Origin of the sequence: Afifella aestuarii (assembly GCF_004023665.1) — a bacterium.
Taxonomy (GTDB): Bacteria; Pseudomonadota; Alphaproteobacteria; order Rhizobiales; family Afifellaceae; genus Afifella; species Afifella aestuarii.
In genome coordinates this window covers 567,105-795,426 of sequence record NZ_SAUF01000002.1, presented here as the reverse complement: position 1 = coordinate 795,426, position 228,322 = coordinate 567,105, and the positions used below count along the sequence as shown (strand labels likewise).

Sequence of the window (228,322 nt, the reverse complement as noted above, 5' to 3'; positions counted from 1 at the left end):
CTCGGATGGGGCATCGTCGCCCCGGCCTTATGGTCGCCAAGCGTCCGCTGCAGCGATCTTGGCGCCTTGTTCGATGGGTCCTGCGGCTTCGCCGACATGGCAAACGAGATCCTTGCGACACTCGCGACGATGGTGCTCCTGACGGCCGTCTGCGGCTTCGCCCTGCGCACCGCGATCAAGGGCACACACCGAGAATTCATCCGCCGGTTCCGCGAGCCCGGCGGCCCGATGCGCGTCGTCCTGGTTTTCGCATTGCTCGGCCCGCCGATCGCCGCCATGCTTTTTGTCGCGCTGATGCTTCCCCTGCCGAATTCGGCGTTCGACATCACCGCGACGATCGCGATCGCCATCGCCCTGGCCTATCGCTTCGCCTTCATATCGATGCTGTGCAGCGGCGCTGTGGTCGCCGTCGTGGCCGGCAGGACCGGAAGCGTCTGGCTGCGTGCCATGGCGGCAATCGGGCCGGCGATGCTCATCACCTTCCTTGACGCAACCTATGTCGGCTCGCCCCAAAGCGGCGAGCATTCCTTCGTTCCATTCCTTTATGCAGGCTTCGCGGCGGCATCGGCCCTGCTGTGCCTCGCCCTTGCCCGGCCGGCCCTATCTCTCGGCGGAACGGCGACGTGGGATGAAAGCCGTCATTCGTAAGAACGTCGATTAACGGCAGTTATTCGGTAGGGCCGTCATTCGGTGAGGCGGTCATCCGCCGCGCCTTTTCTGAACACCGCAGCGAACACTGTCAAAAATGCGCCCTCCCGGTCCCGTCGCACTGGCGTCTACGATGCAGGATTGGCAGGGTTAAGACTGCCGTGACCGCACCGATTGCCATAAACGCGAAGGTCGGAGATTGCATCGGCGGAGGGTTGTTCCACGTCAACCCGACCGGGATGGGCGTTATAGCCCCGATCAGAAGCGCGAAGGCAACACGGTGCCACAGGCCAACGATCCGTGGCAGAAAACGTCCCAATATCGCCCCGGTCAACATCGCTGGCAGCAGTCCAATGAGATAGGAACCACCCGGCACCACAAGGAGCCACATCAACACGGACCTCGGCTCCACAGAGGATGCGGCGCCTGAAAAGCCGTGCCTCAGGATGGCGACGAGGGCGGTATAGAGCGAGAAGACAATCGGCACCATGGGCGGTCCGATGAGCCCCGTCCAAAGCGCTTTTTCGAGGACTGTTTTCCACGAAGGGACACAGCGCTTATCGGAATCTTGGCTGGTCATCGCATCGTTTATATCCGGCGCAGGGGCCGATTGAAATTCACCCAGGCAGATATCGGCGGAAGCGCAGATGTCGAAAAACTCGACGTATGTCGCACTGCTTTTGCTGAGTGTGGTGGCTGGCCGTCGAGACGTCTTCCAGCAAGCGGGTAACGCCATGCGCACGGCGAAGCAAAGCTTCCAGATAGTCAAAGGGTGACGGCTGAGAGCCTTCAAACCCACCCTCGGAAAGCCTCGCGCAGAGGCCCTGCCACCGGCGGCCGAGACAGCCCGGCTGGCTTCGTCAGACATCGCCGGCGCCACCGCCTATGGCTTCCGCACCGTGTGGATCAACCGCTCCGGCCAGGCCGACGAAGACCACGACCTCCCCGCCGCCGCCGTCCTGCCGGATTTGAAGGCGCAGTCTCCTTTCGGCCCATTGCGGCAGTCTATTCGAATAGCAACAGAAAGCCGCCACGGCATCCACCGCACTCTACGCCCTCTCACCCGACGGCCCTCAAACCACACCCTCGGCAAGCCTTATACAGAGGCCATGGCACTGGCAGCCGACACAGGCCCGGCAAACACCCACCCGAGCGCAACACACAAAATCATGAGCGCGAGAGTCTTGTTTTCTCCAATATGTCCGAATAGGCAGGCGCCACGTTCCCCGGTGCACAATGGACCCGAACATGCCGAACAGGATTCTGCTCTCGCTCGCCGTTCTCATGGCCGCCTTCAGCACATCGGTTCGCGCCGAGCCGACGAGCTATCCCCTCACGATCGAAAATTGCGGCCGGGAAATCACCTTCGACAAGGCGCCGGAGCGCGCCGTCGCGCTCGGGCAGAACACCGCCGAAATCATGCTCCTCCTCGGGCTGAAGGACCGCATGGCCGCCACCGCCTTCTGGCCGAACGAGGTGCTGCCGGAGCTGCGGGCCGCGAAGGACGAGGTCGATGTCCTGACCGTCGAATTTCCGACGCTTGAATCGGTCCTGTCGAAGCAGCCGGATTTCGTCGCCGCGATGCTGACGACGCTGATGGGGCCGGACAGCAAGGTCGCCAGGCGCGACGATTTCGAACGCCTCGGCATCCCGACCTATCTTGCGCCCAGCGCCTGTTCGACGACGCTTGACGCCAACGACGCCTATGGCAGCCGCGACGCGCTGTGGACCATGGATCTCCTCTATCAGGAGATCGACGATCTGGCGCGGATCTTCGACGTCGCCGATCGCGGCGAGGCCCTCATCGCCGATCTGAAGGCGCGCGAGGCGGCGTTGCGTGCCGAATTCTCCGGTCCCGCAAACCCGACCTTCGTCTTCTGGTTCTCCAGCCCCTCGCCCGCGGACGATGCCTATCTCGGCGGCGGCAACGGCCCCTCGGGTTATATCGCCGATCTCCTCGGCGGCTCGAATGCGATCGAGACGGAAGCCGACTGGCCGACGCTTGGATGGGAAGGCATCATGGCCGCCGATCCGACCGTCATCGTGGCCTCGCAGGTGGACCGCAAGCGCTGGGCGCTCGACGCGGCCGACGCGAAGATCGCCTATCTGACCTCCGATCCGACCGTCAGCCAGATGGAGGCGGTCAAAAAAGGCCGGATCGTCGTCATGAGGGGCGCGGCCATGAATCCGAGCATCCAGACCCTCTACGGCGCCGAAGAGGTCGCCAAGCAATTGCGGACGCTCGACCTCAAGTGATGACGTCAGCGACATTGCAAGAGACATCGCCACGAGCAGCGCCAGAGACTGAGGAAGAGGCTCCGGCAGAGATCGCGGAAGACGGGGCGGGCTGGCTCCCCCTCTTCCTCGCGGCCATGCTCGTGGCGCTCGCCTTCGTCGTCGCCCTGGCGACGACGATCGGCGACTTCAGGATCGGGCTCGGGACGGTGGTTCTGGCGATCACCAATGGTCTCGGGCTCACCGGCGCAGACATTCCGCCCATTCAGGAATCCGTCGTCTGGGATCTGCGGCTCAGCCGCGCGCTGGTGGCGGCCTTCTCCGGGGCAGGTCTCGCGCTCTGCGGCGCCATCCTGCAAGCGCTCCTGCGCAACCCGCTTGCCGAACCTTTCGTGCTCGGCGTCTCCGCGGGCGCCTCGACCGGCGCCGTCTGCGTCATCGTTCTCGGTATCGGGGCCGGCAGCCTCTCCCTGTCGATGGGCGCTTTTGCCGGCGCCTTTGCGGCCTTCGCCCTCGTCGCGCTTCTCTCCAACGGCGCCACCAGCGGCCCGAACCATACGATCCTCGCCGGCGTCGCGGCGGCGCAGCTCTTCAACGCCCTCACCTCCTACATCGTGACGACATCGGGCAACGCCCAGCAGGCGCGCGACGTGATGTTCTGGCTTCTCGGCAGTTTCGGCGGCGTGCGCTGGCCGGATTTTCAGCTTCTCACCCTCGTCATCGCGCTCGGCCTCGCCGTCTGCCTTTGGATGGCCCGCTCGCTCGATGCCTTCACCTTCGGCGACGAGGATGCGGCGGCGCTCGGCGTGCCCGTGGCGCGCATCCGTCTCGTCCTCTTCGCGGTAACGGCGCTGATCACGGCGACGATCGTCAGCATGGTCGGCGCGATCGGCTTCGTCGGCCTCGTCGTTCCCCATGCGGCGCGCTACATCGTCGGCCCGCTGCATCTGCGCCTTCTGCCGGCCTCGGCCGCGCTCGGCGCCGTCTTCATGGTGCTCGCCGATATCGCCTCGCGCGTCGTCGCCACACAGCAGACGGTGCCGATCGGCGTCGTGACGGCGCTCGTCGGCGTGCCGTTCTTCGCCATCATCCTCTATCGCGCGCGGCCCGCTACATGACGTGCATGACGATCCGCGCCGACAATCTGACCTGGGGCGTCGGACGAAAAACCATCGTGCGCGATGTCTCCCTGCACGTCGAAAAGAACGAGACGCTCGGGCTCATCGGTCCGAACGGCTCGGGCAAATCCTCGCTCCTGCGGCTTCTCGCCGGGCTGAAGCGGCCGCGCTCGGGACAAGTCGAAATCGAGGGGCGCGAGATCGGAAACCTGTCGCGCCGCGCTCTCGCGCGCCAGCTCGCCTTCGTTCAGCAGAGCGCCGCATCGGACACCAATCTCAGCGTGCGCGACGTGGTGAAGCTCGGGCGCACGCCGCATCGCTCGGCCCTTTCCGGCTGGTCGCCCGCCGACGAGGCCGCCGTCGCCGCCGCCATCGCGCGCGTCGACATGGTCGAGCGTCGCGCCCAGCCCTGGCAGACGCTGTCGGGCGGCGAGCGCCAGCGCGTCCACATCGCCCGCGCGCTGGCGCAATCGCCGACGATCATGTTCCTCGACGAGCCGACCAACCATCTCGACATCCACCACCAGATCGAGATCCTGCGCATGGTGCGCGATCTCGACCTCACCAGCGTCGTGGCGCTGCACGATCTCAATCTCGCGTCCATGTTCTGCGACCGCATCGCCGTCATTGCGGGCGGCGCGCTCGTCGCCTGCGACCTGCCGTCGAACGTCCTGACCGAACCCCTGTTGCGCGACGTCTTCCGCATCAAGGCGGAGGTGAGCCCCGCCGACGACACCGGTCGCCCCCATATCCGCTTTCGCAGCGAATGAGCGGTTTGGCAGGCTCGCACGATATTCTAACGCCTCCCACGCGAGCACCGGCCACTCATCGGACAAAGAGTGCTATTTAATATCCACTCCCGATGCCTGAAATCTTTCGAGAGGGCCTGAAATCTTTCGAGAGGGATTGCCAGTTTCTGACCCGCCTCGCGCGCCGATAGCAGCTTGTACGGCTCCGGGCACGTGCCGGGCCCTGCGGCCCGGGCCGAGCTTTCAGGCGCGGAATTGGGATAGCGTTTCCATAAGCACCGTCTGCCGGCGAACGTGGCGGTCGAGAAAGTCGCTGAAGCTCGGGAATGTCTGATACACGACCCCGTTCTCGATCATCGCGTCCCACCAATCGTCACTGGAGACACCATCAAGGCTCTGGAACGGCAGTTCCTCCCGCATCCCCTCCTCGAGATCTTCCTCGAAAAGGCCCGTCATGAGCCCGGACACGTCGTGGTCGATCTTCATCACCGTGCCGGCGTGCTTGCCGCTCGGCACCTGGACGGCTGGATTGCCGCCCCCATCGTCGCCCAGGAGATAGCCGTAAGGGTAGAGCCTCAGATCGTAGAACTGAAGCCGAGGGTCGGCCCGCACGGGCTCTGGCTGATTGAGGCGCGGATCGGGCGTACCGATGCCTAAGATGTCGGTGAGGTCCTCGAATTGAAGCTCGTCCGGCAGGCTTTCTTCCGCCTTGTTCAGCGCCTCGACCCACTCTTCGATCGGTTGCCAGTCCGCCCCGCGGAAGAAGACCAGCCGAAGCGCGTTGCGGGTCGAAAGGAACTCCCGGTAGTCGTCGCAAAAGCGCATCCTTGCCGCCTCCTCGAATGCGCTGATTTCAGCTTCGCTCGCGCCGGGGAACGTACGCTCAGAGCCGACCCGGGCGCGGTCGTGGGCGTAGACGGTGGTGGTTGCCGTCAGCCTCTCGCTCGGGTTTTGGGCCTCAACGGTGAGGGTGATACGGTCGCCTTCGGCGAGCTCGGGCTGATGGCCCCAAAAATACGCGCTTCCGCGCGGCGGAAGCGATACATTGCTTCTGGCGATCTCGCCGAAGCGCGCTGAAACAAGAGAGAGCGCAAGTTCGCGTGTCGTTTCGCCACGATTGTGGATTCTCGCGCAGACTGGCTGGCCGCTCATCAGGTAGCACACGGATTGCGGCTCATAAATCAGGACCGTCATCTCCCCGTGGCGCATCACGCCTTCGGCGAACTGGGCAATCGTCAGCATCGGTCTGGCCTCATCTCATTGAACTCCCGTCGCGGTTCGTGATCTATCAACGTAGGGTCCGTCCGGAAGGTCCGCCAAGGGCTCGATGCAGCTATTCGCTGCGATCTCGGGAGAGGGTCGCAAGGGCCCGGCAGACGACATCGGCAAAGGACGGTGAGCCGGCTGCGATCCCGTGCATCCGCGCCGCGCCGGGCCATGCCAGCCCGCTTCCGGCCCAATCGCGACAAACTCCCCGATCGCGCGGACAGGTTGTCAGCGGTCCTACGGATCACGGTCGCCGGACGGCAGGATCGCGTCCATTTTCGTCGGCTGCAGCGACATGTCATGTTTTCTTGAAACCGCCAGACTCCGCACTCTGGCGTGACGTGTCGATCGCCCCGCGCGTTGATCAGGCTCAGCACCTCGATCCGGCCGCCGCCTGTCCGCTCAAACAGGACGGGCTCCAGCGGATGGTGACACAGGGCCAAAACGCGTGGGTCACGCCGGGAGTATGGTCTGCGTCAACCGGGAGGTAGAGAGTGCTGTTACGCAAGATTTTCATAGCCGCCGCCGTTTTCGCAGTGGTCGCGGTGATCGGGATCCTGGGCATCTACCGGTCCGTCGATTCCATGCCGATCGGCACGGGCGAAATGCGGAGCTCGCCGGACGGACGTTTCCAGGCATCCGTCATGAGCTTCTCCGAAAAGAGCTTTTTCACCGGCGCATCCAGGCATTGGTTCGAGATCGGGGTGAGCGGGCCCGATGTGCTCTACGAGTTCACGAGCCTGCCCCTGCCGGGACCGCCCTTCGGATCGCGCGAGCACCATTCCGTCATATTCTGGAAATCGGACTCGTCCTCCGTCCGTTTCGACTTTCCGACGGTGAAACTTGAAATCAGCACACAAAGCTAGGACGCCGACGTCTCGCACATCGCTCCAGATCGGGAATGCTGCGCGCCTGGTCGCGGCCATGACGCCGTCGGCTCGACTCCAAACCCTCTTTCACCGCCCCGCAAACGCTGCCGCCGCGTACCCCCCGCAAGGCCGTGCCGCACGCACCCACCTCCCCCTTGTGGGGAGGTCGACGCGCCATCCGGCGCGTCGGGTGGGGGTCGCCGGATTCGTTCCAACCACCCAGCGCCGGTTTCCTAAGCGGACCCCCACCCCTAACCCCTCCCCACAAGGGGGAGGGGAACGTCCGTGCCCCCTCTCAAACCCATGCCCACTTTGAAATCTGCGGCCCCCGCAACGCCCCCTTCGACGCCCGCTTCTTCAGCAAGGCCGCACCGCTCACGCCCGCCCCCTCAGCCGGTCGAGATGCTGCCGGAGTACAGCCGCAAAGGCCGCGACCTTATCGGAGCGGAAGGCGCTCGGTGCGGTCAGGAGATGGATCGCGCGCTCGCCCGCCCTGTCGCGCGCCCTGTCGCGCACCGTGAAATCGTCGAGCACGGTGACGAGATCGCCGCGGGCGAGATGCGGTTTTAGAAAGATATCGGGCGCACGGATCAGCCCGTGCCCGGCGATCGCCTGGCGGATCGTCGCCGAGGCGCTGTTGACGGCAAGCCGCCCCGCCACCTCCACCACCTTCTCTTTCTTGCCGTCGCAAAAACGCCAGCGCCGCGGCGGATCGTCGTTCAGATCGAAGATCGCCTGGTGATCGGCGAGATCCTCGGGACGGCGCGGCGTGCCATGCGCTTTAAGATAAGCGGGGCTTGCCGCAATCTGCGACGTGATCGTCCCGATGCGCGCCATCCTGTAGCTTGAATCCCGCGGCACGCTGATGCGCACCGCAAGGTCGAACCCGCCCGCTACGAGATCCGTCATCTCGTCCGACAAAACGAGGTCGACGCGCATGCCGGGATAGGTCTCGATGAACGTCTGGGCGGCGTCCGCCAGGCACAATTCACCGAAGGTCGTGCCGGAGGTGATGCGCAGCCGCCCGGCAAGCTCGGTGTCGCTGTCGATCAGCGCCGCATCCGCCGCCTCCAGCGAATCCAGAACGTTTCGCGCATAGGGCAGCCAGCGCTCGCCATCCTCCGTCAGCGAGACGGAGCGGGTCGTGCGGTAGAGAAGCGCGCGCCCGAGCCTTTCTTCGAGCGCGGCGACATATTTGCTGACAAGCTTGTTGGAGATGCCGAGCCGCTCTCCGGCCGTCGTGAAGGAGCCCGTCTCGACCACGGCGACAAAGCTTCGGATCCCGTCCGCATAATCCATATTGTCTACGATACGGCGACAGTCATTCGCCCATCAAGCCCGTTATCGCGACAGACCGCCCGCCCTAAATTCCGTCCATGAACGCGCACCGAGCACGCGCCCCCAGCCTCCACCCTTTCCCGGCGCGCCCTTCCCCGGCGCGCCCCAAGGAGATGTTTCATGGCGACCAGCAACGCCCCGCTTTCGATCGACCATATCGCCCTCACCGTCCGCGATCTCGACACGGTCGGCGATTTCTATGAGCGCGTCATAGGGCTTGAAAAAATCGCCGGCGACGGCGAAAGCCGCCTCCTCGGCGCGGGCGACCGGCCGCTGATCGAGCTCCGCCGCGACGCGAAGGCGCGGTCCCTCCCCTTCGAGGCCGGCCTCTTCCACACGGCCTTCCTCGTCCCCCATCGCGACGATCTCGGCCGCTGGCTGCGGCATTTCGCAGAGGCCGGCGGACGGCTCGACGGCGCCTCCGACCATCTCGTCTCCGAGGCCGTCTATCTCCGGGACCCCGAAGGCAACGGCATCGAGATCTACGCCGACCGGCCCCGCACCGACTGGAGGTGGAACGGCCAGATGGTGGCGATGGACACGCGGCCGCTCGACATCCAAAGCCTCCTCCAGGCGCCCGGCCGCTGGTCCGGCGCGCCCGACAGCACCGTCATCGGCCATGTGCATCTGCAGGTCGGCGATGTCGGCGACGCGGAAGCCTTTTATCGCGGCGCGCTCGGCTTCGATCTCTCCGCGACGCTTCCCGCCGCGCGCTTCTTTGCAACCGGCGGCTACCACCATCACATCGGCACCAATGTCTGGAACAGCCGCGGCGCCGGCCCGCGCAGCCCGGATGCGGCCGGCCTCAGCGAACTCGTCCTCGCCGCCACCCCGGAGGCAGCCGCCCGCCTCGGCGCCAAAAGCTTCCCCGACCGCTCTTTCACCGACCGCTCTTTCACCGACCCCTGGGGCAACCGCATCGCCATCCACCCCCGCCCCGCAAACGCCGCCGCCGCATAACCCCGCCAGGCCGCGCCGCGCGCTCCCACCTCCCCCTTGTGGGGAGGTCGGCGCGCCGTCCGGCGCGTCGGGTGGGGGTCGCCGAGGCCCCGTCAGATCTCAGACGTTGTTTCTTCCAGCGGACCCCCACCCCTAACCCCTCCCCACAAGGGGGAGGGGGACGGCCGTGCCCCCTCTAAAATCTGGGCCCGCTCTCAAATCCAGGCACGCAGATCCATTCCCGCCGTCCTCGCGCCCCAACGCCGCTCCACCCTCCTCGCCGCCCATTTCTCCAGCAAGGCCACGCCGCACGCTCCCACCTCCCCCTTGTGGGGAGGTCGACGCGCCGTCCGGCGCGGCGGGTGGGGGTCGCCGCGGCCCCGTCAGGCCGCAGCGTCCGTTCTCATCTCACCCGCCGCCCGTTCACGACGTCGCGTCGTCATCCGCGGGAATGAAGCGCAAAACGCCGGCGAGGCGCGACGGCCGACCGGTGTCGGAGGGATGCTCGACGCCGTCCGTGACCGGCACCTCGGCGAAATCGAACGGGCTCAGCCCCTGAAGACACGCGACGTTGACGCCGTACTGAAGCGGGTCGGAGCGCCGCTGATGGTGCGTGTAGATCCCGCAGCGCGAACAGAAAAAATGCTCCGCCGTGCCGGTATTGAACCGGTAGCGCGTCAAAAACGCCTCGCCCTCGACGATCCTGACGCCGCCCGTCACCGCCGAGACGGCGACCGCACCGCGCATCCGGCAAAAAGAGCAGGTGCACCGCCGCGCCGTCGCAAGATCATCGACAAGCTCCGCCTCAAAACGCACCGCCCCACAATGACACTGCCCGCTCCGTATCACCCGCTCCGACGCCATGATCTGATCTCCAAAAGTTGTGTTTCGGCGCGAGGTTTGAGGCTGAAAGCGGCCACAGCGCGGCGAGGTCCTTGCGAAGCGGGTGAGCCAGAAACGTAGCCCATGCTCTCCCTCACCATTGTGGGGGAGGCCGACGCTCGGCCGGGAGCGGCGGATGGGGTGAGCGAGGTCTGCAAGCATTGCGCGCTATGCTAACTGACCGCTCGCCGTGGGCGTGTCAGCCGGCCGCTGTGGACGAGGTATCAGTCATATATAACACCTTCCGTCAAAACGAAGAGCCCTCCCACAGCGCTGGCCTCCTAAACGGAATGGCAGCTTAGCGCCAATTCCGCTCGTTCCAATCGGCCTTTCTTTTTGCTGAAAGTGGTCGTTCATCTAGAATTAGCACACAGATCTCGCGAACTGCACAAGGGCCACTATGCAATGCCAAGCGTGGGTCACGACTCGCAAAGCCTGACAATCATCGATAGGCGCATTTTTATCCGGAAAAGTCGCACCAGACATAAGTGCTTCTAGGATCACGGAATGAACCGATTGGCATGGTCGGGACAGGTGCACCGTGACATCGTACTCTCTCTACGCTCTTTTCCGCGCGAAATTTATCATTAAAATCAATGACAAAGGCGGATGCGAAAAAAACAGAGGCGGCCCATCATGTACTCATGATATTAAAAGCGCTGTGTGACATTCGTAAATGACCATGAGCGACTTCATTGAAAAATTCTTGGAAACCCGCGGCCCCTGCCTTTCGAGCGAAGTCGCTGGGTATCTAGTAGAAAGCCTCAATATTTCGCCGGTTGCGGCACGCAAACGCGTCTCTCGACTCTCGGGAAATATTCGCCGCCTCGGCTATGTTACGTTTCCGCGCAAAGCCCGGTTCCTTTACCTTGAGCGGCAGTTCGGCTCACCCCGCTACTGGGAGAATCTGGTCGAAGCCTTGATGCAAACCAACTCGGCATACGGACACGCGATCGCTGCTCTTCGGCAGCGAGGTGGAGCCGTTCCAGACAAGCTCTTCCCGATCGTATGCGGGGCACCTGTAGCTCAGAAAAAGCACCTTTCACCGGAGAGTATCTTCTCTCGACTCAGCGAGGCTGGGCTTTTACAGCGCGTAGCTCTTCCGGGGCTTGGCGATTGTATCTCAATCGTGCAAACCGATGAGCATTACGATTTTCTCGCGCTCACGGCGCGAACGCAGCTCATTACTGAGAGCTTCCTTCTCACGGCGGTGAGCGACTGGCTCAAGAAGCTTGGCATCGTGAGCTATGGCCAGGTTGCGACGCGCGAGGCAGAGACCTTGCCGCGTGTAGGAACATTCGCTTGGGACCTGAGCGCCCCGTCCTATCTGGGGCCGATGGTGCGGGTGGGTAAAAACGGTAAGAGCAGGCCTGGCTTTGTAGTATGCGATGTCCATCTGGGCGATCTGATCACTGCCGATGGGGTTCGGCCTTTCATCAATAAGTGCCGGACCCTTCGAAGCCTGCGCAATATCGGACCTTGCCTTCAGATTTTCGTCGGCGCCCGGTTTCAGGGCGAGGCCTTCCAGCTCTTGAAGGCAAATGGCATTGTCCCAGCGACACCGGCGAACCTCTTCGGCGAGGAAGTGGCTGAAGGTCTTCTTGAGCTATCCAAGGTGCTGCACAATGCCGCCCACACCTCAACGATCGACCCTGCAGAGTTCGATGCACTCTTCAAGAAGTTTGGCAAAATTGAAGGAGCCGCCGCGCAGCTGCGAGGGACGCTCTTCGAGTACCTAGCAGCCGACGTTCTTAGGAAGAATGGTACTCATGTGATGACAAACCGGATATACAAAGCAGAAGAGAAAAAAGCTGAGGCTGATATCGTCGCAGTGCGCGAGAATATCTCTGTCACCTTCATCGAGTGCAAAGGTCATTCTCCTTACGGAGAGACACCAGACAAGGAGGTGAAAAGATGGCTACAACATAACGTACCGACCTTCTTTAAGGCCATCAAGGCACATCCTGATTGGCAAAATCTCCAGGTGAACTTTGAGTTCTGGACCACCGCGCCGCTTACTTCAGCCAGCCTCGCGATGCTCGAAAAGGCGAAGAGCGAGATTAATCCTGCTCGCTACTCCATTAAATGGCGCCTTGGGTCCAATATTTACGACCTTTGCAAGACAACAAAGGACAGTGGATTGACCGCAGCTTTCCGCAAGCACTTCATGAATTCCACCGCAAGATCCGCCGCTCTTGCGGGTGAGAGCCACTCGGCTGTATCGAAATTTCATTAGGAGAGGTCCGTGAGAGACTACGATGTTGCCGTCTCTTTCGCGGGAGAGGACCGTCCGACCGTAAGTGAGTTCGCCACTGCGCTCGACCAAAAAGGTGTCCGCGTCTTTTACGACAATTTCGAGCAGGCCAACCTGTGGGGGAAAGACCTCTATCAGCATCTTCATCATATATATAAAGATAAAGCGCGCTACTGCATAATTTTTATCTCTAAGGCCTATGCGCGCAAGAATTGGACACGGCACGAACTAAAGAACGCTCAAGCTAGATCTCTATCTGAGAAATATGAGTACATTCTCCCAGTTCGACTTGATGATGCAGACATTCCAGGCCTCAACCCAACAATTGGCTATATTGATCTACGTCATGTAAGTTTTGACGAACTCGTTCGGCTGACGCTTGAGAAAATTGGGCGCAGAGCTTCTCCTATTGCGAGACGGATTGCTCCTAATAGTAAGGAGGTCGAGCTTGTCGAGTACAATGGCATATTGGTTAGACAAGGCTGGCCAAAGAGGATCGAGGCGGCTCAGCATCAACCCATGGCATTGGTCGTCAGACCTTTCGAGCGTGTCCGCTATGGCGACGAGGGCCGTTTCACTGACGCAGAAGCTACAAGACAAGAACTTCCTGCCATCTGTCATGACTGCGGCGTTCTGCATGGCCAGCTACATGTTCCCGGGTGCGACATGGAAGAGTGCGCAATGTGCGGAGGACAGGCAATAGGCTGCGGTTGCAGCTACACCGCCGTTACTCGCGACGAGGTGGAGCGCTGGGAGGAACACGCCCCACCCTTTGACAAGACTCCCTACGAGAAATAGTTCGGCATAAAAGATTTTTTTCTTACGGCTTTCATTTCAGCAATCAAAAAACAACTGAGCATTCTCTATGCGGCATCTCGGGCAAAGCGTGGTCCTCTGAAAGTCGGCGGCCTTGGCTTACTGTCTCACTTGATGGTTCATCCGAACTCCCTCTCAGCAACTCGCCCTTGCCCTACCCCCGCGTCAGCCCGTCCAAAAACAGATCCGCGAGCCGGATCACATCATCTTCAAACCCCGACCCGGTGCGCACCAGGCACATGCCGATGAGGGTCAGAAGCAGATCCTCGGGCGTCACGTCTTCGCGCATGCGCCCGGCCTCTTTGGCGCGCTCCAGCAGGCGCGCGATCGCGCCGGTGAGGCTCGTGTAGGAATAGGTGTAGATTTCCGAGGATTTGTCGACGGCGAGCGCCAGCGCCGTCAGCATGCCCTGCTTCGTCGCGATCAGCCGGATATTGGCGTGCACCCATTGGCGCAGCGCGGCGACCGGGTCCGCCTCGCCTTCGAGCCGTTCGGCGAGCGCCACCATCTCGTTGATCTCGCGGCGATAGACGGCCTCAAACAGCGCCTCGCGCGTCGGAAAATGCCGGTAGAGCGTGCCGATGCCCACCCCCGCCGCCTTCGCCACGCCTTCCAAAGTCGCCTGCCCGCCATGGGTGCGAAACACCTCGGCCGCGGCGGTGAGAAGCCGCTCGCGGTTGCGCAGATAATCGGCGCGCGGCCTGCGCCTTGGCTGTTCGGTTTTCCGTTCCATCTAATCTTTTACGCCAATCTTTTGACGGCACCTCCCTTGAAAGCGGAGGCACCCTCCATATAACTCATGCGAGCCAGGCCCGGCAGTGCGCAGTGCGCCTTCCGGCCTGCGCGACGGAAAACCGCCGAATGCGTCATCGCCACGGCGGCGTTTCCGGCCCGACCTCTTGTCCAAAGGTGGCCGCATGACCCTCTCTATCAGCCTCACCATCAATGGCGAGCCACGATCCGTCGCAATCGACGATCCGCGCGTCACGCTCCTCGATCTTCTGCGCGAGCGCCTGCACCTCACCGGCACCAAGAAGGGCTGCGACCGCGGCCAGTGCGGCGCCTGCACCATTCTCGTCGATGGCGCGCGGGTGAATTCGTGCCTCGCGCTCGCCATCAGCCATGACGGTGCCGACATCACCACCATCGAAGGCCTCGCCGAAGGGGACCGCCTGCATCCCGTGCAGGAAGCCTTCATCGCCCATGACGGCTTTCAATGCGGCTATTGCACCCCCGGCCAGATCATGAGCGCCGTCGGCCTCATCGCCGAAGGCCATGCGAACGGCGATGCGGAACGCGTGCGCGAATTGATGAGCGGCAATCTCTGCCGCTGCGGCGCCTATCGCGGCATCACCGAGGCCGTGCTCGAGGCCGAAGCGAAGCTCGCAAGCCGCGAAAGGGACGCCGCATGAACCGCTTCGATTATATTCGTCCCGCCTCCATCGCCGAGGCCGTCGCCGCCGCGTCCGAACCGGGTTCGGCCTATCTCGCTGCCGGCACCAATCTTCTCGACCTGATGAAGGGCGGCGTCGCGCGCCCCGACCGCCTCGTCGACGTCACGCATCTGCCGGGTCTCGGCGCCATCGAAACGCTCTCCGACGGCGCCATGCGCATCGGCGCGCTCGTCAAGAATTCCACACTCGCCTATGACGCGGCGTTTTCCGCGCGCTTTCCGGCCGTCGCCGAAGCGCTTCTCTCCGGGGCCTCGGCGCAGCTCCGAAACGCCGCGACCGTCGGCGGCAATCTCCTGCAGCGCACCCGCTGCCCCTACTTTTATGACACCGCCAGCGCCTGCAACAAACGCGCGCCGGGCTCCGGCTGCGACGCCCTCGGCGGCGCCAATGAGGGCCACGCGGTTCTGGGCTTCAGCGAGCATTGCATCGCCACCCATCCCTCCGATTTCTGCGTCGCACTGACGGCGCTCGGCGCCATCGTCGAGATCGAGGGACAGGGTGGCCGCCGCGAGGTGCCGATCACGGACTTTTATCGCCTACCCGGCGACACGCCCGAGCGGGAAAACCTGCTCTCCCCGGGCGAGATGGTCGTCGCCCTGCGCCTTCCGGCCGAAGCCGCCGCCTTCGCCGCCAACCAGCGCTATCTGAAAGTCCGCGAGCGCACGTCCTATGCGTTCGCCGTCGTCTCCGCCGCGGCCGCGCTCACACTCGCGGATGGCACGATCACCGAGGCCCGCCTTGCGCTGGGCGGTGTCGCGGCCAAACCCTGGCGCGCGGAAGAGGCCGAAGCGCGCCTTGCCGGCCGCCCCGCCAATCGCGCCGCCTTCGAAGAGGCCGCCGACCTCGCCTTCGCGGCCGCAAAACCCTCCGGCGACAATTCCTACAAGATCGCGCTCGGCCGCCGCCTCGTCGTGCGGGCGCTGGCGATGGCCGCCGCCGGCACGCCGGAGGTGATGCCGGCGCTCCCCGCCTCGCCCTTCGCCGCCCTCCCCGACGGCGTCATCCCGCAAGATGCCCAGCCAGAAGGTGCCCCCCATGTCTGAGATCGCACAGCTCACGCCCGGCCCGCGCCAGCGCCACGGCTCCAATATCGGCCAGCCGCTCACCCGCGCCGATGGCCGCCTCAAAGTCACCGGCGCCGCCATCTATGCCGCCGACAACCATCCGGACGGCCTCCTCCACGCCGTCATCGTGCCGGCGAAAATCGCCCGCGGCCGCGTCACCTCCCTCGATGTCGCCGCCGCCAGGGCGCATCAGGGCGTCGTCGAGGTGATGACGCCGGAGAACCGCCCGCCGCTTGCGATGGACCCGTACGAAAAGTCCAACCCGCTCATGTTCCGCATGCATCTCCTGTCGGATGCGACGGTGCGCTATGCGGGCGAGCCGATCGCCGTCATCATCGCCGAGACGCTGGAAGCGGCGAAAGAAGGTGCGGCCCTCCTCGCCCCGCGCTACGAGGCGGACACCCCGGAAGTCACCCTCGATGCCGAGCCTTACACGCCCGAGGCCGTCGGTCCGGGCCAGCCGGCGGAGGCCACGAAGGGCGATGTCGATGCGGGTTTTGCCGCGGCCGCGCAAGTGATCGAGGCGGTCTACGAGACGCCGCCGCAATACCACAACGCCATGGAGCCGCATGCGGTCGTCGCCCGCTTCGACGGCGACAGCCTCTTCCTCGACATGCCCACCCAGGGCCTTGCCATGTCGCGGATGCGCATCGCCGGCCTTTTTGGCCTGAACCCTGAGAACATCCATATCCGCAGCCCGTTCTTGGGCGGCGGCTTCGGCTCGAAAGGCTCCGTCTCGAGCCCGGAAGCGCTCGGCATTCTCGCGGCCCAACTCACCGGGCGCCCGGTGAAGCTCGTCCTCGCCCGCGAAGAGATGTTCGGCCCCGTCGGCCATCGCGGCCAGACGCGCCAGACGGTCCGTCTCGGCATCGATGCAGAGGGCGCCCTCACCGCGCTCGATCACCTCACCCGCGCCGCCACCAGCCGCTTCGACGAGTTTCTGGAGCCCTCCTCCGGCGTCGGCCAGTCGCTCTACAACGTGCCGGCGCTCCACACCGCGCATGAAGGCGTGCGCATCGATATCGGCACGCCCTCCTTCATGCGCGCGCCGGGCGAGGCCTCGGGCTCGATCGCCCTTGAAAGCGCCATCGACGAGGCGGCCTTCGCGGCCGGCATGGACCCGCTCGCCTTCCGCCTCAAAAACTATGCCGAGGTCGAGCCGATCTCCGGAAAACCCTTCTCCTCCAAGGCGCTCAAGGAATGCTACCGCGAAGGGGCCGAGCGCTTCGGCTGGGCGGGCCGCCCGCTCCAGCCGCGCCAGATGCGCGATCCTGCGGGCCGCCTTCTCGGCTGGGGCATGGCGACGGCGATTTTTCCCGCCCTCATGTTTCAGGGCAATGCCCGCGCCGTTCTCCGCCGCGACGGCACCGGCGTGATGGAGGCGGGCGCCCACGATATGGGCCAGGGCGCCTGGACGGCCTTTGCCCAGATCGCCGCCGATTCTCTCGGCCTGCCGGTCGAGGCGGTCGATTTCCGCTCCGGCACGTCGGACCTCCCCGATGCCGGCCTCGCCGGCGGCTCGAGCCACACGGCCACCGCCGGCAACGCCATCCACCGCGCCGGTGCGGCCGTCATCGACAAGCTCGCCTCCCTCGCGGTTGCCGACGAGCGCTCGCCCCTCTTCGGCGCCGGAAATGTCGGGGTCGTCGCGCAGGGCGGCCGCCTCACCCGCCGCGACGACGAGACGGCGACCGAGAGCTTTGCCGACATTTTAACGCGCGCAGGCCTCGACGAGATCGCGGCCGAAGGCCAGGCGGCAAGCGATGCGGCCGCCCAGGAGGCCTATGCCATGCACGCCCATGGCGCCGTCTTCGCCGAAGTCGCCGTCGATCCGGAGCTCGGCCAGATCCGCGTCAACCGCCTCGTCGGCGCCTTCGCCGCCGGGCGCGTCATCAATCCGCGCATGGTGGAAAGCCAGTATCTGGGCGGCATGATCTGGGGCCTCTCCTTCGCGCTCCACGAAAAAGCCGTCCACGACCGCCGCAGCGGCCGCATCGTCAACGCCAATTTCGCCGAATACCGCGTGCCCGTGAATGCCGACATTCAGGGGCTCGAAGCGATCCTGGTGCCGGAAGAAGACCCACATGTGAACCCGCTCGGCATCAAAGGCGTCGGCGAAATCGGCATCACCGGCACCGGCGCCGCCCTCGCCAACGCCATCTTCCACGCCACGGGAAAACGTGTGCGGAGTTTTCCGATTGGATTGGCGGAGGTGGTGTAGGGGCATGGGGGGTGGGAGACCCGCGGGAGATGGACTGACCGCTCACTCCCCTTGCTTTCAAGGCATTGGGCGGAAAGGTCGCCATGAACCGCCTGTTGTGTGCCCATGGCGGTTGCAAATCTGGTGATTGATCCCGGAGCCTGAAGCGCTTACGCGTCGGGAGCAACGATATCAGCCCCGTGGATCTGCTCCACGCCTGCTGGCAGCAGAAGCTGCTCCAGCCAGTCTATGGCATTGCCCCGTTCGGAGCAGTAAGCGAAAAACGCCCGCTGCACCGCTCGGGTAAAGGCAACAAAAAATGAATTAAGCTCTTCGCCGCGATTTGGCGACAGGCTCCACCATGTATGGGCATCGAGGCCAAAAAAGATCATAGTGTGAAATTCGAGGCCCTTGCTCTTGTGGATTGTCATGAGCGGGACCTGACCCTTGCCTTCGAAGCGATCAAAGACGCCGCTCCAGTCCGCAGCATTCTCGACGCATTCCCGCAAGAGAACCTGAAAGCCGTTGCGCACGCGCTGAAAATCAGCGTCGCGGCGATATTCGGGGTAGGCCCGACGCAGACGCTCTACCCTGGCGAAGTCGATAACTTGGGCGAACAGCTGGTCTGCCACTGCTGGATCAGGCGGCTTGTCACACATCGTCTGTCGAAGGTTCCTGGAGAACTCTCCGATCTCGCGCTGCAAGCGCTCCTGCCCGGCCTCATCTTCGGGACTGGTACCCGCCAACGTCTGCAGGCGTTCCTGCGTCGCGTTCCAGGCATCGGGGTCGCGCCCACGTGCCCCCAGCCGAAAGAGCGGAAGGAGAACTTCGGACAGAGGCTCGGCTAACAAATCCTGGATGGCTATTTCGCCCACGTTTCTGGCAAGATTTCGCAGCGTCAGGCCGTGGGCGCGGAGAACAGGCGCAAGCTCGTCCTCAACGTCGTTTGCCCGCATGCGCACGAGGATCGCAACATCGTGTGGGGCGATGCGGCCATGATCGACTTCGCTCCTGATCCATCGCGCTATCTGTTTGGCTTCCTGTTTGCGGCTGTCGAACCGCCAAATGGCCGCTGTATCCCCCTCAACCGCCAGCTCGCCGCGCGCCTCAACCTCCTCGACCTCGGGATCGATCCGCTGTGCGATGACATGCTGGACGGCAACAAGCGCCTTGTGTGATCTCCAGTTCCTGAGCAGCGCATGGCGAACGGCATTGAAGTCGACAGTGAATTCGTCGAACGCGTTATCCATTGCGCCCGCCCAACCCATAATCTTCTGCTTGTCGTCGCCGACTGCGGTAAACACAGACTCGCTGCCTGTAAAAACAGCATTGACGAGATTATATTGCGCATAGGTCGTATCCTGGAACTCGTCCAGAAAAACAAAAGGGTAGGTCAGACGCAAAGCGCGCTTGATCCTCGGATTCGTGTGAACCATGTACTCAACTAAGCGGTTGATCATCGCAAAAGAAACCAGTGCCCCGCCCGGCATGGCGTACTGGTCATCCCAGTATGTCCGAAGCAGATCGCGCACGCGTGGATTTTCGACGGTTTCTTCAATCGGCAGCGGCGTGCGGGCGACCGCTCGCTCAAACCGGTCCGCACTGACATCCGGGCGGCCGTGTCTTCGCAGGAAGAGCTCTATGTCCTGCCTTGAGGGAGAAGCGATGCTGTAGTCGGCAGGCGGTCGGTAGGAATCAGGGATCGCACGGCGGAAATGATCCAGCATTCGCTTCGTGAATGCATCGAACGTCATCGAGTGAAATCTGCGGGCCTGGTCCGCAGGGCAGCGCTGGCGAACCCGCGCGGCAAGGTTTTGAGCTGCATCGCGCTTGAAACTGATCGCCAGGATGCGCTTTGGTTCGGGACAAATACCCGTCTGCAGCAGATAGGCGGCCTTCTGCGCAAGAAATTCCGTCTTGCCCGCGCCAGCGCCAGCAGTCACGCATACGCTCTGTGCGGTCTCTCGCAGAGCGTCCCAGGCTCGCGGTTCAAGGTCATCGACGCCTTGCGGTCGCCAATCTTGCGGCGCGACTAGCACCAGTCTTCATCCGGGTCGGGAAACAGAACGTCTCTCACATGATCGATTAGGGCGCGCAGTTCCGGGGGGGCTCTGCGGGCGAGGTTTCGACGTGTGATCCTGCTCAGCGCGGCGAGATGAGTCTCCGGTTTGCTGCGGCTGAGAAAAAGATATGGATACCAGGCGAAGCTATTGTTCCAGCAGGCGTCTTCGTAGATGCTGTTATCCCCATTTTTCTTGAGGACAACAGTCTTTTTCTCCGCTATCGCCGCCGCCGTCGTCCTAGGACCTCGCCCTCCTGGATTTGGATGCTGATACGCCTCTGGAAACGCCTCCAACATCGCGAAATCCAAATCGATGGGGTCGGAGAAGAAGACAGCTTCATGCTTGAGCGCCTGAAGCCAGTCATTATCTTTCCAGTCGGCCAGAACATCTTTATGGGCTAGATCTTCTAGATCGTCGAGATTGATCGTGCCGTCAACGACGAGGGGATTTTCGGTCAAGTCGCAGCCTACGTCGTTCAGTGCCGCGATCGCCGTTCGGATCATGTTGGCTCCGCCATGGGTACGGCCAAGATCAAAATCCAGCAGCGTGGCATAGGGTATACCGAGATCGGTAAGCAGCCTCCAGAAGTGTGAGACATATCGTCCGCCCAATGGGACGACTGGTACAAATGACGGGTCAAGGAGCACGCCTCTTGCTTCGGCAATCCGCGGCAAAACGATCCGCTCCGAGTCGCCCTCCGCCAAGATCACGAACCGCGCAAAATATAGTTCGGGGTAAGAGCGGACTGCGAGGCGCACGTAGGTGCTGGCTTCGGCATCGTCTTCAGGCAAAGTCAGCAGTTTAACGCAGGCGCGGCGCATCTGCCGATCGAGCCGGAAATAGCGAACTTCGTCCGCCTCGATGCGGGAGAGGATGCTCGCGCTATGGCTTGAAATGAGCGCCTGCGCGGTGCTCATTTCGCCTATCTCCCGCGCCTGCGTCACGATCCGAGACAGGAAGAACGGGGAAAGGCTGTTCTCAGGCTCCTCAATCGCGAGAATGGTCAGATGCGTGCGCCGGAGCTTTTCCTGATCGAACGGGCTTTCTTCCGCAGCGAGCGCAAGAGCCGCCTGTTCGGTTTCGAGCGTCGCAGCCGTCAGAGCGATATGGAAAAGTGAGCGCTGGCCATCGCTGAGATCGGCAAGGACTCGATTTCGGCCGGCCTCGTCAGGATGGAAAACGAACTCCGCGCGCCGCACAAGCTCTTCGATCCTGCTCTCGATCAGCCGAAGACTGGGGGTCGTGTCTGTGTCACCTTCATAGACCTGCTGCCATCTGTGCGTCAGACGCTCAATGATGAAGTTGGACGGGGCTTCCTGATCGAATTGGTTCTGGATAAGGTCGGCCCCCTCCGTAGCACGAGCGCCAAGATCAGCAGACCATAGCGCCGCTCGCCACAGACGTCCTTTCAGAAGCTCGGTGACACGGTCGGCGGCGTTGCGAAGGGCGGGAACGTAAACGACCTGAATACTCGCGCGATCCACAGCGGAGACTTTCGGAAGGGTCTCCCAGTCGAATTCGTCTCCAAGCGTCGTGATCCATCTGATGTCTTCTTCGACGGTACCGTCCGGCGTGCCGTCTTCGATCCATCTGGCGACAAGCCGGATCCGCGTCTTTAGCGGTTCATCGGGAGCCGAGGCAGCCATGTGATTAAAAAAGTCGGGGACGGCCGGGGCATCTTCGTCCTCTTCTTCGTCCAGCTCCGGGAAGCCGAGCAGACACTCAATCTCCAGAGTCCGCCCGTCTGGCAGCTCCTCTTCGTCATGGGCGATATGAAAGTCTTTCTTGGTAACAGTCCTGTCCGTCCTCGTCACGCCAAATAGACGAGAGAGCGCCAGGAAAAGAGCCGTTTTGCCTGAACCGTTCCCCCCAACGAACGCTGTTACCTGACCTTGCAGATTCACTTCCGTCCAATCGGGACCAAAGCAACGAAAATTTCGTACCGAGATAGTCTCTATCTTCATGAAATTGCCCCTCTACAGACGACCTTTCCACACTTCTCTAAGAATCCTAGAAGGACAAATATAGAGTTCTATCCTGGAGCCCTGCGCGGGTCAGCGCGACATTCTGCGCGTCACCGTCTCTTTGCAGTATACGATCGCCCAAAGGAGGCTTGAGCGTATAGGCGCCGTCCACGAACGGTTAATAGCATTTCCGACAAGTCGTGTGCCCGGGCAGGTGATCCCTCCCTTGAGCAAATTGCACCTATTCCCGGCGCAGGTTCGTTAGCTGCCTGCCCCTTCCGGCCGCCCGTCGACAAGTAAAAGCAAGACCCCTACACACCCCTCACCAGGCACCCCTCAAATCCCCCATCCGCCAGCCGCGTGCAGAGCGTGTCCCATTCGCAGCCCGTGCAGGCGGGGCGGGTGGTGCCTTGGTGGAACCAGGTGCGCATCTCGTCGACCCGCGTGCGGGAGAGCGGGATCACCGTGCCCACTTCAATCGTGAGCCCGAGTTTCTCGCCGACATCGCGGGCGGCCTTGCGGTCGCGCTCGGTGACGGACGCCTTGAAGCAATGCGGCTCTTTTTCCGCCGCGATCACGCAGGCGCAGAGCGGGTCGGGGCCGTCGACGATCTTGACGGCAGCCCCCGCATTGATCGCCGCCGCCACCTCCTCGAAGCGGGCGACGAAGCCCGGCGAATAGCCTTTGCCCGCAAAGGTCAGCATGCACAGGAGATGGTGGGCGCGCAGCTCCACCACCCCCGCATCGCCGGCGCCCGCATCGCCGGCGCCCGCATCGCCGCCCCCCGCGCGGGCGCCCGCACCCTCCCTCTCCGGGCCTTCGCCCTCAGCGGTCTCTTTGGCGCGGTTTTCCCTGCCCACGGGCGGGGTCATCGCCCGGTCCAGCGATAGACCCGGCCGCCGTCCTTCTTGCGGCCCGTATCTTCGACGCCCGGAAAGTCGCCGGCGCGCACGGCGTTCAAGAACGTGCGGCCGAGCTTCACCCGGTCGCCGATATAAAGCCCGTCCCAGGCGTCCCCATAGATCTCGGGGAAGTGAAATGCGCCGGGCGCGCGGGCGTTGAGCGTCCGTTCAAGGCGTGCGCGTTCCTCGTCGTCGAAGCGCATCTCCCTCATGCCACGCTCACCTCTCGCGGCCGGCGATCCATTTCTCCACCTGCGGCGGCTCATAGGTCTTGAAGCGGTGGAGAAGCGTGCCGGGGTCCGCCTCCACCATCAGCATCGCCCGGTGTTCGGGGCGCATGAAATGCTCCGCCGCCTGGTGGTCGAGGAAGGCGGCGAGCCCGTCGTAAAACCCCGCCACGTTCAACAGCCCGACCGGCTTTTTATGATAGCCGAGCTGGCCCCAGGTCCACACTTCGAAGAGCTCTTCGAGCGTGCCCGCCCCGCCCGGCAGCGCCACGAAGCCGTCGGAGAGGTCGCCCATCAGCGCTTTGCGCTCATGCATGGAGCCGACTTCGTGGAGTTTTGTGAGCCCCTTATGCGCCACCTCCTTTTGCACGAGCGCATGCGGGATGACGCCGATCACCTCGCCGCCCGCCGTCAGCGCGGCGTTGGCGACGGCCCCCATCAGCCCGACGCGCGCGCCGCCATAGACGAGGCGCAGCCCCGCCTCGGCAATCGCCGCACCGAGACCGCAGGCCACGCGCGCATAATCGGCGCGCGCTCCGGCATTGGAGCCGCAGAAGACGCAGATCGCCTGCATAATATGCCCCGCTTACGCCCCGAGCGCGGAAAGAATCCGCGCCCAGGAGCGGATGCCGTGGCGAAAACTCTTCAGATTGTATTTCTCGTTCGGCGAGTGGATGCGGTCGTCGTCGAGCGCGAAGCCGACGAGCACCGTGTCCATGCCGAGCACGCGCTTGAACTGCGCCACGATCGGGATCGAGCCGCCCATGCCGATGAGCTTCGCCTCCGTGCCCCATTCCTCGGTGAGCGCCGTCAGCGACCGCGACACCCATTCGCTGTCGGATGGCTGGGTGATCGCGCCCTCGCCGCCATGGCTCTTGAACGTCACCTTGCAATCGCCCGGCACGCGCGCCGCCACGAAGGCGCGGAACGCCTCGCGGATCTTGTCCGGCTCCTGCTCGCCGACGAGCCGGAAGGAGACTTTCGCCGAGGCTTTCGCCGGGATCACCGTCTTGCTGCCGTCGCCGGTATAGCCGCCGATGATGCCGTTCACCTCCGCCGTCGGCCGCGCCCAGATCTGTTCCAGAACCGAATAGGCCTTCTCGCCCCCCGGCTCTTTGAGCCCGATCTCGGCGAGAAACGCCTGCGGGTCGAAGCCGAGGCTCTCCCATTGGGCCTTTTCCTCCGCCGTCAGCTCGGCGACGCCATCGTAAAAGCCCGGGATCTGGATGCGCCCCTCGTCGTCGCGGAGATCCGCGAGCACCTTCGTCAGGACATGGATCGGGTTCCTGGCCGCCGAGCCGTAATGCCCGGAATGGAGGTCATAGGACGGCCCCTCGATGAACACCTCCTCATAGAGAAGCCCGCGCAGGCGCGTCGCGATCGCCGGCGTATCGGCGTCCCATTGCGAGGTGTCGCAGACGAAGGCGACGTCGGCTTTGAGCTCCTCGACATTCTCTTTGAGGAACGGCAGCAGCGACGGGCTCGCCGATTCCTCCTCGCCCTCCAGAAGCACCGTCACATTGACCGGCAGCCGGCCCTCTTCCGCCATCAAGGCCCGCGCCGCCTCGATGAAGGTCATGAACTGGCCCTTGTCGTCGGAGGAGCCGCGGCCGAGAATTTTCGCCTCATCGCCCTCGCCCGCCACCTGCGGCTCGAACGGCGGCGTCTCCCACAATTCCAGCGGGTCCGCCGGCTGCACGTCGTAATGGCCGTAGAAGAGGATATGCGGCTTGTCCGCGCCCGCGCCCTTGTAATGGCCGACCACCATCGGATGGCCGATCGTGTCGCGTACCGACGCCTCAAAGCCGATCTCGTTCAGCTGCGTCGCGCACCAGGAAGCGGCGTTGCGGCAGGCGGCGGCATAGGCCGGATCGGCGGAAATCGACGGGATGCGGATCAGTTGAAAGAGCCGCTCAAGCGCCTCGCCGGAAACGGCGGAATCGATGCGGGCAAGGGTGTTTTGAAGCATGTGAGCCTTCATGTTTTCGCGCCGGCCGGGCGGGCGTTGCGATCGCGGCATCGCACGAACGATGCCTCTCCCGCCCGGGCGCGCCAGGGTTCCCCCGTCCCTAGCCGATCGCGCCCCCGCTCGGCAAATCACAGCCGCATGGCGGACCCGCAGAAAAGCCGTGCGCCGATCACCAGCCCAGAACCAGCATCCGGTAGGGCATCCAGATCCCCATCGCGATCATCATCAGGTTTTCGGTCAACGACACGAAGCCGAGCGGCACATTGCTGCCGCCGCCCACGCAGGCGCATTTCAATTCCCGCTTGTCGATATAGACGGCCTTGAAGACGGAGGCCGCCCCCACCCCGCCGATGAAGAGCGCGATCGGCGCGGAAATGAAGGTGAGCGCCCCGGCGACCATCAAGATCCCGGCCGCCGCCTCGCCGAAGGGGTAAAAGTAGGCGTAGCGCACATATTTCGGCGCGAGCAGGTCGTAGTTCAGGAACATGGTGGAAAAACTCTCTACGTCCTGCAGCTTCTGCACCGCCAACAGGCACATCGAAATGGCGATGAACCATTCGAGCGCGCGCACCGTGAAAATCGTGCCGAAGGCGGCAAAGCTGACGGCGAGCGCCATCAAAAAGGCGACGGAAAAGATGGCGATCACCGGGCGGTAGCTCGTCTCGCCTTCCTTCGTCACATGCTGGCCGAAATGCTCGCGCAATTCGTCATAGCCGCCGATGCGGCGGCCCGCGATGAAGACCTGCGGCGTCGTCTCAACATCATGCTCGCGCTGAAAGGCGTCGGTCTCCGCGCGGGTTGTCAGCCAGTGATCCTCGACCTCAAACCCCTCGCGCTCCAAAAGAGCCTTCGCCTTGATGCCATAGGGGCAGACATGCTCCTCCATCACCATACGATAGACGGCAGCCTCCTTCGCCCCGCTCGCACTCGCCTGCCCGGATGGGTTCGCCGGCCCGTTCGCGCGCCCCGTCGCGTCTCCATTCCCGGCGGAGCCCTCCGGCACCCCGCTCTCAGGCGCCCGGCCCTGCGCCCCTCTCTCCGGGGCCACTCTTTCCGCTGTCTCCGACATGCCGTTTCCCACGTTTTTGGTCCACTCGTGAGAGGCCAACGCCCTGAGCGCATTGAGGTTCACGCGCGGGGGGAGAAAGAGGGGATAAGGCGGGACGGCCTAAGCCGACACGCAAGGAGAAGCGCAAAAGAGAAAGCGCGTCGCTCCACGGCGCCGCACTCACGGCACGGCCCATCCCGCGGCACGGCCTGTTCCTCTCCCCCGTGGGGAGAGGTCGTCGCGAAGCGGCGGGTGAGGGGTGGCGCCGAGTGTCGAGCACGCCGTCAGCCAACTGCACGGCCTACCCTCGCCCCGAGAACTATGGGCGGGAGAGGAGACGCTGCAGCTTCGCCCTTGGCGAGCGGTTAGCCGCCCCTCCATCAACATCCACGCATCTGTTGATGCGTACCGGAGTCGCAGCCAGACACGACTTCTATTACTTGGTGTCCTGCTCTTGACGGTAATAAAGCATATAGGATCGCCGGAGAGTGGAGGAGAAAGGATGAGTACAACTTATCACATGGTGCATTACCGTCGTTTCGATTTTGACGAGACGGTGCTTAAAGGGAAGACGCTTGAGGCCCTATGCCGTGACGCACTGAACACCGAGAACGGCACCTCAAAACTGTGGGCTCGCCCCGAAGATCGTGTATTCGATGTGAAAGATGGCGATGGTCGGCGGATATTTTTGAACAAGGTCGCGGATCTGTCTGAAGCTGTGTTTGGAGAACTCTGCCTAGCTCAGGCAAAAGATTTGCAGGCTCTCCTGAAAATGGAGCCCACGGAAGTAGAACTGTCCAACCTGACCACAGCTACCGTCTACGACCTTGAAGAGAGTGAGGCGCCGAGAGGTTCGGAGTTTATTCGCGGCTTGGCCTACTGGCTTGCGATCGGCAATCATGTCTTGTTCGTGAAGACACATTCCATGACGCCCGAGCTGCTCCGCCGCTACCTCGACTGGCTGTTGAAAAGCCGAGGCGCAGTCATAGACCCGTCCCTGGTCTTTGAGCTGAATGCCGAGTTCGACAAGACCGCAACGGCAGGCGATATCGGCGAGATACGAAACCTGCGAGTCTCGGGCAAGTCGGCCCCGCAAGCCATTTCAATTCCCGAGGAGGCAGAAACGAAGGAGGTCAAGACCTCCCGCCGAATCGCAGACAAGTTCGCTCAGATGCAGCAGGCGGTTCCCCTCGTGGAAGCCATCTTCGGGAAGAAACGGGCCAACTCGCTCGTTGAAAGTCTCGGCCCCGAGGAGTATCTAGCGGTCGAGGCGTCAGTGAAGGTCCGGGGACGTCGGACTGAAGAATCACGCAAAAAATTCCAAGCCATCGCGAACGACCTTGCAGACGAGTCGGACGCCAAGGTCCAAATTGAGGGCAAGGACGGTCGGATCGTAGATGGTGACGCCATCCTGCGAACCCGAATGCCGTTCCATCTACCTTTTGATGGGAGCAATCTGTTGGAGTTCGACAACGTCGCAGATCAGCTCCAAGAAGTATATGCTCGCTTCGTGAAGGACGGGAAAATTAAGGCCTGATGGTCCGGGTGCTGACCATTGCTGTTACCCTCCTAGCCGCCGCGATGTTCGCTTGGGCGGTCCCGCTTGCGCGCCTCTTCGACGCCTTCCAGCCACTCATTGTCGCGCTGTCCATAATGATCGCAGCCGTGTTCGTCAGGCTCAATCGCGGAATGCCGACGCTAGAGTGGAAGAGCCTCAACCCGGACAGGCGGAAGGACCTCACTGCCGCCATCGTCAGCGTGACGACCGAGTACGGTTGGATCATTGGGATTAACGCAGTTGCGTTGGCGGGGCTGGTCTCGCTTTCGGTGATCGGCACGAGTGATGCAGCTACTTGGCCTGAGGGGATCCGCCGCGGAGTCGCCGGCGCGGCGGGCGGACTCGTCGCCCTTTCCGCCGCACGCATGGCATACGTCGTGTGGCGAGATATAGACATTGTCCGATTGCAGAAGCGGCTTGTCGACGAAGCTGCCTCTCATGAATCAGAAGAGCGAGAGCGTACCCTCGCTGCAGAGAGATTAGCCAACATTCGCTCCTCAAACATCCGACCCGTGGAAATTAAGCCGCCAAAAGCCTGGGGTTAGTGTTCTGCACCTAGTACAATTGAACTCCATCGACCACCCGAGAGCGAAGCGCATCGATCGTAGTTCGTGATTAATGCTATGCTCGACTAGGGAAATTCGCCTCCCCCTTGCCTCCCCTCCTCCCCGCGGCCATAACCCCTCGCCGAAACGTCCCGGGAAAACCCTCATGGAAGAGCTCGTTCAGCGCGTCAGGCGCGCCCTTGGTGTCGACGCGGAGACGGCGCAATCTGCCATCCGCGCCGTGTTCTCCTTCCTCAACCGGGAGGGCCCCGAGGCGGAGATGGCGAAACTCGTCGCGGCGATCGACGGGGCGGAAGACTATGTCGGGCCGACGCCCGATCAGGATGCGGTGACGCTCGGCGGTCTCGGCGGGCTGATGGGCGGCGGCATCATGGAAATTCTGGGCGCCCTGCAGGGGCTCGGCCTCGACATCGGCCAGATCCAGACGCTCGGCGAGGAAATCTTCGGCTTTGCCCGCGAAAAGGTCGGCACGGAAACGACCGACAAACTGGTGCGCGGCACGCCGGGGCTTTCGCAGTTTCTCTAAAACCGATCCGCAAAAGCCCGCATCGTAGCCGTCTGGCCCGCGTCATCCGGGGCGCGACCGGTCGCCACTCACACCCACGTGATCTCGGCGCTGGCGTTGCGGGTGAAGATGCGGCTAAATGATGGCGGAGGGGGGCTGCTGGAGGACAAGCGTGCCGTCCTATTCCATCTCGGCCATGGAATGCCTGTCGCCTGAGGAATGCGCCGCGTTGAAGCGCGCGCGCGTTCGCACGACCGCAAAACTCCTGGAGCGCGCGTCGACGCCGAAGGGGCGGCGGATGCTCGCCCAGGAAACCGGTATCTCGGAAAAATTCATCCTGCGCCTCGCCAATATGGCCGATCTCATGCGCATTCGCGGCGTGGCGGAGGAATATTCGGAGCTTCTCGAAGCCGCGGGCGTCGACACCGTCAAAGAATTGAAGCGGCGCAACGTCGCCAATCTCGTCAGGCGCATGCAGGAGGCGAACGCGGCGCGGCCGATGGTGCAGCTTCTGCCGAGCGAAAAGCGCGTCGCCGGCTGGGTCGAGGAAGCCAAAAGCCTTCCCGTGATGATGACCTATTGAGGGTTTACCGGGCTCTCGCGCCCGGCACGCACACACTCCGGCACATCTCCGCGCCATCTGCGCCCTTCCCTCACCCCTCACCGCCGAGGCGCTTGAGCGGCAACGACTATTGGCGAATGGGCGCCAGGCCTTCGAGCCGGTAAGACGCCAGCCAAAAGCGGTGTGGCGAAAGCGGCGTCGATGTGCGGGCGAAATCCCCGCCTGTCTTGCCCCCTCGCTTCGCCCAAGAGTAAAACGGCCGAACCAAAAAGGCCGGGAGGATTTGTCATGTCATCGAGCCAATCATCTGAGGCCTCTTCGCCCGGTCCTTCTTCGCTAGGAACCGGGGCATCAGGAACCGGGCAGCAGCGCCCGCCGCTCAACATCTTTCCGCAGCCCGCCGCCGAAGACTGGCGCACACTCGCCGAGAAGGCGCTGAAGGGCGCGGAGTTTGCCTCGCTGCGCTCAGAGACGCGCGACGGCATCGCGATCGAGCCGCTTTATCCCCGCGCCGCCGATGCCGCGCCGATCGCCGCACGCAGCGGCCCGTGGCGGATCGTGCAGCGCATCGACCATCCCGAACCGGCCGCCGCCTCGCGCCAGGCGCTTGCCGATCTGTCGGGCGGCGCCGATGGGCTCGCACTCATCTTCACGGGTGCGCCGTCCGCCGCCGGCTTCGGTCTGCCGGAGAGCGAGGAGGCGATCGCCACCGCGCTCGAGGGCGTCGAGCTCCCGGCCATTCATCTTCGTCTCGAGCCGGGGGCGGACGCGGTTCAAACCGCGCGCCGCGTCGCCGCGCTCGTGGCCAAGAAAAATCTCTCCCCGGCCGATTGCTCCATCGCCTTCGGCATCGATCCGATCGGCCGCATCGCCCGTTTCGGCGGGGATATCTCGTCGGTCGATTTTTCCGCTCTCGCTGTTCTTTTGAGAGAACTCGAGACAGCCGGCTTTGCCGGTCCGGTCTTTGAGGCCGACGGACGCATCTATCATTCCGCCGGCGCGAGCGAGGCGCAGGAGCTTGCCGCCGTCGTGGCGACGATCGCGGGCCTTGTTCGCGGTCTTGCGGCCGAAGGGCTTTCGCCCGGCGAAGTCCTGCCGAAAATCGGCGTCACGCTCGCGGCCGGGCACGACCAGTTCGCCACCATCGGCAAATTCCGCGCTGTGTCGCTTCTCACCCGCCGGCTCGGCGAAGTCTGCGGTGTGTCGGACTTTTCCCCGCGCCTTCACGGCGAGACGGCGGCCCGCATGATGATGGCGGCGGACGCCCACAACAACCTCATCCGCACCACGATCGCGGCCTTTTCGGCGGCCGCCGGCGGGGCGCAAACCCTTGGCGTGCTTGGGTTTTCTTCCGCCCACGGGCTGCCCGACCGCGCCGCGCGCCGTTATGCCCGCAACATCCAGCATTTGTTGATGGCGGAATCCGGCATACATCATCTTGATGATCCCGCCGCCGGCTCCGGCGCCGTCGAAGCCCTCACGGACGCCCTTTGTGAGAAAAGCTGGCCAGAATTTCAGGCGATCGAAGCCGAGGGCGGAATTCTGAAAAGCCTTATCGATCAGGCTTTTACCGGGCGCATCGCGGAGGCGCGCAAGGCGCTGCTTGAAAAGATCGCGGACGGCGCCTCGCCCTTTGTCGGGGCGACGCTCTACCCCAATCCGAAGGAGCCGGAGATTGCCGTGGAAGCCTCTCAAATTCCACAACAATCCGGTCTTCTCACGCCGCTTTCGGCGGCCGAAATCACGGCCCTGACGGCCAACGAAAAGGTGTCGGCATGAGCCCGCTTCCCGATTTTCGCCAGATCGCCTGGCAAAAGCCCGAAACCGCGCCGAAAACTCACGAACAGGGCTCCTGGACCGCGCCGGAAGAGATCACGCTTTTCTCGCGGCCCGGCGCGAGTGACGTCGAAAATGTCGATTTTCTAGAGACTTATCCGGGTATCGCGCCCTATCTCCGCGGCCCCTACCCCACCATGTACGTGCAGAAACCGTGGACCATCCGTCAATATGCCGGCTTCTCCACGGCGAAGGAATCGAACGCCTTCTACCGCCGCAATCTCGCCGCCGGTCAGAAGGGCCTTTCGGTCGCCTTCGACCTCGCCACCCATCGCGGCTATGACTCTGATCATCCACGCGTTTCCGGCGATGTCGGCATGGCGGGCGTGGCCATCGATTCCATTCTCGACATGCAGGAACTCTTCGACGGCATCCCGCTCGACAAGATGAGCGTGTCGATGACGATGAACGGCGCTGTCCTGCCGGTGATGGCATTATACATCGTTGCGGCAGAAGAACAGGGCGTTGCGCAGAAGGATCTTTCAGGAACCATCCAGAATGACATTCTGAAAGAGTTCATGGTCCGCAACACCTATATTTATCCGCCGACCCCGTCTCTGCGCATTATTTCTGATATATTCTCCTATACTGCGGAGAATATGCCGCGATTCAACTCCATTTCGATTTCCGGATACCATATCCAGGAAGCCGGGGCGACGGCGGATCTTGAGCTCGCCTACACGCTCGCCGATGGCATCGAGTATGTGCGCGCCGGCGTCAAAGCCGGGCTCGACGTCGACAAATTCGCACCGCGGCTCTCCTTCTTCTTCGGCATCGGGATGAATTTTTACATGGAGGTGGCGAAGCTTAGGGCCGCCCGCCTCCTCTGGGCAAAGCTGATCAAGGAGAATTTTTCTCCCTCCGATGCGCGCTCGCTGTCGCTGCGCACCCACTGCCAGACCTCCGGCTGGTCGCTGACCGCGCAGGACGTCTTCAACAATGTCGCGCGCACGGCGATCGAGGCAATGGCGGCAACGCAAGGCGGCACGCAAAGTCTTCATACGAATTCACTCGACGAAGCCCTTGCGCTGCCAACGGATTTCTCCGCACGCATCGCCCGCAACACGCAGCTCATCCTGGCGCTTGAATCCGGCACCACCGATACGATCGACCCGTGGGGCGGCTCGTTCGCGATCGAGAAACTGACCGACGATCTCGCACGGCGCGCCCTTTCCCATATCGAAGAGGTCGAAGCCCGCGGCGGCATGACCAAGGCCATTGAGGCTGGCCTGCCGAAGCTCCGCATCGAAGAAGCGGCTGCGAAAACGCAGGCGCGCATCGATTCCGGCAAGCAGGCCGTCATCGGCGTCAATCTCTACCCAAGCGACGAAGAACCGGAGATCGACGTCCTCAAGGTCGACATCGAGGCAGTGCGGCGCGAGCAGATCGACAAACTCACCCGCCTCAAGGCGGAGCGCGATCCGGCGAAACTGCAGAAAACCCTCGCCAATTTGACGAAAGCGGCCGAAAGCGGCGAAGGCAATCTCCTCGCCCTTAGCATCGAGGCCGCGAGGGCACGCGCCACGGTCGGCGAAATCTCCGACGCCATGGAGAAGGTCTTCGGCCGCCACATGGCCGAGGTAAAGACCTTGTCGGGCGTCTACAAACGCGAGGTCGGCTCAATGAATCAAGCGGTCGAAAAAGTCTTAAAAATGACGGCCGAGTTCGAGCGCGCCGACGGGAGGCGGCCGCGTGTCCTCGTCGCCAAGATGGGTCAGGACGGGCATGACCGGGGCCAGAAGGTGATCGCGTCGGCCTTCGCGGATCTCGGCTTCGATGTCGATGTCGGGCCCCTCTTCTCCACGCCGGACGAAGTGGCGCGCCAGGCGGTCGAAAACGATGTGCATGTTGTCGGCGTCTCGTCTCTCGCTGCGGGCCATCTCTCGCTCGTACCGGCGCTGCGGCAGGCGCTTGATCGCGAGGGGGCCGAAGACATTATGATCGTCGTCGGAGGCGTGATCCCTCCGCAGGATTTCGAGGCGCTGAAGAAGGCCGGAGCTTCGGCGATTTTCCCTCCCGGAACCGTGATTGCGGAATCGGCGGCGAAGCTTTTGGACGAGCTCAATCATCGGCGTGGCTATCACAGTCAGGAAGCGGCCGAGTAAGATCTCGGATCTGAAGAGGTACTGCGGGCGGCTTCCCGCCGCCCCGCAAGCCTCTTGAAAACCAAGTCGGGCGCCCACGCGCGCCGACCCAGCAGATATCGCCCAGCATGACAGCGATCATGCAACGGGCTCGGCATTTCTCCGTTGCGTTATTGATCCCATAAACAACGGAGGGCGATCCCTTGACCGAGATCCCACCGCAAAGCCAAGACCGCATGCCGGGCCGCGAGAGCGAACTCACGCCGCCGGCCGAACATATCCGAGACAGCTACAAAGGAGCCGGGCGCCTTGCCGGGAAGCGCGCGCTCATTACCGGCGGCGACAGCGGTATCGGCCGTGCCGTGGCACTGCATTTTGCTCGCGAAGGAGCGGATGTCGCCATCGTCTACCTGCCGGAAGAAGCCGATGACGGGCGAGAGGCGATCCGCCGGATCGAGACAGAGGGGACGCGCGCCATAGGTATCGAAGGCGATCTGCGGGATCCGGGTTTCTGTCAGGAGGCGGTCGAAAAGACTGTTGCCGCCTTCGGTGGCCTCGACATTCTGGTACCGAACGCCGGCATTCAGAAAGTGGCCAAGGATGTGTCCGAGATCTCCGATGCCGACTGGAACTGGCATTTCGACGTCAACATTCATTCGATCTTTTATCTGAGCCGGGCCGCAATGCCGCACCTCGCCAAGGGCAGCTCGATCATTAGCTGCGCCTCCGTCAATGGCTTTCTAGGAGACCAAGATCTCCTCGCCTATTCGAGCACCAAGGGGGCCATATCCGGTTTTACCCGAGCTCTGGCCAAGCAAGTCGCCAAACAAGGCGTGCGGGTCAACCAGGTTGCGCCAGGCCCAATCTGGACTCCCATTCAGCCCGCCAGCTGGGGTCGCGTGGATCCGCAGAGCATGCCCGAGATGGGTAAGGATACGCCGATGGGTCGGATCGGCCAGCCTTCTGAAGTCGGCCCCGCCTTCGTTTATCTGGCAAGTGAAGACGGCTCCTACATTACCGGTCAGACGATCCACGTGAACGGCGGCATGATCGTCAATGCTTGATCCTCTTGCACTTTTCGGACCGGAGCCGGGCAGCTGGCTCGTCCAACGCCAGCACCAGGCTTGGCTCGGAACGCAAGGGCTCCGGCTTCTCGACTTTTCCAAGCCGTCGCTTGTCGCCCACGGCTTTGCTGCGCTCGATCTCGATGGACGCCTTCCGGATAAGCCGGTCGCCGAAACCATCGTGACCGCGCGCATGGTGCATTCTTATGGGCTCGGCATGTTGCAAGGCCTTCCCGGATGCATTCCGCTCGTCGATCACGGCCTGGCCTCGCTCGCATCGGGGCCGTTACGTGACGGCGAAAACGGCGGCTGGTGGCTGCGGGACCCGGATGCTGGCGCCCCAAGACGCAAGCAGGCCTACGCGCATGCCTTTGTGGCGCTCGCAGCCTCAACAGCGCTCGTCGCAAAGCGACCGGCTGCAAAGCAGCTGCTCGAAGAGGCGATCGACGTGATCGAGGCGCATTTCTGGGATGACGCGGAAGGCGCGATGCGAGAGAGCTTCGCCTCAGACTGGGGCAACGAAGAGGACTATCGCGGCGCCAACAGCAACATGCACTCCCTGGAAATGTGCCTCGCGCTTGCGGACGCCCTCGATGCACCGAAATGGCGCGAGCGCGGGCTTCGCATCGCCGAACGCCTGATCCACGACCATGCACGCGCCAATGATTACTGCATTCCGGAGCATTTCGACCTAAACTGGCAGATCTTGCGCGATTACAATCGCGACAAACCGGAGGACGATCTCCGCCCCTATGGCACGACGCCGGGACATTCTCTGGAATGGTCGCATCTGCTTCTCAAGCTGGAAGCAGCACTTCTAGCCCATGGAGAGACACCGCCCAGCTGGCTCCTGGAGGATGCCATTGCTCTGTTTGAGGCCGCGATGCATCTCGGATGGGCGGCCGATGAACGGCCAGGCCTCGTCTACACGCTCGATTGGAACGGCAGGCCCAGCGTCCCCGAACGCGCTCATTGGGTGCACGCGGAAGCGATCACTGCAGCGGCCACGCTTTTCAAGCGAACAGGCCGGAAAATTTACAGCGAGTGGTACCGACGTCTTTGGGATTATATCGATCTTGCCATGATTGACCGCGAACGCGGCGGATGGCTCAACGAAGTCGATGCCGAAGGGCGCGATAGCGAGCGCATCTACGAAGGTAAGCCGGATCTCTATCACGCGTATCAGGCGACGCTGACCCCACTCCTGCCGGCAACGCCGAGCATCGCTGTCGCGCTCGCGCAGCAAGGGGCCAGATTTGAGCGAGAGTAGAAGCGGCAACGCAGGTGCCGCCGCCTCCGTTTTTCAAGCAGCGAAGCAGCGTGCTCAGCCGCCTATCTCATTGGCAGGCCACGTTGTGGTTGGCAGAGATCCACGTCAGCGCATTGCGGTGCGCACAACAGGCCGGGCAATTGAGGTTGTTGAGGACCTCCGGCGGATTGTCGAGCGTGCACCGGCCGAGTTCGCTCGTCGGGATGTTGGCGCAGGCACTCGCATCGTCGGCCTGGGCAAGCTTCTTCAACGCGTCCGTCACCACCTGTGTCGAACCGTTGGTTTGAGTCTCGCTGGAAACCGCTGGCGCAGCCATCGCGGCCAACATCGCGAGAGCGGCAAAGCCGGAAACAACATATTTTTTCATCTCCGCATCTCCTTCATCCTGCAAGTTAACTTGCAACATTCATTATATTCTATTTCTCCTAGGTGACAATAATTTTTTCATCTATACTTTAATTCTGTATCTAACTGGCAAATATCATTTGACTTGGAATGATTAACTTTTCTTGCAATTTTTCTCCGGCAGCGACCAAATCGAAGTTTGTAGACGCATCCACACTCCACCCTGAATTAATATTGAAAATCAAATTTGTATTCCCAGGAGGTACATCGACAATGATTCCTGCACCAAACGATTGCAAGATGATCGTCCCAACATCGAACTTCTGAGACGCAAACATGAAGAACGCTTTGTCGGTCGGCGTGATGACAACGAGGCCACCGACCGTGACGTGAAAGGCGCAATAATTGCCACCGACAGCGGAATCCCCGATGATGCCGCAAGTGTAGGCCGTGTTGCTCGAATTCTCGATCTGGAACCGCCCCTCAAGATCGCCGGTTTGGGTGGTGAGCGTGCCCGGCTCCGAGATGACCGCCACCTGCGAGGGCGCGATCTTGGTTTTCGATTGGGGACGAACCACCTCGTAGGCGGTCAGCGGATCGGTCGAGATATAGGCTTCATAGGTCGCGTCCCAGCTGACGTAGTTGGACCCGAGGAGCGCCGAATTCGTGTACCAGACCGTGGGTTGGCCGGTTCTATCGGCTGAGGTCACTGCACGGAGCACGTAAAGCCGGGCACCCTGCTTGCTTAGCTGGGAGAGCGTCGCGTTATCAAGTTCGATGGTGACGTTACGCGAGGCCATGCCATTATCCGCTTAGAAAGCCCGGCGCCTGACAACCAGGCGAGAATCTCAGCTTCGCAGGAGAAAAAGGAAGGGGCGCAATCGCCCCCTCCCGATCGCAGTCCGCCAAGCTGTCGCGAAATGCCACAAAAGCTCAAGCGGCAGCTGCAGCCAGCCGTCTGGCGGCCTTGCTCTCGCTGACCTGGGGGAGGATCAGGAGAGGCTGCAAGGGGCTGTTGGCTGCGATCTTCTTCATCCACGTCGCGCTCGACGCATCCCAGCCCTTGTTGATGTCGAAGGTCAGCGAGCGCGAGCTCACACCGGTCAGGTCGATCAGGGCGCCCTGTGCGAAGGCCTGGGCAATCACCGTGGCGGTCTTGACCGGCTTGGTGGCGAACATGAGCAGCACCGTCTCAATGGGTACGATCAGATCGAGGCCATTGCCATAGAGCGGGAAGGCGCACAGGGTCGTATAGTCGCCACTCGGGTTCTGCTGAGACATGCCGCAGGTGTACTGCGTCGTCGAATTGTTCATGATCGAGATCGCGCCGGCAGTCCCCTCGCCGGTCACGCTGACATTGCCGACATTGTCGACATTCATCGTCTGGCCGAGATCGATGTCGGCTTTAGCCGAGGCGTGGATCACGACGTTCGATTCGATTTGATCGTTCGAGATATAGGCCTGGTAGTTCTCCTCCCAGGTCAGCGTTGTGTCGGTGAGGAAGTTCTGACTCGAGAACCAGACCGTCGGCATACCTGAGGATTGCCCGCGCACAGCTTTGAATCCATACATATAGTACCCGGAATCCTTAAGGGCCTTGACGGTATTCTGGTCCATTTCAACAGTGATTGAATATTCAGCCATTTTATCCTCCGTTTTACAGGTCCGAACCTGTGGTCGCCGCATCTCCCAGGCGACGGTTTTAGGCTACTATTGCAATTTATGATTGCATAGACACAGGCTTTGCAAGCGTGAACGTTGTCTTTCGACGACACTCTGAATTGGAACGAATCCCGGTCGCCTGCTCAAACCAGGGAAACACGGGCTTCTCAGCTGGCAGCGCTTACGGCAGATTGCGGTCGTCGCTTGAAGGAGCCCGATATGCTCGTCACCACCACGCCTACAATCGAGGGCCGTCGCATCCGCGAATATTTCGGAGTCGTTACCGGCGAAGCCATCCTTGGAACAAACGTCTTTCGTGACTTCTTTGCCGGCATCCGCGACATTGTCGGCGGACGTGCCGGAGCATACGAGAACGCTCTGCGCGAAGCGCGCGAAACAGCGCTTGCCGAAATGCAGGCGGAAGCCCGGACACTCGGCAGCAATGCGATCATCGGCGTCGACATCGACTATGAAACAATTTCAATCGGCGATCGCGGCGGCATGATGATGGTCTCGGCCTCCGGCACCGCGGTTTTGGTGGAGTAACGGGTAAGACATCCGCGAGGGCATGGACCCATGTCTGCCCGGCAGCTACCACAGCACCATGGGGCACAAGAACCAGACCGAGGCGATCAAAACTCTTGCACAGGCCGTCGTTGCGGGCGAACGGCGGGCACTCGGGCGCGCCATCACGCTTGTCGAATCCCGGCGTGAGGACCATCGTCGCGAGGCAGCGCTGCTCATCGAAGAACTCCGGCCAAAAACCGGGCGCAGTATCCGCATCGGCATGACGGGCTCACCGGGCGCCGGAAAGTCTACCCTCATCGACACTTTCGGCAGCAATCTGACCGCAGCGGGCCACAAGGTCGCCGTCCTTGCCGTCGATCCGACCTCGACGCGCACCGGTGGCTCGATTCTCGGCGACAAGACCCGCATGGGCCGGCTGGCGCAGGACACGAACGCTTTCATCCGTCCCTCGCCGACCGGCGGCACACTCGGCGGCGTTGCGGCCCGCACGCGCGAAGCCATGCTCGTCTGCGAGGCAGCTGGATTTGACGTCATCATTGTGGAGACAGTGGGCGTCGGCCAGTCAGAAACGACCGTGGCCGACATGGTCGATGTCTTCGTGGCTCTCGCACTCCCCGGCTCGGGTGACGAATTGCAAGGGCTGAAGAAGGGCGTCGTAGAGATTGCCGACATCCTTGCCGTCAACAAGGCGGAGGGAACAAATGCCGCGCGCGCCCGCGAGGCGGCCGGCGATCTGCAGTCGGCTTTGCGCATTCTCGGGGCAAGGCCGGATGGCTGGGTTGTTCCGGTACTGGCAATTTCGGGGCTTGCCAATGAAGGGCTCGACGAACTCTGGCAGACGATCAACAGCTTCTGCAAACAAGGTGAGACAACCGGCAGCCTCGCCGCGCGGCGCAGGCGGCAGGCCGTGATCTGGTTTCACGCCATTCTCGACGAGCGCATCCGCGAACGTGTCCTGGCGGGCTTCGAAGACGAGATCACAAGACTAGAAGATACGGTCAGAGGCGGCGGACAGAGCGCGGCCGCCGCGGCCGAAGAGGCGATGGCGCTGCTGCTGCGATGAGATTCTCCTCAAGCTCCGAGCACACGGGCAACGTCGCGAACTTGCGGCTTTGCATTAACTTTATCTTAACCAAAAGTGACTGGCGCGGGACATCTTGGGTCATAATCGCGCAGATGAAAAAGCTGTCTTTCTCTCACCGGCTGCTCCTCACAGCCCTCGCCGTCCTTCCCGCGACTCTCTGGCCCGGACCGCACGGTGAGGCGCCGGCGGAATTGCGTGGTCCGATCGCCCCAGCGCAAGAGGGTGTGCAGTCACCGAAGAACTGGCAGACGCCGACGATCTTCCGCAACGCCCGGCACTTTGAGATATCCCGCGGCGCGGAAAAGCGGCTCAGCTGAGACCGACGAAAGCTTCTTCGATCACGCCCACATGGCCCGTCGGAATCAAGCGGCGATTGACGAGCTCTCGAGGACGCCAAGGCTTGAATGAGGCCGCACATTCCGGCACGAGGTGGGCCAGAATCTCCGCCATCACGGCTTCTGAGGCGCGTGTCGCACCGTCATCGACCTTGAGCGCAATACCGAGGCCGACTTCAGGCAAAGCCGCGCAAAAGACGCCTTCGGCGCCTGTCTTGACGAGCGCGCGCCCGCCGAGCGCCTGCATGGAAAGAGTACAGAAACGGCCGGTCCCGGCGACGTACCAGGGATGCTCGGTAGCGGCGGCAAAGAGCGCCTGGGCCGCGGCGGCGCGCTCGGGCGACAGACCTGCACCGGTGCCGAAACGGGCAAAGCCATGCGCGAGGGCGCGTAAAGGCACGGCATAGGTCGGCAATGAACAGCCATCGATGCCCGACCGCTCTACGGGATGGGCGACGCCCGTCACGCCTTCCAAGGCTTCGCGGACAAGATGCTGGACGGGATGATCAGGCTCCACGTATCCGGCGGGGTCAAAGCCACAACCGACAGCGACTGCGAGCATGCCGGCATGTTTGCCAGAGCAATTGTTGTGAAGGGGGCTCGGCATACCGCCGCTCGCGGCGAGATGCAGCATCGATTCCTCGTGGCTCGGCCATTGCGGACCGCACAAAAGCGCCGCCTCCGTCAGGCCGCAGCGATCCAGCATGGCGCGGGCGAGCGCCACATGGGCGGGCTCTCCACCATGTGAGGCCTGAGCAAGCGCCAACTCGGCTGGCCCGAAGCCATAGGCATCTGCCGCCCCCGTCTCCACCAACGGTAAGGCTTGCAGCGCCTTCACCGCCGAGCGCGGAAACACAGCCTGCTCGACATCACCAGCGCAGGCGCGCATGCTTCCCTGCGCATCACACACTACGAATGCACCACGGTGACGGCTTTCGACGCGCCCGCCGCGCGTCACTTCAACGAGAATGGGATCTTCCATAGCTCAGCTCACCGCCTAATCGGGACGCAGAATACCAGCAGCCAGAAAGCCGCCGTCGACACAAAGGACATGGCCGTTGATGTAGCCGCCCGCCTCCGACAACAGAAAGTGGACGGCGGCCGCGACCTCTGCAGGCTCCCCGTAGCGGCGCTGAGGAATGTGGTCGCGCCACAATCTGCGCATCTCTGCATCGTGCAAATGATGGACATGAGGCGTATCGATGGCACCGGCAGCAACGGCGTTGACGCGAATACCTTTGGGGCCAAGTTCTGCCGCCATCGCCTGCGTCATCGCAATAAGGCCGCCCTTGGCTGCGGCGTCGGCGATGCGCCCCGGGAAGCCCCGCAGTCCAGACACCGAGGAGACATTGACGACCGCTCCTCCATCGACCATGCGCAACACGACGGCCTTGGCGGTTATGAAAGACCCTGTGAGATTGATTTCGAGCGCCTCGCGAAAACCTTCCGCATCAGTCGCTTCAAAGGAAAGGTCGCGGGCAAATCCGGCCGAGTTAACAAGCCCCACCGGTGGGCCAAAAGTCTCCTCCGCCTCGTCTAACGCCTCCTCGACAGCGTCTTCGTCGGTGATATCGGCTTCCAGAAGAAGGGCATCTCCGCCCCGGAGTTCGGCATCGGCCCCGGCAAGGGAATCGCGGCTGGCATCAAGCACGCTGACTTGGAAGCCGCTGTGAGCGAGAAGCCGGGCGGTGGCGAGCCCAATGCCTGAGGCACCTCCAGCCAAAACGACATGGCCACTCACAGCCTGTCTCCAGGCGGCAGCACCTCTCGTCCGCTCGATTTGAACCATTCTCTCATTAGTGCTGCCGACCACCAGCTCATGCATCGGAGGTTAAAGCGCCGCTATTCGGCAGACAAGTGAGGTTCCCAGCGAAGTTGCGGCATGCGAGAGGCCATTCCCCTTTACGACAAAGCCGTGGTCGGGACCGTCTCTGTGCTCGCCGGCGCGCTTTTCAGAACGATTAGGTCGACGCGCCCCGATAGGCCGGCAACTTGCCGCTTTCTGCGGAGTTCAAGGCGTTGCGGCGTCACGAAGCCCTGGCGCTTGGCGAGTTTGAGCGTCGATCTTGTGGTAAGGCCGGCAGTGCCCTCGACGCGATTGGCATCTTCCAGTTTGGCCGCCAGATTGACCGGCACGCCGATGACGGTGTGTTCAAGCCGTTCTGCACCGCCAACAACGCCGACAAGAGCGGATCCGGCGGCAACTGCACAGCCGACCCGCAGGCGAACAGCACGCCCCTCCCTTGCCATCTCTTCATTCAAGGCATCGACCGCGGCATAGACGCCAAATGCAGCGTGAAGCGCATCGGCTGCGTAACATGGAGAAACATCCACCGCACCGAATGTCGCCAGAATGCCGTCGCCCAGATATTTGTCGATATGGCCGTTAAAGCGACCAATAACGGTCGCCATCGCACTCTGGTAGCCGGTCAGAAGCGCCATCACGTCTGAGGGCCGCATTGCCTCCGCCAGGGCGGTGAAGCCACGAATATCGATAAAGAGTGCAGCGATATCGCGCGTCGTCGCTACGCCCGACACGAGTTCCGTCGGCTCCTGTTCACCAACATTGCGGGCAATCTCCGGAGCGAAGAAACGAGAAAGATTGCCGGCAATCACGTGGTCGCGAACCGCCGAAACGAGAAGTGCACGGGAACGCATCAAGACGTAGGCGAGCAGGAAGGTGGTGGCGGAGATGACGATGATTTTGTCGAGCTCGGCCCCCACGAGAACTTTCGAGCCGTTGGTGTATTCCACGTAATTGCGGGTGATCCCCGCGAAATCCGGGTCAAAATAGATCGCATAGATGACGAGAGACACCCAGCTTGCGACCGCAAGTGCCCCCGTCAAGATAAGAAAGGTCGGATCAAAGCGCAGCGCTCGCAGTGCGATAAAAAGGAAGAAATAGAGAACTGTCGGCGACTTGAGCACGAAGGCCGCGGGTTCGTCATATTGAACATGATACGAGAAGATGATTGCCGTTAGGAGCGCCACATCAAAGATGATCGAGGCGACGATCAGCCAAGTTCCAAGCCGGCGCCGGTAAGCCAAACCAAGCCGGAGGACAGTGAACACGGCGTAGGCAGCAAGGGCGTATGGCACGAAGTTGAAGCCTGCCGAGCCTTCCGCACGGGGCAGAAATGCGTAAGCCGAACCGAAAAAGACGATGAGAGCCAGCTGCGCCCAGCCAATGCGGATCTCGGCTCGTTCATCGAGTTCGTCGATCCGCCGTTTGAGGCCAGGCGGGAGTGCCTTCATTGTTCGGCTCATGCAACCGGCGCCGTCACCTCCCCAGCATGGAGCACCATGCCTTCGCAGGCGATTTCTGCAGCCGGACAAACCTTCCGCATCTGCGCACGCAGAAGGTCAAGGGCGTCATCCGAGCGCTCTGGATGGTGATGGAACATCACGGGCCGGGAGACTCCGGCTCGGCGCGCAAGCGCCACCCCCTCCTGCCAGGTGGAATGCCCCCAACCAACGTGGTCTCGGTACTCCGCGGCCGTGTATGTGGCATCGTAGACCATGATATCGCAGCCGCGGACGAAACGCTCCACGGCCTCGTCCTTGCCTTGGTGGCCGTGTTCATGATCGGTGATGATGGCGATGGAAGAGCCGCGATAGTCGAAGCGGTAACCCAACGCCCCCCCCGGGTGATTGAGACACTCACTGGTCACACGCAGGCCGTCCGCGAAAACCAATTCCTCTCCAACACTCAGATCGTGAAACGCGCAATCTTTGAACACGACCGGCTGAACCGGGAAGAGAACGGGATCCATCAAGCGTTCAAAGATGTCACGAAGCTTGATATCCGCGAGAAGATGCCCCGCGACGAAACGGACCTCGAAATCCCTGCAGTATGCCGGTCTGAAGAAAGGCAGACCGCAAATGTGATCGAGGTGGGTATGGGTAAAAAGCACGGTCGTTCGACGTTTTCCCGCCCTCAGGAAAGCTTCGCCGAGGTCGTGCACACCGCTCCCACAATCGACAACGAGGCTTTGCCCGCCTGCCTTGATTTCCATGCATGACGTATTGCCGCCATAGCGCACGGTCTTGGCGCCCGGCACCACGTAAGAGCCCCGCACGCCCCAGAAACGGATCGAAAGCCCCGTATGGTTTTCCATTTTTACACCGCTTCGCCTGCCAGCCGCCCCCTCAGTTCTGCGAGATCCTGCGTCGTGCGCTCCAGGCGATGGGCGAGCACACGCATGATGTCGAAGGCCACATCCGGAAATTCCCGAAGCAGCGAGAACATCTGATCGCGCGACAAAGCCAGGGCCTCGGTCGTGTGCGTCGCGACAACCGTCGCCGTGCGCGGCACCTCAAACAAGACGGCAATCTCGCCGACAATGTCCGTGCTGCCGAGCTCGGCAATTTTCTTCCGCCCCTGACCGGTATCGACGAGCACATCACAATCCCCGGACAGAATGATGAACGCCGTGTCGCCTTCCTCGCCCTGCCGGCACAAGACCTCTCCGGGGTGGAAGACCACGCGCTCGCTGATAAAAGCGAGAAGCTTCAATTTCGCGACATCGACGTTAGCGAAAATCGGCACCCGCGAAAGGGCCCTGACTTCCTCGTCCATGCTCATGACCGCGCGTTCCTCATCATTCGGCGGCGACCGCATCTGGGTCGTCTTCGCTCTGGCTGCGGGCTCCGGGCCGAGAGCGTGACGGAGGCCGCTCGTCCGCAAGAATTGCGCCACCACGCAAGCTAAGGCAATGATCGAATTGGTCTAAGAGGGACATTCCCGTCATTCCGACGATCACCGTGCGGCCTTCTATCATCTGCAAGAGCTTGCCCAGACGCGCATCTTCGCCCTCCTCGCCATTGCCTTTGAAAAGATCGTCCACAACGAGGATCTCCGGACGACGCATGAGCCCGCGAAGCAATCCGATCTTGACCCGCTGCAGGGAGGACAGACGCGATCCGCCGATACCGACGCGGAAATCAAGCCCAGCCCGCAGAATAAGTGGACGGAGCTCGAAGCGCTCGACGGCATCGGCAATGACAGCTTCCGCCTGCTCGCGACTTTTCCTGCGATCGGCGCGCAAGTGCCCGAAGAGGAGGTTCTGTTCCACCGTCAGAGCCTCGTTGAAGGATTCTCGCGAGAAGAAATGGAAGGCACCCGGCGCTTTGCGCCGCAGTGCTCTCACGAGGTCAGGGCGGGCGGAGACAACGCGAGCCTCAAGTTCAGGAGTGACGATACCTAGCCGATGCTTCGCCGGGACAAGTTGCAGCGCGTAACCCAACAGTCGGGCGCGGTCGCGCGGCTTTAAACGGCCGATCCCATCTTTAGCCCGTCGCAGAACCGGCGCGACTTCCGGTAACTCGTCCATCGGAATGAAGGAGTAATTCGCCAGAGCATCGCTCTGTCCGCTGACATTCGAAAAGAGCTCGACCATGGCGGCCGCAAGATCACGGCCCGCGGCCACCAAAACATCCTCGAGCCCTGCCTCTCTTACAGCCTCGCGAAAGGCCGGAACGTCAGCCAACTCGCGGGTTGTCACGCCAGGGTCGCGCGGCACCCCAAAGAGCAGATTCTCCGCCAGTGTGGCGCTGCGATTGAAGCTGTCTTCGCGCCAAAACTCGACGAAATCCGCTTTGGCACCACCAGCCGTCACTTTCTCCGCGATCATATTGCGAGCCGAAAGAATACGCTCGCGGGCCTCCTCGCCGAGAGCCTCCGGCAAACGTGCCTGGAGGCCGAGGCGATAAACCTCGTCACTCATGCCGAAGGCTTCGATGTTCTCAATGATGCGGTGGTCGAGTTCTTCCACCGAACCGACCCCTGCTTCGGCCAGATCTTCCCATGAGCTCAGATACTCGTAGGACGCATTACCTGTCAGTTTGGCTTCGGCGAGACGGGTTCTCAGAAGGGCCTCGTCAACGCCGTCGGAGGGCGCAATCGGGCGATGCAGCAGCCCATAAACCAGATTGAAGCGAATCGTATCGTTGAGAATGTAAGGGTGCGCCGAGGCGTAGGCGACACGCCGGCCGAGCACAGACTGAGGCAGCGTCTCAAGGTTATATCCACCAATCTCGATGCGCCCTGCGGTGGGCGACAGAAGGCCCGCCATCATCATCAGAAGCTGTGTGCGTCCGCTCGCTTCAGAACCGAGCACCGCGAGCTTTTCACCGAGCGGAATTTCCGCCGAAACGTCGTTCACTTCCTGCCCGGCTCCCTCACCCGAATAGGAGACATGGGTGAGAACGAGGCTTTGCGCAGCTGAAAAATCGAGTTCCGGGTCGGCGTGCAGGCGCTCCACCGGATAAAGGTCGGGCGGATCAAACTGCTCGACGACGGCGACATACTTCACCTGGGTGTCGGCAAAACTCTGATAATAATCGAGAAGCTCTTTCCAGGGCGAAGCCAGGTCCTTGTAGGCAGCAAGGACTGCGACCAGCGCACCGAAGGAAATCTCGCCCTTGATCACCAGATAGCCGCCAACGGAATAGAAGAAAAACGGGGTGATCTGGTTCATCAGATTGTTGATGAACTTGATCATAAATTTCCGCTTGAATATTTCGTAGCGGATGTCGAAATTTCTCTGCAGCCGATTGGTGAATTCGGCAAGATGATAAGCGGCTGTGTTGTTGGCGTGGATATCGCGAATGCCGGCGATAGAGGCGCCGACATCCTCCGACAATTCACGCAGATTGCGCACACGCTCGCGCGCCAGCATGTTCACACGCTTCTGCAGGCGCGGAATGAGCCATCCCTGAAAGGGGTAGAGCGAGACGGCAGCCGCGCCGAGGAGCGGATCCTGCATGAAGATGAAGGAGAGATAGACGAGGAGCGTACCGCCCTGGAAGATCGGCACGGCGATGGCATCTGCAATGAAGCCGCCGAGCGGCTGCACCTCAGAAGCGATCATGGCAATGATCTCGCCCGACGAAGCGCGCGAAAAATGCGGCAGGCGAAAGCGCAGAACGCGCTCGAAAAGCTGGTAGCGCAGGCGTCTCAAGGTGCGCTCGCCAGCAAGCCCCTTATAGACGTTCATCACGTATTTGACGACGCCGTTGAGCCCTACAGCCAAGAGAAAGCCCAAGGAGAGAAGGATCAGATATTCGATCTGATCAAACTCTCTCCCCAATACGATTTTGGGGAAGTTCTTGCCGCCGATCGCCTGATTGACGATCGTTTTGGGAAGCTCCAGCGTGACATAGAGGATCGGGAAGGAAACCAGCGTGATCGCCAGAATGACGAGCTGCTGGCGCCTGGAATAGCGCCAGATATAACGGAAAAAATTGCGGTCGAGACTACCGTCCCGCGCCCTTCTCTCCGTGTTTGCCGCGTCCGGCCCAGGACTATTTGTATGGGTCCGCCGCATCCCGCAAACCGTCTCCAAAGAAAGAGAATGCTAGCACGACGATGATGACCGGCACCACTGGCGCGACGAGCCATGGATAAACGGTGATGATCGTCACCGACTGCGCCTCATTGAGCATCACCCCCCAGGAGATGATCGGGCGTCTCAGCCCGAGATTGAGAAAGGATAGCGCCGTCTCGCCCAAGATCATCGAAGGGATCGACAAAGTGGCGCTGGCGATCAAATGGCTCATGAAGCCCGGCACGAGATGGCGGCCGATGACGCGCGTGGGCGAAGCGCCCATAAGAACCGCCGCCTTGGCATATTCCTCCTCGCGCAGTGCCAGAAGCTTGGAGCGCACGGCACGCGCCAGGCCCGGCCAGTCGAGAAGCCCCAGAATGATGGTAATGCCGAAATAAATGAAGATCGGGCTCCAGGTAACGGGGAGCGCCGCGGACAGGGCCATCCACAGAGGGAGTTCGGGCAGCGACCGAAGAATTTCGATCACACGCTGGGATGCGGCATCGACCCAGCCGCCGAAATAACCAGCCGCTCCGCCGATGACGACGCCGAGCAGCATAGAGATTGCAACGCCCACGAGCCCAACCGTCAGGGAAATGCGGGCGCCATAGACGAGCCCCGAGAAGACATCGCGACCGAGGCGGTCAGTGCCTGCAAGGAAGAGCGTTCCGCCCACCGGCGGACAGACGAGATGAAAGCGGGCCTGAAACAAACCCCAGAACCGATAAGGCTCGCCCTGGCAGAAGAAGCGCAGCTTCTGCACCTCCTCAGGAGCGCGTGTATATTCCCAACGGAGGAGATCGAGATCGACCTTGGCAACGTATGGATGAACATAGGGCCCGATGAGCCTTCCGTCGTGAAAGAGATGCGCCCCTTGGGGTGGCGCGTAGAGGTAATCTATATGCCGCGCATTGGGCGCATAGGGCGCGATCACCTCCGCGAACGGCACCGTCAGATAGAAGATCACGAGAACAAAGCTCGCGAGGACTGCGAGACGGTGCCGGCGAAACTTCCACCACATGATGCGGGCGGCGGAGGCGGCATAAAACCGCTCCTGTTCGGGCGTCAGAACTTCCGCCACAGACGGATCAAAGGGTGCCTGATCGACGTAGCGCGGAAAAACTTCGCCCTCGGGGGATGACGGCTCCCTCATTTGCGGGCGGCCCCACCGAGGCGAATCCGTGGATCGAGCACGGCGAGCAGGAGGTCAGAAACAAGCATGCCGATCAAGGTGAGGATGGCGACGAATAGGAGGATAAAGCCTGCCAGGAACTGGTCCTGCGACTGCAGCGCATCAAGGAGGATCGGCCCGACGGTCGGCAGATTGAGCACCACGGAGACGATCACCGAGCCGGAGACGAGTGAAGGAATGAGATTGCCGATATCGGCAACAAAGGGATTAAGCGCCATCCTGAGCGGATATTTCGCGACGAGGCGTTCCTCCGAAAGCCCTTTGGCGCGAGCAGTCTGCACATATTGCTTGTCGAGCTCGTCGAGGAGGTTCGCTCGCAGCCGTCGGATCATCCCCGCGGTTCCGGCTGTGCCGATGACGATCGTCGGCACGATCAGATGCGACAGCAGAGAGCCGACCTTGGCGAGCGACCAAGGCGCGTCGACATAGACGGGATCCATGAGACCGCCGATCGACATGCCGAACCAGACATTGGAATAGTAGAGAAGAGCAAGCCCCAAGAGAAAATTGGGCGTTGCGAGGCCAATATAACCAAGAAACGTGAAAAAGTAATCTCCAAATGAATATTGTTTCATAGCCGAATAAACGCCAATCGGCAAAGAAACCGCATAGACGAAAATTATCGTCGCGAAATTCAAGACAATGGTGAGAGGCAGAGCCGGGCCGATAACGGTCTCGACCGGAGCGTTATATTCAAACGACCAACCCCAATCACCTTGCAGAAGGCCGGACAATCCCGAAGGGCCCGGCCAGAGGCCGATCCAGATGAAATAGCGCTCAAGAAACGGACGATCGAGTGCAAATTCGCTCCGAAGGAAGGCAATCTTGTCAGCACTCGCCCCCTCGCCGGCAGCGCGCAAGGCGGCGATCTGATTGGTGAGGTAATCGCCCGGCGGCAGCTCGATGATCAAGAAGATCAGAAACGAAATGACGAAGAGCGTCGGGATCATACCGACGAGGCGACGGAGCATATAGCGCAGCATCAGCCCCTCCTCTCGCAGACGATCCGGTTAGCTTCAGTCGCCTGACGCAAGGCTTTTCGTCCTGCCAAAGATGTGTGCATCCACCAGCCTCGGCTTGTCGTCAAACCAAAACGCATCCAAGCGGTGAAGACCGAACTGAGCGCCGGGATCCCACCCATAGATACCAGCGGCAGGGACATTCCGCAGATAGTTGGAGCGCACCACAGGCTGAAAAACATCGGCGACAATGCCGATGGAGAACGTCTCCGCGGCGTTAATCTCCAAAATCTGCCTCCAGATCATCTGACGCTCCTGCAGCGTCTCCGTGTGCTGCCAGGCCTCGTAGAGCTTGAGGAGGTCGTTCGCCGGCTTATAATCCACTGGCTCTCCCTTGGCGCCGCGATGCGCATAATACTCGCCCCAGGCAGGCCAGATGAAGCTTTCAAAAGAGACCGGCGCAAAATCGTCAGGAGGCATGTCTGCCGTCGGGATGCCGTTGTCGAAGCCTGCATCGGCGACCATCTGCACGAGCCCAGCATTGGCCCGGCGGCGGATGTTGTCACGCTCAGACGGCTTGATGACGAGATCGACGCCGATTTCACGCCATGTCTCGCGGATGAGCTCCAGGGCGTCGACGATCTCCGGGTTCTCTCCCGCCGTTTCCACGATGATCTGAAGGGGCCGTCCGTCTGGCATAATACGTATGCCATCGCCGCGGCGTTCCACGAGCCCGATATCCTCGAGAAGGGCTTCCGCACTCTTGGGCTCATACTGGGTCCAGGCACTGCGGTAGGGCGGACGAAAGAGCGGGCTAAGCGGTGTGACGGAATTGTTGGAAGGCTCGGCGAGGCCGAAGAAAAGAACACGATTGATGAGCTCACGGTCGATTCCGAGTGAAAGCGCATGGCGGAAGCGCACATCACGAAAGAGTTTTCGCCAAGCTTCGTCTTCGACATTGAGATTTGGATAGAGCGCAATCCGCGCGGCTCGGGCATCGGGCCAAAACAGCGTTTGATAACGACGCTCCTGCTCTCCGGCCTTCAGCACGGTAATGTCTGAAAAACTCAGGCCCCGAGCCTGCAAATCCGCTTCGCCCGCATGCACCTTCGCAGCAACGAGGCGAGCATCGGCGACATCCATCACGATGCGGTCGATATAGGGAAGCTGGCGTCCGTTGCGATCAATGCGGTGATAGTAGGGATTGCGGGTGAGGATGAAGCGGCGGCCGGAGCTGGGCTGGATGACCCAGGGCTGCAAGGTCGGCATCCCAGCATGCTCGTTGGCGTACATGTCGTCCATCAGATTGTGTTCGGCCGCCCAGCTCCTTTTGCGGTCGCGTGCCATCTCGCTCTCGATGAATGCCTTATTCCCATAGCGCTCATGCCATTTCTTCAGGAAATGCGCCGGACGATAAATGAAGGGCGGCCGCGCCTTGGCGAGGTTCTGCAGAAAGCCGGGATTGGGGCCATCCCAGGAATAGCGCACGGTCAGCGGATCCAGCACCTCAAAGCGCGGCCCCTTGCCGTCGACCAGGAGAAAGCTCGGAAGTCCCGTCGGCATCAGCTCCGGATTGGATGCGATATCCTCGAAATAATAGCGGAAGTCCTCGGCCGTGAACGGATGCCCGTCAGACCATTTGTGACCCTTCCTGAGATGGAAGGTGAAGATGCGATCACCTTCGATATCCACGGATTTCAGGATGTCCGGTACGAGGTTTAGGTTTCGATCGAAGATGACGAGGCGGGCATAGCCCCAGACATTGGCCAGCCGCACATCCTTGGACCGCGTGATGATCGTTCTGAGATCTCCGCCATGGCGGCCAGGTCCGCCGCCTTCCGGGAAATCGTCGTAGATGAGCGGCTCGTCGGGCACGCGATCTTCGATCGGCGGCAGCGTCGCCGGGTCATGTGTGTTGCTCAAAGTCTCCGTCTCGATCAACGGCGGCTGCGCATGAGCCGGAGCGACAAAAGCCGCAGCAAAGACAAAGACCAAAAGAAAACTAAGGACGCGCATCAGGCGGCCTTATCGTGCGATTCAGGAAGGCAGACGAGATGGCCCGGCGCGACCTCGCGCAGGCGCGGTTCCATGCCAGGGAGAAGCCTGTAGGGCTCTGGCCAGCAGGACGGCTCGCTCGCGCCGTTTTCCACCAGAGCAGAGAAATCGAGCTTGTGGTCCAAGCTCGGCGTCGGGATCGCGGTCAACAACGCCTGCGTATAGGGGTGACGCGCATCCTCGACGATCGCCTTCTTGTCGGCGACCTCAACGACGCGACCGGCGCACATGACCGCGACCCGATCGGCGATGTAATCGACGACCGCGAGATTGTGACTGACAAACAGAAACGTGAGGCCGAGCTCGGACTTCAGATCCTTCAGGAGATTGAGGATCTGCGCCTGCACCGAGACATCCAGCGCCGAGACCGGCTCGTCGCAAAGCAGAAGTTCCGGAGAGAGCGCCAGCGCCCGAGCGATACCGATCCGCTGGCGCTGCCCGCCCGAAAAAGAATGCGGATAGCGCCGGAGGTGGCTGAGGCTCAACCCCACCATGCGCACAAGCTCCTTCACCCGCTCGTATCGCTCAGCCGCCGTGCCGATGCCATGGATGGCGAGCGGCTCCGTCAGGATCTCGCGCACCGTCATGCGCGGGCTGAGCGAGGAAAAGGGATCCTGGAAGATGATCTGTACCTTGCGACGAAAGGCGAAGCGTTCCGCTTTAGAAAGATGCGCCAGATCGCGCATCTCACCGCCGAGGCGGTAAAGCACGTGCCCTTCGTCGGGTGTTTCTGCCCCCAGGACGAGCTTCGCCGTGGTCGTTTTGCCCGAGCCGGACTGCCCGACGAGACCGAGACATTCGCCGCATTTCACGGTCAGGTCGAGCCGATCGACCGCTCGCACCGTTCGGGTCAGCGCGTCTCCCATCTTGCGCAGCCGGTAGACTTTGCTGAGCTTGCGCAATTCGAGCAACGGCTCGTTGCCACGCGCCCGCTGGTCCTGTGCGGGGCGGTGCAGAAACGTGGCCGGCTGGGCCTCAATCGGGCGGATGGGCTGAAGGCGCTCCTCCGGCCCCATATCGAAGCGGGGAACAGCGCGCAGGAGTGAACGCAGATAGGGATGCTCTGGCGCACGGAAGACGGTCTCGCTCGCCCCCGTCTCCATGATGCGGCCGCGATAGATGACCGCCACATAGTCGGCGATATTGGCGACGACGCCGAAATCATGCGTGATCAGAAGCACCGCCATGTCGAGTTCGGCCTGCACCGTGCAAATGAGGTTCAAAACCTCGGCCTGGATGGTGACGTCGAGCGCGGTCGTGGGTTCGTCGGCGATCAAGAGCGCCGGCCGGCACATCAGAGCCATGGCAATGACCGCGCGTTGGCGGAGGCCTCCGGAGAGCTCGAAAGGATACGCAGACAATGCCCGCTTGGGATCCGGAAAGCGAACGAGCCTCAGCATTTCGGCCGACAGCGCCCGCGCTTCCGCCCGGCTGGCGCCACGATGCACACGCACCACTTCACCCAGCTGGTCACCGATCGTGTGAAGCGGCGACAGCGCCGTCATAGGCTCCTGAAAAATGATGGAGATACGATCGCCGCGGATCGCTCGCATCTTTGGGCTGCGCGGGTCCTTGGCCGCAAGATCCACGCTGATGCCATCGCGGGGGTCAGTGAAGACGATCCGCCCGCCTGCGATACGGCCCTTTTGCGGCAGTATTCCCAGAATCGCCTGCGAAATCACGGTTTTTCCGGAACCGGATTCCCCGACGAGAGCAACCGTGGAGCCACCGGGCACTTTCAAAGAGACGCCATCGACAGCGCGTGTGCGACCTTCATCTCCGGCGAATTCCACCACGAGATCGGTGATCTCGAGCACCGGGCGGGGAGCCGCATCGAGACGCAACGACGGAGAGTGAGAAGCCTTTACATCGTCCACGGTTCATAGCTTGGCGGAGCCCTCAATGGCAGGCAAGCGCTTTTGCTGCGCTTCAAGACGGCTGCGAAAGAGCATCTGGAAAGTGATGCCAGGACGGCGGAGGCCGACCGTGGCCAACTGCCCGAAATCAGCTCCACCAAACACGGCGTTCGCTGCAAGGTCAGCCGGTTGTGCGCTCAAAGATCGTCACGGAAAGCCGCTCGGCTACGGGCCCTCACCTCGCTTTGCAGGCGAACTTCATGAAACAATCGCTGCTTTTCGCTTGCCATGGGCGGTCAATGAAGGCTTCAAAGCGCCGGGGCAATCGGCCCTTCCTCCCCTCTCTTGTTGGACAAGAACGGGCGCGATACCTTCCTCCGGGGCAAGTTGGTACTTGGGGAATGGTCATGCCCTTTCGTGTACGGCGGGCTCAGCAGTGGCATGACACAGAAATCACGCGTCCTTATCTATAGCCACGATACGTTCGGGCTGGGTCACCTCAGGCGATGCCAGGGGCTCGCCGAAGCGATCGTTGAGAATTTCGAACACGCATCGGTGATGATCCTGTCCGGATCGCCGATCATCGGCAGCTTCGAGTACCGCTCGCGCGTCGATTTCGTTCGGGTTCCTGGTGTCATCAAACTCAGGAACGGCGAATACACCTCCCTCAATCCAAAGATCGACATCGACGAGACATTGTCGCTGCGCTCTTCGATCATCGAGCATACGGCCTCGATCTATCGGCCGGACATCTTCATCGTCGACAAGGAACCCTATGGGCTGAGAGGCGAAGTGCGACCCACGCTGTCTCTTCTGAAAAAGCAGGGCACTCGCCTTGTTCTGGGGCTCCGTGACGTGCTCGACGATCAGGAGATCCTGGCGCAGGAATGGGCGCGCAAGGATTCCTACCGTGCGCTCAACGACCTCTACGACGATATCTGGGTCTATGGCCTGCCTTCCATCTATGACCCACTGGCCGGACTGCCCATTAGTGACGCTGTCCGCGACAAGATAATTTTCACGGGCTATCTGCGGCGCCAGCTGCCGAGATTCGATCCGAACCATCCGCAGCCTTTCGACGGCGATCCCTTCATCCTCGTCACACCGGGCGGCGGAGCGGACGGCATTGAGCTCGTCGATTGGGTGCTGCGCGCCTATGAGGCGCAGGAGCGGCCGCTCTTTCCCGCATTGATCGTGCTTGGACCTTTCATGGCGCATAACGATCAGCAGGGTTTTTTCGAGCGGGCACAATCGCTGCGCAACGTCAAGACGATGCGCTTTACCCCGCAACTCGAACCGCTCATCAATGATGCCGTCGCCCTGGTCGGCATGGGCGGCTACAACACGTTTTGCGAGGCTCTTTCCTTCGACAAGCCGACGCTCCTCATCCCACGCGTCGTTCCGAGGCGCGAGCAGGCGATCCGGGCCGAACAGGCGGAGAAGCTCGGCCTGTGCACGCATCTACCGATCGACGACTACCCGGATGTGAGCGCCATCACCGAAGCGCTTGCGGATTTGCCAGATCGACCTTTGCCATCGCAGCATTTTGTTCCGGGCCTTCTCGATGGGTGGGACACGATCCGCGAATTGCTCACGCCTTTTCTGGAAACCCCGGCACTCAAGCGCAGCTTGCCGTGAGCAAGGCTTCTCGCGGGTTCAAAATGCGCGTCGCGACAATCCTCAAAGGCTATCCACGCCTGTCGGAGACGTTTATCGCCCAGGAGATCCGAGGCCTGGAGCGGCGCGGCATCGCGCAACGCATCGTCTCGCTGCGCCATCCCACAGATCCTTATGAACACGACATCCACCGCGAAATCGAAGCCGAGCGCTATTATCTTCCGGAATATCTCAAAGACGATCCGAAGCGGGTGTCACAGGCGCGGCGGAAGGTGGAGAAGCTTTCAGGCTTCGAGGCGGCGAAAGCGGCGTTTGAGCAGGACTTCGCCCGCGATCCGACAGCCAACCGTCGGCGCCGCTTCGGACAGGCGGCGGTGCTTGCTGCGGAAATGCCAGAAGATATCGGGTGGATGCACTGCCACTTCCTGCACACCCCGGCTTCGGTCGTGCGCTATGCAAGCCTGATGACGGGCATCGGCTGGTCGTTTTCGGCCCACGCCAAGGATATCTGGACAACACCACCGGAGGAGCTCGCAGACAAACTCGCGAGCGCCGCCTGGGGCGTCACCTGCACCGAGGCGAATCTTCAGTATCTTCGAAGCCTGACGGACGATCCCGAGAAGATCGAACTCGTCTATCACGGTCTCGACTTTTCCCGCTTTCCCAAAGAGCCACGCCGTGAGCCTTCGGACGCCAGCTGCTTCACGCTCATCACCGTAGGTAGAGCCGTCGAGAAGAAAGGCTTTGACGATCTTCTCACTGCGCTTTCACGTCTGCCTGTGGAGCCACGGTGGCGGCTCGTCCATATCGGCGGCGGCGCACTGATCGCACCTCTCAAGGCACAAGCCGAACGGCTTGGGCTTTCAGGACGTATCGAGTTTCGCGGACCGCAGCCGCGAGCCGCCGTTCTCGCAGCCTTGGATCAGGCCGATCTGTTCGTTCTGCCGTCACGCGTGACCGCGGATGGCGATCGCGACGGCCTGCCGAATGTGATTCTGGAGGCGGCCGCCTTCGCCTTGCCGATCATCGCAACCCGCGTCTCGGCGATCCCGGAATTCATCGAAGATGGCGTCACCGGCCGGCTCGTGGCGCAACGCGACACGGAGGGACTTGCGACTGCGATCGCAGCTTTGATGCGCGACGGAGACTTCCGACGCCATCTCGGTCTTGCGGCTTTCCGCCGAGCACATTCCGATTTTGCCGCAACGCCAGGGATCGACAAGGTGGCAGCGATGCTGCGGTCTTCTTTGATTGGCGATCAGGAGGATCAAGAAGCATCTGCCGCGAGCGCCAGATGAAGATTGCTTTCTACGCGCCGATGAAACCTCCGGACCATCCTGTTGCGTCCGGCGACAGGACCTTTGCCCGCGCCATTCTTGCCGCTCTCAGGGCTCTTGGGCACGAGGTCGAGGTGGTTTCTCGCTTCCGCAGCTGGTGCCGCAATCCTGGAGAACAGACCGCGCTCGCGCATGCCGCAGAGGCGGAACGGGCGGCGGTGCGTCACCGGCTCGAAACCGCACCTCCGGATCTTTGGCTTACCTATCACCTTTATCACAAGGCGCCGGATTGGCTCGGACCCGAGATCAGCGCAGGACTCAGAATCCCCTATATCGTGATCGAGGCAAGCTTCGCGGAAAAGCAGCGTTCTGGCCCCTGGTGCGAGGGGGCCGCGGCTGCGGAGGCGGCGCTTGCGAGAGCCGACATGGTCGCGGCGATCCAGTCTGAAGATCTTGCAGGACTTCGCAAAATCGTGCCGCAGGCGCGGCTTACCCATCTCGCACCCTTCATGGAGCTTAGTCCGTTTCTGCGCGTCGAAAGCAAGCCGCATTCTGGATCCCTCCGGCTCCTTGCTGTCGGCATGATGCGGGAAGGCAGCAAGACCTCCACATACCAGGCCCTCGCCAAAGCACTGGCGGCACGGGAGGAGGCAGAGTGGACGTTGACCGCCGTGGGCGACGGCCCAGAACGGTCCACGCTCGAACCGCTCTTCCCCAAAGCCAAAACACGCTTCATCGGCGCGGTCGCGCCGGACGCGATGCCGGCTCTTTATGCGACAGCCGATCTTTTCGTGTGGCCCGCACAAAAAGAGCCACTCGGCTTCGTGTTCCTGGAAGCGATGGCAAGCGGCCTTCCAATCATTGGAGGCCGTGGCGGCGGCGTGCCGGATCTGGTGCAGGACGGCGTGAACGGTTTTCTCGTCGAGCCGCAAGAGCCGCAGAATGTGGTGGCGGCGCTTTCCCAGCTCGCTGATCCTGGGCTGCGGGCGCGGATGGGCGCCGCAGGGCGGCAGATCGCTGCCGAAAAGCACAGCCTCGAGGCGGGCATGGCAGGATTGTCCTCCCTCATCGCGCGAGCGGGTGTCACCGGCCGCGAGACCGCCTGATGCGGGCGCTAATCTGGGTTCAGCATCTTCTGGGCGTCGGGCATGCGGTCCGCGCCGGCGCGATCGCGCGTGCGCTTCGTGAAGAAGGCGTCGCCGTCACGCTCGTAACCGGAGCGTCTTTGCCGGGCTCCGTCGATACACAGGGCGTCGAGGTCACGACGTTACCGGCGGCGCGAGCATCTGATCCGGCCTTCAGCGCCATCATCGATGACAACGGCCGCAGGGTGGATGATGCCTTCTGGCAAAGGCGACGCGACATCCTTCTCGCGCTCGCCGATCGGATCGATCCCGACATCGTGGTGACGGAGGCATTCCCGCTCGCAAGGCGCGCCTTTCGGACAGAGCTCGTCCCATTTCTTCAGAAGTTACGGGCAAAGCCCCGGCGACCGATCATCGCCGCTTCGGTTCGCGACATCCTGGTGCGCAAGCCGCCCGACAAAGAAAGGGCGATGGCCGATCTTGCCCTCGCCTATTATGACAAGCTCCTGATCCATTCAGATCCGCAGCTCGTGCGGCTGGAACATAGTTTCGGGGAAGCGGAAAGGCTCGCGCCGCTCGTCACCTACACGGGCTATGTCAATTCCAGTTCCTCCGTGCCCGCACCGGATGGCGATGGCGAAGGCGAGGTGATCGTCTCTTGCGGAGGTGGAGCGGTGGGACAAGCCATCCTGCGGGCTGCGCTTTCAGCGCGCCTGCATAGCTCCAATGCAGCCACATGCCTTTGGCGAGTGCTCGCTGGTCCCCATCTAAGCCCCGGTGATTTTGCCGCTCTTGCGAAGGCTGCCCCGCCGGGCATCGTTGTGGAGCGAGCAAGGCGTGACTTTCCAGATCTCCTGAAACGTGCGCGGCTGTCGGTGAGTCAGGCTGGCTACAACACCGCTGTCGACATCTTGCAGGCCAAGGTGCCCGCGCTCTTCGTTCCATTCGCGGCAGGATCTGAAACCGAGCAAACGCAGCGTGCAGACCTATTTGCCATCCATGGGCTTGCCGTCGTCGTGCCAGAAGAAGCTCTTTCTGCGGAGAACCTCGCCCGGGCAGTGGACCAGGCGATGCAGCTTAGACCGATGGCTGTGCCGTTTTCGCTGGATGGCGCCCAAAAAACCGCCAAGCTTTTGATCGCGGCGGCGAAAAGAGGATCGTGATGGAAGAAGCGGAGCGGTTTTGCGCGCGATTGGACGCGGCGGCGGAGACCGGAAGGGCGCTTTCCTTCTGGTGGCGCGACGACGACGCCACCGAGCCGACGCCCGAGCTCGACAGACTGGCGGGGCTTTTCGGCGAGATCGACGAGGCCAGGCGTCCACCGCTCGGCCTCGCGGTGATCCCGGACGGCGCCCGCCCGGCGCTCGTCGACCGGCTCGCACGCGAGCCCTATATCGCCATCCTGCAACACGGCCTGGCGCACAGAAATCATGCGCAGGAAGGCGAAAAGAAGTCGGAATTTCCGCTCTCGCGCCCGCTGACGAATTGTCTCGCCGATGTCAAAACCGGTCGCACGCGGTTGCTGCAGCTTTTCGACGGCAGGCTCCTCCCCGTCTTTGTGCCACCATGGAACAACGTCTCGCATCCCGTTTTGGAGGGGCTGACTGCGCTCGGGATCCAGGGTCTGTCGCGATTTGGTGCGACGAAGGGCGCGTGCGGGGAATGCAACACCCATCTCGACATCATCGAATGGCGGCACACGCGCGGTTTCATCGGCCGCGAGGCGGCCTTCCGTCTTCTCACCGAGGAGGCGGAGCGACGGCTCGCGGGCGCCAGCGAACCGATCGGCATCCTCACCCACCATCTCGCCCATGACCAAGCCTGCTGGGACTTCTCCCGCGAATTGCTGACGCTCCTCGCAAATCATCCTGGCGCGGCCTTTCCGCCTCTCCAGGAGCTTTTCGCGCTACGCGAGCCGGGATACCCAACGACCCATGGGTGAACCGCCAAGCCCGCGGGAGTTGTTTCGCACCGTCAAGAAGCTCGACCTCTTGCAGCGTTTTCAGGATGCCGGAGATGTTCGCATCGCGGCAGATCCCACATGTGCCGAATTCCTCAAACGCTACCGCAACGGCGCCTATGCCGCCCTCCTTCTCGAGGAAGGATCATCGGCATCCGCTTGCCATCCCGACCAGATCATCGCTGTCTCGTGCGATGATGAAGCAGGTCTGAAACATCGCCTGGCAGTTCGGTTTCCGGATACGATCGTCGCCGGCTTCATCGGCGATGCGGCTCTCAGAGCAGCGGCACATGCCGATCCCCTTGCCGACGAAACCGGCATCCTCAGTGAGCCGGAGCCCAGCCGGCTCTATGCCGTTATCTGCGGGCCCCGCACTGGCTCCACCTGGTTCGTCAATCTCCTGCGCGAAACGGGACGGCTCGGTCGGCCCACCGAGCATCTGCGCCCGCTGATCGTTTTTATGGCACGTCACCGAAGCCGCTTTGGAGTGGATCTCGGCCGCTGGCTCGCCCTTCTTGTGCGGCAGGAGCAGAAAAACGGGGTCTTCGGGACAAAGGTCATCGACGATTTCGCCATTTCGCTTGCTCCGCTTCTCGATGCCAGCGAACGGGCCGTGGTTCAGCGCCTTGCCGCAAAGACGTGCTTCATCCGCTTTCGTCGGCGTGATCGTGTGGCCCAGGCGGTGTCGGAATATATCGCGGAAGCGACAAAGGTCTGGCATGTGCGCAACAGCGAAGCGATGGCCGCCTACAGCGAGGCGAAAGAGGCCGTCACCTACGACTATCAGCGCATCCTCGCCTCCTATCGCCGGCACAGCGCCGCAGAAGCCACCATCGACGGCTGGCTTTTCAGGACAGGAAGGCCAGCACTCAATGTCGTCTACGAAGACGTTCTCGCAGCACCGGAAGAGCGCATTGCCGAGATCTTCAGCTTTCTTGGGGGGGCGACGGCACCCACCTTGCGGATTTCACCAACACGCTACCAGCGGCTCGGCGACGAAGTGAACGACGATATGGCACGCCGCTTTCGTGCAGAGTTCGGTCTTGAGACGCCCTCCTCGTAGACCCGCCACCTGTGCGTTCTCACAAGCCGAGCTCGCGGCAAATCTTCTCCGCCAGCATATCGGTGCATTTCTCGCTGCGCGCGAAATCATCGAATAAGAGCGACCACGTGCCGTCGCCGGCATCGCGGTAGGGGCCAAATTTGAAATACTGATTCGGACCGAGATGGCGATGGCCGATGCGGCCGGTCACCTGCGCCACCCGCTCGCCGTTGACGAAGAGTTCGATGCGGCCGTCACCGTCGGGCCCGGCGCGTGTGAAAGCAATGATATTGAACCAGCCATCCTCCGCTTCGGGCAAGGCCGGCACAAAACGGGTCACATGGATCTCGTCCGTGCAGGCATCATACTTTTCGTGGCGGGCAGGTCGATCGCCACCCTCCGCAATCACCCAGCCACGGCTTTGATCATCATAGGGTCGGTTCCAGACCTCCATTTCGCCCGGCTGACACGGGGAGATCTTGGTCCCGTCAACGGAAAGCAGCGGCTTCAGCAATTCGGTCTCGACGGTGAAGAAGAGCTTCCCGTCGCGCAGTCTAAGAGCCAGGAAGGGGCTCGAATTGCCGGGGACGCCCTTCGGGATCGTACGCTTCCATTGCGCCAGGACGTGCCGGTGATCACCGTCCGGGCGGGGACCGACGAAACGCACCGAAAAGCGGTACCAGACGGGCGTTCCGTAAGGCAGATGGGCACTCTTCGATTCCCACAATTCGGCCCGCTCGCTGCAATCTTCCGCCTGTGGCGGACAATGCTCTTCAAGCGTGAGCTCGATCGCGGTCGAGCCGTCCCGCCCCTCCCCTGGCACGAAGCGGTAGCTGCCGGCCCGCTGCTCGAAATTGTCTTTGTAATAGAGAACGGCGGGATCAAGTTCGCCGCTTTCGAAGTCCTCTCGCAGCATTTTCGCCTGTCCGGCGGATGCAAAGAGAGAGAACCAAAGGCCGGCAAAAAGGAGCGGCAGGAAAAAGCGCATCGGTCTCATCACCAGAGGCAGGGATCCCCCACAAGGCCTTACCGGTCAAGGTTTGCGCACGCAATCCACGCTCTGCGGGCGGTCGCCACCCACAGCCGGGCGCGACCGATCCGGGGAAAGCGACCAGCAGGACTACGAAACATGAGGGAATTGGCTGGGGCGGCAGGATTCGAACCTGCGAATGGCGGCACCAAAAGCCGCTGCCTTACCGCTTGGCTACGCCCCAATGCACGCTCGCGAGAGCAGTGCATGCGCCTATAAGGGCTTTGACGAAGTTGGGCAACATGTCGAACCGATCATAAGCCTATGAAGGAGGCTGCGACATAGGTGCAGGCCTTTTATGCCAAATCCGTCGCATCACATTGAGAAGATGGCTTGAAGCCGAAGCGGTGCAAGGCTATAAGCCACCCCGCTTCGGCGGAGTGTAGCGCAGCCTGGTAGCGCACCTCGTTCGGGACGAGGGGGTCGCAGGTTCGAATCCTGCCACTCCGACCATTTTATCCCGAGGCTTTGGGGCGGGATCGCGGCTCCTTAGCTTTTGCCGGCCTACGCTGCCGGCCCAGTCTGGGCCAAAGATCCAGACCGCGACGTCTCTTCTCCCAAGCCCTGCCAGAACAGTCGCTCAAGGTGCGAATCGCAGTTTTGATTCGCCTATCGGCCGGCCGGGCGGGCGATCCAACGATCGCGACATCGAGACGATCGAGCATCAGGCGTGACGCAGCTGACGACGTCGGATCGTTCAGGCGCTTCTTTCAAATCCGGAGCCCAGAGGCGCAGATCTTCAAGCGCATCAAGTCGCGCGGTTGCGGTGACACACGTCGCTTAAAGCAGAAGAGAGTGTCGAGGCCACCGACGCTTCGGGAAAACAGGCAGCGGCGGGGAAACCGCCGCTACCCGAAAAGCTGATCAATCGATATCGAATGAGACGCCCTGAGCGAGCGGCAAGGCGTTGGAATAATTGATCGTATTGGTGGCGCGCCGCATGTAGCCCTTCCAGGCATCGGAACCCGATTCGCGGCCGCCGCCGGTGTCCTTTTCACCGCCGAAGGCCCCACCGATCTCTGCACCCGAGGGGCCGATATTGACATTGGCGATGCCGCAATCGGAGCCCGCGGTGCTGAGAAAGCGCTCGGCTTCCTGCAGATCTCGCGTAAAGATCGATGAGGAGAGACCTGCCGCCACCGCGTTGTGAGCGGCCAGCGCTTCGTCGAAGGCACGATACTTCATCACATAAAGGATCGGCGCGAAGGTCTCTTCGAGAACCGGCCCGGTCTGTTCGGGCATCTCCACTAGTGCCGGCCGAACATAGTAAGCGTCGGCATCGCCCGTCTCGACGCGCGCACCACCCGTCACAGTGCCCCCGGCCGCCTTCGCAGCATCGAGCGCACGAATCATGCCTTCAAAGGCAGGCTTGTCGATCAAGGGGCCGACAAGCGCGTCGCCGGCCAGCGGGTTTCCAACCTTCACACCTTCATAGGCCCTCTTCAGACGCGGTACGAGTTCGTCATAGACGCTCTCATGAACGAAGAGACGCCGCAGCGTCGTGCAGCGCTGTCCAGCCGTGCCGATTGCACTAAAGGCGACGGCGCGCACTGCCATTTCGAGATCGACGGATGGACAGACGATCGCACCGTTGTTGCCGCCGAGTTCCAGAATGGCACGGGCGAAACGCTGCGCCAGACGTGGCCCGACCTGGCGACCCATTGCCGTCGAACCGGTCGCGGAAACGAGCGGTACTTTCGGATTGTCAACGAGTGCCTCACCGACGGCACGATCGCCGATGACGACGCGGACCAGCCCATCCGGGACGTCGCCAAAACGTTCCGCTGCCCTCTTGAAGATCGCCTCACAGGCGAGCGCCGTCAAAGGTGTCTTCTCCGAAGGCTTCCACACCACCGCATCGCCGCAAACGAGAGCGAGGGCCGTATTCCACGACCACACCGCCACGGGAAAATTGAAGGCGGAGATGACGCCGACAACACCGAGAGGATGCCAGGTTTCCATCATGCGGTGGCCAGGACGCTCTGTGGCTATGGAGAGACCATAAAGCTGCCGCGAGAGACCGACAGCGAAATCGCAAATGTCGATCATTTCCTGCACTTCGCCCGCTCCCTCTGACGGGATCTTGCCGGCCTCGATGGAGACCAGACGACCGAGATCGTCCTTTGCGGCCCTCAATTCTTCGCCGAAGAGGCGGACGAGCTCACCACGGCGCGGCGCAGGTACCATACGCCATTCGAGGAAGGCCGAATGGGCGGCATCGACCGCGCTGTCGGTGGCGGCCGCATCAGCTGCGGGCACACGGCCGATCTCGGCACCGGTGAGTGGTGTGCGCGCAACGATGTCGCCGCCCGACAAGGCAGCTTCGGCCACGCCGAGGCGGTTGAGGATAGCAAGCGCGTCTTGAGCAATATCGAGGGTCATGGGCACTCCTGCGGAAAATTCTCGGCGGCATGGCTACGCTAGAATGACTTCATAAGAAAGCCACCGACCTGATACGCGGCGGCCGCAAGCAAAGCCCACATTTAGGATCGACTACCTTCGCTCGGCTGTCACACAGCGAAGCTAGGAACGCGACCGTAGGAATTCCGTATGGAGAAGGTCGTGCTTCGAAACATCCTTTTGACTTCCGCGGCGCTCGCGCTCGGATCCACCGCCGCCTTTGCCCAGGACATCGTCCAGAGCAACAGCAGCTGGTACACCGATGCGGAGGCCGCTCTCAATCAGCGGCTCGAGCATCAGCCGAACACCAATCGCGCCAAGAACGTCATCCTGTTCATTGCTGATGGCATGGGCGTCGGCACCAATTATGCCATTCGGCTTTATGCCGGCCAGCAGAACGGCGAATACGGCTCCGAGCACGTGCTGCCCTACGAGGCCTATCAGGACTTTCCGAACGTGGCGCTCGTGAAGACCTACAACATCAACGCCCAGACGCCCGATTCCGCACCGACGGCGGGCTCGATGAACACCGGCGTGAAACAAGTCTTCAACACCATCAATCTGAGCGAAAACGCCGTTCATGACGAATGCGCCTCGGAAGAAGGCAACAAGCTCACACTCTTCTCCGAACTGATGAGCGAGATGGGCAAGTCGGTCGGCGTCGTCACGACAGCGCGCATCACCCATGCGACGCCCGCGGCGGCCTATGCGAAGACGGCGAACCGCAACTGGGAAGGCGAAGCGCCCGAGGGCTGCACCGACATCGCCACGCAGCTTCTCGACCAGATGAAGGCGGGCGTCGTCGACCTCGCCATGGGCGGAGGCCGTCGCTATTTCCTGCCTGAGACCGTGACCGACGAAGAAGGCAAGAAGGGCAAACGCAAGGACGGCCACAATCTCGTCGATGAAGCCAAGGAAGCGGGCGTCCAGTACGCCTGGAATACGGAGACCGCGAAGGCGCTCAATCTCGACGGCGAAACGCCTGTGCTCGCTCTCTTCGAAGACAGCCACATGAAGTACGAGCACGATCGCACCGAAGCCGACGAACCGTCTCTGACCGAGATGACCAAGACGGCCATCGATTATCTCTCCAAGAACGACGAGGGCTATTATCTGGAAATCGAGTCCGGTCGCGTCGATCACGCCAATCACGACGGCAACGCCTTCCGCACCGTGACGGACGGTGTGGAGTTCGCCAATGCGGTCGCCGCCGCGGCCGAGATGACCAATCCGGAAGACACGCTCATCATCGTCACGGCCGACCATGAGCATTCGATTGCGCTCAACGGCTATTGCGGCCGCGGCTCGCCGATCCTCGGACTCTGCTACGACATCGGCAAGGGCCAGGTGAAACATGCCGATGAGCCGGTTCTCGCCGACGACGGCAAACCCTTCACCGTCATCGGCTACCTGAACGGCCCGGGCGCCGTCCTGAAAGAGCAGGAAGACAAGAGCTATTCTGGTTCGCGCCCCGACCTCACCGAGGAAGAGGCGGAAGATTCCGAATATGTGCAGCAGGCCCTGATCCCGATGTCGTCGGAAAGCCATTCCGGCGAGGACGTGGCGGTGTGGGCGCGCGGCCCCTTTGCGCATCTCTTCGATGGCGTCATCGAGCAGAACTACATCTTCCACGTGATGAACCACGCGGCGAACGCCGAATAGGCGCCGTCACGGATGCCGCGCGACGGCATCTCGCTTTCTGGGAGGCTCCGGCAAGTGCCGGAGCCTCTTGCGTCAAAGGCGGCAGAAAAAGTGCGTCCCGCGAAAAACGATGTCGCAGGCGCTCCAGGTTTTCTCAGCTGTCACAAAGCCCGGCTAGGGTGCCGTCATGCCAGACGAGACCCTCATCGACCGCCGAACTCTGCTTGCCACTCTGGCAGCAGCGCTTGCCATCGGTCCCTCCCACGCCCGCGCAGAGACGTTGCGCATGCGCGACCTCTACAACAAGGACCTCTCCTTCTCCGATCTCGCGCAGAAGATGGAGAACGAGCGCATCGAAGTGCGGGGCTATATGGCGCCGCCGCTCAAGGCGGAATCGCGCTTTTTCGTGCTCACCAAGCGGCCGATGGCCGTCTGTCCGTTCTGCGAAACGGAAGCCGAATGGCCGGACGATATCCTCGCCGTCTATACCAAACGCATCATCGACGTGGTGCCCTACAACGTTCCGATCACCGTGGCAGGCAGGCTCCAGCTCGGCACCTATGAGGACCCCGAGACGGGCTTCGTCAGCCGCGTGCGCACGGTCGAATCGCACTACGCCCGCGATTGACGACGATGACACTTCCCCTCTCCGTTTCCGGCCTCAGGGTCGAAGGTGATGCCGGTCGAGCAATTCTCGAGGCAGATGCCTTCGAGGTTGCAGCAGGTACGGCGATCGCCATCCGCGGCCCGTCCGGGGCGGGCAAGTCTACGCTTCTCTTCGCGCTCGCCGGATTGGTGCCGATCGCGCAAGGCTCCGTGCGCTGGGGCGAGACGGAGATCTCGTCCATGAAGGAGGACGGACGCGCCGCCTTCCGCCGTGCCCATATCGGCATGATTTTTCAGGATTTCCTTCTCTTCGAGGAGTTGAGCGCGGAGGCGAATGCGAGCCTTGCGGGCGCCTACGTCCGCAAGCGGCGCCATAAGATCGGTGAAGGCGCGCGGAGAGCGCTCGAAAGGCTCGGCCTCAAGGGAGACGATGCGCGCACGGTTGCGACCTTCTCCGGCGGCGAACGTCAGCGTGTCGCCGTGGCACGTGCGCTCGCCACCGAACCTTCCATCATCCTCGCCGACGAACCGACAGCGAGCCTCGATCGGGCAGCGGCCGACGCGCTCGTCGACGACCTCATTCAACTGACGCGAGAGAGCGGACGCACCCTCATCGTCGCAAGCCATGATCTCAAAGTGCACGAGGCCGTCGACCGCGTGATCGACGTTGCCGACGGGCGCCTCATCGGCGAGGTCCGGCGCGATGCTTGAGACCGCGAGCGATTGGTGGAACGGGCTCGCGCCCGGCATCCAGGACGGGCTGCTCTTCCTCCTCTTGCTGTCGCCCGCGATCCTCACGGGGTTTCTCGTCGTCACGGGCTACCGACCATTCGCTTTGGTGCGCGCAATGCTCTGGCGCTTTCGATGGACGAGCCTTCTCTTCGTCGTTCTGATCGGGGTTTCGGTGGGGATCGGCGTCGGCCTCATCGCCCAGGAACGCGGCCTGCGGCAGGGAACGGCACGCGCGGCCGACAAATTCGACCTCGTCGTCACGGCCCCCGGCAGCGAAGTGACGATGATGCTTGCCGCCGTCTATCTCCAGCCCTCCGACGTGCCGCTTCTTTCAGGCGAGGTCTACAATCGCATCGCAGAGCACGAGAATGTCAGCCTCGCCGCGCCGATCGCCTTCGGCGACAGTTTTGAGGGTGCGCCGGTCGTCGGGACGACGCCGGATTTCATATCGCATCTTTCCTCCGGCGCGCTCGCCGAAGGCAGGCTCTTTGCGGCCCACGAGGAGGCGGTCGTCGGCGCACGGGTCGCGCTTCGCCTCGGTGATCATTTCACGCCTGCACATGGCGTCGGCCCGTCGGCCGAAGAGCATGCGCATGAGGGCCATTCCTATACCGTCGTCGGGCGGATGCCCCCATCCGGGAGCCCATGGGACAAAGCCATTCTGGTCCCGGTAGAAGCGGTCTGGGAGGTCCACAATCTCCCCGTCGGACATCGCCCGTCACGCGCCGAACAGATCGGGCCGCCTTTCGATGCGGATTATTTTCCGGGCACGCCTGCCATTCTGGTGCGCGCCGATCAGCTCTGGGCGAATTATGCGCTGCGCTCCGAATTCACGACGGCGGAGACGATGGCATTCTTTCCGGGCGCGGTCCTCGCCAGCCTGCATGCGCTCTTGGGCGATGTCCGGCAGATCCTGTCGGTGATGGCGATCGTGACGCAGGTCCTCGTCACGGCCGGCGTTCTCTCCGGTCTCATCATCTTGATGCGGCTGTTCGCGCGCCGTCTCGCCTTGTTGCGGGCCCTTGGCGCGCCGCGGCGCTTCGTCTTCGCCGTGGTTTGGTCCTATGCGGCATTCCTGATCGGCGCTGGCGCCGTCCTCGGCGTCGCCATCGGCATCGCTGCCACCGCCATCATCTCGCGAATCCTGACCGCCCAAACCGATATCCTGATCCGCGCCAGCCTCGGCTGGCCGGAATTCCATCTCGTCGCCGGTTTCGTCAGCCTGACGGTTCTGCTCGCTCTCCTCCCGGCCTTCATCACCCTCGCACGGCCGGTGGTGCGCGACCTACGAGGGTGAAGACATCTCATGAGGGAGTGCGGAAAATGCACAAGTTAAGTCTCGTGTCCCTTGCGGCAGCCTTTGCAGCCATCGGCCTCGCAGCTTCCGCGACCACCGCACAAGAGAAGCACGGGCATGCGGAGGAAAGCGGGCACACAGAAAGCCATGACGACCACAGCCACCATGAGGCCGAGCTCCATGGCGTGCGTCTCCTCCATGCCTGGACGCGTGCGACGGATGCCAAGACGGCGCTCGTCTTCGTCGACATCCAGAACAAATCCGAGAAGAACGTCGTTCTCGAGGGCGGAGAGGCCGATATCGCCAAAACGGTCGAGCTGGTCGGCTTCCAGCTCAAAGACGGCGAGCCGGACTATGTCGCGCTTCCCAAGATGCCCGTGACGGCGGGCGGCGAGGTCAAACTTTCACCCAACGGTCTGGCGCTTCGTCTCGACGGCCTCACGCGACAACTGCACCAGGGCGACGAATTTCAGATGGAATTTCGTTTCGACACTGGCCATGTCGACATGTTCGTGCAGGTCGAGGCGGAAGACGCCATGCACCACAGCCATGTCGGGCATACGCACTGAGCGCAGCAACAGCGCATCGCGGATTACCGAGCCGCAGCCAGATCGCGCAGGAGCTCTTCGCGAAATGCCGGATCGTCCCAGTCGGCAGGACCGCGGAGCGTCCGCTTGAGCGAGCGATCATCGCCGAGAACGACCGTCGCCGGATAGCCTCGCAGACGAAAGGCCATGCCTGCATTGCCGCGAACGAGCTGCCAGCTCTGAAGACTCGGAAGACCGAGTTCATCGACATAGAAATCTCGGACCCGCTCGAAGGGAAGATCATCGACGGAGACGACGAAGAACCGGTCTCTCCGGTTCCGCTCGGCCAGGAAGGCCGCAAATCGCGCGACTTCCGGCAGTTCATCGCGACAGGGACCACACCAGGTCGCCCAGAAATGTACGACCGCCGGCCCCTTCCCCAACATATCCCCGAACGAGAGGACGTTCCCATCGCCGTCCGTGACGGCAAGGCCCGTGAGGTCGGGACCTCCTTCGGCCGCACGGATCGGACCGGCCAGAAGCGCGGCACTCAAGGCCAGAAACGTCCGCCGAGAGCACGCCGGCACGTTCACTCCTTGGCGGCCGGCGCGACGGCCTCCTCGCTCTGGACGCCGCTCGGCTCGATGCGGCCCCGCCGCTGCAGCCAAAGCGCCACCACCCAAACAAAGGTCGCCCACGCTGCCCCGATCGCCCAGCCGGCGAGGACATCCGTCGGCCAGTGCACGCCGAGATAAACACGAGACAGGCCCACGAGGATCGTCAGGAGAACGGCGACGAAAAGCGCGTAGAGCTTGAGAGCCCTGCCCTTGCTGAACCGCATGACGAGCGCACCGAGTGTCAAATAGACCGTCGCCGACATGGCGGCATGAGCGCTCGGAAAACTCGTCGTGAAAACCTCGGCCGAATGGGCGACCAGATCGGGGCGCGGTCGGGAAAAGCCGTATTTCAGCGCGTTGACGACGATCGCACCGCCGGCAAGCGAGGCGAAAACGAGAAGGCCGGCATGCGGGCGCTTCGTCAGAACGAGCCAGAAGATCACCGTCAACGAGACGAAGACGAGACCGAACGTCGAGCCGAAGCTCGTGACGTCGCGCATCGTCTCCTCGAACCATAACGGCCCCAGAGGGTCGGCGTGGTCGGCGGGATTGCGCATCGCCAGCATGATGAACATGTCGAAGGCGTGGGTCTCGCCTTCCACCACTTCATCGGCGAGTGCGATGAAGCCCCAGACCGAACCGGCCCCGAGACCGATCAGGAGGAGAAGCAGAAATTCCTGCCGGGCCCAGTGATGGCGCACATGGTGAATGGTGCGCCGGGTCATGCTTAACAGCTGTTCGGGAAATGCCATGGGTCTTTCATAAGGGCCAAAAGATCGCGGGTCAGCGGCTGGATACGCGGCCTTTCAACGTCCAACCCCGCGTGAGGTTGCTGTTGATTTCCGCTTAGATTCCGTCGTTACCTGTCGCAAGCAGGCGAGGGCGTGGGGCCCGCGCTGCTCAAGTTCCCTCGTAAGGAGCGTATATGATCCTCAAAACCACCATCCGGGCGCTCGCATTGGGCGTCAGCATGGCCGCCATGGTAGCTGGCGCGGCTTCGGCCAAGACGCTTGTCTACTGCTCTGAAGGCTCGCCCGCCGGATTCGATCCAGGCCTCTACACCGCAGGCACCGATTTCGACGCCTCCTCCAAGACGGTCTACAACCGCCTGGTCGAGTTCAAGAGCGGCACGACGGAAGTCGTCCCGGCTCTCGCCGAAAGCTGGGACGTGTCCGACGACGGCATGGAATACACCTTCCATCTGCGCGAAGGCGTCAAGTTCCAGACCACGGACTTCTTTACGCCGACGCGCGAATTCAATGCCGACGACGTGGTGTTCAGCTTCACCCGCATGCTCGACAAGGAAAGCCCGTGGTACAATTACGCGGGCGGCCAGTGGCAGTATTTCGACGCCATGTCGATGCCGGACCTCCTGAAGAGCATCGAAAAGGTCGACGACCACACGGTCAAGTTCGTGCTCACTCGGCCGGAGGCGCCCTTCATCGCCAATATGGCGATGGATTTCGCTTCGATCATGTCGAAGGAATACGCCGACCAGCTGCAGGCTGACGACAACATGCCGATGCTCAACCAGCAGCCGCTGGGCACCGGGCCGTTCCAGTTCGTCGCCTATCAGAAGGACGCGGTGATCCGCTACAAGGCCAATCCCGATTACTGGGGCGGGAAAGAAGCGATCGACGACCTCGTCTTCGCCATCACCCCGGACGCAGCGGTTCGCTACCAGAAGCTTCTCGCCAACGAGTGCCAGATCATGCCGTATCCGGCACCGGCCGACATCGAGGCGATGAAGTCGAACGACGACATCAACGTCATGGAGCAGAACGGCCTCAACGTCGCCTATCTCGCGTACAACACGCTGCAGGAGCCGTTCGACAAGCCGGAAGTGCGCAAAGCGCTCAATATGGCGATCAACAAAAAGGCGATCATCGACGCCGTCTTCCAGGGCTCCGGCTCGGTGGCCAAGAACCCGATCCCGCCGACGATGTGGGGCTACAACGACGCCATCGAGGACGACCCGTACGATCCCGAAGCCGCCAAGAAGATGCTCGAAGACGCCGGCGTGACCGACCTCAAGATGAAGATCTGGGCGATGCCTGTGCAGCGGCCTTATATGCCGAATGCCCGTCGTGCCGCGGAGCTCATCCAGTCGGACTATGCCGAAGTCGGCGTCGATGCAGAGATCGTCTCCTTTGAATGGGGCGAGTATCTGAAGCGCGCCGCGGAGAAGGACCACGAAGGTGCCATCATCCTCGGCTGGACCGGCGACAATGGTGACCCCGACAACTTCCTCGCGGTGCTTCTCGGCTGCGACGGCGTCGGCACCTCGAACAACGTCGCGGAATATTGCGACGACGATTTCGAGAGCCTGATCCAGAAGGCGAAGACGCTTTCAAGCCAGGAGGAACGCGCCGAGCTCTACAAAAAGGCGCAGGAAGTCTTCAAGGAAGACGCGCCCTGGGCGACGCTCGCGCATTCGGTCGTTTACATGCCGATGCGCAACTCCGTTCAGAACTACAAGATGGACCCGCTCGGCTCGCATCGCTTTGACGGCGTTGACATCGCGGAGTAATCAGTCCAACCGCTTTATCAAGGAGCCCCGCCGTCTATCGGCGGGGCTTCAAATCATCGAGCCAACTCTCTGAGATATGCTGCGCTTCCTCTTCGTGCGCATCGGCCTGCTGGTGCCGACTTTCATCGGCATCACGATTGCCGCTTTCGGTTTTGTCCGCCTTTTGCCCGGCGATCCGGTCCTGCTTTTGGCCGGCGAGCATGGCGTCAGCCCCGAACGGCATGCAGAGCTCATGCATCAACTTGGCTTCGACCGGCCGATCTGGGTGCAGTATTTCGACTTTCTATGGTCGGTGCTGCAAGGCGATCTCGGCCGATCGCTTGTCACTCATCGGCCTGTCCTGGCTGAATTTTCCACACTTTTTCCGGCCACTCTGGAACTCTCCGTCTGCGCCATCATCATCGCCACCGTCGTCGGCATTCCGATCGGCGTGATCGCTGCGATGAAGCGCGGCACATGGGTCGATCAGTCGGTGATGGGTGCCGCCCTCGTCGGCTATTCCATGCCGATCTTCTGGTGGGGCCTCCTGCTCATCATCTTCTTCTCCGGCGTGCTGCATTGGACCCCGGTCTCCGGGCGCATCTCGCTGCTCTACTATTTTCCCGCCCATACCGGCTTCATGCTGATCGACAGCCTGCTCTCGGGGCAGAAGGGCGCCTTCGTTTCGGCCGTCTCGCATCTCATCCTGCCGGCGGTCGTGCTTGCCACGATCCCGCTAGCGGTGATTGCGCGCCAGACGCGTTCGGCGATGCTCGAAGTGCTCGGCGAGGATTATGTGCGCACCGCGCGCGCCAAAGGCCTGTCGCAGGCCCGGGTCGTGGGCCTGCATGCGCTGCGCAATGCCTTGATCCCGGTGGTGACGACGATCGGCCTGCAGGTCGGCGTGATGATGGCGGGCGCCATTTTGACCGAAACCATCTTCTCATGGCCGGGCGTCGGCAAGTGGATGGTCGATTCCATTTTCAGGCGCGACTATCCGGCCGTGCAGGGCGGTCTTTTGATGATCGCAGTGATCATCATGTTCGTGAATCTGATCGTGGACCTGCTCTACGGGCTCATCAATCCCCGCATCCGGCACACGAGGTGACGCTATGAGCCGTATGGAAGCCGAAGCTGAGGAGATCGCAGCGGAATCGCCTCGTATGGCGATGCTGCGAGAGTTCTGGGCTTATTTCAGCGAGAACCGCGGCGCCGTCATCGGCCTCGTCGTCTTCGTCGTGATCTGCCTCGTCGCGATTTTCGCCGACGTGATCGCCCCCCATTCGGCGAGCGCGCAGTTTCGCGATTCGCTCCTCGTCCCGCCCGCCTGGCAGGAGGGCGGCTCGTGGGACTTCATCCTCGGGACCGACCCCGTCGGGCGCGACATTCTTTCGCGTCTTATCTATGGCAGCCGCTTTTCCTTGTTCGTCGGCTGCGTCGTGGTCGCTGGAGCGCTTGCGGTCGGCATCGTCGTCGGCCTCCTCGCCGGCTATTTCGGTGGCTGGTTCGATACCCTCGTCATGCGGGTGATGGACATCATCCTCGCTTTTCCGAGCCTGCTTCTCGCCCTGGCGCTGGTGGCGATCCTCGGTCCCAGCCTGACGAATGCGATGATCGCCATCGCGATCGTGCAGCAGCCGCATTACGTCCGCCTTACCCGTGCGGCGGTGATGGCGGAAAAGCAGCGCGATTACGTCACGGCTGCGCGTGTCGTGGGCGCAAGCCCGCTCCGGCTGATGGTCGTGACCATCCTGCCCAATTCGCTGTCTCCCCTCATCGTGCAGGCGGCCCTGTCTTTCTCCAATGCCATTCTCGATGCTGCAGCACTCGGCTTCCTCGGCATGGGCGCGCAGCCGCCGACGCCGGAATGGGGTACCATGCTCGCCGAAGCACGCGAGTTCATCCTGCGCGCCTGGTGGGTGGTGACCTTCCCGGGCCTTGCGATCCTCGTGACGGTGCTTGCGATCAACCTCGTCGGCGACGGGCTGCGCGACGCGCTCGACCCGAAGCTGAAGCGGAGCTGATGAAGCGCCGTGAGAGATTGCGCCACTGACAAAACCGGGCGGTCCACGTCCCAACGCCAAGCTTGAACCGCGATGCCCCTTCTTCACATCGAAAACCTCTCCGTCACGTTCCAGACCGCCTCCGGTCCGTTCCTTGCCGTCGACAGCGTCGATTTCAGCGTGGATGCGGGCGAACGTCTCGCGATCGTCGGGGAATCGGGCTCGGGCAAATCCGTCGCCATGCTCGCCGTCATGGGCCTTCTGCCGCCGACGGCGACCGTCACCGCGGATCGTATGGCCTTCGACGGGCAGGATCTGCGGCACCTGTCGCGGCGCGCCCGGCGTCGGGTGGTCGGCGGCGATATCGCCATGATCTTCCAGGAACCGATGTCGAGCCTCAATCCGTGCTTCACGGTCGGCTTTCAGATCAACGAAGCGCTTTCGGCTCACACCGACCTCACCCGTTCCCAAAGGCGTGAACGATCGGTGGAACTCCTGCGCTCCGTCGGCATCCCGGAGCCGGAGCGGCGCCTCTCGGCCTTCCCGCACCAGCTGTCCGGCGGCATGAGCCAGCGCGTGATGATCGCCATGGCGACCGCCTGCCAGCCGCGGCTTCTCATCGCCGACGAACCGACAACGGCTCTCGACGTGACCATCCAGGCGCAGATCCTCGACCTCCTCGTCGATCTGCAAAAAGAGCACGGCATGGCGCTCATCCTCATCACGCACGATATGGGCGTGGTGGCGGAGACGGCTCAGCGTGTCGTCGTGCAATATGCCGGCCAGCAAGTGGAGCGCCAGGACGTCATCGGCCTCTTCGACGCGCCGCATCATCCCTATACCTCAGCGCTCCTCGACGCGCTTCCCGACCGGGCGACGGGCGACCGGTTGCCGGCGATCCGCGGGGTCGTGCCGGGCCAGGGCGACCGGCCGAACGGCTGCCTCTTCAATCCCCGCTGCCCCTATGCCGACGACACCTGCCGCACCGTCGTGCCGCCGCGGCAGCCGCCGGCCCTCGGCGAGGCCTTGTGCCACTATCCTCTCAACCGTGCGGAGCAGGCGGCATGACGACGATCATCGAAGCGGCAAACCTGTCGCGCGTCTACGAAGTTCGGCGCGGTCTGTTTGCGGAGCCCGGCAAGGTGCGGGCGTTGACGGAGGCGAGTTTCTCGGTCACGGCCGGCACGACGCTCGCCGTGGTCGGCGAATCCGGCTGCGGGAAGTCGACGCTCGCACGGCTTCTCACCATGATCGAGCCGCCGTCGGATGGCGAACTCGTCATTGACGGGCATGATGTCGGCAAGTCCGGCCACAGCGATCTCGCCGCCCTGCGCAAGACGGTGCAGATCGTCTTCCAGAACCCCTACGGCTCTCTCAATCCGCGGCAGAAGATCGGCTCCATTCTGGAAGAGCCGCTTCTCATCAACACCGACATGCCCGGCAAGGCGCGCCGCGAAAAGGCGCTCGATATGCTGGAACGCGTCGGTCTGCGGCCGGAGCATTATAGCCGATATCCGCACATGTTCTCCGGCGGGCAGCGCCAGCGGATCGCGATTGCGCGCGCCCTCATGCTCGACCCGAAGATCCTCGTCCTCGACGAGCCGGTCTCGGCGCTCGATGTCTCCATCCAGGCGCAGGTTCTCAACATCCTCGCGGATCTGCAGGAAGAGCTCGGCCTCACCTACATCTTCATCAGCCACGACCTCTCCGTCGTGCGTTTCGTCGCCGACGAGGTGATGGTAATGTATCTCGGCCGGCCGGTAGAGATTGCGCCCGTGGAAACGGTGTTCGAGCAACCGCTGCACCCTTACACGGTGGCGCTTCTGTCGGCGACGCCTGTCGCCGATCCGCGACGCCCGCGCCAGAACATCAAGCTCGAAGGCGAACTCCCCTCTCCGTTCAATCCGCCTTCCGGTTGCCCCTTCCATCCGCGTTGCCGCTACGCGCGTGAGAAATGCGTTGAGGTCAGGCCGGAATTGACGCTGCACGGGCCGACGAAGGTCGCCTGCCACGGCATCGACGACGGCTGGATCGACTACACCGCCGTCCCGCCGGGAGGCGGCAAAGCTCCGATGCCGGACCACGCCGGAACCGAGCCTGCGGAACGGGAGGAAAGCGCGGTCAAATCTCCAGAGACGGGCGGCCCGCTCTAAGTCACGAGGATATTGGCCGCAGCGATCACAGAATATTCTGCGGGCCTGCAAGACAGCACGTCGACAACGGCTGCACGTCGAGGCGAACCTTTTCCATATCTCGTCGTTCGCCTCGGCATGACGCCGTTTTGGAAGTTGTCCGCCGCCGGTTTCGCAGCAACGGCCATCGCCTATGGGCCGGCCCGCATGGGGTTTGGCCTGTTCCTGCCGGAGTTCAGGTCGGCGTTCGGGATCTCAACCCAGACGGCGGGTCTCATATCGAGCCTGGGCTTCTTCGGCTTCTTCGCGGGACTTTTGATCTCGCAAGCGATGACGACCCGCAAAGGCCCGCGACTGCCCGTGATTTCCGGTCTGCTCGCAGCGACCATCGGCACCGGGATCGTCGCGGCGGCTTCGAACTTCACCGTGCTGTCATTCGGTGTTCTTCTCGCCATGTCGAGCGCCGGCTTCGCGTGGACGCCGTTCAACAACGCAGTCCATCGAACGGTGGACGATTGGTCTCGGCCGACTGCGCTTTCCTCCGTCAGCACAGGCACCAGCCTCGGCGTCGCCGCCGCGGGAACCGCCGCACTGATCATCAGCATCAGCGGCATTTCGTGGCGCTTGTGCTGGGCGATGTTCGCCATCGCCAGTGCGCTTGCGCTTGCCGGCAATTGGGCGGCGTTGCGGGAGGTCGCCGGAACGCCGGGCCCAGGGGTCGCGGAACAATGGCGCGTGCTGTTTCGCCGCTCGGCGATGCCGCTTTTCGGCATCGGCCTGTGCTACGGGATCACCTCGGCCATCTATATCTCGTTTGCGGCAGATCGGATCGCACAGGCCGGCGGGGTGGCGGGTCTTCCGAGAAACACCTCGGGCGGCCTCGTTTTCGTCTGCTACGGCATCGCCGGCCTGCTCGGCCTCTGCACGGCGAATGCCAAGGCGATGCTGGGCCTGGCGTGGCTGCTCCGCCTCCTTATGCTGGCCTGCGCCCTGTCTTTCGCCCTCATCGCCTTATGGCCAACGACCTCCGCCGGCATCATCCTCTCGGCCGCGCTTCAAGGCCTCTACGTCATGATGATGAGTGCGGCGTTGTCCTTCTGGTCGGACCGGCTCTTCCCGTCCCTGCCCTCGAAGAGCTTCACCGCCGTGCTGCTTGCCGTGGCTACGGGCAGTATCGTCGGGCCGGCGATCGCCGGCATCGCCTCTGACGCCTACGGTCCGATGTCAATGTTTTTGGGAAGCGCGGCCCTTGCAGCCGCCACCGCGGCGAGCTTTCGATCCAGACACATCTGGGAACGTCCCCCGGTGCATTCATCCGAAAACCTGTAAGGCGACGTTCAGTTCTCTCACGAACTCGGCGGCTCCGGCCTCGGAAGCGGGCCGAAGCGCTCCTCTTCCTCGTCTTCGGGAGCCGGTTCGACCTCGATCGTCCCCTGCAACACGCCGTCGAGATCACGCAGGAAATCCTTGATGCGGCGCGCGTTCTTGCCGAGATCGTGGCGTCCGAAGCGTGAGGCCGACCGCATATCGACAATTGCGCCATCAATGTCGCCATCGGTCGTGGGCGCGATACGGATCACCACATCATCGGGAAAGGCAAAGAGGATCGTGCGGGCGACCGCCTCGATCGTCGCGATACCTTCGCCCTCGACCGGATCCAGGCTTTCTTCGACTTTCCAGCCCCGATCTTTCACGACGGCCTGCGCGGCGGCAAACACGCGCTCGACCGTTAGCGGATAAAAGCGCGCTGTGAGCCGCGGATAGGCTGAGGCCTGGCTCTTCGCATCGGCGAGCGAGATCGCCTCATGGGGATGCGTCCAGAAGCGGGGCGGATCGTCCACATCCGTCGTGATGTCGTTGAGCGGCGGGTAAATGACCAGCGCCCCCATGGCGAGGCCGAAAAGGACGAGGGCGGGGGCGGCGAAGAAGAGTGCCGAAAAGGCCTGCCCGGCACCTTCGTCGCTGGCATTCCAGATGCGCACCAGTGCAAACACCGCCAGCGCGAAGGCGACGAGTGCCAGGCCATAGCCGAGCGCAACGGTCGGCGCGACGGCTTCCGTCGGCATCAAGCCGAAGCGGTTGCCAAGCCCCGTCAGGACGAGGACCGGCAACGACAGGACAGCGAGCCTGCGCGCCCACCTTGCGGATCGGGAATGTCGGATCGGCGGACGCGCAGCCACTTATCGTCTTTTCCTAGGCTTCGACGGCCGGGCGGTAATCGCGGAACTGGTCGCGCAGCGCCATCTTCTGGATCTTGCCGGTCGCCGTGTGTGGAATTTCCTCAACGAAGGCAACATCGTCGGGAGCGGCCCACTTGGCCACTCTCTGACGAACGAAGTCAAGAATGTCTTCCCTCTCGGGCCGCACATCCTTCTTCGGCACGATGATGAGGAGCGGGCGCTCGCCCCATTTCTCGTTGGCCACGCCAATTACCGCGGCTTCGGCGACATCGGGGTGAGCGACCGCCGCATTTTCGAGTTCGATCGACGAGATCCATTCGCCACCCGATTTGATCACGTCTTTGGAGCGGTCGGTGATCTGCATATAGCCGTAAGGATCGATATGGGCGACGTCGCCCGTGTCGAAGAAACCTTGCTCGTCGAGAAGCGGACCGCCCTCGCCTTTGAAATAGGCTTTCGCGACGGCCGGTCCGCGGACCTTCAGACGCCCGAAAGTCTTGCCGTCCCAGGGCAGCGGCTCACCGGCATCGTCGGTGACCTTCATCTCGACCGTGAAGGGCGGATGCCCCTGTTTCTGCAGCACGTCGAGACGCGCTTCGCCCTTGAGACCCTGATATTCTGGCGTCAGCGTGCACACCGTTCCGAGAGGGCTCGTCTCCGTCATGCCCCAGGCGTGGATGACCTCCACATCGTAATTGTTCTGGAACTTCTCGATGACCGCACGCGGACAGGCCGAGCCGCCGATGACCACCCGCTCGAGATGCGGAAGCTTGCTGCCCGTTTCTTCCAGATATGACAGAAGCATCAGCCATACCGTCGGCACGGCGGCGGTCACCGTCACCTTCTCCTCGTCGAGAAGCTGGTAGATGGATGCGCCATCCATTTTCGGCCCGGGCATCACCATTCCGGCGCCGACCATGGGAGCGGCAAAACAGATCGCCCAGCAATTGGCGTGAAACATCGGCACGACCGGCATGATCCGGTCACTGCTCGACAAATCGATCATGTCGGGAAGGCTCGCGACCATCGCATGCAGGACGTTGGAGCGATGCGAATAGATGACGCCCTTCGGAACGCCCGTCGTGCCGGAAGTGTAGCACATGCCGGCAGCGGTGTTTTCGTCGAAGCTCTCCCAGGCAAAATCCCCGTCCGCTTCGTCGAGCCATTCGTCATACGGGACGAGATCGAGCGAGGAAGACGGCAGATGCGCCCGATCGCTCATCACGATCACCTTCTCCAGGGTGGGCAGAGCATCCTTCAGCTTCTCAACGAGCGGCACGAAAGTGAGATCCGTGAAGAGAAGCCGGTCTTCCGCGTGGTTGATGATGTAGGTGATCTGCTCGGCAAAGAGGCGCGGATTGACCGTGTGGCAGATCGCGCCGATGCCCATAACGCCGTACCAGACTTCCAGATGGCGCATCGTGTTCCAGCCGAGCGTCGCCACCCGGTCGCCGAGCCGGATCCCATGCGCCGTCAGCTGCTGCGACAGCTTCAGGGCCCGTCGCCTGATCTCACGGTAAGTTGTGCGATGAATCTCCCCTTCCACGAGCCGCGACACCACCTCGCGGTCGCCATGATAGGTCGCGGCATGATCGAGGATGCGATGGCAGTTCAAGGGCCAGTCTTGCATGAGACCGTGCATGTTGTTCCTCCCTCTCGCCTTTCGGCGTTATGTCATCGCCCAGCACAATTGAGCGCTGCAGCGTGAGCGCATTGTCTCTCGGCTCGCAAAAAGCCGCAATCGCGTCGAACTCTTTCCCAAGACAGGCGTTAGGCGCTTCGTATGGCTCAAGAAAATCTCGCCGGCATCGAAGCCGGCAACGGCAAAGACAAACGCGAAGACAGTTTCTCTCTGCCGCAGTTGGATTTCGAGATGGCTCTCGACATGGCCGACGGCGACAGCGCCTCCTGGATCGACCTGGTGCGCCACGCGGCCGAGACGTCAGGCGGAGACCTGCTTTTCGTCCTGCCGAGCTTTTCCGGCGACGGGGAGGCCACGGAGAAGGCGATGGTGCGTCTGCCCGATGGGGAGGAGGATGTTCTCATCGCCGTCAGCCACGATGATGACGGCTTCCATTATGAGGCCGAGGCGGCGATCGACGAGGAATTGAAGGATTTCGCGCACGCCTCGATTGACGTTTTGCGGCGTATGCAATCCGACGCTCAGATCGTGACGCCCCTCGCCGAAACCGAGAACTAAAACAAAGTGTTGCGCGAAGCGCCGCAGGTGTCGATTTCGGATTGCCGTTAAGAGCGCTTTAAGTCTACGAGGCCCACAATTTCAACACCGCAACTGCGGAATGGACCTTCAAGATGCACGACCGAAAAGAGACGGCTTTCCAGTCGCAACATCACGATCAACAAGTCGCTGAGCGGCTGCGCCAGCGCTATCAGCAGATCGGCATTCCGGCCGTCCGGGCCGCCGCCACGATGAAAAGCGCTCAGGCCAAGGCCGCGCAGAAGGGCTGATCAGGCCAGCCACCGCTCCAAGCGGCTCAGCCCTTCCTGCATCGCCTCCTCCGCGCCTGCGAAGGAGAAGCGCATGGTCAGGTGGCCGCGCGCCGGATCGAAATCGGCGCCGGGCGTGGCAGCGACGCCTGCCTCCTCCAGCATGCGACGGGCAAAGCTCGTCGAATCGTTGGTGAAGCGGGCGACAGACGCGTAGACGTAGAAGGCACCGTCGGCCGGCGGTATCGCCTGGAAGCCGAGTTTCGGCATCCGCTCCAGAAGAAGCGTGCGATTGCGCGCGTAACCGGCCTTGATCGCTTCCAGCTCCTGCGTGCAGTCGAAGGCGGCGATCGCCGCGCGCTGCGACAGATCCGGCACGGAAATGTAGAGCGACTGCGCCAGACACTCCATGGGCCGCACGAGATATTCGGGCAGCACCATCCAGCCGATGCGCCAGCCGGTCATGCAATAATATTTCGAGAACGAATTGATCACGATCGCTTCGTCGGAAAACCTCAGCGCCGTTTCCGCGCGGCCGGCAAAATCGAGACCGTGATAGATCTCGTCCGAGATGAATCGGATACCGAGCTCGTTGCAGGTGGCGATCAGCGCCTCGAGTTCCTCAGGCGGGGTCATCGTGCCGGTCGGGTTGGCCGGACTTGCGATCAAAAGACCTGACAGCGGCGTTTCACGATGCGCGCGCCGCAAATGGTCGGGCGTCAGGATCCAGTGCGTATCGGGACCGACCGGGATTTCGACAGCCTCGAGCCCGAGCACGGAGAGGATGTTGCGGTAGGCTGGATAGCCGGGCGCCGCCATGGCGATGCGCGCGCCGGCATCGAAAGCCCCCAGGAAGGCGAGCATGAAGCCGGCCGATGAGCCTGTCGTCACCGCCACCCGTTCCGGATCGAGGTCGATGCCGTAGGTTTCGCCGTAGTGGCGGGCGATCCTTTGCCGCAGCGTGCGAATACCGAGCGCTTCCGTGTAGCCGAGACGTCCGTCCTTGAGCGCCAGGCGGGCAGCCTCCAGCACAGCCGCGGGCGCCGGCGCGCCGGGCTGGCCGACTTCCATGTGAACGATGTCGCGGCCTTCGCTCTCAAGTTTCGCGGCGGCGGAGAGCACATCCATTGCGATGAACGGTTCCACCGCGCTGCGCATGGACGGCTTACGTGGGAACACGCGTCCTCCTGCGTCATCTGCACGCCACATTGTTTGCCCTTTGTCGATGCTAATCTTGGACCCAGCCTGAGAACGATTGACCGGCCGTTCCGCAATTCCTAGCGTGAAGTTGCATCCGTGAACAGCATCACCGGCCATCTGCGTCCCCTTTCCGCGCCATGACCTCGATCCTCCTGCGCCGCTTCCGCCACACTGCAAAGGCCGTCTTCAGTCTCGGCCTCGCCGCGAGCCTCGCCTTCGCCGCACAGCCCGAGACAGCTTCGGCGCAGCAGCGGCAGATGAAGATCATCCGTGACGCGGAGATCGAGGCACTCTTGATGGACTATGCTCGACCGATCTTTCGGGCGGCCGGCATCGGTTCTTCGGGAGCGCAGATCGTCATCATCGACGACCGCGATTTCAACGCCTTCGTGGCGAGCGGGCGGCGCATGTACATCAATTCGGGGGCGCTCTTGGAGGCGGAGACGCCCAACGAGATCATCGGCGTCATTGCCCACGAGACGGGACATCTCGCGGGCGGACACCTTCAGAACCTCCGCAACGAAATGGCCCGCGCCCAGGCGATCGGCGCCATCGCCTCGATCCTGAGCGCCGGTGCGATGGTGGCCGGAGCAGCCGCCGGCTCCAGCGCCGTCGGGCGCGGGGGCGCGGCGGCCATGACGGCCGGACCGGGCATGGCCATGCGATCCGTCCTCAGCTATCGGCGAGCTCAGGAAATCTCGGCCGACCGTGCGGCGCTCACCTATCTCAATGCCACCCATCAATCGGCAAAGGGCATGATCAAGACCTTCCGCCGATTCGCCGACCAGTCGCTGTTTTCGGCGCAATATGTCGATCCCTACGTGCAATCGCACCCGATGCCGGCCGAGCGCATCGCGCAGCTGGAGACGATTGCAGCCAAGAGCCAGTATTGGGATGCCAAGGATCCCCCTTCGCTGCAGCTTCGTCACGATATGATGCGGGCAAAACTCTCCGGCTACACGGAATCGCCTGCGCGGGTGGAGCAGCGCTTTCCGCGCTCACAGAAGACACTGCCGTCCGCCTATGCCCATGCGATCCTCGCCTACCGCACGGGAGGCGTGCGCAATGCGCTCGGCCAGATCGACGCCCTCATCAGGAGCGATCCGAACAATCCCTATTTCTACGAATTGAAGGGGCAGGCGCTCCTGGAATCCGGCAAGGCCGATGCCGCCGTCGCGCCGTTGCGGCAAGCTTATTCGCTGGCGCCGGATGCCGGCCTCATCCGCATCCTGCTCGGTCACGCGATCCTGGAGACGGGCCGTGACAATCTTCTTGGCGAGGCGATCGGTCATTTGCGGGCGGGCGTCACCAGCGAGCCGCTTTCCTCGCTCGGTTATCGCTATCTCGCCATGGCCTATGCCCGTCAGGGCCATATCCCGCAGGCTGAACTTGCCACGGCCAACGGCCTTCTCATTGACGGCGACGTCAGGACAGCGCAGAGCTACGCCAAACGGGTTCAAGCGAAGGTGAAGCGCGGCTCGCCGGAATGGCTGCAGGCCGATGACATTCTCACCTATAAGCCGCCTGACACCCAACGCTAAGTCCTGATGGAACAGAACACAGCCAGGTATTCCGTATGAACGCGCTTCGTATCTTCTACGCCTCGATCGTCGCTGCAGCTTTGATCCTTGCCGTTTCGGTCGGTTATGTGATCAGCCAGACGAGCGGATCTGAGACATCGCCCGCAGCGACCGAGCAAGGTGCCGTCTCCGATGACAGCACCGGCGCGACACAACAACTGGTGCGCGATTATCTGGTCTCCAATCCGGAGGTCATCGAAGAGGCGCTCATGGCGCTGCAGAACAAGCGCGTCGAAGAAGCCCGGAGCCAGCAGAGCGAGACGATCACGCGCATGCAGGACCAGCTGTTCAATTCCAAGAACCAGGTCGTGCTCGGCAATCCGGACGGTGCGGTCACGCTCGTGGAGTTCTTCGATTACAATTGCGGTTATTGCCGCCGCGCCTATCCCGACATGATGGCGCTCATCGACAACAATCCCGACCTCAAGATGGTGTTGAAGGAGTTCCCGATCCTTTCCGAAGGCTCGGTGCAGGCAGCCAGGATCGCCGTTGCCGTCGACGTCGTCGCTCCGGACCGCTATAGCGATTTTCACCGGGAAATGATGACGCGCGGCGGCCAGGCCGACCGTGCCAAGGCGCTCGATGTGGTGCGCGATCTCAATCTCGATGTCGCAGCGATTGAGGCCAAGGCCGGCGAGAGCTCCGTCGACGAAAACCTGGCCGAGGTGCAGTCTCTGGCGCGCGCTCTCGATATTTCGGGCACGCCGTCCTACATCATCGCCGACGAGGCCGTTCCGGGCGCGGTCGGCTTCGACCAATTGCAGCAGAAGGTTTCCGCTGCGCGCAAATGCGGTGGCAACACGCTCAGTTGCTGAGAGAGTTGCTGGGCAAGAGGCACAGACGGGAACGAGGCGTTGATGTCAGAGCGCGAGTTTGAACAAAGGGTAGCGGCCGTATGAAGAAGTTTTTCCTGCATCTTTTCACCTGGTGGCACGACGCGACCCTCAACACGCGCTTCTTCACTTGGCGAAAAGGCATCTTCGTCGGCGAGGACGATGCCGGGAACCGCTATTACCGGCACAGGAAGACCAATTCTCGCTGGGTGCTTTACAACGGCGATCCGGAAGCATCACGCGTGCCGCCGGGATGGTACGGCTGGCTGCATTATCGCACGGACATCCCGCCGACGGACGAGAGCTACACTGCGCCAGCCTGGGAGAAACCGCATCGGCCGAACATGACCGGCACCGCCGGCGCCTATCATCCGCCGGGCTCCCTCACGACGCCGGAAACGCGCCCCAACGTCACCGGCGATTACGAGCCGTGGACGCCCTGATCCTGCCTCACAAAGGGTGTCTTTGCACAGCGCCCTAGGCGCCAAGCGGAACTCTTCGGATCGCGTTCCCTTTGAACGGATATCTTTTATGACGCGGATTTTTCTCGCCGCTCTTGCGATCGCCATGTCGATCCAGGCTGCAGCGGCAGAGCCCATCAAGAATCCCGTGGCCGTGTTTCGCGGCCTCGACAAGATCACCGGCCGGATCATCACCTTCGATGTGCGGATCGACGAAACGGTGCAATTCGGTGCGCTGCAGGTGACGCCGCGGGTGTGCAATACGCGCCCGCCGACGGAGCCGGAGCAGACGACGGCGTTCGTCGAGATCGACGAGATCACGCTGTCCAACGAAGTGCAGCGCATCTTCACCGGCTGGATGTTCGCCTCGAGCCCCGGTCTGCACGCCGTCGAGCATCCGGTCTACGACGTGTGGCTCGTCAATTGTAAGGCCAGCGTCGACGAAATGAGCGAAGAGCCGCGCGGGCCCGATGCTCTGCCTGAGCTTGCGCCGGACAGCAGTCAGGGGACCGAGGAAGAAGCCCCGCCGGAAGACTAAGCGCGGCCCCCAGGGTCGCCCCCACCTTCCGTCTCTTCGGCCGAACTCTGATCCATCTTGTCGAGACGGAAGAAGTCGGCCTCCACCTGAAGCGCCTCTTCCAGCATCTCCTGATAGCGCGCACGCGACACGGACACGGCGCCGAAGGTTTCGAGATGCGAGGTCGTGAATTGCGTGTCGAGGAGCGCGTAGCCGCCCACGCGCAAACGTTCGACGAGGGCGACGAGCGCCACCTTCGAGGCATCGCGGGCATCAGAGAACATGCTCTCGCCGAAGAAGGCGCCGCCCAGCGACAGGCCATAAAGGCCACCGACGAGCCTTCCCTCCTGCCACGCCTCGACCGTATGCACATAGCCGCGCCGGAAGAGCGCGCCGAAGAGACGGCGGATCTCGCCGTTGATCCATGTCGAGCGGCGCCCCGGACGCCGCCTGGCGCATCCGCCGATCACCGCGTCGAAATCGGTGTCGACGCGGATCTCGAAAAGCCCTGAGCGCATGGTCCGCCTGAGCCTGCGCGGCACATGGAAGGTCTCGAGCGGGATGATGCCCCGCTCGTGCGGCTCGACCCAGAACAGGTTCGGATCGTCGGCCGAATCGGCCATCGGAAAGATGCCGCAGGCATAGGCCTTGAGCAGAATATCGGGCGTAATGGCGAATGCGTCTTCGCCGCGCATCGGCTCAGGCGATCAGCTTGTCGCGCGAGCTCGTTTCCGCCAGAAACTTCTCGAGCCAGCGGATATCATACGCGCCATTGGCGATATCGGCATTCGCCACAAGATCACGGAAGAGCGGCAGCGTCGTCTCGATGCCATCGACAACGAACTCGTCGAGGGCGCGGCGCAGGCGCATCATGCATTCCACTCGCGTGCGCCCATAGACGATCAGCTTGCCGATCAAGCTGTCGTAATGCGGCGGCACCCGATAGCCCTGATAGACGGCCGAATCGACGCGCACGCCGAGGCCGCCCGGCGGGTGATAATAGCTGATGCGGCCCGGAGAAGGCGAAAACGTCTCCGGGTTCTCCGCGTTGATGCGGCATTCGATGGCGTGGCCCCTTATGACCACGTCTTCCTGACGAACGGAGAGAGGCGAACCGGCGGCGACCCGAAGCTGTTCGACGACGAGATCGATGCCCGTCACCGCTTCCGTCACCGGATGCTCCACCTGCAGACGGGTGTTCATTTCGATGAAATAGAACTCGCCGTTCTCGTAGAGGAATTCGACGGTGCCGGCGCCGCGGTAGCCGAGATTGGCCATGGCATTGGCGACGGTCTCGCCGATGCGGCTGCGCTCTTCCTCGTTGAGGGCGGGAGACGGCGCCTCTTCCCAGACCTTCTGGTGGCGACGCTGCAGCGAACAATCGCGCTCGCCGAGATGGATCGCTGTCCCCTCGCCGTCGCCCATGACCTGAACTTCGATGTGGCGCGGATTGGCGAGGTATTTTTCCACATACATGGAATCGTCACCGAAGGCCGCCATCGCTTCGGCTTTGGCGGTTGCGAGCGCCGACGCCACTTCATCGGGCCCGTTGGCCACCTTCATGCCGCGGCCACCGCCGCCGGCTGCGGCCTTCAAGAGGACGGGGTAGCCGACTTCGGCGGCGATCCGCGAGGCTTCGGCGGCATCGGTGATCGCGCCCTTGGAGCCCGGGACGACGGGGATGCCGAGCGCCATCGCCGTTTCCTTGGCCTGCACCTTGTCGCCCATCAGGCGGATATGCTCGGCCGTCGGGCCGATGAAGGTGATGCCGTGGGCGGCGAGAATATCGGCAAAGCGCGCGTTTTCCGACAGAAAGCCGTAGCCTGGATGCACGGCGTCTGCGCCCGTGATCTCGCAGGCGGAGACGATCGTCGGAATGTTGAGATAACTCTGGGAAGCCGAAGGCGGACCGATACACACGCTCTCGTCGGCGAGACGCACATGCATGGCGTCCGCATCGGCGGTCGAGTGCACAGCCACGGTCTGCACGCCCAGCTCCTTGCAGGCACGCAGGATCCTGAGTGCGATTTCCCCGCGATTGGCGATTAGAACCTTGGAAAACATCGGCCCGCCTGTTCGTCTCATTCGATGATCAACAGGGGCTCGCCGTATTCCACCGGCTGGCCATCCTCGACGAGGACGGCGCTGACGCGTCCGGAATGCGGAGCCGCGACTTCGTTCATGTGCTTCATCGCTTCCACGATGAGGACCGTCTGGCCTTCGCGCACCGTATCGCCGATTTCGACGAAAGGCCGCGCGCCTGGCGCGGGCGCACGGTAGACCGTGCCCACCATGGGCGAAGGAACACAGCCCGGATGCCGGCTCGGATCGTCCATCGCTTCCGGTGCATCCGCCGCGTCGCGTGCGGAGGGTGCAGCTTCCGCCGGCACGGAGACGGCATAATTCGCCGCCGGCGCCGGCCCCAGATTGCGCGCCACGCGGATGCGCAAATCTTCGTTTTCGATTTCGATCTCGGAAAGCTCGGTTTCCTTCAGGAGCTCGGCCAGCTCACGCACCAGCTCCTTGTCGATCGCACGCTTCTTTTCAGCCATGCCTAAGTCTCAAGCCTCCCGGCCTCGTTCATCTCGATCAGCGCCTCGGCTGCCAGCCAGTAGGACTGCGCGCCGAAGCCACAGACCACACCCTGCGCCACCGGCGCGATATAAGAATGGTGTCTGAACGCTTCGCGAGCGAAGACGTTCGACAAATGCACTTCAATGACGGGCGCAGCGATGGAACGAACCGCATCGGCGAGCGCCACAGAAGTGTGGGTGTAGGCGCCCGCATTGAGCACCACACCCTTCGCGCCATCCGCCGCATGGACGAACTCGACGAGTTCGCCTTCATGGTTGGTCTGACGAAAAATCAAATCGTACCCCCGCTCCTGAAGGCGGTCACGCAACATCGCTTCGATATCGGCAAGCGTAGCCATCCCATAGATCGACGGTTCCCGGACACCGAGACGGTTGAGATTTGGACCGTTGAGGATATGGAGGACGGGCGCCATGCAGCCATTAAGGAGGTGGGCAATTGGGCGTGTTTTAGACGTTTTGACGAGCGGGTCAAACGAACGCGGCGGGTTTCCCGCAACCATTTCGCCGCGGCAGCCATAATAGAGGCCAGGTTCGCACCAACTTCTTCACCATGTTGTCACTTTCCTATCTCTGGCAGGACGCCGCCTTGCGGTTTGCCGACCTCACCTCCCCGAAGCGGGGCTATCAGCGGATATCCGACATCGCGTACGGCGTGGGACCGCGCCACAAGCTCGATCTCTACAAGAGCGAATCACCACGTGAGAACACACCGCTGGTGGTGTTTTTCTATGGCGGCGGATGGGACAGCGGCAGGAAGGCGGATTACCGATTCATCGCCCAGGCGTTCACCACGCTCGGCTGCGACGTCGCAATCCCCGATTACCGCCTCTATCCGGACGTGCACTTTCCGCAGTTCGTCGAAGACGGGGCGAAGGCCGTCGCCTTCCTCGCCTCAGGCAAGGCTGACGGGCTTCGCCGTCCCGTCTTTCTCGCCGGACATTCGGCCGGAGCCCAGATCGCTTTCCTTCTGACGCTCGACGGCCGCTATCTCGCAAAAGCCGGCAGCGCGGTGGAGACCGCTGTGCAAGGCGCGATCGGTCTCGCCGGTCCTTACGACTTCCTGCCGCTCGAAGAGGAACGCTACAAGCGCGTCTTTCCCTTGGAGACGCGCGCGGCAAGCCAACCGATCGCCTTCGTGGAGGGCCCGACGCCGCCGGTCTTTCTCGCCACCGGGACCGCGGACCGGACCGTCGATCCGGCCAATTCGGAACGCCTCGCCAGAAAGCTACGCAGCTTCGGCAACGAACATGTCACACACGTCATCTATCCGAAAATCGGCCATGCGGAGCTGATCGGGACTTTGCTGCCATTGCTGCAGCGCAGAGCGCCTCTCCTCGCCGATCTGGGCGACTTCATCGAGGCGTATTCGCAACCGCCAACGCCCTCGCCGGAGCCTGTTCGAGAAGCCGTTCCGACGATGTGAAGGCTTCACACAAAGTGCGAAAAAGACATAGGTTTTCGACAGTTTGTACGTTTCGTCTCATTCCAGACACTGCATAAAAAAGCGATAATCCCAGGGTAAGTGATTCGTCCAGGCGAACGGCCCGACCGATTTCTACCCCACGGCGAATAAGGGCCGTATGGGTGCATCGCAGCAAAGGCATTCGCCGGTCCATCTCCTCGTCAATCTTGCCAAAAACAAGCTGAACAAAGCACGGGAAAGGCAGGCAGGCACGGTGTCCGCAACGAGAAGCGAGATGCAGCGCTATTCGCTGGAAGAGAGCGCTCGCGCCATCGCCGAGACCGGCGCGCTTTTGATCTGGCGCGCAGCGCCGGACGGAACGCCTTTGGCAGCACTCGCGGATACGCGCCAGATTGAGGTTCCGGCGGGTTTGCCGTTCGCCTGCATCGCTCTGGTCCATCCAGAAGACCAGGAGCCGATGCGCGCAAAGTGGCATCGCTGCCTTGCCGAGGTGTCGCCATTCGACATGCGTTATCGCCTCCGTCAGTCAGACGGCTCGTATCGCTGGACACGCGGGCGCGGCATCCCGCTGATGACGGACGAGGGAGGTGTACAGGAATGGGTCGGCACGGTCGGCGACATCCATGACCACGTCACGATGGAAGCCGCTCTCAGTCTGAGCGAGGAACGCTTGCGGCTCGCCCTGGAGAGCACCGGCCTCGGCATCTGGGAATATGACGTTGCGACAGGCGTCACCTGGCTGTCGGAAACCGCAGCTCAACTCCTGCAGCGTCCGGGCCTTCGCCTCACTCCAAGGGAACGCCATGCCGTTCTCCATCCCGATGACCGCCCAGCGTTGATGGCTCTTTTCCGTAATGCGGTCGCACGGCGCAGCGAAGAGCGCTTCGAGGCTGAGTTCCGCATCCGCCGCGGGGATCCCGCCGAAACGATCTGGGCCGCATGTTCCGCGCGCCTCGTCTTTCGTGCGAACGGCGCACTCTCGCGCATCATCGGCACGCTTGGCGACATCACGGAGCGGCGCTGGCAGCAGGAGACGCTCTTCCGACTGGCGCATTACGACCACCTCACGGGTCTTCCGAACAGGCGGCGGCTCGCTCAGCTCTTCGCAGAGCATGGGGCGCATGCGACGCGCATGGGCTTTCTGATCGTCGACATCGACAATTTCAAAGATACCAACGACCGATTCGGCCATGCGATCGGCGACGAGGTTCTGCGCGCCGTGGCACGGCGGCTGCGGGATGTAATCCCGGACGAGGCGCCCATCGCCCGCCTCGGCAGCGATGAATTCGGCGTGCTCCTCCCCGGATTGGATCACAACGGCCAGGCACTCGCCATGGCGCAACAGATCCACGAGGCATTCGCCTTCCCCTTCCCGGCCCCCGAACGCAGCGTGCATCTTTCCGCCGGCATCGGCATCGCTTTTGCCAAAGAGCGCAGCGAAGGCATGGGCACGCTTCTCGTCGAAGCCGATCTTGCCGTCACAGAGGCAAAACGGGCTGGCCATAGTGAAACGGCATTCTTCGCACCTGCGCTGCGTGAGCGCCTGCACCGACGGCAGCAGCTTTGCGATGAGTTCGAGCGCGCGCTCAAAGAGGACGAGTTCGATCTCTTCTATCAGCCGCAGGTCGCGCTGCAGGATGGAAACATCATCGGCGCCGAGGCGCTCTTGCGCTGGCGTCATCCGGAGCGAGGCCTTCTCGAACCGAAGGACTTTCTGCCGATTCTCGCCCAAAGTCGCTGGGCGCGACCGACGGGAGACTGGGTGCTGCGACGGGCCTGTCTCGACGCGGCAAAACTGGCGGCCCAGGGCGAGCCTTTGCGCGTCGCCGTTAATTTGTTTTCAGCCCAGCTGCAGAGCGGCGCGCTTGACCGCACGATCGAGCGCTGTCTCGCGGAAAGCAGTCTGCCGGCGCATCTCCTCGAGATCGAGATCACCGAGCACGTGATTTTGTCCAACGATGAGGCGACCCTCGCCAGGCTCGACCGAATCACCGATCTCGGCTGCTCCCTCGCCTTCGATGATTACGGCACCGGCTATGCCTCCCTCTCCATGCTGACCCGCTATCCGGTGACGCGTCTCAAGATCGAGCAGAGCTTCATCACCTCGGTCTGCATTGATGATACCCATGCGACGATCGCCGAGGCGATCTTGTCGCTCGCCAAGAGCCTCGGCCTCGGGGTAACGGCTGAAGGCGTAGAAACCTCAGAACAGGCGCAATGGCTCAAAACGCATGGCTGTCCTGAAGGCCAGGGACGCCTCTTCGGCATGGCAATGCCGCTTCTCGAACTGCACGGCCGTGTGCTTGGCTGGCCGGCTCGGCGGCACCCCTAGAAAGCCTTAGAAACTGCCCGCAAAGCCTTTGGTGTCTTGAGCGAATCGCCTTTCTGCGCTCCGTCGGCCACGGAGGCTGCGTGCACTCTTTTCCCCATATATCTGCGCTTCCTCCACAACATCTCGATTCATCGCTTGTGATGCCCACAAGGGATTGACGAAGCGGCGCCGAAGCACATAGCTTCCGGACAATGACAGGCGCCCACGGCGTCGCCGTCATAAGTCAGCGTAAAATCACAGTTTTCGAGTGAGAGTCCGGGCCCTGCGCCCGGCCCTTAGCTGTGCCCTGAGCAAACGAGCCCCTCCGTCACAAAACCGCAATATGTGGTGGATTTAGGGGTTTGTTTACACTATATATGGAGGATCGGTTTGCGACCCCGCCAACATCGGGGCGAGCCATTCTCTGGGACAAATGCGGCAGTCCTTTCAAACGGACTCCAGGCAAAGGGCGGTCAGCATGGCCGGCCCTTGGGATGAGGAGAGATTATGCGGATTTCGCGCCATTACACGCAGGCGGGGCAGTCGCCCTACGCGTCCATCGAATTTCGCACAGCCACCAGCGAGATCCGCAATCCGGACGGGTCCGTCGTCTTCCGGCTGGAGAATTTCGAGGTGCCGGCGCAGTTCAGCCAGGTGGCGGCCGATATCCTGGCGCAGAAATATTTCCGCAAAGCGGGCGTGCCGGCGCGCCTGACCCGCGTCGAAGAGAATTCTGTCCCCTCCTTCCTGTGGCGCTCGGTCGCCGATTCGGAAGCGCTTGCGGACCTGCCCGAGGAAGAGCGAATCGGTTCTGAGAGCGACGCACGCCAGGTCTTCGACCGGCTCGCCGGCGCCTGGGCCTATTGGGGCTGGAAGGGCGGCTATTTCGATGGCGAAGAGGACGCGGAAGCCTTCTTCGACGAGATGCGCTACATGCTCGCCACTCAGAAGGCGGCGCCGAATTCTCCGCAATGGTTCAATACGGGCCTCTTTTGGGCCTATGGCATCGATGGACCGAGCCAGGGCCATTATTACGTCGATTTCCAGACCGGAAAACTCGTCAAGTCGAAGAGCTCCTACGAGCATCCGCAGCCGCATGCCTGCTTCATCCAGTCGGTCGCCGACGACCTCGTCAACGAGGGCGGCATCATGGATCTGTGGGTGCGCGAGGCGCGGCTGTTCAAATACGGCTCGGGCACCGGTTCGAACTTTTCGAACTTGCGCGGCGAAGGCGAAAAGCTGTCGGGCGGCGGCAAGTCGTCGGGCCTGATGAGTTTCCTCAAGATCGGCGACCGTGCCGCGGGCGCCATCAAGTCGGGCGGCACGACGCGGCGCGCGGCAAAGATGGTGATCGTCGACATCGATCATCCCGACATCGAGCAGTACATCGACTGGAAGGTGCGCGAAGAGCAGAAGGTGGCCGCCCTCGTCACCGGCTCGAAAATCGTCTCGCAGCATCTCAAAGCCGTGATGCGCGCCTGCGTGAATTGCGAAGGCCCGGGCGGCGATTGCTTCGAGCCCGCCAAGAACCCGGCCCTGAAGCGCGAAGTGCGCGCCGCCAAGAAGGCGCAGGTGCCGGAGGCCTATATCCGCCGCGTCATCCAGTTCGCGCGCCAGGGCTACACCGACATCGAATTCCCGACCTACAACACCGATTGGGATTCGGAGGCCTACCTCACCGTTTCGGGGCAGAACTCCAACAATTCCGTCTCGATCCGCGACGACTTCCTGCGCGCCGTAGAATCCGACGGCACCTGGGACCTCATCAACCGCATCGACGGCAAGGTCGCCAAGCGTGTGCGGGCCCGCGAATTGTGGGACCAGATCGGCTTTGCCGCCTGGGCCTCTGCGGATCCCGGCCTCCACTTCAACTCGACGATGAACGACTGGCACACCTGCCCGGCCTCGGGGCGCATCAACGCCTCCAATCCGTGCTCGGAGTACATGTTCCTCGACGACACGGCCTGCAATCTCGCCTCGCTCAACCTTCTGCAGTTCCTGAAGGAGGCCGACGAGAGCGGCCACCGCGCCTTCGACGTGGAAGCCTTCGAGCATGCCGTCCGCCTGTGGACGATCGTGCTTGAGGTCTCCGTCCTGATGGCGCAGTTCCCGTCGAAAGAGATCGCGCAGCTTTCCTACAAGTTCCGCACGCTCGGCCTCGGCTTCGCCAATATCGGCGGGCTCCTGATGAGTTCGGGCATCCCCTATAACAGCGAGGAAGGCCGCGCCATCTGCGGGGCGATCAGCGCCATCATGACGGGCACCGCCTATGCCACCTCGGCGGAAATGGCGGCCGAACTCGGCGCCTTCCAGGGCTTTCCGCCGAACCGGGCGCATATGCTGCGCGTCATCCGCAACCACCGGCAGGCCGCGCATGGCGAGGCCGCGGGTTATGACGGGCTCAACACCAATCCGGTGCCGCTCGATCACGACGTCTGCGTTCGCCTCGGCGACGACGGCAAGGCCTTGTCGGAGCACGCCAAGGCGGCCTGGGACCGGGCGCTCGATCTCGGCGAGAAGCACGGCTATCGCAACGCCCAGGCGACGGTGCTCGCCCCGACCGGCACGATCGGCCTCGTCATGGATTGCGACACGACCGGCATCGAGCCCGATTTCGCCCTGGTGAAATTCAAGAAGCTCGCCGGCGGCGGCTATTTCAAGATCATCAACCGGGCGGTGCCGGAAGCCTTGAAGCGGCTCGGCTATACGGCCGAACAGATGTCCGACATCGCCGATTATGCCGTCGGTCACGGCTCGCTCGACGATGCCCCGGGCGTGAATATTGCGGCCCTTCAGGAGAAGGGCATGTCGGAGGCGGCGATTGCCAAGGTGAAGGCAGCTCTTGCCTCCGCCTTCGACATCAAATTCGTCTTCAACCGCTGGACGCTCGGCGACGAAGAGATGGCGTCTCTCGGCGTCTCCGCCGAAGCGATGGCCGATCCCGCTTTCGACGTTCTCGCCCATCTCGGCTTTTCCAAGAGCGAGATCGAGGCCGCCAACACTTTCTGCTGCGGGGCGATGACGCTTGAAGGCGCGCCGCATTTGAAGGACGAGCACCTGCCGGTCTTCGACTGCGCCAATGCCTGCGGACGGCTCGGCAAGCGCTATCTGTCGGTGGAAAGCCATATCCGCATGATGGCGGCGGCCCAGCCCTTCATCTCCGGCGCCATCTCCAAGACGATCAACATGCCGAACGATGCGGCCGTCGAGGATTGCAAGAACGCCTATATGCTGTCGTGGAAGCTCGGCCTCAAAGCCAATGCGCTCTACCGCGACGGCTCAAAGCTCTCGCAGCCTCTCAACTCCCAGCTTCTCTCCGAGGACGAGGAGGAGGCGGAGGATCTCGTGGAAGAGATCGCCGCAGCGAACACGCCGCAGAAGGCGGCGATCGCGGCGGAGAAGATCGTGGAGCGGATCGTGGAGCGCGAAGTGCATGTGCGCGAGCGCGAAAAACTGCCGAACCGCCGCAAGGGCTATACCCAGAAGGCGATCATCGGCGGCCACAAGGTCTATCTCAGGACCGGCGAGTTCGACGACGGGCGCATCGGCGAAATCTTCATCGACATGCACAAGGAAGGCGCCGCCTTCCGCGCCATGATGAACAATTTCGCCATCGCCATTTCGCTCGGCCTGCAATACGGCGTGCCGCTTGAGGAATATGTCGACGCCTTCACCTTCACCCGCTTCGAACCCGCGGGCATGGTGACCGGCAACGAGGCGATCAAGAACGCCACCTCGATCCTCGATTACGTCTTCCGCGAGCTCGCCATCTCCTATCTCGGCCGCCACGATCTCGCACATGTCGCGCCCGAAGATATCCGCTCCACCTCCATCGGACGTGGCGTGGAAGGTGATCGGCCGGCGCCTGCCCCCGTCTCGCACGGGCTGGTGCGCGGCCAGACGAGCCGGTTCCGGGTGTTCGCCGGCAACGAGCCGAAAGGCTCCGCCGACACGGCTCCGGCAAAGCCCGCAAGCTCCAACGTGACGGCGATCTCCTCCGGCCAGCCGATGGCCAAGGGCAACCTCGCCTTCAAGCGCGATCTCGCCCCGGAGGCGGAACAGCACGCCCATGTGGCGCCGCTCGACCTCGAAGAGCCGCAGGCGGAAACGGCCGCAAGCCCGGACAAAGCGACACAAGTCGCGATGGCCCGCATGAAGGGCTACGAGGGCGAAGCCTGCACCGAATGCGGCAACTTCACCATGGTCCGCAACGGCACCTGCCTGAAGTGCGACACGTGCGGGTCGACGAGCGGGTGCAGTTGAGGAGTACGTAGATGGAATGGACCTGTCCGTACTGCGGGCATCTGCAGACTGTCACCAAACCGCGACTGTGCGTTCAGGAAAGTATTATAGATGTTGGCACAAATAGGTACGGATCCACAGCATTCAGGGTTACTTCTATCGGCTGCTCGAATCCAAAATGCGGAGAAATACAGATAACCTTTGAGTTTGGAACGGCTCAACATATACTTTGTATCGATCAAGTATATAAATGTTATACCTCTAGAACACTCATACGGCCAGAGAGCTCAGCAAAACCACAGCCAGAATATATCCCTGAAGCAATACGCCAAGATTACATTGAGGCGTGTCGGATTTGCGAACTCAGCCCTAAAGCTGCAGCAACATTATCGAGAAGATGTATTCAAGGGATTATTCGAGATTTCACCGGCATCTCGAAAGGACGCCTGATCGACGAAATCAGAACGCTACGCTCGGATATAGAGACAGGAACTGCGCCTTCAGGCGTGACCACAGAGAGCGTTGACGCGATTGATCATGTACGAAGTATCGGCAATATTGGCGCACACATGGAAAAAGATATCAATACAATTATTGATGTCGAACCTCTTGAGGCGCGAGCACTAATAGAGCTTATTGAGCTGCTTTTTGAAGAATGGTATGTGGCGCGCAAGACGCGGAAAGACCGTCTTGCTCAAGTTCAAAAGATTGCCGAAAATAAGGCAAGCCTGAAGAACCCGCCTCAGAAAAAGAAAATTGAAGAAACGAGTTAGGAACCAGACAATATCGCTTCGATCGCTCTCGCCGGCGAGGAAGGCACCCGGTGACCATTTCAGCAACTGACGTCCGGTTCGACGACGCGCAAATGTGGGTGGCCCTTTCCGATGGTCGCACGATCGGCGTGCCGCTTGCCTGGTTCCCGCGGCTTCTGAATCCTCTGCCGAAGAGCGGCAGGAGGTCGAGATCTCACCCTTCGGTCTCCACTGGGAGGCACTCGACGAAGACATTTCCCTCGAAGGGCTTCTCGCCGGGCGCAGCGACCAGACGCATCCACGCGGCAAGGCCGCCTGAGCGGTCGCTTCGGTTCACGCCCTTTCAGGCTATCTTCCGACATGACGCGACATCCCGTGCATGCGGGCAAGCCGACCACCAACGGTCCCGCTCCCTCAAAAAAGTTGCGGCGCAGGCGGGCGGGAGCGGGCACGCCTGCGCCTGTCTCACGGCCGTCTACGCGGCGTTTCTGAGGTTCATGAGGTCGACGGCATGGCGCGCGATCATGAACTCCTCGTTCGTCGGGATGATGTAGACCGGCAGTGAGCCGTCCGCGGCAATGGCCGTGTCGCCGCGTTCGTTCGCCTCCTCGTCGAGGGTGATGCCGAGAAAGCGGAGATAGGCGCAGACGCGGCTGCGCACCGGCGCGGAATGCTCGCCGATGCCGGCGGTGAAGACGAGCGCGTCGAGCCCGCCCAGCGCGCAACTCAAGCCACCGATCTCCTTGGCGACATGATAGCAGAAGAGATCGACCGCCTCCTTTGCCTCCGGCCGGTCACTCTCCAGAAGCACCCGCATGTCGTTGGAAATGCCGGAGACGCCGAGAAGCCCCGATTCCTGATAGAGGAGATGTTCGAGCGCATCGGCATCCATGCCCATCTCGCGCATCAGATAGATCAGAATGCCGGGATCGAGGTTGCCCGAACGCGTCCCCATCGGCACGCCTTCCAAAGCCGAAAAGCCCATGGTCGTGTCGATGCTGCGCCCGTCTTTGAGGCCGCAGAGGCTCGAACCATTGCCGAGATGGGCAACCACCACCCGGCCCTCAGCCACCTCAGGCACGGTTTCGCGCAGTCTTTGCGCGATGAACTCATAGGAAAGGCCGTGGAAGCCGTAGCGCTGCACGCCCTTCTCGCTCAATTGACGCGGCAGCCCATAGGTCTTGGCCACAAACGGCTGCGAATGGTGAAACGCCGTGTCGAAACAGGCGATCTGCGGCAGACCGTCGAAACTCTCGGCCAGCACCCGGATCGCCGAAACGTTCTGCGGCTGATGCAAGGGGGCGAGCGGGATGAGGGATTCCAACTCATCGAGCACGCGGTTGGTCACGCGGACCGGATGATGGAAACCGGCACCGCCATGCACCACGCGATGCCCGGCGGCGAGAAGCGGCAGATCCGGCAGGCGGGCACGGATCCAGGCGATGAGATCGCGCAACAGAGGCGCGACGCCGCCCGTATCACGGGCCGCCCAGGATTCGCGGGCGAGAGAGGTTCCCGACACGTCTTTGACGGAGAACTCTGCCGCCGTGCCGATGCCGGTCACCTGGCCGGAGAAAAGGGGGGAAATGTCTTTCCCGGCGTCTGCGACCTGAAAGACGGTGAACTTGATGCTGGAGGAGCCGCTGTTGAGAACCAGCAGCGCTCCATCGTGCGACAAGCGTGGGTCCATGTGGAAGATCCTTGTCGATTATGAGGGGGCGAGAGCGTGCGCGCCGATCGCGTGGAAGGGCACGCGCGAGAGGTCAGCGGCGAAAATCAGGCGCGGGCCGCCGTCTGGTTGGCAAGGAGGGCCGCCAGGGCGCAGGAGGAGATGCGCGAGTCCAGGCTGTCGGCGCGGCTCGTCAAAATGACCGGGACCGAGGTGCCGAGAACGATACCCGCAACCTCCGCCCGGCCGAGGAAGGTCAGTTCCTTGACCAGCATGTTGCCGGCCGCGAGATCCGGGACGAGGAGGATGTCAGGGCGTCCGGCGACTTCCGAGACGATGCCCTTGGTGCGCGCCGCCTCGGCCGAGATCGCATTGTCGAAGGCGAGCGGCCCGTCGATGATGCCGCCGCGGATCTGCCCGCGATCGGCCATCTTGCACAAAGCCGCCGCATCGACGGTGGAGGGAATCTTGGGGTTCACCGTCTCCACGGCGGAGAGCACGGCAAGGCGCGGGATCTCGATGCCGAGCGCACGGGCGAGATCGATGGCGTTTTGCGCAATGTGCAGCTTGTCTTCGAGCGCCGGTGCGATGTTGACCACGGCATCCGTGATCATCAGCGATTTCGGATAGGTCGGGGCGCGCATCATGAAGACGTGGCTGATGCGCTTCGACGTGCGCAGACCGACATCGCGTTTGACGACGGCGCCCATCAGCTCATCGGAATGGAGCGCACCTTTCATCACGGCGCCAACCTCGCCCAGATGGGCAAGCTCGATACCTTTGGCGGCGGCGGCCTTGGCATCGGCCGCATCGACGATGCGCAGGCCGGCGATATCGATCTCATGGGTGTGCGCGAGCTTTTGGATCATCTCGCTCGGGCCGACCAGCACGGGGTCGATCAGACCTTCGCGGGCGCCGTCGGTGGCGCTGCGCAACGAGGTCTCGTCGCACGGATAGATGACGGAGGTCGGCAGCGGCGGCAGATGCGCGCACAGCTCTTTCAGATGGGCAAGCTGCGAGCCCGCTTCGGAAATCTGCGAAAACACGGTCATTGGGGGATGATCCTGCGTCTAAAATGAAAAGAAGATCCCCGCGCGCCCCCCGCCCGGAAGTGTGGACGGGCGGGAGGCGTGGCTCCGACCTGATCGTGATTGGGAGTGAGCGGTCAGGCTGGAGAGGGGGAGCGAGAGCTCAGACTGAAAGGTCAGTCGCGGGCGACGCAGAGCGCCATGCCCATGCCGCCACCGATGCACAAAGTGGCGAGGCCTTTCTTGGCGTCGCGGCGCTGCATCTCATAGAGAAGCGTCACCAGGATGCGCGCGCCGGAGGCGCCGATCGGATGGCCGAGCGCAATCGCGCCGCCATTGACATTGACCTTGTCCGTATCGAAGCCGAGCTCTTTGTTGACGGCGATCGCCTGCGCGGCAAAGGCCTCGTTGGCTTCGATCAGATCGAGATCGGCGACCGACCAGCCGGCGCGTTCCAGCGCCTTCTGAGAGGCTGCGATCGGGCCCGTGCCCATCACCGCCGGATCGACGCCGGCGGTCGCCCAGGAGACGATGCGCGCCAGCGGGGTGATGCCGCGCTTTTTGGCTTCCGCGCCGCTCATCAACACCACGGCGGCCGCGCCGTCATTGATGCCTGATGCATTGCCGGCCGTGACCGTGCCGCCGTCGCGCTTGAAGGCCGGACGCAGCTTGGCGAGAGCTTCAGCCGTCGTCGAAGGTTTCGGATGCTCGTCGGTGTCGACGACGACCTCACCCTTGCGGTCCTTGACCGTCACAGGAACGATCTCGTCGGCGAAACGGCCAGCCTCCTGGGCGGCACCCGCCTTCTTCTGCGAAGCGAGAGCAAAAGCGTCCTGCTCTTCGCGGGAGATCCCGTACTTTTCGGCGACGTTTTCTGCCGTGACGCCCATGTGATAATCGTTGAAGGCATCCCACAAGCCGTCCTTGATCATGGTGTCGACCATTTCGGCCGAGCCCATTTTGACGCCGGTGCGAAGCCGCGCTGCATGCGGAGCCTGGCTCATGCTCTCCTGGCCGCCCGCAACGATGATCTTCGCATCTTCGTTCTGCAGGGCCCGGTAGCCCATGGCGACGGCGCGCAGCCCGGAACCGCAAAGCTGGTTGATGCCATAGGCGGTGGATTCGACACGCAGACCGGCGGCAAGAGCGGCCTGTCGGGCGGGGTTCTGGCCGCCGGCAGCGGTCAGGATCTGGCCGAGAATGACTTCATCGACTTCTTCCGGCTTCACCTTGGCGCGTGCGAGGCTTTCGGTGATGGCGGCGGCGCCGAGCTCGTGGGCGGGAAGCTTCGACAGGGAGCCGTTGAAGGTGCCGACCGGGGTGCGTGCTGCGCCTGCGATGACGATCTCGTCGATCATTTTAATCTCCTAATTGAACTTGAGCGTTGCGCGAATTCGGGAGGGAGCGCCGTTGAGGCATTCAGACGATCGCCGTCTTCGCGAGGGATCTGGGGGCCGGCCGTACCGGGATGGGCACGGCCGGCAGGCTGGGATCACGGATTGGCCGCAGGAGCCAGGACCCACAGGAGGAACATCACGAGCGGGAAGGCGAAGATCAGCTGGGTGAAGCAGAAGCCGACCAGATCCTTGGCGCGCAGCCCGAGGACGCCCAGAAGAGGCAGCATCCAGAAGGGGTTGATGAGGTTCGGCAGAGCTTCGGCCGCGTTATAGACCTCGATCGCCCAGCCCATATGGGCGTTCAGATCGGCCGCCGTCTGCAACACATAAGGCGCTTCGATGATCCACTTGCCGCCGCCCGAGGGGACGAGGAAGCCGAGGATCGAGGAATAGACGCCGATCACCACCGGGAAGATGCTGGTGTTGGCGATCGAGACGAAGAGATGCGAGATGTGGTGCGAGATGGTGACGCCGTCGGAGCCCGGAACCTGGGTGAGCAGGGCGGCGATCGCCGCATAGAACGGGAACTGGATGATGACGCCGGCCGTCGTCGGCACGGCCTTCGTGACGGCGGTCAGGAAGCTGCGAATGTTGCCATGCAGCAAAAGGCCGATCATCAGGAAGAAGAAGTTGTAGTTGTTGAGGTTGGAGATCGTCGCCAGCACGCCGTTGGTGCTGAACTCGACATAGGCGTAGCCAGCTGCGAGGAGCACGACGAGCGCCGGCAGGATGAAGTTGAACTCCAGCCACTCACCCGGGCGCGTCTGCTTCTGCTCCTTGGTGTTGGCTTCCGTGACGTCGCAACCCATGTCCTCCGCCGTCTTGATCTGCGCGCCCTGGGGAGCGGAGAAATAGGCGATGGTGATGGCCATGGCGGCGATGATCAGAAGCATGACGATCGACTGCCAGAGAAAGATCGTCTGGCTGAGCGGGATGACGCCACTAATGTCGGAGATCGACTTCGGCAGCGAGGCCGGGTTCGCCTGCAGCATGGCCGCCGACGACGACAAACCGAGTGCCCAGGTGGCCCCAAGGCCGAGATAGGCGGCAGCGCCGGCTGCGCGATAATCCACTTTGATGTCGGTGCGGCGCGCGATCGCCCGAACCAGGAGGCCGCCCAGAACCAGGCTCAGCGCCCAGTTGAGATAGGATGCCGACATGGTGATGAAGGCGACCCAGGCGACCGCTCCGCGGCTTGAAGTCGGCACCGAAGCAAGGCGCGCGATGAGACGCGTGCACGGGCCGGAGGTCGCAACCACGTAACCGGTGATGGCGACAAGGGCCATCTGCATGGTGAAGGGGATGAGCGTCCAGAAGCCCTTACCGAAAGCGTCGGCGATCTCGAGCGGCTGTGCGCCCGTGGCGAGATTGGCGACGACGACGACGACAAGAGCCAGCGCCACGAAGACGAAGGCGTCCGGGAACCACTTCTCCGAAATGGCGGTGAAGCGGTAGGCGAGACGAGCAAGGCCACGGCCGCCGGGCGCGTCGCCTTCTACGGGCGCCGGAGCGCTGGCGTAGGTGCTTGACATGAACTTTCCTCTCTGAGGATTGGAGGCCCTGCCCGTCCCCGCGCGCGGCCGCTCTCAGCCGCTCCAGAGGAGCGGTTGCAAAGGGGTTGGACGCGAGGAAGGGAGGCCGGTCGAGGGTAAGGGCGTGAGGCGGCCGTCAGGCCGCGAGCGCCATCTCTTTGAGATCGTCAGGCACGAGCAGCTCGGCCTCGGTTGCCGCCTTGACCTCGTCAAGGGAGACACCAGGGGCGAGTTCCTTGAGCACCAGACCGGCATCGCTCGGCTCGATGACCGCCATTTCCGTGACGATGAGATCGACCCGACGCACCGAGGTCAGCGGCAGATTGCACTTCTTGATGATCTTCGGCGAACCTTTGGCGGTATGGGTCATGGCCACGATCACCTTCTTGGCGCCGGTCACGAGATCCATCGCACCGCCCATTCCGGGAACCATCTTGCCGGGCACCATCCAGTTGGCGAGCTGACCACCTTCGTCGACCTGAAGGCCGCCGAGCACCGTGACGTCGAGATGTCCGCCGCGGATGAAGCCAAAAGAGGCGACGCTGTCGAAGGCCGCAGCACCCGGGATGAAGCTCGCCGGGGTGCCACCGGCATCGGTCAGATCCTCAAAGGCAGCCGCCTTCTCCGGCAGGGCCTGCATGCCGATCAGACCATTCTCGGACTGGAAGAAGACGCGCACGCCCTCCGGCAGATAATTCGTGACCAAGGTCGGCAGGCCGATGCCGAGATTGACGAGATCGCCGTCGACCATTTCCTGAGCGACACGTTTGGCGATGAGCGTTTTGGCTTCCATTTATGCCTCCCAGGAAACGAGGTGATCGACGAGGACGCCGACGGTTTCGACGTGGTCTGGAGGGATCATGCCGACCGGCACGACCTCACTCGCCTCGGCAATGACCGTCTCGCCCGCGAGCGCCATGGCCGGATTGAAGTTCCGCGAGGTCAGAAGGTACTGAAGGTTGCCGAACATGTCGGAGCGCAGAGCGTGGATGAGGGCGAAATCCGCCTTCAGAGGCGTTTCGACCAGATAATCCTCGCCTTCGATCTCGACCGTCTGCTTGCCCTCTGCGACGACCGTGCCCACACCCGTCGCCGTCAAGACGCCGCCGAGACCCGTGCCGCCAGCGCGGATACGCTCCGCGAGCGTGCCCTGCGGGACCAATTCAACTTCTATTTCGTTGGCGATCATCCGCTTTTGCGTTTCGGGGTTGAGCCCGATGTGCGAGGCGACCAAACGTTTCACCGCGCCGGCATCGATCAATTTGCCGATCCCGATCCCCGGGCGTGCCGTGTCGTTGGCGATGATTGTGAGATCCTTCTTGCCCTGACGGACCAGTTCATCGATCAGTCGATGTGGAGACCCGCCACCCATGAAACCGCCGATCATCACCGACGACCCGTCAGCGATACTTTCGACAGCACATGAACAACTGCATAGCTTTGACATTTATTCTCCCTCATCTACGTCGTTTCCCATCGACGCGATGGCTTGCGGGAGATGTAATGCACAGACCGTGCCAGTTTTCATGATCCCTTATTTCTTGCGGGCTTAGATGTAGTTCTGCGACAAAATAGCACCCTCAATTTTGTGCAGGTATTTGCGCAATGCGCAAAATTTTTCACATAGACTTTACTTCCATCTGCGCAGATAAAGCCAGCGTCGCAGGAGCTTTCCAGCAGACAGCGCGGAGAGCTTTCGCCTCCCCCGACGGCCGAAGGCGCCAATCATGTTCGAGTCCGGGCTTCACAGCAGACGACCGCCTGATGCGGGCAGATCCGCTCGCCAGCACGATCTCACGGAGCGTCCGATGGGGCTGAGGTGGCTGAGCCGGCGGGTCCTGCCGGAAAAGATGCGTCAGCGGCTGATGCTGACATCCTTCGTCATGGTCGTGCTGCCGATCGTCATCCTCGGCGTCATCCTGCAATATGAAGGCCGTGAGGCGCTCCTGCAGGAAAAGCAGGACAAGCTGTTCTCATTGGCGCGCATCCTCGATGCGGAACTCGGGACGGGCTTCGATGCCCTTCTCGCCGATCTGCCGTCCGGCTGGCAGGACCGCCAGGCCGCTATCCAGCATCTCAATGCCAGGCTCGCCCCCATCACGGACAAGATCGCTGCGTCAGACCCCGGCGTCGGCGTCGGCTATTACTCGCGCCGGCTCGACGCCATCATCACGTACGGGCCGAGCGCCAGCTATGGGCACACGGTCGGCAAGGCGATCGCCCCCGACCATCCCGGCCGCGCGGTGATGCGCGCGGGCCAGCCCGATGTGGAGTTCGGCTCGCTCGTGCGCGGCTCGGTGATGAATGCGATGTGGCCGATCCGCCGCAACGGGAACGTCATCGGCTATATCTGGGCCAACGAATTTACTGACGCGATCGAGCGCCAGGAACAGACGGTGGACCGCACCGTTCTCGCCATCACACTCGGCGGTATCCTGATCGCCGGCATCGTCATTCATTTGATGTCGAAGCGGCTGTCGCACGAAGTCGACATGATCGTCGGCGGGCTCGCACGCCTCAAGGATGATCTCAGACAGCCGATCGCGCCCTTGCGCGGCGAGCTCGGCGAAATCGTCGATGCCGTCAACAACATGGCGATGGCACTTCTCGATGCGCGCACGCTCACGGAAAACATCCTCACCAGCATCGCCGACGGGGTCGTGGCGGTCGACGTCGACGGCCGGATCACCGCGTTCAACCCCGCTGCGGAACAGATGTACGACGTGCCGGCGACGGAGGTCATCGGCCAGTCCTACCGGTCGCTCTTTGCCGATCACATGCATGTGGCGAGCGCCCTTCTCGACACGCTCGACACCGGTCGCCCGCATATCGGGGTGACGCTCGAGATCCCGCGCAAGGAGTCCGTCTGGCGCCTGACGGCCACGTCGAGCGTCCTGCACGATGCGGAGAACCGACGCATCGGGGCCGTCGTCGTGCTCAAGGACGTCAGCGAACGCGACCGGCTCATGGTGCAGGTGATGCGCGCCGACCGTCTGGCCGCGCTCGGCGAGCTGACAGCCAGCATCGCGCACGAGATCCGCAACCCCCTCACCTCGATCCGCGGCTTCGTGCAATATCTCGCCGATTGCGACGATCCGGAGGAATGGCGGCGCTATTCGGCGATCATCATCCATGAGGTCGACGTCCTCAACGACACCATCGGCAAGCTTCTCGCCTTCGGCCGGCTCAGGCCGCCGAAGATCAGCAGGATCGACGTCGCCCATCTCATCGAAGACGTGAGCTTCCTCGCCAAGGGCCAGGGGAACGTGCAGATCGACCTCCAGTTCGAGAAGGATCTGCCGGACATCGACGCCGATGCCGAAGCGCTGAAACAGGCGCTCCTCAATCTCCTCATCAACGCGCTGCAGGCGATCACCAACGACGGCAGCGTCATCGTCACGGCGGCCAGGGAAGGACCGGACGACATTGCCATCGAAGTGCGCGACGACGGCGTCGGCGTGGAGCCGCATCACGTCGGCAAAGTCTTCGATCCCTTCTTCTCCACCAAACCCACCGGCACGGGGCTCGGACTCGCCATGGTCCACCGCATCATCGATGCGCATCACGGCGTCATCAGTTTCGACAGCCGGCCCGGCCACGGAACCGTTGTTCGGATTCGCATTCCGATTGTCGCTCCGGTATCAGAAAAAACAGAATGACCAATTCCACACCCGTCGCTCTCGTCGTCGATGACGACCAGGCCATCTGCCACATGCTCAAGGCGGTCCTCCAGAAGGAAGGCCTTGAGGTCGTCGTGGCCAAAGACGGGCTGGAGGGGGTGGAGACCTTCCGGCGCCAGCATGCGGATGTGGTGCTGCTCGACATCCGCATGCCGCGCATGAACGGGCTCGATGCGCTGAAAGCCATCGTGGAGATCGACCGCACCGCGCAGATCGTGCTGATGACGGCCTTCGCCGAGGTCGGCACCGCCGTGCAGGCGATGAAGGACGGCGCCTTCGATTACGTCCTGAAACCCTTCGATCTCGACGAGATCCGCATGCTGGTGCGCCGGATCCTGGAGATCCGGGCGATGCGCCACGACATCGCCTCACTGCGGCGCGAATTGTCCGAGCGCTACGGCGCGGAAGGCATTTTGACCAACAATCCGCGCATGATCGAGCAGCGGCAGACGATCGCCAAGGTCGCACGCAGCAATGCGACCGTGCTCATCCAGGGCGAGAGCGGCACCGGCAAGGAGCTCGTCGCCGCCGCCATCCATTACGGCAGCGCCCGCGCGGCACATCCCTTCGTCAAGGTGAATTGCGCCGCGATCCCGGAAGGGCTGCACGAAAGCGAGTTCTTCGGCCACGAAAAGGGCTCCTTTACCGGCGCCGCAAGCCGGCATCGCGGCCGCTTCGAGCAGGCCGAACACGGCACCCTCTTCCTCGATGAGATCGGCGAGATTTCTCCGGGCCTGCAGGCGAAGCTGTTGCGGGTTCTGCAGGAGCACGAATTCGAGCGCGTCGGCGGTGGCACGCCGATCAAGGCCGATGTGCGCATCGTGGCGGCGACCAACCGCAATCTTCAGGAGATGGTGCGGGAGGGGACGTTCCGGCAGGATCTCTATTTCCGCCTCAACGTCGTCACGCTCGAGACCATTCCGCTGCGCGACCGGCCGGAGGATGTGCGGCTGCTCTCGGAGCATTTTCTGGAGCGCTTCTGCGCGGAAAACAATTTTGTCATCCGCGGATTCGACACCTCGGCGATGGACTGCCTGCTCGCCTGGCCGTGGCCCGGCAATGTGCGCGAGCTCGCCAATGCCATCGAACATGCCGTCGTCATGTGCACGACCAATGTCATCACGGTCGAGGACCTTCCCGCCTCCATCACCGGGGCGAGCGAGGGACTTGCCGACACCGGCAACCTCGATGCGACGATGCGCAAAGGCTCCTTGCGCGAGCTCGTCAACGAGTTCGAAAGCCAGGTGATCCGCAACGCGCTGACGCGCAACTCGGGCAATCGCAGCCATACCGCCGTCGAGCTCGGCATCAGCCGGCGCACGCTTCTCTACAAGCTGCAGGAATACGGCCTCGCCTCGGCCTCGGGAGAGGCGGAAAGCTGAGCCGCACCCGGCCGGCATCTGCCGCGCCGCCGGGCGTCTTCTTGAGCGCAATCCGTGCAATCTTGTCGCCGTCCCTCCCCGCTCATTCGCGGGCTGGGAAGGCGTTCTGAGGTCGTGCGCCGCCGCCCCGCAACAGGAGAACGAGGGCGAGGCAGCAGAGGACGGCCGCGATCGCGGAGAATGCGAGGCTTGCCGTCTTGAGGCCGAGCGAGGCCCCGGCGAGCCCGATGCCGATGACGGGAAACGAGATCGCCACATAGGCGACGATGAAGAAGGTCGACACGACGCTCGCCCGCTCGTCGGGTGGGCTCGCATCCGCCACGGCGCCGAGCCCCGCCCGAAACGCGACGCCGTGACCGAAGCCGGCGATCAAAACGCCCGCAATGATGGCCGACAGCATCTCGCTGCCGAGGCCCACCGCGATAACGACGACGCCCGTCAGGAGAATGGCGCAACCGATCGGCAGCCGCCTTCCGCTCGGAAAATTGCTTTGCAGAAGCTGGCCGACGGTCGAGGCGATGAACAAGATGCCCGAAACGAAGCCGATGACGAGATGGTTGTCGTAGCCGAGCTCTTCCCCCAGAAAAGCCGGCGCCACGGCGGTAAAGAAGCCGCAAACCATGAAGCCCGCAAAGGCGGCGATGCCGGCCGGCACAAAGGCGGCCCGCACCTCGCGCGGGACGGCAAGGCGCTGAAGCTTCAGCCGCACCTTGTCCGGCCGCGTCACGGTTTCGGGCGCACGCCAGACGCAGAGGCATGCCAGAAGCGCCAGCAGGAAATGCAGCGCATAGGGCAAAACGAGGGGCGCCGGCAGATACTCCGCCAGGCCGCCGGCAAACATCGGCCCGAGCCCGAGACCGCCCATATTGGCGGAGGTCGCAAAAAACGTGCCCCAGCGCTTGATACGCTCCGGCGCGAGTTCGATGAGCGCCACGGTCGCGGTGCCGGTGAAGATGCCGGCCGAAATCCCTGAGAGAACGCGCCCGAAAAGGATCATGCCGAGCCCGCCGGCATTCCAGAAGACGAGATCGCTCAGCGCCGAGGCAGCGAGGCCCGCAAACAGCAGCGGCCGGCGGCCGAACTGGTCGGACCAGCGCCCGGTGATGATGAGCGCCGCCATGACGCCGAGCGCATAGACGGCAAAGATCACCGTGATCGTCAGCTCGGAAAATCCGAAAAGACCGCGATAGAGAGGATAAAGCGGCGTCGGCATGGTGGTGCCCACCATGGTGACGGCAAAGGCGAAGACGGCGCCGAAATAAACCGCCAGGCTGCCATGGCCTCGTTGTGTCACTCACTGTCCTTTCGGTGGGTCGGAGGACGATCCGCAATGCGCATCGTCGCAACGCAACATATCGCGCCCCCGCGCCGCTTCGAGCCCCTTTCGCCTTCTTTGCGGCCCCGCACCCCTGGCGTTCGCTCTGGACTATGGCGTCGACGAAAAGCCGCTCGGGACCACATCATCGCCATTCTTCTCGGAGCGATTGCTGCACGCTCCGTTCCTCTCCCCTTCTGGGGAGAGGTGCCCGCGAAGCGGGCGGTGAGGGGTGGAGGACAAACGAGCATCAGCGTGGGATGTGAAGCCACCCCTCATCCGGCGGGCTTCGCCCGCCACCTTCTCCCCAGAGGGGAGAAGAAAGGGCTGTGCCGCGTATTGGTATCTGCACCTCCGTCCCTGCAGTTACCCAGCATCCAGAAGAGATGCGCTCCCTCGCCCCTTCGCGCGACGCGGAGAGAACAGGCGATGCTAACCCCTATCCCGCGGCCATGATCTTCTTAGCCGCCGCGGCGAGGAAACCGGAGCGCGTGAAACCGTGGGACGCGGCGAAGGCATCGATCTCAGCCAGGACATCCTCTGGCAGCGTGACGTTGACGCGCACCGCCTTCTTCGGTTCAGCCTTCAGCGCGACGAGAATGGCCACGCCATCACGATGCTCAGGAGCAGCCATCACCTCCTCAAGGCTCGAAGGCAGCGGGATCGGCTCGCCGTCTTCGAGAAGCCCGTCGACATGCAACGCCAGCGCTTCCTCGGCCATGGCACGTGCGTCATCAAGGGAGGTGCCAGCCGTCGCCACGCCCGGGAAATCCGGGAAGGAGACGCCGTAATCGCTCCCCTCTTCCTTGTGGATCAGGCCGATATATTGATGCATGGTCATTTCAGCTTCAGCCACGACTGTTTTTCGATGCTTTTTAGCGTTCCGAGCGGGATGTCGCGCTTCGGATGCGGGAGTGTCACCCGGCCAGCCTTCTCAGAATGTTTCATCTGAAGATGGCTTCCACGGCGGGTAACTTCGTACCAGCCGTCCAGCTTCAGAAGTTTGAGGACAGTCCCGCTATCCATGGTGTGTATTTATACATCTAATTGATAGTTGTCGAGTTCTGACTCACTCACCCGCCCTTTTGCATCAGCACGACGTCTTTTTCGACGATCTCGCAGGTGAGGCCGCGGCGGGCGGCGATCAGGCGGAAGGTGTCGGCACGGTAGAAGACGACATGGGTCGGGTCGCGGCGATAGCGCCAGTTCGCAAAGCGGGCATCGTCGGTTTGGAAGATGGTCATCACGCCGAGAAGACCGCCGGGCTTCAGGAGGCTCGCGAGACGGTCGAATTCCGCGGCCGGATCGTGAAAATGTTCGGCCGTCTCCGTGCAGGTGACGACATCGTAGCGGTCATCAAGCGGGGCAGGATCGGGCGCGAAGATCGGGTCATAGACCGCCATATGATGCCCGGCCTCGCCGAACATCTTCGCCAGCGCAGGCCCGGGACCGCAGCCGTAATCGAGGCCGTTCGCGCCGGGGGAAAGGCGTTCCAGGAGCGGGCGCGTCAGCCGCGACAGCCAGCGGCGGTAGCCCGGATCGTCCGGGTCGTTCTCATGCGTCAGATAATGCGCGCGCTCTTCGGCCGGGGACGGGCGCTGGGCAGGATCGAGATAGCGGGCGGCGCAGGTCGTACACCGCCAATAGTCTTTGCCCTCGACGGTGAGAAAAAGCTCGACATCCTCTCCCCGACAAACCGGACAGAGTTGACCGCTCCTACCCGCCATCGCCGTCCTCACGCGCCGGCCGAAGAGCCGACTGCTTTGCGCGCCAGATAGACGCTCTGCGTGAAAGGGCGATCCTGAAGGGGATTGTGAAACGTGACCGGTTCCACCCAGGCCTCGTCGAAGACGGCTCTGAGGCGCTCGGTGAACGTGTCATCCGGCAAGGCGTCGGACCAGAGCGCGAAAATGCCGCCGGGCTTCACATGGGCCGCGAGCGCGGCAAGACCTTCCTGACGGTAAAAGCTCGTGCTGCGCGCATCGAGCAGCGCTTCCGGCGAATGGTCGATATCGAGGAGGATGGCATCGAAGCGGCGGGCCTCCGTCTCAGGGTCGAACCCCGCCGCGCTGGCAGCGCCGGCGAAGAAATCGCCGTTGACGATCCGACAGCGCGGATCCGCTTCCATCATCGCTCCGTTCGGCAGGAGCCCCGTGCGATGCCATTCGATGACGGGATCCAGGAATTCGACGACGAGGAGCGAGCCGACAGCATCGTGGCGCAGCACTTCGCAGGCGGTGTAGCCAAGGCCGAGCCCGCCCACGAGGATGTCGTGGTCATTGCCGGCAAGCGCCGCAATGCCGAGACGCGCAAGCGCAATCTCGGAAGCTGTGAAAAGGCTCGACATGAGGAATTCCTCGCCGAGCTTGATTTCGAAGATGTCGACGCCCAGCCGCAACTCGCGCCGCCGGCGCAGGCTGACGGGGCCGATCGGTGTCGGGCGGTAGTCGAGTTCGGCAAAAAGAGCACTCATTGCTCCATCGACCACAAACCGGCCACCGAGGGAAGGCGTGGCGGCGCAACGGAGTGAAGTGACGGCGCCATGAAAGGGCAACCAGCGGTGCGAGGAGGGCGATGGCGCCCCCCTCGCTGATTACATGACGAGACCCTTCGTCAGCTCCAGCGCCTGACGCTCGAAGAGGCGGCGATAGATGCCGCCCTCGCGGCCGATGAGGGCGGCATGGTCGCCCTCCTCCACGATCTGCCCGCGGTCGAAGACGAGGATGCGATCGAGCGCACGCACCGTCGACAAACGATGGGCGATGACGAGCGTCGTGCGCCCGACCATCAGATGCTCCATCGCATCCTGGATCAGCACCTCGCTCTCGGAATCGAGCGCCGAGGTCGCCTCGTCCAGGATCAGGATCGGCGCGTCGACCAGGAAGGCGCGTGCCAGCGCCACCCTCTGGCGTTCGCCGCCCGACAGCTTGATGCCGCGCTCGCCCACCATGGTGCGGTAGCCCTCCGGCAGCCGTGAGATGAACTCGTCGGCATGGGCGAGCCGCGCCGCCTGCTCGATCTCCGCCTGCGACGCGCCGGGGCGCCCATAGGCGATGTTGTCGGCGAGCGAGCGGTGAAAGAGCACCGGCTCCTGCTGCACGATGGCGATCTTCCGGCGCAGCGAGGCCTGCCTCACGGCGGCAATGTCCTCGCCGTCGATCAGGATCTGGCCGCCGGTCACGTCGTAGAGCCGCTGGATCAGCTTGACGAAGGTCGTCTTGCCTGAACCGGAATGGCCGACGAGACCGACCCGCTCGCCCGCAGCAATCTTCACCGAGAAATCCCGGTAAAGCGGCGTCGTATGATTGCCGTAGTGGAAATCGACATGGTCGAAGACGATTTGGCCCGCGGCGATCTTCGCCTCCCCCGCGCCCGGCCGGTCCGCAATCGCGATCGGCACGCGGTTCAGCGCGACGAGCTCTTCGAGATCGTTGACGGACCGCTGCAGGTTGCGGATGTGCATGCCGATATCGCGCAGATGCCCCTGCACCACGAAGAACATGGTGAGGACGAAGGCGACATCGCCGGCGCTTGCCGCGCCCCGCTGCCACAGAACGAGTGCGACACCGAGAATGCCCGCCTGGATGACGACCATCATCAGCCCCTGCGCGCCCGCGCCGACCGTGCCACGCCGCCAGGTGCGCCGCGTGCGGTGCTGCCATTTCGCCAGGATGCGCGTGAGACCCGCCTCCTCGCGATCCTCGGCCCCGAACGCCTTGACGACGGCATTGCAGCTCACCGCATCGGCGAGCGCGCCGCCGAGCCGCGTGTCCCAGGCATTGGCGAGCGTCGCCGCGGGTGCGACCCAGCCCACCGACAGGGTGACGGTGACGGCGATATAGGCGAGCGCGCCCAGCCCGATGACGAGCCCCATCACCGGCCAGAAGGCGCCGAGAAGCGCGGTTGCGCCGACAAGCACCACGAAGGACGGCAGAAGCGCGATCAGGAGCGTATCGTTCAACAGATCGAGCGCCCACATGCCGCGCGTGATCTTGCGCACGGTCGAACCGGCGAAGGCATTGGCATGCCAGTCGGTCGAAAAGCGCTGGATGCGATGGAACGCGTCCTCGGCCACCTCTCGGATCATCTTCAAGGTCAGAGTGATGATCTGGAAGAAGACGAGCTGGCGGAGCCCGACCGCGGCAAGGCCGAGGCTGGTCACCGCGAGAAACGCCACGATCGCCGAATGCCTGGCGTCCGGATCGGCCGCGCCTGCGGCGATCGCATCAACGATGCGGCCGGCGAAAAGCGGCGTGAAGACTTCCGCCAAGGTGGCGAGGATCACCATACCGGCAATCAGCGCGACACGCCCCGGCTGCTCGCGCCAGCGCGCGAAGGCAAAGCCCAGAACCGCGGAGAACACATCGCCGCGAAGATTGAACTTCACCCGCCCGATGCCGGCCAACCCCACCCGCCCGTTGGCTGCGCGCCACACGGGCCGCGTGCGGCCGGCATGCCGAAGCGGAACGAAATTGCGGAAATGAAGGGCACGAAGCCCGCGCCTCAAAGCGCCTGCGGTGGACATGGAAAGCTCTCAAGAAAATCGGTGAACCGATCGTCCCGCTGCGGCGGGACCGGCATTAACCCCGGGGCTATCAGCCCCTTCAGGCGTCCGTCTGACGGACGCGATCCGTTACGAACGGACCGGGATCATGCTGAGATAGAGAGCGAATCTGGTCATAACGGCGCGGCTTATGCTCCTCTTCTGCCACTTTGACAAGCCGTCGACGGTGTTTCGGACAATTGCGGGCGAGCCGTGTGGCGCTGCGGCCACGCACGACGTCCGAAACCCTTGTTTGACGAGCTCTTGTGTTGCGGCTGCCGGCTGACGCAGTGTCTGCGCAGAGTGCACCCCGTTTCCACCCGCCGTCTCGTCACGCCGACCCTTGAGGAATTGCCCGCATGAGCCGACCCAACATCCTGATCTTCATGGTCGACCAGCTCAACGGGACGCTGTTTCCGGACGGGCCGACTGGCTTCCTGAAGACGCCGGCATTGAGCAAGCTCGCCGAGCGATCGCTGCGTTTTCAGAACTGCTATACGGCGAGCCCGCTGTGCGCGCCGGCGCGCGCCTCCTTCATGAGCGGGCAATTGCCGCGGCGCACCGGCGTCTACGACAACGCAGCCGAATTCGTCTCCTCGATCCCGACCTACGCCCATCATCTGCGCCGGTCCGGCTACCAGACGGCCCTCTCGGGAAAAATGCATTTCGTCGGACCAGACCAGCTGCACGGCTTCGAAGAGCGGCTGACGACCGACGTCTATCCGGCGGATTTCGGCTGGACACCGGATTATCGCAAACCCGGCGAGCGCATCGATTGGTGGTACCACAATCTCGGCTCCGTCACCGGCGCGGGCGTAGCAGAGATCACCAACCAGCTCGAATATGACGACGAGGTCGCCTACCACGCCAACCGCAAGCTCTACGATCTGGCGCGGGGGCATGTCTCAAAGCCCTGGTGCCTCACCGTTTCCTTCACCCATCCGCACGACCCCTATGTGGCGCGGCGGAAATACTGGGATCGCTATGCGGATTGCGAAGAGCTTTCGCCAAGAATCGGAGAGATCCCCTTCGGCGCGCAGGATGCGCATTCCAAACGCCTCCTGGAAGCCTGCGACTATCTCAACTTCGACATCAGCCACGAGGACATCCGCCGCTCGAGGCGCGCCTATTTCGCCAACATCTCCTATCTCGACGACAAGGTCGGCGAGATCCTCGACACGCTCGAGCGCTGTCGCATGGCGGAAAACACCATCATCCTCTTCCTCTCCGACCATGGCGACATGCTGGGCGAGCGCGGCCTGTGGTTCAAAATGAGCTTCTTCGAAGGCTCGGCCCGGGTCCCCTTGATGGTCGCGGCGCCCGGCCTCGCACCGGGCCTCATCGAGACGCCCGTCTCCACCCTCGATGTCGTGCCGACGCTCGCCGATCTTGCCGGCATCGATCTGTCGGAAATCATGCCCTGGACGGACGGGCGCAGCTTGTTGCCACTCGCATCGAGCGGAGCCCAGCATGGTCCGATCCTCATGGAATATGCAGCCGAGGGGTCGATCGCCCCGCTCGTCGCCATCCGCGAGGGCAAATGGAAGTTCGTCTTTTGCGAGGTCGACCCGCCGCTTCTCTTCAATCTTGAGAGCGACCCGGACGAGATGACGAACCTCGCGGACGATCCGGCCTGCCAGGACGAGATCGACCGCTTCATGGCGCTTGTGCGCGAGAAGTGGAACCTCAAGGCCTTTGACGCAGAGGTGCGCGAGAGCCAGGCGCGGCGCTGGGTGGTCTACGAGGCGCTCCGGAACGGCGCCTATTTCCCGTGGGATTATCAGCCGCTGCAGCGGGCCTCGGAGCGCTATATGCGCAACCATATGGATTTGAACATTCTGGAAGACGCGCAGCGCTTTCCGCGCGGCGAGTGAGCTGTTCCTCCCCATGCCATCGCGGATTCTCGTCAGTGCCTGTCTTCTGGGCGAAACCGTTCGTTATGACGGCGATACGCGCCCGCTTCACCATCCGGCGCTTGCCAGGTGGCGAGCCGAAGGCCGTGTCGTCGGCATCTGCCCCGAACTCATCGGCGGTTTTTCCGTACCGAGAAGGCCGGCCGAGATCGCAGACGGGCGGAGTGGCGACGACGTTCTTGCCGGATGCGGCCGGGTCGTCGACACTTCCGGAGCCGACGTGACGGACGGATTTCTCGCCGGCGCAAGGGCTGCGCTTCAGATCGCGCGCGCGCAAAACTGCTCCTTCGCGCTCCTCATCGACGGCAGCCCCTCCTGCGGCAGCCACCTCATCTACGACGGCAGCTTCGGCGGCCGAAAACACGCCGCCATGGGCGTGACGAGCGCATTGTTGCGGGCAAACGGTATCGAGGTCTTTGCCGATCACGAGATCGACGCACTCGCGGAGCGTCTCGGCTCGTCGTAGGCCCTCGGGACGGCGGCGCGTCTTGCAGCGATGCGTCCATCCGCATCAAGACGCGCCCTCCCTTCAGCAAACATCAAACGCCCAAGTGGACGGCCGCTGCCGGCGACGTGCCTGCAGATGTTCGACCGCTTCCGTCGTCTCCACGATACGCGCGCAGGTCTGCGCCGCCTTCTTGAGGCCGGCCTCGTGTTCGGATTTGGAGAAGTCGGCGAGCGCATCGGCCACCATGAACGGGCGGATATCGCGCATGAAGGCGTCCATCGCCGTCGAAAGACAGCCGATCGACGTATAGAGGCCGGTGATGATCACGTTGTCGCGGCCGAGCCGGCGAAGCATGACCTCGAAATCGTTGCCGTAGAAGGCCGAATAGCTGCGCTTCGTCACAGGGATCAGCGACAGGCCATCAAGATCGAGCGCGGGGTCGAGGGCGGGTGCATTCGTCATCCGCCCCGCGTTCTCGGCAGAGACGCCGTCAGCCGGTCCCCTTCCCCACATGTCGCGCATCAGGCCGCGCTCGCAATCAAGCCGGGCCGGCGGCACCTGCGAGACGAAGATCGGCATCGCACGCGCCGCACAGAGCCTGGCAAGCCGCGAGATCTGATCGGCGAGGTCGGTGCGTACCGTCTCGTCGAGAGCCTCGCAGTAATGCGGCTGCATGTCGTGGATTAGAAGCGCCGATCGCTCGGCACGGATCGTCCAATCGACCTTGTTGATCACATTCACGGGCCTTCCCCTTCGAAGGGCCGCCGTGACAGGGATTGGTGTCGCTTGAAATGACCTTTCCGCCCAGACACGGCGGCATGGTCACACAATGATTGCGCCCTGCCGCTTCCTAACGGAAGCGCCAGTAACCAAAAGTCTGTGGTCGGGCAGAGCAGATCATGACATGGCCTCTGCCATAAGCTCCGCGAAAGTGCAATGCGGCCGATCGCACTTGCTGCACCGAGAGGCAAATCGGACACAGCGCCTCCCGTGGCGTATGAGACAAGCCATCTGGACCTGTTCGCCTCTCACGGTATGCGCAGCCGCCCGAAGACGGCGCGCGCTGTTATCAGGCGTTTAGTTTTACCAATTGCAGTTCGAGCTGTAGGCGGCGTCCTGCGTGTAAGTCGTGTTGGGATCGGCACCCGGTCCCCAATCCACCGAAATATCGAAACTGCAAGCGCAGCTCGGCTGACCGCTACTCCCCTTCACCCAAGAAACGAATTTGTAGCGCCAGGAGGCGTCTTCGGATTTCTTGGCTTTGCCCTGATCGGTATTGTCCCACCAGCGGAAGAGACCATCCTCACGCTCGATCAGAACCTTCGCGTTGTCGGCCCAACGGTAATTGTCACCGCCAAACTTTGGATTCGTCGCCGTGCCGCCGCCGATCGGATAAGCGGGAAAGGCGTGCGTCGGGTCGTTATCGACATCGAAGGTCACGCCCGCGACGAGCGCGCCCGTCCCGCCGGTCGAGTTCGTCGGATTGATATGTGGATTCTGCTCGGTCTTCCCATCACCCGTGATCGTCAGCGCCAAGAGCTGCCCGGACGTGCATTGCGAGGAGGTGCCCGTCAGCGTCGCCGTAACGCCGAAACCGGTTTTCTGCTCGGGCTTGCTTGCGCCCCATTTCTTACTGTTGACCCCGACCGGGCATGCATATTCGTAAGTGCTCGTGCAAACGGTGCGCGTTCCGCCGGACCGTTTGGTGCATTCTTTAAAGTCACCGAAGTCGCGCGAACTGCAGATGATCTGCGTGCTGCCGGTTGCGCGGGCGACACTCATGCCGGTGCAGCCGCAGGCACCCCAGGCTTCGCTTGCGGCGAAAACCAGGCCGCATGCAAACAATGCTATCGATGCTGTGCGCATAATGGCCTCCCCAATTGTGCACGGGGAAAGCTTACGCTAACGGCATGCGAAGCACTACTAAAAGTTGTACGACCCTCGGCAACATCCGAGGCGATTGTCTCTGAAATGCGAGGTGAATCCCGAACGGACGAGATGCTCGTGGCTCGGGAAGCCTGGGCAAGACGGCCTGCCCGTCCGCGCGGACGAAGAGGGGCGAAAGGCGTGGGCGCGGCGAAGATGGCGCTCGGAGGCTGCGCCGGAGAGAGATAAAGTCCGGCAGGTCATGCGGCCCGCACCGTGCTGAGGAAGCGATCCATGACCGCCTTCAGCGTCTCCGATTGCTGTCCGAGCGTCGTTGCAGCACCTTCCACCTGACCAGCGACTGCCGTCGTGTCGGCGGCCGCCTCGTTGATGCCCTCGATGTTGTCGGCGACCGTCTTCGCGCCCATGGACGCCTGAGAGACGCTGCCGGCGATCTCGCGGGTCGCTTCCCCCTGCTCGTCGACCGACGTGGCGATGGCCGTCGCGATCTGGTTGATCTGCTCGATGACCTCGGTGATGCCGACGATCGCCGTGGCCGAGTCGGAGGTGGAATTCTGAATCTCCGAGATCTGAGCCGCGATCTCCGAAGTGGCCCGAGATGTCTGATCGGCGAGTTGCTTGACCTCCGCCGCCACGACGGCGAAGCCTTTGCCCGCCTCGCCCGCACGCGCCGCTTCGATGGTGGCGTTGAGGGCGAGAAGGTTGGTCTGCTCGGCGATGTCCTTGATGAGGTCGACCACCTGTCCGATGCGGCTTGCGGAAGCTGAAAGCTCGCGCACCTTGCCGGCCGTGCCATTCGCATCACCGACGGCCGCGTCTGCGATCCGGGCCGATTCGTCGACCTGGCGCTTGATCTCGGCAATCGAGGAGGCAAGCTCTTCGGCGGCGGAGGCCACCGTCTGGACATTGGAGGACGCATCGGCCGACGCGCCGGCCGCCGTCTGCGACTGCCGCGCGACCTTTTCGGTCGCCGAACTCATCGTCGCCGACGCGTCCTGCAACTGCCCGGTTGCCGCGACGACGCCGCGAACGACACCGCCCATCGCCTCTTCGAACTCGTCGGCCAGTGCGTGCATGGTGCGGCGACGTTCTTCTTCCTGCTTGATGCGGTTCTGTTCGTCTTCGGCCGCCTTCTGGCGCGCCTCTTCTTCAATACGCACGCGGATCTGATCGACGGCACGGGAGATGTCGCCGATCTCGTCGCGACGCTCAGCGCCCGCGATTTCATCCACTGCCTCGCCAGAGGCCAGGCGGCGAAGAGCACCCGTGAGCTGCGTGATCGGGCGGGATATGCCGGATGCGACGACGGCCATGGCAACGAGCGCAGCAAAAACCACGGCAAGGCCGACGAGCACCTGTGACATGAGATCGTCACGACCCCGTTCTGCGAGCGAATCGGCGAGTTTGTCGGCCTCGGCGAGAACGACCTGGCGCGGCACTGTGATCACGACGGACCAGACCTGGTCCGTACGACCAAGCTCCACAGGCGCGAAGACCTTGAGGGTGTCGCTCGCCTCGTCGGTCTTCACCGCCGCGCGCCCCTCTTTCAGGGTCTCCAAATCATCGGAAGCATTGGCAGCAATCGCCTCGTACGAGCCGCCGATCGCCTGAGGATCGTCACTCGCCGCAACGACGAGGCCGGCGCCAGAGACGATCGTGACAGCACCCTTCCCCTCGTACGTGTCGGCATTCACCTGCTCCGCCAATTCCTGGAGGAAGGCGAGATCGAAATCGGCACCGGCCACACCCGCAAATTTGCCGTCGACCATGATCGGAACCGACATGGTGGCGAGATAAACCGACTTGCCCTGAACGATGTAGGGAAGCGGGGCGAGAATGCTCTCCTTGCCCGTCTTCTGGGGGCCAAGGAACCAGCCGCCCTTCATGACGCCGTTCGGGTGCAGGGCCTCGCTGTCGTATTCGACCAGCGGCTGAAGCGCGATATTTCCGTCCGCATCGCGCGTCCAGTATGGCAGGACGCGTCCGGTGGCATCCGATCCCATGTCCTTGCGATCGCCGTACATCTCATCCCGGCCATCGAGTGCATTCGGCAACCAGGCGCTGTACGTGCCGTTGAAGCGAGGATTGTCCTTCAACACGCTCAGAAGAACCGCATTCACCTGATCGCGACGCTGATAGATCGGGGTTGCGGTCCCGCCACTGCTCGCCATCACCTCGAAGGTACGAGCCATGTTACGGGCGGCATCGAAGGCCGTTTCGACTTCCGCGCGGATCGTTCCGGCCTGAGCATTCGCCAGCCGCTGCAGCGACTGCTTGCTTGTCCGATCCAGGAGTTCATCCACGTTTTCATTGACGTAGCGCGACGTGTCGCGCGCGGCGTAAATCCCGAAGCCCAGAAGCACGGCCGTCAAAACGATGACGCATGCAGCGGATAACGCGGTGATTCTGAACTTGACGGAGTGGACGTTCACGAAAGGCTCCTGCCTGAGGTCTGGGCCATCGGCTAGGAAAAGAGGCTCGCGTGAAGCTTGCATCCGTTCTAATCGACAACCTTCGACGAAGGCCGGGCAGACAATCAGAGCTGACCTCTGGGGCGTTTCCGGCCTTTCAGACAGAGTGTCGCGGAGGAAAAGCACAGCCAGGTGCTCCGGCGAACCGGAAACCGGCTTCACAGGTGCAAGCTTCGATCGGCTCGGGAACACCGCCACGCGGAAGGCGGCACGACCCGTGTTCGTCGACGGCCGTCAGTTGAAGGCGATCAGCTCTTCGATCGACGCCGGTGCGCGCGGTGCTGGGGCACCGGGCGCCATCGTCGGGCCACCAGCAGGTGCAAACAGCGTCGACTGGCTCGGCACCGGCATACGCGGCGCCACGACAGGCCGCGCCGAGGCGACCATGATCGGACGATCGGGCCGCACCTCCGGAAGCGTCGGGGATTCTTCGCGCACGGGGCGAACAGGCTTGTTGAACTTTGCTGCCAGAATCACTTCCGACTGCGGACGGTTCGGGCGCCCCGGCAAAGCCTTGCGCTTCTCGTAGAAAGAATTGCCCCCCGCCAACACGACATAGTTCATGTTGGTGTAGGGAAAATTGTAGCCCGCGGTATGGAAAAAGCGCGCCTTGCCGACGCCGGAATGACGCGCGCCGCGCAGGACCTTCTTCGCCATCTTGGCAGCGAGCGGCTTTCCGCTGTCGGTCATGGGCTTCGACAGAACGCCCGGCGCGAACTGCTTCTTCTGACCGACGACGGCACAGACCGAATTCGGAAAATCCTTCGATTTCACCCGGTTCATCACGACGGTACCGACGGCCAGCATGCCGTCAGGGCTGGAGCGGTTGGATTCGAAATACATGACGCGCTGCATGCATTCGAAATCGCTCATGCGTTGCGGCGAGTGACCGCAGCCGGCCAGGGCCAGCACGGCGCCGAGGGACAGAAACGAGGAAATCAGGCGAAGACGACGAGATACAAACATTCGCGACCCGGTGGGCGGCGACGAGCCGCCTCAAGGGTCGCATTGTCCAGAAAGCGGTAAACAAAGCCTTAGGATCTCGATTTTTGCCCGGAAATTCGCAGCGTAAAAACGATAATGCCGCGGGCTCTCCCGCGGCATGGTCTCAGTCCAACACTCGCCACAAGGCCTCACTGCAACGAGGTAGCGAGATGTACATCGCTCGGATGCGTGAGAGGAACCGTCCGATCGGCCTTGATGCGCGTCGTGCCAGCTTCGCAGCCAGGCGTGATGTTGGGCCAGGTATCGTGGGCGCAGGCCGTGTCCAGAGCGCGAGCGACGCGCGTCTTCGGCGACAATTCGGCGACGGATGCCGCCGACGTCCGGTCAACGGCTGCCTCGCCCATGGTCGCCTCACCCATCGTAGAATAAGCGATCGTCATGAAAGCGGCGAGCCCAATGCAGGCTGCCGAAACAAACGCTTTCGAAACGAGCCTATCCTGCGACATGTACCTCTCTCCTCAGATGAATTTGGACCTCGGGGGGCGGCGATCTGCCCGATCGACAGGCGCAGCGCCGCATTCCTCAGCACAAGTCCGGAAAGAGGCAATTGGTTCCTTTTTGTGTTCGCTTTCGGGCCTTTAATCAGGCGATGGAACGCCGACGCCCGGCTTTCTGGGCGTCGGCCGGCCAGATGCGCTGGGTCGAGATTTCTTCATAGAGACCCTCCACATCCTCCGGGTAGCAGAGTGCCGTGCCTGGCGTCAGAGCGGTCGCCGCACCGGATGCGGTTGCCAGACGCAAGGCGTCATCCGGCGTTCTGCCCTGGGAAATGGCAAGCACCATCGCGGCCAGGAAGCTGTCCCCGGCGCCGGATGCGGAGCGCGTCTTCACCTCCGGAGGCCGACAGAAATGCGTCTCTTCGGGTGTCACGAGAAGAGCACCATGGCGCCCGAGCGTGACGGCGAGCATGCCGACCCCGTCGTGCTGAACATAATCGCGGGCGGCAACGGCCGCCGCCTTCGGTCCATGCAGATCCTGGCCGACGATGCTGCCGAGCTCCCCGATGCTTGGCTTGGCGAGAAGCACGTTGTTGCCGGCGAGCGTGCGACTGAGATGCAGGCCGGACGTGTCGAGCACGAATTTCGCGCCCTTCTTCGTCACCATCTCGGCGATGCGCGGGTAGAAATCCTCAGAGACGCCGGGCGCCAGGCTCCCGCTTGCAACGAAATAGTCGCATTCGGTCTCTTCGACCCGCTTGAAGCAGGCGTTCTGCTCCTCTTCCGACAGGGTCGGGCCCTCGGGCACGAAGCGATATTCCTGTCCGGTCGCGGTCTCGAAAACCACATGGGCCATGCGCGTCGCCCCGGCGATGGAGACCACGGACCGCTTGACGCCTTCGCGCTCCAAAAGCTCATCGAGAAGAGCACCCGTCGCGCCGCCGAGACAGACGATCGCTTCGACATCGCCGCCCAGGCGATGGACGACACGCGCCACATTGACACCGCCACCGCCCGGATCGATCCGTCCGCGGTGCGTGCGGATTTTGTGCACCGGGCGAACCAGCTCGGCTTCGCTCGTGTCATCGATGGTCGGGTTGACGGTTAGCGTAACGATTGAAGGCATGAATTCCCCAACATGAGAGCGCGCGATTCGGCGAGCCGCCTTATCACGCAACCTTGAAGCAGCTGTGTCGCCGCCATGCAAATTCGGCGCCAAGGAGGAGGCGGCGGAACCGGGAGTCCGAAAGAGGATGGCATCCGGCTCGCCTCGCTTTGCGCCGGACGATGCCGCATATTTGCCCACCGGCTCGTCTTGCCATCATCGGCCATCCAGATGAGAGCAGGCTGACAGGATATCGATCACCCGCCGAATGCAAACCTTTCTCTCCGTCCTTCTTCCTGACAGCCTCGGCATTCTTGCCGCTCTCCTGCTCATCGCAGCGAGCGTCGTCACCTCGGCTTTGACAGCAGCCCTCGGGCTCGGCGGCGGCATAGCCATGCTTGCTGCCCTCGGGCTTGCTCTGCCGGTGCCTGCACTTATCCCTGTTCACGGCGTTGTCCAGCTCGGCTCCAATGCCGGGCGGGCGTTGTTGCAAAGGCGGCACGCCGAATGGCGCCTGATCTGGCCGTTCCTGGTGGGCAGCGTCATCGGCGCGACTCTCGGCGCGCGTTTCGTCGTCGCCCTGCCGGAAGCCCTTTTGAAGACGGGGCTTGGGCTTTTCATCCTGGTGATGATCTGGACGAAGCTGCCGGCGATGAAGCTCGGGGCGCAGCGGCTGCTGTTCGGCTTCGTCGGGCTCTTCTCGACGTTCCTCACCATGTTCTTCGGCGCGACGGGCCCCTTCGTCGCCGCCTTCGTCGGTCCGGCTCTTTCAAACCGCATGCAGGTGATCGGCACGCATGCCGTGATGATGACCGCCCAGCACCTCTTCAAGGTGGTGGCGTTCGTCGCCGTCGGCTTCGCCTTTGCCGAATGGCTGCCGTTCCTCGTCGCCATGGTGGTCGCGGGCTTCATCGGCACGGCGCTCGGCACGCGCATCCTCAAGGGGCTCAAGGAGGAGAACTTCCGCCTGGGCTTTCGCCTGGTCGTTTCGCTTCTGGCGCTCGATCTTCTGCGCCGCGGCGTCGTGCTCCTCCTCGCCTGAAGGCGGCCTTATTCGGCCGCCTCGGCCTCTGCCTCGCTCGCAGGCGGCGTCCAGCGCAGCACTGGCTTGCGGGCCGCACCGGTCTCGTCGAGCCGGCGGCGCGGTGCGAAGCGCGGCGCGTCGACGAAGCGGGCCGTATCCCCCGCCTTCGCGGACATCACGAGATCGCGCAAAGTCGCCGTGAAGACATCGAGCGACGCGCGGCTTTCCGATTCCGTCGGCTCGATCAGCATCGCGCCTTTGACGACCAGCGGGAAATACATGGTCATAGGATGGAAGCCCTCGTCGATCATCGCCTTGGCGAAATCGAGCGTCGTGACCTCCGTCTCCTCCAGGAAGCTCTCATCAAAGAGAACTTCGTGCATGGAGGGATGATCCGGGAAAGGCAGCGACATCAGATCCTGCAGGCGGGCACGCACGTAATTGGCGTTCAGCACCGCGTCCTCGGCCACCTGCCGCATGCCGTCGGCGCCGTGCGACAGCATCCAGGCGAACGCTCGCACGAACATACCCATCTGGCCGTGGAAGGCGGTCATGCGCCCGAACGGCTTCTCTTCGCAGTCTTCCGCCGTCTCGATGAGACGATAGCCTTCCTCGGTCTTCGCAATCAGCGGCAGCGGCGCGAAGGGCGCAAGCGCCTCCGACAAAACCGTGGGGCCGGCGCCGGGGCCACCACCGCCATGCGGGGTGGAGAAGGTCTTGTGGAGATTGATATGCATGGCGTCGACGCCGAGATCGCCCGGCCGCACCTTGCCCAAAATCGCATTCAGATTGGCGCCGTCGCAGTAGAAATAGCCCCCCGCCTCGTGGATCGCTTCGGCGATCGCCACGATCTGCGGCTCGAACAGCCCGCAGGTGTTGGGGTTGGTCAGCATCAAGGCAGCGACATCGCCTTCATGCTTGGCGCAGATCTCGCGCACCATCTCGGCAGCCACGGTGCCGTCCTCGCCGGCCGGCACGGTGACGACCTTGAAGCCGAGGAGCGCGGCCGTCGCCGGATTGGTACCGTGCGCGGAGGCCGGCACCAGGACCGTGCGACGATCCTCGCCGCGGGCGGCAAGCGCTGCCTTCACCGACATCATGCCGCAAAGCTCGCCATGGGCGCCCGCTTTCGGGCTCATGGCGACGGAGGCCATTCCGGTCAATGTGCAGAGATAGCGGCCGCATTCGTGGATGAGTTCGAGCGCTCCCTGCACGGTGTCGACGGGCTGCAGCGGATGAAGGTCGGCAAAGCCCGGCAGCCGCGCCATCTGCTCGTTGAGGCGCGGATTGTGCTTCATCGTGCACGAGCCGAGGGGGTAGATCCCCATGTCGATGGCGTAATTCTTCTGCGACAGGCGCACGTAATGGCGCATCGCTTCCGGCTCCGAGAGGGCCGGCAGATCGAGCGCCGCCTGCCGCTCCTGGCCACCGAGACGCGGCGTAAAGGCCGCGGGCTCTTCGATATCGACGCCTGAGACGCCGTCGCGGCCGAGCTCGAACAAGAGCGGCTCGGAAATATCGAGCGCCTTGTTGCCGGAAAAGGTCGGCCGCTTCGGCTTCAGAGTGGCGAGGCTCGGGGCAAGATGTTCGTCATTCACCATGAAGGTGTCTCCAAAATCGCGCGCGGCGATGAAAAACAACGGCTGAGCGGGCAGCGCATGGGGTTCAAAGCGCCGCCTCGATGGCCGAGGCGTAGGCGGCGATATCGTCGTCCGTGGCTGTCTCGGTCGCGGCGACGACGATGAGATCGTCGAGACCGCAATCGGGTTCCAGCCGCGACACGGGCAGGCCCGCGACGATGCCGGCATCGGCGAGCTTTTCCACGAGAGCGGCCGCATCGCCCGGCACGCGGATGGTAAACTCGTTGAAGAAGCTGTCGTTGACGACCTCGACGCCCGAAATCGCGCCGAGCGCATCGGCGAGACGGCAGGCGCGCTCATGGTTGCGAAGAGCGAGCTTCTTCAAGCCATCGCCGCCGAGCAGCGTCATATGCGCCGTGAAGGCGAGCGCACAGAGGCCGGAATTGGTGCAGATGTTGGAGGTCGCCTTGTCGCGGCGGATATGCTGCTCACGGGTGTTGAGCGTCAGAACATAACCGCGCTTGCCTTCCCGGTCGCGGGTCTCGCCGCAAAGTCGGCCCGGCATCTGGCGGATGTATTTCTGCTTCGTCGCGAAGAGACCGACATAAGGCCCTCCGAAGGAGAGCGCATTGCCGATCGACTGGCCCTCTCCGACGACGATATCGGCGCCCTGCGCGCCCGGCGGCTCGATCAGACCGAGAGACACGACCTCGGTAAAGACGGCGACGAGAAGCACGCCCTTTTCCCGGCAGCGCGCAGCAAGCGGCTTCAGGTCGATGAGCTGACCGTAGAAAGACGGCGACTGGACGACGACGCAGGCAACGTCTTCGCTGATCTCGGCAAGGAGATCCTCTCCACCCTTCGGGTCAGGCGGCAGCGAGATGCATTCGTCGTCTTCCATATTGGCGAGCGTCTCGACGACCTCGCGATATTGCGGATGCAAACCGCCGGAAAGAACCGCCTTGGAGCGCTTCGTCACGCGGCAGGCCATCAGCACGGCCTCGGCCGTCGCCGTGGAGCCGTCATACATGGAGGCGTTGGCGACCTCGGTGCCGGTCAATTCGGCAACCTGGGTCTGGAATTCGAACAGGGTCTGCAGCGTGCCCTGGCTGATCTCCGGCTGATAGGGCGTGTAGGAGGTCAGATATTCCGAGCGCTGGATGATGTGATCGACGCTCGCCGGCACGTGATGATGGTAGGCGCCTGCGCCCAGGAAAAACGGTCCGTCGCCGGCCGCACGATTTTTGGCGGCGAGCCGGCGCATCAGCCGGGCGACTTCCATCTCGCTCTTGTGTCGCGGCAGATCGACCGCCTCTTTCAGAAGCTTGTCGGCCGGAACGTCGCGAAACAATTCGTCGATGGTTTCGACGCCGATCACGCGCAGCATATCGGCGCGGTCCTGATCGGTATGGGGGAGATAGCGCATATGGAACCCGAAACTTAGTGGCGGGGAGAGCCAGAGAGCCCGCCCCTAAGGGGGCGGGGCGAGGCGTGAAAGCGCGGCGTCAAGGACGCATCACTCGCGGAAATCGACAACGATTTCCGACTTCAGAGAATTGCCGATGAAGCAGAGCTCGTGTGCCTGCTCGTGCACTTTTTCGAGCATTGCGTGATCCGGCTGATCGCCATCGAAGGTCACCTTCGGACGCAGGATGATCTTCGTCAGCCCCTTCTTGCGCGGCTCGAAAACGCCGAGGATGCCTTCGGCCTTGTCCTCGTAGGCGACAGGCGTGAAGCCGTGCTTGCGGATCAAGTCGATGAAGAAGAGCATGTGGCAGCTCGACAGAGAGGCGACGAGCCCCTCTTCTGGATCCACGGCATCTTCCTTGATCACGGCCGCCGGCAACACGGCAGGTCCCGGCGAGGCCGGAACGACGAGGCCCGCATCGAGATGCCATTCATGAACGCGGCTATGCTTGTTGGCGCGCACCGCTTCGGCGTCGCCCTTCCATTCGATCGTTGCGTAGTAGCTGCTCATAATTCCTCGCAGAAAGCCTTGTAGGCGGCCTCGTCCATGAGACCGTCGAGTTCGCTTTTGTCGGAGAGCTTGACGCGGAAGAACCAGCCATCACCCTCCGGCGCCTCATTGACCGTCTGCGGCGCGTCCTCCAATGCGGCATTGGAGTCCGTCACCTCGCCGGAAACCGGCGCATAGACCTCGCTCGCGGCCTTCACCGATTCCACGACCGCCACCTCGTCACCCTTGGCGATCGCCTTGCCCTTCTCAGGAAGCTCCACGAAAACGACGTCTCCCAATTGCTCGGCGGCAAAGGGAGTGATGCCGATTGTGGCCGTGTCGCCATCCAGGCGCACCCATTCGTGCTCCTTGCTGTAACGGGTCGTCATTGTTTGGCTCCTGATTTCGGGCGGTGGTAGCAGTGCGGGACAAAGGGAAGAGGCGCGACCTCGGCGGGCTCCGCGCCACGCCGGCCGGCGAGATGCAATTCGGTGCCGGGATCGGCATAGGCGCGGTCGACATAACCCATCGCGACAGGGCCCCCGACGGTCGGACCGAAGCCTCCCGAGGTCACTTCGCCGATGACGGAATCGCTTGCACCCAGGATCTGAGCGCCTTCGCGCACCGGGGCGCGACCGGAAGGCTTCAGGCCCACGAGACGGCGCGAGGGACCATCGGAAAGTTCGGCCAGGATGCGGCCGGCACCCGGAAAGTCGCCACGCTCGCGGCGCGCCTTGGCGATGGCAAAGCGCAGCCCCGCCTCGACCGGAGACGTGGTTTCGTCGATATCATGACCGTAGAGCGGCAGCCCGGCCTCGAGCCGGAGCGAATCGCGCGCGCCAAGACCAATGGGCTTCACTTCTTCATGCGCGAGAAGCACTCTCGCTAAAGCCTCGGCTTCATCCGCGGAGACAGAAATCTCAAACCCGTCCTCGCCGGTATAACCGGAGCGCGAGAGATGCACTTTTGCGGAATGGCCATCACCGAGCCGGATTTCGGCACGCGCGGCCTGCATGAAGGTGAGATCCGCCACCTCGGGACAGAGGCCACTCAGGACCTCTGCGGCGGCAGGCCCCTGAAGGGCCAGAAGCGCGCGATCTTCGACCGCCTCGAGCGTGACCCCGTCCGGCAGACGCTCGCGCACATAATCGTCGTCGATCTCCTTGCGCGCGGCATTGAAGACCATGAAGAGACGGCCCTCGTCCTCCTCGCCGGCAAGGCGCGCGACCATGAAATCGTCGACGATGCCGCCGTTGTCGAGAAGAAGAAACGTGTAGCGCTGCCGGCCGGGTTTCAGCCCCTGGAAGTCGCCGGGCGCCAGACGCTCCAGCGCTTTGGCGACCGTCTCGTGATCCGGAGCCGAGAGAATTCGCTGGCCCATATGGGAGACATCGAAGAGCCCCGCACGGTCGCGCGTCCAATGGTGCTCGCCGATGATGCCATCATACTGAACCGGCATGGCATAGCCGGCGAAAGGCACCATACGCCCGCCCAGCTCCTGATGGAGCTCGAACAAAGGGGTGCGCTTCAAATCACTGATATCAGTCGCCACACGACCTCCCGCAACAGATTTCGAACGCAGTCGGACCTTCGACCCTTCCACGCCCCCTCTGTCGCAGGACCTGAGAGATTCCCGGCCTGAGGCCATACGCCTCCGCCGGTTACTCCGTCGGTGAGCCGCCGACTCTCGCTACAAATAGAGAGCCGGTGCTGCTTTCCAGAGTGTCGCTCGCCGTCACGGTCCCGTGGCCTGAGAGTTTCCGGGGCGGTTGCTCCTTCGGCGTTTCAAAACAGGCTTCAAACCTGCAATGAAACTCTCCCGAGCGGCGTATCGTCAGGGCAGGCCGCGACTGGACCTGCCCCGCTTATCATCGGCATCGCTGCGACGGAGTCAACGCACAACGCGCGTCGAACCCGTTTGTCAGCACCCTTTTGCCGCCACACGCAACAAAATGCGCTTGGCTCAGCGCTTGGAGTCCTCGTCGAAGCCGACATAGATGATGTAATCGCGGTCGTTGCCGGGCGACGGCACGGTCACCTCGTAAACCTGTGAAAACACGCTCGAAAGCTCCGGTCCAATGGTGACGGAGACCTTCTTCAGCTCGGAGGTGAGCACCGCCTCGTCGTGTTTCACGACCACGATGCGAATCGGCAGATCGACCGTCGCCTGCCCACCCTGCGGGCCCGCGAGAACCCGCCCGGACACACCGATCCTGAGGGTCAGATTGCCGGACGCATCGTAAAGGCATTCGCGCGCGGTCTCTCCGAGACTGCCCTGCCAGACGAGGTTTTCGTCGCTTTCTTCGGCACCCCGCTTGTAGCGCCGCAGGGTCTGCGTATCGGCCTTAATGCGCAGATCCGGACAATAGCTCGGCCCGAGATAGCGGCGGATGTCGATCTCGTTGGAGCCTTTCTGGGCGGTACCGGGCTCGACAGGCACGGTTTCCTCGGCTCCGCCACCGAAGCCCAGCCCGCCGAGACAGCCGGCAAGCAGGAACGACAGGGAGAGTGCGGCAAGGAGCGAGACGGCAGGGATCGGAAAGGAGGGACGCACGGCAAACCTATGAATTGGCTCAAGAGCGGCCGGCTCTATAGCAGTCCCCGCGTCAGAAATTAAGGCTTCAGGAAACGTTAACCCTGTTTGTCAACCCGACATTCACCCTGTTCTGCGAGCGTAGTTAACGACCGGAAGGGGAGAGTTTTGTCGATGCGTACTGCTTCCAAGCGGCCAGGTGCCGGCTTCGCAAGCGTTCTGCCGAGCCTGCCGCAGGACGTGATTTTGAAGGGCGATTGCATCCCGATGATGGAAAAATTGCCGGCCAAAAGCGTCGATCTCATCTTCGCCGATCCGCCTTACAACCTGCAGCTCCAGGGCGACCTGCATCGCCCGGACCAATCGCGGGTCGATGCGGTCGACGATGCCTGGGACCAGTTTTCCGATTTCGCCGCCTATGATGCGTTCACGCGTGCCTGGCTTTTGTCGGCGCGCCGCGTTCTGAAACCCGATGGCGGGCTGTGGGTGATCGGCTCCTATCACAATATCTTCCGCCTCGGCACGATCCTGCAGGATCTGGGCTTCTGGATCCTGAACGACATCGTCTGGCGCAAGACCAACCCGATGCCGAATTTCCGCGGCCGGCGTTTCGCCAATGCGCATGAGACGCTGATCTGGGCGGCGCCCTCGCCGAAGGCCAAGCGCTACACCTTCAATTACGACGCGCTCAAAGCCTTCAACGACGACCTGCAGATGCGGTCCGACTGGACCTTGCCGATCTGCACCGGCGAGGAGCGGCTCAAGGACGAGACCGGGCGCAAGGTGCACCCGACACAGAAGCCGGAATCGCTTCTCTACCGCGTTCTCCTGTCCACGACGAAGCCGGGCGAGACGGTTCTCGATCCCTTCTTTGGAACGGGGACGACGGGTGCGGTCGCCAAAAAGCTCGGCCGCCATTTCATCGGCATTGAGCGCGAACAATCCTATATCGATGCTGCGGAAGCTCGCATCGAGGCGGTGCGTCCCTCAGATGCTCCGGCGCTCAGCGTCGTCCAGGGCAAACGCGCCCAGCCGCGCATTCCCTTCGGCACGCTGCTTGAAGCCGGTCTCGTGAAGCCGGGCGAGCGCCTTTACGATCCGAAGGGCCGCTTGAGCGCGCTCGTGCGGGCCGACGCGTCGCTCATCTACGAAAAAGACGGCCGGCGCCACGAAGGCTCGATCCACCGCGTCGGCGCCGCGGTTCAGGGCCTCGAAGCCTGCAATGGCTGGGTCTTCTGGCACATGCGCACCAAAGAGGGGCTGAAGCCCATCGATTGCCTGCGCGATACGGTTCGCGGCGCTCTGGCTGCCTGAGCGATCTCAGGCCCTTGCAAGCCGCTGCTTCGCGCGATCGAGCTTCACGCCCTCTGAAGTGAGATCGGCGCGAAGCTTATCCGCGCCGGTGAAATGCAGCGCTCGCCAGCCGGCCTGGCGTGCGCCTTCGACGTTCGGCTCGCTGTCGTCGATGAAGAGGGTCGCGGCCGGATCGAGATCGAAAGCCGCCGCGTGGTGGCGATAGATCGCCAGGTCCGGCTTCACCAGGCCGAGCTCGCCCGACACCGTCACGCCGCGGGTTGCGTTCAGAAACGGAAAACGGCTTCGGGCCTCCACGAACGTGTCCGGGGCGAAATTCGTCAAGAGCGTGACGTCGTAGCCGGCCGCCAGAGTATCCTGAAGCACGGCGACGCTGTCCTCATAAGCGTAAGGCACCATCATCGACCAGCGCTGGCGAAACGCTCGGATCAGCTCCGCCTTGTCAGGATGGCGGGCGATCGCTTCCGCCTCCGCGTCGGCCCAGGACCGGCCGCGATCCTGTTCCAGGTTCCAGGCATTGGAGCACACCTCCTCCAGGAAGGCGCGGCGCTCGGCCTCGGCGGGAATGAGCTCTTGATAGGCAAGGTGCGGATCGTAATGCAGAAGCACCTTACCGATGTCGAAGACGATGTGACGGATCGGTTGCATGGCTTCCCCCATAGCCGGCGCATGATCGCAAATCCATGACGCGGAGTTCGATGCGGCGAATACGCGAGACGCGGCCGGCAGGTGCGCCGGCACGATCGCACGCCCTCACCTTGTCGCCCGCGCCTTCGTTGCCCCCGGGATCGCCGCCTCGACGATTTTCGCCATGACGGTCGGCAGGCCGGCTTCCTTCAGGTTTTCAAGGCCGTGCCACCAGAAGCCTTCGGGCGCCGGCGTGTCCGACGGCAAAGCGGCCTGCCAGATCGTCACCTTCAAATCGATATGGGTGAAGATATGGGAGACCTGCGGCGCGATCTTGCGCCAGGGTCCGGCAAGCGGCGGGGTCGGCATCCGCATGACGGGCGTTTCCTGCCACGGCCCCGTCGGCACTTCGCTCATCCCCCCGAGGAGCCCCTTCGGAGGGCGCCGCGACAACAGGATCTTGCCGTCATCGCGCAAAGCCACGAAGGCACCGGCGAACTTCTTTGCCTTCGCCCGCTTCGGCGCCTTGACGGGATAGGCCTCCTCGCGCTGCTCGCCATGCGCACGGCACATCATATTGAGCGGGCAGAGTGCGCAGGCGGGACGTTTCGGCGAGCAGATCGTGGCGCCGAGATCCATCATGGCTTCGGCGAACTCGCCCGGACGGTCCTGCGGCACGAGCGGGCGCAGCGTCTCTCGGATCTCCGACTTTGCCTGCGGCAGCGGCCGGTCGATGGCGAAAAGCCGGGACACGACACGCTCGACATTTCCGTCGACGACCGGCACCGGCTCGTCGAAGGCGATCGCGGCGATAGAGGCGGAGGTATAGGGGCCGATGCCCGGCAATTTGGCGAGTTCCTCCGCCTTGCGCGGCATCATGCCTCCGTAATCCTCGGCGACGCGGCGGGCGCAGGCGACGAGATTGCGAGCCCGCGAATAATAGCCGAGCCCCGCCCAGGCGGCCATCACCTCCTCTTCCGGGGCGGCGGCGAACGCCATCATGTCCGGCCAGCGGGCCGTGAAAGCGGCAAAGTACTCGCCGACGGCCTTCACGGTGGTTTGCTGCAGCATGACTTCGGAGAGCCAGACGCGATAAGGGTCGGGTCTGACGCCGGCGCGTCGCCATTTCGGCCCGATGCGCCAGGGCAAGGTGCGCGCATGGCGCTCGTACCAGGCCAGCAAAGGCTGGGCGAGCACGTCCTTCATGGACGCGTCTTCCCCATTTTCCAAGGAAAGCCCCTCTTCCGAGGGGAAGCCGACGGGTCTAGACTGAGTCATTCCGGCCATGGAGCTTGAGAAAATGGCTATTGCAAGTGGGCCGGTGAGATTTTCTGTCGCGACAGGTCGTAGTCGAGGAGGCAAAAGTTGGCGGGACCCGTTCCGACGAAAGCAAAACCGATCGCCGAACTCATTGGCGGCACGCTCGACCCGTTGATGCGCAAGCGCGGTCTCGCCAAGGCAGATATTCTGCGCTGGTGGCCCGAGATCGTCGGCAGCCGCTATGCGGGGCTGACGGCGCCTGAACGGATCCGCTGGCCGCGCAATGACGGCGAACGGGCCGCGACCTTGATCGTCCATGCCGATCCGAGCGTGGCGCTGCCGCTCTCTTATGACCTTGAAGGCGTGCGCGACCGGCTCAACACCTTTCTCGGCTTTCGCGCCGTCGGCCTCGTCAAACTGGTGCAACGCCCTTTTGCGAGCGAACCCAAGGCCGTACCGCGGCCCGTGAGGCCGCAGACCAACGAACGTCTTGAGACGAAGCTCGCGACCGTCGACGGACCACTTCGCGATTCTCTGCGGGCGCTCGGACGTGCCATCCTGGCACGCTCATGACCCTCATTCTCGCGGTCTCGTGACCCCGTGAGACAGACGCGGCTCTTTGCGGCCACATTCATCCGCCCTAAACACGCGCCTGAGCGCTGTTAAATTGTTCATGCCGCCTTCATGCCCTTCCGGGAGAATGGCGGCTCCCTCAGGAGGTTTCCCTTTGCCGTTGTTCACCCGCCGACAATTCGCCGCCACCGCCCTCATTGCCGGGCTTTTCGCCGCAGCCCCGGCCTTTGCGCAGGACGAAGGCCCGTCAGAAGTGCCGATGGACCAGTTGATGGCATCGGGACCGATCCCCGACCGCGCTCTCGGCTCAGAGGACGCACCCGTCACGATCGTCGAATACGCGTCCATGTCCTGTTCGCATTGCGCGGACTTCCACAACGAGACCTATCCGAAGCTGAAAGAGCAGTATATCGACACCGGAAAGGTTCGCTTCGTCTTCCGCGAATTCCCGATCGATGCCGCGGCCTTCGCCATCGCCATGACGGCGCGCTGCGCACCGGAAGATCGCTATTTCGATATCATCGACCTGTTCTTCGAGCATCAGCTCGACTGGATCCGCGCCGAGGATCATTACGGAGCCATTCTCGATCTCGCCAAGCAGGCCGGCTTTTCTGAGGAAAGCTTCGAGGCATGCTTGCAAAAACAGGAATTGTTCGATGGACTAAGCGCCAGACGAGACAAGGCTTCGAAGGAATTCGGCGTTCACGGTACCCCGACTTTCTTCATCAACGGCGAGAAGCTGGTCGGAGCGCGATCATTTGATGAGATCAAGGCCAAGATCGAGGCGGCGCTTTAAGCCCTCCTGCGAGAGGGCTGCGTCCGATTCCGGCCTCACCAGGTCTTGTGACATTAACGGCGGCCGCGGATGAAAATCACGCGGCTGCGGATCGCCGGCTTCAAATCATTCGTCGACACCACGGATGTGGCCATCGAGCCCGGGCTTTCCGGCGTCGTCGGCCCAAACGGTTGCGGCAAGTCGAACCTCGTGGAAGCCCTGCGCTTCGTCATGGGCGAGAGCTCGTTCAAGGCCATGCGCGGCTCGGGCATGGACGATGTGATCTTTGCCGGTTCAACCAACCGGCCGGCGCGCAACGCCGCCGAAGTAAGCCTGCAGGCGATCGTCGACGGTGCGGCGGCGGCTCACGTCATGAAGCCCGGCCAGACACCGGCGACCAGCGCCGAACTTGAGATCAGCCGCAGGATCGAGCGGGAGGCGGGCTCCACCTACCGCGTCAACGGTCGCGAGGTGCGCGCCCGCGACGTGAATATCCTGTTTGCCGATGCGGCGACCGGCGCGCGCTCTTCGGCTCTCGTGCGCCAGGGCCAGATCGGCGAGCTGATTGCCGCCAAACCCAAAGACCGGCGCTCGATCCTGGAAGATGCCGCCGGCATTTCGGGGCTGCATTCGCGCCGCCACGAGGCGGAGCTGAAGCTCAAGGGCGCGGAGCAAAACCTCGAGCGCCTGGAAGACGTCCTCGGCGAGATCACGGGCCAGCTCGAAACATTGAAGCGGCAGGCGCGGCAGGCCGCCCGCTACCGCAACCTCTCCTTCGACATCCGCAAGATGGAGGCGCAGCAGGCGCTGATCCGGCTGAGCGAAACCGATGAACGCCTCGCCAAGGCGGAAGCGGCCCTCAACCAGGCCGGACTTGCCCTCGCCAAAGCTGCGGAAGAGCAGTCGAAGGCCGCCAGAGAAGAAGCGGTATCAAGCTCATCCTTGCCGAAGCTGCGTGAGAAGGCTGCCGCAGCGGCGGCAGCCGTGCAGCATTTGCGGCTCAAATCCGAAGAGCTGAAACGCGAAGCGGCGCGACGGGAAACCCGGCAGCGCGAGCTTGAGAGCCGGCGCAAGGAAACGGCCGAGGACGTCGCCCGCGAGGAGGAGCACGGGCGCGAAGCGCGCTCCGCGCTCGCCACGTTCTCCGCCGAGGCGAAGACGCTCACCCGGGACAAGGAGGGCGCGGTCAAGCGGCTCGCCGAAGCGACGGCGACAGCGAAGGATCGGGCCGAGGCGCTTGCCAAGGCCGAGGCGGAACTATCAGAAGCCCGGGCCGAGCTTGCGGCGCAAGCCGCCGAACGCCGCCAGCAGGAGATGCGGGTGCGCGAAGCGGAGGCAGCGCGCGAACGCCTTCTCGGCGAGGCCCGGAAGTTGAAGGCGGAACAGGCCGAGCTTGCCCAGAAAGCCGGGTCCGAAGGCACCGTCGAGGCCGCCAGATCCGCGCTCGAAGCTGCGGAAAAGGCGCTGAAAACGGCCGAAGAGACCGCCCAGAAGAAAGAGCAGGAGATCCAGCGCGCCCGTGAGGGCGAGGCGAAAGCCCGCGAAAAGAGAGCGGAAGGATTGCGCGCCCTCACCGCTCTGCAGGCCGAAGAAAAGACGCTCGCCCAGCTCCTTCGGCCCGCAACCGACAGCCATTTCGTCCCGGTCGTCGAGGGGCTGAAGGTCGATCCCGGCTACGAAGCGGCACTTGCAGCAGCGCTCGGCGAAGATCTCGACGCATCGGCCGATCCGCAAGCGCCGTTCTCCTGGCAGGAGCGGGGGGAGATCGAGCGGGCACCAGAACTTCCTTCAAAGGTCCCTCCCCTGGCGCAATTCGTCTCCGGAGAGCCGCGTCTCGTGCCGCGGCTATCGCAGATCGGTGTCGTTGAGGAAGAGGATGGCCACGCACTCTTTCAAAAACTCGCCGTCGGACAGCGCCTCGTCAGCCGCAACGGCGCTCTCTGGCGATGGGACGGACTGACGATCAAGGGCGGCGCCAAGACGGCGGCGGCCGTTCGCCTGGAACAGAAGAACCGGCTGGAAGCCCTTTCGGGTGAGGTCGCGAAGGCGGAAAAAGACGCCGAGAAGGCGACGACGGCGCTCGAGAAGGCAACCGAAAAGCGTCGGCAAGGCGAAGATGCCGAACGGCAGGCGCGCCAGGCGCTCAAGGAGGCGCGCAGTCAGCGCGACCGTCAGGCGTCCGCTCTGTCCGAGGCAGAGCGGGTTCTTGCACGCCAGTCGGAGCGCCTCGCTTCGATCGCAACGAACCTCGCCCGCGTGGAAAGCGATGCCGAGGCGCAGGCGACACGGCTTGAAGAAGCACGCGCCGCGCTTGGCCAGACAAAGGCGAACGAAGAGGCCGAAGCGAAGGCACAACAACTTGCCAAGCACGTGGAGGCCGCTCGCCGCGAAGCCTCCGATGCGCGAGCGGCCGCGGATTCCTTGCGCCATGCAAGCGCGGCGCGCGACGAGCGTCTTTCGGCGCTTGGCCGGGAGATCACTGCCTGGCAGGGCCGGATCGAACGTGCGGCGCGGCGCATCGAAGAATTGCAGGCCCGACAGGCCGAGCTCGACGCAGAAATCGAAAAGCTTGCCGAAGAGCCGGAAACCTATGCCGTGCGCCAGCGCGAATTCGCCTTCGAGATCGACAAGGCGGACACCCATTCGAAGGCAGAAGCCGACCGCCTGGCCGAAGCGGAAACGGCGCATCGCAGCTTCGCCGATGCCGCGAGGCGCGCTCTCGATGGGCTATCCAAGGCCCGCGAGGCAAAAGCGCGAGAGGACGAGCGCGCCTCCGCCATCCGCCAGAAACGGGAAGATCTCGTTGCTGAAATCACCGCGCATTTCCGCACCCGTCCCGAGGGGCTGCGGGAAACCGCCGAACTGAAGCCGGGCGCCCCGCTGCCGGAGCTCGCCGCCGTCGACCAGAGGCTGGAGCGGCTGTTGCGCGAGCGCGAGCGCCTCGGTGGCGTCAATCTCCGGGCGGAGGAAGAAGCCAAGGAGGTCGAAGAGCGTCTTACCACGCTGACGGCTGAGCGCGACGATCTCACGGCCGCTATCAAGCGCCTGCGTCAGGCCGTGCATTCCCTCAACCGGGAAGGCCGCGAACGGCTGCTCGGCGCCTTCGACACCGTCAACCGGCATTTTCAGGAGCTTTTCCACACCCTTTTCGGCGGAGGATCGGCGGAGCTCATGCTGACCGAATCCGACGATCCCCTCGATGCCGGGCTAGAGATCATGGCACGGCCTCCCGGCAAGAAGCCGCAGATCATGACGCTCCTCTCGGGCGGCGAACAGGCACTCACGACGATGGCCCTGATCTTCGCCGTCTTTCTCACCAATCCCTCGCCGATTTGCGTTCTCGACGAGGTCGATGCGCCGCTCGACGACGCCAATACGGAGCGTTTCTGCGATCTTCTCGGCGATATGCGTCAAAAGACGGAAACCCGCTTTCTCGTCGTCACCCACAATCCGCTCACCATGGCCCGAATGGACCGGCTCTTCGGCATCACCATGGCCGAACGCGGCGTGTCACAACTCGTCTCTGTAGACCTCGAAACGGCTGAACGTTTTCGCGAAGCCGGTTAAAGGGCGAGCAAGGACGGGCCAAGAAAACCTGCCGCGATCTATTTCTCTTTTCTTTTCAACGGCATATCCCTAATTTTGATGTTCTTGACTTGGCCTGACGGCAAAATTATGGTGCGCCCGGTTTCGCAGGGGCCCGGACCCGCCCCGTCTTCACGATGGCGCCGCATCAAGGCTTCCAGGAAGGAGCCGGTGAATGGCTGACAAACGCTCCGGCGAGGAGCGCCGGGAGAAGGCGGACGGCGGACAGGGTCCTATGGCCGATACCGACCTGGAACGTCGCTTTGCCGACCTTTCGCGCACCCTGGACAAGGGGAGACGGGTCAGGCAGGCCGCAGAAGCGCCCGAGCGCACCGATTCGTCGGGATATGCGCTTGCGTTACGCATCGCCAGCGAGTTTATCGCAGGTGTTCTGGTCGGAGCGGCCCTGGGATGGGGATTGGACGAGGTCGCAGGGACCTCCCCATGGGGGCTTATCGGCTTTCTGATGCTGGGATTTGCCGCCGGCGTGCTCAATGTGATGCGCGCCGCGGGTAAAATAGCCGGGCCTTACGACAGGCTCGACAAGGACAAGGACGGCGGGCCTGCCCGTCACGATTGAGGCGAGGCCGATTAAGGCCCGGGGAAGCAAGGGGTAGGCTGTGGCGAGCGAAGCGGCGACGCATTCCGACACCGTGGATCCGATCCACCAGTTTCACATCAACAATCTGGTCGATTTCGGCCAGATCGGCCACAGCACGTTCGCTTTCACCAATTCGGCGCTGTTCATGGCCATTACGGTGATCCTGATCGTCGGCTTTATGATGCTGTCGACGCGCGGCCGTGGCCTCGTGCCGGGCCGCATGCAGAACGTCACTGAGATGTTCTACGAGTTCACGGCCAACATGCTGCGCGAAGCCGCCGGATCGGAAGGCATGCGCTTCTTCCCGTTCGTCTTCACGCTGTTCTCGTTCATCCTGGTGGCGAACCTGATCGGCATGGTGCCGTATTTCTTCACCGTGACGGCGCATATCGTGATCACGGGGGCGCTTGCCCTTCTCGTCATGGCGATCGTGATCGGCTACGGCTTTTCCAAGCACGGCTTCGGCTTTCTGAAGCTCTTTGTGCCCGACGAGGTGCCTGGCGTCATCCTGCCGATGATCGTGGCGATCGAGATCCTCTCGTTCATCTCGCGCCCCGTCAGCCTCTCCATTCGTCTTTTCGCCAACATGCTGGCCGGTCACATCACCCTCAAGGTGTTTGCCGGCTTCATCATCTCGCTGTCGACGTTCGGCGTGATCGGCTGGGCCGGTGCGGTCCTGCCTTTCCTGATGGTGGTGGCGCTCACGGCCCTTGAAATTCTTGTGGCTGTCCTGCAGGCCTATGTCTTCGCAATTCTGACCTGCATGTACCTCAACGACGCGCTGCATCCTTCGCACTGACGGCGCGGTTTTTTCTCCATCCTCTTCCAACACGCAAGGAGCATGAACATGGAAGCAGATGCTGCAAAGCTGATTGGCGCGGGCATCGCCTGCATCGGCATGGGCGGGGCCGGCGTTGGCCTGGGTTCGCTCTTCGGCCACTTCCTCGAAGGCGCATTGCGCAATCCCGCGGCTGCGGACGGCCAGTTCGGCCGCCTCATCTTCGGCTTCGCGGTCACGGAAGCGCTGGGCATCTTTTCGCTCCTGATCGCCCTTCTCCTCATCTTCGCCGTCTAAGCCAGACAGCGAAGACGGCGCGCCGGAGGCACACGCCACCGGCGGCCGAACGGCTTGAGGAGAAGAGCACGTGGTAACAACGGCACTCGCTCAGACGGCCGCGGAAACGGCGGCGGAACATACCGAAATCGCGGATTCGGCCCATGGCGCGTTTCCGCCTTTCGATCCGTCGACGTATCTCTCGCAGCTCATCTGGCTCGCGGTCTTCTTTGGCCTGCTCTATTACCTGCTCAGCAAGATGGTGCTGCCACGCATTGCCACCATCCTTGAGGAGCGGCACGACCGCATCGCCGACGATCTCGCAGAGGCCGAAAAGCTGAAGCGGGAGAGCGACGAGGCGATCGCGGCCTACGAGCAGGCGCTCGCCGAAGCCCGGCAGCGCGCTCACGGCATTGCCCAGGACGCCCGAGACAAGGCGAAAGCCGAGGTCGAGGACGAACGGGCCAAGGCCGAGGCGGAGCTCGAAGAGAAGCTGCAGGCCGCCGAAGCACGTATCGGCGAGGTGCGCGACAAGGCTCTCGCCGAAGTCGACGCGATCGCCAAGGAGACGACCGAGGCGCTCGTTGAGACCCTGTCCGGTGAAGCTCCGGCAGATGCGGATGTCGGGTCAGCCGTCTCCGCAGCCATGAACGAGCGGAGATAACGATGGACGCAACCAGCCTAGCTTCGCTGTGGGTCTTCATCGGCCTTCTCACCTTCCTCGGCATCATGATCTATCTCGGCGTGCCGAAGATGATGACGGCCGCGCTCGACAAGCGCTCGGAGAAGATCCAGCACGAGCTCGACGAGGCTCGGCGCCTGCGGGAAGAGGCGCAGGCGCTTCTGGCCGAATATCAGCGCCGCCGCCAGGAGGCCGAGGAAGAGGCGGCCGGGATCGTGGCGCTCGCCGAAAACGAAGCGGCAGCCCACGCCGCCGAAGCCAAACAGCGGCTCGAGGAATATATCGAGCGGCGCACGCGCGGTGTGGAACAGCGCATCGCTCAGGCCGAGGCCCAGGCAGTCAGCGACGTGAAGGCACGGGCGGTCGATGTGGCCGTCGCAGCCTCCGCAAAGATCCTCGCTGAACAGAACGAGGGCGCGGTCGGTCAGCGGTTGATCAACAGCTCCATCGAGGGCTTGAAGCGGCACTGAGCAGCTTCGACAAAGAGACGACAAAAGGCGGGCCTCGGCCCGCCTTTTTCTTTTTCGGCCGACAGTTTATCCGACAGACAGGCGGGACCTCGCCGGGCAGCGCGTGGTTGAGCGCGGTGGCCCGCCCTCTTCGCGGCTCTGCTCTCTACAATATTGCCGGGCCTATTTGCCGGCGAGGAGCGCCGCGATGGGCGCAAAGCTCGCCCGGTGGAGTCGGCACGGCCCGAGCCGCGTCAGGGCGGCTCTGTGGGCCGGCGTCGCGTACCCCTTATGGGAGCCGAGCTCGTAGCCTGCAAACACCCCGTCGCAATGCGCCATCATCCGATCGCGTGACACCTTGGCCACGATCGAGGCTGCAGCAATCGACAGCGAGGAGGCGTCTCCACCGATCAGCGCCTCGCACGGCAGATCGATGTTCGGCACCTTGTCGCGGCCGTCGACGAGAACCGCGTCGGCGGGTTGCGGCAGACTTCTGAGGGCACGCGCCATCGCAAGAAGCGCCGCATTGCGGATGTTGATGCGGTCGACGGTGGCCGTCGAGCAATAGGCGACGGCGACATCGGCACAGCCGAGGATCTCTTCGTAGAGTTCCTGGCGGCGCAATGCGGTGAGCGCTTTGGAATCGTCGATGCCGACCGGGATGTTTTCCTGATCGAGAATCACGGCGGCAGCCACGACCGGGCCGGCGAGCGGGCCCCGGCCGACCTCATCGACGCCCGCGATGCGACGGTAGCCAGCAAGCAGCAGCCGCGTCTCGGCCTGGAGATGCGGGCCGGCAGCCCCGGAGGCCTTGGCTGATTTTGCAGCGCCCTGCTTCGGAGCTTTCGGTTTACGAATCGTCTTTGTCGCCGACATGGACCGCCGATAGGCCGCGGCTACTCCCGATGCAAGCCGGGCGCTTGCCCACGACGCCGCGCTTTCCACCTTCGGACACAGGCTTCTTTGAGCCCTCGGCAGCGGTGACGCCTAGAAGAGCTTCAACTGACCGCCGACCGGCACCGGCGGAGAGAACAGATCCGTGCGCATATCGTAGCGCCGCTCGTTCAACCGCAGGCGCTTCGCCGCCAGTTCGAAGCGGCGACCGATCTGCCAGGCGTAAGGCCCCCTACCCCGCTGGCGCTCATGCCAGGCCGAATCATAATCCTTGCCGCCCCGCATGGAGCGCATCAGCGACAGAACATGTTCGGCTCGGTCCGGGAAATTCTCTTTGAGCCATTCCTTGAAGATCGGCGCCACTTCGAGCGGCAGCCGCAACAACACATATCCGGCTGAGGTGGCGCCTGCCGCCGCGCCCGCTTCGAGAAGGCGCTCGATCTCATTGTCGTTGATGGCAGGCACGATCGGCGCCGTCATGATCGAGACAGGAATGCCGGCTTCGCTCAGGCCTGAAATCGCTTCAAGCCGTTTCGCCGGCGTCGAAGCCCGGGGCTCCATCAGGCGCGACAGCTTATGGTCAAGGCTCGTCACGGAGAGGCCCACTTTGACGAGCCCCTTCTCCGCCATCGGCGCGAGGATATCGAGATCGCGCAGGACGAGCGCCGATTTGGTGACGATGCCGACCGGATGATTGGCGGCAGAAAGGACCTCCAGCACATCGCGCATGATCCGATACTGGCGCTCGACCGGCTGGTAAGGGTCGGTGTTGGTGCCGATCGCGATCGGACGCACCTCGTAGCCCGGCGCGGCGAGCTCTTTCTCCAGAAGCTTCGCCGCATCCGGTTTGGCGAAGAGCCGCGTCTCGAAGTCGAGCCCCGGCGACAGGCCCATATACGCGTGCGTTGGCCGGGCGAAACAATAGGCGCAGCCGTGCTCGCAGCCGCGATAGGGATTGATGGACCGGTCGAAGGAAATGTCGGGCGAGGCATTGCGCGTGATGATCTTGCGCGGCCGCTCGATCGTCACCTCTGTGCGCAGACGGGGCAGCTCGTCGAGGCTGTCCCAGCCATCGTCGACGATCTGCCGCGTCTGTTTCTCGTAACGGCCCGTCTCGTTGGAGACGGCCCCGCGGCCGCGCCGCACAAGCGGCCGCAGCGCGGTGGAGATCTGTTCGGTCCCCCCGACTTCCCACCCATCTTCGGAGGCCGAGTTTGCCTGGCCGAGCGCCACCCAGGCCGCATCGCGTTCTGCGCGAAACCGTGACGACGCAGAGGACGCGGCGTTCCGCTTTGCGGCTGCTGCGGAACCGCCCCTTGGGGTGTGGGGTGTGGGCGGGGTGAAGGTGGGGCTCGGCTCAGGCATGGTGAGAATATAGCGCGAACATAGGAACATTACAAGAACAAAGGTGACTTTATTCCTAGGCGAAACGAGGAAGCCGGGGATTGGACGATCCGCCTTAACGAAACAGTTACCTTTCTGTTGGGTTAAGAGCCGGATTTCGCTAGCAAACCAGCATGATCACCGTGCTTCTTTCCGCGCCCAACGATGCGCAGCATCTGGCGCGCAGCCTCACCGCCCTCGTCCCGGCGGCGGTCGAGGGTCTGGTGCGCGACGCCTACGTCGTCGGCGCGCCCAACGATGAAGAGATCGAAGCGGTGGCGGATGCTGCCGGCGCGGAACTCATAGGTCGCGAAGCTCTCACAGAGGCGATCACCGCGTCGCGCGGCGAGTGGCTTCTCCTGATGGAAGGGGGCGCCCGCCCGCTCGACGGCTGGATGACGGCGGTTCGCGAGTGGATGGAAGAGCCAGGCCGCGGGGCCGCAAGCTTCACCCTCGCCGGTAAGCGCAAGACGCTCTTCGGTTTTCTGGAGCGGGAGGAACCGCTTCGCCGCGGCGTGCTCATGCGCAAGGCCGATATGGCGGCGGCCGGCGCGGACGACCTCAAAGCTCTTGCCCGCGGCCAGTCCACCAAACGCCTTTCCGCGCGGATGGCGCCGCCGGCCTGAGAGGCCTCAGCCGCGTTTCAGATGCTCGTCGAGCCGCGGCATGATCTCGACGAAATTGCACGGCCTGTGACGGTAATCGAACTGGCTCTTCAAGATGCCATCCCAGGCATCGCGGCACGCCCCGGGCGAGCCCGGAAGAACGAAGATGTAGGTCGCATTCGCCACGCCTGCGGTGGCGCGAGATTGAATCGTTGAGACGCCGATCTTGTCATAGGAAATGCGGTGGAAGACCGCTGAAAAGCCGTCCATGCGCTTTTCAAACAGGGGCTCGAGCGCCTCCGGCGTGACGTCGCGGCCCGTAAAGCCGGTGCCGCCCGTGGTGATGATCACATCGATCGCATCATCGGCGATCCAGCCCTGAACACGCTTGCGGATGTCCTCAATATCGTCGCGAACGATGTCGCGCCCGGCGAGAACGTGGCCGGCGTCGCAAATACGCTCTTCGAGCGTGTCACCGGAACGATCATCGGCAAGCGCGCGGGTATCCGACACCGTCAGCACCGCGATCTTGACGGGAATGAAGGCCCGCTCGTCACCGCTTTGCGTCATTCCATCTCCCGCGCTCGAAACACAGAGTGAGTCCAGAGAAGGCGCAACGCCTCCCCGTCAAGAGGGGGCGGCGCTTTGAGATCCTGCGGGCACGCCTCACGCCCCGAGCGCGAGGCGCGGCCTCGTCAGGAGGTCGCGTCCGTCTCTTTCGTCTTTTCCCCGCTCGCCTCGCTCGTCGTCTCCCCGGGCGCGTCGTCGGAGCCACCTTCCTGTGCCACGTCCGCTTCAGACGCCTCCTCGGGTTCGGGCGCCGGCGGCAGCTCTTCTGGATCGGGCTGCAGGACGGCCGTCTGCGGCGTCAGCATGCGCGGGCTCGGCACGGCGGAGAAGGTCTCGCGCTCATGTTGCGGCGGCGGGGCGCGGCGGGTCGTGCGGTAGACCGAGAAGACCGCCATGGCGAAATGAGCGACGGCCGTGGTGACGAAGAGCCCTTCCGGCCCGAAGGTTTCCATCGTGCCGGAGGCGACGAGCGGGCCGGCCATCGTGCCGATGCCGTAAAGAAGCAGGAGGCCCGAGGACACCTGCACGAAGGACAGGTCGCTTGCAAAATCGTTCGCGTGGGCGACGGCGAGAGAATAGAGCGCATAGGAGGTGCCGCCATAAAGCGCGAAAGCGAGGCTGAGCACGATCGGATTGTGTGGCGCGAAGACGGCTATCCCCATGCCGATGATCGAGGCAAGAAGTGCGGCCCCGCCGATCATGAAACGTCTGTCGATGCGGTCGGAGAGCCTGCCTGCCGGCATCTGGATGAGCGCGCCGGCAATGATGGCGATGCTCATCAAGGTGGCGATGTGCGCCGTACCAAGGCCGATCTGAAAACCGAACAAAGGCCCAAGCGTGCCGAAAGCACCGTTCGCCACGCCGACGAGAAGCGTCGCCACGAAGCCGACCGGCGAATTCTGGAAAAGCCGCTTCAAATCGAGCGTGACGCCGGCCAGCGGTTGGGGAACGGCCGCGCGCGACAGCGACAAAGGCAAAAGCGCCAGGCAGAAGAAAATCGCCCCGACCATGAAGGACGTGTCGCGGGCGGGATCACCGATCGCCACCAGCATCTGCCCGACGACGATCGCCACATAGGTGATCGTCATGTAGATGCCGAAAATCATACCGCGATTTTCGTTGGTCGCCCGTTCGTTCAGCCAGCTTTCGATGATCATGAAGCAGGCCGCGAGCACGAAGCCGGAGAAGATGCGCAGAAGGATCCACGACAGCGGCGTCACGATCATCGCATTCAAGAGAACGATGACCGCCGCGGCCGCTGCGGAGGCGGCAAATGCGCGGATATGGCCAACCTGGTGGACGATGCGCGGCGCCATGAAACAGCTGGCGACGAAGCCGACTGCCCAGCCCGTCCCGACGAGGCCCAGCGAGAATGTCGAAAAATGCTCCAAGCCGCCGCGGATCGGCAGCAGGATGGAGTGCAAACCGTTCGCAGTGAGCAAGAAGGCCACGCTCAATAAGAGCGCAGCGATAGGAAGAAGTTGCCTGGCCATGATGGACGCCGAATTGCCGCGAGCCGCCGGTAACCCTGTGCGTCGCCAACGGTCAAGCCCTCCCGTGTTCACGCTTTGCGACAGCTTGTCAGCTGATCAGTTTTGAGACTCTTCGAGGGCGGCTTTCAAAGTCAACAAATCGCGCCAGACGAGCTTTTTCTGCAGCGGATTGCGCAAGAGATAGGCCGGGTGAAACGTCGCCATGGCACGGACTTGGCGGGCCCCTGTGTCGAAATCGATCCAACGACCGCGCAGCCGCGTGATGCCCATCGTGGTGTCGAGCATTTCCTTGGCGGCGGCATTGCCGAGAAGGATCAAGAAATCGGGATCGGCGAGACGGATCTGCTGCTGAATGAAGGGCCGGCAGATCGCCCTCTCCATCGGCGAGGGATCGCGGTTGCCGGGCGGCCGCCACGGAATTGTGTTGGCGATATAGACGCCGCTGCGATCGAGCCCGATTGCCGCCAGCATTCGGTCGAGGAGGCGTCCTGAACGCCCGACGAAGGGCAGGCCCTGCAGATCCTCGTCGCGGCCAGGCGCTTCGCCGACCAGCATCACCCGACCTTCGGGGTTGCCATCGGCGAATACGAGCTGCGTTGCCGTCCGCTTCAGATTGCACCCATCGAAGCCCGCCAGAATTTCGCGCAGTTCCTCGAGTGATGCCGCACTGCGGGCGGCTTCACGGGCGGCCATCACCGCCTCTTCCGAAGGAAGGGCCGCTGGGGCGACGGGCGGCGGCGCTGCCGGCGGCTGCGAGCGCGCTTCGCTCCGGCGCGGCCTCTCGGCAGGGGCCCGCGCCCCGTCATCACGGTGTTGCGCCCCGGCGGGTCTGCCCTGTTGCTGCGCGGGCGCCTGGCGGGCCGCCATCTCGCGGGCAGCCATCCTCTCGCGGGTTTCTTCGAAACGGTCGACGCCCGCCTCTTCCACGGCACAATCGACGCCGTTCTCAAGATAGAAGCGCAAAAGCTCCTTGAGGGGGGCGAGAGGGATATCTGGCGAAAGCGGGCTCACCAGACCTTTCTGCCATCATGCGCGCCGGGGCGGAAGAGGAGGCTTGCCCGCAACGCGTCAACCCGCCACGCTCAAAGCTCGCAGAAGTGCCGCTTGCGCCATGGACAGACGAGACGAAGCGGGTTTGCATTGAATTTGAGCGGGACGACGTTTTATCCCTTGGGCCCCCACTCTCATCTGGAGAAAAGAATGGAAGCCGCCGAGACGCCCGAACGTGAGAGCATGAAATACGACGTTGTCATCGTCGGAGCTGGACCGGCAGGACTTGCAGCGGCCATCCGCCTGAAGGAACTCGACGAGAAAATCTCCGTCGTGGTCTTGGAAAAGGGCTCCGAGGTGGGCGCCCATATTCTTTCCGGCGCGGTCATCGACCCGATCGGCCTCGACAAACTCATCCCCGACTGGCGCGACGATCCGGACCGCCCGCTGACGACGCATGTCACCGAGGACCGCTTTCTCTATCTGACTGAGAAAGGCGCCACGAAGCTGCCGAACATTTTGATGCCGAAGCTCATGAACAACCATGGCAGCTACATCGGCTCACTCGGACGGCTGACCCAATGGCTCGCGGCGCGCGCCGAAGGGCTCGGTGTGGAGATTTATCCTGGATTTGCCGCCGCCGAAATTCTGACCGACGACAAGGGCGCCGTCATTGGCGTCGCGACCGGCGACATGGGCATCGGGCGCGACGGTAAGCCGGGCCCCGCCTATCAGCCTGGCATGGCGCTTCTCGGCCGCTACACGCTGATCGGCGAAGGCGCCCGCGGCTCCCTTGCCAAGGAGCTCATTGCCCGCTTCGCGCTCGACGAGGGTCGCCAGCCGGCGAAATTCGGCATCGGACTCAAGGAGCTCTGGGAAGTCGAACCGGACAAGCACAAGCCGGGCCTCATCCAGCATTCCTTCGGCTGGCCGCTCGACAACAAAACGGGCGGCGGCTCTTTCCTGTACCATTTCGGGGAAAACCAGGTGGCGATCGGCTTCGTCGTGCATCTGAACTACGAGAACCCGCATCTGGAGCCGTTTCAGGAGTTCCAGCGCTTCAAGACGCATCCGGCGATCAAGAGCCTCCTGGAGGGCGGTCAGCGTATCAGCTACGGCGCACGCGCGATCACCGAGGGCGGCATCCAATCCGTGCCGAAGCTCGTCTTCCCCGGCGGCGCACTGATCGGATGCTCGGCGGGCTTCGTCAACGTTCCGCGCATCAAGGGCACGCACAACGCCATGCTGTCGGGCATGCTGGCGGCGGAACATGTGGCCGGCGCTCTGGGTGAAGGGCGCAGTCACGACACGGTGGAGAGCTTCGAGGCGAGCTGGCGCGAATCTGAAATCGGTCACGACCTCAAAAAGGTGCGCAATGTGAAGCCGCTCTGGTCACGGTTCGGCACGCGCCTTGGCGTGATGCTCGGCGGCCTCGATATGTGGACCAACTCGCTCTTCGGCTTCTCTTTCTTCGGCACGATGGGCCACGAGAAGCCCGATTATGCCTGCCTGAAGCCTGCCTCCGAATGCCCAAAGATCGACTATCCGAAACCCGACGGCGTCATCACCTTCGACAAGCCCTCGTCGGTGTTTTTGTCGAACACCAACCATGAAGAGGACCAGCCGGTGCACCTGCGGCTCACCGATCCGATGATGCAGAAGGAGAGCGAATGGGCAGTCTTCGCCGGCCCTTCGGCCCGCTACTGCCCGGCCGGGGTCTACGAATGGGTGCAGGAAGACGGGGCTGAACCGCGCTTCGTCATCAACGCGCAGAACTGCGTCCACTGCAAAACCTGCGACATCAAAGATCCGAACCGCAACATCACCTGGGTTCCGCCGCAGGGGGGCGAGGGTCCGATCTATGTCGGAATGTAAGCGCGCCTTTTGAGCCGAAGCCTAAGCATGGCCTGGCGCATGGAATAATCACGGATGCGCCGGTCGGCGGGGCGTCACGCTTTGGCAGCAAAGGGTGCAATGCGAATGAAGCCAGCTCAAAAAACATCTCCGATCAGAGCGGCGACCAAGGACGATGCCACGGCAATGGCCGAACTCGTCAACATGGCCGGAGAGGGACTGCCCGTCTATCTCTGGCGCCGCATGGCAAAGGCGGGCGAGGATGTCTGGGAGATCGGGCGCCAGCGCGCGCAGCGTGAGGAAGGCAGCTTTTCCTATCGCAATACGATCGTGCGCGAGACCGACGAGAAAGTGGCGGCTGCGCTCATCGGCTATCCTCTCCCCGAGACACCGGAAGCATTCGATCCCGCCGATATGCCAGCGATGTTCGTGCCTCTGCAAGAACTCGAAAACCTCGCTCCGGGAACCTGGTACGTGAACGTGCTTGCGACCTATCCAGAGCATCGCGGCAAAGGTTTCGCCCGCGAACTTCTCCAGGTCGCAGATCGTCTTGCCGCCGAAGCCAGGACAAGTGGCCTCTCCATTATCGTCTCAGATGCCAACGTCCGCGCACGCAAACTCTATGAAAGCTGCCGCTATCTCGAAACGGCATCCCGGCAGATGGTGAAGGAGGACTGGGAGAACGCAGGTACGAATTGGGTCCTCCTCGTGAAACGCCTTTGAGCCTCAGCCGACCAGCTTCGTACCACGGTAGATCTCGGCGAGTGTCGCATCGAAGCCGAAAGCCGGCAGACAGAGCCTGTCGTCCAGGGAGGTGAACTCCGTCATCTCCCATTCCGTTTCGCGTGACCACAGCCGCACCCTCACCTCGTCCTGCGCGACGGTGAGGCAATAGAGATTGTCGCGATGGCGCTGATAGAGCTCGATCTTGCGGGCGATCATCTCTGCAGTGTTGGACGGGGAAATCACTTCCGCGGCCAGGAAGAAGATTGTCGCATAATTCCCCGAAATTTCGGCTGTGGGCACGACCACGACATCGGGCTCAGGATTGAAATCGGCAACGCCGGCAATCCGCACTCCCATTTCCTCGAAGGCTTCCCACTCGGGATGGCTCATGGCCAGGGCATCATCCAGAAGTCGCGTCAGGCGTTTGCCGATCTTATGATGCTCGACATCAGGGGGAACCATCATCATGGCGAGGCCATCCACGAGCTGCCAGCGCTCTTCGTCCGGCCGCGTCATGTAGAATTCCAGAAACTGATCGGCCGTCCAGAGGCCCGAGCCGACCGGTTTTGCCGCCTTTGCCGGCGCGTTCATGACGCCCTCACCGTTCCTCGCGCGGACGATAATGGCCGGTTTCCGGATCCCGCACGAGAAGCTCGCCACGGTCGTCGGCCCGCACCTTCTCGGCGGCGCGCACCTCACGATCGACGCGCGCCATCTCCCGCTTCAGAACCTTGAACGCGTAATAGCCGCCGGCGGCGATCAATCCGAGAGCGATGAACTGGGGCATCGTTCTAACCTCCGAAACGCTGCCTGAGACTACGCTCTTCGAGCGTATCGAGGAAGCCCTCGCCCGCCGCAGCGGCCAGACCTGCACCGACGCGGCCGGGGCGCATGCCGAAGAAACTCTTCTCCGCGCCGATGAGTTTCAGGCGCACCTTGTCTCCGTACTTCTCGCGCAGCACGTGACGCATATCACCGAGACGATCCGCAAGCCCCAGCGAGACGGCCGTCTTGCCGGACCAGAAAAGCCCCGAAAAGATCTCGGGATCGTCGGCGAGCACGCTGCCGCGACGCTTCTTGACGAGATCGATGAAGAGCTCGTGCACCTCTTCCTGAATGACTTTGAGGCGGCGCACGTCTTCCGGCTTTTCCGGCTGGAACGGATCGAGGATCACCTTCGATTCCCCCGACGTATAAACGCGGCGCTCGACGCCGAGCTTGTGGATCGCATCGACGAAGCCGAACCCGGCCGAGACCACGCCGATCGAGCCGACGATCGAGGCCGGGTCGACGATGATCTCGTCGCCGGCACAGGCGATCATATAGCCGCCGGAGGCGCACACATCCTCCACGAAGATGAACACCCGCTTCTGCTTTTCCTCGGCGAGGGCGCGGATGCGCTTGTAGATCATGTGCGACTGAACCGGCGAGCCGCCTGGCGAATCGATGATGATCGCCACGGCCTCGGCCTTCTTGTTGTCGAAGGCCTTTTTCAACGGTCCCGCCACAGAGGCGAGCGTGAGACCCGGCCGGAAGCGGCTGCCCCGGCCGATCGTGCCCGACATTCTGATGACCGGAACCACGGGCTCAGCCTTGAATACGCCCGGCAGGAGACTGTGCAACCAATTCGCCATCTGTCTTCCAAACTCTCAAATTCATCAAAGATCGTCTCGGCAAGATGGTCATGCCGCGAGAATTTGCCAGATGCCGTGACGCTTCGGCGCTTTAAAGAAGACCGAAATCCGCCTCCCCGCGCAGGATCGCACCGGCCGCCTGCGTCCATGCCCCATCGGCTTCATGGAGGACGATGCCGGCGCCGAGCACCAGCGGTGCCTTCCCCTCAAGACGGGCCGAAACCAACACACGTCCCGCCGCCTCGCCTGCATGGGCATGAAACGGCAGGATTTTCATGCTGCCGAAGCGATGAGCCGCGAGTGCCTTCAAGATGGCGGCGAGCCGGTCGGCCCGATGGACGATGGCGATATCGCCCTTCCGAACGAGCAGAGACGAAGCCGCGGCAATCCAGCGCGGCAGAGGATCCACCTCGGCCTGATGCGCCACCCGGCGGCGCTGGTCGGGCGAGGCGCTCACTTCACAAGCAGCATAAAACGGCGGGTTCATGAGGACGAGATCGACGCGAGCTGAAAGAAGTCGCTCACCCAGTTGCGGCTCCGTCACATCGGCCGCCACAAACCTCACGCGCTCGGCGAAGGCCCGATTTGGCGGAAGCCGACGCGCCTCCTCGGCCTGGTGGGCCGCGACCTCGTCGATATCGACGCCGACGACCTCAAGCTCCGCAGCGCGAGCTGCAACCGAGAGCGCCACGGCGCCGGTGCCACAGCCGAACTCGACGCAGACACCTTTTCGCTGCGGCGAAACCGCCGCCTGCAACAAGGCTGCGTCCAATCCCGGCCGGTGGCCGCTCGCCGGTTTGACGAGCGCGATCCGCGCCCCCAGAAAGCCGTGCGTCTCGACCGTCCTCTCGTCTGCGCTCATCGCTCAATCGCTGCCGAGGCCCAGGGAAAACTCCTTGTCGAGCCCGGCATCGCGCAGGATCGCCTTCGCTTCGTCGCGGCGCGAGGCATCGACCAGAACGCGTCGCGGCAATATGCCGAGCGAGCCTTCCATGATGCTCATATTGGCGTCGACGACGGAGTAACGTATGTCGGCATCACGCAAAAGCGCCTCCACAAAAGAGATCAGCGCGAGGTCGTTGGTGCGGATAAGCTCTTCCATCCAGTCACGCTCCGGTCATATAGGGGCGGGTCATAAGGGGGCATGTGTAAAAGGGGGCAGTTGCCTGGATTCCGTCAGCCTTGTAGGGCGCGTGCAATCTGTCCCTTTGCGCGGCGGCTTATCCGTTCTACCCTTTGAAACAGCAAGGAGTTGTCAATTGGGCGTTATCCTCTCGCTCGGAGAGCGGAAAGCAGGCACGGCTTCGCTTGAACCGCTTGTGGAATGCACGCAAGACGGCATGGATGCGGTCAATCGCCTGATCCTAGAGCGGACCGGATCGCAAGTCACGCTGATACCGGAGGTGGCGCGCTATCTGGTCGATTCGGGCGGCAAGCGCATGCGGCCGATGCTGACCGTCGCCTGCGCGCGGGCGCTCGGCTATGAGGGCGAGGGCCATGTCCGCCTCGCCGCCGCCGTCGAATTCATGCACACGGCGACGCTTTTCCACGACGACGTCGTCGACGAAAGCAACACCCGCCGCGGCAAGCGCACGGCGCGTCTTCTGTGGGGCAACAAGGAAACCGTTCTCGTCGGCGATTTCTTGCTCGGCCAGGCCTTCAAGATGATGGTCGACGTCGGCTCGCTCGACGCGTTGCGCGTCCTCTCGGAGGCTTCCGCCACGATCGCCGAAGGCGAAGTGATGCAGCTCGGCACGGCCAAGAACACGGAAACGACGGAAGACGAGTATCTTGAGGTGATCCGCGGCAAGACGGCGGCCCTCTTCCAGGCTGCGGCCGAAGTCGGCCCGATCGTCGCCGGCGCCGACCGCGCCACCCGCGCTGCCTTCCGTTCGTTCGGCGCCAATCTCGGCATCGCCTTCCAGCTCATCGACGACGCGCTCGATTACGGCGGCGCCACACCGGCGCTCGGCAAAAATGTCGGCGACGATTTCCGTGAGGGTAAGCTCACTCTCCCGGTCGTGCTCGCCTATCGCCGTGGCTCGCCGGAGGATCGCGAATTCTGGCGCCGCACCCTCGTGGAAGGCCAGACCGACGACGAAGCTTTGGCAGGCGCCATGTCGCGTCTCGCCGAGACCTCGGCGCTCGCCGACACGGTCGATCGCGCCAAACATTACGGCGCCATGGCCCGCGACGCTCTCGCCCCGGCCCCGGAGAGCCCGGAAAAGGCGGCTCTCCTGGAAGCAGTTGAATTTTGCGTGGCGCGCGTTCATTGAGTCCTGGACTGGGAATTCTGCGAGTGCGGGGGCAAGGCAGGGTACCGGCAAGCCTGCCGGTGCCTATTTAATGGGGCCGGCGATAGCCAATTGTTTGACCGTGGACCCCAACTGGAGATCCCGCATGACATCTTTCCGGACCGTGCCAGCTTTGCGGCCTTTCGTTGCGGCCTGTCTGCTGGCCGCGGCCTTCGCGACCCCCGCCATGGCAGCGGCCAAGAGCGACGACGATCCGGTCGAGCTCACGAGCCTTGCCGGGATATTTCTCGCCGCGCGGGTGGCTGACGAAACCAAGGACGTCACGCATGGCGCGGAGTTCTACCAGCAGGCCTATGAAGCGGATCCGAACAACGCGGCCTGGCTGGAGCGCGCCGTCGTCCTGACCACCGCGGGGGGCGATCTGAAGACGGCACTGCCTATGGCGAAAATCCTCGTCAAGAAAGCGCCCGACAGTCAGATCGCGAGCTTCATCGTCACCGCGGATCTTCTCAAGCAGAAAAAGTTCGCAGCCTCGATCAAGACGCTTCAGGGCAACGATCAGGGCGCGCTCGCTGCATTGACGGCGACGCTCCTGAAAGCCTGGGCATTGACGGGCCAAGGCAAAACGGATGAGGCGATCGCCCTCGTCGACAGTCTGGAAGGCGAAAGCTGGTACGAGCCGTTCAAGCTCATCCATGCCGGCCTGATGGCCGACGTCGCCGGCAACACCGAAGATGCCCTTGCCCGTTTTGCGAAGGCCTACGAGCAGGACGGCAATTCCGTTCGCGTCGTGGAAGCCTATGCACGCGAACTGGCGCGCGCCGGCGATAAGGACAAAGCCAAAGAGATCCTGCAAGAGTATCTCGACCGCGCCCCGCGCAACCCGCTCGCCATCGACACGATGGCCGACATCGAATCCGGCAAGCCCGTCACGCAGGCGGTGAACACGCCCGTCGAGGGTGCGGCTGAAGCTTTCTCCGGCCTTGGGACCGCTCTCGGCCAGGAGGGCGGCTTCGAACTTTCAGCCGTCTATCTGCGTCTCGCCCTCTACATCGATCCCGACAGCGGCGGCGGTCTCGCAGCCCTGTCTCTCGGCGATATCCTGGATAGCAATGGTCTCGGCGATCAGGCAATCCAAGTGCTGGAGCAGATCCCGGCGCAATCGCCTTTCCGCCCGGTCGGCATTCTGCGAGCCGCAGTCGTTCTCGCGCAGCAGGATCGGATCGACGAAGCGAAGAAGGCGTTTGAGGAAGCGATCCGGAAAAATCCGGACGATCTCGCCGCCTACATCGCCTACGGCAACATGCAGCGCGCGAAAGAAAAGTACGAAGAAGCCGCCGACATCTACAGCCGCGCGATCGAGCATCTGGACGAGCCGGCTCGGGGCAACTGGACCCTGTTTTATTTCCGGGGCGTCGCCTATGAGCGGGCGAAGCAATGGGCGAAGGCGGAAGCGGACTTCAAGGAAGCCCTCGAACTGTTTCCGGACCAGCCGCTTGTTCTCAATTACCTCGGCTATTCCTGGGTCGATCAGGGCGTGCATCTCGACGAAGCCCTCGGCATGATCCAGAAAGCCGTCGATCTCCGGCCCAATGACGGTTTCATCGTCGATAGTCTCGGCTGGGCCTATTACAGGCTCGGGCGCTACGAAGACGCCGTCGAAGAATTGGAACGCGCCGTTTCCCTGGAGACCGCGGATCCCGTGATCAACGACCATCTGGGCGACGCCTACTGGAAGGTCGGTCGCAAGCTCGAAGCGCAGTTTCAGTGGCGCCATGCGCGCGACCTTGGCGCCAAACTCCCCGAGCTTGAGGTGATCAACCGCAAGATCGCTGCCGAGCGCCTGGTGGAAAGCGCCCCGCGCATCACGCCGACACCCGAGGCTGAACAGGATTCGAGCCGGACAAAAGCAGCGAAGCCTATCTCCTTCAGCGGTCCTGCCGATCAGGCGTCGGGAGCGCGCTGAGAGTTTCGTCTGGACCGGAGGGTTCTCTCTTGCCGACGTTTTGCCGTAAGGCGAGAGCCCTGCCTCTTTCATCGGTTCGGACGGTGAAGGGTCGCGCTCTTCTGCCTCACGAGCGGTGCTGGAGCAGTCCCCAACCGGCTGCTACATCTGAGAAGCTTTGAACGAAAACCTCCCTCCCGCCCTCGTGCGCACGGCACCTGCCAAGATCAATCTTGCTCTCCATGTGACCGGAAAGCGGGACGACGGCTATCATCTCCTCGATACGCTCGCCGTCTTTGCCGATCTTGGCGACGCGTTGAGCTTCGCCCCGGCCGAAGACTTCACGCTCAAGGTGAGCGGCAGGTTTGCGGAGATCGTCCCTGATGGAGCGGACAATCTCATCTTGCGCGCCGCCGAAGCGCTGAGGCAGGCCTCAGGCGCCAGGGCGGGCGCGCAGATTGCCATCACCAAAGAGATCCCCGCGGGCGCCGGGCTCGGAGGCGGCTCCTCCGATGCCTCGACCACGCTTCTGGCTCTCGCGGAGCTTTGGGGTGTCGGGATGTCGATGGACGAACTCGTGGCGCTCGGGGCGACGCTTGGTGCCGATGTCCCGATGGGGCTTTTCGGCAGAGCTCTGCGGGCGCGCGGAATCGGCGAAGAAATTACGCTTCTGCCTTCCCTGCCCGCTCTGCCGCTCGTGCTCGTCTGGCCGGCGCGGGTGGTTTCGACCGGCAAGGTGTTTCAGACGCTCGGTCAGCCGCCCGGACGCACTCTCCCAGAAGTGCCGGCCAACCTGGGCGATGCGCGCGCGGTCGCAGATTTCCTGAAGACCACGACAAACGACCTCGAAGCCCCGGCGATTGCGCTCGAGCCGGCGATCGGAGAGGTCCTAGAGACCCTGTCGAAAACGCATTGCCACCTTGCCCGCATGTCGGGCTCCGGTTCGGCCTGCTTTGCGATTTACGAGACGCTCGATGCGGCCGGCACCGCGGCCGAGACACTTGCCCGCGCGCATCCGCAATGGTGGGTCCGCGCAACCCTCGCTCGCTGAGAGCAGCACCAACACCCTCCCTCGCCGAAAGGATGCGCTCGAGTGCACCCGGGCGTTTGGTTAGCTTGACCCCTCGCCCTCCGCGTGGCAGGCAACGGCCACTATTTCCAAGAGCTACCGGTGATGAACGAAGCGGTTCCCGCGCATATGAGCCCGACGCGCTCCTTTCAGGGCTTGATCCTGACCTTGCAGCGTTACTGGGCCGACAAAGGCTGTGTCATTCTGCAGCCATACGACATGGAGGTGGGGGCAGGCACCTTCCACCCGGCCACGACCCTGCGATCGCTCGGTCCGCGGCCGTGGAAGGCTGCCTATGTGCAGCCCTCGCGTCGCCCGACTGACGGACGCTACGGCAAAAACCCGAACCGGCTGCAGCATTATTACCAGTACCAGGTGATCCTGAAGCCGTCGCCGCCCGATCTGCAGGCGCTTTACCTCGGCTCACTCGAGGCGATCGGCATCGACGCCTCCGTGCACGACATCCGTTTTGTGGAAGACGATTGGGAAAGCCCGACGCTCGGCGCCTGGGGGCTCGGCTGGGAATGCTGGTGCGACGGCATGGAAGTCTCGCAGTTCACCTATTTTCAGCAGGTCTGCGGCGTCGATTGCGCCCCCGTCTCCGGTGAGCTCACCTACGGGCTTGAGCGTCTCGCCATGTATGTGCAGGGCGTCGACAACGTCTACGACCTCAACTTCAACGGCCGCGAAGGCGCGGAGCGGGTCTCCTATGGCGACGTCTTTCTGCAGGCGGAGCAGGAATATTCGCGGCACAATTTCGAGCATGCCGACACCGGCAAGCTTCTGCGCCATTTCCAGGACGCCGAGGGCGAATGCGAAGCGCTGCTCGCGGCCGGGCGGGACGAGGCGGCGCGCAACGGCGGTCCGCACCGGATGGTGCTTCCCGCCTATGACCAGTGCATCAAGGCGAGCCACGTCTTCAATCTTCTCGATGCCCGCGGCGTGATCTCGCCCACGGAGCGGCAGAACTACATCCTGAGGGTCCGCTCCCTCGCCATCGCCTGCGGCGAGGCCTGGCTGATGACCGAGGCCGGAGGCGCCTGAGATGGCTGACACCGAGACCGAGCCGCAAGAGGCGGGAGTGACCTCGCCGACGCGCGTGCCGATGATCTTCTCCTGCGACAGCTGGACGGCGACCTTTCGATTCAACCGCTCCGGTCGCATGGAGAGCGAGGCGGCTTACGCGCTGGGCGAGATCGCCTACCGCATCGGCGACGAACCGCTCGTCAAGCGATCGGCGCGTCTCGCCATCGTCAAGCGCGACGCGAACCAGCGTCTGGAGCTGCGGCTGCGCGACAAGATGAGCCGTCTCGTCGTGCCGCTCGACGATTTCGCCATGCAGCGCATGCTGGAGCGGATGAAGGAATACGTCAGCGGCTACAACATGATCATGCGTGTCGTCTTCCAGGCGACCGACACGGATCTGCCGCAATATCTCGAAGCCGTCGACTTCAGTTTCTCCTCGCGGCCGCACGACGCCGCTGAGCCCGCCCCGGCGACCCCGGCGGCGGGCGATGACCATTGATCCGATCCCATGCCCGACCTTCTCATCGAACTCTTTTCTGAAGAAATTCCCGCGCGCATGCAGGCGCGTGCCGCCGAGGATCTGAAACGCCTCGTGACCGACGGTCTCGTCGAGGCCGGCCTCACCTATGAGGGCGCCAAGGGTTTCGCCACGCCGCGCCGTCTGGCGCTCACCGTTCACGGTGTGACGGCGCGTTCCGCCGACGTGAAGGAAGAGCGCAAAGGTCCGCGCGTGGGCGCACCGGAAAAGGCGCTCGAAGGCTTCCTGCGCTCTGCCGGCCTCGCCTCGATCGACGACGCGAAGATCGAAAGCGATCCCAAGAAAGGCGATTTCTATGTCGCCGTCATCGAAAAGCCCGGCCGGGCCGCCGAAGAGATCGTGGCGGAGCTCCTGCCGCAGGTGATCCGCAACTTCCCCTGGCCGAAGTCGATGCGCTGGGGAGCGGCTTCCGCCCCGAAAGATTCCCGCTTTGCGGACGCCGACGCGCTCGGCACCGGCTCGCTGCGCTGGGTGAGGCCCTTGCGCTCGATCCTGTGCATGTTCGGCCCGGAGACGGAAGACCCCGAAATCGTCTCCTTCAAGGTCGGCGATATCGAAGCCGGCAACGTCACCTATGGCCACCGCTTCATGGCGCCGGATGCAATCCGCGTACGTCGCTTCGACGATTACGTGCCGAAGCTTGAGGCCGCCAAAGTCGTCCTCGACCCGGAACGGCGCCGCAACATCATCGCCACGGAAGCCAAGAACCTCGCCTTCGCGCAGGGCTTCGAGGTGGTGGAAGATGCCGGGCTCATCGACGAGACGGCGGGGCTTGTCGAATGGCCCGTCGTTTTGATGGGTCGCTTCGACGAGGCCTTTCTGGAGATCCCCGAAGAGGTCATCCGCCTTACCATCCGCCAGAACCAGAAGTGTTTCGTGCTGCGCGGAGCGGACGGCGCGCTCACCAACCGCTTCCTCCTCGTCTCCAACATCGAGGCGCGCGACGGCGGCAAGGAGATTATCGCCGGCAACGAGCGCGTCATCGCGGCCCGCCTGTCCGACGCCCGCTTCTTCTACGAGCAGGATCTCGCCACGCCGCTCGGCGAATGGGGGGCGAAACTCGAGGCCGTCACCTTCCACGACAAGCTCGGCACTCAGGCGGAGCGCGTCGCCCGGATCGCGACGCTCGCCGGCGCGCTCGCCCCGGTGGTCGACGCCAAGGCCGAGGAAGCCGAACGCGCTGCAAAGCTTGCCAAAGCGGATCTGCCGACCGGCATGGTCGGCGAATTCCCGGAGCTTCAAGGCGTCATGGGCCGCTATTACGCCAAGGCGCAGGGCGAGGCTGCCAATGTCGCCGATGCGATCCGCGACCATTACAAGCCGCAGGGCCCAGGCGACGCCGTTCCCACAGAACCTGTCGCCATGGCGGTGGCGCTCGCCGACAAGCTCGACACGCTGACCGGCTTCTGGGCGATCGACGAAAAGCCGACCGGCTCGAAAGATCCGTTCGCGCTCCGTCGTGCCGCCCTCGGCGTCATCCGCATCGTGCTTGAAAACGGGCTCAGGCTGCCGCTTCTGCCGCTCTTCTCCAAGCGCCTGGACGAGACGACATCTGCCGATCTCCTCGCCTTCTTCGCGGACCGCCTCAAAGTGCATCTGCGCGATCAGGGCGCCCGCCACGATCTGATCGATGCCGTCTTCGCGCTGCCCGGGCAGGACGATCTCCTCATGGTCGTGCGCCGCGTGGAGGCGCTTGCCGGGCTTCTCGCCTCCGACGACGGCCAGAACCTCCTCACCTCCTATCGCCGCGCCGCCAACATTCTGCGCGCGGAGGAGAAGAAGGACGGCAAGAGCTACACGGGCGAGCCCGACCACGCCCTCATTCACGAGAAGGGCGAAGCGGCCGAGCGCGAGCTTCTCGCCGTCATCGAGAGCGTCGAGGTGCATGTCGAAAAGCATCTGAAGCTTGAGGATTTTTCAGGCGCGATGGGTTCGCTCGCCGAGCTCCGCCCGGCCGTCGACGCCTTCTTCGACCATGTGACGGTCAATGCGGATGATGCGCAGCTGCGCGAAAACCGGCTGAAGCTCCTCAACCGCATCCGCGAGGCGATGCACGGCGTCGCCGATTTTTCCAAGATCGGCGGCTGAGGGCACCAGGCAGAACGAAAGACATGGCGGCGGCCGCAGCGCCGCCGCGAACCGCTCGGTACATCACCAGAAGCGCCCTCGCCCGCCGCAGGAAAGCTTCAACACCACTGCGAGCGGCCGCTCAGGCCGCCCCCCGGCCCCCTCACGCATTGCGGCTCACCTCCAGCGCCGCGTTGATTGCCGCGCCGAGGTCCTCGTCGGAGACACTTTCGGGGAGGATGGTCGGCTTGATCCCGGGGACGGGTTCCCAAGTGCCACGGCCCGCATAGCGCCACGGATCGACGGATATCCGGCCGTCCTGCAACGTCAGACTGACCGAGCCTGAGCCTTCAAAAAGCGCCTTTTGCGTCCTGACGCGCGCATGAGCCATCTCCCGTGCAACATCTGCTCGAGTCTCTTCATCCGAGCCAAATCGAATGAGCCGCTCCCATTCCGGGTGGTCCGGCGTAATGAACCGGCTCGCTTGAAGCGCCTCCCGCGCTTCTCGTCCGATCTCAGCTGCGGGCATTTCGGGCGGGAATCGCTTGTCATATCCGTCCGGGTCCGCGTGGACTGAGCTGTAGACGGCCTGGGAGAAAATCAGAGTATGAGTCAGGAATGCGTGGATTTTCGCCCTCTTCCGCTCTTTCGGAGGGGATGGCTTAGGTTCGAACCGTCGTTCTCGGAGAATCCTGGCTCTGAGCTGCTCGATAGCGCGTTCACGGTTCATTTTATGAAAGTCACCTTGAGTTCAGCCCCCTGACCCTCAGCATACCTCACGGCACGTCGAAGCTGAACGATCTGCTCTCTGGACGTGCCTTCGGGAACTGCGAGCTCGATTTTCTTCTTCTGGATCTCCGTAACCTCGAAGCCTCGTCGTAAATCCTCCTTTCCATCGAAAGACTGCATTTTATCGACATATCTCTTGATGGCGGTGAAAATTTTACTTGGATTCTGCGAATATCCCGCTGCCCTTGTGTCAAGGGTTTTCGCGCTCGTAGCTGTCTTAGTGACGGGGTCGTAAAAATCGATCGTCTTGAAGTTTTGCGGCAAACGCTGGCCGAACTGGCCGGTCGCTTCCAGCGCGTCCTCCCAGGGAATTCCCTGCCCCTTGATGCCGCGTCCCCAGACGATGCCCGGATTGTCGATGACGTTGTGACCGACATGGCCAAGGCGGCGGCGAAGGCGAGCGGCTTCCCGCGTGATCGCCTCAGCCAGCGCCGTCGCATCGCCAGCCAGATTGGGCAGGCCCAGGAGCTTGCCGGCACGCAGCGCGAGGAACGGCGGCGGCACGTTGAGAAGGACGAGCGTGTCGACATAGGCGCGCTCGCGATAGGCCGCCTCGACCTCCTCGCGGGTGGCAAGCCCCTGGCGGTAGGCGTCTTCGAGAAGCCCCGGGCGTTTCTGCAGAGCAATCAGATAGGCGCCGAGCGCCTTTGCGAGCTCCAGAGCGTCACGAAAGAAGGTCTCTGCCCTGGCACGGGCGGCGTCGCGCACGCCTTCGAGCTCGGCACGCTCAGCATCGGAAAGCTCGCCCCGTGCCTCACGGCGTAGCAGAAAGACCAGCCGGCGCGCCGCCGGCACCTCTTCGACGGCTTCGCCGACCGAGCGAACGCTGTCGAGGACGGCTTCGACGACGCCGGCGACCGCAGCGGCGGCAAGGCTGAGGCGGTAGCGCAGGCCGGTGTCGGGCGGCGCGGCTTCTGCGGCAATCGGCTCGATGACCGGTTCGGCCCAGCAGCGGCAATTGTAGGCCTCGCCCGGAGGCCCCTCCTCCGGCGGCCCATTTCAGAAGACGGTTTGGCCAGAAGAAGACCTTGTCGTCGTTCTCGGCATGTGCGGGCCGGACGCGGGCATCGTCGCGCGAGCGCCAGACATAGCGATCGATGCCCAGGCCATGCTGCTGCACCTCGTTGAGGCGGCCGGCAAAGCGGCGAAACAACGTGTCTTCGACGCGCGCAAGAACGGCCTGACGCCGCGCTGGCGCGCCGCCCAGCCGGCGCTCGGCGGCCTTCTGACGGCGATCCCATTCGGCGAGCGTCTCGTCCTTGAGCCAGCTGACATCCGGCAGGTCGATGCGGCCTGGCGTGCGACGGGCGCCGGGCCGCATCTCGGCGTAGGCACGCGCGAAGGCGGCCCGCAGCATGGCGGCGTTGCGGTGAATCTCGGCATTGAGGCGCGCCGCAAAGCGCTGCCGTGCGGCAGCCGGTTCGGCAAAGCTCTTGGTGAGATACTCCCGACGGACGGAGTGCGCAGTCTTGAGCGCCTGGAGCTGCAGCCGGGCTGCGTAGTGGTTCGCCTTGAATCAGGCAGCGCTCGCTCAACCTGAAGCATAATCCCTCACCGCACTTCATCGACGGCGCGAAGTGTGAGGGAGGTTTGAGAGGCGGGGATAAGAATGGCGGCCTTGGAAATGGCCGCGTCTCAATGGGCAGGAAACGGCGGTTTCTCGCGCCTTTCGAGGGATCGCGGCCGCCGAGCCGCGCACTTTGTGCATGACGACGTTGCGTCAACCGTCTTGCACGGCGTTGATTTCGCCCCTATCTGAGTCGCATCCGGCACTGCCGGTTTTTGTTTGGCCCATCTTATGCTCAAACTGAGCATAAACATATAAACGGGAGGGGCGAGTATGGTTCAGGGTTCCAGCGCAGCGACCGCAATCGGCACGGGCGGGAATGTTTCGGCCGACACGGCGGCCGATCGTTACGGCGTGAAGCCTTACCCGGATCTCGCCTACACGCCGGAGATCGCCGAAGCGACGGCGCCGATTTACGAGAAGGTGCGCCATGTCATCCCGGCGATCGAATGGCCGGTGCACGCGCCTTACGTCTACCACATCAACCGCCTGAAGGCGGAGCGCGGGGCCATCATCCTCGCCCACAATTACCAGACGCCAGAGATCTATCACGGCGTTGCGGATATCGTCGGCGATTCCCTGCAGCTCGCGCAGGAAGCGGCGAAATCCCAGGCGGAGATCATCGTCCAGTGCGGCGTGCATTTCATGGCGGAAACCTCGAAGATCCTCTGCCCGGAAAAGACGGTGCTCATTCCCGACAGCCACGCCGGCTGCTCGCTCGCCGCCTCCATCACCGGCGAAGATGTGCGGCTTCTGCGCGAGGCGCATCCGGGCGTGCCGGTCGTCGCCTACGTCAACACGACCGCCGACGTGAAGGCGGAGGTCGACATCTGCTGCACCTCCTCCAACGCGCTCGAAGTGGTGGAAAGCCTCGGCGCCAAAGAGGTGATCATGCTGCCCGACCAGTATCTCGCCGCTTGGGTCGCCTCACAGACGGATGTGAAGATCATCACCTGGAACGGGGCCTGCGAGGTGCATGAGCGCTTCACCGGCGACGAGCTGCGCGCCTACCGCGAGGCCGATCCGTCGATCCGCATCATCGCGCATCCGGAATGTCCGCCCGACGTTCTCGCCGAAGCCGATTTCACCGGCTCGACGGCCAAGATGATAGGCTGGGTGCAGAAGGAAAACCCCGGCAAGGTGCTGATGGTGACCGAATGCTCCATGGCCGACAATGTCGCGAGCGAGGCGCCAGGGGTGGAATTCGTGCGCCCGTGCAATCTCTGCCCGCATATGAAGCGCATCCAGCTGCCGAAGATCCTCGATACCCTCGTCTATATGAGCGAGGAGGTCGTTCTCGACCCGATGATGGCGGCAAAGGCGCGCCGCTCGGTGGAGCGCATGGTCAATCTGAAGAGCTGAGTTCTGCCGTGGGGGCTTCGGCATGCGCATCAGAAGGGCAAAGCCCGGCGATGCAGAGGCAGTGAGCGACGTCTTGATCGCATCCATCACCGGCCTCTGCGAAGCCGATCACGGCGGCAACCCTGCCAATATCAAACGATGGACGGCCAACAAGGCGCCCGGCATCGTGGCGGGATGGATCAAAGATCCCGCATCGACCTTCCTCGTGGCCGAGGAGGATGGCGAGATCGTCTGCGTCGGCGCCTTCAGAGGTGCCGAGATCCTTCTCAACTATGTGAGACCCGCGGCACGCTTTTCCGGCGCGAGCAAAGCCATGCTTGCCCATATGGAGGGGGAAATGCGCAAACAAGGTATCGTTGAGGCGCGGCTGACGAGTACGGCGACGGCGCACCGTTTCTATCGCTCGGCCGGCTGGACGGATGAGGGCGAACAAGGAAAGGCGATCGACTTCGCCAAGGCGCAGCCGATGTCGAAGCGGCTTTCCTGAGGTGAGCCTTTCCCCGCACCCCTTCCCGCCGCAATCCTGGGCCGGCATCGACGACGTCGTCATCGTCGGCGGCGGCCTCGCCGGTCTTTTCTGCGCCCTGAAACTCGCGCCGCGGCCCGTCACCATCATCACGGCCGCCCCGATCGGTGAAGGCTCGTCCTCCGGCTGGGCGCAGGGCGGCATCGCAGCCGCCATGGACCCGGGCGACACGGTCGAAAACCACGTGGCGGACACGATCGCGGCCGGTGCCGGCCTCGTCGAGGGCGCCATCGCCCGCGGCATGGCGGAAGAGGCGGCCGCCCGCATCCACGACCTTCTGTCTTATGGTGTGCCCTTCGACCGCGACCTCGAGGGCAAACTCACGCTCTCCCGCGAGGCCGCGCATTCGCATCGCCGGGTGGTCAGGGTCGGCGGCGACAGCGCCGGCGCCGCCATCATGCAGGCGCTCATCAGAGCGGTGCGCGAGACCTCCTCGATCCGCGTCCTGGAAGGTTTCGTCGCCGAAAGCCTGAAGGCGGAAGGCTCCTACGTCACCGGGCTCATTGCCCGCGACCGGCGCGGAGGGCTTTCGGCGCGCATGCTGTTGCCGACGCGTGCCATCGTGCTCGCCTCCGGCGGCATCGGCCATCTCTACTCCGTCACCACCAACCCCCAGGAGGCGCGCGGCGAAGGCCTCGGCATGGCCGCGCGCGCAGGCGCGCTCGTGGCGGATGCGGAATTCGTGCAGTTCCACCCGACCGCCGTCGATGTCGGTCGCGATCCGGCCCCGCTCGCCACGGAAGCGCTTCGCGGCGAAGGTGCGGCCATCGTCGACCGCAACGGTCATCGCTTCATGTTCGATATCCACGAGGCGGGCGAGCTTGCGCCGCGCGATATCGTGGCCCGTGGTGTGCATCAGGCGCGCCATTCCGGCCGGGGCGCCTTCCTCGATTGCCGCGAGGCCGTGGGAGCGGAATTTCCCGAACGCTTCCCGACCGTCTTTGCCGCCTGCATGGAGGCGGGGATCGATCCACGCGTGACGCCGATCCCGATCGCGCCGGCCGCCCACTACCATATGGGCGGCATCCATGTGGACGGGCTCGGCCGCAGCTCCCTTGATGGTTTGTGGGCCTGTGGCGAGGTCTCCTCAACCGGCGCGCACGGCGCCAACCGGCTCGCCTCCAACTCGCTTTTGGAAGCCGTCGTCTTTGCCGCCCGCATCGCCGAAGACGTGCAGGGGCTTTTGCCCAATCACCGTATGGTGCGCTGGTCGGATGAATCGACGGCCGATACGGCCGCCGGGCTTCCGAACGAAGACGCGCTGCTTGAACGGTTGCGCCGGCTCATGGATGCCGCGGTCGGCGTGGTGCGCAGCCGCCAGGGACTTGAAGCCGCACTCGCCGAAATGGACGCGATCCGGGCGACCGCCCGGCAGCCGAGTCTCCTCAACTCATTGACCGCCGCCAAACTCATCGCCGTGGCCGCCCTTCGCCGCGAGGAGAGCCGCGGCGCGCATTTCCGCTCCGACTTTCCGCATCCGCAACCCGAAGAGGCGCATCGGCGCTTTCTCACGCTCGCCAAGGCCGATGCGATCGCCAAGGGCGCCATCGCCGCTTTCCAGGAGACATCCCGTCATGCCAACCTCGCCTGAGCTGCCGGACCTGATCGTCGAGAAAGCCGTGCGTGCGGCGCTTGAAGAAGATCTCGGGCGCGCGGGTGACATTACGTCGCAGGCAACGATTCCCACCGGCCGCCGGGCGACGGCCACCATCGGGGCGCGGGCCGCCGGCACGCTCGCCGGCCTCGCGCTTGCCCGCAAGGCCGTCCTTTTGATGGACCCGGATGCAGAGTTTCGGCCGCGTGCGGCCGACGGCGACAGGCTTGAAGCCGGTGCCGTCATCGCAGAGATCTCGGCGGATGCCCGCGCGCTCCTCTCTTCCGAGCGCACGGCGCTCAATTTCCTCTGCCACCTCTCTGGCGTTGCGACCGCGACCGCCGAATTTGCAGCCGCCATCGCCCACACCAAGGCACGGATCACCTGCACCCGCAAAACCCATCCGGGCCTGCGGTCTTTCCAGAAATACGCGGTTCGCTGCGGCGGCGGCTCAAACCACCGCTACGGTCTCGACGACGCAATCCTCATCAAGGACAACCACATCGCAGTTGCTGGAGGGGTCAGAGAAGCCATTCGCAGCGCTCAGGAATTCGCCGGACATCTGGTCCGGATCGAGGTCGAGGTCGACACGCTCGAACAGCTTGAAGAGGCCCTGGAAGAAGGGCCCGACGTCATCCTCCTCGACAATATGGGTCCGCCGACACTTCGCGAAGCAGTGGCGATAACGCGCGGTCGCGCCACCTTGGAAGCCTCCGGCGGCATCACGCTCGCCACGGTTGGGGCGATCGCGGAAACCGGCGTCGACTATATCTCCACCGGTTTTATAACGCATTCGGCTCCGATACTGGATCTTGGCCTCGATATTGCGCTCTAAAGCACTTGTTGGCCTGAAGAAATCGTCGTTTGGCGGGGCTACTTCCCTAAGGGAATGAAGCGTTCTTTGCGCAACAGATGCCCTGAAGCCTGCGTTGTGCGGACCGGCTGAACGTTTTACAGCCGGTGTGGGACAACGTGTAAATCGACCAGGTTTCCGGAGGCACGATGACGAAGTGGGTATATTCCTTCGGCGGCGGAAGCGCCGAGGGCTCGCGCGACATGCGCAATCTTCTCGGTGGCAAAGGCGCCAATCTTGCAGAGATGGCCAATCTCGGCCTGCCGGTGCCGCCGGGCTTCACCATCTCCACCGAAGCCTGCAACTGGTTCTACGCCAATGGCCGGCAGATGCCGGAAGGCCTGCACGAACAGGTCGCCGAAGCGCTGGCGAAGCTTGAGAAGCTGCAGGGCAAGACCCTCGGCGGCGCACCGATGCCACTGCTTCTGTCGGTGCGCTCGGGGGCGCGCAGCTCCATGCCGGGCATGATGGACACGGTCCTCAATCTCGGCCTCAACGACGAGAGCGTCCAGGCGCTCGCCGAAAGTGCCGATCCGCGTTTCGCCTACGATTCCTATCGCCGCTTCATTCAGATGTACTCGGACGTCGTCCTCGGCGTCGAACATCACGATTTCGAAGCGATCCTCGAGCAGGAGCGCGAGGCACGCGGCTTCGAAACCGACACGCAGCTTTCCGCGGAAGACTGGCAGGTGGTGATCGAGCGCTTCAAGGCGCTCGTCATCGAGGTCAACGAAGGCCCGTTTCCGCAGGATCCGCAGGACCAGCTTTGGGGCGCGATCAGCGCCGTTTTCTCCTCCTGGATGAATAACCGCGCCATCACCTACCGCAAACTGCACGATATTCCGGAGAGCTGGGGCACCGCCGTCAACGTGCAGGCCATGGTGTTCGGCAATATGGGCGACACCTCGGCGACGGGCGTGGCGTTCACGCGCGATCCGTCCACGGGTGAGAAAGCGCTCTATGGCGAGTTCCTCGTCAATGCGCAGGGCGAAGATGTCGTCGCCGGCATCCGCACTCCCCAATATCTGACGGAGAAGGCCCGTGTTCAGGCCGGCAGCGATGCCCCGTCGCTCGAAACGCTGATGCCGGAATCCTTCAAGGAATTCTGTGCGCACGCGGACCGCTTGGAACGCCATTACCGCGATATGCAGGACATGGAGTTCACGATCGAACGCGGGACGTTGTGGATGCTGCAGACCCGCAACGGCAAGCGCACCACCCATGCCGCCCTCAAGATCGCCACTGGCATGGCCGAGGAAGGCCTGATCACGCAGGAAGAGGCGGTGATGCGCATCGAGCCGACGTCGCTCGACCAGCTCTTGCATCCCACGCTCGACCCCAAGGCGGAACGCAACGTCATCGCGCGCGGCCTGCCCGCCTCGCCGGGGGCTGCCAGCGGCGAGATCGTGTTCACGCCGGACAAGGCCGACCTTCTCACCAAGGAAGGCCATCAGGTCATCCTGGTGCGCATGGAAACGAGCCCGGAAGACATTCAGGGCATGGTGTCCTCGCGCGGCATCCTGACCTCGCGCGGCGGCATGACGAGCCATGCGGCCGTCGTCGCCCGCGGCATGGGCAAACCCTGCGTCTGCGGCGCCGGCTCGCTCAAGATCGACCACAAGGCCGGCACCATGATGGTGCTCGGCAAGGTCTATAAGGAAGGCGACGTCATCACCATCGACGGTTCCACCGGCGAGGTGATGGAGGGTGCCGTCGCGATGCTGCAGCCGGAAGTCTCCGGTGACTTCGCCACCTTGATGAAATGGGCCGATCAGGCCCGCCGCCTCGGCGTGCGGGCGAATGCCGAAACACCGGAAGATGCACGCGCAGCGCGCGATTTCGGGGCCGAGGGCATCGGCCTGTGCCGCACCGAGCATACCTTCTTCCAGGACGACCGCATCGTCGCCATGCGCGAGATGATCGTCGCGGAAGACAGGGAGGCGCGGCGGGCCGCGCTCGCCAAGCTTCTGCCGCTACAGCGCCACGATTTCTTCGAGCTCTTCAAGACGATGCGCGGCCTGCCGGTGACCATCCGGCTCCTCGATCCGCCCCTGCATGAATTCCTGCCGAAGGGCGAAAAGGAGATCGAAGAAGTTGCAGCGGCGATCGGCACGGAACCGTCTCGCCTGCGCGAGCGCATCATCGAATTGACGGAAGCCAATCCGATGCTCGGCAGCCGCGGTTGCCGGCTCCTGCTCCTGCATCCGGAGATCACGGAAATGCAGACCCGCGCCATTCTGGAGGCGGCGCGTGATGCCGCCCATCAGACCGGCGAACCTGTGATCCCGGAGATCATGGTGCCGCTCGTCGGCATGCTGCCGGAACTCGACAAGGTGAAAGAGGTCATCGACCGCACAGCCGAAGAGGTGAACGCCTCAAGCGAGATCAAGATCACCTATACGGTGGGCACTATGATCGAGCTGCCGCGCGCCGCTCTTCGAGCGCGGGAGATCGCCCAAAGCGCTCAGTTCTTCTCCTTCGGCACCAACGATCTGACGCAGACGACCTACGGCATTTCGCGTGACGATGCGGCCTCCTTCCTCGGCCATTATCAGGAGATCGGACTGATCGAGAAGGATCCGTTCATCACTCTCGACACCGAGGGCGTGGGGGCGCTGATTGCGCTCGCCGTCAAGGAAGGGCGCGTGACGAAGCCGGATCTCAAACTCGGCATTTGTGGCGAGCATGGCGGCGATCCCGCCTCGATCCGCTTCTGCGAAGAAGCCGGTCTCGACTACGTCTCATGCTCTCCGTATCGCGTCCCGGTTGCACGGCTCGCCGCCGCCCAGGCGGCCCTTGGCAAAAAAGCAACAAGCTGAATCTTCTTTCCGCATGCAAGGCTGGGGCAAGGAATTGTCAACTTCTTGCCCCATTCCGCCGCGATACGGCAGCCCTGGTCGGATGGACCTCTGGGCAAAGGGGGGATCGTCGGGCAGACGGGTCGGACGCCAAGTGGAGCGACCCGATTAACCGGTTGTAAACCGCGATTTGTTTTTCTCGTTCGTGAGGGCGAGAGCGGAACGCGAGCGATTCGCGCGGCGAAAACGCTTGTGCCCGACAAAGAGGTTTCTTCATGGCAGTATGGCGCGGCGTACGAAGGACTTGGCGTTCCGCATCGACAGCGGGACTGCTCGGTCTGGGCGCCCTGGTCGCCGCGACGTCGCCAATCGCCTATCAGGATGCTGCGGCCATGATTTCGGGCGATCTGCCCGACCAGCGCTGGCAGACCCGTCTTGAGGCGATGTCCGTCGGCAATATCCAGAACGCATCCCTCACTCCGGGATCAGGCATGGGCGACGCCCGCACCATCCCCGTGCCGGCGCTCGGAAAGGGTGCGGAAGTCGCCGTTCCGAGCCCGGAAGGGCCGCTCACCACCGAAACCGTCAATCGCGACCGCAAGGGCGATCTCTTGATGACGCGCTCGCCGGTTGCGCGCAAATCCGACAAGCTGCCGGCCGCCGGCCAGCTTTGGAACATGGACGACATCTTCTCTTCGCGCGACGGCCAGGATCTGCCGAAGGTCGCGTTCGCCAATGCGTCCGATCAGGATATGGCGGGACTGATGGTCGCCTACTCCCATTTCATGCAGAAGCACGAGACGACCACGCAGGACAACGGCATCATGCTCGCGCGCAGGGACAGCATCCCCGCTGACGCAGCGCTCGTGGCTTATGCTCCCACCGGCGACGGTCTCGATGCACCGTTCGACGCCGTCATCGGCTCGGCCCCTGCGACGGGCCAGCTTGGCGATCTCGGCACGCCACGCGTGAAACCGGAGGAGACGCCCTCTCTTTGGGATTGGATGCGCGGTCGCCATCGCACCAAGCCTGAGCATGCGTGGATGCTCAACACGCTACCTGAGAGCGTCAAAAGCGAAAAAGAACAGGCCTGCCTGTCGCGCGGCGTCTATTTCGAGGCCCGCGGTGAGAGCAAGCTCGGCCAGATCGCCGTCGCTCAGGTGATTCTCAATCGGGTGAAGAACCCCGCCTATCCGAACACGATCTGTGGCGTCGTCTATCAGAACAAGAACTGGCGCAATCGCTGCCAATTCTCATTTGCCTGCGACGGGATTCGCGACCGAATCCGATCGCCCTCGGCCTATGAGCGCGCCAAACAGGTCGCGCTCGACGTGACCGAGGGAAAAGCCTGGCTTGAGGAAGTGGGCGATTCCACCCACTACCATGCCACCTATGTCCGGCCCCGGTGGGCGAGCAGCATGAAGCGCACCGACCGCATCGGCCGCCACATCTTCTATCGAACCTATGGCGGCGGCTGGAGCTGATCCAACCTATCAACGTCGTGCCGCCGGCTTCGTTCCGGCCCCACCGATTTTTTTAAGAGCCCGATTTCTGGGAGCCGTTTGGGCAGCTCTGCCGACAGACGACAGAGCCAGCCCCGATTCTAAAAGGCTCTTTGCGTGCGCGTTCTTCCGCTCAGCTCTCGCGGGCGAAATTGACGCTCACTTTGCCGAGTTCACCGAAATCGCCGGTCACCGTGGAGCCGGGTTCCGGCACCACGATGCCCATGGTCGTTCCGGTCAGCACCCAATCCCCTTCCTGAAGCTGCAGACCCCGCTCAGCGAGCCTTTCGGTCAGCCAGAGAAGCGAATTGAGCGGCCCACCCATGACGGCCGCTCCCGAGCCTTTGTTCGTGACGACGCCGTCGCGAAGCCCCGAGACGGCCACCTCGGCGAGATCGTGGTTTTCCCAGTCCTTGACCTGCGGACCCAACACGAAGGCACAATGGGCGCCGAAATCGGCAAGAACCGCCGGATAGCGCGTCAGGCCTTCGCCTTCGGTGCGGCGGCCCGCAACTTCCAGAGCGAGATGACAGGCCGCAACCGCCTGACGCAGGCTCGCCGGATTGGGCTTGGTATCAAACACCGGATAGGTCTCGCCGATGCGGAAGGCGAATTCGCATTCGACGCCGCGGTAGTGCTTCTTCCAAACGAGCGTGGTGCCGTCGCGGCTGAGATCGCTCTCGACCATGGGCGCAAACCACGGGCCTGGCGCACCGGTCGCCTTCTGCGCCGCCTCGCTCGTCGACCCGACCTTGTAGCCGATCCGGCGCCCGCCATAGAACACACCGGCGGCAGCCAGGATATCTTCCGCAGCCTCGGCCTGATCGATGGCCGTAATATCAACGGCTGCATATTCTCCCGACACCCGCGCCGCAGCCAGCGACTTGGCGATATCCTCTTTGTTCATCCCAGCTCCAATTCAGAATCTCTCAAAAGCAAGATAAGGTCTTTTCGTTTTCCGCCTCGGAAAGTCTCAGGTTATCCTCGCTTTCTTTGCGGGATAGGCCTCATGACGATGCGCGGTCAATCTGCCGGCTCAGGCAATCTGGTGTCCGGCACCGGACATGCCGCCCTGCCATGGGCGATCATCGTAGGCGGTTGCGCGGTGGCGCTTCTCACCTTCGGGCCGCGATCCCCCTGCGCGGCCAGCCGCGCCATCAGCTCAAGCCGGGAGAGACCGAGCAGAGCGTCGCCGAAGCCCTCACCCAGGCGCTCCGCCACCGCAGCTTCGTGCTTCTGTTCTGTGGCTTCTTCGTCTGCGGCTTCCAGGTCGCCTTCATCACCGCGCATTTTCCGGCCTATATCGCCGATCTCGGCCTGTCGCCGCGCTGGGCGGTGATCGCGATCAGCCTGATCGGCTTCTTCAACATCATCGGCTCGATCGCCTCGGGCGCCATCGGCGAGCGGCACTCGAAACCGATCTTCCTCGCGCTGATCTATCTCGCGCGCTCACTCGCCATAACGATCTTCCTCTTGGCGCCGCCCAGCCCCGCTTCGGTGGTGATCTTCTCCGTGGTGATCGGACTCTTGTGGCTGTCGACGGTGCCGCCCACCAATGCGCTCGTCGCCATCATGTTCGGCACGCGCCATCTCGGCCTGTTGGGCGGGATCGTCTTCCTCTCCCACCAGATCGGCTCCTTCCTCGGCGTCTGGCTCGGAGGCTATCTCTATGACAAGACCGGCTCCTACGACGAAGTCTGGTGGCTCGGCGTGGCGCTCGGCCTGTTTGCGGCCGTCGTGCACTGGCCGATCCGCGAGCAGGCGGCCGAGCCGCGTTTTGCCTCGTGACGGCAAGCTGATCGGACAGCGAAAACCTGCCTCCCTCTTGTCCCCTTGCGCGGCGGCCTCATCTGCGCAACGTGACCGCGACAACAGGGAGATCCCCCAATGGCCGAAACCTTCAAAGCCATCCTGATCGATCGGGACGAAGACAAGAAGCAGTCTCTATCGCATGTCGATCTGACGACCGACGACCTCATGGAAGGCGACACGCTCGTCCGCGTCACGCATTCGACTGTGAACTACAAGGATGCGCTCGCCGTCACCGGCAAGGGTCCGGTCATCCGGCGCTGGCCGATGATCCCGGGCATCGATCTGGCAGGCGAGGTCGTCTCCTGCGATACCGGCGCCTTCAAGCCCGGCGAGCGTGTGATCCTGAACGGTTTCGGCCTCGGCGAAACGCATTACGGTGCCTATGCCGGCATGGCCCGGGTGAAGGCCGACTGGCTCGTCCGCCAGCCCGAGACGCTCTCGGCAGCAGAGGCGATGTCGGTCGGCACGGCCGGCTATACGGCGATGCTGTGCGTCATTGCCCTTGAACGCCATCAGATCACGCCGGATCGCGGTCCGGTGGTCGTCACCGGTGCCACCGGCGGGGTCGGCTCCGTTGCGACAGCCCTTCTCGGCAAGCTCGGCTATCACGTGATCGCCTCGACCGGACGCAGCGAAGAAGCCGATTACCTCAAGAGCCTCGGCGCCTCCGAGATCATCGACCGCAAGGAACTCTCTGAACCCGGAAAACCCCTCGGCAAGGAGCGCTGGGTCGGCGGCGTCGATGCTGTCGGCTCCGTGACGCTCGCCAATGTGCTCGCCCAGACAAAGTACGGCGGGGCCGTCGCCTGCTGCGGCCTTGCCGGTGGCATGGATCTCCCAGCCTCCGTCGCACCGTTCATCCTGCGCGGCGTCTCGCTTCTCGGCATCGATTCGGTGATGGCTCCGAAAGCGATCCGCGAACTCGCCTGGCAGCGGATTGCGAGCGATCTCGACCGCGAGAAGCTCACCTCGATCACACGCGAAATCGCATTTTCCGACATCGAGCAGGCAACGTCCGATCTCCTTGCCGGCAAGGTGCGCGGCCGGCTTGTGATCAATATCGCCGCCTAGCCAGCTAACGAGCGGTAACCAAATTGGGCCTCATGTGTTGTGGGAGGCGTCGTGTCTTCCGTGAGGCCCAAAATTGCCCTCGTTCCACCCGGTTGTGGCGGTTCCCGCCCGCAATGAAGAAGAACGCCTGCCACAGCTGATCGGGGCTCTCGCCCGGCAGACCTGGCTTGCCGGCGGGCACCGTCTGCCCGTCGTCATCGTCTGCAACAATTGTACAGACGCCTCTACCGCCGTCGCACGCGCGGCCGCGGTGAGCGCCCCGCACATCGCGCTCAAGCTCATCGAAGTGACGCTCACGGGCAGCGACAACCATGTCGGCGTTGCCCGCCGCATGGCGATGGAAGAGGCCGCAGCCAGCGGTGCCACCGTCATCCTGACGACCGATGCCGACGCGAGGCCGGCCCCCGATTGGGTGCTCGCCAATCTGATCGCCCTGCGCAAGGGTGCCGATATCGTCGCCGGCCACCTCGTCGGCGACGAGGAGGAAGAACGAAGGCTCGGCCCCGGCTTCATGCGGCGCGCCCGGCTCGTCGCCCGTTACCAGGAGCTTCTCGACCGTCTCGCAGCCCTGATCGATCCCCTGCCCTACGACCCCTGGCCACGCCACTCGGACCATACGGGCGCCAGTCTCGCACTGCGGACGGAGCTCTATCGCGCGCTCGGAGGTCTTCCAGCAGTGCCCCACCGCGAAGACCTCGCGCTCGTCAGCCGCGCCCGAGCGCAGGGCGCCCGGCTCAGGCATGCGCCGGACGTGGAAGTCATCGTCTCGGCGCGTCTTGAAGGCCGCGCGAAGGGAGGCATGGCCGATTGCATTGCCGCCTGGCTTGAGGAGGAAGAAGCCCACCGGCCTCTGCTTGTGGAAGCGCCGGAACGTGCCGAGGCGCGCTTCCGGCTTCGTCGCCGCCTGCGGGATCTCGCAGCTGCCGACGGCACCTGGCGGAACGCTTTGACGGAGCAGACGCTTTCCAACCTGCCGGTTTCGGCGGCCGAACCACCTCTTGCGCTGATTGAAAGGCTGGCCGGCGACGAGCCGGACGCGCCGCGCACCATGCCGGTCGAAGAGGCGCTGTCTTACCTTGAGGAGCGACTGAACCATGCTGCAAACAGCTTCGCGGCCTGAACGCGCGCCCGATCAGTCTGAACCGCTCGATCTTGGCATACTCGCAACCAAAATCGGCGCCGAAGCGGCCCGCCACGACGCGGCAGGCTCGTTTCCGGCGGAGGGTTTCGCCATCCTCGCCGAGGCGGGTCTCCTCTCCGGGCCGCTTCTGTCGGCGGAGCGAATGGAGGATCTCCTCTACCTGCTTGCCGCCGTCGGGCGCGGCGATCTCAATGTCGGGCGCATCTTCGAAGGCCATGTGAACGCCCTGCAGCTCATCGCGCTGTTCGGCTCGAAGGCGCAAGAAAGCCATTATCAGGCAGAGGCGAGGCTCGGTCGCATCTACGGCGTCTGGAACACGGACGCGCCGGGCAAGCCGCTCATGCTCGAAGACGGTGCGTTGGTCGGCGCCAAGAACTTCGCCTCGGGCGTCGATGGTCTCTCGCACGCCATCGTCACGGTGGAAGAACCGGAAGGCCGGCAAATGCTGATCGTGCCGGTCGATGAGAGGCCTGTCGATCGCAGCTGGTGGCGGCCGCTCGGCATGAAGGCTTCCGGCAGCCATGTCGTCGATTTCTCGGGTGTCGAGGTCGCGCCGGAATGGTTTCTCGGCCGGCCAGGCGATTATGTGCGCCAGCCCTGGTTTTCCGCCGGCGCCATCCGCTTTGCTGCCGTTCAGCTCGGCGGAGCGCATGCCGTTCTCGATGCCGCCCGCGCGCACCTGATACGGACGGGACGCGCGGATAACCCTCATCAGGCGCACCGGCTCGGCGAGATGGCGCTTGCGATCGAGGGCGGCTACGGCTGGTTCGCCCGCGCGGCGGCGGCCTGGTGCCGTGGTTGCCTCGGGACGCCCGCGGAAGCCGAACAGGAGCAGGCGATCGCCACCGCCAATGCCATGCGCCTTGCCATCGAGAAGCTCGCCATGGACGTTCTCTCAACGGCAGAACGGGCGGTGGGCGCGGCGGGGCTGATGCAGCCGCATCCACTGGAGCGGCTCGACCGCGACCTCAGAACCTATCTCCGCCAGCCCAATCCCGATGGCGCGCTCACGGCCGTGGGCGAGGCGCTTGCCGAAGAACGCTTCGTCCTGGGGAGACCTCCCCACGACATCCGGTGCGACTGAGGTCCCGATGACGCCGCGCGCCGCAATCGATCCGGACGGGTTTGAAGCGAAATTTCGCCACGACATCGACCCCTGGCGCTATCGAAGCTCCTCCTTTGAAGAAATGAAGCGCCGCGATCTCGTCGCTGCGGCCGGCAGCGGGCCTTATGCGCGCGGGCTGGAGCTCGGCTGCGCCATCGGTGTGACGAGCCGGGCGCTCGCCCCTCTCACGCTCCGACTTCTCGCGCTCGATGCCTCGCCAACGGCGCTTGCCGAAGCGAGACGGGAATGTGCTGACCTCGCCTCCGTCCGCTTCCGCGAGGCGGTTTTGCCGCGCGATCTGCCGAGGGGCGAATTCGACCTCATCGTCGCCTCGGAGGTCGCCTATTATCTCAGTGACGCCGCGCTTCGCCGGCTGGCCGCGGAGCTTCCGACCCGCCTTGCACGCGGCGGGCGCATCGTCCTCGTGCACCATGTGCGACCTTTTTCGGACGCGGCGGTACATCCGGCTCTCGCGCACGGATTCTTGCGGAAAAATCTCGAGCGGCAGCTTGTGCCTGTCTGGCACAAAGCCCGGGCGCATTACCGGGTGGATGCGCTCATCCGCCCGTGACGCCTGCCGCGATTGCGATTTCGGCTATTCCTTCAGGACCGTCGTGATGTCCGGCGCGTCGACCGCTTTCATGCCGACGACGTGATAGCCGGCGTCGACATGATGCACTTCGCCGGTGACCGCACGTCCCATATCGGAGAGGAGATAAAGCGCCGACTGGCCGACATCGTCCGGTGTGACGGTGCGGCGGAGCGGGGCGTTGTACTCGTTCCACTTCAAGATGTAGCGGAAATCGCCGATGGCGGAGGCAGCCAGCGTCTTGATCGGGCCGGCGGAGATCGCGTTGACGCGGATGCCGGACGGGCCGAGATCGACGGCCAGATAGCGCACGCTCGCCTCGAGCGCCGCCTTGGCCACGCCCATGACGTTGTAGTGCGGCATCACCTTTTCGGCGCCGTAATAGGTGAGCGTCAGGATCGAGCCGCCATTCGGCATCAGCTTTTCGGCGCGCTGTGCGAGCGCCGTCAGCGAATAGCATGAGACGTAGAGCGACTTGTTGAAGTTCGCCTCGGTCGTGTCGATGTAGCGCCCGTCGAGTTCATCCTTGTCGGAATAGGCAACCGCATGGACGAGAAAATCGAGGCCGCCCCATTCTTCGCGGATCGTCTCGAAAACGGCGTCCATCGTCGCGCCGTCCGTCACGTCGCAATGGCCGACCACCAGCGCGTCGAGCTCTTTGGCAAGCGGTTCCACACGCTTCTTCAGAGCGTCGCCCTGATAGGTGAGCGCAAGCTGCGCCCCGGCGTCGCGCGCTGCCTTGGCGATGCCCCATGCAATGGATCGATTGTTGGCGATTCCGAGGATCAGTCCGCGTTTACCCGCCATGATGCCGTTTGCTGCGGTCATATTTCTTCCGTTTGCTTTGCCCTTCGCGACGCCCGGCGTCCCATGAAGGGTGCCGTAATGGCACGGGATTCTGAGTGCCGCAAGCAGGGCTTCACCTCCTGACGCCAGCTGCTAATGTCGCTGCGATGAACGACACCCCGACCCAACAGGCCGTCGTCTCGGCCCTATCTGCCATCGTCGGCGAGACGCATGTCCTCACCAGGCCTGAGGAAACACGGCCTTATTGTGTGGAATGGCGCGATCTCTATTTCGGCGTGCCGGCGGCTGTCGTCCGGCCGGCGTCGCCCGATGAAGTCGCAGGCATCCTGCGCTTTGCCAACGAGACCGGCGTGCCGATCGTGCCGCAAGGCGGCAATACCGGGCTCGTAGGGGCTCAGGTTCCGGACGAAAGCGGTCGCGAAGTCGTTCTGACGCTGGAAAGACTGAAAGCGATTCGCGACGTCGACCGGGACGGAGCAACCCTCGTCGCCGAGGCGGGTGTCGTCTTGGAAGAGATCCAGAAGGCCGCGAGCGAAGCGGGTCTGTTCTTTCCTCTGTCGCTCGGCGCACAGGGCTCCTGTCGCATCGGCGGCAACATCGCCACCAATGCCGGCGGCACGGGCGTACTCGCCTACGGCAACACCCGCGATCTCGTTCTCGGCCTTGAGGTGGTCATGGCCGACGGCACCATCTGGAACGGCCTGCGCCGCCTCAGGAAAGACAATACCGGCTACGATCTGAAACAGCTTTTCATCGGATCGGAAGGCACGCTCGGCGTCATCACGGCGGCGTCCCTCAGGCTCTTTCCGGCCCCCAAAGGCCGCGCCGTCGCCTTTCTCGCGGTCGAAGATCCTGAGACCGCCCTCACACTGTTTCGCCGGTTTTCGCAGACAGCTGGCTCGGCTCTGACCGGCTTTGAGCTGATGCCGCGCCTCGGGATCGACTTCGTGCTCCGGCACCAGGAAGGCACGCGCGATCCGCTTCAGGCCCCCTATCCATGGTACTGCCTCGTCGAGATTTCCTCCGGTCGCAGCGAGGCGGAGGCGAGCGAGCTGATGGAGACGACGCTCGAAGCCGCGTTCGAGGCGGAGGAAGTGCTCGATGGCGCCCCGGCAGCCTCCCTCGCGCAGGCGGCCGAATTCTGGCACATCCGCCACACGATGAGCGAAGTGCAGAAGAAGGAAGGCGGCTCCATCAAGCACGACGTCTCCGTGCCGGTCGCCAAGATCCCCGAATTCTTGAAGCGCGCATCGGCGGCCGTCATAGAGGCCGTGCCCGGCGCGCGCCCCCTGCCCTTCGGCCATCTCGGCGACGGCAACATCCATTACAATGTGAGCCAGCCCGTCGGCGCCGACCGTGAAGAATTCCTCGCCCGCTGGGACGAGGTGAATACGATCGTCCACGGCATCGTCGGAGAGCTGTCCGGCTCAATCTCCGCCGAGCACGGTATCGGACGGCTGAAACGCAAACTCCTCGCGGAGGTCAAAAGCGGGATCGAGCTCGACCTCATGCGCCGGATCAAGACGGCCTTCGATCCAAACGGCATCCTGAACCCGGGACGCATGCTGTGACGTCGCTTTCGATCGCTGAGTTCGACAGCGGCGATATTGGGGGCAAAGACGAAGACGCGCTTGTCGCCCTTTTCGAGCGCGCCGGCCTGACCCGCCCCTGGAACGACCCGCGCCAGGATATCCGCTTCGCCCTTGCCGCACCGGCGAGCACGATCCTCGTCGGACGCCGGCCTGAGGACGAGCACCTCGTCGCCTCAGTGATGGTCGGCCATGACGGGCATCGTGGCGCCGTCTATTACGTCGCGACCGACCCCGATTGGCGTGGCCAGGGTTTCGGCCGGGAGATGATGGCGGCGGCCGAGGCATGGCTTGCGGCAAAAGGCATCTGGAAGCTCAACCTGCTCATCCGCGGCGATAACGAAGTCGCCAAAGGCTTTTACGAAGCGCTCGGCTTCCACGCCCAGGACCGCATCTGCATGCAGAAAGAAATCCCATCGGCGGAAAAGCCACAAGCCGATTAAAGCAACCGCTGCTGCACCGGCTTGGCCGGTGGCGCCTCCTCTTCCTCCGAAACAGGCTCGATCAGGCCCGCATCGTCGTCAGCGACACGGTTGACGCGCCGTGACACAGGCGTCGCGTGCAATGCCTCCGCCCCGAGATCGGTGAGGATCGACAAAGCCGCATCGGTCGTCTCCTCGCCCGAAAGCCAAAGCGCAAAATTCTCCGGCGCGATCATCGCCGGGCGCCGATGATGCACCTCGTCGAGCGGCGCTTCGGCCGCGACCGTGATGATGGCGGCGGTGTCGATCTCGCTTCCGTCCGTGCCGATCCAGGTTTCCCAGATCCCGGCGAAGGCGACCGGCCCGGCCGCCTTGGGCGCGATCCAATAGGGTTGCTTCGGGCCTTTGCCGCGCGCCTGCCATTCGTAGAACCCAGAGGCCGGGACGAGGCAGCGGCGCCTGCGAATGGCGTTGCGAAATGCCGGCTTTTCGCGGATATCCTCCGCCCGCGCATTGATGAGGAGCGGAAAGCGCGTCGTGTCCTTGACCCAGGACGGCAGGAAACCCCAGCGCATCGGGACGCCTTCGACGCCGTCGAAGCCCTGGCGGATGACGACGATCGGCTGCGTCGGGGCGATGTTGTAGCGGGGCGGCAGGAGACGCTCGTCGAAGACGGCGAGGTTGAAAAGCTCCTTGATGACGTCGGCCGGCATGGCCAGAACGAAGCGTCCGCACATAGGCTCTGTGTATCAGCGCCATGCGGCAAAAGGGAGAGCGGATGACAAAGCCGGGCACGAGTTCAGAACGACCGGCCACCGATCCTGTCGATGGCGCGAGCATCGTGCTTCTCAAGCGCACGGCCGTCCTCCTGGTCCGCCGCAGCAAACCGCCCTTCAGCGCCATCTGGAGCTTCCCCGGCGGCCATGTGGAGCCCGGCGAAACAGCAGAAGCAGCGGCACGCCGCGAGCTGATGGAGGAGACGGGACTTCCGGCCGGCCCCCTCGTCTCGCTCGGACGCCATGAGACGGGCGGCACCCCATCGAAACGCCTCGAAGTCTTCACCGGCCATCATTGCGGCGGCGAACCCGCGGCTGGTGACGACGTCGACCGCGCGCTCTTCGTGCCCTTCGAGGAGGTCGGAGGGCTGCCTCTCACGCCCGGCGCGATCGCATTCATCGCACACGCCATCGCCGCAGGCGCCGCACATAAGGAGGACGGGGCATGTGCCCTGGCATCGTCTTGAAGCGAGAAAGACCCCGGCGCATGATCTCAAGGATGCGGCGTCTTTCTTTTCTTCTGATCCTCGTGATTTTGACCTCTCTCGGGGTCGGCCAGCCTTGCATCGGCTTCGTCGGGGAAGCCGTTGCGCAGGAAGGTGGCGACGCCGCGGTTTCGCAGCAATCCTCCGAACCGCCGCCTCCGATCTACGAACCGAAGCTTCTGCGCCTGTCGGAGCTTCTGGGCGCCCTCTATTTCCTGCGCAATCTCTGCGGGGCGGAAGACGGGCCCGCCTGGAAGGCCGATATGGAGGCGATGCTCGCCGCCGAGGCGCCGGGCCCGGAGCGCAAGGCGCGCCTCGTCGGACGCTTCAACCACGGCTTTGAAACCTACAACGCCGTCTATGAGACCTGCACGCCGGCGGCCGAGGCGAGCATCGCCCGCTATCTGAAGGAAAGCGCGGAGATCGCCTCCGATATCCGCACCCGCTACGGGCAGTAAAGGCCGCAGCCGGGAGACGGAAACCAGCGGGGCGTCCTGCCGGAATTTGCGAGCTGCCTCGCTCTCGCCATCGAATCCGGCAGATATTCACGATGGGCAAAAAGGGGGATTGGTCGAGATGACCGACACAGCCGCAGCGGGCGCCGTCAGGGCCTTGGCCGCATCGACACAGAGAAACCATCGATCGGAGCGATCCGTGGCCCGGAAAGCTCGGCGGTTCGGCGGCGTTGCCGCGATCGCGACGGCATTCTGCCTTGGGCTCGGCGCAGCCGCCTTTGCGCAGGACGGCGCCGCCCCGGAGAACGCTCCGCCCCCAGCCTCTGACGATCAGGCGACACCGGCACCCGCCACACCGGCCGAGGGCCAATCGGAAGAGGAAGGCGAGCCGGATCCGGAAAACGGTCAGACGAGCCAAGCGCCGAGAGAGGTCGCGCCTCGAGATCCGCAGGCGGCGGCCGAGCCCGGCAAGGCCGTGCCGGAATATCTCGATGTCCTGAAGGGCGAGCAGGCGATGCCGGAGCCCGTGCGCAAGACCTGGGAAGCGCTGCACGAGGCGGCGCTCTCCGGCGATATCGAACGGCTCAGGCCCCTGATCGAGGCGCAGGATCCGGCGCCGGCCTTCGGCTTCGACAATGTCGGCGACCCGATCGAATATCTGAAATCTCTGTCCGGCGATCCGGAAGGCCGGGAAATGCTCGCCATCATGCTGGAAATCCTGGAGAGCGATTTCCTCTATGTCGATCGCGACAGCCCAAATGCGATGTATCTCTGGCCGTATTTCGCGCGCTACCCGCTCGACCGGCTCTCGCCGCAGCAGATGGTGCAGCTCTTCACGCTGATCACGGCCGGCGACTGGCAGGATATCCAGTCCTACGGCGCCTACATCTTCTTCCGTCTCGGCATCAGCCCGGACGGGCGCTGGCATTTCTTCCTGGCGGGCGACTGAGCGGGCTCACCGGGCCTCACCGGCCCTATTGCGCGGGCGTCGCCGCTTTGCCTTTGCGCCAACGCCCGACCGTCTCGGCAAGGAGCGCCCAGGCGCCGACGATGCTGGTATCGAGGCCGAGCCGCTGGCGCACGGCCCATGCGAGCCAGATGGAGCGGATGGTGAGCGCAAGCGTCGTCGCGATCGCGGCGCCGGTGATCCCGAAAGGAATGATCAGGGCGACGTTGAGCACGCCGTTGATCACCACCATCACCACATAGGTCGTTGCCGAGAGGTGGCTGAAGCCAGTCATGTTGAGGATATCTTCGGCCGGCCCGAAGATCGCCCGCGCCACCATGCCAACCGCGAGGATGAGGAGGACGTCGTAACCCGCCTGGAACCCCTCACCGAATAATTGAAGAAGCCAAACGCCTGTGGTGACAACCAGGATCGTGACACCCGCCGAGGCCACGAAGCTCACGAGACTCACTTCGCGCGTCAGTGTCGTCAGCCGCGCCTGATCACCGGCCGCATGGCTCGCAGAGAAAAGATGTGCAGACCCGACCGAGGCCGCATAGGGGATGAATGCCACCACCTGCACGATGCGCGTCGCCGCGAAATAGATGCCGATCTGTGCCGGACTCACGAAGAAGGAAAGCACGAGCACCGCCATATAGGCGAAGAGATGGAACATGCCTTCCAGGACGGCAAAAGGTGCGGAGCCGACCAACCATTCTTTCAGGCGATAGACGCGCGGTCCGGGCGGCACGGTTTTTCTGAGACGGCCGAAGATCTGGTAGGTCTGCCAGATGGTCGCCGTGACCATCGCGAGAATGGTGCAGCCGAAGGCCGTGACGGCTGTGGCCTCAAACCCGAGCGCCACGGCTGCGACCATGTAAACAAGAATGAGCGAATGGCGCAGGATGTAGACCGGAAACAAGGCCGGCATCGTCCAGAAATAGGCGCGGCCAACATTTTCCATATAGGCCTGAAAGCAGCCGAAGGGCATCGCCACCGCCATCAATAAAAGCGGATAAACGTAGGCGCTTTCGATCCACGGCCCGGCAAAAGAGATCCCGAGCAGGAAGATCGTAGCCAAGACTACCGGAGTGACGATCGAGGTGATGGCGGCAAAACGCAGAAAACCGCGAAGTTCATCGTGCCTGCCCGTCTCGCGCAGCGCCGGGACAAAGCGCACCGGCGAATCGCCAAGGCCGAGCGTGCTGATGGATCCGAAGACGAGAAGCCAGACCCAGGTGAACGCGAAAATACCGTATTCGAACTGCCCCATCAGGCGCGCCAGAACGACCTGAGTTCCATAAGCGAGAACTGCATTCCCAACGCGCAGGGCAAGGGCGATCAGAGAGGCGCGGCGCGCGCGGGCGCGCTCGTCGCTGTCGGCAAGGGCATTGCGGGCAAGCGCCAGGAAGCCGCGCACACGGCCTGCCGGCATCTCCTGATCAGGAATCAATGCGAGAGCTCCCGCTGGTGGTTATCCACTCCTTAGCAGATCCGTTGCATTTGCAGAGAAACCTCCCGAAACGCCGTTAAGAACGCCTTGAAACAATCCCGCTTCGTCTGACGCCTCAGGCCGAAGCCCAGAACCGCACCGGCTCGCCGATCGAGGCCGTGGTGATCTCGCCCTCCCACATCACCCGTCGGCCTCGAATGATCGTGCCGACCGGAGCACCCGTGATCGGCTTGCCGTCATAGGGCGTCCAGTTGGACCGCGAGCCCATCGACGCGTTGGTGATCGTCGTCTCCCGCTTCAGATCGACAAGGGTCAAATCGGCGTCGTAGCCCACGGCGACGCGGCCCTTGCCACGAATGCCGAAAAGCCGCGCCGGACCGGCACTCGTCATGTCCATCAGGCGCAGAAGCGAAAGCCGCCCCTTCGCCGCATGGTCGAGCATAACCGGCAGAAGTGTCTGCACGCCCGGCATGCCCGAGGGTGAGGCCGGATAGACGGCGGCCTTTTCCTCCAAAGTGTGCGGGGCATGGTCGGAGCCCAGAATATCGGCGGTGCCGTTTTCCACACCGGTCCACAGCGCCGCGCGATGTTCCGCCCCGCGCACCGGCGGGTTCATCTGCAAAAGCGTGCCGAGACGGCCATATTCCTCCGCCGAAAGCGTCAGATGGTGCGGCGTCACCTCGATCGAGGCGACATCCTTATGCGCGGCGAGGAAGGCCATCTCCTCGGCCGTGGAGACATGCAGGATATGGATCGCCGCGCCGGTGCGCCGGGCGATCGCAACGAGCCTGCGGGTGGAGGAAAGCGCCGCCTCGACATCACGCCAGACGGGATGGCTCGACGGGTCGTTCTCGCGCCGCTCGTCGAGCCGCGCCTTCAGCCGCATCTCGTCTTCGCTGTGGAAGGCGGCACGGCGGCGGGTGTTCCTCAAGATCGCTTCGACGCCCTCGTCGTCGGCCACGAGGAGATCGCCGGTCGAGGAGCCCATGAAGACCTTGATGCCGGCAGTGCCCGGCAGACGCTCCAACTCGGCCACATCCTTCGCATTGGCATGGGTGCCGCCGACCCAGAAGGCGTGGTCGCAATGCATGCGCCCGTGCGCCCGGGCAAGCTTGTCGGCCAGCATTTCCGCAGAGGTCGTCAAAGGCTTGGTGTTGGGCATTTCGAAGACGGCGGTGACACCGCCGAGCACAGCCGCGCGAGAACCTGTTTCCAGATCCTCCTTGTGTTCGGCGCCCGGTTCGCGGAAATGCACCTGCGTGTCGATGACGCCCGGCAGAATGTGCAGACCGGTTGCGTCGATGACTTCGCCGGCGTCGGCGCCGGAAAGGTCGCCGAGAGCGGCGATGCGACCGCCCTTCACGCCGATGTCGCGCGGGCCAATGCCGTCGTGGTTGATGAGGATCGCGCCACGGACGAGAAGATCGAAGTTCTGAGCCATGCTCGCTGCTTGCCAATTGCCGGCTTTGAACGCAAGCAGGATTGCCCCCGCACCGCATACGCCTTAGCTGAGTGTCGAGGATTTGATCATGCCGCTTGCACGTTTGACCGACAGAGCCGTGGTCCTGGTGAAAGGGCCGGACGCGCACAACCTCCTGCACAATCTCGTCACCTCTTCGATGGACGAGGTGGAGAGCGCGGGCATCGCCTATGGCGCGCTCCTGTCACCGCAGGGCAAAATTCTCTTCGACTTTCTCATCCATCGCCGGGACGAGGGTTTCGCGATCGATCTCCGGTCCGAGGAGGCGGAAAATTTCGTCAAGCGGATGACGCTTTACCGTCTGCGCGCCAAGGTCGAGTTGTCTCGCGCAGACGACCTCGCCGTCTTTGCCGCGTGGGATGACGGCGATGCAGCATCCGAGGCGCCGGCGGATCCAAGGCTGGCCGCGCTTGGACGCCGCTTCGTCGCCGCACCAGACAGCGTCTCTGTCGATGCCGATCTTGCCGCCTATCATGCCCACCGCATCGCCTGCGGCATTCCCGAAGGCGGCATCGATTTCTTCTTCGGCGATACCTTTCCCCACGATGCGGCGATGGACAGTCTTCACGGCGTCTCCTTCCAGAAGGGCTGCTATGTCGGGCAGGAGGTCGTCTCGCGCATGCAGCATCGCGGCACGGCCCGGCGGCGCATCATTTCGATCGAGGCGGTCGAAGGCGATAGTCCCCTGCCGGAAACCGGCGCTGAGATCATGGCCGGCGAACGGGCGATCGGTCGCTTCGGCTCGTCTGCCAATGGCAAAGGCATCGGCCTTGTCCGCCTCGACAGGCTCGCCGAGGCTCTAGAGCAGGATCTGCCCGTCTCGGCCGGCCGCATCACCGTGACGGCAAAACTGCCCGGATGGGCGACCTATTCCTGGCCTGCGACGGGGACAGAAACCGGCGGGACTTCGAACAATGGCTGACCGGGCAAACGCCCCTGCGCGCGCCTGGCAGCGGATGCTGTCGGGCCGCCGGCTGGATCTTCTCGATCCCTCGCCGCTCGATGTCGAACTCGGCGACATCGCGCATGGGCTTGCGCGCGTCGCGCGCTGGAACGGCCAGACGCGGGGCGACCATGCCTATTCGGTGGCGCAGCATTCGCTTCTGGTGGAGGCTCTGCTGGCCGAGTTGAAAGCGGACATCACCGCGGAGGAGCGTCTTTTCGCTCTCCTCCACGACGCGCCGGAATATGTCATCGGCGACATGATCTCGCCCTTCAAGGCGGTGCTGGGCGAAGACTACAAGGGCGTGGAGCGGCGTCTGCAGCATGCCATCCATCTGCGCTTCGCCCTTGCCGCCGATGTCGAGCCGAAGCTTCACCGCATGATCAAGAAGGCCGATCAAACGGCTGCCTATTGGGAGGCGACGCGCCTTGCTGGGTTCCAGGAGAAAGAGGCGCGGCGCTTTTTTGGCGATCCGTCTCTCAATCCAGACGAGAACCTCCTCGATCCCTGGCCCGCCACCGAAGCAGAGCGCCGCTTCCTGGCCCGTTTTGCCGAGATCGAGGCCCTGACCGAGACCCTGCCGCGCGCAAGGACCGCCTGAGAAAATGCCGGAAATCTACGTCTGCCCGCTGTCGAAGCTTGCGGCGACCGTCAAACAAAGTGGCGCCCGCCACATCGCCACCTTGATCAATGCCGGTACCGAGGTGCCGCGCCCGGAAAGCGTGCCGCAGGACAACCACCTCTTTCTCGGCTTCAACGACATTTCCGAAGCCATGCAGGGCATGACCCTGCCGGCCCAGGAACATATCCGGCGCTTTCTCGATTTTGTGGAAGCCTGGGATCGGACGACGCCGCTCGTCGTGCATTGCTGGGCGGGTATCAGCCGCTCCACCGCCGGCGCCTTCATTGCCTTTTGCGCGCTACGTCCGGATGTGAGCGAAGATCTCGTCGCGAGACGCCTGCGCCAGCGTTCGCCGCAGGCGACCCCCAACCGCCGTCTCGTCGCCCTCGCCGACGCCTATCTGAAGCGGGACGGACGCATGATTGCGGCGATCGAAGCGATCGGCCGCGGCGCCAACGCGTTTGAAGGCAATGTCTTCTCCCTTGCCATCGACGAATGAGCATTCGCTCGCTCCCGCCTCCGAAGTGGGGGCCGAGGGCGGCGCGCGCATCGAAGTCGGCCTCAACGCCGCCATCGTGGCGGTCGACCGGCTGACGCCGCTCATCCTCGTCGTACGGCCGGGGGAAGCGGAGGGCGAGGACGGACTTCCCTTCGGCCCTTTCGACCCGGTCGAGCATCGCACCATGGAGATCGGGCTCCGCGCCTGGGTGGAGGAGCAGACGCGCCTCAAGCTCGGCTATGTGGAGCAGCTCTACACGTTCGGCGATCGCGGGCGCCATGCAAGGCGCGGCGATATCGGCCCGCATGTGATGACCATCGGCTATCTGGCGCTCACCCGCCGCCTGGAAGACGATGAAACGGCGTTGCGCGAATCCGGAGCCCAGTGGCGCCCCTGGTACGCCTATTTTCCCTGGGAGGATTGGCGTCAGGGTCGGCCCGCGATCCTCGACACGGCGATCGAGCCTCTGCTGAAGCGGTGGTGCGCGATGGCGCCCGCGGCGGAACGGCCGGATCGGCCGCTTGCACGCCAGGAGCGGGTGAAAATCGCTTTCGGCTGGGATGGCCTCCCCTGGGACGAGGAGCGTGTGTTGGAGCGCTACGAACTGCTCTATGAGGCTGGGCTGGTGCCGGAGGCGGGACGCGACGGGCGCCAGAGCGCCGCCTTATGGGAAGATCTGCCGCGTCTCGGGCGACCCATGCGCTTCGACCACCGTCGCATCCTCGCCACGGCCATCGGGCGCCTGCGCGGCAAGCTGAAATACCGGCCGCTCATTTTCGAGCTCATTGCCGATTCCTTCACTCTCACCGAATTGCAGAAGGTTGTGGAAGCGATTTCCGGGCGACATCTGCACAAACAGAACTTTAGGCGGCTTGTGGAACAGACACGAGTCGTGGAACAAACCGGCGAAACCAGCATCTCAACGGGGGGCCGACCGGCCGCCCTTTTCCGGTTCAGGCGAGATATCATGAAAGAGGGTGCCATGGGCGGATTGCGACTGCGAGCTCGGCTATGAGAGATGTCCTTCTGCTCATTCGCCACGGCCAGACCGACTGGAACCTGGAAGGCCGCTTTCAGGGCGCGCGGGAAGTTCCGATCAATGCCGTCGGCCGCGAACAGGCGCGGCGCAACGGCCGGGTGCTGCCCTCGCTTCTCGGCGAGCATGACTGGCAGTTCGTCGCCTCACCGCTCGGACGCGCGCAGGAAACGATGCGCATCATTCTGGAAAACGCCGGCAGGCCCGACCAGCCCTTCGTCACGCACGATCCTCTCAAGGAAGTCTGCTTCGGGGCATGGGAGGCGCGCACGCTCAAAGAGCTTCGCGAGGCGGATCCAGAAGCCGTCGCGACCCGCAAGCGCGACAAATGGAATTACGTGCCTCCGGAGGGCGAGAGCTACGCCATGCTCGCCGAGCGGTTCGGCGAATGGTTCAAGACGCGCCAGGGTCGCCACGTGATCGTGGCGCATGGCGGCATCACGCGGGTGGCGCTCCATCTCCTTTCGGGCATGCCGTCTTCATCCGTGCCGCAATTCTTCATTCCGCACGACCGGATCATCGCCATCTTCGACGGCAAAGCGCTTGTAATCTGAGGTCGCAGACCCTTCTATCGGCCGCCAAAACCTTCTAGAAACGGCCCTGTCCAGCCGGGGCGCCAAGAAGCGCAGATGTCTCACAATTCCTTCGGTCAGCTTTTCCGCATCACCACCTGGGGCGAAAGCCACGGCAAAGCGATCGGCTGCGTCGTCGATGGCTGCCCGCCGGGAATTCCGATCACGGAAGCGGAAATCCAGGCCGAGCTCGACCGCCGGCGGCCGGGACAATCGCGTTTCACGACGCAACGCCAGGAACCGGATCAGGTCAAGATCCTCTCCGGCGTCTTCGAGGACGATCGCACCGGTGGGCCCGTCACCACCGGCACGCCGATTTCGCTTCTCATCGAAAACGTCGATCAGCGCTCACGCGATTATTCCGAAATCCGCGACCGCTACCGGCCGGGCCACGCCGATTACACCTACGACGTCAAATACGGTGTGCGCGATTATCGCGGCGGGGGCCGGTCCTCGGCCCGCGAAACGGCGATGCGGGTCGCAGCCGGAGCGATCGCCCGAAAAATCCTGCCGAACGTGTCGATCCGCGGCGCGCTCGTCGAGCTCGGCGGCATCGCGATCGACCGCGACCGCTTCGACTGGGCGGAGACCGCCAACAATCCCTTCTTCTCGCCCGATGCGGAAGCGGCCGAAAAATGGGCCGCCCATCTCGACGAGATCCGCAAGTCCGGCTCCTCGGTCGGGGCGATCGTGGAGGTCGTGGCTGAAGGCGTGCCGGCGGGCATCGGCGCCCCGATCTACGGCAAGCTCGACCAGGATCTCGCTTCGGCCATGATGTCGATCAACGCAGTGAAGGGCGTCGAAATCGGCAACGGTTTCGAAGCGGCGCGCATTCGCGGCGAGGAAAACGCCGATCCGATGCGCGCCGGCAATGACGGGCGGCCGCGTTTTCTGTCCAACAATGCCGGCGGCGTTCTGGGCGGCATTTCCACCGGACAGCCGGTGGTCGTGCGCTTCGCCGTCAAACCCACCTCTTCCATCCTGACGCCGGTACCGAGCGTAACGGCGACGGGCGAAGAGGTCGACGTCTTCACCAAAGGCCGGCACGATCCCTGTGTCGGCATCCGTGCTGTGCCGGTGGGCGAGGCCATGATGGCGCTCGTCCTTGCCGACCATTATCTCAGGCAAAGAGCCCAAAGCGGCAGTCAGATATAGATATGAGCGAACAGGTTGGAAAAGTCGCGGAGGCGATACGCGCCTTCGAACGCGGCGAAATCGTCGTCGTCACCGATGACGACGACCGCGAGAACGAAGGCGATCTCTTCGTCGCCGCGGTCCATTGCACGGCGGAGAAGATGGCTTTCATCATCCGCCATACGAGCGGCATCGTCTGTGCGCCGCTGCCGCGCGACATGGCGGAACGGCTGCGCCTCGATCCGATGGTGAGCGCCAACGACGCGCCGCTCAACACCGCCTTCACCGTTTCCGTCGATTTCCGTCACGGCCTCACCACCGGCATCTCGGCGGAAGAGCGCACGGCGACCGTGCGGGCCCTCGCCAACGCCAATACCGGTGCCGCCGATTTCGTCCGTCCGGGCCATGTGTTCCCGCTTCTTGCACGCGACGGCGGCGTTCTCGTCCGCTCCGGCCACACGGAAGCCTGTGTCGATCTCTGCAAGCTCGCAGGCCTGCCGCCCGTCGGCGTCCTCTCCGAGCTCGTCAATGACGATGGCACCGTGGCGCGTGGCGAAGAGGTGCGGGCTTTCGCCGAAAAGCACAATCTCGTGCGCGTCTCCGTTGCCGACCTCATCGCCTGGCGGCAGCGCAACGAGAAGCTCATCGAGCGCGTCACCGAACAAAAGATCTCCACGCCTGCCGGACCTGCCACGGCCTACAGCTTCGTCACACCGCTCGATCCCATGGATCATCTCGCGATCGTCTTCGGCGATATCCGCGACGGGAAGGAAATTCCGGTGCGCCTGCATCTGGAATCCGTCCTCGACGACGTCTTCGGCACCAAAAAGATGCTCGACGACGTGATGCAGGATTTCGCCAGGCGCGGCCGCGGCGTCATCGTCTATCTGCGCGACGGTTCCGTCGGCGTCGCACGGCAGTCACGGCGCATGCGCGACATCGAGGGCGGCGAGGCCCACGCTTCGGCGGAGGGCCGCAAGGAAGCCTGGCGGGAAGTCGGCCTCGGCGCACAGATCCTGCGCGATCTCGGCGTGCACTCGATCCGGCTGCTTGCCACGCGCGAGCGCCATTATGTCGGCCTCAAAGGCTTCGGCATCGAGATCGAAGATACGGAAATTCTCGACGGCTGAGGTGTCGGCCGGCGTTTTGAGCCTTAGACGACGGGCCTGCGGGGATAGCGCCGCGGGCTCGTTTTCCTGAGGGTGCGCCCCAGCCGTCCTGCCCGCCGTTCCAGAAAACCGACGCAGCGATCGAAAAGCGGCGCACGGATGCGCACACCCGTGACGAGGCGGGTGGCCGAGCGGCTCGAGGCCACGATCAAAACGAGCGACAGCGCAAAAAGCGGCGCACCGAGGGGGATCGGTGTCGCGATGAAGGCGACGCCGACGATGAAACAGAGAAACGCCAGGAACAGGATCGAAACACGCCGCATCAGCTGGGCCGTTCCTTACGAAACTCCATGACCTTGGAGAAGAAGGCGTTGCGGCTTTCCTTGAGGACGAGCCCGTGCGGCGCGAAAATGCGCGCCAGATCTTCCTTGAGATAGCCCTGGTAATAGGGCTCGTGGAAGAGCTGCGGGAAGACTTCCAGAATCCCGTCATAATCCGGCGCGTCGCCCGTCTGCAGCGAATCGACCAGAACGAAGGTGCCGCCCGGCTTCATCACGCGGGCAATCTCTTCCGCCACCTGGCGGCGCACCTTCGGCGGCAGTTCGTGGAAGAGATAGATGGCCGTCGCGACGTCGAGGCTCGCATCGGCGAGCGGCAGCGCTTCGGCCTTCGCGACGGACGGCCTCAGTGTCGCCACGCGGCCGATATGGCGGCGCGTCTCGTTCAGGTAGGATTCCGACAGATCGGTCGCAAAAAGCGGCAGCCGCGGATAGGCCCCACGCAATTCCGCCGTGAACCGGCCGGTGCCGCAGGCGATGTCGGCGGCAAGACAGGCGCGCTGATCGCGGCCCTTCAGAGCGTTGGCGACCGGCACGAGCGCCTGACGGCGCATCGCACCGGCGGCGCCCGAGAAGAGAACTTCCACCTGCATATCGTAGAGACGGGCGGATTCCTCGGTCATCCAGCCGCCGCTCTGGAAGTGGAAGTTCTGCATATAATAGCGCGGCCGGCGACCTTCGAAGGTGGCGCCAATCTCCTGGTGAGCGCCCTCGCGGCGGCGGCGCGCGACCTCCGGCACATCGGCGAAAAACGCGCGCGAGGTCGCGACGAGCTGGCGGAAATCCGCCTCTTCGCCGTCCGGCAGAGGGTAGAGGCCGGCCCGCGCATTGGCATAATCGCGCGCCAGAAGGCCCGCCACGTCCCGCAACAGCTTTCCCATCGAAGGAACGGGCGTGGAAGGAGGCTCGACACGCGGCGTCGCCTCGGGATGGCGCGCTGCGATCCGGCGCACCATGCGGCGCATCACGAGGCCATGGCCGGTGTACCAGGCGACGCGCGCACCCTGCGTCGCCGCATAGCGCATTCCGCTTGTCCAATCCTCTATCGACACAGACGCCATGAACCTCTCCTGAAACAGAAATGGGGTGCGCGAGCGCGGAAGTCGAGCGCTATTCGCGTTCCAGGAGAGCGACTGCTTCCGTCTCCGCTGAATAGACGAATTGGTCGATCGGAGTCACTGATTTTAATCGATAACCGCCATCCACCAGAATGCGCAGATCGCGCGCGAGGCTGGCCGGATTGCAGGACACGAAGGCAATGCGTGCGACCTTCGAAGCGGCAAGGCTTTCCGCCTGCGCCCGAGCCCCATCCCAGGGCGGATCGAGAATGACGGCGTCGAAGCGGGACAGCTCGTTGGGCGCCAAGGGAAAGCGCAAGAGATCGCGGGCGAGCGTCTCCACCGGCTTCAGCCCCTCGGCGCCGCGCACGGCATTGGCGAGTGCGGCAAGTGCCGCTCCTTCGGCCTCGACGGCCGTCACCCGCGCCGTGCGGCCGGCGATAAAGGAAAACGTCCCGAGGCCGGAGAAAAGATCGGCGACACGCTTTTCGCCCGCGCAATGTTCCGCAACGAGCCTCCCCATCGCCGTTTCGCTCTCCCGGCAGGCCTGAACGAAGGCACCGGGTGGAGGTGAAACGTTGACGCCCCCGACCTCGAGCTGCGGCTCTTCGAGCTGGAACAAAATATCGCCGTCGACGACGAGGCGGGCGACGCCCTGTCCCGCCAGAAGCTCGGCGATGCGCGCCGCCGAGGCGGCAGGCACGGCGCCGGCCCCCTCGCCTGCGATATCGAGCCCGGACCGCGTCTCCAGAACGGTGAGACGAAGCTCGCGTTTGGGGCGGGCGAGGATCTGCGCCAGGCGACGCAGAAGCGGCAAGGCGGAGACGATCGTCGGACGGACGACGAGGCATGTCGTCAGATCGACGATGCGCCGCGAGCCGCGTTCATGAAAGCCGAAGAGGATTTTCCGCCCTGCGAGCGTCGCCGAGAAGACGGCACGACGCCTGGCGCCAAACGGCGCGCCGAAGGTCGGGCGGATTTCCGTCTCAAGGCCGCTCTTGGCGAGCGCGTCGACGACGAAGCGACGCTTCAGGAGGCGCGTCTCCTCGATCGGCAGCATCTGCAGCGCACAGCCGCCGCATCCTCCCTGGTGCGCGCCGAGACGCGGGCCGAAATGCGGACAGGGCGCCGTGACCCGGCCCGGCGCGGCTTCCACAATCTCGACGGCTTCGGCCCGCCGGCCGCGGCGCTCGACGCGCACGCGCTCGCCCGCGAGCGTGTAGGGGACAAAAAGCGGTCCTTCCGGCGTCTCCGCGACGCCATCTCCGCGATGGCCGATGCGGTCGATGTCGACGATGTCACTCACGCCAGGCCCCAAGGCAGAATTCCTGGTTGCCGTCGCCTCCGGTGAAGGGCGCCGGACAAAGCCCCACCGCGCGCCAGCCGAGCCGTCCCTCGAGCCAGTCTTTCAGCGCCTCGGCGGCGCCTTCTGCGGCCTTTCGGTCGCGGACGATGCCCCCGCGCCCGAGTGCCTCGCGGCCAAGCTCGAATTGCGGCTTGACCAGAAAGACGCCCCAGCTCCCGGGCGCGGCGAGTTCCAACGCCGGCGGCAGAGCGAGCCGGAGCGAGATGAAAGAGAGATCGGCGGTTATCGCCTGCACGGAATGTCCATCGAGATGCGCCTCTGAGAGATTGCGGGCGTTGACCCCTTCGACGAGCTGCACGCGCGGGTCGCCCGCAAGGCTTTCATGCATCTGGCCATGGCCGACATCGATGGCGACGACATGCTTTGCGCCTCTTTCCAGAAGAACCTGCGTGAAGCCGCCGGTCGACGCGCCAAGATCGAGGACCGTCAGGCCTTCGGGCTCGAAGACGAAAGCATCGAGCCCGGCCTTCAGCTTCATGGCCGCTCGCGACACATAGGCGGCAGCGGGATCGCCGATCGCCAGGGCCGCATCGGCCGTCACCGGAGTTGCGGGCTTCAGCGCCGTCTCGCCGTTCACGGTCACCGTCCCCCGGCGGATCGCGTCGCGGGCACGGGCGCGGCTCGGCAAAAGTCCGGCCGCGACGACCGCTTCATCCAGGCGAAGACGCGCGCTCATCCGGCCGCCCTCATGACGGCTGGCCAGCTGGCGCCTGCTTTGGCGAAGCCCAGCGTGGCGACAAACGAGAGGAGTTCAATGCAAAACGATATCAGCGAGCACAAGCTCATGAGCGAGCAGCGTATAGGGTTCGTCGGGATGGCCGCCGAATATCATGAAAAGCGCTGCAAGCGCAGTCAGAATGCACGCAATCAGCAGTGAAACCCAGAGCCGCATCCGAAACCTCGCCCATTACGGGAATCTTCTCAAATTCCGAAGCGGCTGCCTATCGGACACAAAGCCGCCGTCTGGAGCGAGATCGGGCTCTTGCACCCTCATTTCTGGCTGTAGGGAAGCAAACTAAAATGCAACCCATAAATGTATATTCAAATCACAATATGAGATCGCATCGCCCCTTTGGTTCGACTGCACGCCGGCCGAAACACTGTTCGACCTGCCGGTGAACGGCAAGCGCGTGCAGTTCAGCGAGAATGTCTTCTACGAGGTCGAGAATGGACGGATCCGGAACGTCTGGTCCGTCATCGACAAGGCGGCCGTCGCCGCACAAGTCTCCGGCGCGGAGTTCAGCCTGGGTGAGGGCGCGTAGAGGCCGGCACATCGGCGAGGAGCTTCGATCTTTTCCGCACGCACAGACGCCTTACGGAACTTCATGTCGAAGCTCGTGTTGGAGAGGCAAGCAGCAACTCAAGGGAGACCCGATATGCGACTTCTCGCCATCGCCGCCTGCGCACTCATGGCAAGCCCCGCCCTGGCACAGGATGTCTCAAAAGACAGCGCCTTCTCCGGACCGATTACCGGCAAGGACGGGACGATCGGCGAGGCGCATCTGACGGATACGCCCAACGGTGTGCTCGTGCAGGTCGTCATCAACGAGGGTGCACTTAAGCCCGGCGTGCATGCCCTGCATTTTCACGAAACCGGCGATTGTTCGGATGCGCCCGACTTCAAGAAGTCCGGCGGCCATTACAATCCGACCGACGCCAAGCACGGCATCATGACCGAAGGCGGCATGCATGCCGGCGATATGCCGAACTTCGAGGTCGTCGACGGACAGGCGACCAATATCGACGTCTTCAACACCCGCGTGCGCTTCAACGAAGGTGACGCGCCGCTGATGGACGACGACGGCTCAGCGCTGATGATCCATGCCGGCGCCGACGATTACACCAGCCAGCCATCCGGCGATGCCGGCAGCCGCGTCGGCTGCATGGTGATCGACGACGAGCAGGCCCAGCAGTAAGGCGCACGAAAAAAGGCGCGGCGATATCTCTGCCGCGCCTGTTTCGCCTATGGATAAATCGCGGCCCGGCCATTGCGCCGGGCCTTTTTCGTCAGGCGCGGGCGGCCTCCGGCACGTCGCGGCCAAGCGCGTGGAAAACACGCGCCACGATCGCCTTCGCGTCGAGCTCGCAGGCCGCGTACATCACTTCGGGCTTGTCGTGGTCGATGAAGCGGTCGGGGAGCGTCATGGTGCGGATCCGCGCGCCCTCCTCCAGCTTGCCGGCATTGGCGAGGAAGGAGAGCACACGGCTGCCGAAGCCGCCATCCGATCCCTCTTCGATCGTCACCACGACCTCATGCTCGCGGTGCAGCCGCAGCACGAGATCGGTGTCGAGTGGCTTGACGAAGCGGGCATCGGCCACCGTCGTCGAAAGACCGCTGCGCTCCAGCGTTTCGGCCGCCGAGAGAGCCTCCACCAGCCGTCCGCCGAGTGACAGGATTGCAACCTTGGTGCCTTCCTTGAGGATACGGCCGCGACCGATCTCGAGGATCTCGCCGCGCTCTGGCATTTCCACGCCACGTCCCTCGCCGCGCGGATAACGGAAGGCCATTGGGCCTTCGTCATAGGCGACGGCGGTGCGAACCATGTTGCGGAGCTCGGCCTCATCGCCGGCGGCCATCACCACCATATTCGGAAGACAGGACATATAGGCGACGTCATAAGCACCGGCATGTGTCGGCCCGTCTGCGCCGACGAGGCCGGCGCGGTCCATGGCGAGACGCACGGGCAGGTTCTGGATCGCCACGTCGTGGACGACCTGGTCGTAGGCGCGCTGCATGAAGGTCGAATAGATCGCCGCAAACGGCTTCATACCGTCGGCGGCGAGCCCGGCCGCGAACGTCACGGCATGCTGCTCGGCGATGCCGACATCGAAGGTGCGCTCGGGGAACTCCGACTGGAAGATATCAAGACCCGTGCCGGCCGGCATCGCCGCCGTCACCGCCACGACCTTGTCGTCTTCCTTCGCCTCCTGCACGAGGCTCGTCGCGAAAACCTTCGTATAGGACGGGGCGTTGGAGAGCCCCTTGGCCTGTTCGCCGGTGATGACGTTGAAGCGCGAGACGCCGTGATATTTGTCGGCGGATGCTTCCGCCGGCCCGTATCCCTTGCCCTTGCGGGTCACGACATGGACCAGCACCGGCCCCTTGTGCCCGTCGCGCACGTTGCGCAGGACCGGCAGGAGATGGTTCAGATTGTGACCGTCGATCGGGCCGACATAATAGAAGCCGAGCTCTTCGAAGAGCGTGCCGCCCGTCCAGAAACCACGGGCATACTCTTCCGCGCGCCGGCCTTTTTCGTGCAGGAGATCGGCAAGCGGAAGCCGCTTCGCGAGCTGCTTGGCGGCGTCGCGCAGAGACAGATAGGCCTGACCGGAGACGAGACGCGCAAGATAAGCGCTCATCGCACCGCTCGGCGGAGCGATCGACATGTCGTTGTCGTTGAGGATGACGATGAGCCGGGAGCCGAGATGCCCCGCCTGGTTCATCGCCTCGTAGGCCATGCCTGCCGACATCGCGCCGTCACCGATGACGCAGATGACGTTGAAATCCTCGTCCTGCAGATCGCGTGCCACGGCCATGCCGAGGCCGGCGGAGATCGAGGTCGAGGAATGCCCGGCGCCGAACGGATCGTAGGCGGATTCCGCCCGCTTGGTGAAACCGGAGAGACCGCCGCCCTGGCGAAGAGTGCGGATACGGTCGCGCCGTCCCGTCAGGATCTTATGCGGGTAGCATTGATGCCCCACGTCCCAGATCAGCTTGTCGCTCGGCGTGTTGAAGACGCGGTGGATGGCCACGGTGAGCTCTACGACGCCGAGGCCCGCCCCGAGATGGCCGCCGGTCACAGAGACGGCGTCGATCATTTCAAGGCGCAATTCATCAGCGAGCTGCCGCAGATCGCGATCGCTCAGGCGGCGAAGATCTTCCGGAGATTTGACCTGGTCCAGAAGCGGCGTGTGAGGAGTAGTGTCAGACATGACATCCTACGAATGCAGGAAAAACGAGTTCAGACCTTAGCCATTCGGGCTGTTTGGCGCAAACCGGAAGACGCCGCAAGCGACGCCTGGACGCGGCAAAAAGCCATGGCGGCGTCAGCAATTACTCGGCATCGAGGGGAACGGCGCCAGCTGCATTGCCGTCGCTGCCGGCCCGGATCTTCTCCACCCGCTCTTCCGCCTGCGACAACAACGTCTCGCACCGTTTCTTCAGCTTCTCGCCGCGCTCATAAAGCGCCACCGAGCGCTCCAGCGGCACCTCGCCGCGCTCCAGGTCCGTCACGATCTTCTCAAGTTCGGCAAGCGCGGTCTCGAAAGACATCGTTTCGATCGCGTCGCTCTTGTCGTCATTCATCAAGCTGCCTCATGCGCTCATCAACATGCGGATATGGGCGGCGGCGGAGACCGCCAGACCGCGCAGATCGTATCCGCCCTCCAGCACCGAGACGAGCCGGCCGCCGGCATGGTCATCGGCCAGATCCATCAGCTTGCCGGTCGCCCAGGCGAAATCCTCGTGCTCGAGATTGAGCTCAGCCAGAGGATCGCGGTGATGGGCGTCGAAACCGGCCGAGATGATGATCAGGTCCGGGGCGAAATTCTTCACCGAAGGCAGGATGCGTTCGTTGAAGGCCTCGCGAAAATGGTCGCTGCCGTCTCCCGCGGCAAGGGGGGCGTTGACGATATTGCCGACGCCGGTTTCAGAGCGCGCGCCCGTGCCGGGATAAAGCGGCATCTGGTGCGTGGAGGCATAAAGCACGCTGGCGTCGGACCAGAAAATGTCCTGCGTGCCGTTGCCGTGGTGGACGTCCCAATCGACGATGGCCACGCGCTCCAGCCCATGCTGTTTCTGCGCGTAGCGCGCTATCACAGCGGCGTTGTTGAAGACGCAAAAGCCCATGGCAGTGTCGTTTTCCGCATGGTGCCCGGGCGGACGGATCGCGGCGAAGGCATTGTTCACCTCGCGCGACACCACCGCATCGACGGCGCGGCAGATGGCGCCGATGCCCCGCAGACAGGCATTCCACGAGCCGGGCGACACGACGGTGTCGGCATCGATGCTGGCAAGCCCCACCTCGGGAATGGCGCGGTGCACGCGGTCGACATATTCCTGCGGATGCGCAAGAGCGGCGACATCCTTGTCCCCGAGCGGAGCCTCTTCGCGCAGGAGAGAGGAAAACGCCTCGTGATCGAGCGCCGCATGCAGCGCTTTGAGGCGATCCGGCCGCTCCGGATGTCCCGGCGCGGTCAGATGGTCGAGGAAGTCGGCGTGATGAAGGAGAAGTGTCGTCACCAGCAAGCTCTAGCAGGGCCGTGCGGCCAAGTCATGGGGGCGTAACATTTCCGCCAAGGTTGCATCGGACGCAACGAGCATTTTGGATGACGCCCGCTCAACCGGAAGAGGCGGGGCCAGGTCGCGGCGCCGCCGCGCGGCGCAGACGGTCGGCGATCGCCTCGCCGAGACCGTGCGAGGGGATCGGCGCGACAGCGATCACGGCGGCCCCGCTTTCATCGAGCGCGTGAAGATCAGAGAAAAGCCGTGAAGCCGCTTCGACGAGGTCGCTGGTGACGCTCAAATTCCGGCTCGCGACCGCTGCCGCCGCGTTTTCCGGGGGCTTTTCCCCGAAAGCGAGAAGCGCCTCGCCGGCTTCGACGCGCGTCGCATTCAACCGCAGAGCGGCCCGCGGGGCGTAATGGCTCGCCAGCATTCCAGGCGCTTCCACATGCGCGCCGGGTGCGAGACGCCGCAATCTGCGGTCGAGAAGCTCTTCGATCGCCTCCGCCGCCAACCCCCCGGGACGCAGAAGCCGCGGCCCTTCGTCGCTGATTGCAACGATGGTCGATTCCAACCCTACCGTGCACGGTCCGGCATCAATGACGGCATCGATTCGATCGCCAAGCTGTTCCAGAACATGGTCGGCACTCGTCGGGCTCAATTGCCCCGAGCGATTGGCGCTCGGCGCGGCGAGCGGCCGCCCGAAGCGGGCAATGAGTTCGGCCGTCGGCCCTATCGGGCGCCGCAAAGCAATATTCTTCTGTCCCGCCGTCACCAGCGGATGCACGACGGGCTGACCCGCAACCGGCGCGACCAGCGGCACAACCAGCGTCAGCGGCCCCGGCCAGAAATGCGCCGCCAGACGCAGCGCATCGCCCTTCAGTTCGCCGCAGCGCCCCGCCATCGCGGTATCGGCCACATGCGCGATCAACGGGTTGAAGCGCGGCCTGCCCTTGGCCTCGAAGATCCGCGCCACCGCCTCACCGTTGGTGGCGTCCGCCGCCAGGCCGTAGACGGTTTCCGTCGGAATCGCGACGAGACCGCCAGCCCGCAGAATGTCCGCTGCCTCGGCAAGAAGCTCCTCGTTGCCGGTTTCCTGCCAGAGCAGTCTTTTGGCGTACATTCCACTCCATCGCTTGATTGCAGCTTACGTCAACGGCACATAAGGCGGTGCTGCCGATTTGGATCGCGCGCGCTGCCTGCTGCGTCAAGTCAGCGCCGTGTCGAAGCTTTAAAATTGGTCGAGCCAAACGAGACGAGTTCAGGGGGAAACCGACAAATGCCCCAGGGAGGAGCCTGATGTATCGCGCACCCGTTGCCGAGATCGCCTTTACGCTCAAGCATGTCATCGGCCTGTCGCCGGCCATTACGGCTGGCCATCTTGGCGAGCTGAGCGCCGACCTTCTGGATGCCATTCTGGAGGAGGCGGGCCGTTTCGCTTCCGACGAGATCGCTCCCCTCAATAAGATCGGCGATCGGCGTGCGTCGACCTACGACGACGGCGACGTGACATTGCCGGAAGGCTGGGCGAAGACCTATTCCGCGTGGTGCGAGGCCGGCTGGAACGCACTGTCGGGACCGGAGGAATTCGGCGGGCAGGATCTGCCCGTGTCGCTCGCGGTCGCCGCCTTCGACATCTGGAATTCCGCCTGCGCAGCCTTCGCGCTCGGCCCGACCTTGACGGTCGGCGCGGTCGAAGCCCTCAAGCTGCACGCCACCGAAGAGATCAAAAAGCGTTATCTTGCGAGGCTCGTCTCCGGCGAGTGGACCGGCACGATGAACCTGACCGAGCCGCAGGCCGGTTCCGATCTCGGAGCGCTCCGCTGCCGCGCGGAACGGCGCGACGACGGCACCTACCGCCTCTTCGGGCAGAAGATCTACATCACCTACGGCGAGCACGACATGGCCGGCAATATCGTCCACACCGTGCTGGCCCGCCTTCCGGACGCGCCCGCGGGCACCAAGGGCATCTCGCTCTTCCTGGTACCGAAATATCTCGTCAACGAGGACGGCTCGCTCGGCGCGCGCAACGATGTCTTCTGTGCCGGGATCGAGCACAAGCTCGGCATCAACGCCTCTCCGACCTGCACGATGCTCTACGGCGACGGCCATTACGGCGACGAGCCGGGAGCCGTCGGCTATCTCATCGGCGAGGAAAACCGCGGCCTCGCCTGCATGTTCACGATGATGAACAACGCCCGTCTCATGGTCGGCATCCAGGGCGTGGGCGTCGCTGAACGCGCGCTTCAGGAGGCGACCGCCTATGCGTTGGAGCGCCGTCAGGGGCGCGCCCCCCATGCGCCGAAAGACGGCGAGATGAGCCCCATCGTGGAGCACCCGGACATCCGCCGCACGCTCCTCGCCATGCGCGGACTGACCCAGGCGAGCCGCGCGATCTGCTATGCCTGTGCGCATGCGATCGATCTGGCGGAGGCAGGTGCACCCGGGCCGGAGACGAACGGCGACGGCAGGCGCTTCTGGAACGAGCGCGCGTCTCTCCTGACGCCAATTGCAAAGGCGTTTTCCACCGATTGCGGCGTCGATGTCGCCTCCATGGGCATCCAGGTCTATGGCGGCATGGGCTATATCGAAGAGACGGGAGCGGCCCAGCATCTGCGCGATGCTCGCATCTTTCCGATCTATGAGGGAACCAACGGCATCCAGGCGATCGATCTCCTCACGCGCAAGCTGCCGCAATCGGACGGGGCCTGCGTGCGGGCCTATCTTGAGGAACTCTCCGCGATCGCCGAGGCCGCGCGTGCGTCCAACCGCGACGAGATGGGAAAGATCGGCGAGCGGGTCGCCGCCTCGATCGCGCATTGCCGCGAGGCGAGCGAATATCTCCTCCAGGAGATGGCAGAAGGCCGGATGGAAGGCGCCTTGTGCGGTGCCACTCCCTATCTCAGGCTCTTCGGCCTGACGGCCGGCGGCGCCTATCTCGCGCAGGGTGCGATCTCCTCCGATCCGACCGAAAGCGAGGCGGACCGGCTCAGGATCGCCACGGCGCGCAGCTTCTGCGAACGGCTCTGTCCGCAGACCGAGGCGCTGCTGGCGGAGATCAAGGAAGGCGGCCAGTCGGTTCTCCAGGTGCCGGCGGAAACGCTTGCGAGCTTCCAGTGAAACGAGCCCCCTCAATGACATCCGGCCCGGCAGGGCGAAGCAGGAAGGATTTATGAGCGACATCGTCATCGAAGACCGCCCGACGGAGGGCAACGGTCTCATCCGCATCATTCGGCTCAACCGGCCGCAGAAGAAGAACGCGCTGACGACCGCCATGTACCACGAGATGGTAAAGGCGCTGCGCGGGGCTGCCGAAAACGAGGAGATCGCGGCCTGCGTGTTTCTCGGCCAGCCGGGCACGTTCTGCGCCGGCAACGACATCGCCGATCTCGTGCGCGTGTCGGGCGGTCAGGGGATCGCGGAAGACATCCTCAATTTTCTGAAAGAGCTTGCCGTCAGCGACCGGCCGCTGATTGCCGGCGTCGACGGCCTCGCCGTCGGCATCGGCACGACGCTCCTCATGCATTGCGACTACGTCGTCGCGTCGGAGCCGAGCACGTTTCGCACGCCCTTCGTCGATCTCGCTTTGGTGCCGGAGGCGGCGTCGAGCCTGCTTGCGCCGCGCGTCATGGGTCATCAGAAGGCTTTCGAGCTTCTGGTCATGGGGGCGTCCTTCAGCGCCGAGGACGCGGCGATCGCCGGTCTCGTCAACCGCACGGTGCCGGACGGTGCCGCCGAAGAGGCGGCTCTTGCGGCTGCAGCCCGTCTCGCCGCCAAGCCTCGGCAGGCCATGCTCGCCTCAAGGCGGCTTCTGCGCGGCAATGGCGAAGACGTCATGGCGCGCATCGACAAGGAGGCTGCTCTCTTTTCGGAGCGGCTGCAAAGCGCGGAGGCGCAGGCCGCCTTCGCCGCTTTTCTCAATTCATAAGAGCTTCAGGGAGAGACAAATGCCCAGGATTTTTCCGACCGAAGGCGGCTGCTCATGAGCCTTTCCGGCAAGACGCTGTTCATCACCGGGGCCTCGCGCGGCATCGGCCTCGCCATCGCCCTCAAGGCCGCGGCCGATGGTGCCAATGTGGCCGTCGCCGCCAAAACGGCACGCCCGCATCCGAAACTCGAAGGCACGATCTTCACGGCCGCCGAAGCCATCGAAAAGGCCGGCGGCAAGGCGCTGCCGCTCGAAGTCGACATTCGCGAGGAGGCGGCCGTCAAGGAGGCGGTGGCGAAGACGGCAGAGACCTTCGGCGGCATCGACATCGTCGTCAACAACGCCTCCGCCATCCAGCTGACGAAGACGCCCGACACCGAGATGCGCCGCTTCGACCTGATGCATCAGGTCAATACGCGCGGCAGCTTCCTCGTCACCAAGACGGCGCTGCCCTACCTTGAAAAGTCGGAGAACCCGCACGTTCTCATGCTGTCGCCGCCGCTCGACATCACCGAGAAATGGTTCGCACCGCATGTCGCCTATTCGCTGGCGAAATACGGCATGAGCCTTTGCGTTCTGGGCTTTGCCGGCGAATTCCGTCCGAAGGGGATCGCGGTCAACGCGCTGTGGCCGCGCACCACCATCGCTACGGCGGCCATCAAGAACGTCGTCGGAGGAGACGCGATGATGCGCGCCTCCCGCAAGCCGGACATCCTGGCGGACGCGGCCTGGCGCATCTTCCAGAAGCCGTCACGTGACTTCACCGGGAATTTCCTGATCGACGACACGTTTCTGGCCGGCGAAGGCGTCAGCGACTTCGATCAATACCGGGTCGATCCAACGGTCGCTCTGCAGCCGGATTTCTTCCTGCCGGCGGACAGCCAGCCGCCGGCCTCTCTGAAGCCGGTCGGCTGAGTCTCTCAGATGATCCCGTGAAGAGGACTCAGGCGGAGGCTTTGCGCTCCGCCTTGGTCGCGCGCCACTTCTTCATCAACGCTTCCAACTCCGCATCATGCGTCTCCGGCAGTGTGATGCGGAGGGAGACGAGAAGATCGCCACGGCCGCCCGTTGACGTCGGAAGGCCTTTGCCTTTGAGCCGCATCACCCGCCCGCCGCTGGTGTGCGGCGGCACAGTCAGGCTCACATTGCCTTCGATAGTCGGAACCGTCGCCTTGCCGCCGAGGACGGCATCCTCCAGCGAAACGGCGACGTCCGTCCTGAGATCTGAGCCGTCCACCTTGAAGCGCGGATGCGGCACGAAACGCACGGTGATCCGCGCATCGCCCGTAGGCCCGCCCTGCGGAGAGGCATAGCCCTGGCCGCGGAGGCGGATCACCTGACCGTCCTTCACGCCTTTCGGCAAGGTCAGCGCCACGTCGCGCCCGTCGGGCAGCGTCACGGTGGGCTTCTTCCCGGCCACAAGGTCTTCCAGCGTCACAGCGACTTCAGCCTTCAGGTCGGTGCCTTTCGGCGGCTGCGCCGAAGCGCCTGCCCGCCGTCCCGCGCCAGCCTGGGGGCCGGCCCCCTGCGCACCACCGAAGGCGCCGAAGATGGAATTCAGCACGTCTTCCTCATCCATCCCGCCCGTATGCGTGGCGCGAGGCCCGCGGCCTCCGCTGGAAAACCGGAAGCTGCGCGCACGTCCGCCGCCGCCGCCCCGGCCGAAGCTTGAAAAGATATCGGAAAAACTGCGTGGGTCGAAGTCAGCATTTTGCGCACCACCGCCGGCAAAACCCTCGAAGCCGGCAAAGCGAGGCTTGCCCTCGGCATCGATCTCGCCGCGGTCGAACTTCTCACGCTTGTCCTTGTCCCCTAGGATCTCGTAAGCGGCATTGACCTCGGCGAACCTCTCGGCCGACGTCGGATCGCCAGCGTTGTGGTCCGGATGGTTGGCCTTGGCCAGCTTGCGGTAGGCGCGCTTGATCTCGGCGGCGCTCGCCGTGCGTGACAGACCCAAGACATCATAGGGGTCGCGCATGGATCTCCTTTCCCGATTTGGCATAACGTACGGCCAAAATATGGGAACGGCACGTTGAAAATGCCACTGTCGCCCGCACGCCTAACTCGGCTCGGTCGCGAGAGCCTCCATTTGCACGACGCCGCTTGTCTGGTCCTTGCACAATGTGCCGCCGAATCGGTGGACCCCGCCGACGCTCGTCACCGTGGCTTCGATGTCGCGACAGGTGCGGGTGGCGTTTTGCTGGATATGCGACAGCGGCCGCACCTTGCCGGCCGAACCGGTGACCTCGTTGATCCAGTCGATGCCGTCCTTCGGCAGGGTGTCGATGCCGGCGATCCCGGCCGTCTGGCCAATTCGTGCAGCATCGGAATAAGACAACGCCTCCGGCAGCGGCTCCTGCACGACGACGGCAGGTCCGATCGAACCGGTGGTGATCGCTGGGCTTTCATCGGCGCGACCGCCGAAGGGTATCGTAATGGAGCCGCATCCTGCGAGACTGACCGAAAGCAAGGCAGCCAGCACCGTTTGCTTCTGGAGGAGCGGGCCTTCACCGTGGTAGGGGCTGATACGCGACACTGATTAACCGACACCAAAATGACTCTTCCGCGAAAAGATGCCCCCTCAGAGTTAACAAGCGGTGACTTTACCGCCTACGGCGATCCCTTTTCCCTCTTCGGAGATTGGATGCGCGAGGCGACCGCTTCGGAGCCGAGCGATCCCAATGCCGTCGCCGTGGCAACCGCCGACGAGACGGGGCTGCCGGATGTGCGAATGGTGCTTCTGAAGAGCTGGGACGAGCGCGGTTTCGTGTTCTACACCAACCTTGAAAGCCGCAAGGGCGAACAGCTCGCGGCCAATCCCAAGGCGGCGATGTGTTTCCACTGGAAGTCGCTCGCCCGTCAAATCCGCATCCGCGGCAATGTCGAGGCCGTGTCCGACGAAGAGGCCGACGCCTATTATGACAGCCGGCCCCGCATGAGCCGGATCGGTGCCTGGGCAAGCCGCCAGTCGCGCCCGCTCGAAAGCCGCTTTGCGCTGGAAAAGGCCGTGGCGACCGAGACCGCCCGCTTCGGCACCGGCAAGGTGCCGCGGCCCCCCTTCTGGAGCGGCTTTCGGCTGGTGCCCGTCCAGATCGAGTTCTGGAATAATGGCGCTTTCCGTCTGCACGACCGGATTCGGTTCACCCCGCACGAGAACGGCTGGCAGAAGCAACGGCTCTACCCCTGATCGCGCCTCAGGCCCGCGCCTCCAGATAGAACAGATGCGTGCCGATCTGGCCGGTCTGCTTCAGCCGGTTCGCCCAGCCGGGTGCCACGTAATCTGCGTGATAGTGCGTGGACTGCCAGAGAGGCCCTTTCCAGAGGCCCTTGGAGCCGCAGCCCTTCCTGCACGCCAACAACCATTTGGCGCGACGCCGGACCTCGCGCCAGCTCTCCTTGTCGGCGACAAGATCGGGCTTGCCGTCACAGGCGAAAGAGAATTGGCAGCGATTGCGCTTCTCGGCGTTCTGAAAGACCACGCCACAGATCGTGTCGGGATAATGCTTGTCCTTGACCCGGTTGAGGATCACACGCCCCACCGCGAGCTGTCCCTTGGCGGTCTCGCCACGCGCTTCGAAATAGAGCGCCTTGGCGAGACATTCGCTCGCCGCCTTTGACGGCATCTCCGACGCATCCGCATGCTTGCCCGCAGGGCCCACCGAAACCGGCCTCGGTTGAGGCAACGGGCCCTCGTAAATCTCCGCCGCATGCGCATGGCCCGCGGCGAGCAGCGTTGCACCAAACAGAAGCGCAGCCGCACCCCGTGCCGCGCCTTCGAAGGCGCGCCCGATATATCCCATCATTTTCCCTTTGCCGCATGGGCGGGGTCAAAGCCCCGCTCTCTTCCCGGAGACGCGCTTCGCGGAGAAGTTGGGCGACAATGCGGAACGGATGGGGAGATTTCCGGACGGGCTTAAGCTTCGGACAAGGCTCACGAATCCGGATTTTGGGGCAATGTGCCCCCGGCTCAGGTGGAAATAGGGAGAATGACCTCGTGCTGACGGCCGAAAGGAAGGGCGCGAGAAAGCCCGTAATAGGCGTAGAAAACCGCCCCCTCGGCTTCAAGTCCTTCATCCTCCACGAAATCTTCCAGCATCACGCGATTGATGCCGAAGGCAGCGGGCTCCGTCGAAGAGAAACGAAGAACGGCGACGCGCTGCGCCGGCACCGAGATGACCCGCAGGCGCGGATCGGCGCTTTCGAAGCCACAATCAGCTCCCCGTGCCGCAATGAGAGGCAGACGGACGGACCAGCGCCCATGGGCGAAATCGGCACCGTCCCCATCGGCTCCGTTTGAACGCAGGGATTGCATCACGGGATCGAGAAGCGCGGCCCGCCCCTGCCCGTCTCCATCCACCGCGCTCAGACGTTCGAAGGCCCGCTGAAGCGCGTCTTCGCGACCACCGTAGAGAGACATCTCCAAGGCGTGAAAAGCCGAATAGTCGCGAATTTCATAATCGCCGTCGCGGTAAATGGCGCGCCCGCGCAGCACCGGACGCCGCGGGACGATGCGCTCGATTGCATAGGCGCCGAGGCTGAGACCCACAAGCGCCGCCCCCAAGATCAAAGCGGGCCCGGCCTTGCCGGACCCCGCTCGTTCCCCGGACGGGGGCTCGCTACGAGCCCCTCGGGAGAGGTCCGTCCTCACGCCTCGCTGACCTCCACCATGATCTCGTTGCGGCGCATGAAGCCCGGAGTCATCGGCGGATTGTAATAGGCGTAGATCGGCTCACCGATCGCCTTCAAACCGTGATCTTCGATGAAGAGGCGAAGGGCCTCCAAATTCTCCAGCGCCAGCCGATCGTTCATCTGGCCGGAGAACCTGACGGCGGCCACGCGACGCGGCGACATCTCCTTCAAGACCACATCGTCCTGCGCCGGCTTCGGCAGATCCGCCAAATTCCATTTCGCCGGCATAATGAAGCGCACGGCCCAGCCGCGCCGCCGGCCATTCTCGCCGACCACCGGTGCCTGCACGACGGGGGCGGTCATGGCGATCTTCTTACCCGGCCGCTGGCGGGCGAAAATGTAATCGGCGAGCTTGTGGAAGCCGGCCTTCAAGGCCTGGTCGCGGCGCCCCGTGGCGTGGGCCTCCGCTACCACCTGCTTGCCATATTCACGAACCTCGAACTCGCTCTTGTGATCGACGACGTCGTAATCGGGCTCTTCGATGTAAAGGCTCGTGCGGCGCGCGGCGTAGATCGCACCGCCGACGAGGACGAGCGCCGCGCCGGCTGCGACGAGCCCGGCAACGCCCGGGCGCTCCCGCACGTAATCGGTGCCGTGATGATACCATTGCGCGGGTCGATCATACCAATTCGGTTCGGGGCGTCGCCACGGATTGGCACGGCGCGCTCGGCGCGTGACGTCATGGCCCGTATCGGCGACCGAACGTCCTCGCTCTTCGAGATTGTCCTGGAGTTTTCCGAGCGTATCGCGGAGTTCGGCGTAGCTGCGGGAAAGAGCGTTCGGCATAGCATTCTCCTTGTTCGGGTGAGCGGCAGCGCCTGCCGCACGGTTCGTGGAATGGGAACGCGTCGGTGGCCTTACGGTTGCCCGCAGGAAGGGGTTTCCGTTTCACAAGGGACATGATCTCATCGCGCCATGCGAAATCTCTCGATCCTCACAGCCGCCCGCGGCGGCCGCGCACCGCGTCGGGTCCTCCCGCTGGCGCTCCTGATCTGTCTCTGCCTCGTTTTCTCTGCCGAAGAGAGCGCAGCCGACACCTCCTGCCGAAACGGACAGAGTTTTGATGCCTGGCTCGCGGACTTCGCCGCGGAGGGCGCCAGGAAGGGACTGACGCGGCGAAGCCTTGCGCAGCTCCAGGGGCTGAGCCCCGACAGCAAAGTCCTGTCACGCGACCGTGGCCAGCCGAGCCTTTCCTTGAGTTTCACGGATTTCGCCGACCGCCTCATCTCGCAGAACCGGCTGTCGCGCGGGCGCGCCATGCTCGATCGCTATGCCTCGACCTTTGCGGCGATCGAACGCGATTTCGGTGTGCAGGGCCCTGTGCTTGCAGCCTTCTGGGGCCTTGAGACGGATTTCGGCGGCTATATGGGCGAGTTCTCCTCGCTCCGTTCGCTCGCCACCCTCGCCTATGATTGCCGCCGTTCGGAGCTTTTTCGTGAAGAACTCTTCGCAGCCCTCGTGCTTCTCGAACGCGGCGACCTGACGCCGGAGGAAATGCGCGGAGCGTGGGCGGGAGAGATCGGACAGGTGCAATTCACGCCCTCGAACTATCTGAAGTTCGGCGTCGATTATGACGGCGACGGACGCCGCGATCTCGTCAAGAGTGTGCCCGACGCGCTCGCCTCGGCGGCGAAGTTTCTGCGCCATCTCGGCTGGCGCGCCAACGCACCCTGGATCGAGGAGGTGGAGGTCGGCCCGAACGTCCCCTGGGACGAGGCGGGACGGGGCCGTTACCGCAGCCGCGCAGACTGGGCGCGAGACGGGGTGAGGCGCCGTGGTGGCGATCGCCTGCCCGCAGATCGTGTGGATGCAGCCCTTGTTTTGCCGATGGGGCGTGACGGGCCGGCATTTCTCGCCTATCGGAACTTCGACATTTTCTGGGAATGGAACAATTCCTCGAATTATTCGCTGGCGGCCGCCTATTTCGCCACGCGCCTCGCCGGAGCACCGCCGATGCGGCGGGGAAATCCGGCCGCTATGCTGTCCTCAAAGGAGCTCCTCGAAGTGCAGACGCGTCTCAATCGCCTGGGCTATGACGCGGGGCCGCCGGACGGGCGGCTCGGCCAGAAGACGCGCGCAGGCGTGCGTGCGGCCCAGCTTGCCTTCGGCCTCCCCGCGGACGGCTATCCGACGCGCGCCCTACTCGAGCGCCTTCGCCGGCAATAGGTTCGAGCAGTGCCAAACACATCGCCGCAGACTGCGCCGAAGGCTGCACCGGCGACCTATGCGCTCGGCTCCATTGTCGTCGCATTGGCCGGGATTGCGCTAAAGCTTCTCGCCTGGAAGCTGACGGGCTCCGTCGCCCTCTTTTCCGATGCGCTCGAGAGCCTCGTAAACCTCGCCGCGGCCGCCGGAGCCTTCATCGCGCTGCGGCAGGCCGCGCGCCCACCCGATGCGGGACACCCTTTCGGGCACCATAAGGCGGAGTACTTTTCAGCCGTCGCCGAAGGCATCCTCATCATCGGCGCAGCTCTCGTCATCCTGAATGAGGCGTGGCAGGCTCTTTTCGGTCCTCGCGTCCTCGACGATCTCGGGATCGGACTTGCCGTCAACGCTCTCGCCGGCGTCCTCAACGCCGCCTGGGCGGCGCATCTTTTGCGCCAGGGCCGCCATTTCCGCTCCCCCGCCCTCATCGCGGATGCGAAGCACCTGTTCGCCGATGTGGCGACCTCCGTCGGCGTCATCGGCGGCGTGCTGGCGGCTGGCCTCACCGGCTATCTCATTCTCGATCCGCTTCTCGCCGCGCTGGTCGCGATCAATGTCTTGTGGTCGGGCTGGCATCTCGTCCGCGGCTCCGTCGGCGGCCTCATGGACGAAGCCGCTCCTGCCGAAATCCGCGCCGAGATCCAGGAGCTCATCCAGGAACACGGAGCGGGCTCGCTGCAGGCCCATGACCTGCGCACGCGCGTCGCGGGCCAGCGGACGTTCCTGGAGTTTCATCTCGTCGTTCCGCGCGCCATGACGGTCGCTGAAGCGCATAAGATCTGCGATGCGATCGAAGACGGGCTCCGGCACAGGCTCGGCGACATCCACATCGCCATTCATGTGGAGCCGAGCGAGAAGGCCAAAGCCGAGGCCGAGGTGATCATCGCGTCAGAATAGGCGCGGCTTTGGGAGCTACACCGGACTCATGACCCGGAACGAACCTGCCGCGAGGTTTAGGGCCGGCCTCGTTTCCAAAATCGCGCAAACTCTGGCATCTGCCTGACTTGCCTGCAAAAATGACGGCGGCGAAGGAACAAATTCACAGACATCGAGATTTCCGCTCGCGAAGGGGGCTTTCCCATAAGCCAGGAGAAATTGGATGTTTAAGAGGAGCCTTCGCGCGACATGCGCGATCGTTGCGGCAACGTTTGTGCTCACGGCCGCGCCAATCGCGACCGCAGCACCGGCGCTTCCGAGCCTCGTCATCGCCGATCAGAGTTCAAGCCAGATCCAGCAAGTGCAGTGGGATCGCCGCGACCACCGTTGGGACCGGCACGATAGGCGGCATCACCGCGTCGACCGGCGCCACGACCGGCGCCATTGGGACAAACGCCGGCACGGCCCGCGCTACCGGCACCGCCGTCCCGGCTACACCCATTACCATGACGGCTATTACTACTCGACGCCGTGGTGGGCTGCTGCCGCTGTCGGCGCCATTATCGGCAGCAAGATGGGCAATAGCGGCAACGCCAATGCGCGTTCGCACGTCGCCTGGTGCAACGATCACTATCGCTCCTACAATCCGCGGACGGATACGTATACGGGCTATGACGGACGGAAGCATCGCTGCGACAGCCCATACAACTGATCGCCGCAAACGCTGACGAATGATCCTGCCCCCGGTCTTTGGCCGGGGGCTTTTCGCATCGCCCGTTTCCGGCCGGAGCCCGACCTAACCTCGAAACGGAAAGATGGCCTCGCGCTGCCACGGCCCGCCGAGATAGCGCCACAGGATGAGCCCCTCGCCGCGACCTTCGAAGGGCCGCAGCGCAATGTTCAACTCGCGGCGCAAGGTTTCCGCCTCCGCCGTCGTGACCTTGTTCTGCAGAGTGACATGCGGGCGGAAGCCGGCACTGTCCTGAGCCGTCAGGAAGGGCGCAAATTCATCGGCGAGATCGCGCCGCAGCGCCGACAAGGCCGGCGCTTCGACGGCAAGCGCAACGCCGCCGCCGAGGGATTTCACCCCTTTGAAGGCGAGCGGGATCTTCCGCTGTCGCCGTGCTGCCTCCTCGAGCACTGGACGCAGAAGGCTCTTGCGCTCGCCCGGCAGAGCGTGAAACAGCGTCAGATGCGCGGGAACCTGATTGCGCTCCGGCGGATAATGCGCACGCCGCAACGCGTCGAGGCGCGCGAACGTGGCATCATCGAGTTTCAGCGTCAGAACGAGGGGCTGCGCCACCACGACACTCCGGATGTGAGAGCCCTTAAACGAGGCTCCAATCTGCGAGCGCTTCAACCGTCGCCGGCACATCGCGGAGCCGGTTGACCACCGTCGTCGCACCCGCATCCATCAGCGCTTCGGCATGACCCGGCCAGGTGTGCGACGCGCCGGTGAAACCGATCACGCGCATGCCGGCGGCGACCGCTCCGCTGACGCCATGGACCGAATCCTCGATGACGAGCACGTCCGCCGGTTCGACGCTGAACTCCTCGGCTGCGTGCAAAAACACGTCCGGGGCCGGCTTCTGCCGGTGCTGGCGCACCTCGACCGCCGAATAGATGTACGGGCGAAAGCGGTCATAGAGCTCGGTGCGGCGAAGCTCCATCTCCAGGCGTTCAGACGTCGAATTGGAGCAGATGCAGCGCGCGGCATCGAGCCGGTCGAGCATTTCGTGCGCCCCCGGGACCATTTGCAGTTCCGTCTCCAGGGCGTTGTCGAGTTCACTTTCCGAACGTGCCCGGATGGTGTCGGGCAGGTTCTTGCCGAGCTCAGCCTCCGCCTCGGCGAAGATCTGATCTGCGGTCAGGCCTGCGAAACGCAGCGAAACCTCTTCTGGGGTGATTTCCATCCCGGCTTCGCCGAGAAGGCGGGCCGTGACGCGCGAGGCGATGATCTCAGAATCGACCAGGACGCCGTCGCAATCGAATATAACTAGCATGCCCTGAGGCTTTAGGGCACCGGCTGCTTGCGGCAAAGGGCTTGATGGCTCAAAAAGGCCGTTCGAGATGATGTGCCCGACTTCGGTCGGGAAACGAGGAGACGCTTTTGCGTTATGTATCCACGCGCGGCCAGGCTCCGGCTCTAGGCTTTCGTGACGTCGTTTTGACCGGGCTCGCCTCTGATGGCGGCCTCTACGTGCCGGAAGAATGGCCGGCCTTCTCCCCCTCAGAGATCGCAGCCTTTGCGGGGCGCCCCTATCAGGAGATCGCCCTTGCCGTCATGCGTCGTTTCGTCGGCGACGAGATCGGCGAGGCCAAGCTCAAGTCTCTCATCGCGGACGCCTATCGCAGTTTTCCGCACCCGGCGGTCACGCCGCTCGTCCAGATCGCGCCCAACCATTTCCTTCTGGAGCTCTTCCACGGCCCCACCCTCGCCTTCAAGGACGTGGCGATGCAGTTTCTCGCCGCCCTGATGGACGATATCCTGGCCGAACGTGGTGAGCGGGCGACCGTCGTCGGCGCCACCTCGGGCGATACGGGCGGCGCGGCCGTCGAGGCTTTTCGCGGACGCGCCCGCGTCGATGTCGCCGTTCTCTTCCCCGAAGGGCGCGTTTCCGAGGTGCAGCGACGGCAGATGACGACCCTGTCGGAGGACAACGTTCAGGCGATCGCCATCAAGGGCCATTTCGACGATGCCCAGGCCCTCGTCAAAGCCATGTTCGCCGACAAGGGCTTCCGCGAAGAGGTGTCGCTGTCGGGCGTCAACTCCATCAATTGGGGCCGCATCGCCGCCCAGACCGTCTACTATTTCGTCGCCGCCACGGCGCTCGGCGCGCCGGCCCGAAAAGTCTCTTTCACTGTGCCGACCGGCAATTTCGGCAATATTTTTGCAGGCTACGTCGCCGCGCAAATGGGCCTGCCGATCGACAAGCTTGTCATCGCGACCAACGTCAACGACATCCTGCACCGCACGCTCGAAAGCGGCCGCTATGAAGTGGGCGAGGTGGTGCCGACGGCATCCCCGTCGATGGACATTCAGGTTTCCTCGAATTTCGAGCGTCTTCTCTTCTCCGCCGAAGGGCGCGACGACACGGCGACACGGCGGCATATGAACGGCTTGAAGCAATCCGGATCGTTCACGCTGGAGGAGAAAAGTCTGAGCGCCATCAAGACGGATTTTGCGTCAGGACGGACCGACGAAGCGGAAACGGCGGCCACCATTCGCCGCGTCCACGCTCAGACCGGGCTCGTCATCGACCCGCATACGGCGGTCGCCGTCAGCGTCGCCGAGCGCCATCTGCGGCCGTCCTCGCCAATGGTGACGCTCGCCACCGCCCATCCGGCGAAATTTCCCGATGCGGTGGAAAAGGCCAGCGGCATCCGCCCGGCACTGCCGGAGCGGCTCGCCGGCCTGATGGAGCGTAAGGAGCACTTCACGGTGGTGCCGGCAGAATTGGAAGCGGTGGAACGACAGATACGATCTCGCTCGCGCGCCGCGCAGGTCGAGGCGTTATAATCATGCAGCTCAGCAAACTTGAAAACGGCCTCACGGTCGTCACCGAAACCATGCCGCATCTCAAGACGGCCGCGATCGGCGTTTGGGTCAATGCCGGCACACGCTCGGAAAGCGAGGCCGAGCACGGCATCTCGCACCTTCTGGAGCATATGGCCTTCAAGGGGACGACGCGGCGGAGCGCACGCGACATCGCCGAGGCGATCGAAGCCGTCGGCGGCGAGATCAACGCCGCAACGTCGATCGATCACACGGCCTATTACGCGCGGGTTCTCAACGAGGATCTGCCGCTCGCCATCGACGTCCTCTCCGACATCGTCATCCATTCCACCTTCGATCCTGTGGAACTGGCGCGCGAGCGTCACGTGATCCTGCAGGAGATCGGCGCGGTGATGGATACGCCCGACGATCTCGTTTTCGATTACTTCCAGGCCGCGGCCTATCCCGATCAGCCGATCGGACGCACCATCCTCGGCGAGGAAGCCTCGATCACGCGGATCACCCCGGACGACCTCAAAGCCTATCTCGCCCGTCATTACCGCGGCGACGCCTTGGTTCTTGCGGCCGCCGGCGGCATCGAACACGACGAGGTGGTGGCGCTCGCCAAAGAGAAGTTCGGCGACGTCGAAAAGAACGGCAACGGCGAGCTTGCGCCGGCGCGCTATCTCGGCGGCGACCATCGGCAAAAGCGGCGTCTGCAGGAAGCGCAGATCATTTTCGGCTTCGAAGCCCCGTCGCGGCGTTCCGACCGCTATTTCGCGGCGCGCATGCTCGGCACCATCCTCGGCGACGGCATGGCCTCCAGGCTCTTCCAGCGTGTGCGCGAGGAAGAAGGCTTGTGCTATTCGATCTCGGCCTTTCACTGGGCTTTCGCCGACAGCGGCGTCCTCGGCATTCACAGCGCCACCTCGAAGGGGGACGTCAAGGCGGCCTCGGCCCTCATTCTCGACGAGCTTTTGAGGATCACCGACGGCGTGAACGAGGAGGAGATCTCCCGCGGTCGCGCCCAGATCAAGGCGGGCCTCCTGATGGCGCTCGAAAGCCCGGCGGCGCGTGCCGGCCAGCTCGCCCGCCAGATCATGATCCTCGGTCGCCCGCTCGCCCTCGACGAGCTTCTCGCCGATCTCGAAAGCGTCACCTCGAACGACATCGCCGAAATGGCGAAGGATGCGCTGGCCTCGCCGCTGACGCTCGCTGCGATCGGACCGGTGGGCAACCTTCCCGATGCCGGGAGCATGACCAAGCGTCTGCGCGGCAGCATGGTGTAACGGCCGACGACCATGGCGTTCCTGCGCTCCGTCTCATCCGCCGAAGTCGGGCCGAGCCTCACCGGTGAGGGCGTGTTGTTGCGTGCGCCACAATTCGCCGACTTCGCGGAATGGGCGGCCTTGCGGGAAGAAAGCCGCGCCTTCCTGGCGCCATGGGAGCCGATCTGGCCTTCCGACGATCTCACGCGCATGTCGTTTCGGCGGCGCATCCGGCGATACCGCAACGAGATCCGGGACGATCTGGCCTATCCCTTCTTCATCTTCCGGATGTCGGGGAACGTCCTCGTCGGCGGCCTCACCCTGTCCAACGTCACGCGCGGCATGACCCAGTCGGCGACGATAGGATATTGGATGGGCGAACCTTTTGCGGGCCAGGGCCATATGAGCGCCGCTTTGCGGGCGATTATTCCCTACGCCTTCGGTCCGCTGCGTCTGCACCGGCTCGAGGCAGCCTGCCTGCCGCACAACCGGGCGTCGATCACGCTCCTGGAAAGATGCGGTTTCCAGAGAGAAGGTCTTGCCCGCGGTCTCGTCTGCATCGCCGGGCGCTGGCAGGACCATATCCGCTTTGCACGGCTCGCCGAGGACTGATCCGGCCGGGGATGAACACCACCCCTTGTCGGCCAAAGGTTGTGTGCAAGCCAGACGAGGGTTAGACGATGACGTCGATTTGCCGGAAAAGATGAGGCTTGAGGGCTTGCGCGTATCGCCTTTCCCACTGAGGATTCTGCTCGTCCTGGCGGCCTTTTTCGTGCTCGTGCGGCCAGCTGCGGCGCTTGAAGCCATCGAGGTGCCGCTCGGAGCCGCAACCCTCGATCTCACCGACGCGGTCGAACGTTATTCCAGCGATACGGACCGCTTGCAGGTTTCGACCGCGGCCGGCGCCGACGGCATCGTCCGCCGCATCGAGGTGCGGGCACAAAACGACGGCGGCAGCTCCGACTGGGTCGTCTTCGCGCTCGCCAACACCTCCGACGAGCAGATCGACCGCCTCCTCGTCGCCCCGCATTACCGGCTGGTCGGCTCCGGTGTTCTGACCCCCGACCTGGGCTCGGTGCGGATCGTCGCCGTCACGCCGTCGGAAGGTTTCGCACCGGAACATCTCGACGAGCCGGGCTCCGATGTCTTCCGCATCACGCTCGATCCCGGCGCCATCGTCACGTACATCGCGCAGCTCTCCTCGCCCAAACTCACGGAACTGCATCTCTGGCAGCCGGAAGCCTATGAGGAGAGCGTCAATTCCTTCACGCTCTACCGCGGCATCGTCCTCGGCATTTCGGCGCTGCTTGCGCTCTTCCTCACCGTCCTCTTCGTCGTTCGCGGCACGGCAATGTTCCCCGCATCGGCGATCCTGGCCTGGGCCGTCTTCGGCTATATCGCCATCGATTTCGGCATCATCGGCAAGGTTTTCGGGCTCGGGCCGGAAGCGCTGCAGGCTTGGCGCGCGGCCACGGAAGTGCTCCTGTCTTTGGCGCTGACGGTCTTCCTCGCGACCTATCTGCACCTGCACCGCTGGCACATTCGCTACGCGCATCTCACCGGCATCTGGCTCGTCGTTCTGACGGCCCTCTTCGGCATCATCCTCATCGATCCGACGACGGCTGCCGGCATTGCCCGCATCTCGCTGCCGATCACGGTGATGCTCGGGCTCGCCGTCATCGTCTATCTGGCCTTCCGGGGCTTCGACCGCGCCATCATGCTGGTGCCGTCCTGGACGATCCTCGTCTTCTGGCTTGCCATGGCCTGGCTCGCCGTTTCGGGACGCATCGACAATCCGTCGATCCAGCCCGCCCTTGCCGGCGGCCTTGTTCTCCTCGTCATGCTGGTCGCCTTCACCATCATGCAGCACGCCTTTGCCGGCGGCGGCCTTGCCCAGGGCATCGTCAGCGATGCGGAGCAGAAGGCGCTGGCCCTCGTCGGCGCCGGGCACGCCATCTGGGACTGGGACGTGGCGCGGGATCGCATCGAGATCGGCCACGAAATCGAAACCGTGCTCGGGTTGAAGCGCGGGGCTCTCGAAGGGCCGGCGCGCAACTGGCTCGGCACGCTGCATCCGACCGATCGCGACCGCTTCCGCGCCGTGCTCGACGCCGTGATCGTGCAGCGCCGCGGACGCATCAATCAGATCTTCCGCATGCGCGCCGCAGACGGGCGTTTCCTGTGGTTCCATCTCAAGGCACGCCCGATCGTCGGTGCCGACGGCGAGGTGATGCGCTGTTCCGGCACGCTGGCGGACGTCACGGAATCGCGCACCGCCGAGGACCGTCTCCTGCACGACGCGATCTTCGACAACCTCACCGGCCTGCCCAACCGGCAATTGTTCCTCGACCGGCTCGAACAGGCGCTCCTGCGCGCGGAAGCCGCGGCAACAGTCATGCCGTCGGTCATCTATCTCGACCTCGACGGCTTCCAGCGCATCAACGACGAGAACGGCATCTCCGTCGGGGATTCGGTGCTTCTCGCCATCGCCCGCCGCCTCTCCCGGCTTTTGTCGCCGGCCGACACGCTCGCCCGTATCGGCGGCGACGGTTTCGCAATCCTGCTCGGGGCGCCGGGCGAAGTGGATGTGGTGCAGGAATTCGCCGATTCCCTGCGCATCGCCGTGCGCGCGGCGATCCCAATCGGCGATCAGGACATTCGCGTCACCGCTTCGGCCGGCGTGGCGATTGCCACGAAGGGCGCGGCGACTGCCGAAACTCTGAAGGATGCGGAGACGGCAAGCTTCCATGCCAAGCGCCAGGGCGGCGACCGCACCTCCCTTTACCGGCCGGGCGAAATCGTGCGGCGCGACAGCGACGATCTGCAGTCCGACCTTGCCGCGGCCCTCGAAGGCGGCGAGATCGAGCTCGTCTATCAGCCGATCATCCGGCTTTCCGACAACACGATCGCCGGCTTTGAAGCCTTGGTGCGCTGGGAGCATCCGCGCCGCGGCTCGGTGCCACCGAGCGAATTCATTCCGGTCGCGGAAGAAAGCGGTCTCATCGTTCAGCTCGGTCTCTTCACGCTGGAGCGCGCGGCGCGCGATCTGGCTCTCTGGCAGACAGTCCTGCGCGAAGGTCCGCCGCTTTTCGTCTCCGTCAACGTCTCAAGTCAGCAGCTCCTACGCTACGACCTCATCAACGACGTCAAGGCGGTGCTCGCACGAAGCGGCGTCGCGCCGGAAACGCTGAAGCTCGAAATCACCGAATCGCTGGTGATGCAGAACCCCGAATTCGCCGCCAAGATGCTTGAGGAAATCCGCAATCTCGGCGCCAGCCTGGCCCTCGACGATTTCGGCACAGGCTATTCGGCGCTCTCCTACCTGCAGCGCTTTCCCTTTGACACCATCAAGGTCGACCGGTCCTTCGTCGCCAACAACGGCTCCACGGCGCGCCCCGTCATTCTGCGTTCGATCATCACGCTCGCGCATGATCTCGGCATGGATGTCGTGGCGGAGGGGGCGGAGACGGAATCCGATACGCTGGAGCTCATGCAGCTCGGTTGCGAATACGTGCAGGGATATCTCTACGGACGGCCGATGTCGTCGCAGATGGCGAACCAGATGGCACGCCGCAGCCAGCAGCCGGAGCAATCGCTGGCGCGTTCCGCTTAAAAAGAGATCAGGCGTGGCCTGAGAGGGACGACAGCCGGTCCTGGGCAACGCCGATCTTCGACAAAGCGCGATCGTATTTCGTCTCCAGATCGGCATCGAAGAGGATCGCCCTGTCGGCGGGGCCGTTCAGCCAGCCATTCGCCTGGATCTCGAGCTCGAGCTGTCCCGGCGCCCAGCCTGCATAGCCAAGCGCCAGAAGCGCCTCGGCAGGCCCCTCTCCGTCTGCAATTGCCCGCAGCACATCGAGCGTCGCGGTCAGGCAGACTTCGTCGGAAATCGGCAGCGTCGCTTCTTCGAGGAAAAAATCGCAGGAATGCAGGACGAAGCCGCGGCCCGTTTCGACGGGACCGCCGCGATGCACGCGGATCTCGTCGAGATGGCGCGGATCGCCCACCACCACGTCCTCTTCATGCCCGATTTCGAGCTGGGCAAGGAGATCGCGAAAATTGATTTCAGGCGCGAGCTTGTTGATGACGATCCCCATCGCGCCCTGATCAGAGTGCGCGCAGAGATAGATGACCGTCCTTTCGAACCGCTTGTCGCCCATCGTCGGCATCGCGATTAGAAACTGGCCGTCCAAGAAGCCGCTATCCGGCGTCGCTGTTGTCATACCCGGATGGTAGCAACCGGCGCAGCGCTTGAACAGGCTCGGCGGGGTTTTGCCTCACCAAGAAATGACCATAAGAGCGCGGAAGAGATTGGCCGCCCGTCTGGGTCATATGCAAGGTGGTCGTATGCAGCGACGTTTTCTTCTTACCCCCCTAATCATCTCCCTGGCCCTCGCCATCTTTGCCGGCCAGGCCACAGCCGCACAATCCGACTGGTCGGAGGGGGAGCGCTCTCGTCTCCGCCTGATCGCGTCGCCCGTCGACGGCGAGGTGATGGCGGGGATCGAAATCGAGCTCGAACCCGGCTGGCACACCTATTGGCGCAGCCCCGGCGATGTCGGCATTCCCCCGCGTTTCGATTTTTCCGGATCCGAAAACCTGCGCTCCGCGCAGGTGCTCTATCCCGCGCCCGAACGCTATGACGACGGCACCAGCATATCGGCAGTCTATTTCGATCGGGCGGCTCTTCCGGTCCTCGTGACGGCGGACGATCCGGCCAAACCCGTCGTCCTCAAACTCTCGGCTTTCTACGGGGTGTGCAAGGACGTCTGCATTCCCGCCGACGGCGCGGCCACGCTCACCGTCGATCCGCAGCCAAAGGACGATCCGCGCTCTCGTATCGCCCTCAAAGAGGCTCTCACCGAACTGCCGCAGCAGGGTCCCGCGGCCGGCCTCGCGATCGAGAGCCCGCAGCTCGAAGGCAGCGAGGTGACGATCCTGGTGGTGGCGGAGGGGGCGCCAAAGCAAGCGCCGGTTCTTTTCGCGGAAGCGCCGGACGGAGCTTATCTGCCGGTCCCCGAGCTTGGCACACATGAGGGCGCCAATTTCATCTATCACCTGCGCTTTTCGAACGCCGAGGAGGCTGCAGCTCTCTCCGGCAAGGAAATCCACTTCACCCTCGTGTCCGGCGGAGAGGCGATCGAGCAGTCGATGAAGCTTCCTTAACGAAACACTCTCTTCGCGCTCACGACTTCAAACGTCCCGGCGCCGCCCTAAATCGGAGCTACGCCGCCCGCAAACAGCGCGGCGCCCCTCGATTTTGCGTGTTTCTACCATCAGGAGATCTTCATGACCCTTTCCGCCGGCGATCGCATCCCAGGGACCACCTTCTTCGTCTCCGGCGAAAACGGCCCGGAAAAGCGCACCACGGACGAGATCTTTCCCGGCAAGAAGGTCGTTCTGTTCGGCGTGCCCGGCGCCTTCACGCCGACCTGCCAGAACAAGCATCTGCCCGGCTTTTTGGAGCATTACGACGCGATCAAGGAGCGCGGCGTCGACACGATCGCGCTCGTCGCCGTCAACGATCCCTTCGTGCTCAAGGCCTGGTCCGAGACGACCGGCGCCACCGGCAAAATCCCCTTCCTTTCCGATGGGAATGCCGAATTTGCGAAGGCGGCGGGCCTTGCCATCGACGGGTCGGGCGCGGGCCTCGGGACCCGGCTCGCACGCTTTGCCGCCATTGTGGAAGATGGTGTGGTGAAATCGATCTACGTCGAAGACGCGCCGTCAGATGCGGAGAAGTCGACGGCAGCTGCAGTTCTCGAAGCACTCTAATCCAGGACTTTCGCGCGGTCCGTTATGACGGGCCGCGCTTCCTGCAACACGACAACCTGCCGCGCGACGGCCTCGCGCGGCGGAAATAGAGGTTGATGCGTCCGCTCACCTCAAGCCGCAGCGCCAACGACGCCCCTCGATCACGGCTTTTTTTAAGATACTGCCGCAAGTCTTGGCCCTCTTACACTTTCGCCCTCTTCAAGCGGCGGCATTAAGACTGTATCGTCTCATACAAATCCTTCGAGGCTGACTGGAATGGCCGCTTCAACAGCGGAAGCCGTCGCGGAAGCCGCCGGCGCCACCAATGCTGTGCTCTTTGCCGAGCCGCTGATCCTGCTTGGAGCAGCCGTGCTGATGGTGCCGCTCGCCAAGCGTCTCGGCCTCGGCTCCGTTCTCGGATATCTGGCGGCCGGCGTCATCATCGGCCCGCTGGCGCGCCTCATCAGCGAGCCGGAACAGATCCTGCACGTCTCCGAGCTCGGCGTCGTCATGTTCCTGTTCATCATCGGCCTCGAGCTCAAGCCCTCGAAGCTCTGGACGATGCGGCGCGATATTTTCGGCATGGGCGCGGCCCAGGTCGGCATCACCGGCATCGTCCTCAGCCTCGGCTTCTTTCTGTTCGGCTGGCGCCTGGAGCCGGCGTTGATCATCGGCTTCGGTCTCGCCATGTCGTCGACCGCCTACGGCATGCAGGATCTGGCGGAAAGGAACGATCTGAAGACGCCCTATGGGCAGAAGAGCTTTTCCATCCTGCTCTTTCAGGACATCGCCATCGTGCCGCTTCTGGCTCTGGTGCCGCTGATGTCGCCAGGCAATACGGAGAATGCGGCCTCGAGCGGGCTGGTGGAGGTGATCAAGCTCGTTGTCGCCACCGGCCTCCTGCTTCTCGCGGGCCGCTTTCTGCTCAATCCGATGTTCCGCCTCCTCGCAGCCACCAAGGCGCGCGAAATCATGACCGCCGCGGCACTTCTGGTCGTGCTCGCAGCCGCGGCCATCATGGACATGGCCGGCATGTCGATGGCCATGGGCGCCTTCATCGCCGGTGTGATGCTTGCCGATTCCTCGTTTCGCCACGAGCTGGAGGCCAATATCGAGCCCTTTCGCGGGCTCCTTCTCGGCCTTTTCTTCATCGCCGTCGGCATGTCGATCAATCTGTCGAGCGTGCTCGTGGCCTGGTGGCGCATCCTCCTCGTCGTGCCGATCGTCATGCTCCTCAAGGGCGCGATCCTCTACGGGCTCAACCGGCTCTTCGGTGCCAGCCACAACAATGCGGTCCGCACCGCCACCCTGTTGCCTCAGGCCGGTGAATTCGCCTTCGTTCTCTTCGCCTCGGCGGCCGCCACACGGGCGCTCTGGCCGTCCGAGACCTCCTTCGTCGCAGCGATCGTCACCTTCTCCATGGCGCTCACGCCACTGTCGCTCTGGCTCAGCAAATTCCTCCTCATCGAAGAGGACGAAGACGCCATGGAAGAGGATTTCGAGGGAGCCGGCGGCGAGGTGCTGGTGATCGGCTTCGGCCGCTTCGGACAGATCGTCAGTCAGGTGCTGCTCGCCCGCAACGTCAATGTGACGATCATCGAGGCGAATGCGGAACGCATCCGCCAGGCCGCCCGCTTCGGCTTCCGCATCTATTTTGGCGACGGCACCCGCATCGACGTGTTGCGCGCCGCCGGCGCCGAGGAAGCCAAGCTCATTTGCGTCTGCGTCGACCAGCGGGAAACCACCAACCGGATCGTCGACATTCTCGTCGCGGAGTTCGACCAGGCGGAGATCTATGCGCGCGCCTGGGACCGGGCGCACACGCTCGAACTCATCGAAAAGGGCGTCGATTACGAGCTGCGAGAGACCTACGAATCGGGCCTCGTCTTCGGCGGCGAAGCGCTGATGGCGATCGGCTTCGATCGCGAAGAAGTCCAGGCGACGCTCGAAGATGTGCGGCGGCGCGATGCGGAGAGGCTCTCCTGGCAGAGGAGCGGCGACTTCTCCTCCGGCCGTCACCTGATGCATCCGCAGAAGGTCGAGCCCGAACCTCTCGTCCCGCCGGAAAAACACCGCGCGCGCGACGAGGAAGAAGACGACGACCACGTTCCGCCACCGCCCGCGCGTGAAACCGAGCGGGCCTGATGCGGCTTCAATTCCCGTCCAAAAGCCATTAGTTAGAGATCATGAACAGATATGAAGGCATAGGCCCCGGCGGCGAGGCCAAAATCCGCTATCTCGATGGAGATTTCCAGGTGACGGTTCCCGGCACGTTCGTGACATGTGCCGTCACGGGCACGCACATACCGCTTTCGGAGCTGCGCTATTGGAGCGTCGACCGGCAGGAGCCCTATGCCGATGCGGCGGCGTCCTTGAAGCGCGAGCTCGAGCTGCGCGACGCCAAGGCGGCCGGATAGCCCGCAGGCACACGTCGCCTCAGAAGAGGCGCTCGGCGAGCCAGGCCCACAGAGCTTCCCTTTCGGGAATATCGGCCTCGACCGGAAACACGGTGAGCCTCTCATAGAGCGCCTGCCGCGCCCCTCCTTGTCCGGTGAGACGCGCGGCGTCCTTTTCCGTTGTCACGAGCTTCAGGCCGGCGCGCTCGGCGTCTGCGACGAGCCTCCGACAATCCTCTTCGCTGTAGGGGTGGTGATCGGGAAATGGCTGCCGTATCGCAACCACGGCCCCCACGTCTTCAAGCGAGCGAAAAAAGCGCTCCGGCGCGCCGATCCCCGCGAAAGCGAGAAACCTTTCATTCTGCCATGCGCCGCGGCCGCTTGGGCGCAGCATGCCGCGGAAGACCGGCAGGCCTTCCGCTTCGGCCGTCGCCGCCACGGCATCGCCCGGCTCACCTTCGCCCATGATGAAGACGCCGTCGGCGAGCGGAAGCTGCGACCTCATGGGCGCGCGCAGCGGTCCCGCCGGAAAGACGAAGCCGTTGCCCGTCCCCCTCGCCCCATCGACGACGACGAGCGAGACCGTCTTCGTAAGGCTCGGATTTTGAAAGCCGTCATCCATGATGACGAGGTCCGCACCTTTTTCTGCGAGAAGTCTTGCGCCGGCGACACGGTCGCGCGCCACGACGGTCGGCGCAACGGAAGCCAGAAGCAGCGGCTCGTCGCCCACCTCGTTCGCCGAATGACGGCTGCGATCGACTGCGAGCGGACCCTTGGTCGAGCCCCCATAACCGCGTGACAGATATCCGGGCTTGTGCCCCTTCTCGATCGCCAGGCGGCCGAGCCTCAGGGCAAGCGGGGTCTTGCCGGAACCGCCGAGTGTGAAATTGCCCACGCACAGAACTGGGCATGTCGCCGCCTCACCGGGTTGGCGCATCCGCCGGGCCGTGAACCAGCCATATAACCAGCCTGCCGGGGCGAGCGCCCGGCCGAGAGCTGCGCCCTTCCGCCACCAAAAGGACGGCGCATGCATGGCTCAGCCCACCTCGCCGACCCGGGCGACGGCCGGTTTTACCGGCAGATAGGGACGCAACGCGTCGAGGCTCCGCTCCAGCGCGCCCGTCAGGCTTTCGATGCAATGCGTGGCTGCGTCGACGCGCTGGCGCCGGTGCTCGGGATTGGCGAACAGCGCTTCGGCCTGGGCGGCGAGATCATCCGCCCCGCTCACTTCGCCGACGGCGTCGGCCGTGCGCAACGCCGCGAAGATTTCGGCGAAATTCGCCGTATGCGGTCCGTGCAGGATCGGCACTGCGAGTTTCGCCGGCTCGATCGGGTTCTGCCCGCCATGCGGAATGAGGGTGCCGCCGAGAAAAGTCACGTCCGCCAGCCGGTACCACAGCCCCATCTCGCCGATCGTGTCGGCGATGAAGACCGGTTTCGTCATGTCGGGCATATCGCCGGCCGAGCGCAAAGCGGGTGTCAGCCCCGCATTGCGGCAAAGATCAGCCAGCGCCGGGGCCCGTTCCGGGTGGCGCGGCGCCAATATCGTTAGAAGATCGGGACGCACGGCGCGCAGCTTCTCCGCAGCGGCCAGAACCTGCTCGTCCTCTCCCGGATGCAGGCTCGCGCCCAGAAAGACGGGCCGTCCCTTGATGGTTTCACGGAAGGCGGCAAGCTCCGCCGCCGGCGCGGACGGTTCCGGCGCATCGAATTTGAGATTGCCGCTGACCATGACCTTGTCCATGCCGAGCGCCTTGAAGCGGGCTGCGTCATCGCCCGTCTGCGCGAGACACAGCGAGATGCGCCGCATGATCGACCGTCCGAGCGGGCCGCTTTGCCGCCAGCGTCGGAAAGAGCGCGGGGACATGCGGCCATTGACGACGACGAGCGGCACGCCATGCCGCGACAGCTCGTCCATGGCGACGGGCCACAGCTCCGATTCCACGAAGATCGCCAGTCCCGGCCGCCAATGCTGGACGAAGCGGGCGCAATAGCGCGGCACGTCGAGCGGCACATATTGGTGGATGGCGTTGCCCTTCAGCCGGGCGCGGGCGATCTTTGCCGAGGTCACCGTGCCGGTCGTCAAAAGGATGCCGAGCCCCTCCTCCTGCATGGCCGAAATCAAAGCGAGGACAGCATTCGTCTCGCCGACACTCGCTGCATGCACCCAGACGAGCGGCCCTGCCGGCCGCTTGCGACCGGGAATGCCGCGGCGCTCCGCCAGTCGTTCGCCCTCTTCCTTGCCGCGTCGCTCGCGCTCGCGCAGAAGCAGGGCCGCAGCGGGCTCGACGAGCCGGCCGGCGCTGCGCCAGGCGGCAAAGGCGACACGGTCCCAGAAACCACGTCCGTCGATTTCCTGCATCGGGGGGCCGTCGATTTCACGCATGGGCGATCCCCGCGAGCTCTTCCGCCTTTGCCAGAACTTGATTCAAGCCCTCCTCGGCCGACAGCCGAAGGGCTTCCAGCTCTTCCGGCGTCGCCTTTGCGGGAACGAAGATCGGATCGCCGAGCGCAAAGCCGCCGCGCCCGAAGGGAAGCGGAATGCGGGCCCGGTCCCAGCTGCCAAGATCGATGCGCCACTTCGTGGCGACGCCAAGCGGCACGATCGGACGCCCGGAATGCTGTGCGAGTTTGACCACGCCCTCGCCGCAACGCCTCGGGGTGCCCCGCGGCACATCGGCGGTCTGTGCCACCGACAGGCCATGCTCCAAAGCATCGAGCATTCCGAGAAATCCTGCGACGCCGCCCTTCTTGGCGGCCTTCAAACGGTCGCGACCGCCGGAACCTCGCACCACCTTGAGTCCCATCGCCTCGACCGCGGCGGCATTGATCGCTCCATCGGCGGAGCGGGAGACGAGCACGGCGAAGTCGTGCCCCTCGCGCCGCATCAGCGGCACCAGGAAATGCTGCCCGTGCCAGCAGGCACCGATGATCGGCAGCTTGCCCTCGATCTTGGAATAAGGCTCCGCGGGGTCGGTCGCAAAACGCGTCGTACGGCGCACGAATCTCAGATAGGCGCCGGCCGCGCGTCCCACGAACCGGGACACTTTGGGGTTCCGCGCAAGTGTCTTCAACATGCTCAGCGTCCGGCAGCCGCCAAGGCTGGTGCCTCGCCAACGAACTGCGTGTGAAACATGCGCGCATAGGCGCCGTTCTTGGCGATCAGCTCGTGGTGGCTGCCACGCTCGACGATGCGTCCTTCGACCATGACGCAGATGAGATCGGCCCGTTTCACCGTCGACAGGCGATGCGCGATCATCAGAACCGTGCGCCCTTTCAGCAATCCGTCGAGAGCGGTCTGCACCTTGGCTTCGGCTTCCGCATCGAGCGCGCTCGTCGGCTCGTCGAGAAGCAGGATCGGGGCATCGCGCAGCATGGCGCGCGCAAAAGCCACACGCTGCCGTTCGCCGCCCGACAACCGCCCCCCGGCTTCGCCCACATGCGTCTCATAGCCGTTCGGCAGACGGGAAATGAAATCATGCGCCGCAGCGGCTTTGGCCGCTTCGATGATCTGCTCCTGCGACGCCTCTTCCGATCCATAGGCGATGTTGGTCCGGATCGTCTCGTCGAACAGAACAGGGTCCTGCGTCAGGAGCGCAGATGCACCACGCACGCTCGGCAAGGTGACGTCGCGAACATCCTGACCGTCGATGAGAATGCGTCCGCCGCTCGGATCGAAAAAGCGCAAGGCGAGATTGAGAACGGTGCTCTTGCCGGCGCCGCTTGGCCCGACCAAAGCGACTTTCTGGCCCGGTTCGATCGACAGGTCGAAATCGCGCAGGACCGGCGTGCCGTTGTCATAGGAAAAATCGACATGCTCGAAGCGGATGCGTGCTTCGCGCACATTGAGCGGCTTGGCGCCGGGCTTTTCCGCGACGATCGCGGAATGATCGATCACGGCAAAGATGCGGCTTGCCGCGGTCACGCCCTCAGAAAGCTGCGCCTGGGTCTGGGCCAGAGTGCGCATCGGCGGATAGGTCAGCATCGCAGCCGTCAAAAAGCCGGCGAAGTGGCCAAGCGAGACGTTGCCGTAAATCCCCTGCCAGCCGCCATAGAAGATCGCGGCGGCGATGCCGACCCCCGAAAGCGTCTCGGTGACCGGGCCGACGGCAGCACGTGAGCGCGCCGTCTTCATCAGATAGCGGACGATATTGTCGACGATGACGTGGAAGCGCTCGGCCTCGCGCTGCTCCTGGCGATAGGCCTTGACGACGCGCAGGGATTGCAGCGTCTGCGTCAGCATGCTGCCGAGATCGCCCGCTTCCTTGAGCGAGCGCCGCACGGAGCCGGAAATGCGCTTGCGCTGGCGCGTCAGATACAAATAGGCGAACGGCATGCCCGCGCAGACGAGGAGCGCCAGCCGCCAGTCCATGTAGAACATCGACGCCGTCAGAAAGAGCACCGTCAGCGAATCCTTGACGAGCGCTGTCATGGTTTTGGCGGCCGCGCGCTGGACGATATCGGCGTCGTTGACGAAAGCGGAGACGAAGCGGCCCGAATGCGTGCGCTCCACCCAGGCGAGATCGGCCTTCGTCAGCGTCTCGAACATGCGGATGCGCAATTCGGAGACGACCTTGTTGCCGAGCCACGCATCGGTGACCTTGGACGTCCAATCGGCAACGCCGCGCACGCCCATGACGAGGATGATCGCCACCGGCAGCAGATAGAGAAGCATTTCGTTCTTGGCGACGAACACCTCGTCCGCGACGACCTGAATCAGGAACGGCACGGCGCCAGACGTCGCCGCGCCGACAACCATGCTGATCAGCGCGACGAAAAGGACGCGACGATGCGGCCAGAGAATGTCGACCAGAAGCCGCCGCATGACGGCATAGGCCGAGATGTCCTCGACCGTCAGAGTATCGCTGCCACCGTCCCGGCTGATTTCGCCGGAACTACCGCTTTGGGTCATGTTCAGGATCGAGCAATCGGTGCAGATGCACGATGAAATAGCGCATATGCGCATTGTCCACCGTCATCTGCGCCTTTTCCTTCCAGGCTTTGTAGGCCTCGGCGTAGTTCGGATAGACGCCGACGATGTCGAGCGCTTCGAGATCGGTGAAATGAAGACCGCGCAGATCGCTCAGTTCGCCACCGAAAACGAGGTGGAGAAGCTGTCCGCTTTTCGTTTCGCGAGGTTCAGAGGTCATATATGGCCCTTGATCAGTGAGAGATCCCGGCGCGCGCCGCGCGCTCCTCTTCGACCCGGCGCAGAACGGCAAGCAATTTGTCCTGCAGTCCCGGATTGGCGGCAGCAAGCGTTCCATGCCGCAGCTCCGCCCGGTTGTAGACGGGCGGCCGTCCGTCCAACGCGGTCAGCCGGCCACCGGCTTCGTGCACCAAAAGATCACACGCCGCAAGATCCCAGTCATGTGCCCGAGGGCGCGCGAAGGCCGCATCGAAAGATGCGTCAGCCACGTTGGCAAAGCGCCAGGCGAGCGAGGGCAAATACCGCGAAGGCCTAACAGAATGCTCGCGCCAGACCTCGCTTTTGAACCAAGAATTCGGCCCGGCAATGGCGCAGTCGCTCAAAGTGTGACGGTCCGCCACCGTGATTTTTTCACCGTCTTCGCTCGCCCCATCGCCCAGCGTCGCCGTCATCAGGCGATCGAGGGCGGGGGCAAAAAGCACCGCCGCGCCCGGGCGGCCGTCGCGCACGACGGCGATCGAAATGCACCAATGCGGATCGCCGGCGAGGAAACCTCGGGTTCCGTCGATCGGATCGACCACGAATACGCTGCGACATTCAAGCCGGCGCGGATTGTCCGCCGTCTCTTCGGAAAGCCAACCATAATCCGGCCGAGCGGCCAGAAGCGCCTCGCGCAGAAAGGCATCGACCTCCATGTCGGCCACGCAGACCGGCGAGCCGCCGGCCTTGCTCCAGTTCTCCGGATCGTGCCGGAAATGGCGCATCGCAAGCGTGCCGGCGCGGCGCGCGGCATCTGCCAGAAGCGTCCGATCGGCGCGATTGCGCTCCGTCTCGTCGGCCGGAATTTGAGTGT

The 228,322-nt window shown here is 63.5% G+C and carries 212 protein-coding genes, 2 tRNA genes, 3 pseudogenes and 1 riboswitch (2 of these 218 only partly in view); of the genes and pseudogenes, 115 read left to right on the top strand and 102 right to left on the bottom strand.

Features of this window, described 5'->3' with window-relative positions:
• Positions 1–648 carry the 3' portion of a hypothetical protein gene (locus tag EO094_RS12085; protein ID WP_128292529.1) on the top strand. 132 nt of this gene lie to the left of the window's left edge, so only the last 648 of its 780 coding nucleotides appear in the window; its start codon lies beyond the left edge, outside the window; its stop codon occupies positions 646–648.
• A 91-nt stretch (positions 649–739) separates the two neighbouring features.
• On the opposite strand, the gene EO094_RS12080 is transcribed toward EO094_RS12085, so the two are convergent.
• Entirely contained in the window at positions 740–1,441 is a 702-nt protein-coding gene (locus tag EO094_RS12080) for a hypothetical protein (protein WP_128292528.1), read from the bottom strand.
• A gap of 491 nt (positions 1,442–1,932) precedes the next feature.
• On the opposite strand from EO094_RS12080, the gene EO094_RS18730 reads away from it, so the two are divergent.
• The 3 genes from EO094_RS18730 (at position 1,933) to EO094_RS12060 (ending at position 4,771) form a co-directional block, all read left to right on the top strand.
• The gene (locus tag EO094_RS18730; RefSeq protein WP_246008527.1) at positions 1,933–2,904 is read left to right on the top strand and encodes an ABC transporter substrate-binding protein; all 972 of its coding nucleotides are present in this window, start codon (positions 1,933–1,935) and stop codon (positions 2,902–2,904) included.
• 116 nt (positions 2,905–3,020) lie between these two features.
• Entirely contained in the window at positions 3,021–4,001 is a 981-nt protein-coding gene (locus EO094_RS12065) for a FecCD family ABC transporter permease (RefSeq protein ID WP_128293338.1), read from the top strand.
• A 5-nt stretch (positions 4,002–4,006) separates the two neighbouring features.
• Positions 4,007–4,771, top strand: a complete 765-nt coding sequence (locus EO094_RS12060; RefSeq protein WP_128292526.1) for an ABC transporter ATP-binding protein — start codon at positions 4,007–4,009, stop codon at positions 4,769–4,771.
• Positions 4,772–4,993: 222 nt separating this feature from the next.
• On the opposite strand, the gene EO094_RS12055 is transcribed toward EO094_RS12060, so the two are convergent.
• A complete protein-coding gene (locus EO094_RS12055) occupies positions 4,994–5,992 on the bottom strand; it encodes an SMI1/KNR4 family protein (protein WP_128292525.1) in 999 nt (332 codons plus the stop codon).
• 518 nt (positions 5,993–6,510) lie between these two features.
• Here EO094_RS12055 and EO094_RS12050 point away from each other — a divergent pair.
• The gene (locus EO094_RS12050; protein ID WP_128292524.1) at positions 6,511–6,882 is read left to right on the top strand and encodes a hypothetical protein; all 372 of its coding nucleotides are present in this window, start codon (positions 6,511–6,513) and stop codon (positions 6,880–6,882) included.
• Positions 6,883–7,260: 378 nt separating this feature from the next.
• Here the strand turns inward: EO094_RS12050 and EO094_RS12045 are convergent, their stop codons facing one another.
• Positions 7,261–8,184, bottom strand: a complete 924-nt coding sequence (locus EO094_RS12045; RefSeq protein ID WP_128292523.1) for a LysR family transcriptional regulator — start codon at positions 8,182–8,184, stop codon at positions 7,261–7,263.
• Positions 8,185–8,343: 159 nt separating this feature from the next.
• On the opposite strand from EO094_RS12045, the gene EO094_RS12040 reads away from it, so the two are divergent.
• Complete coding sequence (locus EO094_RS12040) at positions 8,344–9,183, top strand: VOC family protein (RefSeq protein ID WP_128292522.1); 840 nt, start codon at positions 8,344–8,346, stop codon at positions 9,181–9,183.
• 402 nt (positions 9,184–9,585) lie between these two features.
• Here EO094_RS12040 and EO094_RS12035 read toward each other — a convergent pair whose 3' ends face one another.
• Positions 9,586–10,026 carry a GFA family protein gene (locus EO094_RS12035; protein WP_128292521.1) on the bottom strand — a complete coding sequence of 147 codons (441 nt, stop codon included), beginning with the start codon at positions 10,024–10,026 and terminating at the stop codon, positions 9,586–9,588.
• A 694-nt stretch (positions 10,027–10,720) separates the two neighbouring features.
• Here EO094_RS12035 and EO094_RS12030 point away from each other — a divergent pair.
• Positions 10,721–12,280 (top strand): PDDEXK family nuclease, encoded by a 1,560-nt coding sequence (locus EO094_RS12030; RefSeq protein WP_205649898.1) that lies wholly within the window; start codon positions 10,721–10,723, stop codon positions 12,278–12,280.
• 9 nt (positions 12,281–12,289) lie between these two features.
• A complete protein-coding gene (locus tag EO094_RS12025; protein ID WP_128292520.1) occupies positions 12,290–13,096 on the top strand; it encodes a toll/interleukin-1 receptor domain-containing protein in 807 nt (268 codons plus the stop codon).
• 172 nt (positions 13,097–13,268) lie between these two features.
• Here EO094_RS12025 and EO094_RS12020 read toward each other — a convergent pair whose 3' ends face one another.
• Positions 13,269–13,847, bottom strand: a complete 579-nt coding sequence (locus EO094_RS12020) for a TetR/AcrR family transcriptional regulator (RefSeq protein WP_128292519.1) — start codon at positions 13,845–13,847, stop codon at positions 13,269–13,271.
• A gap of 184 nt (positions 13,848–14,031) precedes the next feature.
• On the opposite strand from EO094_RS12020, the gene EO094_RS12015 reads away from it, so the two are divergent.
• The 3 genes from EO094_RS12015 to EO094_RS12005 are packed head-to-tail and all read left to right on the top strand — an operon-like array spanning position 14,032 to position 17,853.
• The gene (locus EO094_RS12015) at positions 14,032–14,526 is read left to right on the top strand and encodes a (2Fe-2S)-binding protein (protein WP_128292518.1); all 495 of its coding nucleotides are present in this window, start codon (positions 14,032–14,034) and stop codon (positions 14,524–14,526) included.
• Positions 14,523–15,611, top strand: coding sequence for an FAD binding domain-containing protein (locus EO094_RS12010; RefSeq protein ID WP_128292517.1), 1,089 nt, complete (start codon positions 14,523–14,525; stop codon positions 15,609–15,611). Before EO094_RS12015 ends, EO094_RS12010 begins: the two co-directional genes overlap by 4 nt.
• On the top strand, positions 15,604–17,853 hold the full coding sequence (locus EO094_RS12005) for a xanthine dehydrogenase family protein molybdopterin-binding subunit (RefSeq protein ID WP_128292516.1): 2,250 nt from the start codon (positions 15,604–15,606) through the stop codon (positions 17,851–17,853). Before EO094_RS12010 ends, EO094_RS12005 begins: the two co-directional genes overlap by 8 nt.
• A 149-nt stretch (positions 17,854–18,002) precedes the next feature.
• Here the strand turns inward: EO094_RS12005 and EO094_RS12000 are convergent, their stop codons facing one another.
• The 7 genes from EO094_RS12000 to EO094_RS11970 all read right to left on the bottom strand — a co-directional run bounded on the left by EO094_RS12000 (position 18,003) and on the right by EO094_RS11970 (position 25,849).
• Positions 18,003–19,871, bottom strand: a complete 1,869-nt coding sequence (locus EO094_RS12000) for a UvrD-helicase domain-containing protein (protein ID WP_281275248.1) — start codon at positions 19,869–19,871, stop codon at positions 18,003–18,005.
• Positions 19,865–21,859: an AAA family ATPase gene (locus EO094_RS11995; protein WP_128292514.1), complete on the bottom strand. Its 1,995-nt coding sequence runs from the start codon at positions 21,857–21,859 to the stop codon at positions 19,865–19,867. Before EO094_RS11995 ends, EO094_RS12000 begins: the two co-directional genes overlap by 7 nt.
• A 311-nt stretch (positions 21,860–22,170) precedes the next feature.
• The gene (locus tag EO094_RS11990) at positions 22,171–22,731 is read right to left on the bottom strand and encodes a DUF1284 domain-containing protein (protein ID WP_128292513.1); all 561 of its coding nucleotides are present in this window, start codon (positions 22,729–22,731) and stop codon (positions 22,171–22,173) included.
• Positions 22,728–22,973: a DUF1413 domain-containing protein gene (locus EO094_RS11985; RefSeq protein ID WP_205649897.1), complete on the bottom strand. Its 246-nt coding sequence runs from the start codon at positions 22,971–22,973 to the stop codon at positions 22,728–22,730. Before EO094_RS11985 ends, EO094_RS11990 begins: the two co-directional genes overlap by 4 nt.
• A gap of 7 nt (positions 22,974–22,980) precedes the next feature.
• Positions 22,981–23,562, bottom strand: coding sequence for an LOG family protein (locus EO094_RS11980; RefSeq protein ID WP_092809322.1), 582 nt, complete (start codon positions 23,560–23,562; stop codon positions 22,981–22,983).
• 12 nt (positions 23,563–23,574) lie between these two features.
• Positions 23,575–24,969 carry a dipeptidase gene (locus tag EO094_RS11975; protein ID WP_205649896.1) on the bottom strand — a complete coding sequence of 465 codons (1,395 nt, stop codon included), beginning with the start codon at positions 24,967–24,969 and terminating at the stop codon, positions 23,575–23,577.
• Between the two features lie 157 nt (positions 24,970–25,126).
• Positions 25,127–25,849 carry a MauE/DoxX family redox-associated membrane protein gene (locus tag EO094_RS11970; protein WP_128293334.1) on the bottom strand — a complete coding sequence of 241 codons (723 nt, stop codon included), beginning with the start codon at positions 25,847–25,849 and terminating at the stop codon, positions 25,127–25,129.
• Positions 25,850–26,507: 658 nt separating this feature from the next.
• Here EO094_RS11970 and EO094_RS11965 point away from each other — a divergent pair.
• From EO094_RS11965 to EO094_RS11930, 8 genes are all read left to right on the top strand, one after another.
• Entirely contained in the window at positions 26,508–27,542 is a 1,035-nt protein-coding gene (locus tag EO094_RS11965) for a hypothetical protein (protein ID WP_128292511.1), read from the top strand.
• Positions 27,542–28,108 (top strand): hypothetical protein, encoded by a 567-nt coding sequence (locus EO094_RS11960; RefSeq protein WP_128292510.1) that lies wholly within the window; start codon positions 27,542–27,544, stop codon positions 28,106–28,108. Before EO094_RS11965 ends, EO094_RS11960 begins: the two co-directional genes overlap by 1 nt.
• A 73-nt stretch (positions 28,109–28,181) precedes the next feature.
• Positions 28,182–28,655, top strand: coding sequence for a DUF2267 domain-containing protein (locus EO094_RS11955; protein WP_128292509.1), 474 nt, complete (start codon positions 28,182–28,184; stop codon positions 28,653–28,655).
• A gap of 151 nt (positions 28,656–28,806) precedes the next feature.
• Entirely contained in the window at positions 28,807–29,217 is a 411-nt protein-coding gene (locus EO094_RS11950; RefSeq protein WP_425455876.1) for a DUF4332 domain-containing protein, read from the top strand.
• 267 nt (positions 29,218–29,484) lie between these two features.
• Entirely contained in the window at positions 29,485–30,975 is a 1,491-nt protein-coding gene (locus EO094_RS11945; protein WP_164879646.1) for a methylmalonyl-CoA mutase family protein, read from the top strand.
• A complete protein-coding gene (gene scpA, locus EO094_RS11940) occupies positions 30,972–33,137 on the top strand; it encodes a methylmalonyl-CoA mutase (protein WP_128292507.1) in 2,166 nt (721 codons plus the stop codon). The genes EO094_RS11945 and scpA overlap by 4 nt, the downstream gene beginning before the upstream one ends.
• A gap of 182 nt (positions 33,138–33,319) precedes the next feature.
• The gene (locus EO094_RS11935) at positions 33,320–34,180 is read left to right on the top strand and encodes a glucose 1-dehydrogenase (protein WP_246008484.1); all 861 of its coding nucleotides are present in this window, start codon (positions 33,320–33,322) and stop codon (positions 34,178–34,180) included.
• A complete protein-coding gene (locus tag EO094_RS11930) occupies positions 34,173–35,450 on the top strand; it encodes a D-mannose isomerase (protein WP_128292506.1) in 1,278 nt (425 codons plus the stop codon). Before EO094_RS11935 ends, EO094_RS11930 begins: the two co-directional genes overlap by 8 nt.
• A 67-nt stretch (positions 35,451–35,517) precedes the next feature.
• On the opposite strand, the gene EO094_RS11925 is transcribed toward EO094_RS11930, so the two are convergent.
• From EO094_RS11925 to EO094_RS11915, 3 genes are all read right to left on the bottom strand, one after another.
• Complete coding sequence (locus tag EO094_RS11925; RefSeq protein WP_128292505.1) at positions 35,518–35,817, bottom strand: hypothetical protein; 300 nt, start codon at positions 35,815–35,817, stop codon at positions 35,518–35,520.
• Between the two features lie 100 nt (positions 35,818–35,917).
• A complete protein-coding gene (locus tag EO094_RS11920) occupies positions 35,918–36,595 on the bottom strand; it encodes a hypothetical protein (RefSeq protein ID WP_128292504.1) in 678 nt (225 codons plus the stop codon).
• A gap of 133 nt (positions 36,596–36,728) precedes the next feature.
• Positions 36,729–37,439, bottom strand: coding sequence for a hypothetical protein (locus EO094_RS11915; protein WP_128292503.1), 711 nt, complete (start codon positions 37,437–37,439; stop codon positions 36,729–36,731).
• Between the two features lie 237 nt (positions 37,440–37,676).
• Between EO094_RS11915 and EO094_RS11910 the strand changes: the two genes are divergently transcribed.
• Positions 37,677–38,003, top strand: a complete 327-nt coding sequence (locus tag EO094_RS11910) for a heavy metal-binding domain-containing protein (RefSeq protein ID WP_128292502.1) — start codon at positions 37,677–37,679, stop codon at positions 38,001–38,003.
• A 58-nt stretch (positions 38,004–38,061) separates the two neighbouring features.
• Complete coding sequence (meaB, locus tag EO094_RS11905; protein ID WP_128293328.1) at positions 38,062–39,048, top strand: methylmalonyl Co-A mutase-associated GTPase MeaB; 987 nt, start codon at positions 38,062–38,064, stop codon at positions 39,046–39,048.
• 330 nt (positions 39,049–39,378) lie between these two features.
• On the opposite strand, the gene EO094_RS11900 is transcribed toward meaB, so the two are convergent.
• From EO094_RS11900 to EO094_RS11855, 10 genes are all read right to left on the bottom strand, one after another.
• Positions 39,379–40,386, bottom strand: a complete 1,008-nt coding sequence (locus tag EO094_RS11900; RefSeq protein WP_128292501.1) for an asparaginase — start codon at positions 40,384–40,386, stop codon at positions 39,379–39,381.
• A gap of 15 nt (positions 40,387–40,401) precedes the next feature.
• The gene (locus tag EO094_RS11895) at positions 40,402–41,145 is read right to left on the bottom strand and encodes an SDR family NAD(P)-dependent oxidoreductase (RefSeq protein ID WP_246008483.1); all 744 of its coding nucleotides are present in this window, start codon (positions 41,143–41,145) and stop codon (positions 40,402–40,404) included.
• Between the two features lie 161 nt (positions 41,146–41,306).
• On the bottom strand, positions 41,307–42,659 hold the full coding sequence (locus EO094_RS11890) for an adenylate/guanylate cyclase domain-containing protein (protein ID WP_205649895.1): 1,353 nt from the start codon (positions 42,657–42,659) through the stop codon (positions 41,307–41,309).
• A gap of 8 nt (positions 42,660–42,667) precedes the next feature.
• The gene (locus EO094_RS11885; RefSeq protein ID WP_246008482.1) at positions 42,668–43,468 is read right to left on the bottom strand and encodes an MBL fold metallo-hydrolase; all 801 of its coding nucleotides are present in this window, start codon (positions 43,466–43,468) and stop codon (positions 42,668–42,670) included.
• A gap of 56 nt (positions 43,469–43,524) precedes the next feature.
• Complete coding sequence (locus EO094_RS11880; RefSeq protein ID WP_128292497.1) at positions 43,525–43,989, bottom strand: Crp/Fnr family transcriptional regulator; 465 nt, start codon at positions 43,987–43,989, stop codon at positions 43,525–43,527.
• Between the two features lie 16 nt (positions 43,990–44,005).
• Positions 44,006–46,732: an ABC transporter ATP-binding protein gene (locus EO094_RS11875; RefSeq protein ID WP_128292496.1), complete on the bottom strand. Its 2,727-nt coding sequence runs from the start codon at positions 46,730–46,732 to the stop codon at positions 44,006–44,008.
• Positions 46,710–47,885 (bottom strand): ABC transporter permease, encoded by a 1,176-nt coding sequence (locus EO094_RS11870; protein ID WP_128292495.1) that lies wholly within the window; start codon positions 47,883–47,885, stop codon positions 46,710–46,712. The genes EO094_RS11875 and EO094_RS11870 overlap by 23 nt, the downstream gene beginning before the upstream one ends.
• Positions 47,882–48,907 carry an ABC transporter permease gene (locus EO094_RS11865; RefSeq protein ID WP_128292494.1) on the bottom strand — a complete coding sequence of 342 codons (1,026 nt, stop codon included), beginning with the start codon at positions 48,905–48,907 and terminating at the stop codon, positions 47,882–47,884. The genes EO094_RS11870 and EO094_RS11865 overlap by 4 nt, the downstream gene beginning before the upstream one ends.
• Positions 48,908–48,940: 33 nt before the next feature.
• On the bottom strand, positions 48,941–50,806 hold the full coding sequence (locus EO094_RS11860; RefSeq protein ID WP_205649894.1) for an ABC transporter substrate-binding protein: 1,866 nt from the start codon (positions 50,804–50,806) through the stop codon (positions 48,941–48,943).
• A 92-nt stretch (positions 50,807–50,898) separates the two neighbouring features.
• Positions 50,899–52,755, bottom strand: coding sequence for a dipeptide ABC transporter ATP-binding protein (locus EO094_RS11855; protein WP_246008481.1), 1,857 nt, complete (start codon positions 52,753–52,755; stop codon positions 50,899–50,901).
• 480 nt (positions 52,756–53,235) lie between these two features.
• Between EO094_RS11855 and EO094_RS11850 the strand changes: the two genes are divergently transcribed.
• Genes EO094_RS11850 through EO094_RS11825 form a run of 6 tightly spaced genes read left to right on the top strand, consistent with a single transcriptional unit; the run spans position 53,236 to position 59,796 of the window.
• Complete coding sequence (locus EO094_RS11850) at positions 53,236–54,432, top strand: glycosyltransferase family protein (protein WP_128292492.1); 1,197 nt, start codon at positions 53,236–53,238, stop codon at positions 54,430–54,432.
• Between the two features lie 23 nt (positions 54,433–54,455).
• Positions 54,456–55,709 (top strand): glycosyltransferase family 4 protein, encoded by a 1,254-nt coding sequence (locus tag EO094_RS11845; protein WP_128292491.1) that lies wholly within the window; start codon positions 54,456–54,458, stop codon positions 55,707–55,709.
• Positions 55,706–56,794, top strand: a complete 1,089-nt coding sequence (locus EO094_RS11840; protein WP_128292490.1) for a glycosyltransferase family 4 protein — start codon at positions 55,706–55,708, stop codon at positions 56,792–56,794. The genes EO094_RS11845 and EO094_RS11840 overlap by 4 nt, the downstream gene beginning before the upstream one ends.
• Positions 56,794–57,936, top strand: coding sequence for a glycosyltransferase family protein (locus EO094_RS11835; protein ID WP_128292489.1), 1,143 nt, complete (start codon positions 56,794–56,796; stop codon positions 57,934–57,936). The genes EO094_RS11840 and EO094_RS11835 overlap by 1 nt, the downstream gene beginning before the upstream one ends.
• Positions 57,936–58,715 carry a polysaccharide deacetylase family protein gene (locus tag EO094_RS11830; protein WP_128292488.1) on the top strand — a complete coding sequence of 260 codons (780 nt, stop codon included), beginning with the start codon at positions 57,936–57,938 and terminating at the stop codon, positions 58,713–58,715. The genes EO094_RS11835 and EO094_RS11830 overlap by 1 nt, the downstream gene beginning before the upstream one ends.
• Complete coding sequence (locus EO094_RS11825; protein ID WP_128292487.1) at positions 58,708–59,796, top strand: Stf0 family sulfotransferase; 1,089 nt, start codon at positions 58,708–58,710, stop codon at positions 59,794–59,796. The genes EO094_RS11830 and EO094_RS11825 overlap by 8 nt, the downstream gene beginning before the upstream one ends.
• Positions 59,797–59,815: 19 nt before the next feature.
• Here EO094_RS11825 and EO094_RS11820 read toward each other — a convergent pair whose 3' ends face one another.
• Together EO094_RS11820 and EO094_RS11815 are read right to left on the bottom strand one after the other, a co-directional pair.
• A complete protein-coding gene (locus EO094_RS11820) occupies positions 59,816–60,691 on the bottom strand; it encodes a polysaccharide lyase family 20 protein (protein WP_164879645.1) in 876 nt (291 codons plus the stop codon).
• Positions 60,692–60,914: 223 nt separating this feature from the next.
• Positions 60,915–60,989: transfer RNA gene (locus EO094_RS11815), tRNA-Gln, on the bottom strand.
• Between the two features lie 192 nt (positions 60,990–61,181).
• On the opposite strand from EO094_RS11815, the gene EO094_RS11810 reads away from it, so the two are divergent.
• Positions 61,182–61,258: transfer RNA gene (locus EO094_RS11810), tRNA-Pro, on the top strand.
• A gap of 411 nt (positions 61,259–61,669) precedes the next feature.
• Here the strand turns inward: EO094_RS11810 and amaB are convergent.
• Positions 61,670–63,187, bottom strand: a complete 1,518-nt coding sequence (gene amaB, locus EO094_RS11805; RefSeq protein WP_128292485.1) for an L-piperidine-6-carboxylate dehydrogenase — start codon at positions 63,185–63,187, stop codon at positions 61,670–61,672.
• Between the two features lie 180 nt (positions 63,188–63,367).
• Here amaB and EO094_RS11800 point away from each other — a divergent pair, with 180 nt between their 5' ends.
• The 5 genes from EO094_RS11800 to EO094_RS11780 all read left to right on the top strand — a co-directional run bounded on the left by EO094_RS11800 (position 63,368) and on the right by EO094_RS11780 (position 68,050).
• Positions 63,368–64,867 (top strand): alkaline phosphatase, encoded by a 1,500-nt coding sequence (locus EO094_RS11800; RefSeq protein WP_246008480.1) that lies wholly within the window; start codon positions 63,368–63,370, stop codon positions 64,865–64,867.
• 166 nt (positions 64,868–65,033) lie between these two features.
• Positions 65,034–65,474 carry a hypothetical protein gene (locus EO094_RS11795; RefSeq protein ID WP_246008479.1) on the top strand — a complete coding sequence of 147 codons (441 nt, stop codon included), beginning with the start codon at positions 65,034–65,036 and terminating at the stop codon, positions 65,472–65,474.
• Between the two features lie 5 nt (positions 65,475–65,479).
• Positions 65,480–66,163: an ABC transporter ATP-binding protein gene (locus EO094_RS11790; protein ID WP_128292483.1), complete on the top strand. Its 684-nt coding sequence runs from the start codon at positions 65,480–65,482 to the stop codon at positions 66,161–66,163.
• Positions 66,156–67,481, top strand: coding sequence for an ABC transporter permease (locus EO094_RS11785; RefSeq protein WP_128292482.1), 1,326 nt, complete (start codon positions 66,156–66,158; stop codon positions 67,479–67,481). Before EO094_RS11790 ends, EO094_RS11785 begins: the two co-directional genes overlap by 8 nt.
• 26 nt (positions 67,482–67,507) lie before the next feature.
• Entirely contained in the window at positions 67,508–68,050 is a 543-nt protein-coding gene (locus EO094_RS11780; RefSeq protein WP_128292481.1) for a copper chaperone PCu(A)C, read from the top strand.
• A 23-nt stretch (positions 68,051–68,073) separates the two neighbouring features.
• Here the strand turns inward: EO094_RS11780 and EO094_RS11775 are convergent, their stop codons facing one another.
• Together EO094_RS11775 and EO094_RS11770 are read right to left on the bottom strand one after the other, a co-directional pair.
• Positions 68,074–68,595, bottom strand: a complete 522-nt coding sequence (locus EO094_RS11775) for a TlpA family protein disulfide reductase (RefSeq protein WP_164879644.1) — start codon at positions 68,593–68,595, stop codon at positions 68,074–68,076.
• Between the two features lie 2 nt (positions 68,596–68,597).
• Entirely contained in the window at positions 68,598–69,377 is a 780-nt protein-coding gene (locus EO094_RS11770) for a phosphatase PAP2 family protein (RefSeq protein WP_128292480.1), read from the bottom strand.
• A gap of 173 nt (positions 69,378–69,550) precedes the next feature.
• Here EO094_RS11770 and EO094_RS11765 point away from each other — a divergent pair, with 173 nt between their 5' ends.
• The 6 genes and pseudogenes from EO094_RS11765 to EO094_RS11740 all read left to right on the top strand — a co-directional run bounded on the left by EO094_RS11765 (position 69,551) and on the right by EO094_RS11740 (position 76,598).
• Entirely contained in the window at positions 69,551–71,155 is a 1,605-nt protein-coding gene (locus EO094_RS11765; RefSeq protein ID WP_128292479.1) for an ABC transporter substrate-binding protein, read from the top strand.
• A 76-nt stretch (positions 71,156–71,231) separates the two neighbouring features.
• Positions 71,232–72,242, top strand: coding sequence for an ABC transporter permease subunit (locus EO094_RS11760; protein ID WP_128292478.1), 1,011 nt, complete (start codon positions 71,232–71,234; stop codon positions 72,240–72,242).
• 4 nt (positions 72,243–72,246) lie between these two features.
• Positions 72,247–73,158, top strand: a complete 912-nt coding sequence (locus EO094_RS11755) for an ABC transporter permease subunit (RefSeq protein ID WP_128292477.1) — start codon at positions 72,247–72,249, stop codon at positions 73,156–73,158.
• Positions 73,159–73,230: 72 nt separating this feature from the next.
• On the top strand, positions 73,231–74,205 hold the full coding sequence (locus EO094_RS11750) for an ABC transporter ATP-binding protein (RefSeq protein WP_128292476.1): 975 nt from the start codon (positions 73,231–73,233) through the stop codon (positions 74,203–74,205).
• Positions 74,202–75,149 (top strand): annotated as a pseudogene (locus EO094_RS11745) (dipeptide ABC transporter ATP-binding protein); the annotation flags it as partial. The gene EO094_RS11750 and the pseudogene EO094_RS11745, both read left to right, overlap by 4 nt.
• 258 nt (positions 75,150–75,407) lie before the next feature.
• The gene (locus tag EO094_RS11740) at positions 75,408–76,598 is read left to right on the top strand and encodes an MFS transporter (protein WP_128292474.1); all 1,191 of its coding nucleotides are present in this window, start codon (positions 75,408–75,410) and stop codon (positions 76,596–76,598) included.
• A 17-nt stretch (positions 76,599–76,615) separates the two neighbouring features.
• Here EO094_RS11740 and EO094_RS11735 read toward each other — a convergent pair whose 3' ends face one another.
• Both EO094_RS11735 and EO094_RS11730 read right to left on the bottom strand, forming a co-directional pair.
• Positions 76,616–77,449, bottom strand: a complete 834-nt coding sequence (locus tag EO094_RS11735; protein ID WP_128292473.1) for a DUF1499 domain-containing protein — start codon at positions 77,447–77,449, stop codon at positions 76,616–76,618.
• Between the two features lie 13 nt (positions 77,450–77,462).
• Positions 77,463–79,091, bottom strand: a complete 1,629-nt coding sequence (locus EO094_RS11730; protein WP_128292472.1) for a long-chain-fatty-acid--CoA ligase — start codon at positions 79,089–79,091, stop codon at positions 77,463–77,465.
• A 141-nt stretch (positions 79,092–79,232) separates the two neighbouring features.
• Between EO094_RS11730 and EO094_RS11725 the strand changes: the two genes are divergently transcribed.
• A complete protein-coding gene (locus EO094_RS11725) occupies positions 79,233–79,649 on the top strand; it encodes a hypothetical protein (RefSeq protein ID WP_128292471.1) in 417 nt (138 codons plus the stop codon).
• Positions 79,650–79,762: 113 nt separating this feature from the next.
• Positions 79,763–79,918, top strand: a complete 156-nt coding sequence (locus EO094_RS18460; RefSeq protein ID WP_164879643.1) for a hypothetical protein — start codon at positions 79,763–79,765, stop codon at positions 79,916–79,918.
• Here EO094_RS18460 and EO094_RS11720 read toward each other — a convergent pair whose 3' ends face one another.
• Positions 79,919–81,106, bottom strand: a complete 1,188-nt coding sequence (locus tag EO094_RS11720) for a pyridoxal phosphate-dependent aminotransferase (protein WP_205649893.1) — start codon at positions 81,104–81,106, stop codon at positions 79,919–79,921.
• A gap of 128 nt (positions 81,107–81,234) precedes the next feature.
• On the opposite strand from EO094_RS11720, the gene EO094_RS11715 reads away from it, so the two are divergent.
• The 4 genes from EO094_RS11715 (at position 81,235) to EO094_RS11700 (ending at position 84,509) form a co-directional block, all read left to right on the top strand.
• Positions 81,235–82,638: a M48 family metalloprotease gene (locus EO094_RS11715; protein WP_128292470.1), complete on the top strand. Its 1,404-nt coding sequence runs from the start codon at positions 81,235–81,237 to the stop codon at positions 82,636–82,638.
• A gap of 35 nt (positions 82,639–82,673) precedes the next feature.
• Entirely contained in the window at positions 82,674–83,492 is an 819-nt protein-coding gene (locus tag EO094_RS11710) for a DsbA family protein (protein WP_128292469.1), read from the top strand.
• 80 nt (positions 83,493–83,572) lie between these two features.
• The gene (locus tag EO094_RS11705) at positions 83,573–83,953 is read left to right on the top strand and encodes an NADH:ubiquinone oxidoreductase subunit NDUFA12 (protein ID WP_128292468.1); all 381 of its coding nucleotides are present in this window, start codon (positions 83,573–83,575) and stop codon (positions 83,951–83,953) included.
• 88 nt (positions 83,954–84,041) lie between these two features.
• Positions 84,042–84,509 carry a DUF2155 domain-containing protein gene (locus EO094_RS11700; RefSeq protein ID WP_128292467.1) on the top strand — a complete coding sequence of 156 codons (468 nt, stop codon included), beginning with the start codon at positions 84,042–84,044 and terminating at the stop codon, positions 84,507–84,509.
• Here the strand turns inward: EO094_RS11700 and aat are convergent.
• Genes aat through aroQ form a run of 4 tightly spaced genes read right to left on the bottom strand, consistent with a single transcriptional unit; the run spans position 84,506 to position 87,495 of the window.
• On the bottom strand, positions 84,506–85,183 hold the full coding sequence (aat, locus tag EO094_RS11695; protein ID WP_128292466.1) for a leucyl/phenylalanyl-tRNA--protein transferase: 678 nt from the start codon (positions 85,181–85,183) through the stop codon (positions 84,506–84,508). The two genes, EO094_RS11700 and aat, sit on opposite strands and share 4 nt — an antisense overlap.
• 4 nt (positions 85,184–85,187) lie before the next feature.
• The gene (accC, locus tag EO094_RS11690; RefSeq protein ID WP_128292465.1) at positions 85,188–86,552 is read right to left on the bottom strand and encodes an acetyl-CoA carboxylase biotin carboxylase subunit; all 1,365 of its coding nucleotides are present in this window, start codon (positions 86,550–86,552) and stop codon (positions 85,188–85,190) included.
• Between the two features lie 17 nt (positions 86,553–86,569).
• Positions 86,570–87,040: an acetyl-CoA carboxylase biotin carboxyl carrier protein gene (accB, locus tag EO094_RS11685; protein ID WP_128292464.1), complete on the bottom strand. Its 471-nt coding sequence runs from the start codon at positions 87,038–87,040 to the stop codon at positions 86,570–86,572.
• Positions 87,041–87,042: 2 nt separating this feature from the next.
• Entirely contained in the window at positions 87,043–87,495 is a 453-nt protein-coding gene (gene aroQ / locus EO094_RS11680) for a type II 3-dehydroquinate dehydratase (protein ID WP_128292463.1), read from the bottom strand.
• 137 nt (positions 87,496–87,632) lie between these two features.
• Here aroQ and EO094_RS11675 point away from each other — a divergent pair, with 137 nt between their 5' ends.
• The 5 genes and pseudogenes from EO094_RS11675 (at position 87,633) to EO094_RS11655 (ending at position 96,129) form a co-directional block, all read left to right on the top strand.
• Positions 87,633–88,505: an alpha/beta hydrolase gene (locus tag EO094_RS11675; protein WP_128292462.1), complete on the top strand. Its 873-nt coding sequence runs from the start codon at positions 87,633–87,635 to the stop codon at positions 88,503–88,505.
• Positions 88,506–88,779: 274 nt separating this feature from the next.
• Positions 88,780–90,837 carry a putative bifunctional diguanylate cyclase/phosphodiesterase gene (locus tag EO094_RS11670; protein WP_164879642.1) on the top strand — a complete coding sequence of 686 codons (2,058 nt, stop codon included), beginning with the start codon at positions 88,780–88,782 and terminating at the stop codon, positions 90,835–90,837.
• 486 nt (positions 90,838–91,323) lie between these two features.
• A complete protein-coding gene (locus EO094_RS11665) occupies positions 91,324–95,079 on the top strand; it encodes a vitamin B12-dependent ribonucleotide reductase (RefSeq protein WP_128292460.1) in 3,756 nt (1,251 codons plus the stop codon).
• A gap of 11 nt (positions 95,080–95,090) precedes the next feature.
• Positions 95,091–95,831: a DUF4145 domain-containing protein gene (locus EO094_RS11660; protein WP_128292459.1), complete on the top strand. Its 741-nt coding sequence runs from the start codon at positions 95,091–95,093 to the stop codon at positions 95,829–95,831.
• A 50-nt stretch (positions 95,832–95,881) separates the two neighbouring features.
• A pseudogene (locus EO094_RS11655) lies at positions 95,882–96,129 on the top strand (DUF2442 domain-containing protein).
• Positions 96,130–96,285: 156 nt separating this feature from the next.
• Here the strand turns inward: EO094_RS11655 and EO094_RS11650 are convergent.
• From EO094_RS11650 to EO094_RS11625, 6 genes are all read right to left on the bottom strand, one after another.
• Entirely contained in the window at positions 96,286–97,500 is a 1,215-nt protein-coding gene (locus tag EO094_RS11650; RefSeq protein ID WP_128292458.1) for an acetate/propionate family kinase, read from the bottom strand.
• An 86-nt stretch (positions 97,501–97,586) separates the two neighbouring features.
• A complete protein-coding gene (locus EO094_RS11645; protein ID WP_128292457.1) occupies positions 97,587–98,531 on the bottom strand; it encodes a bifunctional enoyl-CoA hydratase/phosphate acetyltransferase in 945 nt (314 codons plus the stop codon).
• 152 nt (positions 98,532–98,683) lie between these two features.
• A complete protein-coding gene (locus EO094_RS11640; protein WP_164879641.1) occupies positions 98,684–99,865 on the bottom strand; it encodes an acetyl-CoA C-acetyltransferase in 1,182 nt (393 codons plus the stop codon).
• A 134-nt stretch (positions 99,866–99,999) separates the two neighbouring features.
• The gene (locus tag EO094_RS11635) at positions 100,000–101,436 is read right to left on the bottom strand and encodes a short-chain fatty acid transporter (protein WP_092809242.1); all 1,437 of its coding nucleotides are present in this window, start codon (positions 101,434–101,436) and stop codon (positions 100,000–100,002) included.
• Positions 101,437–101,572: 136 nt separating this feature from the next.
• On the bottom strand, positions 101,573–102,229 hold the full coding sequence (locus EO094_RS11630) for a 3-oxoacid CoA-transferase subunit B (RefSeq protein ID WP_092809241.1): 657 nt from the start codon (positions 102,227–102,229) through the stop codon (positions 101,573–101,575).
• A complete protein-coding gene (locus tag EO094_RS11625; RefSeq protein WP_128292456.1) occupies positions 102,230–102,883 on the bottom strand; it encodes a CoA transferase subunit A in 654 nt (217 codons plus the stop codon).
• 361 nt (positions 102,884–103,244) lie between these two features.
• On the opposite strand from EO094_RS11625, the gene atoS reads away from it, so the two are divergent.
• On the top strand, positions 103,245–105,095 hold the full coding sequence (gene atoS / locus EO094_RS11620) for a two-component system sensor histidine kinase AtoS (RefSeq protein WP_128292455.1): 1,851 nt from the start codon (positions 103,245–103,247) through the stop codon (positions 105,093–105,095).
• Positions 105,092–106,498: a sigma 54-interacting transcriptional regulator gene (locus EO094_RS11615; protein ID WP_128292454.1), complete on the top strand. Its 1,407-nt coding sequence runs from the start codon at positions 105,092–105,094 to the stop codon at positions 106,496–106,498. Before atoS ends, EO094_RS11615 begins: the two co-directional genes overlap by 4 nt.
• A gap of 82 nt (positions 106,499–106,580) precedes the next feature.
• On the opposite strand, the gene EO094_RS11610 is transcribed toward EO094_RS11615, so the two are convergent.
• From EO094_RS11610 to EO094_RS11585, 6 genes are all read right to left on the bottom strand, one after another.
• Positions 106,581–107,792, bottom strand: coding sequence for an MFS transporter (locus tag EO094_RS11610; RefSeq protein WP_205649892.1), 1,212 nt, complete (start codon positions 107,790–107,792; stop codon positions 106,581–106,583).
• A 460-nt stretch (positions 107,793–108,252) separates the two neighbouring features.
• Positions 108,253–108,648, bottom strand: a complete 396-nt coding sequence (locus tag EO094_RS11605) for a type II toxin-antitoxin system HicB family antitoxin (protein WP_128293313.1) — start codon at positions 108,646–108,648, stop codon at positions 108,253–108,255.
• 2 nt (positions 108,649–108,650) lie between these two features.
• Positions 108,651–108,839 carry a type II toxin-antitoxin system HicA family toxin gene (locus EO094_RS11600; RefSeq protein ID WP_128292453.1) on the bottom strand — a complete coding sequence of 63 codons (189 nt, stop codon included), beginning with the start codon at positions 108,837–108,839 and terminating at the stop codon, positions 108,651–108,653.
• A gap of 47 nt (positions 108,840–108,886) precedes the next feature.
• Positions 108,887–109,540: a class I SAM-dependent methyltransferase gene (locus EO094_RS11595; RefSeq protein ID WP_128292452.1), complete on the bottom strand. Its 654-nt coding sequence runs from the start codon at positions 109,538–109,540 to the stop codon at positions 108,887–108,889.
• An 8-nt stretch (positions 109,541–109,548) separates the two neighbouring features.
• Complete coding sequence (locus EO094_RS11590) at positions 109,549–110,286, bottom strand: spermine/spermidine synthase domain-containing protein (RefSeq protein ID WP_128292451.1); 738 nt, start codon at positions 110,284–110,286, stop codon at positions 109,549–109,551.
• 120 nt (positions 110,287–110,406) lie between these two features.
• A complete protein-coding gene (locus EO094_RS11585; RefSeq protein WP_246008525.1) occupies positions 110,407–112,209 on the bottom strand; it encodes an ABC transporter ATP-binding protein in 1,803 nt (600 codons plus the stop codon).
• A 506-nt stretch (positions 112,210–112,715) separates the two neighbouring features.
• On the opposite strand from EO094_RS11585, the gene betC reads away from it, so the two are divergent.
• Both betC and EO094_RS11575 read left to right on the top strand, forming a co-directional pair.
• Positions 112,716–114,230, top strand: coding sequence for a choline-sulfatase (gene betC, locus EO094_RS11580; RefSeq protein ID WP_128292449.1), 1,515 nt, complete (start codon positions 112,716–112,718; stop codon positions 114,228–114,230).
• A 13-nt stretch (positions 114,231–114,243) separates the two neighbouring features.
• A complete protein-coding gene (locus tag EO094_RS11575; protein ID WP_128292448.1) occupies positions 114,244–114,735 on the top strand; it encodes a 2-thiouracil desulfurase family protein in 492 nt (163 codons plus the stop codon).
• Between the two features lie 63 nt (positions 114,736–114,798).
• Here the strand turns inward: EO094_RS11575 and EO094_RS11570 are convergent, their stop codons facing one another.
• From EO094_RS11570 to EO094_RS11545, 6 genes are all read right to left on the bottom strand, one after another.
• Complete coding sequence (locus EO094_RS11570) at positions 114,799–115,458, bottom strand: isochorismatase family protein (RefSeq protein WP_128292447.1); 660 nt, start codon at positions 115,456–115,458, stop codon at positions 114,799–114,801.
• A 342-nt stretch (positions 115,459–115,800) separates the two neighbouring features.
• A complete protein-coding gene (locus EO094_RS11565; RefSeq protein WP_128292446.1) occupies positions 115,801–116,583 on the bottom strand; it encodes a hypothetical protein in 783 nt (260 codons plus the stop codon).
• 260 nt (positions 116,584–116,843) lie between these two features.
• Positions 116,844–119,036: a methyl-accepting chemotaxis protein gene (locus EO094_RS11560; protein WP_128292445.1), complete on the bottom strand. Its 2,193-nt coding sequence runs from the start codon at positions 119,034–119,036 to the stop codon at positions 116,844–116,846.
• 273 nt (positions 119,037–119,309) lie between these two features.
• Complete coding sequence (locus EO094_RS18935; RefSeq protein WP_128292444.1) at positions 119,310–119,948, bottom strand: cell wall hydrolase; 639 nt, start codon at positions 119,946–119,948, stop codon at positions 119,310–119,312.
• A 260-nt stretch (positions 119,949–120,208) separates the two neighbouring features.
• Positions 120,209–120,526, bottom strand: a complete 318-nt coding sequence (locus EO094_RS11550) for a hypothetical protein (protein WP_128292443.1) — start codon at positions 120,524–120,526, stop codon at positions 120,209–120,211.
• 136 nt (positions 120,527–120,662) lie between these two features.
• A complete protein-coding gene (locus EO094_RS11545; RefSeq protein ID WP_128292442.1) occupies positions 120,663–121,643 on the bottom strand; it encodes a 1-phosphofructokinase family hexose kinase in 981 nt (326 codons plus the stop codon).
• 247 nt (positions 121,644–121,890) lie between these two features.
• On the opposite strand from EO094_RS11545, the gene EO094_RS11540 reads away from it, so the two are divergent.
• Positions 121,891–122,664: a sulfite exporter TauE/SafE family protein gene (locus tag EO094_RS11540; RefSeq protein ID WP_128292441.1), complete on the top strand. Its 774-nt coding sequence runs from the start codon at positions 121,891–121,893 to the stop codon at positions 122,662–122,664.
• An 8-nt stretch (positions 122,665–122,672) separates the two neighbouring features.
• On the opposite strand, the gene gcvPB is transcribed toward EO094_RS11540, so the two are convergent.
• The 6 genes from gcvPB to EO094_RS11510 form a co-directional block, all read right to left on the bottom strand.
• Positions 122,673–124,247: an aminomethyl-transferring glycine dehydrogenase subunit GcvPB gene (gcvPB, locus tag EO094_RS11535; protein ID WP_128292440.1), complete on the bottom strand. Its 1,575-nt coding sequence runs from the start codon at positions 124,245–124,247 to the stop codon at positions 122,673–122,675.
• Positions 124,248–124,311: 64 nt separating this feature from the next.
• Positions 124,312–125,652, bottom strand: a complete 1,341-nt coding sequence (gene gcvPA, locus EO094_RS11530) for an aminomethyl-transferring glycine dehydrogenase subunit GcvPA (protein ID WP_128292439.1) — start codon at positions 125,650–125,652, stop codon at positions 124,312–124,314.
• Positions 125,653–125,742: 90 nt separating this feature from the next.
• Positions 125,743–126,204: an OsmC family protein gene (locus tag EO094_RS11525; protein WP_092809223.1), complete on the bottom strand. Its 462-nt coding sequence runs from the start codon at positions 126,202–126,204 to the stop codon at positions 125,743–125,745.
• On the bottom strand, positions 126,201–126,572 hold the full coding sequence (gcvH, locus tag EO094_RS11520) for a glycine cleavage system protein GcvH (RefSeq protein WP_128292438.1): 372 nt from the start codon (positions 126,570–126,572) through the stop codon (positions 126,201–126,203). Before gcvH ends, EO094_RS11525 begins: the two co-directional genes overlap by 4 nt.
• The gene (gene gcvT / locus EO094_RS11515; protein ID WP_246008478.1) at positions 126,569–127,735 is read right to left on the bottom strand and encodes a glycine cleavage system aminomethyltransferase GcvT; all 1,167 of its coding nucleotides are present in this window, start codon (positions 127,733–127,735) and stop codon (positions 126,569–126,571) included. The genes gcvH and gcvT overlap by 4 nt, the downstream gene beginning before the upstream one ends.
• 176 nt (positions 127,736–127,911) lie before the next feature.
• Positions 127,912–128,015, bottom strand: a riboswitch (glycine riboswitch).
• 131 nt (positions 128,016–128,146) lie between these two features.
• Positions 128,147–128,737 (bottom strand): hypothetical protein, encoded by a 591-nt coding sequence (locus EO094_RS11510; protein ID WP_128292436.1) that lies wholly within the window; start codon positions 128,735–128,737, stop codon positions 128,147–128,149.
• Positions 128,738–128,890: 153 nt separating this feature from the next.
• On the opposite strand from EO094_RS11510, the gene EO094_RS11505 reads away from it, so the two are divergent.
• The gene (locus EO094_RS11505; protein WP_128292435.1) at positions 128,891–130,030 is read left to right on the top strand and encodes a site-specific DNA-methyltransferase; all 1,140 of its coding nucleotides are present in this window, start codon (positions 128,891–128,893) and stop codon (positions 130,028–130,030) included.
• 6 nt (positions 130,031–130,036) lie between these two features.
• Here EO094_RS11505 and EO094_RS11500 read toward each other — a convergent pair whose 3' ends face one another.
• Positions 130,037–130,678 carry an HAD family hydrolase gene (locus EO094_RS11500; RefSeq protein WP_128292434.1) on the bottom strand — a complete coding sequence of 214 codons (642 nt, stop codon included), beginning with the start codon at positions 130,676–130,678 and terminating at the stop codon, positions 130,037–130,039.
• 105 nt (positions 130,679–130,783) lie between these two features.
• Positions 130,784–131,863: an A/G-specific adenine glycosylase gene (gene mutY, locus EO094_RS11495; RefSeq protein ID WP_128292433.1), complete on the bottom strand. Its 1,080-nt coding sequence runs from the start codon at positions 131,861–131,863 to the stop codon at positions 130,784–130,786.
• 159 nt (positions 131,864–132,022) lie between these two features.
• Here mutY and EO094_RS11490 point away from each other — a divergent pair, with 159 nt between their 5' ends.
• From EO094_RS11490 to EO094_RS11455, 8 genes are all read left to right on the top strand, one after another.
• Complete coding sequence (locus EO094_RS11490) at positions 132,023–132,490, top strand: DUF721 domain-containing protein (protein WP_128292432.1); 468 nt, start codon at positions 132,023–132,025, stop codon at positions 132,488–132,490.
• Positions 132,491–132,617: 127 nt separating this feature from the next.
• Complete coding sequence (locus EO094_RS11485) at positions 132,618–133,286, top strand: DsbA family protein (protein ID WP_164879639.1); 669 nt, start codon at positions 132,618–132,620, stop codon at positions 133,284–133,286.
• A gap of 69 nt (positions 133,287–133,355) precedes the next feature.
• Entirely contained in the window at positions 133,356–136,832 is a 3,477-nt protein-coding gene (gene smc / locus EO094_RS11480) for a chromosome segregation protein SMC (protein WP_128292431.1), read from the top strand.
• A 193-nt stretch (positions 136,833–137,025) separates the two neighbouring features.
• The gene (locus EO094_RS11475) at positions 137,026–137,430 is read left to right on the top strand and encodes an AtpZ/AtpI family protein (RefSeq protein ID WP_314733290.1); all 405 of its coding nucleotides are present in this window, start codon (positions 137,026–137,028) and stop codon (positions 137,428–137,430) included.
• Between the two features lie 40 nt (positions 137,431–137,470).
• The gene (locus EO094_RS11470) at positions 137,471–138,250 is read left to right on the top strand and encodes a F0F1 ATP synthase subunit A (protein WP_128292430.1); all 780 of its coding nucleotides are present in this window, start codon (positions 137,471–137,473) and stop codon (positions 138,248–138,250) included.
• Positions 138,251–138,298: 48 nt separating this feature from the next.
• On the top strand, positions 138,299–138,526 hold the full coding sequence (locus EO094_RS11465; protein ID WP_092810041.1) for a F0F1 ATP synthase subunit C: 228 nt from the start codon (positions 138,299–138,301) through the stop codon (positions 138,524–138,526).
• 70 nt (positions 138,527–138,596) lie between these two features.
• On the top strand, positions 138,597–139,169 hold the full coding sequence (locus EO094_RS11460; protein ID WP_128292429.1) for a F0F1 ATP synthase subunit B: 573 nt from the start codon (positions 138,597–138,599) through the stop codon (positions 139,167–139,169).
• 2 nt (positions 139,170–139,171) lie between these two features.
• Positions 139,172–139,657, top strand: a complete 486-nt coding sequence (locus tag EO094_RS11455) for a F0F1 ATP synthase subunit B family protein (protein ID WP_128292428.1) — start codon at positions 139,172–139,174, stop codon at positions 139,655–139,657.
• Between the two features lie 162 nt (positions 139,658–139,819).
• Here the strand turns inward: EO094_RS11455 and EO094_RS11450 are convergent, their stop codons facing one another.
• Together EO094_RS11450 and EO094_RS11445 are read right to left on the bottom strand one after the other, a co-directional pair.
• The gene (locus EO094_RS11450; RefSeq protein WP_128292427.1) at positions 139,820–140,512 is read right to left on the bottom strand and encodes a ribonuclease HII; all 693 of its coding nucleotides are present in this window, start codon (positions 140,510–140,512) and stop codon (positions 139,820–139,822) included.
• A gap of 111 nt (positions 140,513–140,623) precedes the next feature.
• Positions 140,624–141,700, bottom strand: coding sequence for a PA0069 family radical SAM protein (locus tag EO094_RS11445; protein WP_246008524.1), 1,077 nt, complete (start codon positions 141,698–141,700; stop codon positions 140,624–140,626).
• A gap of 347 nt (positions 141,701–142,047) precedes the next feature.
• Between EO094_RS11445 and EO094_RS11440 the strand changes: the two genes are divergently transcribed.
• Positions 142,048–142,539: a glycosyl transferase family 2 gene (locus EO094_RS11440; protein ID WP_128292425.1), complete on the top strand. Its 492-nt coding sequence runs from the start codon at positions 142,048–142,050 to the stop codon at positions 142,537–142,539.
• A gap of 6 nt (positions 142,540–142,545) precedes the next feature.
• Here EO094_RS11440 and moaB read toward each other — a convergent pair whose 3' ends face one another.
• The 3 genes from moaB to EO094_RS11425 form a co-directional block, all read right to left on the bottom strand.
• Positions 142,546–143,088 (bottom strand): molybdenum cofactor biosynthesis protein B, encoded by a 543-nt coding sequence (gene moaB / locus EO094_RS11435; RefSeq protein ID WP_128292424.1) that lies wholly within the window; start codon positions 143,086–143,088, stop codon positions 142,546–142,548.
• Positions 143,089–143,213: 125 nt separating this feature from the next.
• The gene (locus EO094_RS11430) at positions 143,214–144,581 is read right to left on the bottom strand and encodes an MFS transporter (RefSeq protein ID WP_128292423.1); all 1,368 of its coding nucleotides are present in this window, start codon (positions 144,579–144,581) and stop codon (positions 143,214–143,216) included.
• 96 nt (positions 144,582–144,677) lie between these two features.
• Entirely contained in the window at positions 144,678–145,592 is a 915-nt protein-coding gene (locus EO094_RS11425; RefSeq protein WP_128292422.1) for a uracil-DNA glycosylase, read from the bottom strand.
• A gap of 189 nt (positions 145,593–145,781) precedes the next feature.
• Between EO094_RS11425 and EO094_RS11420 the strand changes: the two genes are divergently transcribed.
• On the top strand, positions 145,782–147,446 hold the full coding sequence (locus EO094_RS11420) for an electron transfer flavoprotein-ubiquinone oxidoreductase (protein ID WP_128292421.1): 1,665 nt from the start codon (positions 145,782–145,784) through the stop codon (positions 147,444–147,446).
• 105 nt (positions 147,447–147,551) lie between these two features.
• On the top strand, positions 147,552–148,148 hold the full coding sequence (locus tag EO094_RS11415) for a GNAT family N-acetyltransferase (RefSeq protein WP_246008476.1): 597 nt from the start codon (positions 147,552–147,554) through the stop codon (positions 148,146–148,148).
• Between the two features lie 3 nt (positions 148,149–148,151).
• On the opposite strand, the gene EO094_RS11410 is transcribed toward EO094_RS11415, so the two are convergent.
• From EO094_RS11410 to EO094_RS11390, 5 genes are all read right to left on the bottom strand, one after another.
• Positions 148,152–148,742: a Uma2 family endonuclease gene (locus EO094_RS11410; protein WP_128292419.1), complete on the bottom strand. Its 591-nt coding sequence runs from the start codon at positions 148,740–148,742 to the stop codon at positions 148,152–148,154.
• A gap of 7 nt (positions 148,743–148,749) precedes the next feature.
• Positions 148,750–148,938, bottom strand: coding sequence for a hypothetical protein (locus EO094_RS11405; protein ID WP_092809203.1), 189 nt, complete (start codon positions 148,936–148,938; stop codon positions 148,750–148,752).
• Between the two features lie 4 nt (positions 148,939–148,942).
• Positions 148,943–149,785 (bottom strand): S49 family peptidase, encoded by an 843-nt coding sequence (locus EO094_RS11400; protein WP_128292418.1) that lies wholly within the window; start codon positions 149,783–149,785, stop codon positions 148,943–148,945.
• A 91-nt stretch (positions 149,786–149,876) separates the two neighbouring features.
• Entirely contained in the window at positions 149,877–150,647 is a 771-nt protein-coding gene (locus EO094_RS11395) for a tRNA1(Val) (adenine(37)-N6)-methyltransferase (protein ID WP_128292417.1), read from the bottom strand.
• A gap of 3 nt (positions 150,648–150,650) precedes the next feature.
• Positions 150,651–150,887 carry a putative signal transducing protein gene (locus tag EO094_RS11390; protein ID WP_128292416.1) on the bottom strand — a complete coding sequence of 79 codons (237 nt, stop codon included), beginning with the start codon at positions 150,885–150,887 and terminating at the stop codon, positions 150,651–150,653.
• 157 nt (positions 150,888–151,044) lie between these two features.
• On the opposite strand from EO094_RS11390, the gene EO094_RS11385 reads away from it, so the two are divergent.
• The 6 genes from EO094_RS11385 (at position 151,045) to glyS (ending at position 158,706) form a co-directional block, all read left to right on the top strand.
• Positions 151,045–152,061, top strand: a complete 1,017-nt coding sequence (locus EO094_RS11385) for a polyprenyl synthetase family protein (RefSeq protein WP_128292415.1) — start codon at positions 151,045–151,047, stop codon at positions 152,059–152,061.
• 124 nt (positions 152,062–152,185) lie between these two features.
• Positions 152,186–154,006 (top strand): tetratricopeptide repeat protein, encoded by a 1,821-nt coding sequence (locus EO094_RS11380; protein WP_164879638.1) that lies wholly within the window; start codon positions 152,186–152,188, stop codon positions 154,004–154,006.
• 157 nt (positions 154,007–154,163) lie between these two features.
• Entirely contained in the window at positions 154,164–155,036 is an 873-nt protein-coding gene (locus EO094_RS11375) for a 4-(cytidine 5'-diphospho)-2-C-methyl-D-erythritol kinase (RefSeq protein ID WP_246008475.1), read from the top strand.
• 123 nt (positions 155,037–155,159) lie between these two features.
• Positions 155,160–156,098 (top strand): glycine--tRNA ligase subunit alpha, encoded by a 939-nt coding sequence (locus EO094_RS11370; RefSeq protein WP_092809197.1) that lies wholly within the window; start codon positions 155,160–155,162, stop codon positions 156,096–156,098.
• 1 nt (position 156,099) lies between these two features.
• Positions 156,100–156,579, top strand: coding sequence for a hypothetical protein (locus EO094_RS11365; RefSeq protein ID WP_128292413.1), 480 nt, complete (start codon positions 156,100–156,102; stop codon positions 156,577–156,579).
• A gap of 9 nt (positions 156,580–156,588) precedes the next feature.
• Positions 156,589–158,706 (top strand): glycine--tRNA ligase subunit beta, encoded by a 2,118-nt coding sequence (gene glyS, locus EO094_RS11360; RefSeq protein ID WP_128292412.1) that lies wholly within the window; start codon positions 156,589–156,591, stop codon positions 158,704–158,706.
• A 142-nt stretch (positions 158,707–158,848) separates the two neighbouring features.
• Here glyS and EO094_RS11355 read toward each other — a convergent pair whose 3' ends face one another.
• Together EO094_RS11355 and EO094_RS11350 are read right to left on the bottom strand one after the other, a co-directional pair.
• The gene (locus EO094_RS11355) at positions 158,849–159,415 is read right to left on the bottom strand and encodes a contact-dependent growth inhibition system immunity protein (RefSeq protein ID WP_128292411.1); all 567 of its coding nucleotides are present in this window, start codon (positions 159,413–159,415) and stop codon (positions 158,849–158,851) included.
• Positions 159,412–160,269 carry an endonuclease toxin domain-containing protein gene (locus tag EO094_RS11350; RefSeq protein WP_128292410.1) on the bottom strand — a complete coding sequence of 286 codons (858 nt, stop codon included), beginning with the start codon at positions 160,267–160,269 and terminating at the stop codon, positions 159,412–159,414. The genes EO094_RS11355 and EO094_RS11350 overlap by 4 nt, the downstream gene beginning before the upstream one ends.
• Positions 160,270–160,582: 313 nt before the next feature.
• On the opposite strand from EO094_RS11350, the gene EO094_RS11345 reads away from it, so the two are divergent.
• The 7 genes from EO094_RS11345 to EO094_RS11315 all read left to right on the top strand — a co-directional run bounded on the left by EO094_RS11345 (position 160,583) and on the right by EO094_RS11315 (position 169,658).
• The gene (locus EO094_RS11345; protein WP_128292409.1) at positions 160,583–161,014 is read left to right on the top strand and encodes a hypothetical protein; all 432 of its coding nucleotides are present in this window, start codon (positions 160,583–160,585) and stop codon (positions 161,012–161,014) included.
• A 300-nt stretch (positions 161,015–161,314) separates the two neighbouring features.
• Positions 161,315–162,403, top strand: coding sequence for a quinolinate synthase NadA (gene nadA, locus EO094_RS11340; RefSeq protein ID WP_128292408.1), 1,089 nt, complete (start codon positions 161,315–161,317; stop codon positions 162,401–162,403).
• A gap of 22 nt (positions 162,404–162,425) precedes the next feature.
• Complete coding sequence (locus EO094_RS11335) at positions 162,426–162,890, top strand: GNAT family N-acetyltransferase (protein ID WP_128292407.1); 465 nt, start codon at positions 162,426–162,428, stop codon at positions 162,888–162,890.
• Between the two features lies 1 nt (position 162,891).
• Positions 162,892–164,520 (top strand): L-aspartate oxidase, encoded by a 1,629-nt coding sequence (locus tag EO094_RS11330; RefSeq protein ID WP_246008474.1) that lies wholly within the window; start codon positions 162,892–162,894, stop codon positions 164,518–164,520.
• Positions 164,504–165,358 (top strand): carboxylating nicotinate-nucleotide diphosphorylase, encoded by an 855-nt coding sequence (nadC, locus tag EO094_RS11325; RefSeq protein ID WP_128292405.1) that lies wholly within the window; start codon positions 164,504–164,506, stop codon positions 165,356–165,358. The genes EO094_RS11330 and nadC overlap by 17 nt, the downstream gene beginning before the upstream one ends.
• A gap of 167 nt (positions 165,359–165,525) precedes the next feature.
• Positions 165,526–168,195 (top strand): pyruvate, phosphate dikinase, encoded by a 2,670-nt coding sequence (gene ppdK / locus EO094_RS11320; protein WP_128292404.1) that lies wholly within the window; start codon positions 165,526–165,528, stop codon positions 168,193–168,195.
• 254 nt (positions 168,196–168,449) lie between these two features.
• On the top strand, positions 168,450–169,658 hold the full coding sequence (locus EO094_RS11315) for a cell wall hydrolase (protein WP_246008473.1): 1,209 nt from the start codon (positions 168,450–168,452) through the stop codon (positions 169,656–169,658).
• Between the two features lie 151 nt (positions 169,659–169,809).
• On the opposite strand, the gene EO094_RS11310 is transcribed toward EO094_RS11315, so the two are convergent.
• Positions 169,810–170,583: a 2-keto-4-pentenoate hydratase gene (locus tag EO094_RS11310; RefSeq protein WP_128292403.1), complete on the bottom strand. Its 774-nt coding sequence runs from the start codon at positions 170,581–170,583 to the stop codon at positions 169,810–169,812.
• A 221-nt stretch (positions 170,584–170,804) separates the two neighbouring features.
• Here EO094_RS11310 and EO094_RS11305 point away from each other — a divergent pair.
• The 5 genes and pseudogenes from EO094_RS11305 to EO094_RS11285 all read left to right on the top strand — a co-directional run.
• A pseudogene (locus EO094_RS11305) lies at positions 170,805–171,464 on the top strand (MFS transporter); the annotation flags it as partial.
• A 99-nt stretch (positions 171,465–171,563) separates the two neighbouring features.
• Entirely contained in the window at positions 171,564–172,559 is a 996-nt protein-coding gene (acuI, locus tag EO094_RS11300; protein WP_128292401.1) for an acrylyl-CoA reductase (NADPH), read from the top strand.
• 73 nt (positions 172,560–172,632) lie between these two features.
• Positions 172,633–173,679, top strand: a complete 1,047-nt coding sequence (locus EO094_RS11295) for a glycosyltransferase family 2 protein (RefSeq protein WP_128292400.1) — start codon at positions 172,633–172,635, stop codon at positions 173,677–173,679.
• Positions 173,654–174,784 carry an acyl-CoA dehydrogenase family protein gene (locus tag EO094_RS11290; RefSeq protein WP_128292399.1) on the top strand — a complete coding sequence of 377 codons (1,131 nt, stop codon included), beginning with the start codon at positions 173,654–173,656 and terminating at the stop codon, positions 174,782–174,784. The genes EO094_RS11295 and EO094_RS11290 overlap by 26 nt, the downstream gene beginning before the upstream one ends.
• Positions 174,785–174,791: 7 nt before the next feature.
• Positions 174,792–175,376 (top strand): class I SAM-dependent DNA methyltransferase, encoded by a 585-nt coding sequence (locus EO094_RS11285; RefSeq protein ID WP_164879637.1) that lies wholly within the window; start codon positions 174,792–174,794, stop codon positions 175,374–175,376.
• Between the two features lie 24 nt (positions 175,377–175,400).
• Here the strand turns inward: EO094_RS11285 and fabI are convergent, their stop codons facing one another.
• Complete coding sequence (gene fabI / locus EO094_RS11280) at positions 175,401–176,222, bottom strand: enoyl-ACP reductase FabI (RefSeq protein ID WP_128292397.1); 822 nt, start codon at positions 176,220–176,222, stop codon at positions 175,401–175,403.
• Between the two features lie 125 nt (positions 176,223–176,347).
• Here fabI and EO094_RS11275 point away from each other — a divergent pair, with 125 nt between their 5' ends.
• Both EO094_RS11275 and EO094_RS11270 read left to right on the top strand, forming a co-directional pair.
• The gene (locus EO094_RS11275; RefSeq protein ID WP_128292396.1) at positions 176,348–177,772 is read left to right on the top strand and encodes an FAD-binding oxidoreductase; all 1,425 of its coding nucleotides are present in this window, start codon (positions 176,348–176,350) and stop codon (positions 177,770–177,772) included.
• Complete coding sequence (locus tag EO094_RS11270; RefSeq protein ID WP_246008472.1) at positions 177,769–178,233, top strand: GNAT family acetyltransferase; 465 nt, start codon at positions 177,769–177,771, stop codon at positions 178,231–178,233. Before EO094_RS11275 ends, EO094_RS11270 begins: the two co-directional genes overlap by 4 nt.
• Here EO094_RS11270 and EO094_RS11265 read toward each other — a convergent pair.
• Entirely contained in the window at positions 178,230–178,949 is a 720-nt protein-coding gene (locus tag EO094_RS11265) for an SOS response-associated peptidase (RefSeq protein ID WP_128292395.1), read from the bottom strand. The two genes, EO094_RS11270 and EO094_RS11265, sit on opposite strands and share 4 nt — an antisense overlap.
• Before the next feature lie 41 nt (positions 178,950–178,990).
• Between EO094_RS11265 and EO094_RS11260 the strand changes: the two genes are divergently transcribed.
• The 3 genes from EO094_RS11260 to EO094_RS11250 all read left to right on the top strand — a co-directional run bounded on the left by EO094_RS11260 (position 178,991) and on the right by EO094_RS11250 (position 180,877).
• The gene (locus EO094_RS11260; protein WP_128292394.1) at positions 178,991–179,455 is read left to right on the top strand and encodes an NUDIX hydrolase; all 465 of its coding nucleotides are present in this window, start codon (positions 178,991–178,993) and stop codon (positions 179,453–179,455) included.
• Positions 179,456–179,487: 32 nt separating this feature from the next.
• The gene (locus tag EO094_RS11255) at positions 179,488–179,931 is read left to right on the top strand and encodes a TIGR02301 family protein (protein ID WP_164879636.1); all 444 of its coding nucleotides are present in this window, start codon (positions 179,488–179,490) and stop codon (positions 179,929–179,931) included.
• Between the two features lie 196 nt (positions 179,932–180,127).
• Positions 180,128–180,877 (top strand): hypothetical protein, encoded by a 750-nt coding sequence (locus EO094_RS11250; RefSeq protein WP_128292392.1) that lies wholly within the window; start codon positions 180,128–180,130, stop codon positions 180,875–180,877.
• 25 nt (positions 180,878–180,902) lie between these two features.
• On the opposite strand, the gene EO094_RS11245 is transcribed toward EO094_RS11250, so the two are convergent.
• Positions 180,903–182,327, bottom strand: coding sequence for an oligosaccharide flippase family protein (locus EO094_RS11245; RefSeq protein ID WP_128292391.1), 1,425 nt, complete (start codon positions 182,325–182,327; stop codon positions 180,903–180,905).
• 115 nt (positions 182,328–182,442) lie between these two features.
• Positions 182,443–183,768: a dihydroorotase gene (locus EO094_RS11240; RefSeq protein ID WP_128292390.1), complete on the bottom strand. Its 1,326-nt coding sequence runs from the start codon at positions 183,766–183,768 to the stop codon at positions 182,443–182,445.
• A gap of 88 nt (positions 183,769–183,856) precedes the next feature.
• Between EO094_RS11240 and ygfZ the strand changes: the two genes are divergently transcribed.
• The 7 genes from ygfZ (at position 183,857) to ribB (ending at position 189,743) form a co-directional block, all read left to right on the top strand.
• Positions 183,857–184,729: a CAF17-like 4Fe-4S cluster assembly/insertion protein YgfZ gene (gene ygfZ / locus EO094_RS11235; RefSeq protein WP_128292389.1), complete on the top strand. Its 873-nt coding sequence runs from the start codon at positions 183,857–183,859 to the stop codon at positions 184,727–184,729.
• Positions 184,722–185,351, top strand: coding sequence for a YfbR-like 5'-deoxynucleotidase (locus tag EO094_RS11230; RefSeq protein WP_128292388.1), 630 nt, complete (start codon positions 184,722–184,724; stop codon positions 185,349–185,351). Before ygfZ ends, EO094_RS11230 begins: the two co-directional genes overlap by 8 nt.
• A 4-nt stretch (positions 185,352–185,355) precedes the next feature.
• Positions 185,356–185,871: a tyrosine phosphatase family protein gene (locus EO094_RS11225; protein WP_128292387.1), complete on the top strand. Its 516-nt coding sequence runs from the start codon at positions 185,356–185,358 to the stop codon at positions 185,869–185,871.
• Entirely contained in the window at positions 185,843–186,886 is a 1,044-nt protein-coding gene (locus EO094_RS11220; RefSeq protein ID WP_246008471.1) for an NUDIX hydrolase, read from the top strand. The genes EO094_RS11225 and EO094_RS11220 overlap by 29 nt, the downstream gene beginning before the upstream one ends.
• Complete coding sequence (locus EO094_RS11215) at positions 186,883–187,461, top strand: histidine phosphatase family protein (protein WP_128292386.1); 579 nt, start codon at positions 186,883–186,885, stop codon at positions 187,459–187,461. The genes EO094_RS11220 and EO094_RS11215 overlap by 4 nt, the downstream gene beginning before the upstream one ends.
• 75 nt (positions 187,462–187,536) lie before the next feature.
• Positions 187,537–188,634, top strand: a complete 1,098-nt coding sequence (gene aroC, locus EO094_RS11210) for a chorismate synthase (protein ID WP_128292385.1) — start codon at positions 187,537–187,539, stop codon at positions 188,632–188,634.
• A 2-nt stretch (positions 188,635–188,636) separates the two neighbouring features.
• Complete coding sequence (gene ribB / locus EO094_RS11205) at positions 188,637–189,743, top strand: 3,4-dihydroxy-2-butanone-4-phosphate synthase (protein ID WP_128292384.1); 1,107 nt, start codon at positions 188,637–188,639, stop codon at positions 189,741–189,743.
• A 23-nt stretch (positions 189,744–189,766) separates the two neighbouring features.
• Here the strand turns inward: ribB and EO094_RS11200 are convergent, their stop codons facing one another.
• The 4 genes from EO094_RS11200 to EO094_RS11185 are packed head-to-tail and all read right to left on the bottom strand — an operon-like array spanning position 189,767 to position 193,160.
• A complete protein-coding gene (locus EO094_RS11200) occupies positions 189,767–190,045 on the bottom strand; it encodes a hypothetical protein (RefSeq protein WP_128292383.1) in 279 nt (92 codons plus the stop codon).
• A complete protein-coding gene (locus tag EO094_RS11195; protein ID WP_128292382.1) occupies positions 190,045–191,121 on the bottom strand; it encodes a class I SAM-dependent methyltransferase in 1,077 nt (358 codons plus the stop codon). The genes EO094_RS11200 and EO094_RS11195 overlap by 1 nt, the downstream gene beginning before the upstream one ends.
• 49 nt (positions 191,122–191,170) lie before the next feature.
• Positions 191,171–192,424 carry a class I SAM-dependent RNA methyltransferase gene (locus EO094_RS11190; RefSeq protein WP_128292381.1) on the bottom strand — a complete coding sequence of 418 codons (1,254 nt, stop codon included), beginning with the start codon at positions 192,422–192,424 and terminating at the stop codon, positions 191,171–191,173.
• Positions 192,417–193,160: a TlyA family RNA methyltransferase gene (locus EO094_RS11185; protein WP_128292380.1), complete on the bottom strand. Its 744-nt coding sequence runs from the start codon at positions 193,158–193,160 to the stop codon at positions 192,417–192,419. Before EO094_RS11185 ends, EO094_RS11190 begins: the two co-directional genes overlap by 8 nt.
• A gap of 78 nt (positions 193,161–193,238) precedes the next feature.
• Between EO094_RS11185 and EO094_RS18870 the strand changes: the two genes are divergently transcribed.
• From EO094_RS18870 to EO094_RS11175, 3 genes are all read left to right on the top strand, one after another.
• Complete coding sequence (locus EO094_RS18870; protein WP_261213563.1) at positions 193,239–193,361, top strand: hypothetical protein; 123 nt, start codon at positions 193,239–193,241, stop codon at positions 193,359–193,361.
• 160 nt (positions 193,362–193,521) lie between these two features.
• Positions 193,522–193,746 carry an ester cyclase gene (locus EO094_RS11180; protein ID WP_128292379.1) on the top strand — a complete coding sequence of 75 codons (225 nt, stop codon included), beginning with the start codon at positions 193,522–193,524 and terminating at the stop codon, positions 193,744–193,746.
• 114 nt (positions 193,747–193,860) lie between these two features.
• Positions 193,861–194,400 (top strand): superoxide dismutase family protein, encoded by a 540-nt coding sequence (locus EO094_RS11175; RefSeq protein ID WP_128292378.1) that lies wholly within the window; start codon positions 193,861–193,863, stop codon positions 194,398–194,400.
• Between the two features lie 91 nt (positions 194,401–194,491).
• Here EO094_RS11175 and dxs read toward each other — a convergent pair whose 3' ends face one another.
• The 4 genes from dxs to EO094_RS11155 form a co-directional block, all read right to left on the bottom strand.
• A complete protein-coding gene (gene dxs / locus EO094_RS11170; protein WP_128292377.1) occupies positions 194,492–196,417 on the bottom strand; it encodes a 1-deoxy-D-xylulose-5-phosphate synthase in 1,926 nt (641 codons plus the stop codon).
• Between the two features lie 121 nt (positions 196,418–196,538).
• A complete protein-coding gene (locus tag EO094_RS11165) occupies positions 196,539–196,790 on the bottom strand; it encodes an exodeoxyribonuclease VII small subunit (RefSeq protein ID WP_128292376.1) in 252 nt (83 codons plus the stop codon).
• A 9-nt stretch (positions 196,791–196,799) separates the two neighbouring features.
• Positions 196,800–197,726 carry a histone deacetylase family protein gene (locus EO094_RS11160; protein WP_128292375.1) on the bottom strand — a complete coding sequence of 309 codons (927 nt, stop codon included), beginning with the start codon at positions 197,724–197,726 and terminating at the stop codon, positions 196,800–196,802.
• Between the two features lie 97 nt (positions 197,727–197,823).
• Entirely contained in the window at positions 197,824–198,831 is a 1,008-nt protein-coding gene (locus EO094_RS11155) for an L-threonylcarbamoyladenylate synthase (protein WP_128292374.1), read from the bottom strand.
• 176 nt (positions 198,832–199,007) lie between these two features.
• Here EO094_RS11155 and EO094_RS11150 point away from each other — a divergent pair, with 176 nt between their 5' ends.
• Genes EO094_RS11150 through EO094_RS11140 form a run of 3 tightly spaced genes read left to right on the top strand, consistent with a single transcriptional unit; the run spans position 199,008 to position 202,551 of the window.
• Positions 199,008–200,828, top strand: coding sequence for an acyl-CoA dehydrogenase family protein (locus tag EO094_RS11150; protein ID WP_128292373.1), 1,821 nt, complete (start codon positions 199,008–199,010; stop codon positions 200,826–200,828).
• A 52-nt stretch (positions 200,829–200,880) separates the two neighbouring features.
• The gene (locus EO094_RS11145) at positions 200,881–201,636 is read left to right on the top strand and encodes a crotonase/enoyl-CoA hydratase family protein (RefSeq protein ID WP_128292372.1); all 756 of its coding nucleotides are present in this window, start codon (positions 200,881–200,883) and stop codon (positions 201,634–201,636) included.
• Between the two features lie 54 nt (positions 201,637–201,690).
• Complete coding sequence (locus EO094_RS11140; protein ID WP_128292371.1) at positions 201,691–202,551, top strand: SDR family oxidoreductase; 861 nt, start codon at positions 201,691–201,693, stop codon at positions 202,549–202,551.
• Positions 202,552–202,579: 28 nt separating this feature from the next.
• Here EO094_RS11140 and EO094_RS11135 read toward each other — a convergent pair whose 3' ends face one another.
• Both EO094_RS11135 and EO094_RS11130 read right to left on the bottom strand, forming a co-directional pair.
• Complete coding sequence (locus EO094_RS11135; RefSeq protein WP_128292370.1) at positions 202,580–203,614, bottom strand: DnaJ C-terminal domain-containing protein; 1,035 nt, start codon at positions 203,612–203,614, stop codon at positions 202,580–202,582.
• An 81-nt stretch (positions 203,615–203,695) separates the two neighbouring features.
• The gene (locus EO094_RS11130) at positions 203,696–204,118 is read right to left on the bottom strand and encodes an RT0821/Lpp0805 family surface protein (RefSeq protein ID WP_164879635.1); all 423 of its coding nucleotides are present in this window, start codon (positions 204,116–204,118) and stop codon (positions 203,696–203,698) included.
• Positions 204,119–204,190: 72 nt separating this feature from the next.
• Here EO094_RS11130 and pdxH point away from each other — a divergent pair, with 72 nt between their 5' ends.
• Entirely contained in the window at positions 204,191–204,823 is a 633-nt protein-coding gene (gene pdxH, locus EO094_RS11125) for a pyridoxamine 5'-phosphate oxidase (protein WP_128292368.1), read from the top strand.
• A gap of 7 nt (positions 204,824–204,830) precedes the next feature.
• Here the strand turns inward: pdxH and EO094_RS11120 are convergent, their stop codons facing one another.
• The 3 genes from EO094_RS11120 to EO094_RS11110 all read right to left on the bottom strand — a co-directional run bounded on the left by EO094_RS11120 (position 204,831) and on the right by EO094_RS11110 (position 207,111).
• The gene (locus EO094_RS11120; RefSeq protein WP_128292367.1) at positions 204,831–205,439 is read right to left on the bottom strand and encodes a cell wall hydrolase; all 609 of its coding nucleotides are present in this window, start codon (positions 205,437–205,439) and stop codon (positions 204,831–204,833) included.
• A 164-nt stretch (positions 205,440–205,603) separates the two neighbouring features.
• Positions 205,604–206,182, bottom strand: a complete 579-nt coding sequence (locus EO094_RS11115; protein WP_164879634.1) for a heme-binding protein — start codon at positions 206,180–206,182, stop codon at positions 205,604–205,606.
• A gap of 98 nt (positions 206,183–206,280) precedes the next feature.
• Positions 206,281–207,111, bottom strand: a complete 831-nt coding sequence (locus EO094_RS11110; protein WP_128292365.1) for an SOUL family heme-binding protein — start codon at positions 207,109–207,111, stop codon at positions 206,281–206,283.
• 129 nt (positions 207,112–207,240) lie between these two features.
• Between EO094_RS11110 and EO094_RS11105 the strand changes: the two genes are divergently transcribed.
• The 3 genes from EO094_RS11105 (at position 207,241) to EO094_RS11095 (ending at position 210,118) form a co-directional block, all read left to right on the top strand.
• Complete coding sequence (locus EO094_RS11105; RefSeq protein ID WP_128292364.1) at positions 207,241–208,491, top strand: lytic murein transglycosylase; 1,251 nt, start codon at positions 207,241–207,243, stop codon at positions 208,489–208,491.
• Between the two features lie 9 nt (positions 208,492–208,500).
• The gene (locus tag EO094_RS11100) at positions 208,501–209,427 is read left to right on the top strand and encodes a cation diffusion facilitator family transporter (protein ID WP_128292363.1); all 927 of its coding nucleotides are present in this window, start codon (positions 208,501–208,503) and stop codon (positions 209,425–209,427) included.
• Between the two features lie 202 nt (positions 209,428–209,629).
• Positions 209,630–210,118: a BA14K family protein gene (locus tag EO094_RS11095; RefSeq protein ID WP_128292362.1), complete on the top strand. Its 489-nt coding sequence runs from the start codon at positions 209,630–209,632 to the stop codon at positions 210,116–210,118.
• An 84-nt stretch (positions 210,119–210,202) separates the two neighbouring features.
• On the opposite strand, the gene EO094_RS11090 is transcribed toward EO094_RS11095, so the two are convergent.
• Together EO094_RS11090 and EO094_RS11085 are read right to left on the bottom strand one after the other, a co-directional pair.
• On the bottom strand, positions 210,203–210,709 hold the full coding sequence (locus tag EO094_RS11090) for a 2'-5' RNA ligase family protein (protein WP_246008470.1): 507 nt from the start codon (positions 210,707–210,709) through the stop codon (positions 210,203–210,205).
• Positions 210,710–210,734: 25 nt separating this feature from the next.
• Positions 210,735–211,409, bottom strand: a complete 675-nt coding sequence (locus EO094_RS11085; RefSeq protein WP_128292360.1) for an HAD family hydrolase — start codon at positions 211,407–211,409, stop codon at positions 210,735–210,737.
• Between the two features lie 107 nt (positions 211,410–211,516).
• On the opposite strand from EO094_RS11085, the gene thrC reads away from it, so the two are divergent.
• The 4 genes from thrC to EO094_RS11065 all read left to right on the top strand — a co-directional run bounded on the left by thrC (position 211,517) and on the right by EO094_RS11065 (position 217,783).
• The gene (thrC, locus tag EO094_RS11080; protein WP_128292359.1) at positions 211,517–212,926 is read left to right on the top strand and encodes a threonine synthase; all 1,410 of its coding nucleotides are present in this window, start codon (positions 211,517–211,519) and stop codon (positions 212,924–212,926) included.
• Between the two features lie 2 nt (positions 212,927–212,928).
• Positions 212,929–214,191 (top strand): M16 family metallopeptidase, encoded by a 1,263-nt coding sequence (locus tag EO094_RS11075; protein WP_246008469.1) that lies wholly within the window; start codon positions 212,929–212,931, stop codon positions 214,189–214,191.
• A gap of 12 nt (positions 214,192–214,203) precedes the next feature.
• Positions 214,204–214,782 (top strand): GNAT family N-acetyltransferase, encoded by a 579-nt coding sequence (locus tag EO094_RS11070; protein WP_128292357.1) that lies wholly within the window; start codon positions 214,204–214,206, stop codon positions 214,780–214,782.
• 91 nt (positions 214,783–214,873) lie between these two features.
• Positions 214,874–217,783 (top strand): EAL domain-containing protein, encoded by a 2,910-nt coding sequence (locus EO094_RS11065; RefSeq protein ID WP_128292356.1) that lies wholly within the window; start codon positions 214,874–214,876, stop codon positions 217,781–217,783.
• A gap of 7 nt (positions 217,784–217,790) precedes the next feature.
• On the opposite strand, the gene EO094_RS11060 is transcribed toward EO094_RS11065, so the two are convergent.
• Positions 217,791–218,393 carry a YqgE/AlgH family protein gene (locus EO094_RS11060; RefSeq protein ID WP_128292355.1) on the bottom strand — a complete coding sequence of 201 codons (603 nt, stop codon included), beginning with the start codon at positions 218,391–218,393 and terminating at the stop codon, positions 217,791–217,793.
• Between the two features lie 124 nt (positions 218,394–218,517).
• On the opposite strand from EO094_RS11060, the gene EO094_RS11055 reads away from it, so the two are divergent.
• The 4 genes from EO094_RS11055 (at position 218,518) to EO094_RS11040 (ending at position 222,341) form a co-directional block, all read left to right on the top strand.
• Positions 218,518–219,336 (top strand): protein-disulfide reductase DsbD domain-containing protein, encoded by an 819-nt coding sequence (locus tag EO094_RS11055; RefSeq protein ID WP_164879633.1) that lies wholly within the window; start codon positions 218,518–218,520, stop codon positions 219,334–219,336.
• A 123-nt stretch (positions 219,337–219,459) separates the two neighbouring features.
• A complete protein-coding gene (locus tag EO094_RS11050) occupies positions 219,460–219,945 on the top strand; it encodes a peroxiredoxin (RefSeq protein ID WP_128292353.1) in 486 nt (161 codons plus the stop codon).
• Between the two features lie 255 nt (positions 219,946–220,200).
• On the top strand, positions 220,201–222,069 hold the full coding sequence (locus EO094_RS11045) for a monovalent cation:proton antiporter-2 (CPA2) family protein (RefSeq protein ID WP_128292352.1): 1,869 nt from the start codon (positions 220,201–220,203) through the stop codon (positions 222,067–222,069).
• A gap of 38 nt (positions 222,070–222,107) precedes the next feature.
• The gene (locus tag EO094_RS11040; RefSeq protein WP_164879668.1) at positions 222,108–222,341 is read left to right on the top strand and encodes a DUF2093 domain-containing protein; all 234 of its coding nucleotides are present in this window, start codon (positions 222,108–222,110) and stop codon (positions 222,339–222,341) included.
• A gap of 19 nt (positions 222,342–222,360) precedes the next feature.
• Here EO094_RS11040 and lpxK read toward each other — a convergent pair whose 3' ends face one another.
• The 6 genes in view from lpxK to EO094_RS11010 are tightly spaced (at most 32 nt apart) and all read right to left on the bottom strand, a layout consistent with a single transcriptional unit that may run on beyond the window.
• Positions 222,361–223,353, bottom strand: a complete 993-nt coding sequence (gene lpxK / locus EO094_RS11035) for a tetraacyldisaccharide 4'-kinase (RefSeq protein ID WP_128292350.1) — start codon at positions 223,351–223,353, stop codon at positions 222,361–222,363.
• 3 nt (positions 223,354–223,356) lie between these two features.
• Positions 223,357–224,706 (bottom strand): 3-deoxy-D-manno-octulosonic acid transferase, encoded by a 1,350-nt coding sequence (locus EO094_RS11030; RefSeq protein WP_246008468.1) that lies wholly within the window; start codon positions 224,704–224,706, stop codon positions 223,357–223,359.
• A complete protein-coding gene (locus EO094_RS11025; RefSeq protein ID WP_205649890.1) occupies positions 224,699–225,367 on the bottom strand; it encodes a lysophospholipid acyltransferase family protein in 669 nt (222 codons plus the stop codon). The genes EO094_RS11030 and EO094_RS11025 overlap by 8 nt, the downstream gene beginning before the upstream one ends.
• A gap of 32 nt (positions 225,368–225,399) precedes the next feature.
• Positions 225,400–227,232, bottom strand: a complete 1,833-nt coding sequence (locus EO094_RS11020; RefSeq protein ID WP_164879632.1) for an ABC transporter ATP-binding protein — start codon at positions 227,230–227,232, stop codon at positions 225,400–225,402.
• Positions 227,216–227,470: a DUF4170 domain-containing protein gene (locus tag EO094_RS11015; RefSeq protein ID WP_128292347.1), complete on the bottom strand. Its 255-nt coding sequence runs from the start codon at positions 227,468–227,470 to the stop codon at positions 227,216–227,218. The genes EO094_RS11020 and EO094_RS11015 overlap by 17 nt, the downstream gene beginning before the upstream one ends.
• A 13-nt stretch (positions 227,471–227,483) precedes the next feature.
• Positions 227,484–228,322, bottom strand: the 3' portion of a protein-coding gene (locus EO094_RS11010; protein WP_128292346.1) for a 3'(2'),5'-bisphosphate nucleotidase CysQ. It continues 13 nt past the right edge of the window; 839 of the gene's 852 nt are visible here — the last part of the coding sequence; its start codon lies beyond the right edge, outside the window; the stop codon is at positions 227,484–227,486.

What these genes read in the sequence shown, in the direction of transcription:
- EO094_RS18730 (WP_246008527.1), top strand. Translation starts at nt 1,933, where the DNA reads ATGGCCGCCTTCAGCACATCGGTTCGCGCCGAGCCGACGAGCTATCCC.
- EO094_RS12065 (WP_128293338.1), top strand. Translation starts at nt 3,021, where the DNA reads ATGCTCGTGGCGCTCGCCTTCGTCGTCGCCCTGGCGACGACGATCGGC.
- EO094_RS12060 (WP_128292526.1), top strand. Translation starts at nt 4,007, where the DNA reads ATGACGATCCGCGCCGACAATCTGACCTGGGGCGTCGGACGAAAAACC.
- EO094_RS12055 (WP_128292525.1), bottom strand. Translation starts at nt 5,992, where the DNA reads ATGCTGACGATTGCCCAGTTCGCCGAAGGCGTGATGCGCCACGGGGAG.
- EO094_RS12045 (WP_128292523.1), bottom strand. Translation starts at nt 8,184, where the DNA reads ATGGATTATGCGGACGGGATCCGAAGCTTTGTCGCCGTGGTCGAGACG.
- EO094_RS12040 (WP_128292522.1), top strand. Translation starts at nt 8,344, where the DNA reads ATGGCGACCAGCAACGCCCCGCTTTCGATCGACCATATCGCCCTCACC.
- EO094_RS12035 (WP_128292521.1), bottom strand. Translation starts at nt 10,026, where the DNA reads ATGGCGTCGGAGCGGGTGATACGGAGCGGGCAGTGTCATTGTGGGGCG.
- EO094_RS12030 (WP_205649898.1), top strand. Translation starts at nt 10,721, where the DNA reads ATGACCATGAGCGACTTCATTGAAAAATTCTTGGAAACCCGCGGCCCC.
- EO094_RS12020 (WP_128292519.1), bottom strand. Translation starts at nt 13,847, where the DNA reads ATGGAACGGAAAACCGAACAGCCAAGGCGCAGGCCGCGCGCCGATTAT.
- EO094_RS12015 (WP_128292518.1), top strand. Translation starts at nt 14,032, where the DNA reads ATGACCCTCTCTATCAGCCTCACCATCAATGGCGAGCCACGATCCGTC.
- EO094_RS12010 (WP_128292517.1), top strand. Translation starts at nt 14,523, where the DNA reads ATGAACCGCTTCGATTATATTCGTCCCGCCTCCATCGCCGAGGCCGTC.
- EO094_RS12005 (WP_128292516.1), top strand. Translation starts at nt 15,604, where the DNA reads ATGTCTGAGATCGCACAGCTCACGCCCGGCCCGCGCCAGCGCCACGGC.
- EO094_RS11995 (WP_128292514.1), bottom strand. Translation starts at nt 21,859, where the DNA reads ATGAAGATAGAGACTATCTCGGTACGAAATTTTCGTTGCTTTGGTCCC.
- EO094_RS11990 (WP_128292513.1), bottom strand. Translation starts at nt 22,731, where the DNA reads ATGACCCCGCCCGTGGGCAGGGAAAACCGCGCCAAAGAGACCGCTGAG.
- EO094_RS11985 (WP_205649897.1), bottom strand. Translation starts at nt 22,973, where the DNA reads ATGAGGGAGATGCGCTTCGACGACGAGGAACGCGCACGCCTTGAACGG.
- EO094_RS11980 (WP_092809322.1), bottom strand. Translation starts at nt 23,562, where the DNA reads ATGCAGGCGATCTGCGTCTTCTGCGGCTCCAATGCCGGAGCGCGCGCC.
- EO094_RS11975 (WP_205649896.1), bottom strand. Translation starts at nt 24,969, where the DNA reads ATGAAGGCTCACATGCTTCAAAACACCCTTGCCCGCATCGATTCCGCC.
- EO094_RS11970 (WP_128293334.1), bottom strand. Translation starts at nt 25,849, where the DNA reads ATGGTGATGGAGGAGCATGTCTGCCCCTATGGCATCAAGGCGAAGGCT.
- EO094_RS11965 (WP_128292511.1), top strand. Translation starts at nt 26,508, where the DNA reads ATGAGTACAACTTATCACATGGTGCATTACCGTCGTTTCGATTTTGAC.
- EO094_RS11960 (WP_128292510.1), top strand. Translation starts at nt 27,542, where the DNA reads ATGGTCCGGGTGCTGACCATTGCTGTTACCCTCCTAGCCGCCGCGATG.
- EO094_RS11955 (WP_128292509.1), top strand. Translation starts at nt 28,182, where the DNA reads ATGCTATGCTCGACTAGGGAAATTCGCCTCCCCCTTGCCTCCCCTCCT.
- EO094_RS11945 (WP_164879646.1), top strand. Translation starts at nt 29,485, where the DNA reads ATGTCATCGAGCCAATCATCTGAGGCCTCTTCGCCCGGTCCTTCTTCG.
- scpA (WP_128292507.1), top strand. Translation starts at nt 30,972, where the DNA reads ATGAGCCCGCTTCCCGATTTTCGCCAGATCGCCTGGCAAAAGCCCGAA.
- EO094_RS11930 (WP_128292506.1), top strand. Translation starts at nt 34,173, where the DNA reads ATGCTTGATCCTCTTGCACTTTTCGGACCGGAGCCGGGCAGCTGGCTC.
- EO094_RS11925 (WP_128292505.1), bottom strand. Translation starts at nt 35,817, where the DNA reads ATGAAAAAATATGTTGTTTCCGGCTTTGCCGCTCTCGCGATGTTGGCC.
- EO094_RS11920 (WP_128292504.1), bottom strand. Translation starts at nt 36,595, where the DNA reads ATGGCCTCGCGTAACGTCACCATCGAACTTGATAACGCGACGCTCTCC.
- EO094_RS11915 (WP_128292503.1), bottom strand. Translation starts at nt 37,439, where the DNA reads ATGGCTGAATATTCAATCACTGTTGAAATGGACCAGAATACCGTCAAG.
- EO094_RS11910 (WP_128292502.1), top strand. Translation starts at nt 37,677, where the DNA reads ATGCTCGTCACCACCACGCCTACAATCGAGGGCCGTCGCATCCGCGAA.
- meaB (WP_128293328.1), top strand. Translation starts at nt 38,062, where the DNA reads ATGGGGCACAAGAACCAGACCGAGGCGATCAAAACTCTTGCACAGGCC.
- EO094_RS11900 (WP_128292501.1), bottom strand. Translation starts at nt 40,386, where the DNA reads ATGGAAGATCCCATTCTCGTTGAAGTGACGCGCGGCGGGCGCGTCGAA.
- EO094_RS11890 (WP_205649895.1), bottom strand. Translation starts at nt 42,659, where the DNA reads ATGAAGGCACTCCCGCCTGGCCTCAAACGGCGGATCGACGAACTCGAT.
- EO094_RS11880 (WP_128292497.1), bottom strand. Translation starts at nt 43,989, where the DNA reads ATGAGCATGGACGAGGAAGTCAGGGCCCTTTCGCGGGTGCCGATTTTC.
- EO094_RS11875 (WP_128292496.1), bottom strand. Translation starts at nt 46,732, where the DNA reads ATGCGGCGGACCCATACAAATAGTCCTGGGCCGGACGCGGCAAACACG.
- EO094_RS11870 (WP_128292495.1), bottom strand. Translation starts at nt 47,885, where the DNA reads ATGAGGGAGCCGTCATCCCCCGAGGGCGAAGTTTTTCCGCGCTACGTC.
- EO094_RS11865 (WP_128292494.1), bottom strand. Translation starts at nt 48,907, where the DNA reads ATGCTGCGCTATATGCTCCGTCGCCTCGTCGGTATGATCCCGACGCTC.
- EO094_RS11850 (WP_128292492.1), top strand. Translation starts at nt 53,236, where the DNA reads ATGACACAGAAATCACGCGTCCTTATCTATAGCCACGATACGTTCGGG.
- EO094_RS11845 (WP_128292491.1), top strand. Translation starts at nt 54,456, where the DNA reads ATGCGCGTCGCGACAATCCTCAAAGGCTATCCACGCCTGTCGGAGACG.
- EO094_RS11840 (WP_128292490.1), top strand. Translation starts at nt 55,706, where the DNA reads ATGAAGATTGCTTTCTACGCGCCGATGAAACCTCCGGACCATCCTGTT.
- EO094_RS11835 (WP_128292489.1), top strand. Translation starts at nt 56,794, where the DNA reads ATGCGGGCGCTAATCTGGGTTCAGCATCTTCTGGGCGTCGGGCATGCG.
- EO094_RS11830 (WP_128292488.1), top strand. Translation starts at nt 57,936, where the DNA reads ATGGAAGAAGCGGAGCGGTTTTGCGCGCGATTGGACGCGGCGGCGGAG.
- EO094_RS11825 (WP_128292487.1), top strand. Translation starts at nt 58,708, where the DNA reads ATGGGTGAACCGCCAAGCCCGCGGGAGTTGTTTCGCACCGTCAAGAAG.
- EO094_RS11820 (WP_164879645.1), bottom strand. Translation starts at nt 60,691, where the DNA reads ATGCTGCGAGAGGACTTCGAAAGCGGCGAACTTGATCCCGCCGTTCTC.
- amaB (WP_128292485.1), bottom strand. Translation starts at nt 63,187, where the DNA reads ATGACCCTCGATATTGCTCAAGACGCGCTTGCTATCCTCAACCGCCTC.
- EO094_RS11795 (WP_246008479.1), top strand. Translation starts at nt 65,034, where the DNA reads ATGCCAGACGAGACCCTCATCGACCGCCGAACTCTGCTTGCCACTCTG.
- EO094_RS11790 (WP_128292483.1), top strand. Translation starts at nt 65,480, where the DNA reads ATGACACTTCCCCTCTCCGTTTCCGGCCTCAGGGTCGAAGGTGATGCC.
- EO094_RS11785 (WP_128292482.1), top strand. Translation starts at nt 66,156, where the DNA reads ATGCTTGAGACCGCGAGCGATTGGTGGAACGGGCTCGCGCCCGGCATC.
- EO094_RS11780 (WP_128292481.1), top strand. Translation starts at nt 67,508, where the DNA reads ATGCACAAGTTAAGTCTCGTGTCCCTTGCGGCAGCCTTTGCAGCCATC.
- EO094_RS11770 (WP_128292480.1), bottom strand. Translation starts at nt 69,377, where the DNA reads ATGGCATTTCCCGAACAGCTGTTAAGCATGACCCGGCGCACCATTCAC.
- EO094_RS11765 (WP_128292479.1), top strand. Translation starts at nt 69,551, where the DNA reads ATGATCCTCAAAACCACCATCCGGGCGCTCGCATTGGGCGTCAGCATG.
- EO094_RS11760 (WP_128292478.1), top strand. Translation starts at nt 71,232, where the DNA reads ATGCTGCGCTTCCTCTTCGTGCGCATCGGCCTGCTGGTGCCGACTTTC.
- EO094_RS11755 (WP_128292477.1), top strand. Translation starts at nt 72,247, where the DNA reads ATGAGCCGTATGGAAGCCGAAGCTGAGGAGATCGCAGCGGAATCGCCT.
- EO094_RS11750 (WP_128292476.1), top strand. Translation starts at nt 73,231, where the DNA reads ATGCCCCTTCTTCACATCGAAAACCTCTCCGTCACGTTCCAGACCGCC.
- EO094_RS11740 (WP_128292474.1), top strand. Translation starts at nt 75,408, where the DNA reads ATGACGCCGTTTTGGAAGTTGTCCGCCGCCGGTTTCGCAGCAACGGCC.
- EO094_RS11730 (WP_128292472.1), bottom strand. Translation starts at nt 79,091, where the DNA reads ATGCACGGTCTCATGCAAGACTGGCCCTTGAACTGCCATCGCATCCTC.
- EO094_RS11725 (WP_128292471.1), top strand. Translation starts at nt 79,233, where the DNA reads ATGGCTCAAGAAAATCTCGCCGGCATCGAAGCCGGCAACGGCAAAGAC.
- EO094_RS18460 (WP_164879643.1), top strand. Translation starts at nt 79,763, where the DNA reads ATGCACGACCGAAAAGAGACGGCTTTCCAGTCGCAACATCACGATCAA.
- EO094_RS11720 (WP_205649893.1), bottom strand. Translation starts at nt 81,106, where the DNA reads ATGTGGCGTGCAGATGACGCAGGAGGACGCGTGTTCCCACGTAAGCCG.
- EO094_RS11715 (WP_128292470.1), top strand. Translation starts at nt 81,235, where the DNA reads ATGACCTCGATCCTCCTGCGCCGCTTCCGCCACACTGCAAAGGCCGTC.
- EO094_RS11710 (WP_128292469.1), top strand. Translation starts at nt 82,674, where the DNA reads ATGAACGCGCTTCGTATCTTCTACGCCTCGATCGTCGCTGCAGCTTTG.
- EO094_RS11705 (WP_128292468.1), top strand. Translation starts at nt 83,573, where the DNA reads ATGAAGAAGTTTTTCCTGCATCTTTTCACCTGGTGGCACGACGCGACC.
- EO094_RS11700 (WP_128292467.1), top strand. Translation starts at nt 84,042, where the DNA reads ATGACGCGGATTTTTCTCGCCGCTCTTGCGATCGCCATGTCGATCCAG.
- aat (WP_128292466.1), bottom strand. Translation starts at nt 85,183, where the DNA reads ATGCGCGGCGAAGACGCATTCGCCATTACGCCCGATATTCTGCTCAAG.
- accC (WP_128292465.1), bottom strand. Translation starts at nt 86,552, where the DNA reads ATGTTTTCCAAGGTTCTAATCGCCAATCGCGGGGAAATCGCACTCAGG.
- accB (WP_128292464.1), bottom strand. Translation starts at nt 87,040, where the DNA reads ATGGCTGAAAAGAAGCGTGCGATCGACAAGGAGCTGGTGCGTGAGCTG.
- aroQ (WP_128292463.1), bottom strand. Translation starts at nt 87,495, where the DNA reads ATGGCGCCCGTCCTCCATATCCTCAACGGTCCAAATCTCAACCGTCTC.
- EO094_RS11675 (WP_128292462.1), top strand. Translation starts at nt 87,633, where the DNA reads ATGTTGTCACTTTCCTATCTCTGGCAGGACGCCGCCTTGCGGTTTGCC.
- EO094_RS11670 (WP_164879642.1), top strand. Translation starts at nt 88,780, where the DNA reads ATGCAGCGCTATTCGCTGGAAGAGAGCGCTCGCGCCATCGCCGAGACC.
- EO094_RS11665 (WP_128292460.1), top strand. Translation starts at nt 91,324, where the DNA reads ATGCGGATTTCGCGCCATTACACGCAGGCGGGGCAGTCGCCCTACGCG.
- EO094_RS11660 (WP_128292459.1), top strand. Translation starts at nt 95,091, where the DNA reads ATGGAATGGACCTGTCCGTACTGCGGGCATCTGCAGACTGTCACCAAA.
- EO094_RS11650 (WP_128292458.1), bottom strand. Translation starts at nt 97,500, where the DNA reads ATGGACCCACGCTTGTCGCACGATGGAGCGCTGCTGGTTCTCAACAGC.
- EO094_RS11645 (WP_128292457.1), bottom strand. Translation starts at nt 98,531, where the DNA reads ATGACCGTGTTTTCGCAGATTTCCGAAGCGGGCTCGCAGCTTGCCCAT.
- EO094_RS11640 (WP_164879641.1), bottom strand. Translation starts at nt 99,865, where the DNA reads ATGATCGACGAGATCGTCATCGCAGGCGCAGCACGCACCCCGGTCGGC.
- EO094_RS11635 (WP_092809242.1), bottom strand. Translation starts at nt 101,436, where the DNA reads ATGTCAAGCACCTACGCCAGCGCTCCGGCGCCCGTAGAAGGCGACGCG.
- EO094_RS11630 (WP_092809241.1), bottom strand. Translation starts at nt 102,229, where the DNA reads ATGGAAGCCAAAACGCTCATCGCCAAACGTGTCGCTCAGGAAATGGTC.
- EO094_RS11625 (WP_128292456.1), bottom strand. Translation starts at nt 102,883, where the DNA reads ATGTCAAAGCTATGCAGTTGTTCATGTGCTGTCGAAAGTATCGCTGAC.
- atoS (WP_128292455.1), top strand. Translation starts at nt 103,245, where the DNA reads ATGGGGCTGAGGTGGCTGAGCCGGCGGGTCCTGCCGGAAAAGATGCGT.
- EO094_RS11615 (WP_128292454.1), top strand. Translation starts at nt 105,092, where the DNA reads ATGACCAATTCCACACCCGTCGCTCTCGTCGTCGATGACGACCAGGCC.
- EO094_RS11605 (WP_128293313.1), bottom strand. Translation starts at nt 108,648, where the DNA reads ATGCATCAATATATCGGCCTGATCCACAAGGAAGAGGGGAGCGATTAC.
- EO094_RS11600 (WP_128292453.1), bottom strand. Translation starts at nt 108,839, where the DNA reads ATGGATAGCGGGACTGTCCTCAAACTTCTGAAGCTGGACGGCTGGTAC.
- EO094_RS11595 (WP_128292452.1), bottom strand. Translation starts at nt 109,540, where the DNA reads ATGGCGGGTAGGAGCGGTCAACTCTGTCCGGTTTGTCGGGGAGAGGAT.
- EO094_RS11590 (WP_128292451.1), bottom strand. Translation starts at nt 110,286, where the DNA reads ATGAGTGCTCTTTTTGCCGAACTCGACTACCGCCCGACACCGATCGGC.
- betC (WP_128292449.1), top strand. Translation starts at nt 112,716, where the DNA reads ATGAGCCGACCCAACATCCTGATCTTCATGGTCGACCAGCTCAACGGG.
- EO094_RS11575 (WP_128292448.1), top strand. Translation starts at nt 114,244, where the DNA reads ATGCCATCGCGGATTCTCGTCAGTGCCTGTCTTCTGGGCGAAACCGTT.
- EO094_RS11565 (WP_128292446.1), bottom strand. Translation starts at nt 116,583, where the DNA reads ATGCGCACAGCATCGATAGCATTGTTTGCATGCGGCCTGGTTTTCGCC.
- EO094_RS18935 (WP_128292444.1), bottom strand. Translation starts at nt 119,948, where the DNA reads ATGAGCGATTTCGAATGCATGCAGCGCGTCATGTATTTCGAATCCAAC.
- EO094_RS11550 (WP_128292443.1), bottom strand. Translation starts at nt 120,526, where the DNA reads ATGTCGCAGGATAGGCTCGTTTCGAAAGCGTTTGTTTCGGCAGCCTGC.
- EO094_RS11545 (WP_128292442.1), bottom strand. Translation starts at nt 121,643, where the DNA reads ATGCCTTCAATCGTTACGCTAACCGTCAACCCGACCATCGATGACACG.
- EO094_RS11540 (WP_128292441.1), top strand. Translation starts at nt 121,891, where the DNA reads ATGCAAACCTTTCTCTCCGTCCTTCTTCCTGACAGCCTCGGCATTCTT.
- gcvPB (WP_128292440.1), bottom strand. Translation starts at nt 124,247, where the DNA reads ATGGTGAATGACGAACATCTTGCCCCGAGCCTCGCCACTCTGAAGCCG.
- gcvPA (WP_128292439.1), bottom strand. Translation starts at nt 125,652, where the DNA reads ATGCGCTATCTCCCCCATACCGATCAGGACCGCGCCGATATGCTGCGC.
- EO094_RS11525 (WP_092809223.1), bottom strand. Translation starts at nt 126,204, where the DNA reads ATGAGCAGCTACTACGCAACGATCGAATGGAAGGGCGACGCCGAAGCG.
- gcvH (WP_128292438.1), bottom strand. Translation starts at nt 126,572, where the DNA reads ATGACGACCCGTTACAGCAAGGAGCACGAATGGGTGCGCCTGGATGGC.
- EO094_RS11505 (WP_128292435.1), top strand. Translation starts at nt 128,891, where the DNA reads ATGCGTACTGCTTCCAAGCGGCCAGGTGCCGGCTTCGCAAGCGTTCTG.
- EO094_RS11500 (WP_128292434.1), bottom strand. Translation starts at nt 130,678, where the DNA reads ATGCAACCGATCCGTCACATCGTCTTCGACATCGGTAAGGTGCTTCTG.
- mutY (WP_128292433.1), bottom strand. Translation starts at nt 131,863, where the DNA reads ATGAAGGACGTGCTCGCCCAGCCTTTGCTGGCCTGGTACGAGCGCCAT.
- EO094_RS11485 (WP_164879639.1), top strand. Translation starts at nt 132,618, where the DNA reads ATGGCGGCTCCCTCAGGAGGTTTCCCTTTGCCGTTGTTCACCCGCCGA.
- smc (WP_128292431.1), top strand. Translation starts at nt 133,356, where the DNA reads ATGAAAATCACGCGGCTGCGGATCGCCGGCTTCAAATCATTCGTCGAC.
- EO094_RS11475 (WP_314733290.1), top strand. Translation starts at nt 137,026, where the DNA reads ATGGCTGACAAACGCTCCGGCGAGGAGCGCCGGGAGAAGGCGGACGGC.
- EO094_RS11465 (WP_092810041.1), top strand. Translation starts at nt 138,299, where the DNA reads ATGGAAGCAGATGCTGCAAAGCTGATTGGCGCGGGCATCGCCTGCATC.
- EO094_RS11455 (WP_128292428.1), top strand. Translation starts at nt 139,172, where the DNA reads ATGGACGCAACCAGCCTAGCTTCGCTGTGGGTCTTCATCGGCCTTCTC.
- EO094_RS11450 (WP_128292427.1), bottom strand. Translation starts at nt 140,512, where the DNA reads ATGTCGGCGACAAAGACGATTCGTAAACCGAAAGCTCCGAAGCAGGGC.
- EO094_RS11440 (WP_128292425.1), top strand. Translation starts at nt 142,048, where the DNA reads ATGATCACCGTGCTTCTTTCCGCGCCCAACGATGCGCAGCATCTGGCG.
- moaB (WP_128292424.1), bottom strand. Translation starts at nt 143,088, where the DNA reads ATGACGCAAAGCGGTGACGAGCGGGCCTTCATTCCCGTCAAGATCGCG.
- EO094_RS11430 (WP_128292423.1), bottom strand. Translation starts at nt 144,581, where the DNA reads ATGGCCAGGCAACTTCTTCCTATCGCTGCGCTCTTATTGAGCGTGGCC.
- EO094_RS11420 (WP_128292421.1), top strand. Translation starts at nt 145,782, where the DNA reads ATGGAAGCCGCCGAGACGCCCGAACGTGAGAGCATGAAATACGACGTT.
- EO094_RS11415 (WP_246008476.1), top strand. Translation starts at nt 147,552, where the DNA reads ATGAAGCCAGCTCAAAAAACATCTCCGATCAGAGCGGCGACCAAGGAC.
- EO094_RS11410 (WP_128292419.1), bottom strand. Translation starts at nt 148,742, where the DNA reads ATGAACGCGCCGGCAAAGGCGGCAAAACCGGTCGGCTCGGGCCTCTGG.
- EO094_RS11405 (WP_092809203.1), bottom strand. Translation starts at nt 148,938, where the DNA reads ATGCCCCAGTTCATCGCTCTCGGATTGATCGCCGCCGGCGGCTATTAC.
- EO094_RS11400 (WP_128292418.1), bottom strand. Translation starts at nt 149,785, where the DNA reads ATGGCGAATTGGTTGCACAGTCTCCTGCCGGGCGTATTCAAGGCTGAG.
- EO094_RS11395 (WP_128292417.1), bottom strand. Translation starts at nt 150,647, where the DNA reads ATGAGCGCAGACGAGAGGACGGTCGAGACGCACGGCTTTCTGGGGGCG.
- EO094_RS11390 (WP_128292416.1), bottom strand. Translation starts at nt 150,887, where the DNA reads ATGGAAGAGCTTATCCGCACCAACGACCTCGCGCTGATCTCTTTTGTG.
- EO094_RS11380 (WP_164879638.1), top strand. Translation starts at nt 152,186, where the DNA reads ATGACATCTTTCCGGACCGTGCCAGCTTTGCGGCCTTTCGTTGCGGCC.
- EO094_RS11370 (WP_092809197.1), top strand. Translation starts at nt 155,160, where the DNA reads ATGAACGAAGCGGTTCCCGCGCATATGAGCCCGACGCGCTCCTTTCAG.
- EO094_RS11365 (WP_128292413.1), top strand. Translation starts at nt 156,100, where the DNA reads ATGGCTGACACCGAGACCGAGCCGCAAGAGGCGGGAGTGACCTCGCCG.
- glyS (WP_128292412.1), top strand. Translation starts at nt 156,589, where the DNA reads ATGCCCGACCTTCTCATCGAACTCTTTTCTGAAGAAATTCCCGCGCGC.
- EO094_RS11355 (WP_128292411.1), bottom strand. Translation starts at nt 159,415, where the DNA reads ATGAACCGTGAACGCGCTATCGAGCAGCTCAGAGCCAGGATTCTCCGA.
- EO094_RS11345 (WP_128292409.1), top strand. Translation starts at nt 160,583, where the DNA reads ATGCTGCTGCACCTCGTTGAGGCGGCCGGCAAAGCGGCGAAACAACGT.
- nadA (WP_128292408.1), top strand. Translation starts at nt 161,315, where the DNA reads ATGGTTCAGGGTTCCAGCGCAGCGACCGCAATCGGCACGGGCGGGAAT.
- EO094_RS11335 (WP_128292407.1), top strand. Translation starts at nt 162,426, where the DNA reads ATGCGCATCAGAAGGGCAAAGCCCGGCGATGCAGAGGCAGTGAGCGAC.
- nadC (WP_128292405.1), top strand. Translation starts at nt 164,504, where the DNA reads ATGCCAACCTCGCCTGAGCTGCCGGACCTGATCGTCGAGAAAGCCGTG.
- ppdK (WP_128292404.1), top strand. Translation starts at nt 165,526, where the DNA reads ATGACGAAGTGGGTATATTCCTTCGGCGGCGGAAGCGCCGAGGGCTCG.
- EO094_RS11315 (WP_246008473.1), top strand. Translation starts at nt 168,450, where the DNA reads ATGGCAGTATGGCGCGGCGTACGAAGGACTTGGCGTTCCGCATCGACA.
- EO094_RS11310 (WP_128292403.1), bottom strand. Translation starts at nt 170,583, where the DNA reads ATGAACAAAGAGGATATCGCCAAGTCGCTGGCTGCGGCGCGGGTGTCG.
- acuI (WP_128292401.1), top strand. Translation starts at nt 171,564, where the DNA reads ATGGCCGAAACCTTCAAAGCCATCCTGATCGATCGGGACGAAGACAAG.
- EO094_RS11290 (WP_128292399.1), top strand. Translation starts at nt 173,654, where the DNA reads ATGCTGCAAACAGCTTCGCGGCCTGAACGCGCGCCCGATCAGTCTGAA.
- EO094_RS11285 (WP_164879637.1), top strand. Translation starts at nt 174,792, where the DNA reads ATGACGCCGCGCGCCGCAATCGATCCGGACGGGTTTGAAGCGAAATTT.
- fabI (WP_128292397.1), bottom strand. Translation starts at nt 176,222, where the DNA reads ATGACCGCAGCAAACGGCATCATGGCGGGTAAACGCGGACTGATCCTC.
- EO094_RS11275 (WP_128292396.1), top strand. Translation starts at nt 176,348, where the DNA reads ATGAACGACACCCCGACCCAACAGGCCGTCGTCTCGGCCCTATCTGCC.
- EO094_RS11265 (WP_128292395.1), bottom strand. Translation starts at nt 178,949, where the DNA reads ATGTGCGGACGCTTCGTTCTGGCCATGCCGGCCGACGTCATCAAGGAG.
- EO094_RS11260 (WP_128292394.1), top strand. Translation starts at nt 178,991, where the DNA reads ATGACAAAGCCGGGCACGAGTTCAGAACGACCGGCCACCGATCCTGTC.
- EO094_RS11255 (WP_164879636.1), top strand. Translation starts at nt 179,488, where the DNA reads ATGCGGCGTCTTTCTTTTCTTCTGATCCTCGTGATTTTGACCTCTCTC.
- EO094_RS11240 (WP_128292390.1), bottom strand. Translation starts at nt 183,768, where the DNA reads ATGGCTCAGAACTTCGATCTTCTCGTCCGTGGCGCGATCCTCATCAAC.
- ygfZ (WP_128292389.1), top strand. Translation starts at nt 183,857, where the DNA reads ATGCCGCTTGCACGTTTGACCGACAGAGCCGTGGTCCTGGTGAAAGGG.
- EO094_RS11230 (WP_128292388.1), top strand. Translation starts at nt 184,722, where the DNA reads ATGGCTGACCGGGCAAACGCCCCTGCGCGCGCCTGGCAGCGGATGCTG.
- EO094_RS11225 (WP_128292387.1), top strand. Translation starts at nt 185,356, where the DNA reads ATGCCGGAAATCTACGTCTGCCCGCTGTCGAAGCTTGCGGCGACCGTC.
- EO094_RS11220 (WP_246008471.1), top strand. Translation starts at nt 185,843, where the DNA reads ATGTCTTCTCCCTTGCCATCGACGAATGAGCATTCGCTCGCTCCCGCC.
- EO094_RS11215 (WP_128292386.1), top strand. Translation starts at nt 186,883, where the DNA reads ATGAGAGATGTCCTTCTGCTCATTCGCCACGGCCAGACCGACTGGAAC.
- aroC (WP_128292385.1), top strand. Translation starts at nt 187,537, where the DNA reads ATGTCTCACAATTCCTTCGGTCAGCTTTTCCGCATCACCACCTGGGGC.
- ribB (WP_128292384.1), top strand. Translation starts at nt 188,637, where the DNA reads ATGAGCGAACAGGTTGGAAAAGTCGCGGAGGCGATACGCGCCTTCGAA.
- EO094_RS11200 (WP_128292383.1), bottom strand. Translation starts at nt 190,045, where the DNA reads ATGCGGCGTGTTTCGATCCTGTTCCTGGCGTTTCTCTGTTTCATCGTC.
- EO094_RS11195 (WP_128292382.1), bottom strand. Translation starts at nt 191,121, where the DNA reads ATGGCGTCTGTGTCGATAGAGGATTGGACAAGCGGAATGCGCTATGCG.
- EO094_RS11185 (WP_128292380.1), bottom strand. Translation starts at nt 193,160, where the DNA reads ATGAGCGCGCGTCTTCGCCTGGATGAAGCGGTCGTCGCGGCCGGACTT.
- EO094_RS18870 (WP_261213563.1), top strand. Translation starts at nt 193,239, where the DNA reads ATGCAAAACGATATCAGCGAGCACAAGCTCATGAGCGAGCAGCGTATA.
- EO094_RS11175 (WP_128292378.1), top strand. Translation starts at nt 193,861, where the DNA reads ATGCGACTTCTCGCCATCGCCGCCTGCGCACTCATGGCAAGCCCCGCC.
- dxs (WP_128292377.1), bottom strand. Translation starts at nt 196,417, where the DNA reads ATGTCTGACACTACTCCTCACACGCCGCTTCTGGACCAGGTCAAATCT.
- EO094_RS11165 (WP_128292376.1), bottom strand. Translation starts at nt 196,790, where the DNA reads ATGAATGACGACAAGAGCGACGCGATCGAAACGATGTCTTTCGAGACC.
- EO094_RS11155 (WP_128292374.1), bottom strand. Translation starts at nt 198,831, where the DNA reads ATGTACGCCAAAAGACTGCTCTGGCAGGAAACCGGCAACGAGGAGCTT.
- EO094_RS11150 (WP_128292373.1), top strand. Translation starts at nt 199,008, where the DNA reads ATGTATCGCGCACCCGTTGCCGAGATCGCCTTTACGCTCAAGCATGTC.
- EO094_RS11145 (WP_128292372.1), top strand. Translation starts at nt 200,881, where the DNA reads ATGAGCGACATCGTCATCGAAGACCGCCCGACGGAGGGCAACGGTCTC.
- EO094_RS11140 (WP_128292371.1), top strand. Translation starts at nt 201,691, where the DNA reads ATGAGCCTTTCCGGCAAGACGCTGTTCATCACCGGGGCCTCGCGCGGC.
- EO094_RS11135 (WP_128292370.1), bottom strand. Translation starts at nt 203,614, where the DNA reads ATGCGCGACCCCTATGATGTCTTGGGTCTGTCACGCACGGCGAGCGCC.
- pdxH (WP_128292368.1), top strand. Translation starts at nt 204,191, where the DNA reads ATGACTCTTCCGCGAAAAGATGCCCCCTCAGAGTTAACAAGCGGTGAC.
- EO094_RS11120 (WP_128292367.1), bottom strand. Translation starts at nt 205,439, where the DNA reads ATGATGGGATATATCGGGCGCGCCTTCGAAGGCGCGGCACGGGGTGCG.
- EO094_RS11110 (WP_128292365.1), bottom strand. Translation starts at nt 207,111, where the DNA reads ATGCCGAACGCTCTTTCCCGCAGCTACGCCGAACTCCGCGATACGCTC.
- EO094_RS11105 (WP_128292364.1), top strand. Translation starts at nt 207,241, where the DNA reads ATGCGAAATCTCTCGATCCTCACAGCCGCCCGCGGCGGCCGCGCACCG.
- EO094_RS11095 (WP_128292362.1), top strand. Translation starts at nt 209,630, where the DNA reads ATGTTTAAGAGGAGCCTTCGCGCGACATGCGCGATCGTTGCGGCAACG.
- EO094_RS11085 (WP_128292360.1), bottom strand. Translation starts at nt 211,409, where the DNA reads ATGCTAGTTATATTCGATTGCGACGGCGTCCTGGTCGATTCTGAGATC.
- EO094_RS11075 (WP_246008469.1), top strand. Translation starts at nt 212,929, where the DNA reads ATGCAGCTCAGCAAACTTGAAAACGGCCTCACGGTCGTCACCGAAACC.
- EO094_RS11070 (WP_128292357.1), top strand. Translation starts at nt 214,204, where the DNA reads ATGGCGTTCCTGCGCTCCGTCTCATCCGCCGAAGTCGGGCCGAGCCTC.
- EO094_RS11065 (WP_128292356.1), top strand. Translation starts at nt 214,874, where the DNA reads ATGAGGCTTGAGGGCTTGCGCGTATCGCCTTTCCCACTGAGGATTCTG.
- EO094_RS11060 (WP_128292355.1), bottom strand. Translation starts at nt 218,393, where the DNA reads ATGACAACAGCGACGCCGGATAGCGGCTTCTTGGACGGCCAGTTTCTA.
- EO094_RS11055 (WP_164879633.1), top strand. Translation starts at nt 218,518, where the DNA reads ATGCAGCGACGTTTTCTTCTTACCCCCCTAATCATCTCCCTGGCCCTC.
- EO094_RS11050 (WP_128292353.1), top strand. Translation starts at nt 219,460, where the DNA reads ATGACCCTTTCCGCCGGCGATCGCATCCCAGGGACCACCTTCTTCGTC.
- EO094_RS11045 (WP_128292352.1), top strand. Translation starts at nt 220,201, where the DNA reads ATGGCCGCTTCAACAGCGGAAGCCGTCGCGGAAGCCGCCGGCGCCACC.
- lpxK (WP_128292350.1), bottom strand. Translation starts at nt 223,353, where the DNA reads ATGCATGCGCCGTCCTTTTGGTGGCGGAAGGGCGCAGCTCTCGGCCGG.
- EO094_RS11030 (WP_246008468.1), bottom strand. Translation starts at nt 224,706, where the DNA reads ATGCGTGAAATCGACGGCCCCCCGATGCAGGAAATCGACGGACGTGGT.
- EO094_RS11020 (WP_164879632.1), bottom strand. Translation starts at nt 227,232, where the DNA reads ATGACCCAAAGCGGTAGTTCCGGCGAAATCAGCCGGGACGGTGGCAGC.
- EO094_RS11015 (WP_128292347.1), bottom strand. Translation starts at nt 227,470, where the DNA reads ATGACCTCTGAACCTCGCGAAACGAAAAGCGGACAGCTTCTCCACCTC.